The 222,682-nt window shown below is 68.3% G+C and carries 224 protein-coding genes and 6 tRNA genes (2 of these 230 only partly in view); 109 read left to right on the top strand and 121 right to left on the bottom strand.

Annotated elements, in window-relative coordinates; translation table 11 throughout:
• The 4 genes from ACLHIH_RS10105 to ACLHIH_RS10090 form a co-directional block, all read right to left on the bottom strand.
• Window positions 1-470: the start of a dihydrolipoamide acetyltransferase family protein gene (locus ACLHIH_RS10105; RefSeq protein WP_411316668.1), read on the bottom strand. It extends 955 nt beyond the left edge of the window; the window shows 470 of its 1,425 coding nt (coding positions 1-470); its start codon is at window positions 468-470; its stop codon lies beyond the left edge, outside the window.
• 15 nt (window positions 471-485) lie between these two features.
• Window positions 486-1,451, bottom strand: a complete 966-nt coding sequence (locus tag ACLHIH_RS10100) for an alpha-ketoacid dehydrogenase subunit beta (RefSeq protein ID WP_411317281.1) — start codon at window positions 1,449-1,451, stop codon at window positions 486-488.
• A 206-nt stretch (window positions 1,452-1,657) separates the two neighbouring features.
• A complete protein-coding gene (locus ACLHIH_RS10095; protein ID WP_411317280.1) occupies window positions 1,658-2,746 on the bottom strand; it encodes a thiamine pyrophosphate-dependent dehydrogenase E1 component subunit alpha in 1,089 nt (362 codons plus the stop codon).
• Window positions 2,747-2,865: 119 nt separating this feature from the next.
• Window positions 2,866-3,975, bottom strand: a complete 1,110-nt coding sequence (locus ACLHIH_RS10090; protein WP_411316667.1) for a histidinol-phosphate transaminase — start codon at window positions 3,973-3,975, stop codon at window positions 2,866-2,868.
• 95 nt (window positions 3,976-4,070) lie between these two features.
• Here ACLHIH_RS10090 and ACLHIH_RS10085 point away from each other — a divergent pair, with 95 nt between their 5' ends.
• Entirely contained in the window at window positions 4,071-4,478 is a 408-nt protein-coding gene (locus ACLHIH_RS10085; RefSeq protein ID WP_411316666.1) for a phage holin family protein, read from the top strand.
• Between the two features lie 30 nt (window positions 4,479-4,508).
• Here ACLHIH_RS10085 and ACLHIH_RS10080 read toward each other — a convergent pair whose 3' ends face one another.
• A complete protein-coding gene (locus tag ACLHIH_RS10080; RefSeq protein WP_411316665.1) occupies window positions 4,509-6,059 on the bottom strand; it encodes a hypothetical protein in 1,551 nt (516 codons plus the stop codon).
• A complete protein-coding gene (locus ACLHIH_RS10075) occupies window positions 6,056-6,409 on the bottom strand; it encodes a hypothetical protein (RefSeq protein ID WP_411316664.1) in 354 nt (117 codons plus the stop codon). The genes ACLHIH_RS10080 and ACLHIH_RS10075 overlap by 4 nt, the downstream gene beginning before the upstream one ends.
• A 168-nt stretch (window positions 6,410-6,577) precedes the next feature.
• On the opposite strand from ACLHIH_RS10075, the gene ACLHIH_RS10070 reads away from it, so the two are divergent.
• Together ACLHIH_RS10070 and purB are read left to right on the top strand one after the other, a co-directional pair.
• Window positions 6,578-7,102: a low molecular weight protein-tyrosine-phosphatase gene (locus ACLHIH_RS10070; RefSeq protein WP_411316663.1), complete on the top strand. Its 525-nt coding sequence runs from the start codon at window positions 6,578-6,580 to the stop codon at window positions 7,100-7,102.
• A complete protein-coding gene (purB, locus tag ACLHIH_RS10065; RefSeq protein WP_411316662.1) occupies window positions 7,099-8,481 on the top strand; it encodes an adenylosuccinate lyase in 1,383 nt (460 codons plus the stop codon). Before ACLHIH_RS10070 ends, purB begins: the two co-directional genes overlap by 4 nt.
• Before the next feature lie 16 nt (window positions 8,482-8,497).
• Here the strand turns inward: purB and ACLHIH_RS10060 are convergent, their stop codons facing one another.
• From ACLHIH_RS10060 to rpsF, 7 genes are all read right to left on the bottom strand, one after another.
• Window positions 8,498-8,815 (bottom strand): hypothetical protein, encoded by a 318-nt coding sequence (locus tag ACLHIH_RS10060; protein WP_411316661.1) that lies wholly within the window; start codon window positions 8,813-8,815, stop codon window positions 8,498-8,500.
• On the bottom strand, window positions 8,812-9,492 hold the full coding sequence (locus ACLHIH_RS10055; RefSeq protein WP_411316660.1) for a hypothetical protein: 681 nt from the start codon (window positions 9,490-9,492) through the stop codon (window positions 8,812-8,814). Before ACLHIH_RS10055 ends, ACLHIH_RS10060 begins: the two co-directional genes overlap by 4 nt.
• Before the next feature lie 168 nt (window positions 9,493-9,660).
• Window positions 9,661-11,052 (bottom strand): replicative DNA helicase, encoded by a 1,392-nt coding sequence (dnaB, locus tag ACLHIH_RS10050; protein WP_411316659.1) that lies wholly within the window; start codon window positions 11,050-11,052, stop codon window positions 9,661-9,663.
• A 424-nt stretch (window positions 11,053-11,476) separates the two neighbouring features.
• The gene (rplI, locus tag ACLHIH_RS10045) at window positions 11,477-11,929 is read right to left on the bottom strand and encodes a 50S ribosomal protein L9 (protein ID WP_411316658.1); all 453 of its coding nucleotides are present in this window, start codon (window positions 11,927-11,929) and stop codon (window positions 11,477-11,479) included.
• Between the two features lie 11 nt (window positions 11,930-11,940).
• Window positions 11,941-12,204, bottom strand: a complete 264-nt coding sequence (gene rpsR, locus ACLHIH_RS10040; RefSeq protein WP_411316657.1) for a 30S ribosomal protein S18 — start codon at window positions 12,202-12,204, stop codon at window positions 11,941-11,943.
• A gap of 47 nt (window positions 12,205-12,251) precedes the next feature.
• Window positions 12,252-12,773 (bottom strand): single-stranded DNA-binding protein, encoded by a 522-nt coding sequence (locus ACLHIH_RS10035; protein ID WP_411316656.1) that lies wholly within the window; start codon window positions 12,771-12,773, stop codon window positions 12,252-12,254.
• A 3-nt stretch (window positions 12,774-12,776) separates the two neighbouring features.
• Window positions 12,777-13,181: a 30S ribosomal protein S6 gene (rpsF, locus tag ACLHIH_RS10030; RefSeq protein ID WP_411316655.1), complete on the bottom strand. Its 405-nt coding sequence runs from the start codon at window positions 13,179-13,181 to the stop codon at window positions 12,777-12,779.
• Window positions 13,182-13,330: 149 nt separating this feature from the next.
• Between rpsF and ACLHIH_RS10025 the strand changes: the two genes are divergently transcribed.
• Window positions 13,331-14,401, top strand: coding sequence for an inositol-3-phosphate synthase (locus tag ACLHIH_RS10025; protein WP_411317279.1), 1,071 nt, complete (start codon window positions 13,331-13,333; stop codon window positions 14,399-14,401).
• A gap of 39 nt (window positions 14,402-14,440) precedes the next feature.
• Here the strand turns inward: ACLHIH_RS10025 and ACLHIH_RS10020 are convergent, their stop codons facing one another.
• Window positions 14,441-15,868, bottom strand: coding sequence for a CCA tRNA nucleotidyltransferase (locus ACLHIH_RS10020; RefSeq protein ID WP_411316654.1), 1,428 nt, complete (start codon window positions 15,866-15,868; stop codon window positions 14,441-14,443).
• Between the two features lie 151 nt (window positions 15,869-16,019).
• Between ACLHIH_RS10020 and ACLHIH_RS10015 the strand changes: the two genes are divergently transcribed.
• The 6 genes from ACLHIH_RS10015 to ACLHIH_RS09990 all read left to right on the top strand — a co-directional run bounded on the left by ACLHIH_RS10015 (window position 16,020) and on the right by ACLHIH_RS09990 (window position 24,009).
• Window positions 16,020-18,401, top strand: coding sequence for a DUF6049 family protein (locus ACLHIH_RS10015; protein ID WP_411316653.1), 2,382 nt, complete (start codon window positions 16,020-16,022; stop codon window positions 18,399-18,401).
• On the top strand, window positions 18,398-20,074 hold the full coding sequence (murJ, locus tag ACLHIH_RS10010; RefSeq protein WP_411316652.1) for a murein biosynthesis integral membrane protein MurJ: 1,677 nt from the start codon (window positions 18,398-18,400) through the stop codon (window positions 20,072-20,074). Before ACLHIH_RS10015 ends, murJ begins: the two co-directional genes overlap by 4 nt.
• A 123-nt stretch (window positions 20,075-20,197) precedes the next feature.
• Entirely contained in the window at window positions 20,198-21,148 is a 951-nt protein-coding gene (trxB, locus tag ACLHIH_RS10005; protein ID WP_411316651.1) for a thioredoxin-disulfide reductase, read from the top strand.
• A gap of 46 nt (window positions 21,149-21,194) precedes the next feature.
• A complete protein-coding gene (gene trxA, locus ACLHIH_RS10000; protein WP_411316650.1) occupies window positions 21,195-21,521 on the top strand; it encodes a thioredoxin in 327 nt (108 codons plus the stop codon).
• A 124-nt stretch (window positions 21,522-21,645) separates the two neighbouring features.
• The gene (locus ACLHIH_RS09995) at window positions 21,646-22,980 is read left to right on the top strand and encodes a PLP-dependent aminotransferase family protein (protein WP_411316648.1); all 1,335 of its coding nucleotides are present in this window, start codon (window positions 21,646-21,648) and stop codon (window positions 22,978-22,980) included.
• A gap of 54 nt (window positions 22,981-23,034) precedes the next feature.
• A complete protein-coding gene (locus ACLHIH_RS09990) occupies window positions 23,035-24,009 on the top strand; it encodes a D-alanine--D-alanine ligase (RefSeq protein ID WP_411316647.1) in 975 nt (324 codons plus the stop codon).
• Between the two features lie 58 nt (window positions 24,010-24,067).
• Here the strand turns inward: ACLHIH_RS09990 and ACLHIH_RS09985 are convergent, their stop codons facing one another.
• The 8 genes from ACLHIH_RS09985 to rpmH all read right to left on the bottom strand — a co-directional run bounded on the left by ACLHIH_RS09985 (window position 24,068) and on the right by rpmH (window position 29,312).
• On the bottom strand, window positions 24,068-25,009 hold the full coding sequence (locus ACLHIH_RS09985; RefSeq protein WP_411316646.1) for a ParB/RepB/Spo0J family partition protein: 942 nt from the start codon (window positions 25,007-25,009) through the stop codon (window positions 24,068-24,070).
• Window positions 25,009-25,884: a ParA family protein gene (locus ACLHIH_RS09980; RefSeq protein ID WP_411317278.1), complete on the bottom strand. Its 876-nt coding sequence runs from the start codon at window positions 25,882-25,884 to the stop codon at window positions 25,009-25,011. The genes ACLHIH_RS09985 and ACLHIH_RS09980 overlap by 1 nt, the downstream gene beginning before the upstream one ends.
• 397 nt (window positions 25,885-26,281) lie before the next feature.
• Window positions 26,282-26,950: a 16S rRNA (guanine(527)-N(7))-methyltransferase RsmG gene (rsmG, locus tag ACLHIH_RS09975; RefSeq protein WP_411316645.1), complete on the bottom strand. Its 669-nt coding sequence runs from the start codon at window positions 26,948-26,950 to the stop codon at window positions 26,282-26,284.
• 3 nt (window positions 26,951-26,953) lie between these two features.
• A complete protein-coding gene (locus tag ACLHIH_RS09970; RefSeq protein WP_411317277.1) occupies window positions 26,954-27,433 on the bottom strand; it encodes a protein jag in 480 nt (159 codons plus the stop codon).
• An 86-nt stretch (window positions 27,434-27,519) separates the two neighbouring features.
• Window positions 27,520-28,485 (bottom strand): membrane protein insertase YidC, encoded by a 966-nt coding sequence (gene yidC, locus ACLHIH_RS09965; protein WP_411316644.1) that lies wholly within the window; start codon window positions 28,483-28,485, stop codon window positions 27,520-27,522.
• Between the two features lie 3 nt (window positions 28,486-28,488).
• Window positions 28,489-28,821 (bottom strand): membrane protein insertion efficiency factor YidD, encoded by a 333-nt coding sequence (yidD, locus tag ACLHIH_RS09960; RefSeq protein WP_411316643.1) that lies wholly within the window; start codon window positions 28,819-28,821, stop codon window positions 28,489-28,491.
• Complete coding sequence (rnpA, locus tag ACLHIH_RS09955) at window positions 28,818-29,156, bottom strand: ribonuclease P protein component (protein WP_411316642.1); 339 nt, start codon at window positions 29,154-29,156, stop codon at window positions 28,818-28,820. Before rnpA ends, yidD begins: the two co-directional genes overlap by 4 nt.
• An 18-nt stretch (window positions 29,157-29,174) precedes the next feature.
• Window positions 29,175-29,312, bottom strand: coding sequence for a 50S ribosomal protein L34 (gene rpmH, locus ACLHIH_RS09950; protein ID WP_010204566.1), 138 nt, complete (start codon window positions 29,310-29,312; stop codon window positions 29,175-29,177).
• A 314-nt stretch (window positions 29,313-29,626) separates the two neighbouring features.
• On the opposite strand from rpmH, the gene dnaA reads away from it, so the two are divergent.
• From dnaA to ACLHIH_RS09900, 10 genes are all read left to right on the top strand, one after another.
• Complete coding sequence (dnaA, locus tag ACLHIH_RS09945) at window positions 29,627-31,042, top strand: chromosomal replication initiator protein DnaA (protein WP_411316641.1); 1,416 nt, start codon at window positions 29,627-29,629, stop codon at window positions 31,040-31,042.
• Between the two features lie 405 nt (window positions 31,043-31,447).
• On the top strand, window positions 31,448-32,593 hold the full coding sequence (dnaN, locus tag ACLHIH_RS09940; protein ID WP_411316640.1) for a DNA polymerase III subunit beta: 1,146 nt from the start codon (window positions 31,448-31,450) through the stop codon (window positions 32,591-32,593).
• 77 nt (window positions 32,594-32,670) lie between these two features.
• A complete protein-coding gene (gene gnd / locus ACLHIH_RS09935) occupies window positions 32,671-33,561 on the top strand; it encodes a phosphogluconate dehydrogenase (NAD(+)-dependent, decarboxylating) (protein ID WP_411316639.1) in 891 nt (296 codons plus the stop codon).
• 39 nt (window positions 33,562-33,600) lie between these two features.
• A complete protein-coding gene (gene recF / locus ACLHIH_RS09930; RefSeq protein ID WP_411316638.1) occupies window positions 33,601-34,809 on the top strand; it encodes a DNA replication/repair protein RecF in 1,209 nt (402 codons plus the stop codon).
• On the top strand, window positions 34,806-35,297 hold the full coding sequence (locus ACLHIH_RS09925; RefSeq protein ID WP_411316637.1) for a DUF721 domain-containing protein: 492 nt from the start codon (window positions 34,806-34,808) through the stop codon (window positions 35,295-35,297). The genes recF and ACLHIH_RS09925 overlap by 4 nt, the downstream gene beginning before the upstream one ends.
• A 162-nt stretch (window positions 35,298-35,459) precedes the next feature.
• A complete protein-coding gene (gene gyrB, locus ACLHIH_RS09920; protein WP_411316636.1) occupies window positions 35,460-37,505 on the top strand; it encodes a DNA topoisomerase (ATP-hydrolyzing) subunit B in 2,046 nt (681 codons plus the stop codon).
• Window positions 37,506-37,571: 66 nt separating this feature from the next.
• The gene (gyrA, locus tag ACLHIH_RS09915; RefSeq protein WP_411316635.1) at window positions 37,572-40,136 is read left to right on the top strand and encodes a DNA gyrase subunit A; all 2,565 of its coding nucleotides are present in this window, start codon (window positions 37,572-37,574) and stop codon (window positions 40,134-40,136) included.
• A complete protein-coding gene (locus tag ACLHIH_RS09910) occupies window positions 40,129-40,536 on the top strand; it encodes a DUF3566 domain-containing protein (protein WP_411316634.1) in 408 nt (135 codons plus the stop codon). Before gyrA ends, ACLHIH_RS09910 begins: the two co-directional genes overlap by 8 nt.
• A gap of 63 nt (window positions 40,537-40,599) precedes the next feature.
• Window positions 40,600-40,673: transfer RNA gene (locus tag ACLHIH_RS09905), tRNA-Ile, on the top strand.
• 53 nt (window positions 40,674-40,726) lie between these two features.
• Window positions 40,727-40,799, top strand: a tRNA-Ala gene (locus ACLHIH_RS09900).
• 133 nt (window positions 40,800-40,932) lie between these two features.
• Here ACLHIH_RS09900 and ACLHIH_RS09895 read toward each other — a convergent pair.
• Window positions 40,933-41,544 carry a DNA helicase gene (locus ACLHIH_RS09895; RefSeq protein ID WP_411316633.1) on the bottom strand — a complete coding sequence of 204 codons (612 nt, stop codon included), beginning with the start codon at window positions 41,542-41,544 and terminating at the stop codon, window positions 40,933-40,935.
• A gap of 122 nt (window positions 41,545-41,666) precedes the next feature.
• Between ACLHIH_RS09895 and ACLHIH_RS09890 the strand changes: the two genes are divergently transcribed.
• Entirely contained in the window at window positions 41,667-42,206 is a 540-nt protein-coding gene (locus tag ACLHIH_RS09890) for a peptidylprolyl isomerase (RefSeq protein ID WP_411316632.1), read from the top strand.
• A 163-nt stretch (window positions 42,207-42,369) separates the two neighbouring features.
• Window positions 42,370-43,068, top strand: a complete 699-nt coding sequence (locus ACLHIH_RS09885) for a rhomboid family intramembrane serine protease (RefSeq protein ID WP_411316631.1) — start codon at window positions 42,370-42,372, stop codon at window positions 43,066-43,068.
• A gap of 87 nt (window positions 43,069-43,155) precedes the next feature.
• Here ACLHIH_RS09885 and ACLHIH_RS09880 read toward each other — a convergent pair whose 3' ends face one another.
• On the bottom strand, window positions 43,156-43,428 hold the full coding sequence (locus ACLHIH_RS09880) for a cell division protein CrgA (protein WP_411316630.1): 273 nt from the start codon (window positions 43,426-43,428) through the stop codon (window positions 43,156-43,158).
• A gap of 75 nt (window positions 43,429-43,503) precedes the next feature.
• Here ACLHIH_RS09880 and ACLHIH_RS09875 point away from each other — a divergent pair, with 75 nt between their 5' ends.
• From ACLHIH_RS09875 to ACLHIH_RS09865, 3 genes are read left to right on the top strand one after another with little or no spacing between them, the layout of a single operon-like run.
• Entirely contained in the window at window positions 43,504-44,259 is a 756-nt protein-coding gene (locus ACLHIH_RS09875; RefSeq protein ID WP_411316629.1) for a class E sortase, read from the top strand.
• Window positions 44,259-44,417 (top strand): hypothetical protein, encoded by a 159-nt coding sequence (locus tag ACLHIH_RS09870; RefSeq protein ID WP_411316628.1) that lies wholly within the window; start codon window positions 44,259-44,261, stop codon window positions 44,415-44,417. The genes ACLHIH_RS09875 and ACLHIH_RS09870 overlap by 1 nt, the downstream gene beginning before the upstream one ends.
• A complete protein-coding gene (locus ACLHIH_RS09865; protein ID WP_411316627.1) occupies window positions 44,414-45,049 on the top strand; it encodes an anthranilate synthase component II in 636 nt (211 codons plus the stop codon). The genes ACLHIH_RS09870 and ACLHIH_RS09865 overlap by 4 nt, the downstream gene beginning before the upstream one ends.
• Window positions 45,050-45,114: 65 nt before the next feature.
• Here the strand turns inward: ACLHIH_RS09865 and pknB are convergent, their stop codons facing one another.
• From pknB to ACLHIH_RS09830, 7 genes are all read right to left on the bottom strand, one after another.
• The gene (gene pknB / locus ACLHIH_RS09860) at window positions 45,115-46,809 is read right to left on the bottom strand and encodes a Stk1 family PASTA domain-containing Ser/Thr kinase (protein WP_411316626.1); all 1,695 of its coding nucleotides are present in this window, start codon (window positions 46,807-46,809) and stop codon (window positions 45,115-45,117) included.
• A gap of 64 nt (window positions 46,810-46,873) precedes the next feature.
• Entirely contained in the window at window positions 46,874-48,628 is a 1,755-nt protein-coding gene (locus ACLHIH_RS09855; RefSeq protein ID WP_411316625.1) for a protein kinase domain-containing protein, read from the bottom strand.
• Complete coding sequence (locus tag ACLHIH_RS09850; protein WP_411316624.1) at window positions 48,628-50,067, bottom strand: peptidoglycan D,D-transpeptidase FtsI family protein; 1,440 nt, start codon at window positions 50,065-50,067, stop codon at window positions 48,628-48,630. Before ACLHIH_RS09850 ends, ACLHIH_RS09855 begins: the two co-directional genes overlap by 1 nt.
• Window positions 50,067-51,488 (bottom strand): FtsW/RodA/SpoVE family cell cycle protein, encoded by a 1,422-nt coding sequence (locus tag ACLHIH_RS09845; RefSeq protein WP_411316623.1) that lies wholly within the window; start codon window positions 51,486-51,488, stop codon window positions 50,067-50,069. The genes ACLHIH_RS09850 and ACLHIH_RS09845 overlap by 1 nt, the downstream gene beginning before the upstream one ends.
• Window positions 51,481-52,725, bottom strand: coding sequence for a Stp1/IreP family PP2C-type Ser/Thr phosphatase (locus ACLHIH_RS09840; RefSeq protein WP_411316622.1), 1,245 nt, complete (start codon window positions 52,723-52,725; stop codon window positions 51,481-51,483). Before ACLHIH_RS09840 ends, ACLHIH_RS09845 begins: the two co-directional genes overlap by 8 nt.
• A 6-nt stretch (window positions 52,726-52,731) precedes the next feature.
• Window positions 52,732-53,274 carry an FHA domain-containing protein gene (locus ACLHIH_RS09835; protein WP_411316621.1) on the bottom strand — a complete coding sequence of 181 codons (543 nt, stop codon included), beginning with the start codon at window positions 53,272-53,274 and terminating at the stop codon, window positions 52,732-52,734.
• Entirely contained in the window at window positions 53,271-53,987 is a 717-nt protein-coding gene (locus tag ACLHIH_RS09830; protein WP_411316620.1) for an FhaA domain-containing protein, read from the bottom strand. The genes ACLHIH_RS09835 and ACLHIH_RS09830 overlap by 4 nt, the downstream gene beginning before the upstream one ends.
• 272 nt (window positions 53,988-54,259) lie before the next feature.
• Between ACLHIH_RS09830 and ACLHIH_RS09825 the strand changes: the two genes are divergently transcribed.
• The 3 genes from ACLHIH_RS09825 (at window position 54,260) to cls (ending at window position 56,528) form a co-directional block, all read left to right on the top strand.
• Window positions 54,260-54,346 (top strand) — tRNA-Leu (locus ACLHIH_RS09825).
• A 106-nt stretch (window positions 54,347-54,452) separates the two neighbouring features.
• Complete coding sequence (locus ACLHIH_RS09820) at window positions 54,453-54,863, top strand: MerR family transcriptional regulator (protein WP_411316619.1); 411 nt, start codon at window positions 54,453-54,455, stop codon at window positions 54,861-54,863.
• 177 nt (window positions 54,864-55,040) lie between these two features.
• Window positions 55,041-56,528 (top strand): cardiolipin synthase, encoded by a 1,488-nt coding sequence (cls, locus tag ACLHIH_RS09815; protein ID WP_411316618.1) that lies wholly within the window; start codon window positions 55,041-55,043, stop codon window positions 56,526-56,528.
• 42 nt (window positions 56,529-56,570) lie between these two features.
• Here the strand turns inward: cls and ACLHIH_RS09810 are convergent, their stop codons facing one another.
• The 5 genes from ACLHIH_RS09810 to ACLHIH_RS09790 form a co-directional block, all read right to left on the bottom strand.
• A complete protein-coding gene (locus ACLHIH_RS09810) occupies window positions 56,571-56,882 on the bottom strand; it encodes an AzlD domain-containing protein (protein ID WP_411316617.1) in 312 nt (103 codons plus the stop codon).
• On the bottom strand, window positions 56,879-57,589 hold the full coding sequence (locus ACLHIH_RS09805; protein WP_411316616.1) for an AzlC family ABC transporter permease: 711 nt from the start codon (window positions 57,587-57,589) through the stop codon (window positions 56,879-56,881). Before ACLHIH_RS09805 ends, ACLHIH_RS09810 begins: the two co-directional genes overlap by 4 nt.
• 141 nt (window positions 57,590-57,730) lie before the next feature.
• Window positions 57,731-58,441: a hypothetical protein gene (locus ACLHIH_RS09800; protein ID WP_411316615.1), complete on the bottom strand. Its 711-nt coding sequence runs from the start codon at window positions 58,439-58,441 to the stop codon at window positions 57,731-57,733.
• Window positions 58,438-59,343 (bottom strand): ABC transporter ATP-binding protein, encoded by a 906-nt coding sequence (locus ACLHIH_RS09795; RefSeq protein ID WP_411316614.1) that lies wholly within the window; start codon window positions 59,341-59,343, stop codon window positions 58,438-58,440. Before ACLHIH_RS09795 ends, ACLHIH_RS09800 begins: the two co-directional genes overlap by 4 nt.
• On the bottom strand, window positions 59,340-59,747 hold the full coding sequence (locus tag ACLHIH_RS09790) for a GntR family transcriptional regulator (RefSeq protein WP_411316613.1): 408 nt from the start codon (window positions 59,745-59,747) through the stop codon (window positions 59,340-59,342). Before ACLHIH_RS09790 ends, ACLHIH_RS09795 begins: the two co-directional genes overlap by 4 nt.
• 126 nt (window positions 59,748-59,873) lie before the next feature.
• Between ACLHIH_RS09790 and ACLHIH_RS09785 the strand changes: the two genes are divergently transcribed.
• Window positions 59,874-60,236, top strand: a complete 363-nt coding sequence (locus ACLHIH_RS09785) for a hypothetical protein (RefSeq protein ID WP_411316612.1) — start codon at window positions 59,874-59,876, stop codon at window positions 60,234-60,236.
• On the opposite strand, the gene ACLHIH_RS09780 is transcribed toward ACLHIH_RS09785, so the two are convergent.
• Window positions 60,233-60,754 carry a hypothetical protein gene (locus tag ACLHIH_RS09780; protein ID WP_411316611.1) on the bottom strand — a complete coding sequence of 174 codons (522 nt, stop codon included), beginning with the start codon at window positions 60,752-60,754 and terminating at the stop codon, window positions 60,233-60,235. The genes ACLHIH_RS09785 and ACLHIH_RS09780 overlap by 4 nt on opposite strands.
• A gap of 32 nt (window positions 60,755-60,786) precedes the next feature.
• Here ACLHIH_RS09780 and ACLHIH_RS09775 point away from each other — a divergent pair, with 32 nt between their 5' ends.
• From ACLHIH_RS09775 to ACLHIH_RS09765, 3 genes are read left to right on the top strand one after another with little or no spacing between them, the layout of a single operon-like run.
• Complete coding sequence (locus ACLHIH_RS09775; protein ID WP_411316610.1) at window positions 60,787-61,974, top strand: type III polyketide synthase; 1,188 nt, start codon at window positions 60,787-60,789, stop codon at window positions 61,972-61,974.
• On the top strand, window positions 61,971-62,516 hold the full coding sequence (locus ACLHIH_RS09770; protein ID WP_411316609.1) for an isoprenylcysteine carboxyl methyltransferase family protein: 546 nt from the start codon (window positions 61,971-61,973) through the stop codon (window positions 62,514-62,516). The genes ACLHIH_RS09775 and ACLHIH_RS09770 overlap by 4 nt, the downstream gene beginning before the upstream one ends.
• Window positions 62,513-63,565 (top strand): NAD(P)/FAD-dependent oxidoreductase, encoded by a 1,053-nt coding sequence (locus ACLHIH_RS09765; RefSeq protein ID WP_411316608.1) that lies wholly within the window; start codon window positions 62,513-62,515, stop codon window positions 63,563-63,565. The genes ACLHIH_RS09770 and ACLHIH_RS09765 overlap by 4 nt, the downstream gene beginning before the upstream one ends.
• Before the next feature lie 12 nt (window positions 63,566-63,577).
• Here the strand turns inward: ACLHIH_RS09765 and ACLHIH_RS09760 are convergent, their stop codons facing one another.
• From ACLHIH_RS09760 to ACLHIH_RS09720, 9 genes are all read right to left on the bottom strand, one after another.
• Window positions 63,578-64,237: an HAD hydrolase-like protein gene (locus ACLHIH_RS09760; protein WP_411316607.1), complete on the bottom strand. Its 660-nt coding sequence runs from the start codon at window positions 64,235-64,237 to the stop codon at window positions 63,578-63,580.
• The gene (locus ACLHIH_RS09755) at window positions 64,234-64,824 is read right to left on the bottom strand and encodes a histidine phosphatase family protein (RefSeq protein WP_411316606.1); all 591 of its coding nucleotides are present in this window, start codon (window positions 64,822-64,824) and stop codon (window positions 64,234-64,236) included. The genes ACLHIH_RS09760 and ACLHIH_RS09755 overlap by 4 nt, the downstream gene beginning before the upstream one ends.
• Complete coding sequence (locus ACLHIH_RS09750; RefSeq protein ID WP_411316604.1) at window positions 64,821-65,906, bottom strand: ABC transporter ATP-binding protein; 1,086 nt, start codon at window positions 65,904-65,906, stop codon at window positions 64,821-64,823. Before ACLHIH_RS09750 ends, ACLHIH_RS09755 begins: the two co-directional genes overlap by 4 nt.
• Window positions 65,903-67,636, bottom strand: coding sequence for an ABC transporter permease (locus ACLHIH_RS09745; RefSeq protein WP_411316603.1), 1,734 nt, complete (start codon window positions 67,634-67,636; stop codon window positions 65,903-65,905). Before ACLHIH_RS09745 ends, ACLHIH_RS09750 begins: the two co-directional genes overlap by 4 nt.
• Window positions 67,637-67,639: 3 nt before the next feature.
• A complete protein-coding gene (locus ACLHIH_RS09740) occupies window positions 67,640-68,809 on the bottom strand; it encodes an ABC transporter substrate-binding protein (RefSeq protein WP_411316602.1) in 1,170 nt (389 codons plus the stop codon).
• A gap of 62 nt (window positions 68,810-68,871) precedes the next feature.
• Window positions 68,872-69,705 (bottom strand): MurR/RpiR family transcriptional regulator, encoded by an 834-nt coding sequence (locus ACLHIH_RS09735; RefSeq protein WP_411316601.1) that lies wholly within the window; start codon window positions 69,703-69,705, stop codon window positions 68,872-68,874.
• 128 nt (window positions 69,706-69,833) lie between these two features.
• A complete protein-coding gene (gene nucS / locus ACLHIH_RS09730) occupies window positions 69,834-70,529 on the bottom strand; it encodes an endonuclease NucS (RefSeq protein WP_411316599.1) in 696 nt (231 codons plus the stop codon).
• Window positions 70,530-70,563: 34 nt separating this feature from the next.
• Window positions 70,564-71,811 carry an MFS transporter gene (locus ACLHIH_RS09725; RefSeq protein ID WP_411316598.1) on the bottom strand — a complete coding sequence of 416 codons (1,248 nt, stop codon included), beginning with the start codon at window positions 71,809-71,811 and terminating at the stop codon, window positions 70,564-70,566.
• 10 nt (window positions 71,812-71,821) lie between these two features.
• On the bottom strand, window positions 71,822-73,138 hold the full coding sequence (locus tag ACLHIH_RS09720) for an MATE family efflux transporter (RefSeq protein WP_411316597.1): 1,317 nt from the start codon (window positions 73,136-73,138) through the stop codon (window positions 71,822-71,824).
• Between the two features lie 103 nt (window positions 73,139-73,241).
• Between ACLHIH_RS09720 and ACLHIH_RS09715 the strand changes: the two genes are divergently transcribed.
• Window positions 73,242-75,236, top strand: a complete 1,995-nt coding sequence (locus tag ACLHIH_RS09715) for a M13 family metallopeptidase (RefSeq protein ID WP_411316596.1) — start codon at window positions 73,242-73,244, stop codon at window positions 75,234-75,236.
• Window positions 75,200-76,129 (top strand): serine hydrolase, encoded by a 930-nt coding sequence (locus ACLHIH_RS09710; RefSeq protein WP_411316595.1) that lies wholly within the window; start codon window positions 75,200-75,202, stop codon window positions 76,127-76,129. Before ACLHIH_RS09715 ends, ACLHIH_RS09710 begins: the two co-directional genes overlap by 37 nt.
• A gap of 118 nt (window positions 76,130-76,247) precedes the next feature.
• On the opposite strand, the gene ACLHIH_RS09705 is transcribed toward ACLHIH_RS09710, so the two are convergent.
• Together ACLHIH_RS09705 and ACLHIH_RS09700 are read right to left on the bottom strand one after the other, a co-directional pair.
• Window positions 76,248-76,625 carry a TraR/DksA family transcriptional regulator gene (locus tag ACLHIH_RS09705; RefSeq protein WP_411316594.1) on the bottom strand — a complete coding sequence of 126 codons (378 nt, stop codon included), beginning with the start codon at window positions 76,623-76,625 and terminating at the stop codon, window positions 76,248-76,250.
• A gap of 37 nt (window positions 76,626-76,662) precedes the next feature.
• The gene (locus tag ACLHIH_RS09700) at window positions 76,663-77,934 is read right to left on the bottom strand and encodes a glutamyl-tRNA reductase (RefSeq protein ID WP_411316593.1); all 1,272 of its coding nucleotides are present in this window, start codon (window positions 77,932-77,934) and stop codon (window positions 76,663-76,665) included.
• 84 nt (window positions 77,935-78,018) lie between these two features.
• Between ACLHIH_RS09700 and hemE the strand changes: the two genes are divergently transcribed.
• The 11 genes from hemE (at window position 78,019) to hemL (ending at window position 87,819) form a co-directional block, all read left to right on the top strand.
• Window positions 78,019-79,092 (top strand): uroporphyrinogen decarboxylase, encoded by a 1,074-nt coding sequence (gene hemE, locus ACLHIH_RS09695; protein WP_411316592.1) that lies wholly within the window; start codon window positions 78,019-78,021, stop codon window positions 79,090-79,092.
• A complete protein-coding gene (locus ACLHIH_RS09690) occupies window positions 79,089-80,558 on the top strand; it encodes a protoporphyrinogen/coproporphyrinogen oxidase (RefSeq protein ID WP_411316591.1) in 1,470 nt (489 codons plus the stop codon). The genes hemE and ACLHIH_RS09690 overlap by 4 nt, the downstream gene beginning before the upstream one ends.
• Window positions 80,559-80,597: 39 nt before the next feature.
• Window positions 80,598-80,876: a hypothetical protein gene (locus ACLHIH_RS09685; protein WP_411316590.1), complete on the top strand. Its 279-nt coding sequence runs from the start codon at window positions 80,598-80,600 to the stop codon at window positions 80,874-80,876.
• A gap of 25 nt (window positions 80,877-80,901) precedes the next feature.
• Window positions 80,902-81,315, top strand: coding sequence for a phage holin family protein (locus ACLHIH_RS09680; RefSeq protein WP_411316589.1), 414 nt, complete (start codon window positions 80,902-80,904; stop codon window positions 81,313-81,315).
• Window positions 81,312-81,551 carry a DUF3618 domain-containing protein gene (locus ACLHIH_RS09675; RefSeq protein ID WP_411316588.1) on the top strand — a complete coding sequence of 80 codons (240 nt, stop codon included), beginning with the start codon at window positions 81,312-81,314 and terminating at the stop codon, window positions 81,549-81,551. The genes ACLHIH_RS09680 and ACLHIH_RS09675 overlap by 4 nt, the downstream gene beginning before the upstream one ends.
• 75 nt (window positions 81,552-81,626) lie before the next feature.
• Window positions 81,627-82,325, top strand: coding sequence for a hydrogen peroxide-dependent heme synthase (hemQ, locus tag ACLHIH_RS09670; RefSeq protein ID WP_411316587.1), 699 nt, complete (start codon window positions 81,627-81,629; stop codon window positions 82,323-82,325).
• A complete protein-coding gene (locus ACLHIH_RS09665; protein WP_411316586.1) occupies window positions 82,322-83,620 on the top strand; it encodes a ferrochelatase in 1,299 nt (432 codons plus the stop codon). Before hemQ ends, ACLHIH_RS09665 begins: the two co-directional genes overlap by 4 nt.
• The gene (gene hemC / locus ACLHIH_RS09660) at window positions 83,617-84,555 is read left to right on the top strand and encodes a hydroxymethylbilane synthase (protein ID WP_411316585.1); all 939 of its coding nucleotides are present in this window, start codon (window positions 83,617-83,619) and stop codon (window positions 84,553-84,555) included. Before ACLHIH_RS09665 ends, hemC begins: the two co-directional genes overlap by 4 nt.
• Complete coding sequence (locus ACLHIH_RS09655) at window positions 84,552-85,355, top strand: uroporphyrinogen-III synthase (protein WP_411316584.1); 804 nt, start codon at window positions 84,552-84,554, stop codon at window positions 85,353-85,355. The genes hemC and ACLHIH_RS09655 overlap by 4 nt, the downstream gene beginning before the upstream one ends.
• A 101-nt stretch (window positions 85,356-85,456) precedes the next feature.
• Window positions 85,457-86,392 (top strand): porphobilinogen synthase, encoded by a 936-nt coding sequence (gene hemB / locus ACLHIH_RS09650; RefSeq protein WP_411317276.1) that lies wholly within the window; start codon window positions 85,457-85,459, stop codon window positions 86,390-86,392.
• Between the two features lie 56 nt (window positions 86,393-86,448).
• The gene (gene hemL / locus ACLHIH_RS09645) at window positions 86,449-87,819 is read left to right on the top strand and encodes a glutamate-1-semialdehyde 2,1-aminomutase (protein ID WP_411316583.1); all 1,371 of its coding nucleotides are present in this window, start codon (window positions 86,449-86,451) and stop codon (window positions 87,817-87,819) included.
• Window positions 87,820-87,843: 24 nt separating this feature from the next.
• On the opposite strand, the gene ACLHIH_RS09640 is transcribed toward hemL, so the two are convergent.
• Window positions 87,844-88,833, bottom strand: coding sequence for an MDR family oxidoreductase (locus tag ACLHIH_RS09640; RefSeq protein ID WP_411316582.1), 990 nt, complete (start codon window positions 88,831-88,833; stop codon window positions 87,844-87,846).
• A 66-nt stretch (window positions 88,834-88,899) separates the two neighbouring features.
• Between ACLHIH_RS09640 and ACLHIH_RS09635 the strand changes: the two genes are divergently transcribed.
• A complete protein-coding gene (locus ACLHIH_RS09635) occupies window positions 88,900-90,057 on the top strand; it encodes an SLC13 family permease (protein WP_411317275.1) in 1,158 nt (385 codons plus the stop codon).
• Here ACLHIH_RS09635 and ACLHIH_RS09630 read toward each other — a convergent pair.
• Window positions 90,054-91,079, bottom strand: coding sequence for a 6-phosphofructokinase (locus ACLHIH_RS09630; protein ID WP_411316580.1), 1,026 nt, complete (start codon window positions 91,077-91,079; stop codon window positions 90,054-90,056). The two genes, ACLHIH_RS09635 and ACLHIH_RS09630, sit on opposite strands and share 4 nt — an antisense overlap.
• A gap of 171 nt (window positions 91,080-91,250) precedes the next feature.
• On the opposite strand from ACLHIH_RS09630, the gene ACLHIH_RS09625 reads away from it, so the two are divergent.
• Window positions 91,251-91,643 (top strand): DUF4190 domain-containing protein, encoded by a 393-nt coding sequence (locus ACLHIH_RS09625; protein ID WP_411316579.1) that lies wholly within the window; start codon window positions 91,251-91,253, stop codon window positions 91,641-91,643.
• A gap of 76 nt (window positions 91,644-91,719) precedes the next feature.
• On the opposite strand, the gene ACLHIH_RS09620 is transcribed toward ACLHIH_RS09625, so the two are convergent.
• The gene (locus tag ACLHIH_RS09620) at window positions 91,720-92,202 is read right to left on the bottom strand and encodes a pyridoxamine 5'-phosphate oxidase family protein (RefSeq protein WP_411316578.1); all 483 of its coding nucleotides are present in this window, start codon (window positions 92,200-92,202) and stop codon (window positions 91,720-91,722) included.
• A 33-nt stretch (window positions 92,203-92,235) separates the two neighbouring features.
• Window positions 92,236-93,258 carry an alpha/beta fold hydrolase gene (locus ACLHIH_RS09615; RefSeq protein ID WP_411316577.1) on the bottom strand — a complete coding sequence of 341 codons (1,023 nt, stop codon included), beginning with the start codon at window positions 93,256-93,258 and terminating at the stop codon, window positions 92,236-92,238.
• A 118-nt stretch (window positions 93,259-93,376) separates the two neighbouring features.
• Here ACLHIH_RS09615 and ACLHIH_RS09610 point away from each other — a divergent pair, with 118 nt between their 5' ends.
• Entirely contained in the window at window positions 93,377-93,784 is a 408-nt protein-coding gene (locus tag ACLHIH_RS09610; protein WP_411316576.1) for a four-helix bundle copper-binding protein, read from the top strand.
• Here ACLHIH_RS09610 and ACLHIH_RS09605 read toward each other — a convergent pair.
• Complete coding sequence (locus ACLHIH_RS09605) at window positions 93,749-94,672, bottom strand: rhodanese-related sulfurtransferase (RefSeq protein WP_411316575.1); 924 nt, start codon at window positions 94,670-94,672, stop codon at window positions 93,749-93,751. The two genes, ACLHIH_RS09610 and ACLHIH_RS09605, sit on opposite strands and share 36 nt — an antisense overlap.
• A gap of 92 nt (window positions 94,673-94,764) precedes the next feature.
• Here ACLHIH_RS09605 and ACLHIH_RS09600 point away from each other — a divergent pair, with 92 nt between their 5' ends.
• The gene (locus tag ACLHIH_RS09600) at window positions 94,765-95,727 is read left to right on the top strand and encodes a DNA-3-methyladenine glycosylase family protein (protein ID WP_411316574.1); all 963 of its coding nucleotides are present in this window, start codon (window positions 94,765-94,767) and stop codon (window positions 95,725-95,727) included.
• 4 nt (window positions 95,728-95,731) lie between these two features.
• Here ACLHIH_RS09600 and ACLHIH_RS09595 read toward each other — a convergent pair whose 3' ends face one another.
• Entirely contained in the window at window positions 95,732-96,001 is a 270-nt protein-coding gene (locus tag ACLHIH_RS09595; RefSeq protein ID WP_411316573.1) for a helix-turn-helix domain-containing protein, read from the bottom strand.
• A gap of 91 nt (window positions 96,002-96,092) precedes the next feature.
• Here ACLHIH_RS09595 and map point away from each other — a divergent pair, with 91 nt between their 5' ends.
• Window positions 96,093-96,875 (top strand): type I methionyl aminopeptidase, encoded by a 783-nt coding sequence (gene map, locus ACLHIH_RS09590; protein WP_411316572.1) that lies wholly within the window; start codon window positions 96,093-96,095, stop codon window positions 96,873-96,875.
• A gap of 25 nt (window positions 96,876-96,900) precedes the next feature.
• Here map and ACLHIH_RS09585 read toward each other — a convergent pair whose 3' ends face one another.
• Window positions 96,901-97,713, bottom strand: coding sequence for a DNA/RNA non-specific endonuclease (locus ACLHIH_RS09585; RefSeq protein ID WP_411316571.1), 813 nt, complete (start codon window positions 97,711-97,713; stop codon window positions 96,901-96,903).
• A gap of 7 nt (window positions 97,714-97,720) precedes the next feature.
• Window positions 97,721-97,915, bottom strand: a complete 195-nt coding sequence (locus ACLHIH_RS09580) for a hypothetical protein (protein ID WP_411316570.1) — start codon at window positions 97,913-97,915, stop codon at window positions 97,721-97,723.
• A 97-nt stretch (window positions 97,916-98,012) separates the two neighbouring features.
• Between ACLHIH_RS09580 and ACLHIH_RS09575 the strand changes: the two genes are divergently transcribed.
• From ACLHIH_RS09575 to ACLHIH_RS09565, 3 genes are all read left to right on the top strand, one after another.
• Window positions 98,013-98,429, top strand: a complete 417-nt coding sequence (locus ACLHIH_RS09575; protein WP_411316569.1) for a YidH family protein — start codon at window positions 98,013-98,015, stop codon at window positions 98,427-98,429.
• A gap of 21 nt (window positions 98,430-98,450) precedes the next feature.
• Entirely contained in the window at window positions 98,451-98,807 is a 357-nt protein-coding gene (locus tag ACLHIH_RS09570) for a DUF202 domain-containing protein (RefSeq protein WP_411316568.1), read from the top strand.
• 222 nt (window positions 98,808-99,029) lie between these two features.
• Window positions 99,030-99,593, top strand: coding sequence for an NADPH-dependent FMN reductase (locus ACLHIH_RS09565; protein ID WP_411316567.1), 564 nt, complete (start codon window positions 99,030-99,032; stop codon window positions 99,591-99,593).
• A gap of 25 nt (window positions 99,594-99,618) precedes the next feature.
• Here the strand turns inward: ACLHIH_RS09565 and ACLHIH_RS09560 are convergent, their stop codons facing one another.
• The gene (locus tag ACLHIH_RS09560) at window positions 99,619-100,455 is read right to left on the bottom strand and encodes a fumarylacetoacetate hydrolase family protein (protein ID WP_411316566.1); all 837 of its coding nucleotides are present in this window, start codon (window positions 100,453-100,455) and stop codon (window positions 99,619-99,621) included.
• Between the two features lie 94 nt (window positions 100,456-100,549).
• Between ACLHIH_RS09560 and ACLHIH_RS09555 the strand changes: the two genes are divergently transcribed.
• Entirely contained in the window at window positions 100,550-104,035 is a 3,486-nt protein-coding gene (locus ACLHIH_RS09555) for a bifunctional proline dehydrogenase/L-glutamate gamma-semialdehyde dehydrogenase (protein ID WP_411316565.1), read from the top strand.
• A gap of 64 nt (window positions 104,036-104,099) precedes the next feature.
• On the top strand, window positions 104,100-104,738 hold the full coding sequence (pdxH, locus tag ACLHIH_RS09550) for a pyridoxamine 5'-phosphate oxidase (RefSeq protein ID WP_411316564.1): 639 nt from the start codon (window positions 104,100-104,102) through the stop codon (window positions 104,736-104,738).
• Between the two features lie 45 nt (window positions 104,739-104,783).
• Here pdxH and ACLHIH_RS09545 read toward each other — a convergent pair whose 3' ends face one another.
• Window positions 104,784-105,806 carry an isopenicillin N synthase family dioxygenase gene (locus ACLHIH_RS09545; protein WP_411316563.1) on the bottom strand — a complete coding sequence of 341 codons (1,023 nt, stop codon included), beginning with the start codon at window positions 105,804-105,806 and terminating at the stop codon, window positions 104,784-104,786.
• Between the two features lie 283 nt (window positions 105,807-106,089).
• Window positions 106,090-106,416 (bottom strand): hypothetical protein, encoded by a 327-nt coding sequence (locus ACLHIH_RS09540; protein ID WP_411316562.1) that lies wholly within the window; start codon window positions 106,414-106,416, stop codon window positions 106,090-106,092.
• Window positions 106,417-106,556: 140 nt separating this feature from the next.
• On the opposite strand from ACLHIH_RS09540, the gene ACLHIH_RS09535 reads away from it, so the two are divergent.
• A complete protein-coding gene (locus ACLHIH_RS09535) occupies window positions 106,557-106,934 on the top strand; it encodes a GntR family transcriptional regulator (protein WP_411316561.1) in 378 nt (125 codons plus the stop codon).
• A gap of 40 nt (window positions 106,935-106,974) precedes the next feature.
• The gene (locus tag ACLHIH_RS09530) at window positions 106,975-108,405 is read left to right on the top strand and encodes a DUF2252 domain-containing protein (RefSeq protein WP_411316560.1); all 1,431 of its coding nucleotides are present in this window, start codon (window positions 106,975-106,977) and stop codon (window positions 108,403-108,405) included.
• A gap of 94 nt (window positions 108,406-108,499) precedes the next feature.
• On the opposite strand, the gene ACLHIH_RS09525 is transcribed toward ACLHIH_RS09530, so the two are convergent.
• Window positions 108,500-108,697 carry a hypothetical protein gene (locus ACLHIH_RS09525; protein ID WP_411316559.1) on the bottom strand — a complete coding sequence of 66 codons (198 nt, stop codon included), beginning with the start codon at window positions 108,695-108,697 and terminating at the stop codon, window positions 108,500-108,502.
• Window positions 108,698-108,757: 60 nt separating this feature from the next.
• Complete coding sequence (locus ACLHIH_RS09520) at window positions 108,758-109,558, bottom strand: SDR family NAD(P)-dependent oxidoreductase (protein WP_411316558.1); 801 nt, start codon at window positions 109,556-109,558, stop codon at window positions 108,758-108,760.
• A 46-nt stretch (window positions 109,559-109,604) separates the two neighbouring features.
• Between ACLHIH_RS09520 and ACLHIH_RS09515 the strand changes: the two genes are divergently transcribed.
• The 6 genes from ACLHIH_RS09515 to ACLHIH_RS09490 all read left to right on the top strand — a co-directional run bounded on the left by ACLHIH_RS09515 (window position 109,605) and on the right by ACLHIH_RS09490 (window position 116,090).
• Window positions 109,605-110,480: an SMP-30/gluconolactonase/LRE family protein gene (locus ACLHIH_RS09515; RefSeq protein ID WP_411316557.1), complete on the top strand. Its 876-nt coding sequence runs from the start codon at window positions 109,605-109,607 to the stop codon at window positions 110,478-110,480.
• A 122-nt stretch (window positions 110,481-110,602) separates the two neighbouring features.
• On the top strand, window positions 110,603-111,058 hold the full coding sequence (locus tag ACLHIH_RS09510; protein ID WP_411316556.1) for an SRPBCC family protein: 456 nt from the start codon (window positions 110,603-110,605) through the stop codon (window positions 111,056-111,058).
• Window positions 111,059-111,170: 112 nt separating this feature from the next.
• Entirely contained in the window at window positions 111,171-113,024 is a 1,854-nt protein-coding gene (locus ACLHIH_RS09505) for a glycoside hydrolase family 15 protein (RefSeq protein ID WP_411316555.1), read from the top strand.
• 93 nt (window positions 113,025-113,117) lie between these two features.
• Window positions 113,118-114,230 (top strand): LolA family protein, encoded by a 1,113-nt coding sequence (locus tag ACLHIH_RS09500; protein WP_411316554.1) that lies wholly within the window; start codon window positions 113,118-113,120, stop codon window positions 114,228-114,230.
• Entirely contained in the window at window positions 114,227-115,192 is a 966-nt protein-coding gene (locus tag ACLHIH_RS09495) for an ATP-binding cassette domain-containing protein (RefSeq protein WP_411316553.1), read from the top strand. The genes ACLHIH_RS09500 and ACLHIH_RS09495 overlap by 4 nt, the downstream gene beginning before the upstream one ends.
• On the top strand, window positions 115,179-116,090 hold the full coding sequence (locus ACLHIH_RS09490) for an ABC transporter permease (RefSeq protein ID WP_411316552.1): 912 nt from the start codon (window positions 115,179-115,181) through the stop codon (window positions 116,088-116,090). The genes ACLHIH_RS09495 and ACLHIH_RS09490 overlap by 14 nt, the downstream gene beginning before the upstream one ends.
• A 45-nt stretch (window positions 116,091-116,135) precedes the next feature.
• Here the strand turns inward: ACLHIH_RS09490 and ACLHIH_RS09485 are convergent, their stop codons facing one another.
• Complete coding sequence (locus ACLHIH_RS09485) at window positions 116,136-116,573, bottom strand: Lrp/AsnC family transcriptional regulator (RefSeq protein WP_411317274.1); 438 nt, start codon at window positions 116,571-116,573, stop codon at window positions 116,136-116,138.
• Window positions 116,574-116,800: 227 nt separating this feature from the next.
• On the opposite strand from ACLHIH_RS09485, the gene ddaH reads away from it, so the two are divergent.
• The 3 genes from ddaH to ACLHIH_RS09470 all read left to right on the top strand — a co-directional run bounded on the left by ddaH (window position 116,801) and on the right by ACLHIH_RS09470 (window position 120,160).
• Window positions 116,801-117,646 carry a dimethylargininase gene (gene ddaH, locus ACLHIH_RS09480; protein WP_411317273.1) on the top strand — a complete coding sequence of 282 codons (846 nt, stop codon included), beginning with the start codon at window positions 116,801-116,803 and terminating at the stop codon, window positions 117,644-117,646.
• On the top strand, window positions 117,643-118,860 hold the full coding sequence (rocD, locus tag ACLHIH_RS09475; RefSeq protein ID WP_411316551.1) for an ornithine--oxo-acid transaminase: 1,218 nt from the start codon (window positions 117,643-117,645) through the stop codon (window positions 118,858-118,860). The genes ddaH and rocD overlap by 4 nt, the downstream gene beginning before the upstream one ends.
• Before the next feature lie 106 nt (window positions 118,861-118,966).
• Window positions 118,967-120,160, top strand: coding sequence for a kynureninase (locus ACLHIH_RS09470; protein WP_411316550.1), 1,194 nt, complete (start codon window positions 118,967-118,969; stop codon window positions 120,158-120,160).
• A gap of 12 nt (window positions 120,161-120,172) precedes the next feature.
• On the opposite strand, the gene ACLHIH_RS09465 is transcribed toward ACLHIH_RS09470, so the two are convergent.
• Genes ACLHIH_RS09465 through ACLHIH_RS09455 form a run of 3 tightly spaced genes read right to left on the bottom strand, consistent with a single transcriptional unit; the run spans window position 120,173 to window position 122,529 of the window.
• Window positions 120,173-120,604, bottom strand: a complete 432-nt coding sequence (locus tag ACLHIH_RS09465; RefSeq protein WP_411316549.1) for a nitroreductase family deazaflavin-dependent oxidoreductase — start codon at window positions 120,602-120,604, stop codon at window positions 120,173-120,175.
• Window positions 120,605-120,664: 60 nt separating this feature from the next.
• Window positions 120,665-121,528, bottom strand: coding sequence for an ABC transporter permease (locus ACLHIH_RS09460; protein ID WP_411316548.1), 864 nt, complete (start codon window positions 121,526-121,528; stop codon window positions 120,665-120,667).
• A complete protein-coding gene (locus tag ACLHIH_RS09455) occupies window positions 121,525-122,529 on the bottom strand; it encodes an ATP-binding cassette domain-containing protein (protein ID WP_411316547.1) in 1,005 nt (334 codons plus the stop codon). The genes ACLHIH_RS09460 and ACLHIH_RS09455 overlap by 4 nt, the downstream gene beginning before the upstream one ends.
• 126 nt (window positions 122,530-122,655) lie before the next feature.
• Here ACLHIH_RS09455 and ACLHIH_RS09450 point away from each other — a divergent pair, with 126 nt between their 5' ends.
• From ACLHIH_RS09450 to ACLHIH_RS09440, 3 genes are all read left to right on the top strand, one after another.
• Window positions 122,656-123,630, top strand: coding sequence for a ring-cleaving dioxygenase (locus tag ACLHIH_RS09450; RefSeq protein WP_411316546.1), 975 nt, complete (start codon window positions 122,656-122,658; stop codon window positions 123,628-123,630).
• Window positions 123,627-124,256, top strand: a complete 630-nt coding sequence (locus tag ACLHIH_RS09445; RefSeq protein ID WP_411316545.1) for an alpha/beta hydrolase — start codon at window positions 123,627-123,629, stop codon at window positions 124,254-124,256. The genes ACLHIH_RS09450 and ACLHIH_RS09445 overlap by 4 nt, the downstream gene beginning before the upstream one ends.
• Window positions 124,257-124,634: 378 nt before the next feature.
• On the top strand, window positions 124,635-126,149 hold the full coding sequence (locus ACLHIH_RS09440; protein WP_411316544.1) for a dihydrolipoyl dehydrogenase family protein: 1,515 nt from the start codon (window positions 124,635-124,637) through the stop codon (window positions 126,147-126,149).
• A gap of 35 nt (window positions 126,150-126,184) precedes the next feature.
• Here ACLHIH_RS09440 and ACLHIH_RS09435 read toward each other — a convergent pair whose 3' ends face one another.
• The 6 genes from ACLHIH_RS09435 to ACLHIH_RS09410 form a co-directional block, all read right to left on the bottom strand.
• Window positions 126,185-127,111 carry an LLM class F420-dependent oxidoreductase gene (locus tag ACLHIH_RS09435; protein ID WP_411316542.1) on the bottom strand — a complete coding sequence of 309 codons (927 nt, stop codon included), beginning with the start codon at window positions 127,109-127,111 and terminating at the stop codon, window positions 126,185-126,187.
• A gap of 51 nt (window positions 127,112-127,162) precedes the next feature.
• Window positions 127,163-127,744 (bottom strand): DNA alkylation repair protein, encoded by a 582-nt coding sequence (locus ACLHIH_RS09430; protein WP_411316541.1) that lies wholly within the window; start codon window positions 127,742-127,744, stop codon window positions 127,163-127,165.
• 90 nt (window positions 127,745-127,834) lie between these two features.
• Complete coding sequence (locus ACLHIH_RS09425; RefSeq protein WP_411316540.1) at window positions 127,835-129,607, bottom strand: DUF5605 domain-containing protein; 1,773 nt, start codon at window positions 129,605-129,607, stop codon at window positions 127,835-127,837.
• 2 nt (window positions 129,608-129,609) lie between these two features.
• Window positions 129,610-130,512: a carbohydrate ABC transporter permease gene (locus tag ACLHIH_RS09420; protein WP_411316539.1), complete on the bottom strand. Its 903-nt coding sequence runs from the start codon at window positions 130,510-130,512 to the stop codon at window positions 129,610-129,612.
• Window positions 130,509-131,474: a carbohydrate ABC transporter permease gene (locus ACLHIH_RS09415; protein ID WP_411316538.1), complete on the bottom strand. Its 966-nt coding sequence runs from the start codon at window positions 131,472-131,474 to the stop codon at window positions 130,509-130,511. Before ACLHIH_RS09415 ends, ACLHIH_RS09420 begins: the two co-directional genes overlap by 4 nt.
• 67 nt (window positions 131,475-131,541) lie before the next feature.
• Window positions 131,542-132,807 (bottom strand): ABC transporter substrate-binding protein, encoded by a 1,266-nt coding sequence (locus ACLHIH_RS09410; RefSeq protein ID WP_411316536.1) that lies wholly within the window; start codon window positions 132,805-132,807, stop codon window positions 131,542-131,544.
• A gap of 225 nt (window positions 132,808-133,032) precedes the next feature.
• Here ACLHIH_RS09410 and ACLHIH_RS09405 point away from each other — a divergent pair, with 225 nt between their 5' ends.
• From ACLHIH_RS09405 to ACLHIH_RS09375, 7 genes are all read left to right on the top strand, one after another.
• Window positions 133,033-134,067 (top strand): LacI family DNA-binding transcriptional regulator, encoded by a 1,035-nt coding sequence (locus ACLHIH_RS09405; protein ID WP_411316535.1) that lies wholly within the window; start codon window positions 133,033-133,035, stop codon window positions 134,065-134,067.
• A gap of 102 nt (window positions 134,068-134,169) precedes the next feature.
• Window positions 134,170-134,943, top strand: a complete 774-nt coding sequence (locus tag ACLHIH_RS09400; RefSeq protein ID WP_411316534.1) for an SDR family NAD(P)-dependent oxidoreductase — start codon at window positions 134,170-134,172, stop codon at window positions 134,941-134,943.
• A 2-nt stretch (window positions 134,944-134,945) separates the two neighbouring features.
• Complete coding sequence (locus tag ACLHIH_RS09395) at window positions 134,946-136,901, top strand: hypothetical protein (RefSeq protein WP_411316533.1); 1,956 nt, start codon at window positions 134,946-134,948, stop codon at window positions 136,899-136,901.
• A 158-nt stretch (window positions 136,902-137,059) separates the two neighbouring features.
• Window positions 137,060-137,977, top strand: coding sequence for an NADP-dependent oxidoreductase (locus ACLHIH_RS09390; protein WP_411316532.1), 918 nt, complete (start codon window positions 137,060-137,062; stop codon window positions 137,975-137,977).
• 80 nt (window positions 137,978-138,057) lie between these two features.
• Window positions 138,058-139,767 (top strand): circularly permuted type 2 ATP-grasp protein, encoded by a 1,710-nt coding sequence (locus ACLHIH_RS09385; RefSeq protein WP_411316531.1) that lies wholly within the window; start codon window positions 138,058-138,060, stop codon window positions 139,765-139,767.
• Window positions 139,761-140,690 (top strand): alpha-E domain-containing protein, encoded by a 930-nt coding sequence (locus tag ACLHIH_RS09380; RefSeq protein ID WP_411316530.1) that lies wholly within the window; start codon window positions 139,761-139,763, stop codon window positions 140,688-140,690. Before ACLHIH_RS09385 ends, ACLHIH_RS09380 begins: the two co-directional genes overlap by 7 nt.
• Window positions 140,687-141,532 (top strand): transglutaminase family protein, encoded by an 846-nt coding sequence (locus ACLHIH_RS09375; RefSeq protein ID WP_411316529.1) that lies wholly within the window; start codon window positions 140,687-140,689, stop codon window positions 141,530-141,532. The genes ACLHIH_RS09380 and ACLHIH_RS09375 overlap by 4 nt, the downstream gene beginning before the upstream one ends.
• 24 nt (window positions 141,533-141,556) lie before the next feature.
• Here ACLHIH_RS09375 and ACLHIH_RS09370 read toward each other — a convergent pair whose 3' ends face one another.
• Genes ACLHIH_RS09370 through ACLHIH_RS09355 form a run of 4 tightly spaced genes read right to left on the bottom strand, consistent with a single transcriptional unit; the run spans window position 141,557 to window position 146,818 of the window.
• The gene (locus ACLHIH_RS09370) at window positions 141,557-142,441 is read right to left on the bottom strand and encodes an energy-coupling factor transporter transmembrane component T family protein (RefSeq protein ID WP_411317272.1); all 885 of its coding nucleotides are present in this window, start codon (window positions 142,439-142,441) and stop codon (window positions 141,557-141,559) included.
• Window positions 142,442-142,443: 2 nt separating this feature from the next.
• On the bottom strand, window positions 142,444-144,252 hold the full coding sequence (locus ACLHIH_RS09365; RefSeq protein ID WP_411316528.1) for an ABC transporter ATP-binding protein: 1,809 nt from the start codon (window positions 144,250-144,252) through the stop codon (window positions 142,444-142,446).
• Window positions 144,183-145,118: a cell division protein FtsQ gene (locus ACLHIH_RS09360; protein WP_411316526.1), complete on the bottom strand. Its 936-nt coding sequence runs from the start codon at window positions 145,116-145,118 to the stop codon at window positions 144,183-144,185. The genes ACLHIH_RS09365 and ACLHIH_RS09360 overlap by 70 nt, the downstream gene beginning before the upstream one ends.
• Window positions 145,115-146,818: an HAD family hydrolase gene (locus ACLHIH_RS09355; RefSeq protein ID WP_411316525.1), complete on the bottom strand. Its 1,704-nt coding sequence runs from the start codon at window positions 146,816-146,818 to the stop codon at window positions 145,115-145,117. The genes ACLHIH_RS09360 and ACLHIH_RS09355 overlap by 4 nt, the downstream gene beginning before the upstream one ends.
• 125 nt (window positions 146,819-146,943) lie before the next feature.
• On the opposite strand from ACLHIH_RS09355, the gene ACLHIH_RS09350 reads away from it, so the two are divergent.
• A complete protein-coding gene (locus ACLHIH_RS09350; protein ID WP_411316524.1) occupies window positions 146,944-147,963 on the top strand; it encodes a LacI family DNA-binding transcriptional regulator in 1,020 nt (339 codons plus the stop codon).
• 10 nt (window positions 147,964-147,973) lie between these two features.
• On the opposite strand, the gene ACLHIH_RS09345 is transcribed toward ACLHIH_RS09350, so the two are convergent.
• Entirely contained in the window at window positions 147,974-148,828 is an 855-nt protein-coding gene (locus ACLHIH_RS09345) for a DNA-methyltransferase (RefSeq protein WP_411316523.1), read from the bottom strand.
• A gap of 45 nt (window positions 148,829-148,873) precedes the next feature.
• Here ACLHIH_RS09345 and ACLHIH_RS09340 point away from each other — a divergent pair, with 45 nt between their 5' ends.
• Window positions 148,874-149,170, top strand: a complete 297-nt coding sequence (locus ACLHIH_RS09340; protein WP_411316522.1) for a GNAT family N-acetyltransferase — start codon at window positions 148,874-148,876, stop codon at window positions 149,168-149,170.
• Window positions 149,171-149,302: 132 nt separating this feature from the next.
• Entirely contained in the window at window positions 149,303-150,151 is an 849-nt protein-coding gene (locus tag ACLHIH_RS09335; protein WP_411316521.1) for a bacteriorhodopsin, read from the top strand.
• Between the two features lie 31 nt (window positions 150,152-150,182).
• On the opposite strand, the gene ACLHIH_RS09330 is transcribed toward ACLHIH_RS09335, so the two are convergent.
• Genes ACLHIH_RS09330 through ACLHIH_RS09315 form a run of 4 tightly spaced genes read right to left on the bottom strand, consistent with a single transcriptional unit; the run spans window position 150,183 to window position 152,859 of the window.
• On the bottom strand, window positions 150,183-151,232 hold the full coding sequence (locus tag ACLHIH_RS09330) for a lipoyl protein ligase domain-containing protein (RefSeq protein ID WP_411316520.1): 1,050 nt from the start codon (window positions 151,230-151,232) through the stop codon (window positions 150,183-150,185).
• A gap of 42 nt (window positions 151,233-151,274) precedes the next feature.
• Complete coding sequence (locus ACLHIH_RS09325) at window positions 151,275-151,643, bottom strand: hypothetical protein (RefSeq protein ID WP_411316519.1); 369 nt, start codon at window positions 151,641-151,643, stop codon at window positions 151,275-151,277.
• On the bottom strand, window positions 151,640-152,269 hold the full coding sequence (locus tag ACLHIH_RS09320; protein ID WP_411316518.1) for an Asp23/Gls24 family envelope stress response protein: 630 nt from the start codon (window positions 152,267-152,269) through the stop codon (window positions 151,640-151,642). The genes ACLHIH_RS09325 and ACLHIH_RS09320 overlap by 4 nt, the downstream gene beginning before the upstream one ends.
• Window positions 152,266-152,859 carry an RNA polymerase sigma factor gene (locus tag ACLHIH_RS09315; protein WP_411316516.1) on the bottom strand — a complete coding sequence of 198 codons (594 nt, stop codon included), beginning with the start codon at window positions 152,857-152,859 and terminating at the stop codon, window positions 152,266-152,268. Before ACLHIH_RS09315 ends, ACLHIH_RS09320 begins: the two co-directional genes overlap by 4 nt.
• Before the next feature lie 163 nt (window positions 152,860-153,022).
• On the opposite strand from ACLHIH_RS09315, the gene ACLHIH_RS09310 reads away from it, so the two are divergent.
• From ACLHIH_RS09310 to ACLHIH_RS09300, 3 genes are all read left to right on the top strand, one after another.
• Window positions 153,023-153,502, top strand: coding sequence for an Asp23/Gls24 family envelope stress response protein (locus tag ACLHIH_RS09310; RefSeq protein ID WP_411316515.1), 480 nt, complete (start codon window positions 153,023-153,025; stop codon window positions 153,500-153,502).
• 140 nt (window positions 153,503-153,642) lie between these two features.
• Entirely contained in the window at window positions 153,643-153,813 is a 171-nt protein-coding gene (locus ACLHIH_RS09305; protein ID WP_411316514.1) for a CsbD family protein, read from the top strand.
• A 137-nt stretch (window positions 153,814-153,950) separates the two neighbouring features.
• Entirely contained in the window at window positions 153,951-154,835 is an 885-nt protein-coding gene (locus ACLHIH_RS09300; RefSeq protein WP_411316513.1) for an oxidoreductase, read from the top strand.
• Here ACLHIH_RS09300 and ACLHIH_RS09295 read toward each other — a convergent pair.
• Window positions 154,819-155,694 (bottom strand): alpha/beta hydrolase, encoded by an 876-nt coding sequence (locus ACLHIH_RS09295; RefSeq protein ID WP_411316512.1) that lies wholly within the window; start codon window positions 155,692-155,694, stop codon window positions 154,819-154,821. The two genes, ACLHIH_RS09300 and ACLHIH_RS09295, sit on opposite strands and share 17 nt — an antisense overlap.
• 112 nt (window positions 155,695-155,806) lie before the next feature.
• Here ACLHIH_RS09295 and ACLHIH_RS09290 point away from each other — a divergent pair, with 112 nt between their 5' ends.
• The 3 genes from ACLHIH_RS09290 to ACLHIH_RS09280 all read left to right on the top strand — a co-directional run bounded on the left by ACLHIH_RS09290 (window position 155,807) and on the right by ACLHIH_RS09280 (window position 159,120).
• Window positions 155,807-156,220 (top strand): MarR family winged helix-turn-helix transcriptional regulator, encoded by a 414-nt coding sequence (locus tag ACLHIH_RS09290; protein ID WP_411316511.1) that lies wholly within the window; start codon window positions 155,807-155,809, stop codon window positions 156,218-156,220.
• Between the two features lie 5 nt (window positions 156,221-156,225).
• A complete protein-coding gene (locus tag ACLHIH_RS09285) occupies window positions 156,226-157,506 on the top strand; it encodes an MFS transporter (RefSeq protein WP_411317271.1) in 1,281 nt (426 codons plus the stop codon).
• 108 nt (window positions 157,507-157,614) lie between these two features.
• Window positions 157,615-159,120, top strand: a complete 1,506-nt coding sequence (locus ACLHIH_RS09280) for an alpha-N-arabinofuranosidase (RefSeq protein WP_411316510.1) — start codon at window positions 157,615-157,617, stop codon at window positions 159,118-159,120.
• Between the two features lie 135 nt (window positions 159,121-159,255).
• On the opposite strand, the gene ACLHIH_RS09275 is transcribed toward ACLHIH_RS09280, so the two are convergent.
• From ACLHIH_RS09275 to ACLHIH_RS09250, 6 genes are all read right to left on the bottom strand, one after another.
• Window positions 159,256-160,281 (bottom strand): LacI family DNA-binding transcriptional regulator, encoded by a 1,026-nt coding sequence (locus tag ACLHIH_RS09275; protein ID WP_411316509.1) that lies wholly within the window; start codon window positions 160,279-160,281, stop codon window positions 159,256-159,258.
• A 28-nt stretch (window positions 160,282-160,309) separates the two neighbouring features.
• Window positions 160,310-161,758 (bottom strand): GH1 family beta-glucosidase, encoded by a 1,449-nt coding sequence (locus ACLHIH_RS09270; RefSeq protein ID WP_411316508.1) that lies wholly within the window; start codon window positions 161,756-161,758, stop codon window positions 160,310-160,312.
• Window positions 161,755-162,660 (bottom strand): carbohydrate ABC transporter permease, encoded by a 906-nt coding sequence (locus tag ACLHIH_RS09265; RefSeq protein ID WP_411316507.1) that lies wholly within the window; start codon window positions 162,658-162,660, stop codon window positions 161,755-161,757. The genes ACLHIH_RS09270 and ACLHIH_RS09265 overlap by 4 nt, the downstream gene beginning before the upstream one ends.
• On the bottom strand, window positions 162,657-163,688 hold the full coding sequence (locus tag ACLHIH_RS09260; protein ID WP_411316506.1) for a carbohydrate ABC transporter permease: 1,032 nt from the start codon (window positions 163,686-163,688) through the stop codon (window positions 162,657-162,659). Before ACLHIH_RS09260 ends, ACLHIH_RS09265 begins: the two co-directional genes overlap by 4 nt.
• Window positions 163,689-163,792: 104 nt before the next feature.
• Window positions 163,793-165,100 (bottom strand): ABC transporter substrate-binding protein, encoded by a 1,308-nt coding sequence (locus tag ACLHIH_RS09255; RefSeq protein WP_411316505.1) that lies wholly within the window; start codon window positions 165,098-165,100, stop codon window positions 163,793-163,795.
• 232 nt (window positions 165,101-165,332) lie between these two features.
• Complete coding sequence (locus ACLHIH_RS09250) at window positions 165,333-167,135, bottom strand: MDR family MFS transporter (RefSeq protein WP_411316504.1); 1,803 nt, start codon at window positions 167,133-167,135, stop codon at window positions 165,333-165,335.
• A 172-nt stretch (window positions 167,136-167,307) separates the two neighbouring features.
• On the opposite strand from ACLHIH_RS09250, the gene ACLHIH_RS09245 reads away from it, so the two are divergent.
• Window positions 167,308-168,168 (top strand): D-alanyl-D-alanine carboxypeptidase family protein, encoded by an 861-nt coding sequence (locus ACLHIH_RS09245; protein WP_411316503.1) that lies wholly within the window; start codon window positions 167,308-167,310, stop codon window positions 168,166-168,168.
• A gap of 40 nt (window positions 168,169-168,208) precedes the next feature.
• Here ACLHIH_RS09245 and pgm read toward each other — a convergent pair whose 3' ends face one another.
• A complete protein-coding gene (gene pgm, locus ACLHIH_RS09240; protein ID WP_411316502.1) occupies window positions 168,209-169,831 on the bottom strand; it encodes a phosphoglucomutase (alpha-D-glucose-1,6-bisphosphate-dependent) in 1,623 nt (540 codons plus the stop codon).
• 40 nt (window positions 169,832-169,871) lie between these two features.
• On the opposite strand from pgm, the gene pheA reads away from it, so the two are divergent.
• Window positions 169,872-170,828, top strand: coding sequence for a prephenate dehydratase (pheA, locus tag ACLHIH_RS09235; protein ID WP_411316501.1), 957 nt, complete (start codon window positions 169,872-169,874; stop codon window positions 170,826-170,828).
• Between the two features lie 7 nt (window positions 170,829-170,835).
• Here the strand turns inward: pheA and ACLHIH_RS09230 are convergent, their stop codons facing one another.
• On the bottom strand, window positions 170,836-171,954 hold the full coding sequence (locus tag ACLHIH_RS09230; protein ID WP_411316500.1) for a diacylglycerol/lipid kinase family protein: 1,119 nt from the start codon (window positions 171,952-171,954) through the stop codon (window positions 170,836-170,838).
• A 39-nt stretch (window positions 171,955-171,993) separates the two neighbouring features.
• Here ACLHIH_RS09230 and serS point away from each other — a divergent pair, with 39 nt between their 5' ends.
• The 4 genes from serS to ACLHIH_RS09210 all read left to right on the top strand — a co-directional run bounded on the left by serS (window position 171,994) and on the right by ACLHIH_RS09210 (window position 174,365).
• Window positions 171,994-173,259, top strand: a complete 1,266-nt coding sequence (gene serS / locus ACLHIH_RS09225) for a serine--tRNA ligase (protein ID WP_411316499.1) — start codon at window positions 171,994-171,996, stop codon at window positions 173,257-173,259.
• A complete protein-coding gene (locus tag ACLHIH_RS09220) occupies window positions 173,256-174,068 on the top strand; it encodes an HAD family hydrolase (protein ID WP_411316498.1) in 813 nt (270 codons plus the stop codon). Before serS ends, ACLHIH_RS09220 begins: the two co-directional genes overlap by 4 nt.
• 44 nt (window positions 174,069-174,112) lie before the next feature.
• Window positions 174,113-174,200, top strand: a tRNA-Ser gene (locus ACLHIH_RS09215).
• Window positions 174,201-174,275: 75 nt separating this feature from the next.
• Window positions 174,276-174,365 (top strand) — tRNA-Ser (locus tag ACLHIH_RS09210).
• Window positions 174,366-174,431: 66 nt separating this feature from the next.
• On the opposite strand, the gene ACLHIH_RS09205 is transcribed toward ACLHIH_RS09210, so the two are convergent.
• Complete coding sequence (locus ACLHIH_RS09205) at window positions 174,432-174,692, bottom strand: hypothetical protein (protein WP_411316497.1); 261 nt, start codon at window positions 174,690-174,692, stop codon at window positions 174,432-174,434.
• Between the two features lie 241 nt (window positions 174,693-174,933).
• Between ACLHIH_RS09205 and ACLHIH_RS09200 the strand changes: the two genes are divergently transcribed.
• A tRNA-Arg gene (locus tag ACLHIH_RS09200) sits at window positions 174,934-175,006 on the top strand.
• 193 nt (window positions 175,007-175,199) lie between these two features.
• Here the strand turns inward: ACLHIH_RS09200 and ACLHIH_RS09195 are convergent.
• Window positions 175,200-175,919, bottom strand: a complete 720-nt coding sequence (locus ACLHIH_RS09195; protein WP_411316496.1) for an SDR family oxidoreductase — start codon at window positions 175,917-175,919, stop codon at window positions 175,200-175,202.
• Window positions 175,920-175,994: 75 nt separating this feature from the next.
• Between ACLHIH_RS09195 and ACLHIH_RS09190 the strand changes: the two genes are divergently transcribed.
• Window positions 175,995-176,639, top strand: a complete 645-nt coding sequence (locus tag ACLHIH_RS09190; RefSeq protein ID WP_411316495.1) for a TetR/AcrR family transcriptional regulator — start codon at window positions 175,995-175,997, stop codon at window positions 176,637-176,639.
• Here the strand turns inward: ACLHIH_RS09190 and ACLHIH_RS09185 are convergent.
• The 3 genes from ACLHIH_RS09185 to ACLHIH_RS09175 form a co-directional block, all read right to left on the bottom strand.
• Complete coding sequence (locus tag ACLHIH_RS09185; protein WP_411316494.1) at window positions 176,595-176,867, bottom strand: Atu4866 domain-containing protein; 273 nt, start codon at window positions 176,865-176,867, stop codon at window positions 176,595-176,597. The two genes, ACLHIH_RS09190 and ACLHIH_RS09185, sit on opposite strands and share 45 nt — an antisense overlap.
• Window positions 176,864-178,180: an amidohydrolase family protein gene (locus ACLHIH_RS09180; RefSeq protein WP_411316492.1), complete on the bottom strand. Its 1,317-nt coding sequence runs from the start codon at window positions 178,178-178,180 to the stop codon at window positions 176,864-176,866. The genes ACLHIH_RS09185 and ACLHIH_RS09180 overlap by 4 nt, the downstream gene beginning before the upstream one ends.
• A 94-nt stretch (window positions 178,181-178,274) precedes the next feature.
• Window positions 178,275-179,039 (bottom strand): Atu4866 domain-containing protein, encoded by a 765-nt coding sequence (locus ACLHIH_RS09175; protein ID WP_411316491.1) that lies wholly within the window; start codon window positions 179,037-179,039, stop codon window positions 178,275-178,277.
• Window positions 179,040-179,183: 144 nt separating this feature from the next.
• Between ACLHIH_RS09175 and ACLHIH_RS09170 the strand changes: the two genes are divergently transcribed.
• The 3 genes from ACLHIH_RS09170 (at window position 179,184) to ACLHIH_RS09160 (ending at window position 182,215) form a co-directional block, all read left to right on the top strand.
• The gene (locus ACLHIH_RS09170) at window positions 179,184-180,053 is read left to right on the top strand and encodes a helix-turn-helix domain-containing protein (protein WP_411316490.1); all 870 of its coding nucleotides are present in this window, start codon (window positions 179,184-179,186) and stop codon (window positions 180,051-180,053) included.
• A 291-nt stretch (window positions 180,054-180,344) separates the two neighbouring features.
• Window positions 180,345-180,782, top strand: a complete 438-nt coding sequence (locus tag ACLHIH_RS09165) for a hypothetical protein (protein ID WP_411316489.1) — start codon at window positions 180,345-180,347, stop codon at window positions 180,780-180,782.
• Window positions 180,779-182,215 (top strand): FtsX-like permease family protein, encoded by a 1,437-nt coding sequence (locus tag ACLHIH_RS09160; protein WP_411316488.1) that lies wholly within the window; start codon window positions 180,779-180,781, stop codon window positions 182,213-182,215. The genes ACLHIH_RS09165 and ACLHIH_RS09160 overlap by 4 nt, the downstream gene beginning before the upstream one ends.
• Here the strand turns inward: ACLHIH_RS09160 and ACLHIH_RS09155 are convergent.
• The 3 genes from ACLHIH_RS09155 to ACLHIH_RS09145 form a co-directional block, all read right to left on the bottom strand.
• Entirely contained in the window at window positions 182,181-183,137 is a 957-nt protein-coding gene (locus ACLHIH_RS09155) for a class C sortase (RefSeq protein WP_411316487.1), read from the bottom strand. The genes ACLHIH_RS09160 and ACLHIH_RS09155 overlap by 35 nt on opposite strands.
• A gap of 57 nt (window positions 183,138-183,194) precedes the next feature.
• Window positions 183,195-184,694: a SpaH/EbpB family LPXTG-anchored major pilin gene (locus ACLHIH_RS09150; RefSeq protein ID WP_411316486.1), complete on the bottom strand. Its 1,500-nt coding sequence runs from the start codon at window positions 184,692-184,694 to the stop codon at window positions 183,195-183,197.
• A gap of 80 nt (window positions 184,695-184,774) precedes the next feature.
• Window positions 184,775-188,863 carry a hypothetical protein gene (locus tag ACLHIH_RS09145; protein WP_411316485.1) on the bottom strand — a complete coding sequence of 1,363 codons (4,089 nt, stop codon included), beginning with the start codon at window positions 188,861-188,863 and terminating at the stop codon, window positions 184,775-184,777.
• A gap of 338 nt (window positions 188,864-189,201) precedes the next feature.
• On the opposite strand from ACLHIH_RS09145, the gene ACLHIH_RS09140 reads away from it, so the two are divergent.
• A complete protein-coding gene (locus tag ACLHIH_RS09140) occupies window positions 189,202-189,579 on the top strand; it encodes a hypothetical protein (protein WP_411316484.1) in 378 nt (125 codons plus the stop codon).
• Between the two features lie 36 nt (window positions 189,580-189,615).
• Here the strand turns inward: ACLHIH_RS09140 and ACLHIH_RS09135 are convergent, their stop codons facing one another.
• The 7 genes from ACLHIH_RS09135 to ACLHIH_RS09105 form a co-directional block, all read right to left on the bottom strand.
• A complete protein-coding gene (locus ACLHIH_RS09135; RefSeq protein ID WP_411316483.1) occupies window positions 189,616-191,064 on the bottom strand; it encodes an MFS transporter in 1,449 nt (482 codons plus the stop codon).
• 160 nt (window positions 191,065-191,224) lie between these two features.
• Complete coding sequence (locus tag ACLHIH_RS09130; RefSeq protein ID WP_411316482.1) at window positions 191,225-191,965, bottom strand: hypothetical protein; 741 nt, start codon at window positions 191,963-191,965, stop codon at window positions 191,225-191,227.
• Window positions 191,962-192,807 carry a class II fructose-bisphosphate aldolase gene (locus ACLHIH_RS09125; protein ID WP_411316481.1) on the bottom strand — a complete coding sequence of 282 codons (846 nt, stop codon included), beginning with the start codon at window positions 192,805-192,807 and terminating at the stop codon, window positions 191,962-191,964. The genes ACLHIH_RS09130 and ACLHIH_RS09125 overlap by 4 nt, the downstream gene beginning before the upstream one ends.
• A gap of 45 nt (window positions 192,808-192,852) precedes the next feature.
• Complete coding sequence (locus ACLHIH_RS09120) at window positions 192,853-193,824, bottom strand: 1-phosphofructokinase family hexose kinase (protein WP_411316480.1); 972 nt, start codon at window positions 193,822-193,824, stop codon at window positions 192,853-192,855.
• Window positions 193,812-194,972: an N-acetylglucosamine-6-phosphate deacetylase gene (locus ACLHIH_RS09115; RefSeq protein WP_411316479.1), complete on the bottom strand. Its 1,161-nt coding sequence runs from the start codon at window positions 194,970-194,972 to the stop codon at window positions 193,812-193,814. Before ACLHIH_RS09115 ends, ACLHIH_RS09120 begins: the two co-directional genes overlap by 13 nt.
• Window positions 194,969-195,847: an ROK family protein gene (locus ACLHIH_RS09110; protein WP_411316478.1), complete on the bottom strand. Its 879-nt coding sequence runs from the start codon at window positions 195,845-195,847 to the stop codon at window positions 194,969-194,971. The genes ACLHIH_RS09115 and ACLHIH_RS09110 overlap by 4 nt, the downstream gene beginning before the upstream one ends.
• 14 nt (window positions 195,848-195,861) lie before the next feature.
• Window positions 195,862-196,740 (bottom strand): SIS domain-containing protein, encoded by an 879-nt coding sequence (locus ACLHIH_RS09105; protein WP_411316477.1) that lies wholly within the window; start codon window positions 196,738-196,740, stop codon window positions 195,862-195,864.
• Window positions 196,741-196,877: 137 nt separating this feature from the next.
• Between ACLHIH_RS09105 and ACLHIH_RS09100 the strand changes: the two genes are divergently transcribed.
• The 6 genes from ACLHIH_RS09100 (at window position 196,878) to ACLHIH_RS09075 (ending at window position 204,072) form a co-directional block, all read left to right on the top strand.
• On the top strand, window positions 196,878-197,672 hold the full coding sequence (locus ACLHIH_RS09100) for a DeoR/GlpR family DNA-binding transcription regulator (protein ID WP_411316476.1): 795 nt from the start codon (window positions 196,878-196,880) through the stop codon (window positions 197,670-197,672).
• Window positions 197,673-197,903: 231 nt separating this feature from the next.
• Window positions 197,904-199,166, top strand: a complete 1,263-nt coding sequence (locus ACLHIH_RS09095) for a Gfo/Idh/MocA family protein (protein WP_411316475.1) — start codon at window positions 197,904-197,906, stop codon at window positions 199,164-199,166.
• Window positions 199,163-200,482 (top strand): ABC transporter substrate-binding protein, encoded by a 1,320-nt coding sequence (locus ACLHIH_RS09090; protein WP_411316474.1) that lies wholly within the window; start codon window positions 199,163-199,165, stop codon window positions 200,480-200,482. Before ACLHIH_RS09095 ends, ACLHIH_RS09090 begins: the two co-directional genes overlap by 4 nt.
• A 4-nt stretch (window positions 200,483-200,486) precedes the next feature.
• Window positions 200,487-201,470 (top strand): carbohydrate ABC transporter permease, encoded by a 984-nt coding sequence (locus ACLHIH_RS09085; protein ID WP_411316473.1) that lies wholly within the window; start codon window positions 200,487-200,489, stop codon window positions 201,468-201,470.
• Window positions 201,463-202,383, top strand: coding sequence for a carbohydrate ABC transporter permease (locus ACLHIH_RS09080; protein ID WP_411316472.1), 921 nt, complete (start codon window positions 201,463-201,465; stop codon window positions 202,381-202,383). Before ACLHIH_RS09085 ends, ACLHIH_RS09080 begins: the two co-directional genes overlap by 8 nt.
• 36 nt (window positions 202,384-202,419) lie before the next feature.
• Window positions 202,420-204,072 (top strand): DUF4832 domain-containing protein, encoded by a 1,653-nt coding sequence (locus ACLHIH_RS09075; RefSeq protein WP_411316471.1) that lies wholly within the window; start codon window positions 202,420-202,422, stop codon window positions 204,070-204,072.
• Between the two features lie 111 nt (window positions 204,073-204,183).
• Here the strand turns inward: ACLHIH_RS09075 and ACLHIH_RS09070 are convergent, their stop codons facing one another.
• The 3 genes from ACLHIH_RS09070 to ACLHIH_RS09060 all read right to left on the bottom strand — a co-directional run bounded on the left by ACLHIH_RS09070 (window position 204,184) and on the right by ACLHIH_RS09060 (window position 206,246).
• Window positions 204,184-204,345 carry a hypothetical protein gene (locus ACLHIH_RS09070; protein WP_411316470.1) on the bottom strand — a complete coding sequence of 54 codons (162 nt, stop codon included), beginning with the start codon at window positions 204,343-204,345 and terminating at the stop codon, window positions 204,184-204,186.
• An 87-nt stretch (window positions 204,346-204,432) separates the two neighbouring features.
• The gene (locus tag ACLHIH_RS09065; protein WP_411316469.1) at window positions 204,433-205,809 is read right to left on the bottom strand and encodes a cryptochrome/photolyase family protein; all 1,377 of its coding nucleotides are present in this window, start codon (window positions 205,807-205,809) and stop codon (window positions 204,433-204,435) included.
• The gene (locus ACLHIH_RS09060) at window positions 205,806-206,246 is read right to left on the bottom strand and encodes a MarR family winged helix-turn-helix transcriptional regulator (RefSeq protein ID WP_411316468.1); all 441 of its coding nucleotides are present in this window, start codon (window positions 206,244-206,246) and stop codon (window positions 205,806-205,808) included. Before ACLHIH_RS09060 ends, ACLHIH_RS09065 begins: the two co-directional genes overlap by 4 nt.
• A gap of 374 nt (window positions 206,247-206,620) precedes the next feature.
• Between ACLHIH_RS09060 and ACLHIH_RS09055 the strand changes: the two genes are divergently transcribed.
• Complete coding sequence (locus tag ACLHIH_RS09055; protein ID WP_411316467.1) at window positions 206,621-207,280, top strand: class I SAM-dependent methyltransferase; 660 nt, start codon at window positions 206,621-206,623, stop codon at window positions 207,278-207,280.
• Here ACLHIH_RS09055 and ACLHIH_RS09050 read toward each other — a convergent pair.
• From ACLHIH_RS09050 to upp, 9 genes are all read right to left on the bottom strand, one after another.
• Entirely contained in the window at window positions 207,192-208,583 is a 1,392-nt protein-coding gene (locus tag ACLHIH_RS09050) for a DUF222 domain-containing protein (RefSeq protein WP_411316466.1), read from the bottom strand. The two genes, ACLHIH_RS09055 and ACLHIH_RS09050, sit on opposite strands and share 89 nt — an antisense overlap.
• 103 nt (window positions 208,584-208,686) lie before the next feature.
• Complete coding sequence (locus tag ACLHIH_RS09045) at window positions 208,687-209,697, bottom strand: AAA family ATPase (protein WP_411316465.1); 1,011 nt, start codon at window positions 209,695-209,697, stop codon at window positions 208,687-208,689.
• A gap of 130 nt (window positions 209,698-209,827) precedes the next feature.
• Window positions 209,828-210,919 carry a sulfate/molybdate ABC transporter ATP-binding protein gene (locus ACLHIH_RS09040; protein WP_411316464.1) on the bottom strand — a complete coding sequence of 364 codons (1,092 nt, stop codon included), beginning with the start codon at window positions 210,917-210,919 and terminating at the stop codon, window positions 209,828-209,830.
• Window positions 210,916-211,743, bottom strand: coding sequence for an ABC transporter permease (locus ACLHIH_RS09035; protein ID WP_411316463.1), 828 nt, complete (start codon window positions 211,741-211,743; stop codon window positions 210,916-210,918). The genes ACLHIH_RS09040 and ACLHIH_RS09035 overlap by 4 nt, the downstream gene beginning before the upstream one ends.
• Window positions 211,740-212,543 carry a molybdate ABC transporter substrate-binding protein gene (modA, locus tag ACLHIH_RS09030; protein WP_411316462.1) on the bottom strand — a complete coding sequence of 268 codons (804 nt, stop codon included), beginning with the start codon at window positions 212,541-212,543 and terminating at the stop codon, window positions 211,740-211,742. Before modA ends, ACLHIH_RS09035 begins: the two co-directional genes overlap by 4 nt.
• Window positions 212,544-212,548: 5 nt before the next feature.
• On the bottom strand, window positions 212,549-212,956 hold the full coding sequence (locus ACLHIH_RS09025) for a TOBE domain-containing protein (RefSeq protein WP_411316461.1): 408 nt from the start codon (window positions 212,954-212,956) through the stop codon (window positions 212,549-212,551).
• 53 nt (window positions 212,957-213,009) lie between these two features.
• Window positions 213,010-213,615: a hypothetical protein gene (locus ACLHIH_RS09020; protein ID WP_411316460.1), complete on the bottom strand. Its 606-nt coding sequence runs from the start codon at window positions 213,613-213,615 to the stop codon at window positions 213,010-213,012.
• 99 nt (window positions 213,616-213,714) lie between these two features.
• The gene (locus ACLHIH_RS09015) at window positions 213,715-214,425 is read right to left on the bottom strand and encodes a winged helix-turn-helix domain-containing protein (RefSeq protein ID WP_411316458.1); all 711 of its coding nucleotides are present in this window, start codon (window positions 214,423-214,425) and stop codon (window positions 213,715-213,717) included.
• 328 nt (window positions 214,426-214,753) lie between these two features.
• The gene (gene upp, locus ACLHIH_RS09010; RefSeq protein ID WP_411316457.1) at window positions 214,754-215,386 is read right to left on the bottom strand and encodes a uracil phosphoribosyltransferase; all 633 of its coding nucleotides are present in this window, start codon (window positions 215,384-215,386) and stop codon (window positions 214,754-214,756) included.
• A gap of 26 nt (window positions 215,387-215,412) precedes the next feature.
• On the opposite strand from upp, the gene tadA reads away from it, so the two are divergent.
• Window positions 215,413-215,904 carry a tRNA adenosine(34) deaminase TadA gene (tadA, locus tag ACLHIH_RS09005; RefSeq protein ID WP_411316456.1) on the top strand — a complete coding sequence of 164 codons (492 nt, stop codon included), beginning with the start codon at window positions 215,413-215,415 and terminating at the stop codon, window positions 215,902-215,904.
• Between the two features lie 57 nt (window positions 215,905-215,961).
• Here tadA and ACLHIH_RS09000 read toward each other — a convergent pair whose 3' ends face one another.
• Both ACLHIH_RS09000 and ACLHIH_RS08995 read right to left on the bottom strand, forming a co-directional pair.
• Window positions 215,962-216,669 carry a glutamine amidotransferase-related protein gene (locus ACLHIH_RS09000; RefSeq protein ID WP_411316455.1) on the bottom strand — a complete coding sequence of 236 codons (708 nt, stop codon included), beginning with the start codon at window positions 216,667-216,669 and terminating at the stop codon, window positions 215,962-215,964.
• Window positions 216,670-216,675: 6 nt separating this feature from the next.
• Window positions 216,676-217,638, bottom strand: a complete 963-nt coding sequence (locus tag ACLHIH_RS08995; protein ID WP_411316454.1) for a cation diffusion facilitator family transporter — start codon at window positions 217,636-217,638, stop codon at window positions 216,676-216,678.
• Window positions 217,639-217,711: 73 nt separating this feature from the next.
• Here ACLHIH_RS08995 and proC point away from each other — a divergent pair, with 73 nt between their 5' ends.
• Window positions 217,712-218,551 carry a pyrroline-5-carboxylate reductase gene (gene proC / locus ACLHIH_RS08990; protein ID WP_411316453.1) on the top strand — a complete coding sequence of 280 codons (840 nt, stop codon included), beginning with the start codon at window positions 217,712-217,714 and terminating at the stop codon, window positions 218,549-218,551.
• A 36-nt stretch (window positions 218,552-218,587) separates the two neighbouring features.
• Here the strand turns inward: proC and ACLHIH_RS08985 are convergent, their stop codons facing one another.
• Both ACLHIH_RS08985 and ACLHIH_RS08980 read right to left on the bottom strand, forming a co-directional pair.
• Window positions 218,588-219,259, bottom strand: coding sequence for a potassium channel family protein (locus ACLHIH_RS08985; RefSeq protein ID WP_411316452.1), 672 nt, complete (start codon window positions 219,257-219,259; stop codon window positions 218,588-218,590).
• Window positions 219,252-220,613 carry a TrkH family potassium uptake protein gene (locus tag ACLHIH_RS08980; protein WP_411317270.1) on the bottom strand — a complete coding sequence of 454 codons (1,362 nt, stop codon included), beginning with the start codon at window positions 220,611-220,613 and terminating at the stop codon, window positions 219,252-219,254. The genes ACLHIH_RS08985 and ACLHIH_RS08980 overlap by 8 nt, the downstream gene beginning before the upstream one ends.
• Before the next feature lie 149 nt (window positions 220,614-220,762).
• On the opposite strand from ACLHIH_RS08980, the gene ACLHIH_RS08975 reads away from it, so the two are divergent.
• The 3 genes from ACLHIH_RS08975 to ACLHIH_RS08965 all read left to right on the top strand — a co-directional run bounded on the left by ACLHIH_RS08975 (window position 220,763) and on the right by ACLHIH_RS08965 (window position 221,860).
• Window positions 220,763-221,293 carry an ArsR/SmtB family transcription factor gene (locus ACLHIH_RS08975; RefSeq protein ID WP_411316451.1) on the top strand — a complete coding sequence of 177 codons (531 nt, stop codon included), beginning with the start codon at window positions 220,763-220,765 and terminating at the stop codon, window positions 221,291-221,293.
• 139 nt (window positions 221,294-221,432) lie between these two features.
• Window positions 221,433-221,633, top strand: coding sequence for a helix-turn-helix domain-containing protein (locus tag ACLHIH_RS08970; protein ID WP_411316450.1), 201 nt, complete (start codon window positions 221,433-221,435; stop codon window positions 221,631-221,633).
• A gap of 128 nt (window positions 221,634-221,761) precedes the next feature.
• A complete protein-coding gene (locus ACLHIH_RS08965) occupies window positions 221,762-221,860 on the top strand; it encodes a 30S ribosomal protein bS22 (protein ID WP_003792170.1) in 99 nt (32 codons plus the stop codon).
• 66 nt (window positions 221,861-221,926) lie between these two features.
• Here the strand turns inward: ACLHIH_RS08965 and ACLHIH_RS08960 are convergent, their stop codons facing one another.
• Window positions 221,927-222,682, bottom strand: partial view of an HAD family hydrolase gene (locus ACLHIH_RS08960; RefSeq protein WP_411316449.1) — the 3' portion only. Its footprint extends 24 nt past the window's final position; 756 of the gene's 780 nt are visible here — the last part of the coding sequence; its start codon lies off the right edge, out of view — the gene reads right to left on this strand; the stop codon is at window positions 221,927-221,929.

The following is a 222,682-nucleotide window of genomic DNA, read 5'->3' as shown; positions in this document are numbered from 1 at the left end:
CCACCCGGGGTGGGCCGGCGGCGACGCGACGCGACCGCACCCTTGATGCCGTATCCGACGAGAACCGCGCCGGGTTTCTCGTCGTCGGCCGAACCGTTCTCGACCGCGATGCTCGCGGCCGTGTCGGCGACGGTGTCTGCACCCGTGTCAGCGGCCGGAGCTGCGGCGGCGACCGGGGCTGGGCTCGCCGAACCCGCGTCGTCTGCCGAACCCGTCGCTGCGGCATCCGCCCCGCTCGCGACCGTGATGATGGGGGAGCCCACGTCGACGGTCGCGCCTTCGTCGACGAGCACCGCGGTCACGGTCCCCGCGAACGGCGACGGCAGTTCGACGAGCGACTTGGCGGTCTCGATCTCGACGAGCACCTGGTTGACGGTCACGGTGTCGCCCGCGGCGACCTTCCACGACACGATCTCGGCTTCGGTGAGGCCTTCGCCGACATCGGGGAGGAGAAAGTCTTGCGTGCTCATGTGTGTCCTTCGTGCCTAGTAGGCGAGGGCCCGGTCGACCGCTTCGAGAACGCGGTCGGCGTCGGGCAGGTAGGCCGTTTCGAGTTTGGCCGGGGGGAACGGCGCGTCGAATCCGGTGACCCGCAGCACGGGGGATTCGAGCGAATAGAAGGCGCGCTCGGTCACGGTCGCCGCGATCTCCGACGAGACGCTCACGTGCCCCGGCGCTTCGGAGGCCACGACGAGCCGGCCGGTGCGGCGCACCGACTCGACGATCGGGTCGTAGTCGATGGGGGAGAGCGAGCGCAGGTCGACGACCTCGATGCTCGTCCCCTCGGCGGCGGCGAGTTCGGCGGCCTGCAGCAGAACGGTGATCATCGCGCCGTGGCCGACGACGGTGACATCCGTTCCCGTGCGCACGACGCGGCTGGAGTGCAGCGGCACCGCGCTCTGATCGAGGTCGACCGGACCTTTGTGCCAGTAACGGCTCTTCGGCTCGAAGAACATGACCGGGTCGTTCGAGGCGATTGCCTCCTGGATCATCCAGTAGGCGTCGTTGGGCGTGCTCGGGCTCACGAGGCGCAGGCCGGGCGTGTGCGCGAAGTAGGCTTCGGGGCTCTCCTGGTGGTGCTCGACGGCACCGATGTGTCCGCCGTAGGGAACGCGGATGACGACGGGCATCTGGATCTGGCCCTCGTGCCTGTTGGTCATCTTCGCGAGCTGCGAGGTGATCTGGTCGAAGCCCGGGAAGATGAAGCCGTCGAACTGGATCTCGAGCACCGGACGGTAGCCGCGCATCGCGAGCCCGATCGCGGTGCCGACGATTCCCGACTCGGCGAGGGGGGTGTCGAGCACGCGCTTCGCCCCGAACTCGCGCTGCAGGTGCTCGGTCACGCGGAACACCCCGCCGAGCGGACCGATGTCCTCGCCCATGAGCAGCACGCGGTCGTCGGCGGCCATCGCGGCGCGGAGTCCGGCATTGAGCGCTTTGGCGAGCGGCATCGTCACGGTTCCGGTCGCGGGGAGGGCCGAGGCATCCGCTGCTCCGGCTGCGACACCGGCGCGAGCGTCGGGGGTCGCCGCGGCGCGGAGCCCGGCCGCCTCGCGATCGGCCGCCTCGCGGTGCGGCGCGTCGGTGTCACCGACGGGCGAGGTGTCTCCGCCGGTAGAGGTGTCGATGATTGCCGGGGCGTCGGCGTCGAGGTCGGTCATGCGTCTTCTCCATACGACGACTCGTAGCGGCTCAACCAGTCGCCCTGCGCGCTCGTGAGGGGGTGCGGTTCGCTGTAGACACTGTCGAAGATCAGGTCGGCGGCGGGCGATTCGAGCTCGAGGGTGCGACGACGGATGTCTGCGGCGAAATCCTCGGCTTCGGTCGCGACGTCGGCGAAGAACGCGTCAGCCTCGCCGCGCGAGCGCAGGTAGGTCTCGAACCTCTGGATCGGGTCACGCGCGATCCACGACTGCAGCTCCGAGTCGGCGCGGTACTTCGTGGGGTCGTCCGACGATGTGTGCGCCCCGATGCGGTAGGTGAGCGCTTCGATGAATCGCGGGCCGTGGCCGCTGCGCGCGTCGTCGAGACTCGCCGCGGTGACGGCGTAGCTCGCGAGCACGTCGTTGCCGTCGACCTGCACCCCGGGAACCCCGAACCCGGCTGCACGCTGCACGAGCGGAACCCGCGACTGCACGCTCACCGGAACCGAGATGGCCCAGTGGTTGTTCTGCAGAAAGAAGACCTGGGGCGTCTGATAGCTCGCGGCGAACACGAGCGCCTCGTTGAGGTCACCCTGGCTCATCGCCCCGTCGCCGAAGTAGACCATCACGGCCTCGTCGGTGTCGAGGTCACCGGTGGCCGTCGTTCCGTCGAACCCGATCCCCATCGCGTATCCGGTCGCGTGCAGTGTCTGCGAGGCGATCACGAGCGTGTAGAGATGGAAGTTGCCCGACTCCGCGGGGTTCCACCCTCCGTGGGTCACCCCGCGGAGCAGGCGGATGATGTCGAGCACGTCGACGCCGCGGATCATCGCGACGGCGTGCTCGCGATACGCCGGGAAGATGTGGTCTTGGGCTTTCGCCGCGTGGCCCGAACCGACTTGCGCGGCCTCCTGGCCCATGCTCGGCACCCACAGGGCGAGCTGGCCCTGCCGCTGCAGGTTGGCCGCCTCGACGTCGTACCGTCTGATGACGACCATGTCACGGTGGAAACGGCGCAGCTGCTCGTCGCTGAGGGCCTCGACGTAGGGGAGGTACTCCTCCGAGGCACCTGTCACCGACATCGTGCCCTCGGTCGACAGCATCCGCACGGTCTCGACGGGGGGAGCTACATAAGCGGATCGTGCCACGGTGACCTCGCAGTCCTGTTCGTTCATCGGGCGCTGCCGACACGGCGCGACGCCGGTCGCCCGACGTCGAAGTTCTAATCTAGTGCGGGCGCGCCGGGCGACATTGGTAGGTGTCGCACAACCTCTCGGGCAGCCCTTAGGAGTTTGTCCACGGATTCGTGCTCGCCGATGGACACGCGGATGCCGTCGTCTCCGAGCGCTCGCACGACCACACCGTGCTCGAGGAAGATCTCGGCGGCGCGCACGGAGTGTTCGCCCGTCGCGAGCCAGACGAAGTTTCCCTGGGGTCTCGGAACGCTCCACCCCTGGTCGAGGAGCGCCTGCCACACCTCGTCCCGCAGGGCTGAGAGGCGCGCGACACGGTCGAGCAACTCGGCCTCGTGGTCGAGGGCCGCGATCGCACCGCGCTGGGCCGCCTCGATCACCGAGAGGGGCACGGCGGTGGTGCGCGCGGCGTCGAGCACGTACTCGGGGCCGAGAGCGTAGCCGAACCGGAGTCCGGCGAGCCCGTAGGCCTTGGAGAAGGTGCGCAAGACGACGAGGTTCGGGTGCCGGTCGAGCAGGTCGGGCGTGCCCGATACGGCGTCGGGATCGGTCACGAACTCGGCGTACGCCTCGTCGAGCACCACGAGCACGTCGCTCGGAACGCGCGTCATGAAACTCGCGAACGCCGCCGCCGTCACGGTCGTGCCGGTCGGGTTGTTGGGGCTGCACACGAGCACGAGCCTCGTCGCCGAGGTGATCGCGTCGGCCATCGCCTCGAGGTCGTGTTCCCCCGTCTCGGCGATGAGGGGAACGGTGACGCTCGTCGCGCCCGCGACGGTCACGAGGCCGGGGTACGCCTCGAACGATCGCCACGCGAACACGACCTCGTCTCCGACGGTCGCCGCGGCCTGGATGAGCTGGGAGAGGATCGCAACCGAGCCCGCGCCCACGTGCACCCTCTCGACGGCGACCCCGTGTCGTTCGGCGAGGCGCGCGCGCACGGCGGCGGCCGATCCGTCGGGGTAGCGGTTGACGGATGCCGCGGCGATCGCCTCGACGACGGCGCCGATGGGCTCGAAGGGGTTCTCGTTCGACGAGAGCTTGAACGCGCTCTCGGGCGCCGGCTTGCCCTGGCGGTAGGCCGCGAGAGCGAGTATGTCGGGGCGGAGGCGAACACGCGATCCGGTCGGTTCAGTCACGAGACGAGTGTAGGGGCGGCCCGAGCGCTCCCCGGGTCTGCGCTGTCGGGTCACACCGATTGCACACCCGCGGGCGCGGCGGGCATCATGGGGCCATGAAGAGATTCCTGGTACGACTCGTGGTCAACGCCGTGGCACTGTGGCTCACGACCCTCATTGTCGCGGGAGTCACCGTGGTTCCCTACGAGAACGACGACACCCTCGCGACTGTTCTCACCTACCTCCTCGTCGCCCTCGTCTTCGGCATCGTCAACGGAGTGCTCGGCAACCTCATCCGCATCGTCGCGTTTCCGCTCTACATCCTGACCCTCGGTCTCTTCGCTCTCGTCGTCAACAGTCTCCTGCTGCTGCTCGTCGCGTGGATCACCTCGTTCACGGGCTTCGGCCTCGAGGTCGACGGCTTCTGGTGGGGTGTGCTCGGCGCCCTCGTGCTCGCGCTCCTGAGCTGGCTCATCAGCGTCATCCTGCGGCCCGTCGTCGGCCGGGACGACCACCGCCGCTGACCCGGCGCGGTCTGCGGCACCGTCCGACTCTCACCCCACTCGCGTGAGTGTCTCGTCGCGCGGCACCCGCTCCGCCTCGAACCACGTGCTCGTCACGCGGGGCGGGTGGGCCTCGCCGCTCGGAGGGCCCGCGTTCATAGCGGCGAGCGCCGCCTCCACGCGTGACTCGCCTGCGGCATCCGTCAGCCGTGCCGTGCGCTCGTACTCGTCGAATCGATGCGCCGGTAGGGCGTATGCCGTCGCCTCCTCGTCTTCGCCCACGGCCCTCCGCCTCACGACCACCGCGTCATCCGTCGCCCACGTTCCCCCGGCGGCCGGCACGAGGTCGTCGGTGTGCTCGAGGGCAACCCAGGGGATCTCGCCGGGAACCGCGACCTGGCCCGCCGGCGCCCCGAGCGTCACGACCCCGCGCACGTCGTAGTCTCCGCTCGCCGCGACGGTCGCCGCGATGAGACCCCCTTGCGAATAGCCCGTCATGACCACGGGGGTCTGCGCATCGACTCCCGCGAGCGCCATCGCACGCTCGACGGCGCGCACCGACGCCGCATCGCCCCCGGCGATAGCCGTGACGTTGCTCGTCATGTCCCACGGCTCCTCGGTCGCTTCGAGCGACGGGTCGACCGTGCCGGCCACGAACACCTCGAAACGGGGACCCGTGCTCTCGTCGATGCGGTCGATGCGCACTTGAGCGGAACCCGAAGGGACCCTCGCCGCGCGGTCGGCGATCCCCGTCGGCACCGAGGTCGGCGGCGGCACCGACAGGGCCGCGTTGCTCGGTGTCGTCGTCGAGGGTCCGCTCGACCCCGGCGGTGCGGCCCGGCGCACCCGCACCTCCGTCTCTCTCAGCGCACCCACGGCCCCACCCGCTGCGATCAGCAGCGACGCCGAGGTCGCGAGGCCGACGAGCCCGAGTCCGTCGTCTCCGAGGAGTTCGGTGACGACCCCCGGCACTCGTGCCACGCCGAGGAGGGTGTCGTCGACACCCATGACCGCGTGCCTCACGAGGGTTACGAGAGCGGGGTCGCTCAGCAGCGTCTTCCGCTCGCCGACCCAGCGCCGTGTCGCCTCGCCGACGGCGAGCGCCTGCTCGGGCGCGAGAGCGGTGAGCGCACCGGCGAGACCGCCCCCGGCCGCGAGCGCCGACACGACCCCCGGGAGGAGGAGCACGCCGACCGTCGACGCGAGGAGTCCGACGCCGGCGCCGAGTCGCGACGTGAGACCGCGCGCGAGACCGTCGACGAGGTCATCCGTCGCGCCGTAGATCTCGGCGCTCGCGCGCAGGGCGCGAGCGAGTGCGGCGGCGCGAGCGGCGATCGTCACGAGAATCGCCCGCCCCTCGGCCACGCCGCTCTCGGCGCCGGCCAACACCCCGATCGCGTCTGCCGCCTCGAGTTGCGTCGCCGTCACCGACGCCTCGATGCGATCGAGAGACCGGATGCCCGCCTCCGCCTCGGCCGCGACACGATCGAGGCTGTGCGCGAGACGATAGAGGTCTGCGGTTGCGACGGACACGACGCCCCCGCCACTCACGGTGATCGAGCGGTCGTCGGCGCCGCCCCCGACGCCCTCGCCGCCTGTCACGGATCGCTCTGCAACGCGACGCGTCCCCGCGTCGTCGCCTCCGCGGCCGCCGAGAGGGTCGTGGACGCTCGCGCCATGGTCTCGCCGAGCTCGAGAACGGCGGTGTGGAACATCCGCTCCGCGGGCCCCGCCCAGCCGGTGTCGGCCGTGAGCGGCACCGTGGCGCGCAGTTCGTTCCAGAGCGCGCTCGCGGCGGCGAGAGCCGCCGCCCGCTCGGCGAGAATCGGATCGAGCGCCGCCCGTTCGCCCGTGACGCGAGCACGACGGGAATCCCACGCTGACGAGAGGTCGACGAGAACGTCGGGCGGGGCGATCACGCGGTGCTCCGCATCGTGGGGCGGTCGAGCCATCACGGGGTCCCTTCGGTTCTGGCTCGCACCCAGACTGTCGAATCATCCGCGCGCCTCGCGGCGGGGTCGACGAGACTGCGGAGGCAGAGTCGCCCGGCGCGCGGGGGAGGGCGGGACCCCGACCCGGGAGACCGGCCGGGCGGCACCGTTGTGGGCCACAATGGGTCAATGAGCTTCGACCGTGCCCTCGCCGAGGCGCCGGTGTTCCGCATCTGCTTCGTCTGCACGGGAAACATCTGCCGGTCTCCCATGGCCGAGGTCGTATTCCGCGACATCGTCAAGCGGGCGGGCTACGAGGGCGCGATCTCGGTCGAATCCGCAGGCACGGGTGACTGGCACGTCGGCGAGCGATCGGACCACCGCACCGCCGACGCGCTCGCCTCCCGCGGGCACGACGGATCCGCCCATCGCGCGAGGCAGTTCGACCCCGCGTGGTTCGACAGGCTCGACCTCGTGGTCGTCTTCGACCGCAGCCAGGAGCGCACGATCAAGGCGTGGGCGCCCGGCGACGCCGACCGCGGCAAAGTCGCCCTCCTGCTGAGTTTCGATCACGACCAGTCGGCGCAGATCGACGTGCCCGACCCCTACTACTCCGACGCGGCCATGTTCGACGCCGTGCTCGACATGATCGAGAGGGCGAGCGACGCCCTCTTCCGGCAACTCAAGCCGGGAATACGACTGGGAGCCCCATGACTCTGCCCGACCAGCCCATCAGCCCCCTCGACGGACGCTACCGTTCCGCGGTCTCGACGATCGGGGAGCACCTCTCCGAGGCGGCGCTCAACCGCGCGCGCGTTCTCGTGGAGGTCGAGTGGCTCATCGAGCTCACCGACCGGTCGCTCTTCGGGTCGTCGCCTCTCGAGAGCTCGGCCAAGGACTCTCTGCGCGCCCTCGTGACCGACTTCGGTCAAACCGACATCGACGAGCTCGCGGCCCTCGAGGCGACGACGCGCCACGACGTCAAAGCGGTCGAGTACTACGTTCGCGCGCGACTCGACTCCCTCGGCCTCGCGTCGATCGCCGAACTCACCCACTTCGCGTGCACGAGCGAAGACGTCAACAACCTCGCATACGCCCTCACGATCCGCTCGGCGATCACGGATGTCTGGTTGCCCGCCGTCGAGGCGGTCGTCGCCGTTCTCGACGACCGCGCGCACGCCCACCGCGATGACGCGATGCTCGCCCACACGCACGGTCAGCCCGCGACCCCCACGACGGTCGGCAAGGAGTTCGCCGTCTTCGTGCACCGCGTTCGCCGCGTGGTCGCCCAGGTGGAGGCCACGAGCTACCTGGGCAAGTTCAGCGGGGCCACGGGCACGTTCGCCGCCCACCTCGCTGCCGCGCCCGACGAGGACTGGCCCGAGATCGCCCGCTCGTTCGTCGAGCGCCTCGGGCTCGAGTTCAACCCGCTCACGACGCAGATCGAGTCGCATGACTGGCAGGCCGAGCTGTACTCGCGCGTGAGTCACGCCGGTCGCATTCTGCACAACCTCGCGACGGATGTCTGGAGCTACATCTCCCTCGGATACTTCACGCAGATCCCCCAGGCGGGTGCGACCGGGTCGTCGACGATGCCGCACAAGATCAATCCGATCCGTTTCGAGAACGCCGAGGCGAATCTCGAGATCGCGAGCGCGCTTCTCGACTCCCTCGCCGCGAGCCTCGTGACCTCCAGGCTGCAGCGCGACCTGACCGACTCGACGACGCAACGCAACATCGGCGTGGCGCTCGGTCACTCGGTGCTCGCGCTCGACAACATCCGCCGCGGGCTCGGCGAGATCGACGTCAACCGCGTTCGTCTCGCCGCCGACCTCGACGGCAACTGGGAGATCCTCGGCGAAGCCATCCAGACGGTCATCCGCGCCGAGATCACGGCGGGTCGCAGTTCGATCTCCGACCCCTACGCCCTTCTCAAAGACCTCACGCGCGGCCGACGCGTCGGTCAGGCCGAGCTCGTCGAGTTCGTCGACGGTCTCGACATCGGCCCCGACGCCAAAGCCCGCTTGCGCGCGCTCACCCCGCCCGACTACTCGGGTCTCGCGAGCCAGCTCGTGAGCCGACTCGACCGCTGACGGCCTCGACGGGCGCCTAGTGGAAGGTCGGGCCCTCGTCGGGCCCGCGGGGAGGCAGCTCGCGCGAGGCGGCGTCGCGAGCGGCGTTCTCGCTCTTGCTCGTCGCCGTCTGACCGTCGATGTCGGTCTGTTCGGCATCGTCGGGGGTCGCCACGAGGGCGAGCATCGCGATGACCACGAGCGTCACGATGAAGACGATTCCGGCGCCGATGAAGGTGATGTCGAACTGCCGCGTCGACATGAGCACGACGAGGCCCACGACGAGGGCGGCGCCACCGGAGAATGCGAGCAGTTCGAGGGGGCGGAAGCGCTCGCGGCGGCTCGGGGTGGTCACAGTGTTTCGCCCTTCACAGCGTTCGCGCCCTGCTCGGCGCCGTTCGTGGCGCCCGGCGCCGTGTCGGTTCCCCACTTGGCCGAGAGTCCGGCGATCACGAGGTACACCGCAATGATCGCAGCATAGGCTCCGAGCAAGCCGACCGCGACGACGGCGGCGTCGAGCACTCCCGACACCCCCTCCTCCTCGCCGCTGAAGGCGAGGGTGAAGTCGGGCGGGATGAACGCGAACGCGACGCCGAACGCGAGAGTGAGACCTCCTGTGGTCATCCAGTCGACCGCGGCGACGTGGCGTCGGCGTGCGCGCACACCGCTGTAGAGCTCGAGGCCCCCGGTGAGCACGGCCCACGTGACGACGAGAACGAAGATCGCGCCGACGTTGGTTTCGCGTGCGACGAAGGCGAGCACTCCCGCGAGCACACTCACGGCGCCCTGGGCGATGAGGTAGCTCCGCGAGGGAGTGCCTCGCAAGCGAGCGGCCGCGGTGATCGCGACGAGAGCCCCGCTGATGCCCGCGAACAGGCCGAAGGCGAGCAGACCGAGCTCTGCGGAGTGGTCGAGCGAGAAGGTGATGACGACGGCCATGATCGCCGCGGGAACAGCGCGGACGAGGGGAATCGGCCAGTAGGCCGCGCGCTGAGCCGGATCGTCGGTCCGGTCGACTGAACGAGTGTTCATGGGTCGGGCCCTCCTCGAGTGTGTCGGCCGGATGTGCCACTCGAGTTTACGCGCGCTCGCCCGGCGTCGAATCCGCCGATGCCGGAGCGGCGATCCCCTTGATCACGGACACGGTCATCTGTGCCCCGAAGATCCGCCGTCCGACCTGGAGGTCGCGCTCTGATCCGATCAGCCGCCGGGCGCCATGTCGGTGAAGCGCGAGAAGTGCCCCTGGAACGCGACCGTGACGGTGCGCGTGGGGCCGTTGCGGTGCTTCGCGACGATGAGGTCGGCTTCGCCCGCGCGCGGGTTCTCTTTCTCGTAGGCGCTCTCGCGGTGCAGCAGCACGACCATGTCGGCGTCTTGCTCGAGCGAACCCGACTCGCGGAGGTCGGAGAGCGCGGGCATCTTGTCGGAGCGCTGCTCGGGTCCACGGTTGAGCTGCGAGAGCGCGATGACAGGAACCTGGAGCTCCTTCGCCATGAGCTTGAGCGCACGAGAGAACTCGCTCACCTCTTGCTGCCGCGACTCCACCTTCTTGCCCGACGTCATGAGCTGCAGGTAGTCGATGATGACCATCTTCAAGCCGACCTTCTGCTTGAGTCTCCGGCACTTGGCACGGATCTCGACGAGGGTCATGTTGGGGCTGTCGTCGATGTAGAGGGGCGCGTCGTTGATGCGTCCGCGCGTCGCCGCGATCGTCGTCCAGTCGCGGGAGTCGACGGTTCCCTTGCGCATGTTCTGCAGCGGAACGGATGCCTCGGCCGAGAGCAGTCGCATGGCGATCTCGCTGCGCCCCATCTCGAGCGAGAAGAAGATCGACGGCATGTCGTGCTTGATCGAGGCCGCGCGGGCGAAGTCGAGCGCGAGAGTCGACTTACCGAGCGCGGGACGCGCGGCGATGATGATGAGCTGCCCGCCGTGCAGACCGTTCGTGAGCTCGTCGAGCTCGGCGAAGCCCGTGGGCACTCCCGTCATCGAGCCATCGCGACCCTTGGCCGCTTCGATCTCGTCGATCGCGGTCTCGACGGCGACGGTCAGAGGGATGAAGTCTTCTGCTTCGACGCCGCCCGTGACGGCGTAGATCTCGGCTTGAGCGTTGTTGACGAGATCGACGACCTCGCCTTCGCTCGCATACCCCATCTGCACGATGCGCGTTCCCGCTTCGACGAGCCGGCGCAGAACAGCCTTCTCGGCGACGATCGTGGCGTAGTAGCCCGCGTTGGCGGCGGTGGGCACGAGCCCCGTGAGCGTGTGGAGGTAGTCGGCGCCACCCGCTCGCGTGAGCTCGCCGCTCTTCATGAGTTCGTCGGTCACCGCGATGACGTCGGTGGGCTCGCCGTGGGAGTAGAGCGAGAGGATCGCGTCGAAGATGATCTCGTGACGCGGCATGTAGAAGTCCATGGCGCGCACCGACTCGACGACATCGGCCACGGCGTCTTTGCTCAGGAGCATTCCGCCGATGGCGCTCTGCTCGGCGAGCAGGTCGTGGGGTGGGGTGCGCTCCGACTGGCGTTGCTGGTCGCTCCGAGAATCGGATGACTGGCCTGACTGAGCGATTCCCAGATGAGTGATCGACATCGCACACCTCCTTCTCGCTGAGTTCTATCGCACGCTACCGTCATCCGACATGCCGGTCGGGAGGGTCCGCGGGGCCGACGCCGGTACGGTGTCGAACGACACCCCGGGGGCCGGATCACACCCTAGGAAGAGGTGAGCGACGACCCCAAGCGCCCCTGTGGATAAAACTGTGGAATTAACGGGAGAAATCGCGGCCGCTGTGTGGGCAAGCTGTGGAGAGATCTGTGTAGAACTCCTCCCTTTCAGCCCTTCACTCCCCTTTCACCAGGGGTTTCATTGTCACATGCCTGTGTGTAGAAACAGGGGTAAACACGAGGTTGAGACTTTCGCTCGACACGCCGTGCTGTGCATAAAAACCTTGACAAGACGACGAAACGGCGGCGCCGGGCCTGAGGCCCGACACCGCCGTCGCGATGAGGTCGTGCTACTTCGCGGCAACCACCTGGAGGGTGATCGTCGCGATGAGGTCGTCGCGCAGACGCACGGTCGCCTCGTGCTCACCCGTCGCCTTGATGGCGGTGGTGATCTCGATCTTGCGCTTGTCGACCGAGCCGATGCCCTGAGCGGCGACAGCGTCAGCGATGTCCGACGCCTTGACCGAACCGAACAGTCGACCGCCCTGGCCGGCCTTGACCGTGAGCTTGACGCTCGTGGCCTCGAGCTTGGCCTTGAGGTCTTTCGCCTCTTCGATCGTGGCGTGCTCGCGCGCAGCGCGGGCAGCCTTGATCTGGTCGATCTGCTTCTCGCCACCACGGCTCCACGTCACCGCGAAGCCCTGGGGGATGAGGAAGTTGCGCGCGTAGCCGTTCTTGACGTCGACGACGTCACCGGGCGCGCCGAGGCCGGTGACCTCGTGCGTGAGAATGAGTTTTGACATGTCGATGCTCCTTAACGGCCCGAGCCGGCGTAGGGAAGCAGAGCCATCTCGCGCGCGTTCTTGACGGCGCGGGCGATGAGGCGCTGCTCCTGCACGGAGACACCGGTGATGCGACGGGCGCGGATCTTTCCACGCTCCGAGATGAACTTGCGAAGGGTCGCGACGTCTTTGTAGTCGATGACACCCACGCGGATGGACTTCGCCGGGGCGGCGTTCTTGCCGCCCTTGGCGGTCCGGAGGGGCTTACGGCGATCGCCGCTGCTCTTTCCAGCCATGATTTATCTGCTTTCAGTAGAAGTTGTCGAACGAGGGGTTCTGAGAATCAGAACGGGGTCTCGTCGTTGAAGCTGCCTGGAGTGTTCCAGACGTCTTTCCCGCCCGAAGCACCACCCTGAGCGGCCGGTGCGGACGGTGCCCACGGCTCGTCGGCGACCTGGCCGCGGTTTCCACCGCCACCACCGCCCCCGCCTTCACGTGAGCTCGACGCGCGAGTGACCTGAGCGGTCGCGTAGCGCAGCGACGGACCGATCTCGTCGACCTCGAGCTCGATGCTCGTGCGCTTCTCGCCCTCTTTGGTCTCGTACGAACGCTGCTTGAGTCGACCGGTAGCGACGACGCGAGCACCCTTCGTGAGAGAGCCGGCGACGTGCTCGGCGAATTCACGCCACACGCTCGCGCGCAAGAACAGGGCCTCGCCGTCTTTCCAGTCGTTCGCCGCGCGGTCGAAGGTGCGCGGCGTCGAGGCGATCGTGAAGTTCGCAACCGCGAGCCCGTTCTGCGTGTAGCGCAGCTCGGGGTCGCTCGTGAGGTTGCCCACCACGGTGATTACGGTTTCGCCGGCCATCGACTACTCGGCGGCCTGAGCTGCGGGAGCGGCGTCGGATGCGGCGGGCTTCGACGGAGCGGCTGCCTTGCGGGCGGCCTTCTCTGCGGAGAGCTTCGCGGCCTCTTCGACCTGAGCGATGGCCTCTTCGGCACGCAGCACCTTGGTGCGCATGACGGCTTCGCTGAGACCCAGCTGGCGGTCGAGCTCCACGGTTGCGGCGGAGTTCGCGGTCAAGGCGACGACGGCGTAGATGCCCTCGGTCTTCTTGTTGATCTCATATGCGAGACGGCGGCGGCCCCACACGTCGACCTTGTCGATCGTGCCGCCATCGTTGCGGATGACGTTGAGGAACTTGTCGAGACTGGGAGCAACGGTGCGCTCGTCGATCTCGGGATCCAGAATGACCATGAGTTCGTACTGATGCATGACTAACCCACCTCCTTCGGACTGAAACGGTCACAGACGGTCTGTGACAGGAGGGTTCTGCATGTGTTGCGGGCCACCGTGTAACGGGAGCCCGGGCAACCTGCCTAGTGTAGTCAGTGAGTACTGCAACTATCAAGGAGTCCTACCCCATGTCGCTTCGTGTCGCCCTCGTCGGTGTCGGAAACTGTGCCAACGCTCTCGTGCAAGGCGTGACGTTCTATCGGGACGCCGCGGCCGACGACGTCATCCCGGGGCTCATGCACTCGCAGTTCGGTCCCTACCGCGTGAGCGACATCGAGTTCGTGTCCGCTTTCGACGTGGATGACGCAAAGGTGGGTGTCGACCTCGCCGACGCCATCTGGGCGAGCGAGAACAACACCCTCAAGTTCGCAGATGTCGCCCCGACCGGGGTCACCGTCCAGCGCGGACCCACGCTCGACGGTCTCGGCGAGTACTACCGCGAGACGGTCGAGGAGTCGGATGTCGCAGCCGTCGACGTCGTCGAGGCCCTGCGGTCGAGCGGCGCCGAAGTGCTCGTGTGCTATCTGCCCGTCGGCTCGGAAGACGCCGCGCGGTTCTACGCGCAAGCGGCGATCGACGCCGGGGTCGCATTCGTCAACGCTCTGCCCGTATTCATCGCGAGCGACCCCGAGTGGGCGGCTAAATTCACCGCGGCAGGGGTGCCGATCGTGGGTGACGACATCAAGAGCCAGCTCGGCGCGACCATCACGCACCGGGTTCTCGCGCGACTATTCGAGGAGCGCGGGCTCGTGCTCGACCGCACCTACCAGCTCAACGTCGGCGGCAACATGGACTTCAAGAACATGCTCGAGCGCCGTCGCCTGCAGTCGAAGAAGATCTCGAAGACCCAGGCTGTGACGAGCAACATCGACAACGAGATCAACGCGCGCGACGTGCACATCGGCCCGAGCGACCACATCCCGTGGCTCGACGACCGCAAGCTCGCCTTCGTGCGCCTCGAGGGTCACGGTTTCGGCGGCGCTCCGACGTCGCTCGAGTACAAGCTCGAAGTGTGGGATTCCCCCAACTCCGCGGGTGTCGTGATCGATGCCATCCGCGCTGCGAAGATGGCGCTCGACGCGGGACAGGGTGGACCGGTCGAGGCAGCGTCGGCCTACTTCATGAAGTCGCCCCCGCAGCAGATGCCCGACCCTGTCGCGCGCGACCTTCTCGAGGCGTTCATCGCCGAGCTGAGCTAGGGGTTCGACCGGCCCGATCCCTGGGCCGTTCGGCGGGGCCTACTCCCGCGCGGCCCACCACGCACGCAGTCGCTTCTCCGCTTCTTCGGCACCGAGCTCGCCCTCGTCGAGCCTCAGCTCGAGCAGGAACGCCCTGGCCTGACCGACCTCGCGCCCCGGGCGCAGGTCGAGGATGCTCATGATCTGCTCGCCGTCGAGGTCGGGGCGGATCGCCGCGAGCTCCTCCTGCTCCGAGAGCACCGCGATGCGCTGCTCGAGGTCGTCGTAGGCGAACCCGAGCCTGTCGGACTTGCGACGGTTGCGGGTCGTTACATCGGCGCGCACGAGAACGTGCAGGCGCTCGAGGAGTGGTCCGGCGTCGCGCACGTAGCGCCGAACCGCGGAATCGGTCCACGCCCCCTCGGTGTAGCCGAAGAACCTCAAGTGCAATTCGATGAGCCTGCAGACATCCGAGATGAACTGCTTGTCGAAGCGGAGGGCCTTGAGTCTCTTCGCAGCGAGCTTGGCCCCGACCACGTCGTGGTGGTGGAACGTCACGACGCCGCCGGGCTCGGTGCGCTTGGTCGACGGTTTGCCGATGTCGTGCAGCAGCGCCGCCATGCGCACGACGAGGTCCGGGGCCCCCTCGAGACCCCGCGACCGCTCGAGTTCGATCGCCTGGTCGAGCACTGTGAGGCTGTGCTCGTAGACGTCTTTGTGGTGGTGGTGCTCGTCGATCTCGAGCCTCAGCGCCGGAAGTTCGGGGAGCGCGAGAGCCGCGAGGCCCGTCTGCACGAGCACTTCGAGCCCGACGCGCGGCCGGGGGGTGAGGAGGAGTTTGGCGAGCTCGTCGCTGATGCGTTCGACCGAGATGATCGACAGCTGCTCGGCGAGCGCCGTCATCGCGCCGAGGGTCGCGGGGTCGATCGCGAAGTCGAGTTGCGACGTGAACCGCGCGGCGCGCAGCATCCGCAGCGGGTCGTCGCCGAACGAACGCTCGGGGGGCCCCGGGGTCGTCAGTCGCTTCGCGAGGATGTCTTCGACCCCGCCGGAGGGATCGACGAGCACGCGGCTCGGCAACCGCAGTGCCATCGCGTTGACGGTGAAGTCACGACGCACGAGGTCGCCTTCGAGGGAGTCCCCGAACTCGACGACGGGTTTGCGGCTCGCTCCGTCGTAGGCATCCGTCCGGTAGGTCGTGATCTCCATGGTGTGGCCGTCGATGCGGGCTCCGATGGTTCCGAACTCGCGACCGATGTCCCAGTGGGCGTCGGAGAGCGGCTTGACGATCTCGAGGATGCGGTCGGGGCGAGCGTCGGTGGCGAAATCGAGGTCGTTGACTTCGCGACCGATGAGGGAGTCCCGCACAGGGCCGCCGACGAGAGCGAGCTCGTGTCCGGCCGCCTCGAAGGCGCGCGCGAGCCGGGCCACGGGGGCTGACGAAGCGAGAGCGTCGAGGCGCTGCACGGCGGTAGCGACGCTGTCCATGCTGCAAAGTTTGTCACAGGCCGTCGGTGCGGCAGGGCCGCGATCGGGCCTCGACCAGGCCACGACCTGCCCGGCGCAGACGGCGCCCCTCGGGTGCCCGCACCCTAGAATCGCTCTTGCCGACCCTGCCATCGGGTGTGCGGCCGTTCCCATGACTCTCATCTCATCCCTCCTCTCCGCGGCCCTCATCGCCGGTTCGCTGCTCGCGCCCGCGACCCTCGGCACCGACCGGATCGCGGGAGCGGAGGTCACCGCCTCAGCGGCGGTCACCGAGTCGGCCGAGGAGGCACCCGGCGACGAAATCGATGAGGCAGCCGACGACGAAAGCCCGGTCGATGAGACCCCGGTCGCCGAACTCCCCACCGAGCTGTCTGTCGAGATCGTGCCGTCGTCGACGGGCACGGTCTCCGACGGCTCCGACCTCTCGCTCGTCGTGAGGGTCGAGAACAATACGGGCGAGACGCAGCCGCGGGCGACCGCCGTCGTCGTTCTCGATCGCGATGTCGCCACCGATCGCGACGTGTTCCTCGACAAGCTCGAGTCGCCCTCGGCGGTTCCGTCGCCCTCGCGCGCGCAGATCGCCCGCACCGCGGTTCCATCGCTCGACGCCGGCACGTCGATCGAACTCGACCCGATCGTGCTCGAGAACGACGAACTCACGTCGATCACGTCCGACGCCTTCGGCGCCCACGTCGTCTCGGCCGAGATCACCTCGGGGGGTGAACCGCTCGGCGCGGGCGCGTCGGTCGTGACGATCGATCCGGGTTCGGTGCAGTCCGGGTCGAGCCTCGCTCTCGCGATGCCCCTCACGGTTCCGGTCACCGCCGCCGGCCTCCTCGACGCCGAGACTCTCGCGAGTTACACCGAGCCCGACGGGCTGCTGTCGAACCAGCTCGACGAGGTCGGCGATCGGGACATCGCCGTCGGCATCGATCCGCGCATCATCGCCTCCATCCGTGCTCTCGGCGTCGACGCGCCGGAGTCGGCGACGGCGTGGCTCGAGCGCCTCCGTGAGATCGAGAACGAGACGTTCCCCCTCGCCTACGGCGACTCCGACATCTCGGCGACGAGCCAGGCGGGTTCAGGCGTGCTCGGCCCGGTCGGATTCGACCTCGACCCCGCACGCTTCGACGACGCCCCCGCCTCGGAGGCACCGGAAGACACCGAGGGCTCGACGCCCGACGACGACACCGACACGGCCCCGGGATCGACCCCCGGGTCGAGCCCGGGGCCGTCGACGAGCTCGGTCCCCGACCCTTCGCCCACCCCCTCGGTCTCGCCCGACGGCTCGAGCGTGCCCTCGACATCGAGCATCCTCGCGTGGGACTACAGCGTGGAGGGGGTGGCCTGGCCGCGGGAGTCCTCGGTCGTCACCGCCGACCTCGCGACCTTCACCGAGTCCGGCCTCCCGACGACGATCCTCGATTCGGCTTCCGTCGCCCCGGATGCTTCCGTCGCGAGCACGATCCCGAGCACCGTCGCGATCGGGGAGCACGACGCCGTCGTCTCCGACGACCTCGTCTCCGACCTGCTGCGTGATGCCGTCAATGCGACGACGACCGACGAGTGGCGTGCCGCTATGGCTCGCCTCACCGGGGCGCTCGCTCTCGTCGTCTCCGCCGACCCGGATGCCTCCGCCGACGTGTTCGCGACATTCGACCGCAACTCGGGCCTCGGGGTCTATCGCGTCGAGCAGACCGCGCGGGCCCTCGCCGCTCTCTCGTGGCTCGACACGTCGACGCTCTCCGAGGTGCGGTCACAGGATCCCGTGCCCGCGACCCTCGTGGAGTCCCCCGTCGACTCCGAAAGGCTCGACAGGCTCGCCGACCTCGCGGAGGCAGAGGCGAGCGTCGTGCAGTTCGCGACCGTGCTCGACGACCCTCTCGCCGTCACCGCCGATTCGCGGCTCGAGCACCTCGCTCTCGCGTCGCAGGAGTGGGCCACCGACCTCGCCTCGTCCGCGTGGCCGACGGCCGTCGACTCTTTCGTCGCCGACAGCGCTCAGACGGTCGCGTCGGTGCAACTCGCGTCGACGACCGACTTCGTGCTCGCGGCCGACAACGCCGCTCTTCCGATCCCGATCGTCAACGAGCTCGACGTGCCCGCGACGGTCTACGTCACGGTCCGCCCGCAGACCGGAATCCTCGACGTGCAGGATCCCCTCGTCGAGATCACGGTGCCGCCCGGATCCCAGACGCGAGCACTCGTTCCGGTGCGCTCGGTCGCGAACGGCCAGGTTCTCGTCAACATCTCCCTCGCGAGCGGCGACGGGGTTGCGATCGGCTCGCCGACCTCCGTCGAGGTCGACGTTCGAGCGGGGTGGGACACCACGGTCACGACGGTTCTGTTCATTCTCGTCGTGCTCGTCTTCGTCCTCGGGATCATCCGCACCATCCGGCGCATTCGCAGACGCGAGGGCAGCAGCGATGACATCGCCGACGACAGCGACGACGACGGAGACCCCGACGCGACACCCGCCGACCCGACACCCGCCGACCCGACACCGACAGACCCCGAGAAGGCGGATCGATGACCGACGCTCTCCCGGGAGACGCTCCAGAACCCGCGCGCTCCGGTCTCGGTCGCGCGAGCGCGATCCTCGCCTCCGGAACCCTCGTCTCGCGCATCCTCGGCTTCGTCAAGGTCATCGTGCTCGCCGCGACGATCGGGCAGGTCGCGAGTGTTCCCGCCGACGCCTTCGCCGTCGGCAACCAGCTTCCCAACAACATCTACGCGCTCATCGCGGGCGGCCTCCTCGGCGCCATCCTCGTGCCCCAGATCGTTCGCGCCGGGTTGCACGACGACGGTGGTCAGCGCTACATCAACAAGATCGTGACCCTCGGTTCGGTCTCGTTCATCGTCATCACGATCGGTGTCACGCTTCTCGCGCCCGTGCTCGTCGCGGTCTATGCCGCGAGCGATTCGGGCGGCGGGCGGGGGTTCAGCGACGAGGGCATCGCCCTCGCCACGGCGTTCGCCTACTGGTGTCTGCCGCAAGTGCTCTTCTACGCGCTCTACAGCCTCCTCGGGGAGGTTCTCAACGCCCGCAAGGTGTTCGGGCCGTTCACGTGGGCCCCCGTCGTCAACAATGTGGTCGTCATCGGTTCGCTCGTGCTCTTCCAGGTGCTCTTCGGGGGCGCGTCCGACAACTCCGACGTGGGGGTCTGGGATGCCTCGCGCATCGCCGTGCTCGCGGGCACCGCGACGCTCGGGGTCGCGGCTCAAGCGTTCGTTCTCGTGTTCTTCTGGCGCCGGGCCGGCCTCTCCTACCGCCCCGATTTCCAGTGGCGCGGTGTGGGTCTCGCCCGCACGGGCAAAGCCGCCGGCTGGGTGTTCGGCATGATCCTCGTGACCCAGCTCGCGGGGGTCGTCCAGAGCCAGGTCGCGACCCTCGCCACGGGCGAGGGGGCCTCGAGCACCGCTCTCGCCAACTCCTGGCTCATCTTCATGCTCCCGCACTCCGTCATCGCGGTGTCGATCGCGACCGCCTACTTCACGAGGATGAGCGGTCACGCCACGACCGGGGACTTTGCGGGAGTCCGCGCCGACGTGCGCTCCTCCCTCACGGCGATCGGACTCTTCATCACCTTCGCGTCGATCGCGCTCCTCGTCGTCGCGTTCCCGTTCGCGAGGGCCTTTGAGAGCGGCGGGTTCGACAACGTCGCGGCCATGGCGATCGTCATCATGGCGTTCGCCATCGGTCTCGTCCCCTTCAGCGCCGTCTTCGTTCTGCAGCGCGTGTTCTATTCGCTCGAAGACACGCGAACCCCGTTCTTCATCGAGACCGCGAAGGCGGGGGTCTTCGTCGCGGGGGCGTTCGCGTGCACGCGACTCCCGGTGGAGTTCATCGTCTTCGGCATCGCCCTCGTCACGGTGCTCGCGAGCCTCGTGCAGTTCGTGCTCACCTTCCTCCTCCTGCGTCGTCGTCTCGGCCCCATCGGCGGGCGCTTTCTCGTGCGTCGCCACGCTCAGTACCTCGTCGGAGCACTCGTCGCGGGGGCCGCGGGAGCAGGCGTCCTCGCGGCGACCGGCGGGTACACCCCCGCCGGCTTCGGTCAGAGCAGCCTCGTCGCGGCCGTCGCGGTCATCGCTCTCGCGGGCATGGTGATGCTCGCTGTTTACGCGGCTGTGCTACTTCTGATGCGGAACCCGGATGCCGCGGGTGCGCTCTCGAAGGTGACCGCACGCATCCGTCGCTCCCGCTGAGTCCGCCCTCGGGCGGCGGTGTGACGCCGACTCAGCGGCATGGAATAGCCAGTCCATACACTGTGTTGTAACGCTCGACGCGGTAACGACACCTCACCGCAATCAGAAACTGGAGACACTCCCTTGCGACAGGTCATCATCATCGGTTCGGGTCCCGCGGGCTACACCGCGGCGATCTACGCGGCTCGCGCCAACCTCTCCCCTCTCGTGATCGCGAGCTCGGTCGAGGCCGGCGGCGAGCTCATGAAGACCACCGAGGTCGAGAACTTCCCCGGCTTCCCGGAGGGCATCATGGGCCCCGAGCTCATGATGAACATGCAGGCCCAGGCAGAGAAATTCGGGGCCGAGGTCGTTCTCGACGACGTCGTCTCGGTCGACCTCTCCGGCGACGTGAAGAGCGTGACCCTCGGAAACGGTGACGTTCACGAGGCCCTCACGGTCGTCTACGCGACCGGATCGGCCTACCGCAAGCTCGGGATCGCCGACGAGGAGCGTTTGAGCGGCCACGGTGTCTCGTGGTGCGCGACGTGCGACGGCTTCTTCTTCCGCAACAAGACCATCGCGGTCGTCGGCGGCGGAGACTCGGCAATGGAAGAGGCGACGTTCCTCACCAAATTCGCCGAGAAGGTCTACATCATCCACCGTTCGGAGTCGCTCCGCGCGTCGAAGATCATGCAGGACCGCGCTCACGCGAACCCGAAGATCGAGTTCCTGTTCAACAAGCAGGTCGAGCGCATCTACGGCGACGAGCTCGTATCCGGACTGGGCCTGCGCGACACCGTCGACGGCACCGAGACGACGATCGACGCGACCGGCCTGTTCATCGCGATCGGCAACGACCCCCGCGTGCACCTCGTCCACGGGCAGCTCGACCTCACCGTCGACGGCACCATCGCCGTCGACGGTCGCAGCTCCCGCACCAACATCCCCGGCGTCTTCGCCGCGGGTGACGTGCTCGACATCACCTACCGCCAGGCGGTCACGGCGGCAGCATCCGGAACCGTCGCCGCTCTCGACGTCGAGCACTACCTCGCGGCTCTCCCCGCGAGCGTGCTCGACGGCGCCACGGTCTGAGACCGACACCCATCCCGCAGTCCCGCAGTCCACAGAAAGCAGACACATGTCCACCGCACTCGATGTAACCGACGCCACCTTCGACGCCGAGGTCCTCGCGTCAGACAAGACGATCCTCGTCGACTTCTGGGCCGAATGGTGCGGTCCGTGTCGCGCCGTGAGCCCCATCCTCGACCAGATCGCGGCCGAGCACGCCGACAAGATCACCGTCGTGAAGCTCAACGTCGACGACAACCCGCAGATCGCCGCGAAGTACCAGATCACCTCGATCCCCGCGATGAAGGTCTACCGCGGTGGAGAGGTCGTCAAGACCGTCATCGGTGCCAAGCCCAAGGGCGCTCTCGAGGCAGACCTCGCCGACTTCCTGGCGTAGATCGACCTCGACTCGTTCGGCTCGTCTCCTCGCGAGACGGGCCGTCGTCGTTTGACCCGCGGAACGATCGCCTAGGGTGAACGGAAAGCTCGACACCGCTTCATCACCTCACTCGGGACTCTCAATGACACACCACGGCAGCTCCGTCGGTGGTTCGGGAACGAACCTCGACCCCTGGTACGACCACTACGCCGACCGCGCGGCCGGTCTGAGCGCGTCCGAGGTCCGAGCGCTCTTCGCCGTGGCGTCACGGCCCGAAGTCGTGTCACTCGCCGGGGGGATGCCCTACGTCTCGGCGCTCCCGAGCGAGCTCATCAGAGCGTCGTTCGACCGCGTGATGGAGGAGTCCGGGCCGAAAGCGCTGCAGTACGGCTCTGGGCAGGGCGAACCGTCACTGCGCGAACACATCCTCGAGGTCATGTCTCTCGAGGGGATCCACGGTAGCGTCGACGACGTCGTCGTCACGACCGGCTCGCAGCAGGGCCTCGACCTCGTGACCAAGCTGTTCGTCGATCCGGGCGATGTCGTTCTTGCCGAAGCTCCGAGCTATGTCGGCGCGATCGGGGTCTTCCGGTCGTACCAAGCCGACATCCAACACGTCGCCCTCGACGAGCACGGGCTCATCCCCGAGGCGCTCCGAGAGCGCATCGCGGAGGTGCGGCTCGCGGGCAAGACCATCAAGTTCCTCTACACGATCCCGAACTTCCACAATCCGGCCGGAGTCACCCTCAGCCGCGAGCGACGCCTCGAGATCCTCGAGATCTGCCGTGCGGAGCAGATCCTCGTGCTCGAGGACAACCCCTACGGCCTCCTCTATTTCGACGCTCCGCCACCACCCGCGATGCGGTCCATCGACGAAGACGGCGTCGTCTATCTCGGCTCGTTCTCGAAGACGCTCGCCCCCGGCTTCCGCATCGGGTGGGTGCTCGCGCCGCACGCCATTCGCGAGAAATTGATTCTCGCGAACGAGTCGGCGGTGCTGTCGCCGAGCTCGTTCACCCAGTACGTCGTGTCGGAGTACCTGAGCACCTCTGATTGGCGCGGCCAAATCGACATCTTCCGCGGCGTCTATCGGGAGCGTCGTGATGCCATGCTCTCGGCGCTCGACGAGCACCTCCCCGAGCTCGCCCGCACGACGCCCAACGGTGGGTTCTACGTGTGGCTGAGTCTGCCGTCTCAACTCGACTCCAAAGCGATGCTTCCCCGAGCGGTCACTGAGCTCGTGGCATATACGCCGGGTACGGCGTTCTACGCCGACGGCGGCGGTCGAGACTCGATGCGTCTCTCGTTCTGCTATCCGACCCCCGAGACCATCCGGGTCGGGGTGCGTCGGCTCGCGACCGTCATCAACGGCGAACTCGATCTGCTCGAGACGTTCAGTCCTCGCCGAGGCAGCGCTGTCGACCATCCCGCCACCGTGTCCGGCCAGTTCGCGAGCCCGCCACCCAACCTGACCTGAGCACCCCGCGCCGACCCATTTCGCGTTTGATCAGCTATTAAAGGACCCCCAGGTATGTCTCCTCACGGTGAACCACGGTCGATCGTCGTCTTGGCGGGGGGGATCTCCCACGAGCGGGACGTGTCACTGCGCTCCGGCCGCCGCGTGGCGGACAGTCTCAAAGAACACGGGATCGCCGCCGTGCTGAGGGAGCCCGACGCGTCTCTGCTCGACTTCCTCCGCACAGAGCGGCCCGATGTCGTCTGGCCCGCGCTCCACGGCGCGAGCGGAGAAGACGGGGCCCTGCGCGCGCTACTCGACCTCGCCCGCATTCCGTATGTCGGATCGCGGCCCGGGGCCGCGAGGCTCGCGTGGCACAAGCCGACAGCCAAGACCATCGTCTCGCGCGCCGGCCTGCAGACGCCCGACTGGGTGACGCTCCCTCGCGACACGTTCCGCGAACTCGGCGCAGACAGCGTTCTCGGTCTCATCTCCGACACGATGGCCTTCCCCCTCGTAGTGAAGCCCGCGCAGGGTGGGTCGGCGCAGGGCGTGAGCATCGTCACCGATCCCGAGCAGATGCCGCGCGCGATGATCGACGCGTACACCTACGGTGACACCGCACTCATCGAGCGCCACGTGAGCGGAACGGAGATCGCGGTCGGCATCATCGACAGCGGAGACGGCCCGGTCGCGCTCCCCGCGGTCGAGATCGTGCCGATCTCGGGCGTCTACAGTTTCGAGGCACGCTACAACGCCGGAGAAACCCGCTTCTTCGCCCCCGCGCGCATCTCCGAGAGCGCCGCAGCCGTCGTCGCCGAGGCAGCGGTAGCCGCCCACGTCGCCCTCGGACTTCGGCACCTCTCGCGCATCGACCTCATCATCGACGCCGCGGGAGCCCCGCAGTTCCTCGAGGCCAACGTGCTCCCCGGGCTCACGGAGACCTCTCTCGTCCCGCTCGCTCTCGAGGCCGCGGGCCACGACCTCGGGTGGGTCTACGAGGCTCTCGCCGACGCGGCCATCCGCGAATCGGACCACATCTCAGCCTGATCGACCGCGAGCCAGCGTCGACGCTCGACCATCGGCGCGCGAGCCGAAACAGCCTGCGTCAGCCGAAGCCGGGCTCCCCGAGCTCACCGAGGATGCGGTTGAGATCGCTGACCGTCGCGAAGTCGATCACCACTTGTCCCTTACGGGCACCGAGGCTCACACGAACGCGCGTGTCGAGTCGGTCTCCGAGTCGCTCGGCGATCTCGTCGAGCTGGCCCTGGCGCCTCCCCGCGCTCGGTTTGGCCTTGACCGCGGGGGTTCCCGCTGCTGCCGCGGCCTCCGCCGCGCGAACCGAGAGGTCTTCATTGACGATCTTGTCGGCCAGGCGCTCCATCGAGGGAGCGTCACCCGCCGAGAGGATGGCGCGGGCGTGCCCCGCGCTCAGGACCCCCGCCGCAACCCGGGACTGAACCGTCTCGGGCAGACGCAGGAGGCGGATCGTGTTGGTGATCTGGGGCCGCGAGCGTCCGATGCGGGTCGCGAGCTCGTCTTGCGTGATTCCGAAATCGGCGAGCAACTGCTGGTAGGCCGACGCCTCCTCGAGAGGGTTGAGGTTCGCCCGATGCAGGTTCTCCAGCAGAGCGTCGCGGAGCATCGCGTCATCCGCCGTGTTCTTCACGACCGCGGGAATGGTCTCGAGTCCCGCGATCTTGCTCGCACGCAGGCGCCGCTCGCCCATGACGAGCTCGTAGCGCGGCTCACCGGGAGCCGCATCGGTGAGCGGACGCACGACGATCGGCTGCAGGACACCCACCTCGCGAATGGACGTGACGAGTTCGGCGAGCTCCTCCTCCGCGAAGACGGTGCGAGGCTGTGACGCGTTGGGCACGATGTCTGCGGGGTCGAGTGCGGCGAGCTGCGCGCCCGGAATCGACACGAGGGTCTCGCTCGACTCCTTCGTCGTCGGGAAGAAGACGTCGACGGGGCGCTCGGTCGATGACGACTCGGTAGGGATGAGGGAGCCGATTCCGCGGCCCAGTCCGGTTCTCTTCGTTGCCATCAGTTCGGTGCTCCTCGGTGGGCCATCTCGGCGGCCGCCTCTCGATACGACAGTGATCCTGCCGAATTGGTGTCGTAGGTGATGACAGTCTGCCCGTAGCTCGGTGCCTCCGAGATGCGCACCGACCGAGGGATCGCCGTCGTGAGCACTTGTGTCGGAAAGTGCTCGCGAACATCCTGAGCCACTTGGTTCGCCAGATTGGTCCGCGCGTCGAACATCGTGAGGAGAATCGTCGACATGACGAGCTGCGGGTTCAAGTGCTTTCCGATGAGGGAGATGTTGTTGAGCAGCTGACTGAGACCCTCGAGCGCGTAGTACTCGCACTGGATGGGGATGAGCACCTCGGTGGCCGCAACGAAGGCGTTGATGGTCAAGAGTCCGAGCGACGGCGGGCAATCGATGAACACGTAGTGGAACGGCTCTTCGGTCGACCCGAGGTAGGAGTGGAGGGCCGAGTGCAGTCGGCGTTCCCGCGCTTCCATCGAGACGAGCTCGATCTCGGAGCCGGCGAGGTCGATCGTCGCCGGCACGCAATAGAGCGTGTCCGACTCCGAACTCCGCTGCACGACATCCGCCATCGGAACGCCGTCGATCACGACGTCGTAGACACTCGGTGTCTCCGAGCGATGGTCGATGCCGAGCGCCGTCGACGCGTTTCCCTGGGGGTCGAGGTCGATGACGAGCACGCGCGCGCCGGAGAGCGCGAGAGCAGCGGCGAGATTGACCGTCGTCGTCGTCTTTCCCACCCCACCCTTCTGGTTCGCGATCGTGAAGATGCGGGTCGTCTCCGGAAGTGGAAGGGACTGCGCAGACAACCGCGCACGTCGGGTCGTCAGATCCGATATCTCGCGGGCGAGGGGCGTGTCTCCCAGCAGGTCATCCTCGAGTGCCGGTGCCGCCGCTTCTTCGACGGTTGTTTCGACAGTGGGTTCAGCGCGGAGATCCACGGGCGACTCCGTCGTGGATTCAGTGTCAACGTCAGCGACCCGGGGTTCGGAACTGATGACCTCTGGGGCTCCTTGCTGCGCAGGCTCCGCAGGGGCTTGCGGTTCTTCTACCGGAGTCTCTCGGGGCGGCGCCTCGGCTTCGCGCGTCGCTGGGAGCCGGTTCTTCTTCGGCCACAGAGGACTCATGTGTCCGTCCAATCCGGTAGGAGATGTTTCACGTGAAACACGACAACGAGACACGGTGATGTTTCACGTGAAACATGGCTTTGCGCCGTTCTAACCAGTGATCGTGGGGAGGGTTTCGGGTCCGAACCCTCGACATCCATCAATCAACTTTAGCGCGGAAGACCCGGGTCACTTCGTCGACGACACCCTCGCCCAGCACGACCACTTCGGCATCGGTCAAACGGAGCTTCCGGATCACCTTGGTCGCCGCCGCAACCTCGCTGTCGACGCTCGCACCCTTCATGAGAACCAACTCGCCGCCGGATCGGAGCAGCGGAACCGTTATCGGAAGCAGCTTCGACAGCGCACTGACCGCACGGGCCGTGACCTGGTCGAGCCACGGAGAGAAGACGGCTTCTTCCGCTCTCGCGTGGACCACGGCGACGTTTTCGAGACCGAGTTTCTCCGACTCGGCTCGAAGCCAGTCGACACGACGCTCCATGGGCTCGATGAGGGAGAAACGCACGTCCGGTCGCGCGATAGCCAAGACCAGACCGGGAAGCCCGGCACCGCTACCGACATCTCCGACGTGTGCACCCGCGTGGAGGAGGGGGGCAACCAGTGCACTGTTGATGATGTGGCGGGTCCACAATCGAGGTGGCTCAAGCGGGCCGATCAGGCCCAGGAGCTCACCGCGCGCACCGAGGTCAGCCGCGAACTGGCGCGCGACGTCGATGTGGTCGCCGAAAACGTCAACGGCAACGCCCGGCTCCATCTCGAGGGGAGCGACGGCCGCGTCGTCCAACGATGTTTCACGTGAAACATCCATGCGTCAGGCGCGTCGGATGACCGTGTGGCGGTCCCGTCCTTCTCCCTCGGATTCCGAGACGAAAGGACGCTCGGCGACGAGGTCGTGAACGAGCTTGCGCTCGTACGACGACATCGGAGGTAGGGATGCCGCTTCTGCACCCTGCTCGATGCGCTCGATCGCGCGGTCGACGAGTGCGCCGAGTTCAGCGGCGCGCGCCGCCCGGGATCCTCCGACATCGAGGATCAGCCGCGAGAAGGCACCGGTCTTCGCCTGCACGGCCAGACGGGTGAGCTCCTGGAGCGCCGTCACAGTGTCGGGCTTAGCAAGGATGCGAAGGTTGCTCTCGTCCTCGGAGTTCACCGACAGATACGCACGACCGTCGCGGGCCTCGATGTCGATGTCGCCATCGAGATCGGTGATGTCGAGTAGCTCCTCGATGTAGTCCGCAGCGATATCGCCCTCTTCTTCGAGCTGGGACACCGAGCGCGGCGCCTCATCCATGGTCGGGATCTCGGCCGGACTGCTCGCCGGGATGTTCTCGCTCATCGGTCTGCTCTCTGTGGGTTTCGGGGGAGTGGTGCTCATGGTCAACGACGCCCCTTGGGCTTCTTCTTCGCCCGAGCCTTGCCGACCGGCTGCTGACGCTGCGTGGTCTTCTGTTCGACGGCCGGCGTCTCTGCCGTGTCGTCCTCGACGATGGTGATTCCCCGTCGCTGCGCCTTCTTCGCGATCCTGTTCTCGCGCGCGAGCGCGGCTTCACTGCCGGGTGTCGGCATGTTCCGGATGACGATGAACTGCTGCACCATCGTCCAGATGTTCGACACGAGCCAATAGAACATGACACCGAGGGGGAAGGTGAATCCCGAGAAGAGAAAGACGAGGGGGAGGATGTAGAGCAGAATCCGCTGCTGCTTGAACATCGGCGAGTTCTTCATCTCGGGCGACTGATTCTTCGACATGATCTGCAGCTGCGTGATGAACTGCGACGCCGTCATGAGGACGACCATGATCGCTGCCGTCACGATCACCGCGACATTGCCGTCTGCCGTGCTGATGGCGAGGCGCAGCGGAGCGATGTCGAAGAGGGATGACTCACCGAACGAGCGCGACAGCTCGGCGTTGAGCAGCCCCACTCCGACGAGCTCGCGCTGAGCGTTCTGGAGCACGGAGAAGAGACCGAAGAAGATCGGCATCTGCAGAAGAAGAGGGAGACACGACGCGAGCGGGTTGGTTCCCGTGCGCTTATAGAGCGCCATCGTTTCGCGCTGCATCGCCTCGCGCGAGAACTGGTCTTTCTTTCCCTTGTACTTGTCCTGGATCTTCTTGAGCTGCGGGGCCACTTCCATCATCCGCCGCTGGCTCTTGATCTGACGCACGAAGATGGGGATGAGGGCGGCTCGCACGACGAGCACGAGACCCACGATGGAGAGAACCCAGGTGAGACCCGCGTCGCCATTCAGTCCCGCCGCAGTGAGCAGGCTGTGGAACGCGACGAGGATGGCCTCGATGACCCACTTGATGGGCCAAAGGATAATTCCGAAGATATCCGGCATGGGTCAGGCCTTTCCGCCGGGAGCGGCGATGGTGGTGGTGCGTTCGGGAGTGACGAAACCGAAGTCGCTCACGGCGTGGTGGTGTCGATGAGAGGGAGGGACGTCGTCTATTCCTCCCTCGGCCCACGGGTGGCACCGAGCGAGTCGACGAGACCCGAGCCACACCCCGCGCACGACCCCGTGGAGTTGGATCGATTGCAGGGCGTACGCGGAACACGAGGGATAGTAGCGGCAGACCTCACCGTAGAGCGGCGAGATAACAGCCCGGTAGACCTTGAGGATGACCACGCAGACGTTGCGCGGAATAAGCATGATGAACGTCGCTGTCGCATTCATGCCCGTGTCAGACCCTTACTGAGAGCGTGGGTGATTTGAGCGTTCAGGCTAACCCACGGTGCCTGCGCCGAGCCTGGCAGAGCACGGATGACGATGTCCGTGCCCGCGGGAACAGTCGACAGTCGATCGTGAGCGATCGACTTCAACCGACGGCGCACGAGATTGCGATGTACGGCATTGCCCACGGTTTTCGCGACGATGAATCCGAACCGTGCATCGGGATGCTCGGTTTTCCGAATGTGAACCGTCGCCAACGGAGCGCTCGTACGTACCCCTCGTCGGACCGCGGCGCGATAGTCGTCGGCGGTCGTGACGCGATTACGGCGAGCGATCACCGACGTCGATCGAGGTTCTTAGGCAGAGAGCTCGGTGCGGCCCTTGCGGCGACGCGCGCCGAGGATGGCACGACCGGCGCGGGTGCGCATACGAAGACGGAAGCCGTGCACTTTGGCGCGACGGCGGTTGTTCGGCTGGAAGGTGCGCTTGCTCATTGTTCGGTCTCCACGACGTCGGTGTTTCTGGGGTGTGCTCGGGCACGATTGCAACAAGGTTCAATGCGAATGCGTACCGGCTGGAGGCCGGACCGAGGGAACCCTGGAATAGTTGCTCGGCCGTTCGGCTCGGAGTCAACTGATTAAAAATACGGTCTTTCCCCGTTCGGGTCAAACTCCCCGTCCCCTGACCGTGCATTATCCACATGGGGACAACTGCTCTTGCGAACGACATACCCTCGCAAACTAAGGTGGTCTGATCGCACAGCCAGTGGATAACTCTGTGTATAACTCCCGATTGCGTAAGGACGACCATGACCGACGGTGCTGAGGAAATCCAGGGCATCTGGCAATCGGTTCTCACGAGCCTTCGCTCCGACGAGCGGATCACGCCGCAGCTGCAGGGCTTCCTGAGTCTCGTCGAGCCCAAGGGAGTCATGGCGGGAACCCTCTATCTCGAGGTTCCGAACGACCTCACGCGGGGGATGCTCGAGCAGCGCATCCGTCTTCCTCTTCTCAACGCGATCGCCGACCTCGGTGACGACAACACTGTTGCGAACTTCGCGATCGTGGTGAACCCCGAGATCTCCCACGACTCGCTCGAATCACCCGCGGAATCGAGTGAACCACCGTGGGTCGAGCAGCAGACCGCGCCGAGCCCCGTCGAGTACTCGGGCAAGAGGTCCGATTCGCGACTCAACCCCAAGTACAACTTCGACAACTTCGTCATCGGCGGGTCGAACCGCTTCGCCCACGCCGCCGCGGTCGCCGTGGCTGAAGCGCCGGCCAAGGCCTACAACCCGCTCTTCATCTACGGGGACTCCGGCCTCGGCAAAACCCACCTCCTGCACGCCATCGGCCACTACGCCGAGAGCCTCTACCCCGGCATCCGTGTGCGCTACGTCAGCAGTGAGGAGTTCACGAACGACTTCATCAACTCGATCGCGAACAACAGGGCCTCGGTGTTCCAGTCGCGCTATCGAGACATCGACATCCTCCTGATCGATGACATCCAGTTCCTGCAGGGCAAGGACTCCACGCAAGAAGCGTTCTTCCACACCTTCAACACCCTCCACGATCACAACAAGCAAGTGGTCATCACGAGCGATCTGCCCCCCAAGCACCTCACGGGTTTCGAAGACCGCATGAGGTCGCGATTCGAGTGGGGCCTCATCACCGATGTCCAAGCGCCCGACCTCGAGACCCGCATCGCCATCCTGCGCAAGAAGGCGCAGAGCGATCGGCTGCAGGTTCCCGACGACATCCTCGAGTACATGGCGTCGAAGGTCTCGTCGAACATCCGGGAACTCGAAGGGACCCTCATCAGGGTCACGGCGTTCTCGAGCCTCAACCGGATGCCCGTCGATCTCGCCCTCGTGCAGACGGTGCTCAAAGATCTCATCACGCTCGACGACGACAACGTCATCGCGCCGGTCGACATCATCAATCACACGGCGGACTACTTCAAGCTCACCGTCGACGACCTCTACGGGTCGTCGCGCTCCCAAGCCGTCGCGACCGCTCGCCAGATCGCGATGTATCTGTGCCGCGAGCTGACGAACCTGTCTCTGCCCAAGATCGGTCAGTTGTTCGGCAACCGGGATCACACCACGGTCATGTACGCCAACAAGAAGATCAGCGAGCTCATGAAGGAGCGCCGCTCGATCTACAACCAGGTCACCGAACTGACGAGTCGCATCAAGCAGAACCACCGCTACAGCAGCCTGTGACCGCCCGCCCTCGGTGCCCCTCCCTTGGGGGGTTGAGAGGGTAGCAGTAGTGCACAGTGTGGATAACTTGTGGAATTCCGTGGATAACTACCCTTCGTCGGTACCTCCGGGTCGGCCCTCCTGTGGAATGTCATTCCTGTGCAGCCGAACTGCACGGCGATTCTCCCGGGACTTCACTCACCGTCTACACAACTTGCACGCGTGTAGTTCCCCGTCGCCCACTGGCCTCCTGCGAGTTACTCACAGTTCACACATCGGTTAATGACTTTGTTCTTTTAAAGAAGATTGGGGTCGAGAAAGAACCTTGTGGGGTGGGGAGAACTACAGAATCCCGTCGCGCCCCGGCCCGGAGGCCCTGTGGCAGTATTGAGCCCCGAGTCATCTACCGCTGCGCCAGGGAGCCCCATGAAGTTTCAGGTCAATCGCGACGTCTTCAGCGAGGCCGTCTCTTTTGCGGTGAAGTTGCTGCCCCAGCGAACCACTCTTCCCATCCTCAGCGGTGTTCTCATCGAAGCGACCGAAGACGGACTCACTCTCTCCTCGTTCGACTACGAGGTGTCTGCGCAGACGTCGATCACTGCGGATGTCGAAGAGCCCGGGCGCATTCTCGTGTCGGGCCGTCTCCTCGCCGACATCGCGAGCCGCCTTCCCAACGCGCCCATCCGGTTCTCCACCGAAGATACGAAGATCTCGGTCACGGGAGGCTCCGCCCACTTCACACTTTTGAGCATGCCCGTCGAGGAGTACCCGACCCTCCCGCAGGTCGCTGAGCAGACCGGGCTCCTTCCGGCGGACGCGTTCGCGAGTGCCGTCTCGCAAGTCGCCGTCGCGGCATCGAGAGACGATGTCACCCCCGTGATCACGGGTGTTCAGCTCGAGGTCTCGGAGAATTCGCTAAGCCTCGTCGCGACCGACCGCTACCGAGTGGCCGTGCGCTCGATCGACTGGGATTCCGCGGATTCCGCTGTCGAGACGATCACGGCTCTCGTTCCCGCGCGCACGCTGCAGGAGATCGGCAAGACCTTCGGCAACAGTGGCACCATCTCGGTGTCGATCACCGGGTCGGAGGACCGCGAGCTCATCGCCTTCCGCGCCGACAAGAAGACCGTCACGTCGCTGCTGATCAAGGGCAACTTCCCGCCCGTCAAGCGACTCTTCCCGGAGACCGTCGACAACTACGCCGTCATCAACACGGGCGAACTCATCGAGGCGGTGCGCCGTGTCTCGCTCGTGCTCGAGCGCGAGGCAGCCCTGCGATTCACCTTCACCCCCGATGGACTTACCCTCGAAGCCATCGGCTCGGAGCAAGCGCAAGCATCCGAATCGATCGACGCGATCCTCACGGGCGTCGACACCGTCGTGTCACTCAAGCCCCAGTTCCTGCTCGACGGCTTGAGCGCGGTGCACTCCGAGTTCGTGCGCATCTCGTTCACGAAGACGGACAATCCGAACAAACCCGGTCCGGTGCTCATCACGAGCCAGTCGTCGAAAGACCAGGCGGGGTCGGACACCTACCGCTACCTGCTTCAGCCGAACCTGCTGCTCCGCTGACCGCGCATCCCCCGGTCGACGTTCCCGATCGGATCGCCGACTCCTCGACTCACGTCATCCCGAAAGAAGAGACAACCATGCACATCGGAATCGTCGGCCTCGGAAAAATGGGCGGCAACATGCGCTCACGCTTGCAGCAGCACGACATCGAGGTGACCGGTTTCGATCGCAACCCCGACGTGACGGATGTCGCCGACCTCCCCGGCCTCGTCGAGGCCCTGCCGGCTCCGCGCACCGTGTGGGTCATGGTGCCCGCGGGCGCCCCGACGACGGCCGTCGTCACGGAGCTCGTCGGTCTGCTCGACGAGGGTGATCTCATCATCGACGGAGGCAACTCGCGTTTCAGTGACGACTTCGTGCACGCGGCGCTCGCCAAAGAGAAGAAGATCGAGTACCTCGACGTCGGAGTCTCCGGTGGAGTCTGGGGGCTCGCGAACGGGTACGGCCTCATGGTCGGTGGCGAGAAGCACGTCGTCGAGCGTGTGATGCCCGTGTTCGACGCGCTCCGCCCCGAGGGCCCTCGCGAGGAGGGCTTCGTACACGCGGGCGACACCGGCGCGGGTCACTACGCGAAGATGGTGCACAACGGCATCGAATACGCCCTCATGCAGGCGTTCGCCGAGGGATACGAGCTCCTCGACAAGCGCGACGACATCGTCAAAGACGTCACGGGCACGTTCAAGGCCTGGCAGCGCGGCACCGTCGTGCGCTCCTGGTTGCTGGAACTGCTCGTCAAGGCGCTCGAGGAGAACCCCGAGTTCGACGACATCGAGGGCTACGTCGAAGATTCTGGTGAAGGACGGTGGACCGTCGAAGAGGCAATTGCCAACGCCGTTCCGGTTCCGACCATCAGCGCGTCGATCTTCGCTCGTTTCGTCTCGCGTCAAGAAGACGGCTCACCCGCGATGAAGGCTGTCGCCGCCCTCCGCAACCAGTTCGGCGGGCACGGAGTCAAGAAGGCCGAGTGATGTCATGACTCGGGCACCGGGCATCCGCGTGCGTGCCGGATGCTAGTCACTCACCTCGACCTCACCGACTTCCGCAATTACGAGCGCGCCGATCTCGCGCTCGTTGCGGGATCGAACGTCTTCGTCGGCAGCAACGGCCAGGGCAAGACGAACCTCGTCGAGGCCCTCGGCTACCTGAGCACGCTCGGGTCGCACCGGGTGTCGACTGACCACGCGATGATCCGTCAGGGGTGCGAGTCGGCGATCGTGCGAGCGCGCCTACGAAACGGGGAGCGCGAGATCCTCGCCGAAGTGCAACTGAACCGGTCTTCGGCCAACCGGGCGCAGATCAACAGGTCGGCGATCAAGACGCGGGAATTGCCGCGCTATTTCTCGAGTGTCACGTTCGCTCCCGAAGACCTGTCTCTCGTCCGGGGTGAACCCTCCGGACGGCGGCGGTTTCTCGACGAATTGCTCGTGTTGCGCAACCCGAGGTTCTCGGGCGTCTTCTCCGACTACGACCGCGTGCTCAAGCAGCGGAACACGCTGCTCAAATCTCTGAGGGCGTCAGGGGTCAAGATCGACTCGGTGTCGACGCTCGACATCTGGGACGAGCGCCTCGTGACGCTCGGGAGCGAGATCATCGACGCGCGAGTGGATCTCGTCTCGACGCTGCTGCCCGAGGTGAGCCGCGCCTACGTCGCCATCGCTGGAGAAGACCACTCCGCCACGCTCGGCCACCAGCTCACGATCGCGCCCGATGCGGATTCCGCTTTTCCGGAGTTGTCCACCGACGGGGTGCTCTCGGGGGCCATTGATGCGGCGCGCGTGGATGTGCGGGCGAGATTCACAGCCGGTCTCGCCGCGGTTCGGCGGGCCGAGGTCGATAGAGCGACGACCCTCATCGGCCCGCACCGAGACGATGTGGTGTTGAGCCTCAACGGCATGCCCGCGCGCGGTTTCGCAAGCCACGGTGAATCGTGGTCGTTCGCCCTCGCGCTCAAGCTCGCGTCGGCGGAGGTGCTGCGTCGGGATTCCGCGTCGGGCGACCCCGTGCTCATCCTCGACGACGTCTTCGCCGAGCTCGACCAGTCGCGGCGTGGCCGGCTCGCGTCGGCCGTCGGTGGTTTCGAGCAAGTGCTCATCACGGCGGCGGTGCTCGACGACGTGCCCGACGCTCTCGCCGCCAACATGGTTCACATCTCGCGAGGCCGCATCGTCGTCGATCCCCGTGAGACGTCCGCTGCTCACCCGGAGGAGGAGAGATGACGGAGGACCGCTCCGAGGCCCAGCTCGTGTTCGAGAGGTTCCGTCGGGTGTTCGGCGACGGTCAGTCCCGATCGAGGGATGCGCGCAAGCGCGCGACCCGGGAGCCGGGATCGAGCGCGGCATTCGGGGCAGGGCGGGATGCCCACGGGCTCGGCGACGTGCTCGATTCGCTCACCCAGACACTGGGCTGGAACTCTCCTCTCGCGCAGTCCGATCTGCTCGCGTCGTGGGCCGACATCGCCGGTGCCGAGACCGCGGAACACTCCACGCCGGTCGGCATCGAAGACGGGGTGCTCTCGGTGCGGTGCGACTCCACGGCGTGGGCGACCCAGTTGAGGATCATGCGTGTGCAGGTGATGAATCACATCGTTTCCACCTATCCGGATGCCGGGATCACGTCGGTGCGTTTCGAGGGGCCGGGTGCCCCCTCATGGAAACGCGGCCCCAGATCAATCCCAGGGCGTGGCCCCCGCGATACTTACGGCTGACAAGGCAAAAGAGGTCGGGGGATAAAAATAAAGTCCTCAGAGGCCCGTTTAGCGCCGCCGCACCGTCGGTATTTGGTAGAATGACGAGGTCCTCGAGGCAGCTTCCCTGGGAGCCCGGCCGCGGTAGACAGAGCCGATCTTCCTGGTAGGAGCACATTCCATATGACGACGACGCCCGCGACTGGTGAGCCCGACGACTCGACGACGGACCCCGGAGCGGAGGCGACGCCGACGGGTGAGCGCGCGCGGTCCGACGACGCCTACGGCGCCGACCAGATCCAGGTTCTCGAAGGTCTCGACGCGGTGCGCAAACGCCCCGGAATGTACATCGGATCGACGGGACCGCGCGGTCTGCACCACCTCGTCTACGAGGTCGTCGACAACTCCGTCGACGAGGCGCTCGCGGGGCACTGCGACACGATCATGATCACGATGCTGCGCAACGGCGGAATCAAGGTCGTCGACAACGGCCGCGGCATCCCCGTAGACCTCAACAAGTCGGAGAACAAGTCGACCGTCGAGGTGGTTCTGACGATCCTCCACGCGGGAGGAAAGTTCGGCGGCGGTGGGTACTCCGTCTCGGGTGGCCTCCACGGTGTCGGAATCTCCGTCGTCAACGCGCTCTCGCGCGAGCTCGACGTCGAGGTGCACCGCCAGGGTTCGGTGTGGCGCCAGAGCTACACGCACGGTGTTCCCAACGCCCCTCTCGAGAAGGGCGAAGACGCGAGCGACACCGGAACGACGGTGACCTTCTGGCCGAGTGCCGAGACCTTCGAGACGATCGAGTTCGACTATGAGACTCTGCGCGCCCGATTCCAGCAGATGGCCTTTCTCAACAAGGGCCTCACGATCACCCTCATCGACGAGCGCGAGCGCAAGAACGACGACGGCACCGAGGCCGAGCCCGTGGAGGTCACCTACCTCTACGAGAAGGGTCTCGTCGACTACGTCGAGTATTTGAACACGGCCAAGAAGGCCGATGTCGTTCACCCCGACATCATCTCGTTCGACCTCGAAGACACGAAGCTCAAGATCTCGGTCGAGGTCGCCATGCAGTGGACGACCGCCTACCAGGAGAGCGTCCACACATACGCCAACACGATCAACACCCACGAGGGCGGAACCCACGAGGAGGGTTTCCGTGCCGCGCTCACCACTCTCGTCAACAGGTATGCCCGAGAGAAGGGGATCATCAAGGAGAAAGACGAGAACCTCACGGGTGACGACGTGCGCGAGGGCCTCACCGCCGTGATCTCGGTCAAGCTCGCCGAGCCGCAGTTCGAGGGTCAGACGAAGACGAAGCTCGGAAACACGATCGCGAAGTCGTTCGTGCAGCGCATCGCGGCCGAGCAGCTCAACGACTGGTTCGACCGCAACCCCACGCAAGCTCGCGACGTCATCCGCAAGGCCATCCAGGCGTCGCAAGCGCGTCTCGCCGCGCGCAAGGCGCGCGAGCAGACTCGCCGCAAGGGGCTGCTCGAGTCGGGCGGAATGCCGGGCAAGCTCAAAGACTGCGCGAGCAAAGACCCGAGCCTGAGCGAGATCTTCATCGTCGAGGGTGACTCCGCCGGCGGTTCGGCTGTCCAGGGGCGCAACCCCGAGACCCAAGCGATCCTGCCGCTGCGAGGAAAGATCCTCAACGTCGAGAAAGCGCGCCTCGATCGAGCGCTCGGCAACAACGAGGTGCAGGCGATGATCACCGCGTTCGGTGCGGGCATCGGCGAAGACTTCACCCCCGAGAAGGCGCGCTATCACAAGATCGTGCTCATGGCGGATGCCGACGTCGACGGCCAGCACATCACGACACTGCTGCTCACGCTCCTGTTCCGTTACATGCGGCCCCTCATCGACCTCGGGTACGTCTATCTCGCCCAGCCGCCGCTCTACCGGCTCAAGTGGACGAACTCGCCAGACGAATACGTCTACACCGACCGTGAGCGCGACGCCCTCCTCGAGGCGGGACTCGCGGCAGGCAAGCGCATCCCGCGCGAGAACGGCATCCAGCGCTACAAGGGTCTCGGCGAGATGGACTACAAGGAACTGTGGGACACCACGATGAACCCCGAGACGCGCACGCTTCTGCAGGTGACCCTCGACGACGCTCTCGTCGCCGACGAGATCTTCTCGACGCTCATGGGCGAAGACGTCGAATCACGACGCAATTTCATCCAGCAAAACGCCAAAGACGTGCGATTCCTCGATATCTGACGCCGTCGTCCGACTTCGACGACCGACGCTGACGCGCGAACATCCAGAAACGAATAGTGAGTAACCATGGCTGACGAGACACCTGACGAGAACGAACCGCAGATCGCGGGTCGCGAGATCGACATGTCGCACGACAAGGTCGAGAAGGTCGACCTCCAGCTCGAGATGCAGCGGTCCTACCTCGACTACGCGATGAGCGTCATCGTCGGGCGTGCTCTTCCCGAGGTGCGCGACGGTCTCAAGCCCGTGCATCGTCGCGTCATCTATGCGATGTACGACGGGGGCTACCGCCCCGACCGCTCGTTCTCGAAGAGCGCTCGCGTCGTCGGCGAGGTCATGGGTCAGTTCCACCCGCACGGTGACTCCTCGATCTACGACGCGCTCGTGCGCCTCGTGCAGCCGTGGAACCTCCGCTACCCGCTCGCGCTCGGGCAGGGCAACTTCGGTTCCCCCGGCAACGACGGCGCGGCCGCATCCCGTTACACCGAGACGAAGATGGCCCCCCTCGCTCTCGAGATGGTGCGCGACATCGACGAAGACACCGTCGACTTCTCCGACAACTACGACGGCCGCACCCTCGAGCCCGACGTCTTGCCGTCGCGGTTCCCCAACCTCCTCGTCAACGGATCGGTCGGTATCGCGGTCGGGATGGCGACCAACATCCCGCCGCACAACCTCCGCGAGGTGGCCTCGGGCGCCCTGTGGTCGCTCGAGAACCCCGAGGCGTCGCGGGAAGAGCTGCTCGACGCCCTCCTCGAGCGCATCAAGGGGCCCGACTTCCCGACGGGTGCACAGATCCTCGGACTCAAGGGCATCCAAGACGCCTACCGCACCGGTCGCGGGTCGATCACGATGCGCGCGGTCATCAACGTCGAAGAGCTCCGCGGGCGCACGTGCCTCGTCATCACCGAACTGCCATACCAGGTCAACCCCGACAACCTCGCGATGAAGATCGCGGAGCTCGTGCGCGAGGGCAAGCTCGCCGGGATCGCCGACATCCAAGACGAGACCTCGGGTCGCACGGGACAGCGCCTCATCATCGTGCTCAAGCGCGACGCCGTCGCGAAGGTCGTGCTCAACAACCTCTACAAGCACACCCCACTGCAGGAGAACTTCGGCGCGAACATGCTCGCCATCGTCGACGGGATTCCGCGCACCCTGCCGATCGACGGCTTCATCACGGCGTGGATCGCCCACCAGATCGACGTCATCATCCGCCGCACGACCTACCGCCTCAAGAAGGCCGAGGAGCGCGCCCACATTCTGCGCGGGTACCTCAAGGCTCTCGACGCCCTCGACGAGGTCATCGCACTCATCCGTCGTTCGGCGACCGTCGAAGACGCGCGCGACGGTCTCATCGACCTGCTCGACATCGACGAGCTGCAGGCTCGCGCGATCCTCGACATGCAGCTCCGCAGGCTCGCGGCGCTCGAGCGCCAGAAGATCCTCGACGAGGCCAACCAAATCGAGGCCGAGATCGCCGACTTCAAGGCCATCCTCGCGAGCCCCGAGCGTCAACGCACCATCGTGAGCACCGAGCTCACCGAGATCGTCGACAAGTTCGGCGACGATCGTCGCACCGAGATCATGTTCGGATTCGACGGAGACATGAACGTCGAAGACCTCATCCCCGAAGAGGAGATGGTGGTCACGGTCACGCGCGGGGGATACATCAAGCGCACGCGGAGCGACAACTACCGCAGCCAGCACCGCGGCGGCAAGGGCGTCAAGGGCGCCCAGTTGCGCGCGGACGACGTCGTCGAGCACTTCTTCGTGACGACGACCCACCACTGGTTGCTGTTCTTCACGAACAAGGGGCGGGTCTACCGCGCCAAGGCATACGAGGTTCAAGAGGCGGGCCGAGACGCCAAGGGCCAGCACGTCGCCAACCTCCTCGCGATGCAACCCGACGAGTTCATCGCGCAGATCCTCGACATCCGCGACTACGCCGCGGCCGAGTTCCTCGTGCTCGCGACGCGCGGTGGGCTCATCAAGAAGACGGCGCTCACCGAGTACGACACGAACCGCACGGGCGGGATCATCGCGCTCAACCTGCGCGACGATGACGAACTCGTGTCGGCGATGCTCGTGAACGTCGACTCCGACCTCCTGCTCGTCTCCCGCAAGGGCATGTCAATCCGCTTCACGGCGTCGAATGAGGCACTGCGCCCCATGGGTCGCTCCACGAGCGGCGTCATCGGAATGCACTTCCGCGACGACGACACCTTGCTCGACGCGTCCGTCGTCACCGACGAGGGGTACGTGTTCGTGGTGACGGAGGGCGGGTACGCCAAACGCACGAGCGTCGACCAGTACCGCGTGCAGAACCGCGGTGGTCTCGGCATCAAGGTGGCGAAGCTCGCGGCCGATCGGGGTGACCTCGCGGGTGCCCTGATCGTCTCCGAAGACGACGAAGTGCTCGTCGTGCTCGAAAGCGGCAAGGTGGTACGCTCGTCTGTCGCTGAGGTGCCGGCCAAGGGTCGTGACACCATGGGGGTGGTTTTCGCGCGATTCGCCGAGAACGATCGCATCATCGAGGTTGCGAAGAACAGTGAACGTAATCTTGATGCGCAGAGCGCGGAGACAGCGAGTGAGAGCTCTGCTGGAAAGGACGAATCAGTAGATGAGTAGCGTCGCCGAGAAACTCCAACGCAAGGCACCGAAGAAGGCCAACACCAAGCAGGTGCGGCTGCGGTTGGTCTACCTCGACTTCTGGTCGCTCGTGAAGCTGTCGTTCCTCTCGGCCGTGTGTCTCGGCATCGTGCAGGTCGTCTTCGCGGTTCTCGTCTGGCTGCTGCTCGATGCGACCCAAGCGTTCGCCTCGATCGACACGCTCTTGCGCGACGTATTGAACGACGAGAACTTCACGATCACGGCCGAGTTCTCCCTGACGCAGGTCGGGCTGTTCGCCGTCATCGTCGCGGCGCTCAACGTCGTCGTGGGCACCGCTCTCGGAGCGATCTTCGCGGTGCTCTACAACCTCGCGGCACGCGTGACGGGCGGACTGCTCGTCGGTTTCCAGAACAACTAGGTCGCGAGAGGCGAGACGATTTAGTGTTTCGCGGGCGGTGCGATACTCTCGTATCTGCCCTGCGGGGCTATAGCTCAGGCGGTTAGAGCGCTTCGCTGATAACGAAGAGGTCCCTGGTTCGAGTCCAGGTAGCCCCACTCGGATGCTCGCATCCGACAGTTCCACCTCGTGTGGGGCGCAGTCCCTCCACGGGGCCTTAGCTCAATTGGTAGAGCGCCTGCTTTGCAAGCAGGAGGTCAGGGGTTCGATTCCCCTAGGCTCCACATCGAGCTCGTGCTCACCTTCCCCTCATCGCGCGGCTTCTCGCGCGATCCGGCGGCGTTCGTCGAGGCGCGGCGAGAAACAGAAAGCGCCAGCGACCCGAGGGCCGCTGGCGCTTGTGACACAACCGGTGAGCTACTCCTTGGGAGCCTCGATGTCGTCACCCTCATCGAGAACCCAGAGCTCGTCGTCGGCGCGGAGCGTCTGGTAGGCCGCGTAGGCGATACCGGCGACGGCGACGACGCCGAGCGAGATGAGAACCCATCCGCCGAAGCCGAGCGACGGCTTGGGCTTCACGAAGCCCGCCTTCGTTCCGACGGTCGTGTAGGCCTTGGATGCTTTCTTGGATGCCGCAGAGAAAGCCTTGTTGGCGTTCTTGCTCACGCGGTCGCTCGTCTTGTGCACTTGCTTCACCGCTTCGCGCACGCGGGGGTCCTTCGACACCTCGAGCGTGGCGAGAGCCGACGCGAGGGCACCGGAGACACCCGGGAGCACGTCGTGGACGATCTTGTGACGAGCGTCGCCGACGGCACCGCGAGCGGTGGAGACGGCGGGAACGACGTAGTCGTCGTAGGCGCCGCGTGCCCGGGGCACGACCTCTTCGCGGGAGACGTTGCCGAGCTGGCGACCGGCCTCACGAACGACGTTGCTCGCGTGGTCGAGGACGTCACGCTGCTCTTCCCACAGCTCGGAGGAGGTCTTCCTCAGTCGCTTCAGTTCTTTCGCGCGTTTGCGTGACAATCCCATGAGATCACCCTCCGGTAATGGTTGTGAACGGATCCCATCCTTTCACGCTGCCGCCTGTGGACCAATACCGCGCAAGCTGGACGCACGCTGAGTGTTCGCCGGGCCTGTGGGAGAATCGAGGTATGTCTACGCACACACACGTCGCCACACTCAACACGAACCTCGGCGCCATCCGCGTCAACCTCCTCGGAAACCACGCCCCCAAGACGGTCGCGAACTTCGTCGGCCTCGCGACGGGCGAGATCGAGTGGACTCACCCGGGCACCGGAGCCACCACGAAAGACAAGCTCTACGACGGTGTTGTCTTCCACCGCATCATCGACAACTTCATGATCCAGGGTGGGGACCCTCTCGGCCAGGGAACCGGTGGACCCGGCTACCAGTTCGACGACGAGATCAACCCCGAGCTCGACTTCACCAAGCCCTACGTCCTCGCTATGGCGAACGCCGGCATCCAGGGTGGCCGGGGAACGAACGGATCGCAGTTCTTCATCACGACCGTTCCGACCACGTGGCTGCAGGGCAAGCACACGATTTTCGGTGAGGTCGCCGACGAGGAGTCCCGCGACGTCGTCAAGGCCATCGAAGCCGTCAAGAAGGATGGCCGCGACCGTCCCATCGACGACGTCGTCATCGAGAGCGTCACGGTCGAAGCGGCCTGACCGCTTCCCTGTTCCACCGATGAGCAACGCAGGAGACGGCCGCACTGACACGTGTTACCGGCATCCGGACAGGCAGAGCTTCATTCTGTGCCAGCGATGCGGGCGCACGATCTGCCCGGAGTGCCAGACGCAAGCCGCGGTCGGCTTCCACTGTCCGGAGTGCGTGCGCGAAGCGCGTGCGTCCGCTCCGCGCACGAAGCCCCGGCTCGTCACGCGCGTGAAGCGTGCCGGGACCGACGGTTCGCCGATCGTCACCTATTCGATCATCGCGATCACCGCGGTCGTCTTCCTGCTGCAGCTCGTCTCACGAGGTGCGGTCACCAACCTGCTCTCGTACTACCCGGTTCTCACGGTCATCGAGCCGTGGCGCATGCTGACGTCGATCTTCGTGCACTCCGACGGTTCGTTCTTCCACATCATCTTCAACATGCTCGCGCTGTTCCTGTTCGGTCGGGTGATCGAACAGGCCGTGGGCCGCTGGCGCTTTCTCGCGCTCTACCTCATCAGTGGGTTCGCGGGGTCGGTCGCGGTGCTCGTGCTCGATCCGTCCGGCGGAGTCGTCGGGGCGTCGGGTGCGGTCTTCGGGTTGCTCGGGGCGTTCTTCGTGATCCAGCGCGGTTTCGGGGGCACGAGCCCGCAGCTCTTGATCCTGATCGCCATCAACCTCGGGCTCGGGTTCATCCTCCCGGGCATCTCGTGGCAAGCGCACGTCGGGGGCCTCATCGCGGGTGTCGCGATCGGCTTCATCTTCATGAAAACCCGCTCGCCGCGAAAGAAGGCCGCACAAGCTCTGATGCTCGTCGGCGTCGTTGCTGCTCTGCTCGCGATCACCGTGGTGCGCGTGCTCACTCTGCTCGCCTAGGGGTTATCCACAGGCCTATCCACACTGGGGATAGTTACAGGCGTGTAATTGTCGGCAGAAGTGCCGACAGCCGTGTGCCCCGAGCGCTCAGCGCCACCGAGTGGTCATGAGGAACCCGAGGAACAGGATCCCGAAGCCGACCAGGATGTTTCCGTCACCGAGCTGGGCGATCGGGAGGGTCGTGCCGCTCACGTAGAACGTGATGATCCAAGCGAGGCCGATGAGCATGAGGCCGAACATGATGGGCTTGAACCACACCGGGTTGGGCGCATCGTCTCCCGCCCGCGTCGAGGAGCCTGTACGGTCGGGTCCATCGTTGTCAGGGGATGCGAGCGTGCCGCGGTCGTTAGATCTGGCCATGCCGGAATACTACCGTGCCCTCCATCTGCGCTTTCCGGCCATCGCGCGTTCACGAGACGGCCGTAGACTCGGCGCATGGTCTCGGGGCGTCGCGCGCAGCGCAAGTCGCGAAGACGGGGTGTGGTCTCCGCAATCGTCGGAGTCGTCGGCGAACTGCTGCTCACCGCCGCCGTCTTCATCTTTCTCTTTCTGGGCTGGCAGCTGTGGCTCAACGACATCATCGTCGGGGGCGAACAGCAGAGCGAAGCGCAGCAGTTCGGCCAGCAGCTCGGAGGTGCCGCACCGGCGACCCCCGTCGAACCCGGGGAGGACTTCGGCGATCCCGTCGTGAGCGCCGTCTCCGACGAGACCACGAAGTTCGCCAACCTCTATGTGCCGCGGTTCGGAGCGGACTACGTGCGCACGATCGCGGAGGGCGTGGGTGAAGGCGACGTGCTCACCGAGGGCATCGGGCACTACCCCGACACCCAGATGCCCGGCGAGATCGGCAACTTCGGTATCGCGGCGCACCGCACGACGCACGGGGCTCCGTTCAACAGGATCGCCGACCTGCAGGTGGGCGACCGGATGTACGTGCAGACCGAAGACGGCTGGTACACCTACGTCTACCGCTCGAGCGAATACGTGCTGCCCACGGGGGTGGGGGTTCTCGAACCCGTTCCGCAGTCACCCGACATCGAACCCACGGAGCGTCTCATCACCCTCACGAGCTGCAACCCGCTCTTCTCGGCGCAGGAACGCATCATCGCGTACGGGGTGTTCGAGTCGTGGCAACCGGCATCCGCGGGCGCCCCCGAGGAGATCGCATCGATCGTGGGAGAGGGAGCCTGATGTACGCCGCACTGTTCCGCGCACTCCCGGGCCCCGTGTGGCTCAAGGTCGTACTTTTCCTCGTCCTCATCGCCGCCGTGCTCGCCCTGTGCGTCACGGTCGTCTTCCCGTGGCTCAACACTTTCGTCAATCAGACAGAGGTTACGGTGGAGCAATGACCCGTGTTCTCGTGATCGACAACTACGACAGCTTCGTCTATACGCTCAACGGCTACCTGCTGCAGTTGGGCGCCGAGACGACCGTCGTGCGCAACGACGACTTCACCGCGCGAGATGCAGCCTCGGTCATCGCGGACTACGACGCCGTGCTCATCTCACCCGGTCCCGGAGCGCCCGCAGACGCGGGAGTGTCGATCCCGGTCGTCTCCGCCGCTCTCGACTCCGGCCAGCCTCTGCTCGGGGTGTGTCTCGGCCACCAGGCGATCGCCGAGGCTCTCGGCGCCACGGTCACCCACGCCGACGAACTCATGCACGGCAAGACCTCTCTCATCACGCACGACGACAGCGCCTTCTATTCGGGCGTGCCGCAGCCGTTCACCGCTACGAGGTATCACTCGCTCGCGGTCGTCGACGAGACCGTGCCCGACGAACTCGTCGTGACGTCACGGACCACGGGGGGTGTCGTCATGGGCCTCAAGCACGACGAGGCACCCGTGTACGGAGTGCAGTTCCACCCCGAATCGGTGCTCACCGAGGGTGGCTACCTCATGCTCGCGAATTGGCTCGATGTGGCGGGACTGCCGACCGCTCGAGACGCGGCATCCGGTCTCACACCGCTCGTCAACCTGTAGGCGCCACGGTCACGTCGGTGCGCCGTCTCTGCTGACCGTTCTCTCGTGGCCTAGGGCTCCCGGGATCAGCCGGAGCACCACGTGACGCTGATCTCCGAGCGCTGCGGGTGCTCACCCGCAGGCAGGGACTGCGCCGTCACCTCGCCGCCGGCGCAATTGGGGTCCTGCACCGGGACGATGTTGAGTTCGAGCTCACCGAGGGTCGTGTTGGCGGTGTTGATCGGTTGTCCGACGACCGACGGGATTTCGACGAGGCCGTTGCTCACGAAGAGGTTGACCGTGTCACCCTCCCGCAGGTTGGCCCCCGACTCGGGATCGGCGCGGATGACGACGCCCTCGGGGATGCTCGTCGACCGCTCGGGTGTGCTCGAGCCGTAGACGAGACCGCGGTCCTCGATCGCCTCGATCGCTTCGGCCTCGGGGCGCTGATCGAGCGCCGGCACCGTCGTGGGGTCGGGACCGATCGACACGTAGACGCGAACGGGCTGACCGGACGCGACGCGCGCTCCCGGCTCCGGGTTCGTGCTGATGACGATTCCCTCGTCGATCGTGTCGCTCGCCTGACTGAGTTCCGACGGCACGAGGTCGGCTGCCTCGAGGGTCGCCGCGGCATCCTCGTAGGTCTGGCCCTCGACATCCGGAATCGTCACCGACAACCCCGAGCTGATCGAAGGCGGTTCGTCGGGCAGGTTGACGACCCAGAAGACGACCGCCACGAGCATCGCGACGAGCACGGCGAAGCCCGCCCAGATCCATGCGACCGGGGGCCGAGGCTGGGTGCGCACGACACGCTCGTCGTCGGGTGTGAGCTGACGCAGAGCGGCGTTCGATCCCTGGGCCGCGTGCGGGTTGATGCCGAGAACGACGTTGTCGACCTCGCGCGCGGGCATGCGCCGCGTGGGGATCTCCCCCGCCGCGGCCGACTCGACGTCGGCACGGAACTCGGCGGCCGTCTGGTAGCGGTCGAACTTGTCTTTGCTGAGCGAGTGCAGCACGACGGCGTCGATCGCGGGCGAGACGGCCGAGTTGAGGCTGCTCGGCGCCGCGGCGGCTTCGCTGATGTGCTGGTAGGCCACGGCCGCGGCACGCTCACCGCGGAACGGGGCCTGGCCGGTGAGGAGCTCGAAGAAGATGACGCCGGTCGAGTAGAGGTCGGTGCGGGCATCGACCGTCTCGCCGCGGGCCTGCTCGGGCGAGAAATACTGTGCTGTTCCGAGAACGGCGCCCGTCTCGGCGACCGTCGCGGAGTTGTCGGACACCGCTCGCGCGATACCGAAGTCCATGACCTTGACCTGACCGCTCTGCGTGATCATGACGTTGCCTGGCTTGATGTCGCGGTGCACGAGAAGGGCCCGGTGGCTGTATTCGAGAGCCGTGAGGATCTGCGCGACGATGCGCGACGCCTCCTTCGGGTCGAGGGGTCCCTCGGCGATGATGTCTCGCAGGAGTCGTCCGTCGACGTACTCCATGACGATGAAGGGCACTTGCCTGTCGACGCCGTCGGGGCCCGTGACCGTCTCCTCGCCCGCGTCGAACACGCGAACGATCGTGGGGTGCGCCATGCGCGCGGCCTTCTGTGCCTCCTCGCGGAAGAGCAACCGGAACTTCGGGTCGGTCGCGAGAGACGGCTTCAGGAGCTTGATGGCGATCTTGCGATTGAGCCGGCTGTCGACCCCGACATGCACATCGGCCATTCCGCCTCGCCCGATGAGGTCGCCGATCTGGTACCGGCCGGCGAGCAGGCGAGAACCATCGGTCACGTGTCGATCTCCAAGCGCAGGGTAAGGGGTCTCAACACTCTACCCGGCGGCGCGAGCGGCAACCCTACTCTTGGGGTTCGGGCTCCTCCGGGTCGGGAGCGGGCTCGGCTTCGGCCTCGGCGATCGGCAGGGCGAGGGTCGCGGAGTCCTCCGACTCCACACCCGAGCACTGCGCGAGGTAGCTCACCGTGGTCTCGCCGGAGTCGCCCACCGTGACACGCAGGGTCGAGGTCGAGCCGGGCACGGGGTTGGCCGGCGCGAATGTGCCGTTGCTCACCGAGAAGGTGAAGGCTGTGAGCGAGGTTCCGCTCGGGCACCCCGTGTATGCGGGGATCTGCACGGCGACTTCGGAGCCGGGTTCGAACGGTCCGCCCGGCGCGCTCAGGGCGCCCGGGGTGTCGGGCTGGCGCACGGCCGTGTAGATCGAGAGGTTCACGGTAGACCCGAGCTCGACGTTGCCGCGCGGGCTGATCGCGTAGACCGTTCCCTCGAGGGCGGGCTCGGGGGCGGGGTCCCCGTCGTTCGCGACGGGGTTGAGCCCGAGCTCGGTGAGCTGAGCAGTCGCATCCGCCTCGCTGAGACCGATGAACTGCGATCCGTCACCGAGCTCGACGACGTTGCTCTCGGTCGGTGTCGGGCTCGGCGTCGGCGAGGGGCTCGGGGTGGGAGACGCGGATGCCGACGGCCGCGGTGACGCAGACGGCTCGGGGTCGGCATCCGACTCACCGAGGAAGTAGACGATGAGGAAGATGAGGGCGATGACGATGAGGCCGGAGAGGATGATGAGCGGCCACATCCACGGGCTGCGCTTCTTCTCCTCGTCGTCATCCTGGGGAGGCTCGCCGCCGACGCCGCCCCCCGCTGCGCCGACAGCGCCGGCAGACGTGAGCAGGCGCGTGGCCTGGGTCGGCATGTCGTCGCTCGAGAACGCTTCGGTCGCGAGCGATGCGCCGACTCCACCGCCGATGATGGCGGGCACGGACGCGGCAGCACCGTTGACGTCGCCGCGACGCAGAGCCTGGGCGGCACGCGCGAGGTGTGCCGCCGACGCGGGGCGGTCGGCCGGCTTCTTCGCGATGCTCGAGTAGACGAGGTTGCGCACCGGCTCGGAGACCGTCGCCGGAAGGTCGGGCGGGGTGTCGTTGATTTGCGCCATCGCGATCGCGACTTGAGACTCGCCCGTGAACGGACGTCGACCCGCGAGGGCCTCGTAGGCGACGATGCCGAGAGAGTAGACGTCGGTCGTCGACGAGGCCGACTGACCGCTCGCCTGCTCGGGCGAGAGGTATTGCACGGTGCCCATGACCTGGCCGGTAGCAGTGAGGGGAACCTGGTCGGCGAGACGTGCGATGCCGAAGTCGGTGATCTTGACGCGGCCGTCCGGCGTGATGAGCAGGTTGCCCGGCTTGATGTCGCGGTGGACGAGACCGGCGGCGTGCGCCGCGTGGAGGGCGAGAGCCGTCTGCGCGACGATATCGAGGACGCGGTCGGTCGACAGCACGCGCTCGCGCTCGAGGATGGTCGAGAGCGCCTCGCCGGGAACGAGCTCCATGACGAGGAAGGCGCTGCCGTCTTCTTCTCCGTAGTCGAAGACGTTGGCGATGCCCTCGTGGTTGACGAGGGCGGCGTGGCGCGCCTCGGCGCGGAAACGCTCGAGGAAGCCCGGATCGCCGAGGTACTCGTCTTTCAAGATCTTGATCGCGACCGTTCGCCCGATCACGAGGTCTGTGGCTTCCCAGACCTCCCCCATGCCGCCGATCGCGACGCGAGTGGAGAGCTGGTACCTGCCTCCGAAGGTGAGGCCGCTCGTTGGTCTCATTAGTTCAGCACCGCCTCTATCACTTGCCTTGCGATCGGAGCCGCAACCGAATTACCGAAACCCTCGCCGTTCTCGACGACGACAGCGACCGCCACCCGGGGGTCGTTCGCAGGCGCAAACCCCGTGAACCACAGAGTGTTCCCCGCCCCGTCGTTCTGCGCCGTACCGGTCTTCCCGGCCACATCGACTCCGCTTATTCTTGCATTACTGGCCGCGCCGTTGTTCACGCCGTCGACCATGAGTTCTGTCATCGTCGCGGCGGTCTCGCTGCTCACGGGAGTGTTCAAGACCGTCTCCTCGAACTCCTCGATCGGGGTCAGGTCGGAGTCGGAGATCGACTCGATGAGGCTCGGCTGCATGAGCTCGCCCTCGTTGGCGAGGGCGGCCGAGACCATCGCGATCTGCAGCGGTGTCACGCGCACGCTCGCCTGTCCGAACGACGAGAGATAGAGCTGGGCTTCGTCCATGTCGTCTTCGGGGAAAACGCTCGGGGTCACCGACTGCGGAATCTCGAGGTCCTGCTCGAAGCCGAACGCGTCGGCGTAGTCGGAGAGGGTCTGCGAGCCGAGCTCGCCACCGAGCTGGGCGAAGGGGATGTTGCAACTCAAGCGGAGCGCGGTGGCGAGGGTGGCGTTCTCGGTGCCGCCGCAGTTGCCGCCCTCGGCGTTGGAGATCGTCTGCCCGTCGGTGAGGGGCAGCGGCAGGCGCGGCGGGTTGGGGAACTCGCTCTCGGGGGTGTAATCACCGGTGTCGAGGGCGGCCGCCGCGGTCACGAGCTTGAAGACCGATCCCGGCGCGTAGAGGTCGCCGCCGATCGCGCGGTTGAACAGCGGGCCCTCGGGGTCGGCGATCAATTCGTCGTAGGCCTCGATGACCGCGGGGATGTCGTGGGAGGCGAGGCGGTTGGCGTCGTAGGTGGGCTTCGACACCATGGCGAGGATCTCGCCGGTCTGCGGGTCGAGGGCGACGACCGAGCCGGTGTTCGAACCGAGGGCGTCCCACGCGGCCTGCTGCACCGCGGGGTCGATCGTGAGCTCGACGGATGCGCCGCGAGGGTTCTGGCCCGTGAAGATCGCGTTGACCTGGTCGAAGAACTGGTCGTTCGCGGTGCCGCTCAAGTAGTCGTTGAGTGCCCCCTCGATGCCCGTCGTGCCCTGGTTGAGGGTGAAGTACCCGGTCACGGCGCTGTAGAGCTCGGGGTTCTCGTAGGTGCGCAGGAACCGGTACTCGTCGTCGACGGGGGTGGATGACGCGATCGGCGTTCCGTCGACGAGGATCGGGCCGCGCTCGGCGGAGTAGCTCGCGTAGAGCGTGCGGGTGTTGCGGCTGTCGGCTCGCAGGTTGTCGCTCTCGAAGACCGTGACGATGGAGCTCGACACGAAGAGGGCGACGAACATCGCGAGCACGACCATGCTGACGCGGCGCAGTTCCTTGTTCATCAGTCGACCACGACCCTCGGTTGATTGCGCACGGTGTCGGACAAGCGCAGCAGGAGCGCGGCGATGATCCAGTTGGCGATGAGCGACGACCCGCCGGCGGCCATGAACGGCGTCGTGAGACCCGTGAGCGGAATGACGCGCGTGATTCCACCGATGACGATGAACACCTGCAGGGCCACGACGAACGCGAGCCCGACGCCGAGCAGTCGACCGAAATCGTCTTGCCCCGCGAACCCGATGCGGAAGCCGCGGGAGACGAAGAGCAGGAAGAGGCCGAGAATCGCGAAGAGTCCCGTGAGCCCGAGCTCCTCGCCGAGGCTCGCGATGATGAAGTCGCTCTCGGCGAAGGGCACGATGTCGGGGCTGCCCTGGCCGAGACCCGTGCCGATGATGCCGCCGTCGGCGAGACCGAAGAGACCCTGCACGAGCTGGTAGCTGCCACCGATCTGGGTGTAGACGTCGTTGTCGAACGCCGAGAGCCACCCGTCGAATCGGCTCGCGACGTATCCGAGCACCGATTGGGCGGCGAGGGCGCCGCCCACGAAGAGTCCGAGACCGAGCAGGATCCAGCTCAACCGCCCCGTCGCGACGTAGATCATGATGAGGAAGAGCCCGAAGTACAAGAGCGAGGTTCCGAGGTCGCGCTGGAAGACGAGCACGCCCATCGCCGCGACCCAGATGATAAGGATCGGGCCGAGGTCGCGAACGCGCGGAAACCGCATGCCGAGGAACTTCTTGCCGACCATCGAGAGGCTGTCCCGCGCGGTCACGAGGTAGCCGGCGAAGAAGACGGCGAGGGCGATCTTCGCGAGCTCACCGGGCTGGAACGAGAGCGGAACGCTGCCGTCTTCGCGCTGCGGGCCGATTCCGATCCACACTTGCGCACCGTTGATCTCGCGGCCGATGCCGGGGATGAGCGGAAGCAGGAGCAGAGCGATGCCGAGGAACATCGCGATGTAACGATAGCGCTGCAGAACCCGGTGGTTGCGGATGACCACGAGCACGACGAAGGCCGCGAGCATGGCGACGGCGGTCCACGCCATCTGCCGGATGCCGGAGGCGCCCCAGCCCTCGCGCCCCGCGGCGAGGTCGAGCCGGTAGATCATCGCGATGCCGAGGCCGTTGAGCACCGTCGCGATCGGGAGGATGAACGGATCCGCTTGCACGGCGACGATGCGCAGGGTGATGTGCATCGCGAGAGCGAGACCAGCGAGGATCGCGGAGTAGGTGAAGAGCTGTTCGCTCACCGTTCCGAGCACACCGAGCTGCACGAGCACGAGCGACGCGACATTGATCGCGATCGCGAAGAGCAAGAGCACGAGTTCGAGGTTGCGGAGCTTGGCGGGTTCGCGCAGACGGATCTTGATCGCCTCGGTGAACGGGGTGCGCGAACCGCTGTCGACCTGCGTCGAGCTACTCATCGCCCACCTCCGCGAGCCGGTCGACGATCGCTTCGGCGCCGTCGAGGGAGTTGGCGTTGATCGTGTTCTCCACGCGCTCGCGCGTGTAGGGCGGGAGGCTTTCGAGCGTCACGCTCGTCTGCTGGTAGATGCTCGAGAGGGAGAGGGGGCCGACATCCGCTTGCACTCCCTGATAGATCGCGACCGTCGTGCCGTTGGCCCCGACGAAGTAGCGGGTCTGCGTCCACTGGTAGGCGACGACGAGGGAGACGACGAGCGCGATGATCGCGAGGCCGATGGCCACGAGCCACGCGATGCGGCGATTGCGAGCTCTGCGCCGGTCTTCGAGGATGAGCTCGTCGAGGTACTCCTCCGATTCGGGCTCGAAGTGCTCGGGCTCGGGAGGGATCGGACGCAGCGGGTGCAGCAGCATCGTCGGCAGTCGCAGCGGACGCCGGCTCGGCTCGGGCTCGAATGAGAGCGGGGCCGAGGCCGACCCGACGAGAACGGGGGGCACCGACGACGATGCGCCCGACTCGTCGATGTCGACGAGCACGACCGTCACGTTGTCGGGGGCACCGTTGTCGAGGCTCTCCTTGACGAGACGGTCGGATGCCTCGGTCGCGTCGGCGACACTGTCGAGCACGGCGAGGATCTTGTCATCGGAGACGTAACTGCTCAAGCCGTCGGAGCACAGCATCCAACGATCGCCCGGCCGGACATCGAGAATCGTCGTGTCGATCTCGGGCGCCGCGTCGACGTCGCCGAGAACGCGCATGAGCACCGAGCGACGCGGGTGCACCGCGGCCTCCTCGGGGGTGATGCGGCCCGAGTCGACGAGCCTCTGCACGAAGGTGTGGTCGGCCGTGATCTGCTCGAGCTCACCCGCGCGCCAACGGTAGACCCGCGAGTCGCCGATGTGAGCGAGAGCCACCTGGTCGCCGACCCGGAGGATCGCGCTCACCGTCGTGCCCATGCCCGTGAGCTCCTGGTGCTCGAAGACCGTCTCGGCGAGGAGCGAGTTGGCGGCGAGGAGCGCCGACTGCAGGGCGAACTCGGCGTCTTGCGCCGACGAATAGGCGGTGTCGGTCTCGATGATGCGCTTGACCGCCATCGCCGAAGCGACATCGCCGCCCGCGTGCCCTCCCATGCCATCGGCGACCACGAACAAGCGGGTTCCGGCGTAACCGGAGTCCTGGTTGTTGGCGCGCACCTTCCCCACGTGGGAGACGGCCGCGCTCTTGCCCGCAGTGGCCATGAGCGCTTACCGCCGGAGCTCGAAGCTCGTCGTGCCGATCTTGACCGGAGTGCCCAGAGGAACCTGCGTGGGCACGTCGACCCTGATGCCGTCGAGGAACGTGCCGTTGGTCGAATCGAGGTCTTGGATGACCCACGAATCGTTGAGGAGCATGAGACGAGCGTGGTGCGTCGACGTGTAGTCGTCGCGGATCACGAGGCCGCTCTCGCTCGACCGCCCGATCGTGAGCGGCTTCGAGCCGAGCGGGATCTCGATCCCCGCCTTCGGGCCGGTCGTCACGACGAGCCTGCTCGCCGTGAGGGCGGTCGCCGCCGGCGCGGAGTTGTGGGGGAGAGAACTCGCAGGCGTCGGTCGAGGGGTAGCCGCGACGGGAGGTGCGGACTGCTGATGGGCGACGGGGGCGGGGGCCGGGACGGCGGCATCCGCACTCTGGCGTCGCGGGCTCGACCCGAACAGATCGGATCGGAGGGCGTAGACGATGCCGAAAATGAACAACCAGAGAATCACCAGAAAGGCGATCCTCAGGATGAGGAGCGTGAGCTCACTCACTGGGCGCTGCCTCGCTCACGGCCTGCGTTTCGCGCAGCGGATGGATCGACGGTTTGGGCGAGCACTCGGAAAACAATACGGGTTCTGCCGATCGTGATGACCGAATCGGGGGCCAGGAGCGCTTTCGTGACCGGCTCGCCGTTGAGTTTGGAGCCGTTCGTGGAGCCGAGATCCTGCACTTGCGCGCGCTTGCCGTCCCACAGCACCTCGACGTGTTTGCGCGAGGTTCCGGTGTCGTCGATCGTGATGTCGGCGTCGCTGCCACGCCCGATGACGGTGCGCGAGCGAGTGAGTGGGTGGCGCTTGCCGGCGATCTCGAGCACGGGAGTCCAGGCGACCTCGCCCGACACGTTCGTCGAATCGATGCGGATGATGCCCTCGCTCAACGACGTGTCTTCGGAGAGACGGATAGTCACGGCTCCCGCGAACTGGTAGCCCTGAGCGGTCGCGTGCGTGTGCACGAGCCCGGTGAGTTCGTCGGTGAGACTCGACCCCATGCTCGACATGCGCTGGAAGTCGGTGCGGCCGAGCCGCACGGTGAAGTTGTTGGGCACGAGGATGCGGTCGCGGGAGACCACGGCGGCCTTCGTGTCGAGCTCGCGTCGGAGGGCACTCGTGATCTCCACGGGGGCGAGGCCGCTCCGGAACGTCTTGGCGAAGGTGCCGTTGACGACGCGCTCGAGCCCTTGCTCGAAGTTGTCCAACAGGCCCACGGTGTCCTCTATCCGGTCGTTGCGCAGTTGTCAGTATGCTAGCGGCCCTCCCGGGAGGTGCCCTGCGCGGTGAGGCGGGACGGGGTCGTGGTGCGCGGGTGAAGGCCGGCTCGGCGCTCGACTCGGCGCATCCGCTGCCCGTTTCGGCATCCGCGCGGCGAAGGTGCACGGCGGATGCGAATTCGGGCGGCGGAACGGGCGGGTGGAGCGGTGGCGGTGGCCGTCTGGGCACCGGATGTCGCGGCATCCGCTGTGCTAATGTCTCTGAGTCTGCGCGAGTGGCGAAATTGGCAGACGCGCACGGTTCAGGTCCGTGTGCCCGAGAGGGCATGGGGGTTCAAGTCCCCCCTCGCGCACCAGCACCGAAACGGCTCTGACCAGGCGATCACTGGTTCGGAGCCGCTTCTGTTTGCGGGCCACCCATTGTTCCAAGCGCCGATTGGTGGAACGGACGAGAATCGAGCCATGCGCATCGGGGAGCTCTCTGCGAGAACCGGAGTGAGCGTGCGGGCGCTTCGCTGTTGCGAAGACCAAGGGCTGCTCGCGCCGCGCCGGAACGCTTCGGGGCAGCGTCTCTACAGTGCTGAGCACGAATCCGTCATCGCGACCATCCGGGACCTCCTCGACGCTGGCTTCTGCAGCTCCGTCATCGCGACCCTCCTTCGCGTTGTGGGCGGGTCCGCTTCCGACGATGAACTGGAACGCGCGTTCGATGCGGCCCGGCGTCGTCTCGAGAGCGAGAAACAGGCGATAGATCGGGAGCTGGACATGCTCGCGACTCTTCGGGGCCGATGGGGCCTTGCCCCTCACGTGCGCGTGAGGGGTGAGAGTGGTGATCATGAGCGCATCACCGAGTCCTCGCGCCCCAGGTACTGACACCGTTTCGCTCCCTGAACGCTCGAGTTCAGGGACCAGCGTGCTGGCAAGTGACGTTCTTTCACGAGCTGGAGACCGTGGAGGAGCGCGAGGCCCGCGCGGGGTTCTCCACAGATACTGGCCGTCCGCGGTAGCCCACCGCTACGGGGCGGGCGGGACGCCTGACATGATCGGACCATGAACTGGCGCCGCATCGCGAAGGTCCTCCCGACAGTCGTGCTCGTGGTGGACATCCTCATCAGGGTCGGCGCTGTGGTCACAGTGCCCCGCAATCGGGCGCCGAGCGCGGCGATGGCGTGGTTGCTCGCGATCTTCGTCGCGCCGATTCCGGGGAGCCTCGTCTACGCGGTGCTCGGCACGTCGAAGCTCCCCCGGGACCGGCGGGCGAAGCAGCGGGAGATCAGCGGGCGCATCCAGAAAGCGAGCGCCGAGCTCGTCGCGCCGCGCGAGACATCCGACGACCCGCCCTGGTTCGGGTCTGTCGTGCACCTCAACCACGAGCTCGGGTCGATGCCGCTCGTCGAAGGCAACACGGTGCGGTTGCTGCCCGACTACGAGGAGTCGATCGCCACGATGACCCGGGCGATCGACGACGCCGAGAGCTACGTGCACGTCGAGTTCTACATCTTCGTGCGCGACGACACGACCGCGGACTTCTTCGACGCACTCACGCGGGCGATGGCGCGCGGCGTCACGGTGCGGGTTCTCTACGACCACTGGGCGACGATGCGCAACCCGCTCGGCCGGGCCACCCGTCGGTGGTTGCGCGAGCAGAAGGTTCCTTTCGCCGAGATGCTGCCGTTCCACCCGTTCCGGGGCATGTGGCGGCGGCCCGACCTGCGCAACCACCGCAAGATCGTGGTCGTCGACGGCAGCGTCGCGTTCACGGGCTCGCAGAACATGGTGGATGCGACGTACAACAAGTGGGGCAACATCCGTCGCGGTCTGCGGTGGAAAGACCTCATGGTGCGCCTCGACGGACCGGCCGCGCTCGGCCTCGATGCCCTCTTCGCGACCGACTGGTACAGCGAAACCGACGAGCTGCCGACGAACGGCACCGACACCGACACCGATGGTGACGGCCGCCGGGTGACCCCGATCGCGGGTGCCGACGCCGTCGAGTGCCAGGTGGTTCCGAGCGGACCGGGGTTCGAGGGTGAGAACAATCTGCGTCTCTTCAACGCGCTCGTCTACAGCGCCCAGGAGCGGCTCGTGATCGCGAGCCCCTACTTCGTTCCCGACGACTCGATGCTCTACGCGATCACCACGGCGGCCGAGCGTGGTGTCGATGTGCAGCTCTTCGCGTGCGAGGTCGCCGACCAGTTCGTCGTCTACCACGCGCAGAGGTCGTACTACGAGACGCTCCTCCGGGCCGGCGTGCGCATCTTCCTCTATGAGAAACCGACCGTGTTGCACTCGAAGCACTTCACCGTCGACGACAGCGTGGCCGTGATCGGCTCGAGCAACATGGACATGCGCTCCTTCAGCCTCAACTTCGAGGTGTCGCTCATGGTGCACGGCCGGTCGGTCGTCGACGCCCTGCGGGAGGTCGAGGAGGACTACCGCGCGAAGTCGCGCGAATTGACCCTCGACCGGTGGATGACGCGGCCGGCGGCCGTGCAAGTGCTCGACACGGTCGCGCGACTCACGGCGGCGGTGCAATAGCGCGAACGGGGCGCGGCGAGGGGCGAGCTCAAGCCGCAGCCGTCAGGGAATGCCGAGCAGTCGCAGGGCCGCCGCCGCTGCAGCGCCGACGATGACCACGACGAGAAATGGTGCCTTGAGCCACAGCGCGACGGCGGCCGCCGCGAGGGCGCCGAGGCGCGCATCGAAGGCGAGCGCTTGGCCCGTCGCGACGGTGTTGGCGACGGTGAGGGAGGCGAGCAACCCGATCGTGAGCGCGGCGGCGACGCGGGCCACCCGACGGTTCGTGAGCCACTTGCGCGGCACGAGGTAGCCGAGCAGTTTGGTCAGGTAGGCCGCGACGCACGCGACGATGATCCACACCCACAGGGTCACGACGTCTCCTCCGCGGTTCGAGGTGCGGGGGTCCCGTCGCCCGGGCGGGCCCGCCAACTGAGGATGCCCGCGACCACCGCCGCGACGAGGATCGGGATCCCCGGGGACACGAGAGGGATCGCGACGACGGTCACGACCGAGCACACGACGGCGATCGCCGCGGCATCCCGCGATTGCAGCCTCGGCCACAGGAGCGCGAGGAAGGCGGCGACGGCGGCACCGTCGAGCCCCCACTGCTTCGGGTCGCCGATCGCTTCGCCCGCGAGCGCGCCGACGATCGTGAACACGTTCCACAGGGCGAAGACGCCGAGACCGGCCACCCAGAACCCGCGGCGCTGCTCGACGGGGTCGGTCTGGCCGGTGCTCGTCGCGAGCGATTCGTCGATCGTCACGTGGGCCGCGACGAACCGTCGCCAGCCGCGCGGATGCACGAGCATATTGAGTTGCATGCCGTAGACGGCGTTGCGGATGCCGAGAAGAGCGGCCGCCCCTGTCGCGGCGATGGGGCTCCCTCCCCCCGCGATCACCCCGATGAACGCGAATTGCGACCCGCCGGAGAAGAGCAGGGCGCTGAGCGCGACGGTCTGCCAGAGGTTGAGCCCCGAGGCGACGGAGAGGGCTCCGAACGAGACGCCGTAGAGACCGGTCGCGACCGCGATAGAGAGGCCGATCCGCACGGCGGGTGAGCGTCGGAAGGCGGTCGGCACCGGACAATCGTAGGCGTCGGCAGGGCGCCGCTCAGCCGGTTCCGGCCCCGGCCCCGGCCCCGGCGCGTCGGCGGCCAGCCAGCATCGCCGTGAGGCGCCGCCCCCGGGTGGGGACGACGCCTCGGTGTGCCGTAGCGGCGATCAGCGCACGATCGCCGATCGCAGGAAGAGCCACGTGCCGACGGATGCCGCCGCAGCGACGCCGAGCGCCGCGATTGCGAGCCACCACAGTTCGAACGAGGCGAAGATCTGCTCGGCCGACGGGATCACGACGATGAGTGCGGCGATCACGACGATGGCCACCGCGGCGCCGAGCACGACCGGCCCTCGCGGTCCGTAGCGCACCCACACCGCGCCGAACGCTCCGCCCGCCGTGAGGAGCGCGAGCGATCCGAGGAACACGATCGGGATGAGCTTCGACAGGTCTCCCGCGCCGAGCACGTTGACGTCGAAGATGTAGAAGTCGGAGAACCAGTGCCCGGTGGCGAGCTCGAGGAGCAGCAGGGCGGCGAAGATCACCGTGAGGTAGGCCGACACGATGACGGTCCACAGCAGCTGGCCCGCGACGAACGCCTTGCGGGTCGACCCCATGCCGAGGGCGAAGGGGAAGGTCGTGGCGACCGACTGCACTCCGAGGTAGCCGATGAAGCCCGCGAGGGCGTTGGCGATGCCGGGGTTGTTGCGCGAGCCCTCGATCCACTCGGCGGTGCCGGGAATGCTCCCCGCCCGCCAGAACATGAGGGCGATGAGCACCGACACCACAGCCACGATGGCGGTGATGTAGAGGGGCACCGCGAAGGTGATCTCGCGCTTGTTGAGGTGCAAGCGGGTGGTGGATGCGACGGTGCTCATGCGCTGACTCCTGTTCGTGACTCGGTGGGTGCGGCGTCGTTCGCGCCGTAGGCGGCGACGATCTCGGAGAGGGATGCGGGCGCGAGCTGCACGCCGAGGTGGTCGGCGTCGTCGCGCATCACGGCGTCGACGGCTCCGGCGACGGTGACGGAGGCGAGGCCCCCGACGCGCTGCGTGCGCAGGACGGTGCGGGTCGCGGCGAACCTCTCGACCGCCTCGGTCACCCCGCTCACCTGCACGGCCAAACGGTGCGACTCGTCGTAGGCGCTCTCGACCACGACCTTTCCGCGATCGATGATCACGACGCGATCGAGGAGGTTCTCCGACTCCTCGATGAGGTGGGTCGAGAGCAGCACGGTGCGCGGGTGCTCGTCGAGGTCGCGGAGGAGGGCGTCGTAGAAGATGCCGCGGGCCGTGACATCCAGGCCCAGGTAGGGCTCGTCGAGAAGCGTGACGGGCGCCCTCGACGCGAGACCGAGCACGATCGCGACGGCCGACAGCTGCCCTCGGGAGAACTTCTTGATCGCCGTCTTCTCGGGGATGCGCAAGGTGTCGAGCAGCGAGCCGGCGACCTCGTCACTCCAGTGGGGCGCGAAGTGCGGGGCGATGCGCAGCACGTGGCGCAAGCGGTAGTCGTCGGGATAGCGCTGGTTGTCGCGCACGTAGCTGATGTTCTCGAGGGTCGGTCCGTGTTCGAACGGAGCGTGACCGAGCACCTCGACCGAGCCGGAGGTGGGGCGGTCCTGCCCCGCGATGATCGACATGATCGTGGTCTTGCCGGCACCGTTGCGCCCGAGGAGCCCGCAGATGGAGCCCTGGGGAACGGTGAAACTCACGTCGTCGAGAGCGGTGGTGCGACCGAAGCGTCGGGAGATGCTCCGGATGTCGATGGCGTTCGTCATGAGCGCGCCTCCTCCGGGGTCGTGGGTTCGGATGTCGCGGCCACGGGGGTCGCGGCCTCGCGGGTGATCATGTCGGCGACTTCGCTCGGCGTGATGCCGAGAACGCTCGCTTCGCGCACGAGCGGCGCGACGAACTGGGTGCGGAATTCGGTGCGGCGCAGTTGCCTGAGCCGCTCTCGAGCGCCGGTCGCGACGAACATCCCGACCCCGCGTTTCTTATAGAGAACCTGTTGTTCCACGAGCACGTTGACTCCTTTTCCTGCGGTCGCCGGGTTGATGCGATAGAAGACCGCGAATTCGTTGGTCGACGGCACCGCCGCCTCTTCGGCGTAGGTGCCGGCGACGATGTCGTCGGCGATCCGCGCAGCGAGCTGCTGGAAGATCGGACTCTCGTCGTTGAACATGTCACCTCGTTGGTTAGTTACTTCACTAATGAACCTATTGACCAGAGTCGACCGTGTCAAGTGTCCGACCGAGGATTTATGATCGGCACAGCAGGGCCGGCTGCTCCGGATGCATCAGGAGCGCGAATGCACGTACGGGAGTGGCGGCCACCCTGGCCACCCATCTACCTCGGTGGCGACGAGTGGATCATCATGCGCGACTCAGCTCGCGAACCGGCCGCGGTCGTGCGGGCCCTCCGATTGGGGCCAAGAAACGAACTCTTCTATCGCGTGGTGCGATGGGCGGCGCAGTCGAGTGACCGCGAACTCGTCGGGTACTTTCCCGACCTCGACACGGCGGATCGCGCCGTGCTCTTCACCCCCGAGCTCGCCCGAAGCGAGCTACCGCGGCCCGTGGCCGATCGGCTCGTCGCGCGAGGCGCGACCGGCGACGCCCGACATGACAACACCCCGTGCGCTCAGGCACGGGGTGACGTCGGTGACTACTAGGCGGGCGACACCGGGGCGAGCAGCCACTTCGAGTTGTCGAACGTGTTCGGGTCGGCGGGGTCGAACGTCAACGGGCGTGACCCGCGCTGCACCGTGAGGCCCTCGGCCTTCGCCGCCTCCTCGATTTGTGCGACGAAGCGCTGCCACTCGGGAAGCCCCTGCGGGAGGCCCATGTACTGCGTCACCGAGGTCACGACGACCTCGCACGACGTTCCGGTGGGGCGCACCTCGATGACCACGTCGTCTTTGGCGGCGAAGTTGATGCCCCACACCCCCGGGCGCAGTGTTTTGATCGTGCGCTTCTTGGGGATGCCTTCGATGAGGGCGGTCACGCGATCGGCATCGGCGTCGAGGATGACCGAGGTGCTGAACTCCTTGATCAGATCGGGGGTCACGCTGGCCTTGCGGGCCACGCCGTACTCCCGCGTCTTTCTGCGCGCCACTCGCTTGAGCACGTTCAAGGTGATGATGATGATGATGATGCCGACGCCGATGAAGGCGATCTGGAAGTCGCTCATGGTTCCCCCGATTGTGAGTGTGTGGGCCGGCGATGACCTCGCGGCGCAGCCACCAGTGTGGACCAGTGTGGCGGCCCGCTCAATGGGCAGCTCTACCCAGGGCCGAGGGGTGGTGCCGAAGCGCTCGGAACCGCGTGTTACCGTCTCGAATGGCTCGAATCGCGGCGGTTGCAACGGCACTCCCCGAGCACGTGTACCCGCAGGCGGAGATCACCGAGACGATCGGGTCGATCGTCACTCGAGACCGCTCGAAGCGCGCCGTGCTCGACCGCTTGCACCAGTCCAGTCGGGTCGACACGCGGCACCTGGTCATGCCGCTCGAGCGCTATCTCGACCCGCAGACGTTCACCCAGTCGAACGACATGTTCATCGAGATCGCCGCCGATCTCGCCGAGCGGTCGCTGCGAGAGGCTCTCGCGACCGCGGGGCTCGAACCGGCCGACGTCGACTACGTCATGTTCACCTCGGTCACGGGCATCTCGGCGCCGTCGATCGACGCGCTTCTCGTCGCGCGGCTCGGATTGCGCTCCGACGTGAAACGCGTGCCGATGTACGGCCTCGGGTGCGTCGCGGGGGCGGCAGGCATCGCGCGCGTCGCCGACTACCTCGTCGGCCACCCCGACGACGTCGGTGTTCTCGTCTCGGTCGAGCTGTGCTCGCTCACGTTCCAGCGCGACGACGAGTCGACCGCCAACCTCGTGGCCACGGGGCTGTTCGGCGACGGCGCGGCATCCGTCGTCATGGTCGGCTCGGACCGCGCCGAGCGGATGTCTGCGGCCGGCCCCGACGTCGTCGACACGCGCAGCCGCATCTATCCCGACACCGAGGAGGTCATCGGGTTCAACGCGAGCGAGACAGGGTTTCGCATCATCCTCACCCCCCGCGTGAGCGAGGTCGTCGAGGAGCACTTCGGCGACGACGTGCGCGCTTTTCTCGCCGACAACGGCAGCGCCGTCGACGAGGTGGCCGGATGGATCGCGCACCCGGGAGGCCCGCGGGTGCTCGAGACGTTCGCGAGCGCCCTCGACCTCACCGACGACGAGCTCGCCATCAGTTGGCGGTCGCTCGCGAGGGTGGGCAATCTGTCGTCGGCGTCGGTGCTGCACATCCTCGCCGATAGCATCGACGAGCTCGACCCGTCGCCCGGTGATCGCACCGTGCTCTTCGCCCTCGGCCCGGGGATCTCGGCCGAACTCGTTCTTCTGGAGTGGCCCGCATGATCGCCTACATCGCCCTCGTTCTCGCCACGGGCGTCGAGCGCATCGTGGAACTCGTGATCTCGAAGCGCAACGCGGCGTGGGCGTTCGAGCGCGGCGGTGTCGAGCACGGCCGCGGGCACTTCCCGGCGATGGTCGTGCTGCACACCGGCCTCCTGCTCGCGTGCATCGCCGAGGTCGTGCTGCTCGACCGCCCGTTCATCGCCGGGCTCGGCTGGCCCATGCTCGTCATCGCCCTGCTCTGCCAGGTGGGGCGCTACTGGGTGATCACGGCCCTCGGCCCGCAGTGGAACACGCGCGTCATCGTCGTGCCCGGGCTCGGTCGCGTGACCCGCGGGCCCTACCGCTTCTCGTGGATGCGGCATCCGAACTACATCATCGTGGCGGTCGAGGGCATCGCCCTCCCCCTCGTGCACTCGGCGTGGATCACGGCGATCGTCTTCACCGTGCTCAACGCGATTCTGCTCCTCGGCTTCCGCATCCCCACCGAGAACCGCGCCCTCGCCGCCCTCGACAGGGCGTCTTCGGGGTCCACCCCGACATGAGCCGGAACGCGGATGTCGACGTCGACGTGATCGTCGTCGGCGGTGGGCCGGTCGGGCTCGCGGCCGCGATCGAAGCGCGCCTCGGCGGGCTCACGGTCGCCGTCGTCGAACCGCGCGCGGATGCCATCGACAAGGCGTGCGGCGAGGGGATCATGCCCGGCGCGGTTCCCGCCCTCGCGCGGCTCGGTGTCGTGCCGTCGGGACACCCTTTGCGCGGCGTCGGCTACCGCTCCCCTCGTGCCCGGGTCGACCACAGGTTCCGTGGGCCGGGCGGTCTCGGCGTGCGGCGCACGGTCTTGAGTGCGGCGCTCGCCGAGCGAGCAGAGGGTCTCGGCGTGCACCGCGTCACCGCTCGCGTCGATTCGCTCGAGCAGGACCGCGCGGGGGTCTCGGCGGGCGGGGTGCGTGGCCGATACCTTCTCGGGGCCGACGGACTCCATTCGACGATCCGCAGCCTCATCGGGGTGGAGGTGCCGAGCCCGTCTCGGCAACCGACCGACACTCGCCGGTTCGGATTCCGCCGCCACTTCGCCGTCGCCCCGTGGAGCGACCTCATCGAGGTGCACTTCACGCGAGACGTCGAGGTCTACGTGACCCCCGTCGCCGACGACCTCGTGGGCATCGCCGTGCTCGGGCCCGCCGGCACCGACTTCGCCGCCGCCGTTGCGAGTGTTCCGGAGGTCGCCGACCGCATCGCCGACGCGCAACCCGCTTCGACCCTGCGCGGCGCCGGGCCGTTCCAGCAGCGCACCACGAGACGCTCGTGGGGTCGCGTGATGCTCGTGGGCGACGCATCCGGTTATGTCGACGCCATCACGGGTGAAGGCATCCGCATCGGGCTCGCTCAGGGGCGAGCCGCGATCGCGAGCATCGCCGAGGGCCGGCCGGGCCATTACGAGAGGGCGTGGCGTGAGGCGACACGCGACTTCCGCGTGCTCACGAGCGGACTCGTCGCGCTCGCGACGTCGCCCGCGCGCGGGGCGATCGTGCCCGTCTCAGCCGCTGTGCCGAGAGCGTTCGGCGCGATCGTCGAGCGACTGGCCCGCTAGCCGTCTGGCCCGTTAGCCCCCGAGGATCGCGGCGCGCAGCTCGTCGGGGGTGTCGACGACGCCGACCGAGCCCGCGGCTTCGGCGGGGGATCCGTAGCCCCACGACACGAAGAGCGTCGGAACCCCGTGCGCGGCGGCACCGTTGACGTCGTGCTCGCGGTCTCCGACCATGATCGGGTTGGAGACATCCGCACCGGAGGCTGACAGTCGCGCGAGGGCCTCGGCGACGACGTCTTTCTTCGCGCTGCGCACCTCGTCGTCCGACGCCCCGGTGAGGAAGTCGAAGTGATGCGCCAGGGCGAAGTGGTCGAGGATGAGCGTCGCCGCACTCTCGGGTTTCGACGTCGCGAGCGACACCGGGAGGGGGCTCGACGCCACGGCTTCGAGCACCGCGGGCATGCCGTCGTACACGCGGCTGTCGTAGAGACCCGTCGCGACGTAGTGCGTGCGGTAGACCGAGAGGGCGTGGCGCGACTGCTGTTCGTCGAACCCCGCGAAATCGCGGAACGAGTCGAGCATCGGCGGGCCGACGTAGCGCAGCAGGTCGGCAGGCGAGGGCACCGGAAGCGCGAGCTGCTCGAACATCCACGCGAGGCTCGAGGTGATGCCGGGCGCCGAATCGGTGATGGTGCCGTCGAGGTCGAAGAGCACGCACGAGTATGGAGAAGTCATCGCGTCGAGCTTATGGGCAATGCGATGTGCGGCGTCCAGTTGTAGAGAGCGAGCCGGCCGGACCTCGGGGAGTCCAGGTCGACGACCGTCACGCTCGCGGGCGACACGGCGACGAGCGACCCCGTGTCGAGCCCGACCACGAGGTCGAGCACGCTGCGGATGACGCCGCCGTGCGTCACGACGAGAACCGGCTGTCGGGCACGCGAGAGGGCCTCGAGGGCGGAGAGCACGCGCGTGTGCACGGAGTCACGCTCCTCCCCTCCGGGAGGAAAGGTGCGCCCGCGGCGCCACTGCACGTAGTCGTCGCCGAGGTCGCCGGGCAGGCAGCCCTCCCAGTCCCCGAGACCCGCTTCGGCCCACCGGGGGTCGACGTCGGGGGAGTGGAAACCGAGGGTCGCCGCCGTCGTGACCGCGCGTGCCTGAGGGGAGCAGACGACCGTTCCGGGAGAGAGGGCCTCGACGGCGGGCGCCAGCGCGCGGGTCTCGGCGAAGCCCGAGGGCGAGAGGTCGATGTCGATCGACCCCTGCAAGCGGCCCTCGTCCGTCCACTCGGTGGATCCGTGACGCACGAGGATGAGCCGGGTCATGCTCCCACCCGCTCGACGCGCGCGCCCGACCCGTCGAAGAGGGCGACCGGAGCCGAGGGGAGTTCGAGAGTCACGCGCTCGCCCGCAGTCATCCGCTCCTCGAGAACGATCGCGAGCGTCTGGCGCCCCGAGACCCCGGAGACGAGGTGGCGCCCGGCGAGAGGCGTCGACTCGACGACCTCGAACGGGATGCCGGATGCGCCGGGTGCGGCCACGCGGATCGAGTCGGGACGATACATCGCCGTGACCGGAGACCCCTCGGCCGCGGAGGCCGGGGCCGGGCCGACGACGAACCCGTCGCGGTCGAGCGAACCTGCGCGCACCGTGCACTCGAGCAGCACGGCGGGCGGGGTGCCGACGAACGAGGCGACGAACGCCGTGCGCGGGTGCTCGACGAGAGCCTCGGGAGTGTCGAACTGCTCGACCCTCCCGTTGTTCATGACCGCGACGTGCGTGGCCATCGCGAGAGCCTCGATCTGGTCGTGGGTGACGTAGACGCTCGTGGCGCCGGTGGCCCGGTGCACCCTCACGAGCTCCGCGCGCATCTCGACCCGCAGGCGCGCGTCGAGGTTGGAGAGGGGCTCGTCGAAGAGCAGAACGGGTGGGCGAGGCGCGATCGTGCGCGCGATCGCGACGCGCTGCTGCTGGCCCCCGCTGATCGACGACGGCGACCGGTCGGCGAGGTCGGAGATCTCGAGCAGGGCGAGCACCTCGTCGACCCTCGCGGCACGGTCGGCTTTCGACCACTTCGCGACCTGCAGGGGCCACTCCACGTTGGCGCGCACGCTCATGTGGGGCCACAGCGCGTAACTCTGGAAGACGAGACCGGCTCCGCGGCGGCCCGGGGGCATGAACGTGCCCGCGTCACCGTCGGCGACGGTGCGCTCGCCGAAACGGATGCTTCCCGTGGTCGGGTTCTCGAGCCCCGCGAGCATGCGCAGGGTCGTCGTCTTTCCGCACCCCGAGGGGCCGAGCAGAACGACGAACGAGCCCGCGGGGATGTCGAGGTCGACGTCGCTCACAGCGGCCGCATCGCCGAAGGTCTTGCCGATACCGGCGAGGGTCAGGGTCGTGTCGGTCATCGTTCCATCCAGGGTTGGGAGGCGCCTTGCAGTCGCCGGGCGAGAAGGGTCGCGAGCACCGAGATCACGGCGATGATGACCGTGATCGCGTTCGCGAACTGGGTGAAGCCGTCGGAGGCGTAGCGGTAGGTCAGCACCGAGAGCAGCGGCGTCGCGGGGGTCGCGAGCAACACGACGAGGGAGAGGTCGCGCACCATCGTGACGAACACGAGGATGGCGCCCCCGACGATGCCGGGAGCAGCGAGCGGGAGCAGCACCCTCCTCGCTCGCTGCAGCATGGTCGCGCCGGTCATCACGGCCGCCTCCTCGAGGTCGGCCGAGATCTGCCCGAGGGCTACGCGCGAGGTCTGGTAGGCGAACGGGAGGCTCGCGGCGGTTCCGGCGACGAGGAGGATCCCGAGGGTGCCGTAGAGCGACGGGAACGGTCCGATCGGTGCGCCGAACTGCGCGATGAACGCGGCCCCGAGGGCGATGCCCGGGATGAGGAAGGGCACGAAGCTCAAGAAGCCGATCGTTCCCGTGATGACGGGCGCTCCCCGCAATCGCGTCGTCACGTAGCTCGCCGCGAGGCCGACGAGGATCGCGCACACCGCAACGCCCGCGCCGAGCGCGATCGTCGAGATCGTGGCATCCACCACCACGGGGTTGGCGAGAACACCGCTCTGGCCCTGCGCGATCGAGGGGTCGGATTCGCCCACCCAGAAGTGGGTCGTGAGGCCTCCCGCGAAGGAGTTGGTTCTCCGCGTGAAAGTGCTCACGACGAGCACGATCGCGGGCACGATCGTCGTCGCGCCGACGATCGCCGACGCGATCGCGAAGAGCGGCCATTTCCACGGTCCGGAGTCGAATCGGCGCCCGCGGGAACTCTTGCCGGTGATGGTCTCGAACGATCGCTTGCGGGTGACCGAGGTGCCCGCCCACAGCACGAGGGCGGCGACCGCGACGAGCACGATCGAGAGCACGTAGCCCCGCACGGTGTCGCCCGTGGCGATCGCTCCGTAGAGGCGCGTGCTCAGGGTCTGGAATCGCACGGGCAGGCCGAGCAGCGCGGGCACCGCGAAGTTGCTGACCCCCTCGGCGAAGGCGAGGAGGGCTCCCGAGATGATCGCGGGAGCCACGACGGGGAGCGCGATGCGCAAGGCGATGCGCGACCGGGATGCCCCCGTCATCTCCGCCGCCGCGATGAGGTCGCCGCCGACGGAGGCGAGGGATGCCGCGATGAGCACGAACGAGAGCGAGTAGTAGTGCGCCCCGAGGGTGAGGATGATCGGCAGCGTGCCCCACGAGAGCGCGTCGGGCACGGCGATGCCGAACGAGGTGAGCAGTCCGCTCGTGCCGCCGAGGCGGTCGTTACGGAAGACGGTCTCCCACGAGAGGGCAATCGCGAAACTGGGGAGCGCGAACGGGATGGTCGCGAGGGCGCCGATGGTGCGGCGCCCCGGAACGTCGGTGAGCACGACGATCCAGGCGAGGAGGCCCCCGACGACGCTCGAGAACACGGCGGTGCCGAGCCCGACGAGCACGGAGTTGCCGAGCGGGGTCCAGAGCAGGTTGCGGGAGAGGGGGCTCGCGACGACTTCGGGCCACGTCGACGACGCCCCCGGCGCGAGGGTGCTCGCGACCAGTCCGCTGAGCGGACTGATCACGAGCACCGCGAGGATGCCGAAGACTGCGACGGCGAGCAGAGCGGTGGGTTGGCGTACCCACGCGAGCGGGCGAGGCAGTCTCATCGACTATTCGATCGTGAGGAGGAGGTCGGAGATCGCGTCGCGAGCGGCAGCGGTGCGCTCGGGCTCGATGATCCAGCCGCCGAGTTCGTCGAGGCTCACGGCGTCGGACGGCGCCTCCATGTCGGTGCGCGTCGGATAGTCGCCTCCCACATAGAACGGCTCGTATGCGGTGCCTCCCGTCGGGCTGTCGTCTCCCATGAGGAAGTCGATGAAGAGGCGGGCGGCGGCGGGGTTCTCGGCCTCGGCCGTGATGCCGAGAAGAGCGGGGAAGACGATTCCGGGTGCGGGCTCGACGTCGGTCGCGACCTGCAGGGCCCAGCCCTCGTCGTCGTTGTCTCGACGGTCGGAGTACGACGTGAAGCCCACGGGCGGGTCTGTCTGTCCGGTCGCGCCGATCGACGCGTTTACGGTGTCGGTGTCGTCGACGAGGATCACGTCGTTGGCATAGAGGTCGGCGATCCACTGCTGGCCGGCGTCGGCGATACCCGCATCGAGCTCGATCTCGGTGCCGAAGAGCGACTCGTGCGCGTCGGCCATCTCGTCGGCGCGAAGCGACATCTCGGTCATGAGGTCGAGGTAGTCGCCGCGCACGGTCGGGTCGACCATGATGACGCGGCCCTGCCACTCGGGCTCGGTGAGCTCCCACAGGTTCGTGACGGGCGGGCCGTCGGGGTTCGCCTCCTCGTTGTACATGAGCACCTTGGTCGAGAGACGGTTCGCCACGAGGGGCGTCGTGTACTCCTCGGGGAGTGACTCACGCACTCGCTCGGGCACGTAGGGGGTGAGGATGCCCGACTCGACGAGTTCGGTGAACACGACGGGGGCGTCGGAAATGTAGGCGACGTCGGCCGTGGAGCTGCCCGCTTGGCTCTCGGCGGTGAGCCTCGAGATCTGCTCCGTCGCGCTGAGGTCTGTGGCGACGAGGTCGATGCCGGGGTACTGCTCCTCGAACGCGCCCTCGACCGAGGCGATGCGGCTCGTGAACGAGTAGACGACGACCTCGCCCTCCTCCTCGGCGAGTTCTGTTAGCTCCTCGATGCTCATCTCGTCGAGGGCGGAGGTGTCTGCCGCGGCGGGGCCGGCCGCGGTCGGAGTGCCCCCGCCGCACGCGGCGAGGACGAGGACGAGGGGAACGAGCGCGAGGGGCGCGAGTCGAGCGGTTGATCGGGGCATGGCGGATCCTTCTCTGGTCGGAGGGTCTGGCGGGGTAGGGAGGGTCGAGTGGGCGGAGGTGACTACACGTCGAAGTGGTCGAAGAGGTGGGCGAGCCGATCGAGCGAGCGGAGGGATGACTCGGGGGCGCTCCGCGCGATCGTGAGAACGAGGGCGTTGACGATCGTCATGGGCACGATGAGCGAGAGGAACTCGCCCGCCGGTCCGCGAGGTGCCGCGAGCACGGTCGTGGGTGCGGGGAGGATGCCGAGGAGGGTGTCGGTCACGAGCACGGTCGGCGCGCCGACATCCGCAGCGAGGGTCAAGAGCGGAACGAGCGGCTGCGGGGAGCGCCGGAAGGCGAAGGCGAGCACGAGGTCGTCGCTCGCGAGAGTGAGAGCACCCTCGGCGAGGTCGCGGTTCGACCCCACGAGCGAGACGACGTCGACCCCGAATCGCTGCAGTCGGCGAGCGAGGAGGTCGACGAGGATGCTCGCGTTGCCCTGCCCGAACAGGTAGACCGTTCGGGCGAGCAGGATGCGTTCGGCCGTCGAATCGAGGGCGGCCTGGTCGAGGTGGGTCGGGAGGCTCGCGAGAGCCGCGGTCTCGTCGTCGACGAATCGTGAGACGAGGTCGCCGTCGTCAGTGCGGTCGAGTCGGCCCTTCACGCGCTGCGACGGACCCTCGTTGTCGAGGTAGTCCTGGCGCAGGGCCTCCCGGAAGGCCGGATAGCCGGCGAAACCGAGTCGCTGAGCGAGGCGGGTGGCCGACGCTTCGTGCAGGCCGAGCGGGTGGGTGAGGTCTTGCGCGCGCCAGAACGCCGCTTCGGCGGGGTGCACGAAGAGCACGTCGAGCAGCCGCCGGTCGGTCGGCGTGAGCTCGTGAGCTTTCGCTTCGACGATCTGTTTGATGAACACGCTCGGACGCTATTCGCAAAATCACTTGCGTTTCAGGCAAGTGCGGCAAGTTCGCTTGCTGTTCACCGAAGCGTCGACCGGTGTCTCACTGGCGGGCCGGATCGCCCCGATTTCGCAGGGCGCCGGCGTCAGAACAGGCGGGAGTGGCTGTCGTCGAGTCCGCGCATCGCGTCGTAGTCGAGGGTCACGCAGCGGATGCCCCGGTCGGTTGCGAGGGTGCGCGCCTGCGGTTTGATCTCCTGCGCGGCGAAGACCCCGGTCACCGGCGCGAGCAGAGGGTCGCGATTCATGAGCTCGAGGTAGCGCGTGAGCTGTTCGACACCGTCGATGTCGCCGCGTCGTTTGATCTCGACCGCGACCGAGGCGCCCGTGGCATCCGTCGCGAGGATGTCGACGGGGCCGATCGCGGTCATGTATTCGCGGCGCACGAGGCGATAGTCGTCGCCGAGGATGTCGATGTTGTCGGCGAGGAGCTTCTGCAGGTGGGCCTCGACGCCGTCTTTCTGCAGCCCCGGGTCGATGCCGAGCTCGTGCGACGAGTCGTGCAGAACCTCGTGAATGGAGATGACGAGGATGTCTGCGGTCTTCGCCTGGGTCACGCGCCAGGTTTCGACGACCCCGGCTTCGGTCTGTGCCTCGTCGGGCTCGACGATCGCGAGTGAGCACGGCGGGCTCATCCAGTTGAGCGGCTTGTAGCTCAGGGAGTCGCTGTGCACGAGCACGCTGCCGTCGGCTTTGAGCAGGAGCAGGCGGGTGGCGAGAGGCAGATGAGCGCTCAAGCGACCCGCGTAGTCGACGGAACACCGGGCTATGACAAGACGCACCCCTCGAGGGTAGTTGACGCCGCTCGGCCCGAGGTCACGGCCGCAGGGTCACCGGCGCGCGGGGTTCGCGCGCGGCCCCCGACACGACCCCCGCGACGGCGACGAGCACGAGAACGAGCAGGAGCGCCCCGAGGATGCCGACCTGCTCGCCGATGAGCCCGATGACGGGCGGACCGACGAGGAACGCGATGTATCCGATCGTCGCGACGGCACTCACGCGCGCGGCGGCTGTGCGCGCGTCGTCGGCGGCCGCCGACATCCCGACCGGAAAACCGAGTGAGGCGCCGAGGCCCCACAGCACGACACCGACGATCGCGACCCACGTGATCGGCGAGAAGATGAGCACGAGGAGGCCGATCGCGGCGAGCACCGCAGACACGCGCAGCACCGGCACGCGGCCGAATCTGTCGAGCACGCGCACGCCGAGCAATCGGCCCGCCGTCATCGCGGTGACGAACACCCAGAACACGAACGCGCCTGTCGGCTCGTCGGTGTCGTGCCCCTCGACCATCGCGTAGGCGAGCCAGTCGTTGGCCGAGCCCTCGGCGAACGCCATGCCGAGCACGATGAGCCCGATGAGGATCGTGCGGGGGTCGCGCCAGATGGCGAGGCGCGCGCGCCAGTCGACGGCGGGTTGTTCGGCAGCGGCCGCCGTGGTCGCGGCATCCGCGCCGTGGAGGATCGTCTCCGACTGCACCGCGGGGATGACGATGATCGACGCGACGATCATGAGCACGGCGACGGCTCCGATGTGCACGGTCAGCGGGATCGCGAGTAGCTCGGCGAGAGCGGCGAGGGCGGCGCCGCCCATCGTGCCGAAGCTGAAGAAGGCGTGGTAGATCGGCATCATCGTGCGGTCGATGACCCGCTCGTTGGCGGCGCCCGACACGTTCATCGCGACATCGCACGTGCCCATGCCGGCGCCGTAGATCGCGAGCCCGGCGAAGGTGACAGCGAAGCTCGTCAGGGTCGTGGCCCCGACGGCCGCGATCGCGAGACCGAGGGGAGCCAGGAGGAGCGTCCACCTCATGACGGCGCGCGCCCCGAAGAGGGCGACGAGGTGGCCGGATGCGAGGAGCCCCACGATCGACCCGACCGCGAGCCCGAACAGCAGCACGCCCACATCCGCGGTCGACAGGTCGAGCGACGAACTCACGGCGGGGATGCGCGCGGCCCAGCTCGCGAGACCGAGTCCGCACAGCGCGAAGACGACGAAGAGCGAGTTGCGCCACGCCCTCACATCGCGGGAGCTGAGAGCGGGGGGCGGGGCGGGGAGCGTCACGGGGTCAACGCTAGCCCGCGCCCGCGACGATCCAGCGCTCGGAGCGTGCCCGCCACCCGAGGGTCACGGCGCGTGCCGCGATGTAGCCGATGCCGAACGCCGCCCACACGGCCGTGATGCTGCCGGTCGCCGCGGCGAGAGCGAGGAGGGGGAGGTAGACCGCGAGGTTCGCGACGCCCGTGATCGCGAGGTACTTCGCGTCGCCCGCGCCGATGAGCACCCCGTCGAGCACGAACACGATGCCCGCGATCGGCACACCGACCCCCATCACGAGCATCACGGGCGGGAGGGCCGCGAGCACACCGGGGTCGGTCGTGAACACGAAACCGGCGAGGGGGGCGAGGGCGGCGACGGCGAGCCCGAGACCGGCCCCCCACCACAGCCCGAGCACCACGAGTCGTCGCGTCACGGCTTTCACGCGCGCGACATCCGACGCCCCGAGCCCGTGCCCGATCATCGCCTGCCCGGCGATCGCGAGGGCGTCGAGAGCGAACGCGAGCGTCGAGAAGAGGGTCATGGCGATCTGTAGCGTCGCGAGCGACGTGACGCCGAGGCCCGTGCCGACGACGACGGTCGCGAGAAGGGCTGCGCGCAAGCTCGCGGTGCGCACGAGCAGCCAGCCCCCGGATGCCGCGGCCGAGGTGACGCCGCCGAGTCCGGGCCCGAGGCCCACACCCACCGATCGCGCGGCACGCACGGCGATCGCGAGGTAGACGGCGGCCATGCCCCACTGCGCGATGATCGTGCCGATCGCCGAGCCGGCGATGCCGAGCCCGAAACCGTAGATGAGCACGGCGTTGAGCACGGCATTGGCCGCGAAACCCGCCCCCGCGATCACGAGCGGGGTCACCGTGTTCTGCAGGCCGCGCAGCAACCCCGTCGCGGCGAGCACGAGGAGCATCGCCGGCAGGCCCCAGACCGAGATGGTCAAGTAGGTCGTCGCGGCGGTCGCGACCTCGGCACTCGCTCCGAACGCGGCGACGAGAGGCGCGGCCGTGGGCAGGCCGACCGTGACGAGCACGACACCCACGAGAGCCGCGAGCCACAGCCCGTCGATGCCCGCACGGATCGCACCCGGGCGGTCGCCCGAGCCGAGCCGGCGAGCGACCACCGGCGTCGTCGCGTAGGCGAGGAACACGAGCAGTCCGACGACGGTCTGCAGGATGGCGCTCGCGATGCCGAGCCCGGCGAGCGGAACGGCGCCGAGGCGTCCGACGAGAGCCGTGTCGGTGAGGAGGAACAGCGGTTCGGCGATGAGAGCGCCGAGGGCCGGGAGCGCGAGCCTGCGGATGTCGCGGTCGAGCGGATTGCGGGCGCGACGCGGCATCCGACCACGCTACTGCGCAGCGGTGACGGACGAGGCGCGGGAGGCTCGCGACGGCCCCGCACGGCCAGGAATCGTGTCACGGGCCGGGCATAGGCTTTCGGTCATGAGCGCAGACACCCCCCTCAGTTCAGGTATCGACCGCGACGAGCTCGACCCCGAGGTGCGGCCGCAAGACGACCTCTTCCGTCACGTCAACGGCAAGTGGATCTCCCGCACCGAGATCCCGTCGGACAAGGCGCGCTACGGCTCGTTCTACGTGCTCGCCGAGGCCGCCGAGAAAGCCGTGCAAGACATCATCGTCGAGGCTCAAGATGCCGAGGCGGGCACCGAGGAGCGCAAGTTCGGCGACCTCTACGCGAGCTTCATGGACCACGACCGCATCCAGAAGCTCGGCGCCTCGCCGCTCGAACCGTTGCTCGCCGAGGTCGCCGAGGTCGACTCGGTGACGTCGTTCCTCCAGACGCTCGGCAGGCTCGAGCGCAAGGGCACCGCGGGGCTCTTCCAGCTCTTCGTCGACAACGACCCGGGCGACCCCGAGCGCTACCTCGTCTTCGTCGAGCAGGGTGGTCTCGGGCTGCCCGACGAGTCGTACTACCGCGAGGAGAAGTTCGCCGAGGTGCGCACGAAGTACCGCGCGTTCCTCGAGACGATGTTCGGTCTCGCGGGCCTCGACGATGCCGCGGCCCGTGCCGAGCGCGTCGTCGCCCTCGAGACCGCGCTCGCCGCCGCGCACTGGGACAACGTGCGCACGCGAGACAGCCAGGCGACCTACAACCCGATGACGTGGGCGGATGCCGCGGCGCTCGCCGCGGGCGCCGACCTCGACGTGTGGCTCGACGCGCTCGATGCCCCCGCCGACGCGTTCGCCGAGGTCGTGGTGCGCGAACCGAGCTTCATGACGGGAGCCGCCGAGCTGCTCGCCTCCGCTGATTCCCCCGAGGGTGCCGGTGCCGGCACCCTCGACGCCTGGAAGGACTGGCTCTCGTGGCAGGTGATCCGCTCGAACGCGGCCTACCTCTCCGACCCCTTCGTCGAGGCGAACTTCGACTTCTACGGCCGCACCCTCACGGGCACCCCCGAGATGCGGGCGCGCTGGAAGCGTGGCGTCTCGCTCGTCGAGGGCTCGCTCGGCGAGGCCGTCGGCCGCACCTACGTCGCGCGCCACTTCTCCGAGACGGCCAAGCAGAGCATGGACGTCCTCGTCGAGCATCTCGTCGAGGCCTACCGCCAGAGCATCTCGACCCTCGAGTGGATGACCGAGGAGACCCGGGCCCGCGCCCTCGACAAGCTCGAGAAGTTCACGCCGAAGATCGGCTACCCGGTGACCTGGCGCGACTACAGCTCGCTCGAGATCGACGCCGCCGACCTGCTCGGCAACGTGCGGGCGACGGGGGAGTTCGAGTTCCAGCGCGAGCTCGGCAAGATCGGCAAGCCGCTCGATCGCGACGAGTGGTTCATGACGCCGCAGACGATCAACGCCTACTACAACCCCGGGTTCAACGAGATCGTCTTCCCCGCCGCCATCCTCCAGTTCCCGTTCTTCGACGAGTCGAGGGACGCCGCAGCCAACTTCGGTGCGATCGGCGCCGTCATCGGGCACGAGATCGGTCACGGCTTCGACGACCAGGGCTCGAAGTACGACGGCGACGGCCTCCTCACCGACTGGTGGACGGAGGCCGACCGCGCGTCGTTCGAGAAGCTCACGAGCTCGCTCATCGCGCAGTACGACGCGTTGTCGCCGGCGCAAGTGCCCGGTCACACCGTCAATGGCGCGTTGACCATCGGCGAGAACATCGGCGACCTCGGGGGGCTCGGCATCGCGTGGAAGGCCTACCTCCTGAGCCTCGAGGGGGCGGAGCCGCCGGTCGTCGACGGCATGACGGGCGCCGAGCGCTTCTTCCTCTCGTGGGCGCAGGCGTGGCAGCTCAAAGCGCGCGATGAAGAGGTCATCCGGCTGCTCTCGATCGACCCGCACTCGCCCAACGAGTTCCGCTGCAACCAGATCGTGCGCAACATCGACGGCTTCTACGAGGCCTTCGGCGTGACCGAGAGCGACGCCCTGTGGCTCGCACCCGAGGAGCGGGTGACGATCTGGTGAGCCGCGGTCGCGAGCGGCGCGAGCGGATGAGTGCGGAGGCCGCCGGTCACCACCGCGACCCCGCCCCGCCGCGATTCGACCGCAGCTTCGCGGAGTTCGGTTCTCTCGCTCTCGAGGGCGCGTCGGTGTCGGCTCACGCCGTCGACCTGGCGACGGGCGACGATGTGCTTGCGATCGACGAGCGCGTCGTGCTCCCCACCGCTGGCGTCGGGGTGCTCGTGCTCCTCGTCGAGGTGTCGGCCCGCATGACCGCCGACGACACGTGGGGCCACACGATCGTCGACAAGCCGGGTTCGGCCGGGCGCACGGCGCCGGGACTGTGGCAGCACATGCAGGCGCCGGCGCTCCCGGTGGCCGATATCGCGATGCTCGCGGCATCCGCTCGCGACGCCCTCGCGGTCAACGCGCTCCTCGACCTCGTGGGGCTCGATGCGGTGCGGGCGAGGGCGGATGCTCTCAGCCTCACCCGCACGGCCGTGCTCGACCTCGTGCGCGACGAGCGCGGGCCCGACGACGCCCCGCACGCGACCGTGGGTTCGGCCGCCGAGCTCACGTGGCTCATGACCGCGCTCGCTCGAGGCACCGCCGTCGACCGCGCCACGAGCAGGCGCGTCGTGCGGTGGCTGCGGTCGGGTGTCGACCTGACCCTCGTGGGCGCCGCTTTCGGGGCGGATCCGCTGAGCCACCGCTTCGCCGAGCACGACATCCGTATCGTCAACGCGGTCGGTATCGACGCGGGGGTGCGGTGCGAGACGGGGTGGCTCAGCGGGCCACGCACGCAAGTGGCCTACGCCGCGACGGTGCAGTTCGCCGACACGTCGCTCGCGACGCGTCTCGCCGTGCACCGGGTTCTGCGCACCTTCGGCACCGAACTGCTGGAGTTCGTGGCCTAACCCGCTGCCCGTTTTGCAGGAGACCCTGTTGAACCCGCTCCCCTCGCGGGAGGTCGTGGCCGTTCGGAGGCGCGAACTCCCGCAGTCACGTCGCGGCCTGCGCTCAGCCGACCCGCGCTCAGCCGGCGTGCACCACGCACGTGCGCGCGAACGGGCGCACCTCGAGGCGCGCGAGCGGGATGGGCTCCCCGCACACGGCGCACAACCCGTAGGTGCCCGCATCCATTCTCTCGAGTGCGTCGGCGATCGCCTCGCCCTTCTCCCGCTGCTCGCGCTGCACACCGGTCGCGTGCGACCACTCCGCCGAGAGGGTCGGACCGTCGGGGTCGTGCTCGTCGTCGGCCGTGCCGTCGCTTCGGGCGTCGCGGATGTCGGCGACCGACCGTTCGAGGCGTGCGCTCTCGGTGTCGTGCTCGGCCTTCGATCGCAGCAACCGCTCGCGCAGAGCCGCGAGCGTCGCGTCGTCGAGCCCGGCCGCGTCGTCGAGACCGGTCACGGCGAGAGGACGGTCATCGCGGGGGAACCCGAGGGGGTCAGGAGGCCGTGGCCTGGCCGCGACGGTCGGCCGCGACATCCGTGTGCTCGGCAGGCTCGAGACCGAACACGGCGTCGAGCCCGGCGACGAAGCTCTCGGCGTCTCCCGCGCGAGCGAGCTCCCGCGCGCGCACCGACGGGGTGTGCACGAGCACACTCGCGAGGTGGCGCAGCGCCGCCTCGGTCTCGGGGCTCGTGTCGCCGCGGTGCCGGGCCCGCTCGATCTCGGCGTCGAGGATGCCGAACACGTGGGCGCGCAGTGCGACGACCGCGGGGGCGATCGTCTGCTCCGCTTTCGCCGCCGTGAAGGCGAGGGCCGCTTCGCCCACGAGCGAGCGCGCGTCGTCGGTGGCCCGCAGCTCTTCGAGGGGAGCGTGCAGGCTGATCGTCTCGAGGTCGAGCACGTCGACCCCGTCGACGCGGGCGACCGCGGGGTCGACGTTGCGCGGCAGACCGAGGTCGATGATGAGTTTGGGCGACTCGCCCGTGATGAGTTCAGGGGTCACGACGGGCGTCTCGACGGTCGTGCACGTGACGATGACGTCGGCGTTCTCGATCGCGCTCACCAGATCGGTCGTGTATGCCGCGCCGCGGGAGAGCGCGAACTTCGCGGCGCGACCCGAGGGCGAGAACACGGTCACGTCGTCGGCGCCGTGGTCGCGCAACGCGGCCATCGATGCTCCGGCATACGATCCGGTGCCGATCATGAGCACCCGCACTCCAGACCAGTCGGCGATGCGGCTCGACGCGAGTTCGAGGGCGAGGCGCACGAGCGAGCGCCCGGCGGTGCCGACGGCGGTCGAGGCTTTGACGGCGCGCGAGGTCGTGGATGCGCGCTGGAAGAGTTTCTCGAGTCCGCTCGAGGTCGTTCCGGCCTCGCGTGCCTGCTCAAGTGCACGGCGCACCTGGCCCGAGATCTCGTCTTCGCCGATGACGACGGATTCGAGGCCCGACGACACCGCGAAGAGGTGCTGCACGACGTCGTCGCCGTGGAGCACCGACACCGAGTCGCGCACGGACTCGGGGGTGACTCCGCTCGCTTCGCTCATCGCGACGACGGTCGCTTCGACGGCGACCGCACTCGCGGCGGTGAGGGGCTCGTCGATCTCGAGGTAGGCCTCGAAGCGGTTGCACGTTGCGAGAACGACAGCGCCCGAGACGAACTCGGTCGACTCGACGAGAGTGCCCGCTGCCGCGTGTGCACCGAAGGAGAGCTTCTCGAGTAGGTCGAAGCTCGCATTCCGGTGGTTGGCGGTCAGACAAAGAAGCACTGACCAATACTAAACGCCCACTCTGTGAGCCGGGCACAGGTGCGGGCGAGACGGCCGCCCAGGCGCCGATGGCAGACTTGGGGCGTGACTCTGCCAGCCGATCATCCGCTTTCCGACGGCCGAACGGCCGACTCGACCCTCGTGAGGGCCTACCGCGGGCAGCGCTCCGAGACACTCCCGGTGTGGTTCATGAGGCAAGCGGGCCGCTCGCTTCCCGAGTACCGCCAGTTGCGCGTCGGCACCGCGATGCTCGACGCGTGCCTCGACCCCGAGCTCGCGAGCGAGATCACCCTGCAACCGGTGCGCCGCCACGGTGTCGACGCGGGCATCTTCTTCAGCGACATCGTGGTCCCCCTCAAACTCGCGGGCGTCGATGTGGACATCGTCGCGGGGCGCGGCCCCGTGCTCGGCGCTCCCATCCGCACGGCAGCGGATGTCGCGGCGCTCGCCGCACTCGAACCCGACGCCCTCGCCCCCATCACCGCGGGCGTCGCACGCACCGTCGCCGAGCTCGGGTCGACACCGCTCATCGGTTTCGCGGGCGCTCCCTTCACTCTCGCGGCCTACATGGTCGAGGGCGGTCCGTCGAAGGACCACTTGCGTGCTCGCGCGCTCATGCACTCCGACCCGGCCGCGTGGGACGCCCTCATGACCTGGGCCGCCGACGTCACGGGCGCGTTCCTGCGGGCGCAAGTGCTCGCCGGAACGAGCGCGGCACAGCTCTTCGACTCGTGGGCCGGGTCGCTCTCGCTCGCCGACTACTCGGCCTACGTCGCGCCGTACTCCGCCCGGGCGATCTCGCACGTCACCGACCTCGGCGTTCCGATCGTGCACTTCGGGGTCGGCACGGGGGAGCTCCTCACGGCGATGCGCGACATCGGGGCCGATGTCGTCGGCATCGACGACCGCATCCCGCTCGACGAGGGCATCCGGAGGCTCGGCGGCCGCGTGCCCGTGCAGGGCAACATCAACCCCGCGCTCCTCGGAGCACCGTGGCAGACGCTCGAGGCGCACGTGCTCGACGTCATCGAGCGGGGGCGTTCGGCGCCCGCCCACGTCGTCAACCTCGGCCACGGGGTTCCGCCCGACACCGACCCCACCGTGCTCACACGCGTGGTCGAGTTGATCCACGCGCAGAGCGCCGCCGCGAGCTCATGAGCGACGGCGGCGCTGACGGCGACGGCGCCGGTCACGCGCAGTCGGGCGCGGCCCCATCACGACGTCGCGCGCGCGTCGTCGTCATCGGCGGCGGTGTCGCGGGTCTCGTGACGGCGCGCACGCTCGTGCGCGGCGGAGTCGACGTGGTGCTCCTCGAGTCGGGCGACGAGCTCGGCGGAAAGCTGCGCCCCCTCACTGTCGCGGGGATCACGATGGATGCCGGCGCCGAGAGTTTCGCGACGCGCGGCGGCACGGTGGCGGCTCTCGCGACGGAGCTCGGCCTCGCCGACGACATCGTCACGCCCTCGGCGGCGGGGGCGTGGTTGCAACCGGCGCGAGGGCGAGCGGTGCCGCTACCGAAGGCGGGTCTGCTCGGCATCCCCTCGATTCCGCTCGCGCGCGACGTGATCGCCGTCGTCGGCGTCGCCGGCGCCATCCGCGCCCAGCTCGATGCCCTGCTGCCGGGTCAGATCGGCGCGAAGGAGCGCTCGCTCGGGGCCCTCGTGCGCAAGCGCATGGGGTCGGCCGTGCTCGACCTGCTCGTCGCGCCGGTCGCGACCGCGATCCACGCGCGGCACCCCGACGACCTCGACGTCGACCGCGTCGCCCCGACTCTCCGCGACGGCGTGCGCGAGCGGTCCTCGCTCGCCCACGCAGTGCTGGCCCAGCGCGAGGCGGCGCCCGCGGGCTCCGCAGCGCTCGGGATCGCGGGGGGCATCCACCGCATCGCCGACGCCCTCGCCGCGGAGGTGCGCGACCGAGCCGAGGTGCGCCTCCGCTCTCGCGTCGCGGCGATCCTCGATACGTCGGCCGAAACGACGGCCGACGCCGCGGGCGGCACGCCGTCTTCCGGCGCCGTGCGCGTCGAGCTCGACGACAAAACTTCGCTCAGCGCCGATTACGTCGTCGCCGCGACCCGGTTGCCCGACTCGGTCGTCCCGGGCGCCCCGGACAGCGCACCCCGCGTCGCGCCCGAGGCGACGAGCATCACTCTCGCGACTCTCGTGGTCGACGAGCCCGCCCTCGACGCAGCGCCGCGCGGAACGGGTGTGCTCGTCGCGGCCGGTGCTCCGGGTTTCACCGCGAAAGCGCTCACTCACGCGACCGCGAAGTGGCAGTGGCTCGCCGACAGCGCCTCGGGTCGCCACGTGGTTCGCTTATCGTACGACGGGGCACCGCGCGACGATGAGGAGCTGCGCGAGCTCGCGCGCACCGACGCCGAGCGCCTGCTCGGCGTGAGCATTCCGCAGACGTCGGTCGTCGGTTTCGCCCGCGTCGCCTGGGCCGGTCCCGCGGATGCTGTCGACTCGCCACCTGTCGCGTCAACCCCGCAACGCATCATCCACACCGGGGAGAGGGTCGCGGGAACCGGACTCGCCGCGGTAATCCGGCACGCGACGAGCCAGTCTGAAAGTTTGCTGAAGATTATCGCCGGAGATGCCGGGTTACGCTGGTCCGAACGCTAGAACTTCACGCCACAACGGCATAACAGCAGGGGAATCGACATGCGCGGAAAACTCATGCTCGCATCGGGCTTGGCAGTCGGATACGTACTCGGAAGCCGCGCGGGCCGCGCACGCTACGAGCAGATCAAGAAGGCCGCCGGCAACTTCTGGCGCAGTGGTCCCGTGCAGAACAAGGTGCACTCGGCGGGCGACTTCGCCAAAGACAAAGCTCCCGAGGTCGTCGACTTCGTGAGCGACAACGTGAAGAAGGTCGTCTCCAAGTCGAAGTCGCCCAAGTCGCGCTCGTCGTCGTCGACCACCGCGTCGACCTCGAACTGACTCTGCGGCGCCGAAGGAGCACGTCATGAGCAACCCGATCACCCCTAAGCCCGTCAGGGAGAAGCGGTCGCTGTTTCAGCTGATCGCCGACATACCGACCCTCGTCACCGACCTCGTCAAGGGTGAGATCGATCAGCTCAAGGCCGAGATGATCGGCAAGCTCAAGGCGCTCGGAATAGGCGGGGGGCTCCTCGCCGCCGCGGGAGTCGTGCTCCTCTATATGGTCGGAGTGCTCCTCACGGCCGCGATCCTCGGGCTCGCCGTCGTGATGCCCGCGTGGCTCGCGGCTCTCATCGTCGCGTTCGTGCTCCTCGTCATCGCGGCGATCATCGGTCTCATCGGCTACCGCAAGCTCAAGGGCGGAATCCCCCCGGTGCCGACCAACACCATCGACAGCGTCAAGCGCGACATCGACACGATCAAGGGAATGGCGAAGTGAGCGAACCGACGAACACGTCAGACATCCACAGCAAGGTCGCGCAGACGCGCGCCCAGCTCGAGAGCACCCTCGACGAGATCGAGGACAAGCTCAACGTGCCGAAGCAGATCGGCATCACGGGTCGCAAACTGCAGGCCAAGTACGAAGACGACCCGACGCCGTTCATCGCGGCAGCGGTCGGGGTCGCCACGGCGATCGGCGGTCTCGTCGTGTGGAGCCTCGTCCGCCGCAGCTAGGCGCATTCCAGCACAGCATTCACACAGCCGGATTCGGCGGTTCCCCGTTCTCGGGGAACAATGGAAGCTATGACTATGAGCGCTCCAGCGCAGCCATCCGACCCTCCCCTCGGCTACACCCTGTGGGCTGTCCTGCGCCGCGAACGCGACGTTCCGCCTCTCGTGGGAAGCGATGCGAGTGCGCTCATCGACAAGCTCGACACGCAGATCGCCGAGCTCGCCGACCGAGGCGTGACGGTGCGCGGGTTCTACGACGTCTCGTCGATGCGCGCCGACGCCGACCTCATGATCTGGATGCACGGCGAGAGCCCCGAGGGGTTGCAGAAGGCTTTGCGCGAATTGCGCCGTGCCGCTCTGCTCCGTCACCTCGCCCCCGTGTGGAACGCCATGGGTGTGCATCGCGACGCCGAGTTCTCGTCCAACCACCTGCCGGCGTTCATGCGCGGCAAGGAGGCGGAGCGCTGGCTCACGGTCTACCCGTTCGTGAGGTCGTACGAGTGGTACTTGCTGCCCGAGGAGGAGCGCCGGGCGATGCTCGGCGATCACGGCCGCAAAGGCTCCGAATACCGCCAAGTGCTCGCGAACACCGTCGCCGCGTTCGCGCTCGGAGACTACGAGTGGATCCTCGCGCTCGAGGCCCCCGAACTCGTCGACCTCGTCGACCTCATGAGGCGACTCCGCCAGACCGACGCCCGCATGCACGTGAGAGAAGAGGTGCCCTTCTACACCGGGCGCCGCATCGAGACCACCGAGATACCCGAGGTACTGTCATGACCATCGCACCCGACCACGCCCCCTCCGAGCAATTTGTCCGCGCCGCGACCCCCGCGGCCGCCGCGGGCCCCGAACACGTCACGGAGCCGACGGCGTACGACGCCATCCTCCTCGCGAGCTTCGGAGGGCCCGAGGGTCAGGATGACGTCATCCCGTTCCTCCGCAACGTCACGCGCGGTCGCGGCATCCCCGACGAGAGACTCGAGGAGGTCGCGCACCACTATCGGCACTTCGGCGGCGTCAGCCCGATCAACGACCAGAACCGCGAGCTCAAGGCCGCGCTCGAGGCCGAACTCGAGCGCCGCGGAATCGACCTCCCCGTTCTGTGGGGCAACCGCAACTGGGATCCCTATCTGAAAGACGCTCTCGTCGAGGCGAACGAGCGCGGCTACCGCAAGCTCATCGCGGTGGGCACGAGTGCCTACAGCTCCTACTCGAGCTGCCGGCAGTACCGCGAGGACTACGCCGCGGCGCTCGCCGACACGGGGCTCGAGGGTGTCATCGAGATCGACAAGGTGCGCCAGTTCTTCGACCACCCCGGTTTCGTGCAGCCGTTCATCGACGGTCTGCGTGACGGCCTCGCCCAGACCTCGGCCGCGGGCATCCCCCTCGACCAGACGCACGTGCTCTTCACGACCCACTCGATCCCGTCGACGGATGCCGCCAAGAGCGGCCCCCAGTCGCGGGGATTCGGTGAGGGTGGGGCATACGCCGCACAGCACCTCGCGGTGGCCGAGGTCGTCGTCGCCGCCCAGACACCGGATGCCGCGGCATCCGAGCCCGTAGAGGGTGCAGCGACCGCGCTCGCGAACGCGCAACTGCCCGGCGCCACCTCGGTGCCCGACGCGGCCGAGGACGTTCTCGCAGCGACCGCGGGCACGATCGCGTGGAGCCTCGTCTACCAGTCGCGGTCGGGTCCGCCGACGCAGCCCTGGCTCGAACCCGACATCAACGACGCGATCGACGACCTCGCCGTCGCGGGAATCCGCGCCGTCGTGATCGTGCCGATCGGGTTCGTGAGCGACCACATGGAGGTCAAGTGGGACCTCGACACCGAAGCCATGGAGACCTCGCAGAAGCACGGCATCCTCGCGGTGCGCGTGCCGACTCCGGGAGTGCACGCGGCCTACGTGTCGGGACTCATCGACCTCGTGATCGAGCGCCGCGATGCCACCCCGAAAGACGAGCGGCCGTCGCTCACGCCCCTCGGGCCCTGGTATGACGTGTGTCGTCCGGGGTGCTGCGAGAACGTGCGACTCGGATTCAAACCGACCGTCGCCGGGTTGCAGCCGTGACCCTCGAGGTGATCAGGGTCGGCACTCGCGCGAGCTCGCTCGCGATGGCGCAGACCCGGACGGTGGCCGACGCGCTCGCGAAGGCATCCGGACTCCCCGTCGAACTCGTTCCCGTGACGACGGAGGGCGACCGCTCGACGAAACCGCTTTCGAGCCTCGGCGGCACGGGGGTGTTCGCGATCGGACTCCGGGAGGCACTGCGCGACGGCCGGTGCGATGTCGTCGTGCACTCGCTCAAAGACCTCCCGACCGAGCCGGCCGACGGTCTCGTGATCGCGGCGACCCCGCGGCGCGAAGACCCGCGCGACGCCGTGTGCGCGCGCGACGGCCTGACGCTCGAGACCCTGCCCGAAGGTGCGAAGGTCGGCACGGGGTCACCGCGCCGGGCCGCGCAAGTGCGTCGTCGTCGCCCGGACATCGAGGTCGTCGACATCCGAGGCAACGTCGACACCCGACTGAAGATGGTGCAGAACGGCGACGTCGACGCCGTCATCCTCGCCGCGGCGGGGCTCTCGCGACTCGGAAGGCTCGACGCGGTGACCGAGTACTGCTCCCTCGACGGGTGGCCGACGGCCCCCGGGCAGGGTTCCCTCGCGATCGAGACCCGGGTCGAGAGCGACCCCGCGATCGGCCGTGCCGTCGCCTCGATCGACCACCGACCGACGCGCCTCACCGTCACGGCGGAGCGCGAGGTGCTCCGCATCCTCGAGGCCGGGTGCGCCGCTCCCATCGGAGCCCACGCGATCATCGACGACGGCCTCATCTTCCTCTCGGCGCGCGTGTATCGCCCCGACGGGTCCGACCACCTCACGAGTGCTCACGCCCTCTACGTCTCCGACCACGACGACCCTGCCGGCACGGTCGCGGCGAACGTCTCGCGCGAACTGCTCGACTCGGGCGCGGCCGATCTCGTGCCGCACGGAGCGATCTCATGACGCCCCGCAGCGATCGGGCCCTCGACGGCTGGCGTGTGCTCGTGCCGCGCGGCGGCAAGTGGGGCGACCAGGTCGCCGCGACGCTGCGCAGCCACGGCGCCGTTCCCGTCGTCGCCCCCCTCATCAACTTCGCGAGCACCGAAGACCCCTCCGCCCTCGCGACCTCGCTCGACGAACTCGAGCGCGGTCAGTTCGAGTGGCTCGTCGTCACGAGCGCGACGACCGTCGACGTGCTCATGAGCCACCGCACGAGCGTGCCGGACGACACCAAGATCGCCGCCGTCGGCGAGACGACCGCCGCCGCGCTGAGTCTCGCGGGCTACCGCGTCGACTTCATCCCCGAGGGCGACAACTCGGCGCGGGGGCTCGTGCGCGAGTGGCCGCGCACGGAGGCCCGCGGTCGCGTGCTCGTTCCGCAGTCGGAGATCGCCGAGCCGACCCTCGTGGCCGGTCTCTCGCGCCTCGGCTACGACGCCGAATTCGTCGCCGCCTACCGCACCGTCGGAGTGCCCGTGGCCGAGTCGATCGCCGCCGACGTGGCGTCGGGTCGCATCCGCGCGATCCTCGTGACCTCGGGCAGCATCGCCCGCCAGGTCGCCGCTCAACTCTCCCCGGTTCCCGACGAGACGATCATCGGATGCATCGGCCCACGGACCGCCTTCGACGCGCGCGCGGCGGGGCTCGCGGTGCACATCATCGCGGAGTCGCGGTCGGCGGACTCCCTCATCGACGGTCTCGTCGAATACGCGGTCGAACTGCGCGACACGACCGGCCCCATCCCGAAGGTCGCCCGATCATGACCGACACCACCCCGCTCGACCCGTCGTCGACAGACGCCCCGCGCCTGCTGCGTGCCGATGCGCCGACCGTGCGCCCGCGCCGATTGCGTTCGACACCCGCGATGAGGCGCCTCGTGGCCGAGACCCGCGTGCAGCCCGCCGAGCTCATCCTGCCGATGTTCGTGCGCGAGGGCGGGGGCGAACCCGTCGCGATCTCGTCGATGCCCGGTGTCGAGCAGCACACCCTCGATTCGTTCCGCCGTGCCCTCGCGGATGCCGCGGCGGCGGGAATCGGCGGCGTCATGCTCTTCGGCGTTCCCGAGCACAAAGACGCCGTGGGCTCGGGGGCGACCGACCCCGACGGCATCCTCAACAGCGCGACGCGCGTGGCCGCTGCCGAGGTCGGCGACGCCCTCGTCGTGCAGACGGACCTGTGCCTCGACGAGTTCACCGATCACGGGCACTGCGGTGTGCTCGACGCGAGTGGGCGGGTCGACAACGACGCGACGCTCGAGCGCTATCGCGAGATGGCTCTCGTGCAAGCGGCGTCCGGTTCCCAGCTTCTCGGGCTCAGCGGGATGATGGACGGTCAAGTCGCCGCGGTCCGCGCCGAACTCGACGACGCCGGGTTCATCGACACCGCCGTGCTGGCCTACTCGGGCAAGTACGCGTCGGCCTTCTACGGCCCGTTCCGGGAGGCCGTGCAGTCGTCGCTTGTCGGTGACCGCAAGAGCTACCAGCTCGACCCCGCCAACGCTCGCGAGGGCGTGCGCGAGGCGATGCTCGACATCGACGAGGGCGCCGACGTCGTCATGGTCAAGCCCGCCATGAGCTACCTCGACGTTCTCGCCGAGACGGCGGCACGCAGCGAGGTCCCGGTGTGGGCCTACCAGGTGTCGGGCGAGTACGCCGTGATCGAGGCCGCCGCGGCCAACGGGTGGATCGAGCGCCGCCGAGCGATCACCGAGTCGGTCGTGAGCATCCGTCGGGCCGGTGCCGACGCCGTACTGACCTACTGGGCCGTCGAACTCGCGCACTGGTTGCGCGAGACCGCGTGACCGCGGAGTCGACACACGCTGTGACGCCCGAATCCGTGACGAAAGAGGATGCGACCATGACCGCGACCAACGAGCACTATTTCACCCGCGCGAAGCACTCGATTCCGGGCGGGGTCAACTCGCCCGTGCGCGCGTTCGGCTCGGTCGGCGGAACCCCGCGGTTCATGGTCTCGGCGCGCGGTCCGTACATCACGGATGCCGAGGGCCGCGACTACATCGACCTCGTCAACTCGTGGGGTCCCGCGATCCTCGGTCACGCCCACCCTCGTGTCATCGAAGCGGTGCAGGCGGCGGCGTCACGCGGGCTGTCGTTCGGAGCGTCGACGCCCGCCGAGACGGAGCTCGCCGAACTCGTGCGCGAACGCGTCTCGGTGCCCGAGTCGGTCGACGGTCCGCACCGGCACGCTGCCGCAGCCCCCGTCGAGAAGATCCGCCTCGTGTCGACGGGCACCGAGGCGACGATGACCGCCATCCGTCTGGCTCGGGGGTTCACGGGCCGCGATCTCCTCGTGAAGTTCGCCGGCCACTACCACGGGCACTCCGACGCGCTCCTCGCCGAAGCAGGTTCCGGTGTCGCGACGCTCGCTCTGCCGGGATCGGCCGGGGTCACCGCGGCCACCGCCGCGCAGACCCTCGTGCTCCCCTACAACGATCTCGACGCCGTGCGCGCGGTGTTCGCCGAGCACGGGCCGAACATCGCGGGCATCATCGTCGAGGCCGCGCCCGCGAACATGGGGGTCGTTCCCCCGAGTCGCGGTTTCAATCGGGCGCTCTCGCAGATCGCCCACGAGCACGGCGCGCTGCTCATCGTCGACGAGGTGCTCACCGGGTTCCGCGTGGGCTCGGCCGGATGGTGGGGGCTCGAGGCGGCGAGCATCGTGCCAGACGGTGGCGGCTGGACCCCCGACCTCGTCGCGTTCGGCAAGGTCATCGGCGGCGGCATGCCGCTCGCGGGTCTCGGTGGTCGTGCCGACGTCATGGACTTCCTCGCGCCGCTCGGTCCGGTCTACCAGGCGGGCACCCTGAGCGGAAACCCCGTGGCGGTCGCGGCCGGTATCGCGACGCTGCGGGCGGCCGATGCCGCCGTGTATGCGCGACTCGACGCGGTCGCCGACACCCTCTCGACCGAGGTCTCGTCCGCGCTCTCGGCGGAGGGCGTCGAGCACTCCGTTCAGCGCGCCGGAAACCTCTTCTCCTTCGCGTTCGCGGCCGACGCTCCGCGCGATTACGCCGCGGTCAAAGCGCAAGAGGGCTTTCGCTACCCGCCGTTCTTCCACGCCATGCTCTCGGCGGGGGTGTCGCTTCCGCCGTCAGTGTTCGAGGCCTGGTTCGTGAGCGCGGCGCACGACGACGAGATCGTGTCTCGCATCGTCGAGGCCGTTCCCGCGGCCGCGAAGGCCGCGGCAGCGGCGACTCCCCCCGCATAGCGCCGGAGGCACACTCAAGCAGACTCAGGCGCGCACGTCGACGACCGTGCGGCCCCGCACGCGCCCCGCAAGAATCTGCTCGGCGAGCTGGGGCGCGTCGGCGAGCGGAATCGTGGTCGTCATCTCGTCGAGCGTCGTGGCGTCGAGGTCGCTCGCGAGGCGCTCCCACGCCTCGGTGCGCGCGGAGGTCGGGGCGAACACCGAGTTGATGCCCGCGAGGGTCACCCCGCGCAGGATGAACGGCATGACCGTCGTGGGCAGGTCTGCTCCGCCCGCGAGCCCGCACGCCGCGACGACCCCGCCGTGGCGCGTCTGCGCGAGCACGCTCGCGAGAGTCGTCGACCCCACCGAGTCGACCGCGCCCGCCCATCGCTGCGACTGCAGGGGTTTGCCCGAGGCCGCCAGTTCGTCGCGGTCGAGGATGTCGCTCGCACCGAGCGCGCGCAAGTACTCGCCGTGCTCGCTCCCTCGCCCTGTCGCGGCGACGACGGTGTGGCCCGAGCGCGCGAGCAGCGCTATCGCGATCGAACCGACGCCCCCCGCTGCACCGCTGACGACGACATCGCCGTCGGAGCGCGCATCCACGCCGCCGTTCTCCAGCGCGAGCACGGCGAGCATGGCCGTGAAACCCGCCGTGCCGATCGCGGCAGCACGGGAAGCGGTCAGATGGTCCGGCAGACGCACGAGCCACTCCGAGCGCACTCTGGCGCGCTCGCTCAGGCCGCCGTCATGGGTCTCGCCGATGCCCCACCCCGTGACGATCACCCGGTCGCCCGCGCTCCACTCGGGTGAGGCGGATGCCGCGACAGTGCCGACGAGGTCGATGCCGGGGATGAGCGGGTAGTCCTTGATCACGCCGGGCTTGCCCGCGAGCGCGAGGCCGTCTTTGAAGTTGACGCTCGAGAACTCGACGTCGACCGTGACGTCGCCCGGCATGAGGTCGTCGTCGGTCAGTTCGACGAGTCGCGTGACGGGAGCGGTGCCGGATGTCTCTACTCTGAGTGCGCGGAACATGGGTTCACGCTACCCGCCGGGGTGAGCGAGGCGATCCGCGCGACGCGAGGCGAGAGGGGAGGCACGGTGCGGATTGCGATCGTGGGTGCGGCCCTCCTGCTCGTCGGCGCCGTCGCCGTCGCCACGGGCGCTCTCGGCATCGACGAGCTCGGCGTGCTCGCCGGGCGCACGTGGCCGATCCTCCTGTTCGTCGTCGCCATCACGATCACGGCCGAGCTCGCGAACGAAGCCGGAGTCTTCGACGTCGTGGCGGGCAGGCTCGCCCGCTGGGGCGCGGGCCGGGGTGTGCTGCTGTGGCTGCTCGTCGTCGCCTTCGCGACCCTCAGCACGGTGTTCCTCTCGCTCGACACGACGGCGGTGCTCCTCACGCCGATCGTCGTGCTGCTCGCGCAGCGCGCGGGCCTCGACCCGATCCCGTTCGCGCTCACGACGGTGTGGCTCGCCAACACCGGATCGCTCCTCCTTCCGGTCTCGAACCTCACGAACCTGCTCGCCGAGCACGAGCTCTCCGCTCTCGGTGTCGCGAGCGGCCCCCTCGAGTTCGCCGCGCTCACGTGGGCGCCCGCCCTGTGCGCGATCGTGGTCCCCGTGCTCGTGATCGCCGTCGTGTATCGCCGACGCCTCGTGCAGCGCTACACCCTCGACGGGCCTCGGCCGGTCGCCGACCGCGTGCTCTTCGTGTGGGCGTCGGTCGTGACGGGCGCCCTCGTGCCCATGCTCGTCACTCCCGTGCCGGTGTGGGCGTCGGCATCCGTCGCCGCGGCGATCCTCACGATCGTCTTCGCGGTGCGGCGTCGGCGCGCGCTCCGCTTCGCACTCGTGCCGTGGCGACTCGTGGTCTTCGCCTCGGGGCTCTTCGTGGTCGTCGAAGCGGCGCACTCCCTCGCGATCACCGATGTGCTCGGCGTGCTCGCGGGAACAGGCGAGGCGACCGACGATCTCCTGCGTCTCGCCGGGGTGAGCGCCGTGAGCGCCAACCTCGTCAACAACCTCCCCGCGTACCTCGCGCTCGAACCGTTCGCCGGGTCTGCCGACCGGCTCGTCGCGGTGCTCGTGGGGGTGGGAGCCGGACCGCTGCTGACCCCGTGGGCGTCACTCGCGACGCTCTTGTGGCACGACCGCGTGCGCGCCCTCGGCGTGGAGGTCTCGTGGTGGCGCTACGCCGCTCTCGGTCTCGTCGTCGCGCCGCTCACCGTGGTCGCGGCGACGCTCGTGATCGCCTAGCCGAAGAGGATCGCGGCCTCGTCGTAGCGGTCCTGCGGCACGGTGTTGAGCTTGCCGAGGGCGTCTTCGAACGCCACGTGGGTGATCGAGGTTCCGCTGAGCGACACCATGCGGCCCCACCGCCCGTGGATGACGGAGTCGACCGCGGCCATGCCGTAGCGCGTCGCGAGAACCCTGTCGTATGCCGTGGGGGTTCCGCCGCGCTGGATATGGCCGAGGGTCGTCGCGCGCGTCTCGATGCCGACGCGCTCTTCGATGATGGGGGCGAGCAGCTCGCCGACACCGCCGAGGCGCGGACGCCCGAAGGCGTCGAGGCCGCGCTCGGAGTGCGGGTCGTCCATCGAGTCGAGGTGGAAGCCCTCGGCGACGACGACGAGCGGCGCGCGCCCGCGGTCTTTGACCGATTGCACCCACTCGCAGATCTGGTCGATGGAGGTCTTCTGCTCGGGGATGAGGATGAGGTGCGCGCCCGCGGCCATGCCCGAGTGCAAGGCGATCCAGCCGACGTGACGACCCATGACCTCGGCGACCATGCAGCGTCCGTGCGAATCGCCCGTCGTGCGCAAGCGGTCCATCGCGTCGGTCGCGATCGACACGGCGGTGTCGAATCCGAAGGTGTAGTCGGTGGCCGAGAGGTCGTTGTCGACCGTCTTCGGCACCCCGACGATTTTGATTCCCGCGTCGGTGAGGCGCTTCGCTGCCGCGAGGGTGCCCTCGCCGCCGATCGCGATCATCGAGTCGATGCCGAGGCGCTCCATGTTCTCTTTGATGCGCTCGGCGCCGCCGTCACCCTCGAAGGGGTTGGTGCGCGAGGTGCCGAGGATCGTGCCGCCCTGCTTCGAGATGCCCTGGATGTCTCGGCGTTCGAGGGGCATGACGTCGCCCTGGACGACTCCGCGCCATCCGTCGCGGAAGCCCACGAACTCCTTGTTGTAGATCTGGGTTCCTTTGAGGACGGCTCCGCGGATGACCGCGTTGAGTCCTGGGCAGTCGCCGCCGCTGGTGAGGATTCCGATGCTCATGACACCATCATGGTGTTTGGCGGGGGGCGCGGGCGAATTACGGCGGTCTTCCTCCTCCCCGGATAGGGGGTGCGCCCTGGCGAGGAATTTTTACCTGGGAAAGCGCTGGGCCACTAGGGTTAAATCTCACGATCGATTCGGGGCCGTCGGCCTCTATTCAAGGAGAGCCACATGACTGACCACAACGGAACCCCTGTGCCGCCCGCAGGCGACCCCGCCGCGGCGCCCGCAGCGCCCAACCAGTACTCGAATGCCCCCGCGACCGGCGAAGACCCCGGCAAGACCCTCGGCATCGTCGGTCTCGTTCTGGCGTTCGTCTTCACTCTCGCCGGCCTCATCGTGAGCATCATCGCCGCGCGCAAGTCGAAGGCCGCGGGCTTCAAGAACACCCCCGCGAAGGTCGGAATCATCCTCTCGATCGTCTTCCTCGTGCTCGGCGTGATCTTCTTCGTGCTCGCCCTCACGGCCGGGTTCTTCGCCTTCGACGCGCTCGCCGAGGCGTGCGAGGGTCTCCCCGCCGGCCAGTACGAGACGGTCGACGGCCAGGAAGTCACCTGCCCGTAGTTCTGCGCCCGCAGTTCTCTGCACCACGTCGAACGCCCCGAGCCTCAGCGGCTCGGGGCGTTTCGTCGTTGAAGGCCTAGAGCGTCACGGTGTCGTTGTCGCCGATGTCGGGCTGGCCTCCCGTGACCGCGGCCTTCGCGACCTTGAAGAGCACGACGGGTTTGGGGTCGTTCGTCGCCCAGTACTCCGCCGTGTCGGCGTGCACGCGCAGGAGCGCCACGGAGTCGTCGCGGCCCTCGGGAAACCACGCTTCGGCCTGAGTGGTCCACAGGGCGTCGATCTTCGCCTCGTCGCGCACGATCGACGCGGTGCCGGCGATGGACAAATAGCCCTTACCCGACTCGAAGGCGGCGTTGACCTGGTCGTCGGCTTCGATCTCGTCGGTCTTGTCTGAGGGGTAGTGGGTGAAGAACCACAGGTCGCCGTCGAAGCCCTCCCCCTGCACGGCGAGAGGGCGGCTCACGAGTTGACCCTCGGAGTTGCGGGTGGTGAGGATGGCCGTCTTCGCCGCGTCGACGATCTTGGCGATGGTCTCGAATTGCTCTGTCGTAGCTGTCATGGGCCGACGGTACGCGCCGACCCTGCGTGCGGGCTAGGGGGTGCCCGGGGTCGACACGACGTCGGTGACCACACCGCGCACGAGGATGCTGCACCACCCGGCGGCGACGAGGGGCAGGTCGTGACCACCGGGGTGCGTTCGCGCCGTCACGGTCGCATGGCGCGCCGCGAGGGCCGAGGCTCGACCGGGCACCGGAACCGGGTCGTCGGTGCCGTTCACAAGGTGCACGGGTACTCCGCCGGCGGCGAGCGCGTCGAGCGCCTCGATCCAGGTGCGACCGGCGACGAGCTCGTCGAACGCCGAGATGTAGGCGGGCCACGTGTGCTGCACGCCGGCGGCCGCGACCGGGATGGGAAGGGTGGGGTTGCCGACCACCGCGATGGCGGCGGCCGCTCGTCGATGGGCACACATCCAGGCACACACCCTCTCGGCCAGCGGGCCGTTCGAGAGAAGCCGCTCGAACCACCCCATGGACCCGACTCTCTCCCGTGCCTCGTCGCGTGTCTCGTAGAGCGGAGCGTCGAAAGCGACGACCGCGCGAGCGCGGGGGTCGACCGCCGCCCACTGGATGGCGAGCGAGGCCCCCATCGAGTGGCCCGCGACGATCACGGGGCGATCGTCGAACCCGAGGGCGTCGAGTGTCGCCGAGATGGCGGCGAGGTGGTGCTCCCGTGACCCGTCGAAGCTATCGCTCAGCGGGTGGTCGCGTGACGTTCCGAAACCGAGGGGGTCGAGAGCGACGACGGTCGCGACGTCGGCGAGGGTGTTCCACGCCTCACCGAAGAACCGCTCGCTCGCGGCGATCCCGGGGAGCAGGACGACCACGGTGTCACCGGATCCGAACACCCTCGAGCCGAGGGCAGTGCCGTGACCCGTGGAGTGGGCCGTGCCGTGGATGGCGACGACTCGTCCCGCTCCGCGCCGCCACAGTCGCACCCTCGGAGAGGTGGCGTGGAGCGCCGCCCACGCCGCCGCCGCCACGACCGCTGCGGCCGCGGTCGTGGCTGCCGCGGCCGTCGCCGTCGGTCGCCTCGCCCGCCGTCGCGTGTGCGTCATGACGTCAGAGTAGTTCGCGACGGCAGACGCACCAGGGGGTTATCTCGCCGGCATCCTGTGCGTATCGTCGAAGCACCGACCGTGTGCCGACACAGGCCCGACCTCTGAGGAGTTACCGATGACGCTCATCTCCCGCATGCTCGACACCTACCCGAAAGACCGCCCCGCCATCGACGGAGCCCTTCTCGCCGAGTGCATCCAGGCGTGTCTCGACTGTTCGGCAGTCTGTGCGGCGTGTGCGGATGCCTGCCTCGCCGAAGACATGGTCGCCGACCTCGTCGAGTGCATCAGCACAGACCTGCAGTGCGCCGACATCTGTGCGACGACCGCGCGGGTCCTCTCGCGCTCGACCGGGTTCGACGCGGACATCGTGCGCGCGCTCGTGGAGGCATGCCGGGTCGCGTGCGCGAAGTGCGCCGACGATTGCGAGCAACACGCCGACATGCACGAGCACTGCGCCGTCTGCGCCGAAGCGTGCCGCCGGTGCGAGTCAGCGTGTGCTGCTGTGCTCGCCGCTCTCGCCTGAGGCGCCGCGCACGATCTCGAGCGCCTCGCGGTGTTCGGGGCACGCGGCGACGCTCGCATGCTCGCCGCACGCGACCATCTGCACGCGACACGACAGGTCGCGGCAGTTGACGGTGGTCTTCGAGGGTGCCTCGCACACGAAGCAGCGGCCGACGACGGCCGCGTCATCCGTGAAGTCCATCGAGAGCCGCTCGTCGAAGACGTAGAGCGACCCCTTCCAGAGGCCCGAGTCGCCGTAGCGCTCGCCGTAGCGCACGATGCCGCCATCGAGTTGGTAGACCTCCGAGAAGCCGCGCGCGATCATGAGCGAGCTGAGCACTTCGCAGCGGATGCCGCCCGTGCAGTAGGTCACGATGGGCGAGTTCTTGAGATGGTCGTAGCGCCCGCTGTCGAGTTCGGCGACGAATTCGCGCGTGGTCGAGACATCCGGGATCACGGCGTTCTCGAAGTGACCGATCTCGGCCTCGATGCGGTTGCGGCCGTCGAAGAAGGTGACGTCTTTCTCGGCGACGAGCTCGTGCAGCTGCTCGGGGCTCACGCGTGTGCCTCCACCGACGACGCCGCTCTCGTCGACCGCGACCTCGTGCGGGGCGCCGAAGCTCACGAGCTCGTCGCGCACGCGCACGCTCAGCCGGGGGAAGTCGTCGCCGATGCCCTCGCTCCACTTGACGTCGATGTCGCGGAACGGGGCGTACTCGCGGGTCGTGCGCACGTAGCGCTTGACGTCGCGGAGTTCGCCGCCGACGGTCGCGTTGATGCCGTGCTTCGAGATGAGGATGCGGCCGCGCAACCCGAGCGACGCGCACAGATCGCGCTGCCACAGGCGCACGGCATCGGGGTCGGCGAGCGGGGCGAAGGCGTAGAACAGGATGATCTTCGGCACGGCCACCGCACCACACTACGTCGCGGGAGCCGGGCACCTCACCGAGCACACGTCGACGCACTCGGACGGATGTCGGGCTCCCGCGACACAATGGCAGCATGACCTCCTCCGGCGGCGCGGCGCACGATCCCGCAGCGGTGCCGAGGTCGGCCTCACGCACGTGGGCGACACCCCGGCCGGTCGATCTCGCGCTCACCCTGCGGCCGCTCAGTCGCGGGCGATCCGACCCGACCATGCGGTGGGTGGGGTCGGGAGTGTGGCGCACGCTGCGCACGGTCGACGGCACCGCGACCCTGCACCTCGAGGTCGATCGCGGCGCGGGGGCCGTGCGCGCGAGCGCGTGGGGGGCCGGGTGCGACGCGGCGCTCGACCTCGTTCCGGGGATGGTCGGCGAAGGCGACGACGACGACGGCTTCGACGTGAGCGCCCACCCCTTCCTCCATGATGCTCGGCGCCGCAGCCCCGGTCTGCGGCTCGTGCGCGTGGGGCTCGTGTTCGAGATGCTCGTGCCCGCGATCCTCGAGCAGAAGGTCACGACGGTGGAGGCGCGGCGCGCGTGGCGCACCCTCGTGGCCCAGCACGGGGAGGCCGCCCCGGGCCCCGCGCCGGAGGGGATGCGTGTCGCGCCGTCCCCGCGCGCGTGGTCGCTCATCCCGTCGTGGGACTGGCACCGCGCGGGGGTCGACCCGCGGCGGTCGAGAACCGTGCTCGCCGCGGCATCCGTCGCCCCCGGCCTCGAGCGCACCCTCGCGCTCGGCCGGGGAGGGGAGGAGATCGCTCGAAAGATCCGTTCGGTTCCGGGGGTCGGCGTCTGGACGGCCGCCGAGACGACCCAGCGTTCACACGGCGACCCAGACGCGGTGAGCGTCGGCGACTACCACTTGCCCGCCCTCGTGGGCTGGGCTCTTGTCGGCGAGCCCGTCGACGACGACGGCATGCTCGAGCTCCTCGAGCCGTGGCGCGGTCACCGTCAGCGTGTCATGAGACTCATCGAGTCGAGCGGTTTCGCGAAGCCGAAGTTCGGGCCGCGCATGACGATCCAAGACCACCGCGCGCACTAGCGAGTCAGGAAGCCACCCGGGTGCGGTCGGCAGGATCGCGGATGTCTGCCCACACCGCGTCGAGTGAGATGTCGAGAGCGACAGCGATCGCCGCGATGGTCGGAAAGGCGGGGGTGGCGATGCGCCCCGTCTCGATCTTGCGCAGAGTCTCGGGCGAGACCCCCGCATCGAGAGCGACGTCGAGTATCGACCGGTCACCCCTCGCCTGGCGGAGCAGCGCTCCGAGCCTGCGACCTCTCTCGAGTTCGGCGGGGGAGAGTGGGAGCCTGACCATGGGGCGATCCTAGCCCGCGGCGACGCACCCGTGGCATGATCATGACGGTATAGTTGGGCCGGTATTGTTATAGGTCGGCGGAGGGCTGCTCATGATCGAGATCTTCACCCGGGCCGAGCTGGATCGTGCCCGCGTCGCCGGCGGCGTGGTGGGCGACATCCTGCAGGCGCTGAAGAACCGCATCGGTGTCGGCACCAACCTCCTCGACATCGACAGCTGGGCGAAAGCGCTCATCGGAGAGGCGGGCGCGCAATCCTGTTACGTCGATTACGCACCGTCGTTCGGCAACGGACCCTTCGGTCACTACATCTGCACCGCGGTCAATGACGCGGTGCTCCACGGCATGCCCCACGACTACTCCCTCGCCGATGGCGACCTGCTCACTCTCGACCTCGCGGTGACGAAGAACGGGATGGCGGCCGACTCCGCGATCAGCTTCGTCGTGGGTGCCTCGGTTGCGCGCGAGAGTCTCGACCTCATCGAGGTCACCGAGCGGGCGCTGGCGGCGGGAATCGCAGCGGCGGAGCCCGGTGCGCGCATCGGCGACATCTCGGCGGCGATCGGAGATGTGCTCTCCGGCGCGGGCTACGCCATCAATCTCGAGTACGGCGGACACGGCATCGGCTCGACGATGCATCAGGACCCCCACGTCTCGAACGACGGGCGCGCGGGTCGCGGATACCGACTCCGCCCCGGCCTGATGCTCGCACTCGAACCCTGGATCATGGCAGACACCGCCGAACTCGTGACCGACGCCGACGGGTGGACCCTTCGCAGTGCGACCGGAAGCCGAACCGCCCACAGCGAGCACACGATCGCGATCACGGACCGGGGAGCGGAGATCCTCACGCTCCCGACGAACCTCTCGGCGTGAACTCGCCCCAGACACGGAGCCGCGATCAGCGGAGCAGGATGTCGTCGAACGCAGCCAGCTCGAGGGGCGCGGGCAGCTCTCCACTCGAATCCGCGATGCCGCGCCGGGCGAAACGATCGACGCTCTCGAGCGCAGAGAGCTCGAAGCCGGTGAGCTCGGCGATCTGCGCGACGGCGACCTGGAACGTGCGGAAGGCTCCCGGTTCGGCGCCGTCATCCGCCCCCCGCCGGATGACGTCGTCGATGAGGTCGCTCTGGTCGAGTAGGTAGGCCGTGCTCGCGAGTTCGCCGTCTGCAAGCCACACGGCGATCTTCCAGAACAGCTGCGGGATGCGCACACCGCGGTACTCCCGGTCGGCCTCGTCGAAGACCGGTGCGGTCATGACCGTCAGTCGGCCTTCGGATGCCGCCGCCGTGCCGAGCAGGTAGTCCTCGAGTCCGAGCCACAGGTCCTTCGACTGGTTGAACGTGTTGACCTGCGGGGCGGCGTTGGCGTAACTGAAGGTGTCGCGATTGGCCCGCTCGGCGTCCGGACCCCACACGGGGTCCCGGCGCCGCACGAGGTGGCCGCGGTCGAAGTCGTTCGACGAATAGACGTCCGGCCCGGCCTGCTCGATCGCCGCGACCCTGTCGTCGAGAAACCAGTCGTCACCGCGGCTCACATCGCGCAGGAGCGCACCGTCGATGTTGACGGCCGTGAGTCGAGCGAGCCGGCGCTCGCGATCGAGCACGACCGTGAAGTGCGTGTAGTCGAGCGTCGCGAGGTCGTCGGGGCGCACGTCCGTCTCGGGCAGCTCGACGGCGACGCCGAGAAAGTCGGGGTCGTAGCCGAGGGGCACGGGGTGACTAGTCCTGTGCGCGCTCGGCGGAGGCGGGGTCGGTCGAAGCGGGCTCGTCTGCCGAGCCGAGGGGCTCGGGGAGGTCGCCGGCGTAGTCGGCGTTCTGCAGTTGCTCTTCGGCGACCCTCTTGGCTTCGGCGGCCTCGTCGGGGTCCCACGCCGCTGCGCCACCCTGGTTCGCGAACTGGTCGAATTGACCCATCTTCTTCTCCTCGTGGTGGCCGTGCTCGTCACCGGCGAGCCTACCGAGCGCGCTCGGGGGAGGCAAAGACGGCGGGGACGCCCCTAGGCTCGAGCTGATGGATGACTCCTCCTCCCCCCACGACTCCGGTGCGCGTCCACCCGACCGCCGCCGCCCGGTGAGCGTCTACGGGGTTGGGAGCGAACCCGACGCGCGCTTCTCGCTCGCCAACGAGCGCACCGCCCTCGCGTGGGTGCGCACGGGTCTCGCCCTCGTCGCGGGAGGTGTCGCGCTCTCGACTCTCGCCGCGTTCGCCGACCTCTCGGTGTTCATCGACATCGTCGCGATGCTCGCGTGCCTCTCGGGCGGCGCTCTCGCCGTGTCTGCGCTCTTCTCCTGGCGCCGGACCGAGCGCGCGCTGCGGCTCGACCTGCCGCTGCCCCCGCCGATCGCCCTCCCGTGGCTCATCGGCGGTGTTCTGATCGTGGCCGTCGCGCTCGCGGCATACGCGCTCATCGACGCCCTCGCGCGGTGACGCCGTGCGGCGGGTGACCGGATGACGCGCGACCCCGGGCTCCAACCGGAGCGCACGGCCCTCGCGTGGCAGCGCACGGGGCTCGCCGCCGCGGCGGTCAGCGTCGTGCTCGCGCTCGCCGCTCTGCGGGCGGATGCCGCGCCCGTGGCGCTGCTCGCGCTCGCGGTCACGTGCACGATCCTCGTCGTCGCCGTGCGCCGGTTTCCGACGGGCGCCGCACGGTCGAGGCCCGACGTCGATGAGCGAGCCCGCGGCGGCGCCCCCCGCAATTCGGCGTGGACCGCGCTCGTGACGATCGTCACGCTCGTGTGCGCGCTCGCGATCGTGGGTGTCGCCCTCGCCGCGACTCTCGCCGCGAGCATCCTGCTGACTCCCTGACTCCCTGACTCCCTGACTCCCTGACTCCCTGACTCGCTGGGGAGATCGCTCCGACGCCTCGAGACACGACCGCTTCCCATGCATACGCATATATAGTCGATCGCGTTCGGCTCGATATTCTCGGCGCCGACACAGGTCCCCACCGACAGAGTGGAACAGCGGCCGATCGTCACTCGCTGACGCGCGCCGCCCACGTCGAACCATCACACAAGGAGAATCTCCATGGCCCTTCGCATCGCGATCATCGTCGGAACCACCCGCCCCGGACGCAACGGCGCCGCCGTCGCCGACTGGGTGCTCGAGAACGCCGCCACGCGCGGCACCGCGGAGTACGAACTCGTCGACCTCGAGACGTTCGCGCTCCCGATGCTCGACGAGCCCGTTCCCGCTTCGATGGGCCAGTACGCGAACGCGCACACCCAGGCGTGGGCGGCCAAGATCGCGGAGTTCGACGGCTACGTCTTCGTGACGCCCGAGTACAACCACGCGACATCCGGCGCACTCAAGAACGCCCTCGATTTCATCTACGGCGAGTGGAACAACAAGGCCGTCGGTTTCGTCGGCTACGGCAGTGTCGGCGGCGTGCGCGCGGTCGAGAACCTGCGTCTCATCGCCGCAGAACTGCAGCTCGCCTCGGTGCGCTCGCAAGTGGCCCTGACCCTCGCCGACGACTTCGTCAACTACTCGGAGTTCACCCCGCGCGACTTCCAGGCGAGCACCCTCACCCCGATGCTCGACCAGCTCGAGGCCTGGTCGGGCGCGCTCGCCCCGCTGCGCGCGAGCTGAGCCTGGTGCGTCCGGAAGCGCCGCGTCAGGCGGCGCTTCCGGCGCGCACGCACGTGGTCCGCGTCGACCCGATGCGCTCGATCGAGCACTCGACGACCATCCCCGGCGCGAGGAACTCCTGCGGGTCGCGGCCGGCACCGACGCCCGCCGGCGTTCCCGTGAGGATGACGTCGCCGGGGGCGAGGCTCATGCACTGCGAGACGTACTCGACGATCTCGACGACACCGAAGAGCATGTCCGATGTCGACGACGACTGTTTCACCACGCCGTCCACTCGCGTTTCGATTCGCAGGTCCGGCTCGGTGCCGATCTCGTCGACAGTCACGAGCACGGGTCCGAGTGGAGTCGTGGCGTCGAAGGTCTTGCCCTGCAGAAACTGCGAGGTGCGCCGCTGCCAGTCGCGCACCGATACGTCGTTCGACACCGTGTAGCCGGCGATAGCGGCGCGCGCAGTCGCTGCATCCGCGTTCGACACGGCCGTGCCGATCACGATCGTGAGTTCGGCCTCCCAATCGGCCTGCTCCGAAACGGTGGGCAAGCGGATGTCGTCGCGCGCTCCGACGAGAGCCGTCGTGTACTTCGCGAACAGGGTCGGGTGGTCGAGCACCGTGTTTCCGAGCTCCGCGATGTGCCCGCGATAGTTCTGCCCGACACACACGATCTTGCCCGGGGTGACGATGAGCGGCGCGAGGTCGGCGCCGGCGAAATCGGGGCCGCGCTCACCCGTCGATGCGAGCGCTCCGAGGTCGACCCCCGACCGGAGGAGGTCTCCGACATCGGCGTGGTCGAGCAGCACGGTCGAGTCGCCGTCGACGATCGCCGCTCGGGTGGAGCCGTCGATGCGCAGGGTCGTGAGTCTCATGGGGCCAGTCTGACTGGCGAACGGTGGCCCGCAAACCCGGGACGGCGGGGTGGGCGACAGCGAACCCGTGGCCGGGAGGTTTAGGGTCGAGATCATGCCGAATGAGCTCGCTGGAGCGACAGTACGACCCCCCGATATCTCGTCTCAGACGATCGCGACCGTGCGCCGCTGGCTCGACGAGAGCGCGGATGTCGCGACCGACGCGTCGGCCGAACGGCTTGCGGGTGTGCTCAAGGATCCCCGCGGGCTCGACTTCACTCTCGGCTTCGTCGACCGCGTCGTGCGGCCCGAAGATCTGCGGGTGGCGGGAAAGAATCTCGAGGAGCTCTCGCGCGCGATCCCGAGGTTCCTGCCGTGGTACATGCGCTTCGCGATCCAGCTCGGCGGCGGATTCGCGCCCCTCATCCCGTGGCCGATCGTTCCGATCGCGCGTGCCGTGCTTCGTCGCATGGTGGGGCACCTCATCATCGACGCGACACCGACCAAGCTCGGGCCGGCGATCGAGAAGCTGCGCACCGACGGCGTGCGGCTCAACCTCAACCTCCTCGGCGAAGCCGTGCTCGGCGACGACGAGGCCGATCGCCGACTCGCGGGCACGCGCGAGCTCCTCGAACGAGACGACGTCGACTACGTGTCGATCAAGGTGTCGTCTGTCGCGAGCCAACTGTCGATGTGGGCGTTCGACGAGACCGTGACTCGCGTGGTCGAGCGGCTCACGCCGCTCTACGAGTTCGCGGCGTCGTCTCCGACCCCGAAGTTCATCAACCTCGACATGGAGGAGTTCCGCGACCTCGACCTCACGATCGCGGTCTTCGAACGCATCCTCGACAACCCGCGGCTCGTCGGTCTCGAGGCGGGCATCGTCTTGCAGGCCTACCTGCCCGACGCCCTCTCGGCACTCCAGGGGCTCACCGAGTGGGCGACCGCGCGGCGCGCTCGCGGCGGGGCGGGAATCAAGGTCAGGGTCGTGAAGGGCGCGAATCTCGCGATGGAGCACGTCGACTCCGAGATGCACCACTGGCCGCTCGCGACCTACTCGTCGAAGGTCGAGACCGACACCAACTACAAGCGCGTGCTCGACTGGGCTTTCACGCGCGAGCGCACCGATGCCGTGCGCATCGGGGTCGCGGGTCATAACCTCTTCGATGTCGCGTTCGCGTGGCTGCTCGCGAAACACCGCGGAGTCGAATCACGCATCGACTTCGAGATGCTTCTCGGCATGGCCACGGGTCAAGCGGATGCCGTGCGCCGCGATGTCGGCGGGCTCCTGCTCTACACGCCCGTCGTGCGCCCGACGGAGTTCGACTCCGCGATCTCGTATCTCGTGCGGAGGCTCGAAGAGAACGCGAGCACCGAGAACTTCATGTCGGGAGTCTTCGAACTGCGCACGTCGCCCGAGATCTTCGATCGGGAGGCCGAGAGGTTCCTCGAATCCCTGACGCGCCTCGAGCCGAGCGTGCCCGCATCCCACCGCGTGCAGAACCGGGCCCACCCCGCGGCCCCGGCTCCGGAGTCGTTCGCGAACACGGCGGACACCGACCCGGCCGTCGCCGCCAACCGGGCCTGGGCCGCGCGCATCCTCTCGAGGGTGCCGGGCTCCCGCCTCGGAGCGGATGTCGTCGAGTCCGCGCGCATCGACGACTCGACGAGTCTCGAGACCATCATCCGAAGCACTGCGGCGGCAGGGTCCGCGTGGGGGGAGCGTCGCGGCGAGACGCGCGCGAGGGTTCTCCGCGCCGCAGCCGACGGGCTCGAAGACGCTCGCGCCGACCTCATCGAGGTCATGGCGGCCGAGACCGGCAAGACCATCGCCGAGGGCGACGTCGAAGTGAGCGAAGCGATCGACTTCGCGCGCTACTACGCCGATCGCGCCGAAGACCTCGACAGGCTCGAGTCGGCGACGTTCGTGCCGTCGAAGCTCATCGTCGTGACGCCGCCCTGGAACTTCCCCGTCGCGATCCCCGCCGGGAGCGTTCTCGCGGCTCTCGCCTCGGGCTCGGGCGTCATCATCAAGCCGGCGCCGCAAGCCCGCCGCAGCGCTGCGGTCATGGTCTCCGCCCTGTGGGCGAGCGGGGTTCCGCGCGACATCCTCTCGTTCGTCGACATCGAGGAGGGCGACCTCGGGCGCGAACTCGTGGCTCACCCGCACGTCGACCGCGTGATCCTCACGGGCGGTTGGGAGACCGCCGCCCTCTTCCGCAGTTGGCGCCCCGACCTCCCCGTGCTCGCCGAGACGAGTGGCAAGAACGCGATCGTCGTGACTCCGAGCGCCGACCTCGACCTCGCTGTCGCCGATGTCGTGCGCAGCGCCTTCGGTCACGCGGGGCAGAAGTGCTCGGCCGCGTCTCTCGTGATCCTCGTCGGATCGGTCGCGCGATCGGAGCGGTTCCGCCGCCAGCTCGTCGACTCGGTGCGCACCCTGAGGGTCGGGTGGCCGCACGACGCGACGACCGTCATGGGTCCCGTCATCGAGGAGCCGTCGGGCAAACTCCTGGGCGCCCTGACCCGACTCGGAGAGGGGGAGACCTGGCTCGTCGAGCCGCGCAAGCTCGACACGTCTGGTCGCCTGTGGTCGCCGGGGGTGCGCGACGGCGTCGCACCGGGGAGCGAGTTCCACCGCACCGAGTACTTCGGTCCCGTGCTCGGCATCATGAGCGCCGCGAGCCTCGATGAGGCGATCGAGTTGCAGAACGCCTCCGACTACGGCCTCACCGCGGGCATCCACTCTCTCGACAGCGACGAGGTCGCGCAGTGGGCCGACGCCGTCGAAGCGGGAAATCTCTATGTCAACCGGGGGATCACCGGGGCGATCGTGCGCCGTCAGCCCTTCGGAGGCTGGAAGAGGTCGACCGTCGGCACGAGCGCGAAGGCGGGTGGCCCCAACTACCTGTTCACCCTCGGAGGCGTGGCGCCCGTGACCGCAGAGCCGTCGAGCTCCGTCGTGCTCTCGGGAGTGAGCGGTCGCGTCGCCCGCGTGATCGAGGCGGCGCAACCGGCGATGGACTTCGTCGAGTTCGATCGCGTGCGTGCGGCCGCGCGCAGCGACGAGAAGGCGTGGGCGACCGAGTTCGACGTCGAGCGGGACGTCTCGGCGATCCCGTCGGAGCGAAACGTGTTCCGCTACCGCCGTGCGCGCGTGACGGTGCGCCTCGCCGACGGCTCTGCTCCCGCCGACCTCGTGCGCATCCTCGCGGCGGCGACCCGCGCGCGCGCGACGGTCACGGTGAGTTCGGCGACACCCGTGGCCGCGGGGCTCGTGTCGCTCTTCCGTGCCGACGACACCCCGCTCGAGATCGACGACCTCGTCGTCGAGACCGACGCCGCCTTCGCCGTGCGCTTGCACGCGGGGGAGCTGCCCGAGCGCATCCGCCTCATCGGCGGATCGGCCTCCGACCTCGCCGCGGCCGTCGGCGGTTCGCCCGACGTCGCGATCTACGCCGGCCCCGTGACGACCGAGGGGCGCATCGAACTGCTGCCGTTCCTGCGGGAGCAATCGGTGAGCATCACCGCGCACCGGTTCGGCAACCCCTTCGCGGGAGCCCACGAGGTCTTGCCCGGCGACTTCGCCACGAGCGACTGACGCCCCGGTCGCAGACCACCGAGCACCGAAGACCGACCAGAACACGACGCCTGACGGGGACCCCATGGACTCGCTCGACCGCCACACCGACTACGGGTCGGAGCCTCTCGACGAGGCCGATGTCGGCACCGACCCGATGGCCACATTCCGGCGCTGGCTCGAGGATGCCGAGGCCCACGGCCTCTACGAGCCCAACGCGATGATTGTGAGCACGGTCGATGCCGGGGGAACGGTGAGCAGTCGCACGGTGCTGCTCAAGGGGCTCGACGCCACCGGCTTCGAGTTCGTGACCAACTACTCCTCGCGCAAGGGCCGCGCGCTGCTCGCGAACCCCGCGGTCTCGATCGTCTTCCCGTGGTTCTCGATGCAGCGACAAGTGGTCGTCGTTGGGCACGCGACACCCGCATCGGCGGACGTCAGTGACGCCTACTTCGCCGCTCGACCCCGAGGATCCCAGATCGCGGCGCTCGCGAGCGAGCAGTCGCAACCGATCACGAGCCGAGACGAACTCGAAGCACGAGTGCGCGAACTCGAGACCCGATTCGCCGGCGAGCGGCCCGTGCCGAGGCCCGAGGGGTGGGGCGCGTTCCGCGTGACGCCGAGCGAGATCGAGTTCTGGCACGGCCGCACGTCACGCCTGCACGATCGACTCCGGTTCACCGCGGAGGCCGGCGGGTGGCACCTCGAGAGGCTGCAGCCCTAGAGGTCGCCGACCGCGATCACGACGCGGTCGACGACATCCGCTCGTTCAGGGGGCGAGCAACTCCGGGTGGTGGATGGCGGCGACATCGGGGTGCGCGCGCAAGCGGCTCTTGAGGGCGTTCTCCCCGTAGGTCGAGAAGATCGGGTTCTGCGGGTCGACCGAGATTCCCGGAGCCTCGAGCCCGTCGGGGAGCGGGAGCACGGGGATGGTTCCGTCGAGGGCGGGGCTGTAGAAGAACGGGATCGAGATGCGGTCGTCTCCGATGCTCGGCGAGATCACGCGGTGCACGGTCGCCTTGAGGTAGCCGTTGGTCGCGACCTCGAGGAGCTCGCCGATGTTGACGACGAACGCGCCGTCGAGGGGCGGCGCGTCGATCCACTCCCCGTCCTTCTCGACCTGCAGACCGGCCTTGCCCTCCTCGACGTAGAGCAGGGTGAGCACGCCCGAGTCCTTGTGTGCGCCCACTCCCTGCTTCGGCTCGGGGTCGGACTTGCCCGGGTAGCGCACGATCTTGATGAGCGTCGACGAGTCGGTCGCGAAGGCGTCGTCGAAGACGTGCTCGTCGGCGCCGAGGGAGACGGCCCACGCGCGCATGAGTTTGAGGGCCACGGCGCTGAGCTCGTCGTGCCACCGGGTGATGTTCTGCTCGAGTTCGGGCAGGGCGGTCGGCCACTGGTTGGGCCCCTGGAGCACGAAGTAGTCGGGGGTTCCCGGCGCCTTCGGCACCGCGGCACGCTCGGGGCCGATGTCGATCTGCTCGCGCCAGTCGACCTTGCCCTGGGTCAGCTCGCCACCCACCCGCGTGTAGCCGCGGAAGTGCGGGCTCTGGAGGTTCTCGATCGCGAGCTTGTCGGCTTCGGGAAGGGCGAAGAACGAGCGCGCGGTGCTCATGACGCTCTCGACGAGATCGTCGGGCACCCCGTGACCCGTGAGATAGAAGAACCCGTAGTCGTGGGTCGCCTGTCGTAGTTCGGCACGGAAGGCGTCGGCTTCGGCCTCGCCGTCGTCGAGTCGGCTGAGGTCGAGAACCGGGAGGGTGAGAACGGAGGTGTCGGAGGCTGTCGTCATGGCTCCATTCTCAGCGACCGGTGTCGGGCATCCGCGAATATTACGCACCCACGGGCCGCATCATTCGGGCACCCCCCGAACTGGTGCCATGTGGGGCATTGTGCGGACACGGCTTGTCCCCCAAGCTTGATCCGGCGGAACTTCCCCCGGTTCCGCCCCCTCCACCGGATGCCCGATCCGCTGGATACAAGATTCGGTCGCGGGCACGAACCCGAAAGTCGTGCTCGCGGCCGCTTCTTTTCGAGTGGGTAGTGACTCCGAGCCAGGCCGGGTCAGGCCGCGATCAGACCGTCGCGGGCTCGGCGGCTGCGGGCTCGGGCAGCAGATGGAGCCCGGCCGGGGAGTCCGCAGACTTGACGAGCAGTTCGACCCAGCGGCGGTTCAGTTCCGGCTGCGCGGCGTCATCGAAGAGAAACTGCAGGGGAATCGAGTGGCTGATCCAGATCGTGGTGCGGCCGTACTCGCTCGAGTCGTCTCCGTGCCACGAGAACGCGAAGTTCTCCCGGCGTCGCAGCTTCGCGATCACCACGGCCTTCACGTGAGAGAGGGTGTTGTCGTCGATCGTGATCTCGGACCCCTGGGGACCGTAGATGAGCTTGCCCATGTTCATGCCTCTCTTCACGACCGCGGACGACAGGCCGTGACGTTACTTGGAATTATTCTAGATCAGCCGCTCACAGGGAATGATCGTTTTGCGACGAGCGGGCCGTCGCGTGTGCGCTCAGCGGCCACCCCGGGTTAACTCGACGCATGACCGTGCCCATCTCGATCGACCCGAAGTCGTCAGTGCCGCCGTTCGAACAGGTGCGCCTGTGCGTCGTCGACGCCGTGCGCGACGGGCGGATGCTCGCGGGGTCGAAACTCCCCACGGTGCGGCAGCTCGCGGCCGAGCTCGGTGTCGCGGTCAACACGGTCGCCAAGAGCTACCGTGCGCTCGAGAGCGACGGCGTCATCGTGACGCGGGGGCGGAGCGGCTCGTTCGTGGCCGCGCCCGGCGAGGGGAGCGCTCGTCTCGCGCACGAGGCATCCCTCGAATTCGCCCGCCGCATGCTGCACCTCGACGTCGAGGTCGACGACGCCGTCGCGCTCGTGCGCACGGCGTTCGACGCGGTGCGCCCCGGCGCGTGACTCGCGCGGCGACCCGCGGTCGACCTGACACAGTAGACACATGGCGACGCTTCCCGACGACTCGATAGCCCCGACGGGACACGTCGTGCACCGCGCGGTGAGCGGTGACGCCTACGCCTCGCTGCGACACCGGCCGACCCCGCGCACCGAGAGGGTCGCGCTCGGCAAGGCGATGCGCAAAGACGTGCCGCGGTCTACGCTCGGCGACTGGACGGCGCCGCACGATCGCGTCGACCCCATCGAGTCGATCATCCGCTCGCACGAGGGCAGGCTCGATCGACTCGTTCCGCTGCGAGTGGGGCGGATGCTCGCATCCCCCTACGGTTTTCTGCGCGGAAGCGCCGTCGTGATGGCCGAAGACCTCGCGGCGCTCCCCGCGACCGGCATCACGCCCGTCATCTGCGGCGACGCCCACGTGGGCAACTTCGGGTTCTACGCGTCGCCCGAGCGAGACCTCGTGATCGACCTCAACGACTTCGACGAAGCGCACCCGGGATCGTGGGAGTGGGATCTCCGGCGCCTCGCCGCGAGCATCTGGGTCGCCGGTCGGCAGAACGGCTTCAGCGAGGACCAGTGCGAAGCGGCCGTGCTGTCGTGCGTGGGGAGCTACCGCCATCAGATCGCCGACCTCTCGACGAAGCCGTTGCTCTCGCGATCGTTCGAGCGAGTGGATGTCGACGCCCTGCAATCCGTCATCACCGACGCCTCGCTTCACCGCGGTGTCGATAAGGCGGCGACGCGCGCGCGCAAGCGCACGAGCGACCGCGCCCTGCCGCGATTCGCGACCGAGGAGGGCGGCCGTCGCCGGATCGTCGAGGAGCCCCCGCTCATCACCCACCTCGACGACGACGACGCCGACGTGCTCGCGGCGGGACTCGACGAATACCTCGAGACGCTCACCCCGCACTGGCGGCGCGTCGTCGGGGGATACACGCTCGTTGATTTCGCCCACAAGGTCGTCGGCGTCGGAAGCGTCGGGCTGCGGGCCTACGTCGCGCTGTGCGAGGGCAGCAGTCCCGACGACGTGATCTTCTTGCAGCTCAAGCAAGCGCGCCGCTCGGTCGTCGCGCCCCACGTGCACGGCGATTCGGCGTGGCACGCCCACCAGGGTCAGCGCGTCGTCGAATACCAGCAGGCGCTGCAGACGGTGAGTGACCCCCTGCTCGGGTGGACGACGGTCGCCGGACGCCAGTATTACGTGCGCCAGTTCCGCAACATGAAGGGCACCGTGCCGATCGACAGCATCGGGGCCGCGGGCATGACCGACTACGTCGCGGTGTGCGGGCGGCTGCTCGCCAAGGGTCACGCGCGCACGAGCGGAGCGTCGATGATCGCCGGATACCTCGGCGGGAGCGCCAAGGCGGATGTCGCTTTCGCCCGATTCGCGAAGCTCTACGCCGACCAGACCGAGCGGGACCACTCCGCTCTCGTCGACGCGGTGCGCCTCGGCCGATTGCCGTCCGAAGCCTGACGATCGACCGCGTGTCGACCGAATGCCTCACGCTCGGGGCGAAACGACAGACGGCCCCCGCTCGGGAGCGGGGGCCGTCGAACTGATCGGGTGTCTACGCGGGTCCGCCCGAGACGGTGTCTTCGCCCGACTCCGCCTCGCCGTGGCCGGAGCCGTCGACGACATCCTCGTTCTTGCCGGTGTCTGTCGAGCTGTCGTCGTGCTTCGACGGGTCGAGGGCGTCTGAGCCGGTCGAGCCGCCGGTGCTGTCGGTCGCGGTGGTGTCGGTGGGGTCGCTCGCGTTGTCAGTCATAGCGCCCACCGTACGCGTGACCGCGCCCTCGGGAAACGGCCTTGACAGCGTGCCCGAACGCTAGATCGTGGCGACCGAGCCCGAGTCGACGCGGTAGTTCGACCCGTTCACGAAGCTCGCGCGATCGGAGCACAGGAACGCGATGACGCTCGCGACCTCTTCGGCCTCGCCGCGGCGCCCGAGCTCCATGTAGGGGCGCTCGTCGCTCAAGAACGACTCGATCGCCTCGTCGACCGAGGTGCCGAGCTCCTTCGAGCGCTTCTCCATCATCGCGTCGGTCATGGGTGTGCGGATGAAGGCGGGCGAGACCGCGTTCACGAGCAGACCCTCCGACGCGTAGCTGCGGGAGAGCCCCTTCATGAGGGCGAGCACTCCCGCTTTCGCCGAGCAGTAGGGGATCTCGTCGTCGTAGGGCTGCACGGCGTCCTCCGACGCGAGCAGCACGATGCGCCCCCATCCGCCCGTGCGCAGGGCGGGCAGGAAAGCGCTGACGAGACGCACCGGACCCATGAGGTCGACCTCGATGGTCTTCGTCCAGCCTTCGTCGTCGATCTCGTGGAAGAGCCCCTGGGCGCCCGTGATGCCCGCAGACTGCACGAGGATGTCGATCTCTCCCACGGCGCCCTCGACGCTCGACCGCAGTGACGCGATGGAGTCGACGCTCGTGACATCGGCCGCGAAGGCGAAGAGCTTCCCCTCCGCTGAGTCGAGCTTCGCGGCGGCGTCGTCGAGGCTCGACTGGTCGAGGTCGGTCACGACGACGGTCGCGCCCTCCTCGAGGAGCAAGCGGGCCGTGTGCCAGCCGATGCCCGAGTCTGCGCCGCTCACGAGGGCGGTGCGTCCACTGATTCCGAGATCCATCTCGTGCTCCTTAGTTGGGGGGATGTGCTCACCGTAGGCTTCCCCGATGACAAACCCCGTGAGCGTTCCCCGACTGTTCCGTGACAGCGCCGCCATCCTCGGCGAGAGCATCGTGTGGGATGCCGCCGCGAACGCCGTGCTGTGGTGCGACATCACGGCGGGCACGCTCCATCGCAGCCCGATCGACGGCCCCGTCGACGGCAGCGCCGACGAGGTCGTGAGGGTGCCCCCACCGCTCGCGTCGTTCCACCCCGCCGCGGGCGGGGGCTTGGTCGCGTCACTCGGCGACCGAGTGGTGCTGCTCGACGACGCGGGGGTCGTCGTGCGAGAGGTTGCGCGCATCGAGCACGCCCACGGCGGGATGCGGCTCAACGAGGGCAAGGCCGACCCCTCCGGTCGCTGGATCACCGGGTCGATGGACTTCGCCGGAACCCCCGACGGCGCGTTCTACTCGGTCGGGGTCGGGGGTGACGTGCGGGTGCTGCGCGGCGGCTTCGGCACCGCGAACGGCATCGACTTCAGCGACGACGGTTCACGCATCTTCTTCACCGACACCGCGGTGAGCACGATCTACGTGGGCGACTACTCGGTCGCGGGGGAGATCGGCGATGTCGAGCCCTTCCATCAGGGGGAGCCGCACGACGGGTTGACCCTCGATGTCGAGGGATATGTCTGGAGCGGCCTCTACGGGGAGGGGCGAGTCGTGCGCTACACCCCCGACGGCGTCGAGGATCTCGTCGTCGCACTCCCGGTGCCGAACATCACGTCCGTCGCCTTCGGGGGCGCCGACCTCTCGACCCTCTTCGTGGCGAGCGCCCGGGAGAACCTCACCGAAGAGCAGTTGCGCGAGCATCCGCTCTCGGGCGGGGTCTTCGCGATCGATACCGGAACACACGGCAGACACCCACATTCGTTTGGTTGAGTGGTTGCTGAGCAGATCTCGTGAGCGGGCACTGCGCTCGCTGAATGAAGCGCGTGCACGGTTCGCCCTCTGACTCCCCGACTCCCTCCCCGACCGACAACAAGAGAAGAAAAGAGAACACCATGGCTCAAGTCATCGAGACCGTCGACGTCAACGTTCCCGTGAGCGTCGCTTACAACCAGTGGACCCAGTTCGAGACCTTCCCGCACTTCCTCAGCTACGTCGACTCGATCACCCAGATCGACGACACCCACACGCACTGGAAGATCAAGATCGCGGGCGCCGAGCGCGAGTTCGACGCGACGATCACCGAGCAGCACCCCGACGAGCGCGTCGCGTGGAACAGTGTCGGCGGCGAAGAGAACCACGCCGGCGTGGTCACGTTCCACCGCCTCAGCGACACGACCTCGCGCGTGACCGTGCAGCTCGATTGGGAGGCCGAGGGTTTCCTCGAGAAGGTCGGCGCCGTCTTCGGTGTCGACGACCACGTCATCAAGTCCGACCTCAAGAACTTCAAGAAGTTCATCGAGGATGCCCCCGCCCCCACCGGCGAGTGGCGCGGCGACGTCTCCCACTAGACACACCAGACAGGCCCCGTCCGTTCCGGTGGATCCCGGCGCGGGCGGGGCCTTCTCCTTTCGCCCTCCCCCATCCGCCGTTGCAACCGGCCCCGCCGGTCGAGGAGCACGAGTGATATCAGAGACAACCCCCGCCGCCGCGTCATCCGATCGCGCGGGGTCGGCCGACCGGGTCGACGGCTACGCCGACCTGCGGTCATACGCGGCCATCGGTGACGGGCGCACGGTCGCGCTCATCGCGACCGACGGGGCGGTCGACTGGTTTCCCACCCCCAACCTCACCGACCCTCCCGTGTTCGCGGCGATCCTCGATGCGCCGCACGGCGGACGCATCGAGTTGCGCCCCGTCGACGATTTCCGCGTCGAGAGGCGCTACCTGCCCGGAACCAACGTGCTCGAGACGACGTTCGCGACCGACTCCGGAACCGTGCGCGTGACCGACGCTCTCGTCACGGGAGTGGCGGGGCGGTTGCCGTGGTCCGAACTCGCGCGACGGATCGAGGGCGTCGACGGCGAGGTCGCGATGCGCTGGACCGTGGCCCCCGGCACCGCCTTCAAGGCGGCTTCCCCCTGGGTGCAGACCACGGTGCACGGTCCGATCATCCGCGTCGACGGCGTCATGCTCGGCGTGCGCGGTCTCGACCATGGCCCGTTCGAGCCCGAGCCGCAGAGCGTGAGCGGAGCCTTCACGACCTCCCCGCAATCGCGCCACCTCGTCGTTCTCGCCGCGACGAAAGACGAGCCGCTCCGCATGCTCACGCCCGAGATCGTCGACGAGGGCATCGACCGCACCGTCGACAACTGGACGTTCTGGTCGAGAGAGTTCTCCTACGAGGGGGCATGGCCCGACGCCGTGCACCGCAGCGCCCTCGCGCTCAAGCTCCTCATCCACAGCCCCACGGGGTCGATCGCGGCAGCGGGCACGACATCGCTCCCGGAGTCCCACACCGCGGAGAAGAACTGGGACTACCGGTACGCGTGGGTTCGCGACCTCGCCTACACGGCGCACGCGCTCATCCGCTTCGGTCTGCGGGAGGAGACCCACGCCGCGGTGTCGTGGATGCTCACGACCATCCGCCGGCACGGCCCCGAACTCTACGTCTTCTACTCCCTCGACGGCGAGGTTCCCGAGGGGTCGTCGTATCCGGAGGTTCCGGGATGGCGCGACCACGGTCCCGTCACCGTCGGGAACGACGCTCAGGGGCAGCTCCAGCTCGGAATCTACGGCGACCTCTTCGACCTCATGAGGTTGTACGTCGACGACGGCAACGTGCTCGACGCCGAGACCGGCCGGTTGCTCGCCTCCGTCGCCGACCGCACGTGCGACACGTGGCAGCAGAGCGACGCGGGTATCTGGGAGCTCCCCGAGGAGCGGCACTACACGTCGTCGAAGATGGGATGCTGGCAAGCCCTCGACGCGGCGGTGCACCTGTGCGAGCTCGGCCAGATTCCCGGAGGCTCGGAGCGCTGGGTCGCCGAGCGCGACCGCATCGCCGCGTGGATCCACGAGCACGGATGGTCGGAATCACGCCAGGCCTACACGATGTATCCGGGTAGTGACGAGCTCGACGCCTCCGTGCTCCTGCACGCGCCGAGCGGTTTCGACCGCGGGGAGCGCATGTCGAAGACGATCGACACGATCGCGAGAGAACTCGGGCGCGGGTCGCTCGTCTACCGCTACTCGGGGATGCAGCACGAGGAGGGGACCTTCGTCGCGTGCGCGTTCTGGCTCGCCTCCGCGCTCGCGTGCGTCGGTCGCCTCGACGAGGCCGTCTCCCGCATGGACGACCTCATCGGTCTCGCGAACGACGTGGGCCTCTACTCCGAGATGATCGACGCCGAGACCGGCGAGTTCCTCGGCAACCTGCCCCAGGGGCTCAGCCACATCGCGCTCATCAACGCCGTGATCACGATCGAGGAGATCCGCGAGGATCGCGAGCGCGAACGCGGCGACGGCGAACGCTGACAGTCCGCTTCGGGCCCGCGGAATTCGCAGTTTGCGGGCGTATCGTGGCGACACCATCCCCCGCTCGGCAGGGTCGCTCAGGAGTGCGCAGTCATGACAAGAAAATGGACCAAATGGGTGCCGGCAGCCGCCGTGCCCGCAATCATCGCGGCCGGCGTGATCGTCGCCCCTCTCGGTGCGACGGCAGCGGGCGATCTGCCGGAGAAGTCTCCTCGGGAACTCCTCGACTTCGCGGCGGCGGCCGACGTCGACGCGTTCGCGGGAACCGTCGAGCAGACCTCGGAGCTCGGCTTGCCCGAACTCTCCGCTCTCGGATCGACCGACTCTCCCGACGCGACGGGGTCCGATAGCGACCTCGCCTCGATGCTCGACCTCGCGACGGGAAGCCACACGGCTCGCGTGTGGGTCGACGGCGCCGAGCGCGCGCGACTCCAGGTGCTCGATCCTCTCGCCGAGCGCAACCTCATCCGCTCCGGTGACGACGTGTGGTTCTACAGCTCGACTGATCAGACCGCCACACACGTGACCCTCCCCGACGTGCCCGAGGGGGTCGCGGCAGACGCCCGGGCCGCGAAGGAGCGGTACATCGAGAGCCTCGATCGCTCTCCCGCCGAACTCGCCGACGAGCTCTACGCAGCAGTGGACGAGTCGACCGAGATCTCGGTCGGTAGCGAGTCCGAGGTCGCCGGGCGCGCGGCGTACGAGCTGCGACTCGACCCCGACGACGCCGACACTCTCGTCGACTCCGTGTCGGTCTCGATCGACGCCGAGACGGGCCTCGCGCTCGCCGTCGAGGTTCGGGCGGTCGGTGCCGCCGATCCCGTGTTCCGCTCGGCATTCACCGAGATCACCCTCGAGACCCCCGACGCCTCCGTCTTCGAGTTCACTCCACCGGAGGGTGCGACCGTGACCGAGAAGGCTCTGCCGACCGGGCCATCCGGCGACCGGGCGGTGCCCGAGACGGGTGGCGACGAGAGTGGCGCCCCCACCGTGATCGGTTCGGGATGGTCGACCGTCGTCGAATTGGGCGACGTCGAGATTCCCGCCGAACTCGCGGAATCCCCGCTCTTCGACACCGCGACGACCGCGGTCGACGGCGGCCGGGCGTTCTCCACCGCCCTCGTGTCTGTGCTGCTGACCGACGACGGGCGGGTGCTCGCGGGCGCCGTGCCCGTGAGCGTGCTCCAGGCGGCGGCCGCAGGGTGACCCCGAGTCGCGCCGACTCCCTCGCGATCGAGACGGATGCGCTCACCAAACGTTTCGGCACGCAAACGGCCGTGAGCGGCATCGACCTCGCCGTGCCCCGGGGGACGGTGTTCGGTTTTCTCGGACCCAACGGCTCGGGCAAGACCACGAGCATCCGCATGATGCTCGGGCTCGTGGCGCCGACATCCGGTGCGGTCACGGTGCTCGGCGAAAGCATGCCCGAGCGACTCGCGACGGTGCTGCCGCGCGTCGGGGCGCTCGTCGAGGGGCCGGCGTTCTACCCGTTCCTGTCGGGAGCCGCGAACCTCCACCGCCTGGACACGGCCGACGGCCGCGCATCGTCGCGAACACGCCGGAGCCGGGTCGCCGACGCCCTCGACCGGGTCGGGCTGAGTCACGCCGCGTCGAAGAGGGTGCACGCGTACTCCCTCGGCATGAAGCAGCGCCTCGGGCTCGCGAACGCCCTGCTCTCCCCGCGCGACCTCCTCGTGCTCGACGAGCCGACCAACGGGCTCGACCCCCAGGGGACCCGGGAAGTGCGGTCACTCATCCGGTCGTTCGCGGCCGACGGCACCACGGTCTTCGTGTCGAGCCACCTCCTCGCCGAGATCGACCAGATGTGCACCCACGCGGCCGTCATGAGCGCGGGCAGCCTCGTGGCGCAAGGGAGCATCGACGAGGTGCGGGGCGCCGGCGACACCCTCGTGCGCGTGCAGACCCCTGACATCGGCGATGCTCGCCGGGTTCTCGAGTCGTTCGGTCTCGTCGTGCCCGAGGTCGGAGGTGCAGACTCGTCGCCGACCGTCGTCGGGAGCTCGACGATCGACCTCGACGACCCCGACCGCATCGTCGACGCCCTCGTCGCCGCGGGCGTGCGAGTGCGGGGATTCACGGTGGCGCGACCGAGTCTCGAGGAGCGGTTCGTCGCGCTCACGGGGGAGGGTTTCGATGTCGTCCAGTGACGATCGCCGCGGTCCGCCCGGTGACGATCCGCGCGGTGACCGGCGCGGTGCGCGGGTGGAGACCGGCGTGGTGCAGGCGCGGCGCCCGAGGCTCGCCCCGCTCGTGTGGTCGGAGATCACCGTGCTCTTCCGCCGTCGCCGCACCCTGGCGATGCTCGCGGCCGTCGCACTCATCCCGATCCTCATCGCCGTCGCGATCCGACTGTCGTCGAGCGGGGGTGGTGGCGGGCCGGCGTTCCTCGGTCAGATCACCGACAACGGTCTCTTCGTCGTCGTCACGGCCATGGTCGTCGCAACGCCGCTCTTCCTCCCCCTCACGATCGGTGTGGTCGCGGGCGACACGATCGCGGGGGAGGCGGGGCACGGAACCCTGCGCTACCTCCTCATCGCCCCCGCCGGACGGGCGAAGCTCCTTCTCGTCAAGTTCATCGGCGCCGCGACCTTCTGTGCCGTCGCGGCCCTCACGGTCATCGTCGTCGGCATCGCCATCGGCGCGCTGCTCTTTCCGATCGGTCCGATCACCCTGCTCTCGGGAGGCACCATCCCCGTGAGCGAAACCGTCGGGCGCTTTCTCGCCATCGGGGCCTACGTCGCCATCTCGTTGCTCGGTCTCTCGGCTGTCGGACTGTTCATCTCGACCCTCACCGACGTCCCCGTCGGAGCGATGGCGGCGACCGTCACGGTGTCGGTCGCCGCGCAGATCCTCGGCCAACTGCCGCAGCTGTCGTGGCTGCACCCGTGGCTCTTCACCGAGCACTGGCTCGGGTTCGCCGACATCCTGCGCGACCCGATCTCGTGGCAGTCGTTCGGAGACAACGCGCTGCTGCAAGCCGGGTACGTCGCCGTGTTCGGGGCGCTCGCCTACGGCCGCTTTCTCACGAAAGACATCCTGAGCTGACGCGCGGGCCCGACATCGGCGCGCGCTCGATCGCCCGTGTCGACGTCAGTCGTGCTGGCGATGGATGAGTCGCGAGAGCACGATCGCGCTGCGCGTGTGGTCGACGTTGGGGGCGATGCGCACGCGCTCGAGAGCGAGCTCGAGAGACGGAATGTCGCGCGAGCGCATGTGCACGATCGCGTCGGCCGAACCCGTGACGGTGCCCGCATCCACCACTTCGGGAACATCGGAGAGGATGCGCCGCAGCTCGTCGGGCGCGACGGTGCCGCGGCAGAACAGCTCGACGTAGGCCTCGGTCGCGAGCCCGTCGACGGCGGGATCGACCTGGATCGTGAAACCGCGGATGACCCGGTCGACGACGAGGCGGTCGACGCGCCGTTTGACCGCCGAGGCCGACAACCCCACGATCTCGCCGATGTCGCCGTAGCCCGCGCGCCCGTTCTCGCGGAGCACGTCGATGATGCCGTGGTCGAGAGCGTCCATGCGGTCGAACATACGGTGAAATCGTGTGTGGGAGCTACCTCAGGCGCAGAATCGGTGCGCGAAACTGCCGAAACGACCGCGGGCGTGCGTGCGAGACTGAGCACGGGAGAACGAGCGCCGCATTCGGCCGCTACTCCGCCGGCACCCTCGGTGCCCGCCACGACCTCGAAGGAGCATCCGTGTCGACCACGAGCGCCCAGAATCCGAGCAGCACCACCCCCGACTCGATGAGCACGACGAGCATTGTCGACGCCGTCGAACCCGCCGCGACACGCGTCGCCACGAAGCGCACCGTGCTCATGTGCCGCCCCGAACACTTCACCGTGAGCTACCGCATCAACCCGTGGATGCACCCCGAGGAGCCCACCGACACGAGCCTCGCCGTGCGCCAGTGGGAGGTGCTCTACCAGACCTACCTCGACCTCGGTTTCGACGTGCACCTCATCGACCCCGTCGAGGGTCTGCCCGACATGGTCTACGCGGCCAACGGCGGGTTCGTCATCGACAACATCGCCTACGGGGCGTCGTTCACCTACCCGCAGCGCCAGCCCGAAGGCCCCGCCTACATGGACTGGTTCCGCGCCAACGACTTCGACGTGCGCGTTCCCGCGAACATCAACGAGGGTGAAGGCGACTTCCTCCTCGTGGGTGGCGTCATCCTCGCCGGCACGGGTTTCCGCAGCGCCTCGAACAGCCACGAGGAGATCGCCGAGATCTACGGCCGCGAGGTCGTGACACTCGAGCTCGTCAACCCGAGCTTCTACCACCTCGACACCGCCATCTCGGTTCTCGACGACACCAACATCGCCTACCTGCCGAGCGCGTTCAGCGCCGAGGGTCGCGCGCGACTCGACGAGCTCTTCCCCGACGCGATCATCGCGACCGAAGACGACGCCGCAGTTCTCGGCCTCAACTCCTACAGCGACGGCTACAACATCGTCATCGCGTCGCGCGCGAAAGACTTCGAGCGCCAACTGCGCGAGCGCGGATACAACCCCATCGGCGTCGACCTCTCCGAGCTCCTGCTCGGCGGCGGCGGTGTCAAGTGCTGCACCCTCGAGCTGCGCCGATGAGCACCGCGGCGGCGTTCATCCGGGGTGAAGACGACCACCTCGCGCGCACCTACACGCCGCTCGCGGTCGTCGTCGAGCGCGGCGAGGGCGCGTGGGTCACGGATGTCGACGGCCGCAGGTACCTCGACTGCCTCGCCGCGTACTCGGCCGTCAACTTCGGTCACGGGCATCCGACGCTCCTCGAGGCGGCCCGCGCGCAACTCGAGCGCGTGACGCTCACGAGTCGCGCGTTCCACAACGACCAGCTCGGGCCGTTCGTCACGGCGCTCGCCGAGCTCGCAGGCAAAGACCTCGTGATCCCCATGAACACGGGGGCCGAGGCCGTGGAGACGGGCATCAAGGTCGCGCGTGCCTGGGGGTATCGCGTGAAGGGCGTCGTGCCGGGGCGGGCGAACATCGTCGTCGCCGACGGCAACTTCCACGGGCGCACGACGACCATCATCGGGTTCTCCAACGACCCCGTCGCGACGACCGATTTCGGCCCATTCACCCCGGGTTTCGTGTCGGTGCCCTACGGCGATCCGGCGGCGCTCGAGGCGGCGATCGACGAGAACACCGTCGCGGTGCTCATCGAACCCATCCAGGGTGAGGCCGGCATCATCATCCCTCCCGCCGACTACCTGCCCGCCGTGCGGGAGATCACGTCGCGGCACCGCGTGCTCTTCATCGCCGACGAGATCCAGTCAGGGCTCGGGCGCACCGGGGCGACCTTCCAGTGCGACAACGTCGGGGTGGTTCCCGACCTCTACCTCCTCGGCAAAGCGCTCGGCGGCGGCATCGTTCCGGTGTCGGCGGTCGTCGGCGATCGCGACATCATCGGGGTGCTCAACCCCGGCGAGCACGGCTCGACGTTCGGCGGAAACCCGCTCGCGGCCGCCGTCGGTTCGGCCGTCGTCGCGCTCCTCGCGACGGGGGAGCCGCAGCGGCGAGCCGCGATGCTCGGCGCGCGACTCGACGAGCGGCTGCAGGCCCTCGTCGGGCGTGGGGTGCTCGCCGTGCGCACCGCCGGACTGTGGGCGGGCATCGACATCGACCCCGCACTCGCGACCGGGCGGCACGTGTGCGAACGGCTGCTCGAGAGGGGCGTGCTCGCGAAGGACACGCACGGGTCCACCATCCGTCTCGCGCCCCCGATCGTCGTGGAGGAGGCCGACCTCGACTGGGCGATCGACCAGCTCGAGGCCGTGCTCGCCGACCTCGCCCCCCGCCCCTAACCCCCCCCGAAAGTACGCAAATTCCGCACAGGTACGCCGGATCCGGCGTACCTGTGCGGAAAGTGCGTACAGTCGGCGGTGGTATCTGCTCGCGTAGGGTTCTCGAGTGAACAGCTCCACCGAACTCGACGCCGCTGACCCGCTCGCGGCGCACCGCTCCCTCTTCGTGCGCGACGACGACGTCGTCGCCTACCTCGACGGCAACTCGCTCGGGCGACCGCTGCGCGCGAGCGCCGAGCGCATCAGCAGCTTCGTCACCGAGCAGTGGGCCTCGCGGCTCATCCGCGGGTGGGACGAAGGATGGCTCGAACTCCCGACGCTCGTCGGTGACGAGCTCGGCGCCGCGGCGCTCGGTGCCGCGGCGGGGCAAGTGGTCGTCGCCGACTCGACGACCGTCATCCTCTACAAGCTCGTGCGTGCCGCCCTCGCCGCGCGCCCCGACCGCACCGAGATCGTCGTGTCTCGAGACGACTTCCCGACCGATCGCTACATCGTCGAGGGCATCGCTGCCGAGCGAGGTCTCACCGTGCGGTGGATCGAACTCGGCGACGAGCTCGGGGTCACGCCCGCCGCGCTCGCCGAGGTCGTCAGCGACGCGACGGCCGCGGTCGTGCTGAGTCACGTGGGCTACCGCTCGGGGTATCTCGCCGACATGGCCGCGCTCACCGCTGTCGCCCACGATGCCGGCGCACTCGTCGTGTGGGATCTCAGCCACTCCGTGGGGTCGGTGCCCGTCGAGCTCGACGCGTGCGGGGCCGACCTCGCCACCGGCTGCAGCTACAAATACCTCAACGGGGGTCCGGGGTCTCCGGCGTTCGCCTATGTGAGGGCCGACCTGCACGACGAACTGCGTCAGCCGATCCGAGGATGGCTCGGCGCCGCGGCACCCTTCGACATGGGGTCGAGCTTCACGCCGGCCGACGGCATCCGCTCCTTCACGAGCGGTACCCCGCCCATCATCGGCATGCTCGCGATGCGCGACATGATCGCGCTCATCGCCGAGGTGGGCATGGAGGCGATCCGCGCGAAATCGGTGGCTCTCACGGGGTTCGCGATCGAGCTCGCCGACGAGATTCTTCCCGAGGCGACCCTCGCGACGCCGCGCGATGCCGCACGCCGAGGTTCACACATCACCCTCGACGGTGGCGGGTTCGCCGACATCGTGCCGAAGCTCTGGCGTCAGGGGGTCATCCCCGACTTCCGCGCCCCCGACGGCGTGCGCATCGGACTCTCGCCACTCTCGACGAGCTTCGCCGAGGTCGAGCTGGGGATGCTCGCGATCCGTCACCCCGGCGCCTAGCGCGCCCTCGGATCAGCCGAGCGGTTCGAGCACGACGAGCGGGATCTGCCGCGACGTGCGCTTCTGGTAGCCCGCGTAGTTGCGGTAACGCCCGGTGATGAGCGGCCACATCCGGTCGCGCTCTTCCTGGCTCGCGACGCGGGCGACGCGCTTCTCCACGGGTCGGCCCTCGATGCGCACCTCGACTCGCGGTTCGTCGCGCAGGTTGAGATACCAGGCCGGATGCGTGGGTTCCCCGCCCTTCGACGCGACGATCACGTAGGAGTCGCCCTCGACGAGAGGAGCGGTGAGCATCGCCGAACGCGGTTCGCCGCTCTTGCGGCCGATCGTCGTGAGTTCGATGACGGGCATGCCCATGGCCTTCCACCCGACCCTTCCGCCGGTGACGGCGAGGAGGGTTCGGTGCGCGACGTTCATCGCCTTCATGGTGAGGTCGCTGGGCATGCTCCCACTGTACGTCGGCGTTCCGGGCGCGGCCGGTGAGAGCAGCCTGAGCGCGCACCCTCAGCGCGTGCTGACCTGCCCGAACTTGCGCGTCGCGAGGGGCACGAAGATCACGAGCATCACGACGATGCCGATGAGCACGGTGAGCACGGGGTTCTGCAGGGTCCACGACGACGGTTCGGGGGTCTGCGCGGGAACGTTGCCGAAGAGCTGCCTCGCCGCCTCGACGAGAGCAGACACGGGGTTGTACTCGGCGAAGATGCGCAGCGGGGTCGGCAGGGAGTCGCTCGGCACGAAGGCGTTCGAGATGAAGGTGAGCGGAAACAGCACGAGGAACGACACGTTGTTGATGATCTCGGGGCTGCGCACGCTCATGCCGATGAACGCCATGACCCACGAGAGCGCGTAGGCGAAGAGAAGCAGGAGCACGACGGCCGCGATCGCCTCGAGAACGCTCGATCGCACGCGCCAACCGACGATGAGGCCCGTCGCGATCATGACGATCATCGAGATGCCGTTGATGAGCAGGTCTCCGTTGGTGCGGCCGACGAGAACCGCCGACGGGCTCATCGGGAGCGTGCGAAACCTGTCGATGATGCCGTCTTTGAGGTCTTGCGCCATCGCCGAGCCCGAGTAGGTGGAGCCGAACACGACGGTCTGGGCGAAGATGCCCGCCATGATGAACTCTTTGTAGTCGCTGCCGGGGATGTCGATGCTGCCCGCGTAGACGTAGCTGAACAAGAGCACGAACATGATCGGCTGCAGGGTCGTGAAGACGAGGATGTCGGGAACGCGCTTGATCTTGATGAGGTTGCGCCTCGTCGTGATCCAGCCGTCGTTGAGCCAGGTGGCGAAGGTCGCGCCGGTCTCGCTCGTCGCGCCGGCCGACCGCGCCGACGGGGTCGTCGTTTCGGTTCGAGTCATGATGCCTCCCGCCTCTCGGTCGATGTATCGGCGTCGGTCGCGTCGTCGTCGCTCGCCGAGCGCCCGGTGAGCCTGAGGAAGACGTCGTCGAGAGTGGGGCGCCGCATTCCCGCGTCGTAGAGGCGCACTCCTCGTGCCCCGAGTTCGCCGAGGATCGCTTGCAGTGCGCTCGGACCGTCGTCGACCGTGACGGTCAGGGTGCGATCGTCGTTCGACGTCGCCGGGTCGGATGTGCCGAAGCGCCGCAGCACCTCCCGGGTCGCGTCTCTGTCGTCGCTCGACACGAGGTTGAGCTCGACGCGTTGCCCACCGATGGAGGCCTTCAGCTGGTCGGACGTGCCCTCGGCGATGACGGTGCCCCCGTCGATGACCGAGATGTTGTCGGCGAGCTGATCGGCCTCTTCGAGGTATTGCGTCGTGAGCAGCACGGTCGTGCCCTCGCCGACGAGCGACGTGATGATGTCCCACATGCCGAGCCGACTGCGCGGGTCGAGTCCGGTCGTGGGTTCGTCGAGGAAGAGCACTCGGGGGCGGGTGACGAGGGCGCCCGCGAGGTCGATTCTGCGCCGCATCCCGCCGGAGAAGCCTTTGACGGGTCGGTTCTGGGCCTCGGTGAGGTCGAACAGTTCGATGAGTTCTTTCGCTCGGGCTCGCGACTGCCGCGCGCCGAGGTGGTAGAGCCTGCCGACCATGTCGAGGTTCTCGAAGCCCGTGAGGTTCTCGTCGACGGCCGCGTATTGGCCCGAGACCCCGATGATCGGTCGGATGCGGTGTCCGTCGCGCGCGACATCGATGCCGTCGATCGTCGCCGTGCCCGAGTCGGGCGTGATGAGGGTCGTGAGCACCTTGACCGTCGTGGTCTTTCCGGCACCGTTCGGGCCGAGGAGGGCCTGCACCGTGCCCTGCTTCACGGAGAGGTCGAGGCCGTCGAGGGCGCGCACGATCGGGGCGCCCTTGGGCGTGTAGGTCTTGACGAGCTGCTGAGCTTCGATGAACGCCATGGCCGGACAGTAGCGGAGGCCGGTGACATTCGGAATACCTCCGGGAATACCGTCGCGGGTGCATGCGTTTGCATGGATGTCGCTCGGAGTGCGAGCATGAGACACCACACGAAGAAGGGTCGGAGAATGACCGTCGAGACAGCCGGACTGCACCACGTCACCGCCATCGCGGGAGACCCGCAGCGCAACATCGATTTCTACATCACCGGACTGGGCCTGAGGCTCGTCAAGAAGACCGTCAACTTCGACGACCCCGGCACGTATCACCTCTACTACGGTGACGACGCGGGAACGCCGGGCTCGCTCCTCACCTTCTTCCCGTGGCGCGGCATCGCGAGCGGGCGCGTCGGAACCGGGCAGTCCACGACCACGGCATTCTCCGTGCCCGCGGGCAGCCTCGGGTGGTGGAGCGAGCACTTCGGTGCCCTCGGCGTCGACTCGCGCATCACGTCGACGACATCCGACGAGGAACGCCTCTCGCTGCGCGACCCCGACGGCCTGCAGATCGACCTCGTGGCGTCATCGGTCACCGACCCCCGCAACCCGTGGGACTCGGCATCCGTTCCGGCTCAGTACGCCGTGCGCGGGCAGCACTCCTCGGTGCTCACCGTCGCCGACCCCGCTCAGACCGTCGAGGTGCTCACCGACGACCTCGGCATGCACGTCATGAGCGAGACGCCCGACCGCATCCGCGTCGGAGCCGGCGACGGCGCGCCGGGCAACATCGTCGACGTGGTCGCCTCGCCGAACGGACCGACGGGCCTCGGCGCCGGTGGCACGGTGCACCACATCGCCTTCCGCGTGCCCGACCAGCAGACGCAGGATGCCTGGCGCCGCGAGCTCGTGGAACGCGGCTTCGCCGTGACCGCGATCCTCGACCGGCAGTACTTCACGTCGATCTACTTCCGGGAGCCCGGAGGCGTGCTCTTCGAGATCGCGACCGACACCCCCGGCTTCGACATCGACGAGCCGCTGCTCGAACTCGGGCGCGCCCTCAAGCTCCCGCCGTGGCTCGAGCCCTCGCGCGAAGCCATCGAGCACGCGGTCGCGAAGATCCACGTGCCCAAAGAGAACAACCCGGCCGTTGCGAGCGCGTCGTGAGCGCCGAAGAGACTCTCGCCGCGTGGCCGCACCTCTACCGTGAGGGCTCGACCGATCATCCCGTGCTGCTGACCCTGCACGGAACCGGCAGCGACGAGAACGACATCGCGCAGCTCGCGGGCATGCTCGACCCCCACGCGGCCGTGCTGTCGCCGCGCGGACGCGTGAGCGAAAACGGCATGAACCGCTGGTTCCGTCGGCTCTCCGAAGGTGTCTTCGATGTCGAGGATGTGGTGGAGCGCAGCGGCGAGCTCAGAGGGTTCCTCGCCGCCGCGATCGAGCACTACGGCCTCGAGGGGCGGCGCGTGATCGCGATCGGGCTGTCGAACGGCGCCAACATCGCCCTCGCGGTTGCCCTGCTGCATCCGGACACCCTCGATCGGGTCGTCGCCTTCTCGGGCATGTTTCCGCTCGACGACCGGGAGCTCACGACCGACCTCGGCTCGACCGAGATCGTGCTGCTCAACGGCACGGCCGACCCGATGGCCCCCCTCGCGAGCAACGACCGCCTCGTCGAGGTGTTGCGCGAGCGGGGAGCGGATGTCACGGTCGCGCGTCGCGGCGGAGGGCACGGTATCGCCGCCGCCGACCTCGAGGCCGCGAAGGGGTGGCTCGCCGCGCGCTGAGTTCGCGTGGTGGGTGCGCGTGGTGGCATCGGCGTCGACGCTTGCCCCGCGTCATCCGCGGGCCGTTTCGGCATCCGCCGGCCGGATATGCGCGGCGGGTGCCGATTTGCGCGGCGGATTCGTGCGGACCTGGGTTCGGACCCGGGTTCGGACCCGGGGTCGAGGAGGGCCGCCGTGGCTCGAGTCGCGGTGGGTCGCGGCGTGTGCCGCGCGGCATCCGCTGGCCCTTTCGGCAGCCGCTGGCCGAATATGCGCGGCGGGTGCCGATTTGGGTAGCGGATGCGGGCGCCGCCGCGGCGGAGGTCACGCGCGTTGTCCCGGCGACATCACACGGTGGCATGGCACAGTCGGAGTACCTTCTCGACTTTGGAGCACGACATGGCCGACACCGACCGCACTGCCGATGACCGCACCACCGACACGACGCCCGGCCCCGGAAGCCCCGGAAGCCCCGAGAGCCGCGACCGCGACTCGACCGGCGAGCCGGCGGCGGGCGACAGCTTCGACGTCATCGTGATCGGTGCCGGTCCGGCCGGCACCGCGGCGGCGCTGCGGGCGGCCGAGCTCGGAGCGAACGTCGCGGTGGTCGAGGCCGATCGCCTCGGCGGCACGTGCGTCAACACCGGATGCGTGCCCACGCGCGTGTTGGCGAAGGCGGCGCGGCTCATGCGCGAGGTGCACGCGGCGCACTCCTACGGCATCGAGGTGAGTGCTCCGACGATCGACTGGCCCACGACGGTCGCGCGGGTCGAGGAACGCGTCGACCTCGTGAGGTCCATCAAGCGCGAGGCCGAGAGGTTCGACGACGCGGGGGTGACCCTCATCCTCGAGGGGCGCGCGAAGTTCACCGGCGCGCACACCCTCGAGCTCGAGAGCGGTCGCACTCTGCGCGGCGAGTCGATCATCGTGTGTGTCGGCGGGCACTCCAAGCGGTTGCCGGTGCCCGGGAACGAGCTCGCGACGGTTCCCGAAGACGTGCTCCGTCTCGCGGAGCTGCCGAAGCGCATCGCCATCATCGGTGCGGGCAACACGGGCGCGCAGCTCGTGACCGTCTTCGACGCGTTCGGCTCCGAGGTCACCCTCCTCGATGTCGCGCCGCGCATCCTCATGGCGTCCGACGCGGCGATCTCCGAAACGGTCACCGCCTCGTTCCGCGCGCGGGGCGTGCGCGTGCACACCGGCATCGACACGGTGAGCGGGTTGTCGCGCGCATCCGACGGCTCGATCACACTCCTGTGGCGCGACGACGACGCCCCCCAGTCGAGCAGTTTCGACGTCGTCGTGATGGCGACGGGATGGCCGGCCGACGTCGACGACCTCGGCCTCGAGAGTGCCGGGGTCGAGAGGGAGCGCGCGTCCATTCCGGTCGACGAGCATTTTCGCACCGGGGTGTCGCACATCTTCGCGGTCGGCGACACGACGGGCCGCGACATGCTCGTGCAGGCCGCGCAGTTCGAGGGCGAGGCTGCTGCCGAGAACGCCGTGCTCGGGTCGAACCGCCGCACTCCCCACCACTTGTTGCCCGCGGGAGGGTTCACCGACCCCGACTACGCGGGCGTCGGTTTCACCGAGGAGCAAGCGCGCGAGCGCGACGAGCAGTGCGTGACCTCACGCATCGACTACGCCGACCTCGACCGTGCGGTGATCGACGACCGCGAGGCGGGGTTCCTGCTGCTCATCGCCGACCGGCGCCGCGAACTGATCCTCGGGGCGCACGCTGTCGGCGAGACGGCCGTGGAGGTCATCCAGTCGGTGACGACGGCGATGGCGGCGGGTGTGGATGTCGCGACTCTCGCCAAGGTCAAGTTCGCCTATCCCACCTACGCCGCCATCATCGGTATGGCCGCTCGCGCACTGCTGCAGGGTTCGGACGACCCGACCGCGCTCGACTGAGAGACCCGGGGCGCTCGCGAGCAGCGCCCCGCCCTTCAGCGCAGCTGCGGCAGCACCTCGCTCGCGATGAGCTCGATGTGGTCGAGGTCGCGCATGTCGTTGAGCTGGAAGTAGACGCGGTCGGCGCCGAGTTCGCGCAGGCGGGCCACCTTGTCGGCGACTTCGGCGGGGGAGCCCGCGAAGTTCTCGCCGCTTCCGCGGAATTCGGTCACGTCGCGGCCCGTCGCAGCAGCGCGCCGCGCGAACTCGGCGTCGTCGCGACCGACGAGCGTGGGGAGGGCGACCGAGAGCGTCAACGGTTCGGTGCGCCCGGCGCTCGCCGCGGCATCCCTCACTCCGGCGAACTTCTCGGCGACGACGGCCTCGGTCACGAAGCCGATGTTGAACTCGGTCGCGAATCTCGCGGCGATCGCGGGAGTGCGCTTGGCGCCGCCACCGCCCACGATGACGGGCACACGCGACTGCACGGGCTTGGGCAGGGCGGGCGAGTCGACGAGTGTGTAGTGCTTCCCGTCGAACGAGTAGGTCTCGCCGAGGGGTGTCGACCACAGTCCCGTGATGATCTCGAGCTGCTCCTCGAACGGTCCGAAGCGCTTCTCCGGAAACGGGATGCCGTAGGCCTCGTGCTCCTCGCGGTACCACCCGGTGCCGAGCCCGAGCTCCACTCGCCCGCCCGACATCTCGTCGACCTGGGCGACCTGGATGGCGAGGATCGACGGGTGGCGGAACGTCGCCGACGACACGAGAGTGCCGAGGCGGATCGTGGAGGTCTCGCGGGCGAGACCGGCGAGGGTCGTCCAGGCGTCGGTGGGGCCGGGGAGGCCGTCACGGTCGCCCATCTTGAGGTAGTGGTCCGAGCGGAAGAACGCGTCGAAACCGGCGCTCTCCGTGGCGCGCGCGAACGCGAGAAGCTCGGTGTAGGTGGCGCCCTGCTGGGGCTCGACGAAGGTAGCGAATTCCATGGCTCCAGTCTGCCTGGCCCACGTGCCGCCGGTCGCGCTCACCTGACGCGATCATCGCCGGCCGTCGGATGCCGCGGCGACCGCCGCACGCACCCGCCGCGCCCAGGGTTCCACGCCGCCGGTCGCGCCGCCATCCGCCCCGGCTGCGACGACGTGGTCGGCGATGAGCGACGCGGCTCGGCGCACCCACGCATCGGGTTCGTGCGCCCAGCGTTCGATCGTCGTCTCCGCTTTCGCTCGGCCACCGCCGTCGAGTGCTCGCACGAGGGGCCCCACGACGTCGCGACAGAGCGGCTCGACGAGCGCCGCGTGCCGGCCGGATCTCACGAAACCCTCGATTCTCGTGAGGTCGCCGTTGTCGAGCCCGGTCACGCGGGTCTGCAGCAGAACGACGGCGGCGAGGCGGTGCTCGAACACGATCCCGGCCCACAGTTCGGACGCGAGCGAGGCGATGTCGTCCCGGCCGAGCGGGGCGAACTTGTGGAGCGCGTCGCGCACCGTGCCGCGCACGGCCCCCACCGACGCCCCGAGCACGAGGAGCCCGCCCCCGAGTCGTTGCGCCTCTGCCTCGGCGCGGTAGGGATCGCTCTCGGCCTCGAGCCTCGAGACGATGAAGTCGGCGGCGGCACTCACCCCTCGATTCTGCCTCGGTGCTCGCGAGCAGCCGACCGCGAGGTCCGCCCCGTCAGCCCGCGGCGCGCACCCAGCTCTCGCCCGCCGGCCTCACACGGCGATGAGTCGAACGGCGATGAACTCCCGCCCGGGGAGGTCGATCCTGAATCGACCGCGGTAGGTGCCGTCGAGGCGTTCGACGGTCATGTTCCAGGTGTCGATGACGTCGATCGTGTATTCCGCGGCCGGGTCCAGGAGGAATCGGCGGTAGGTCGGGCGCCCGAAGCCGAAGTAGTAGAGGTAGTACGCCCCCTCGACACCGGCCCTCACCGCATCCCAATCGAGCGGGATGGGTTCGAGGCCCGCCGCGGGCCCCTCGGCGATGATGCCGGCGAGGAAGGCGATGCGCTCGGGACTCGATCCGTGCAGAGTCCCCCCTTTCGACCACCACAGTCGATCGTCGTGGTGCGCGTACGTCTCGCCGTGCCCGACGTAGCCTCCGCGCAGCGCCCCCTCCCAGAAGCGCCGGGTGAGTTCCTGACCGGAGATGTTGCCCCACCCCTGATCGATGTTGCCCTCGTAGACGCACTCGTCGACGACGACGGGTTTGCCCCACGCCGCGCGCCAGTCGGTGACCATCTCGGAGGTCTTGTAGAGGTCTTGTCGCTGGATGCTCGCGTGGGTTACCCAGTCGCGCGAGTAGTCGTAGAACGCGCGGCAGTTGTGGATGCTGAGGAGGTGCCCGGTCGGATCGTCCTCTCCGATGATGCCGGCGAAGCGTTCCCAATCCGACTCGCTCTTCTCGAAGAGGAGGTCGTACTCGTTGGCGAGCGACCACCAGACGTTCGCGTGGGCCGCGAGCCTGGCCACGGCGTATCGCACGTAGCGGTCGTCTGCCGCAGCGGGCATGGTCGAGAACCCCCAGCGGTCGTAGGCGTGGAACAGGATGAGGTCGGCTTGGATTCCGAGGTCGTCGAGCTCATCGATGCGCGAGTCGAGCCGAGCCCAGTATTCGACGTCGGGCCGTTCGAGATCGAACGAGCCGTCGTCGAGCCGCTCGAACGGGTAGATCTCGGGGTCGTTCTCGTTGAAGAGGTACGACTTCGGAAACAGCCCCATCCGGATCTTGGTGAACGGAGCTGCGGCGAGGGTCGCGAGAGTGGTCGCCTGCACGCTCTCGGGTTGATGAGTCCACGCGTACGACGTCGTTCCCAGGGGGACGTGTCTCGTGCCGTCGGCGTGGGCGAAGTGGAACGTGTTCGCCACCCTGACGGGCCCGTGGTCGTTCTGCAGAGCGCCGCCGACGGAGAACCGCACGACGATGCCGTCGAGGGACCTCGCGTTGCTCTCGGTCACGAGCGTGTGGTCGCCTTCGGCGAGGGGGAGGTAGCGCACGCGGTAGGTGCCGTCGCCGTCGTAGAAGCCCGGAACGCGGTGCGCGCCGTCTGGCCCCTCGACGGTGGCGTGCAGTGACACGTCGACGAAGGGGTTGCCGTGCCGGGGCCCGCTCAGCTCGAGCTCGAAGCGGCGATAGAGGGTCGTCGTCCGCGGGGTCGAGACGGCGGCAGACCCGGTCGGGACCGACTCGTCCTCGTAGTCGAGCGAGGGAGATCGTGGAGGGTTCACCTGCGAGTGGCCGGCCACTGCCGGCGCGATGCGCGCGATCTCCGAGAGGAGGGCGTCTCGAGCGGCGGGGTCGTCGTCGAACCGCGATTCGGTGTCGACCACGAGTCCGATCGGATACCCGTGGAGGGTGTGAAGCACCGAGGAGCCGACGAGTTCCGGCAGATACCGGCTGACGACCGCGTGACCCTCGGGGGTGCGCAGCACTTCGAAGAGGGGGGTCGAGCGATCGAAGACGGGCGGGGTCGCGGCGATGGTCATCATCAGCCTTTCACGGCGCCCGCGAAGGCGCCCTCGACGAAATAGCGCTGGAACATGAGGTAGACGATCAGCACGGGGAGGACGGACATGATCGTGAAGGCGTTGAGCGGACCGTAGGAGCTCGTGAACTGCGATTGGAATCCCTGGATCGCGAGCGGGATGGTCCAGGAGTCCTGGCTCTGGAGCAGCGCGAGAGCGATGGAGTACTCGTTCCAGGTGCTCACGAAGTCGAGGATGAAGAGCGCCGCGAGTGCCGGCTTCGACAGTGGCAGGATGATCTGCCAGAACAGTCGCCAGTTGCTCGCACCGTCGAGCCTCGCGCTCTCGTCGATCTCCTCGGGGATGGCGCGGAAGAAGCCGTAGAGGATGAAGGTCTGGTACGGCAACCCGAACGCGATGTAGGGCAGGATCACGCCGACGTGGGTGCTCAGAAGGTCGAGGCTCGAGATCACTTGGAAGAGCGGGGCGATCGCGACCTGGATGGGAACCATCGCGCCCATGGCGATGACACCCATGAGCAGTCGCTGGCGTTTGAAGCGCAACCGGGCGAGAGCGAACGCGGCGGCAGCCGAGATGAACAGGCCGACGGGGACCTTGATGATGGCGATGATGAGGCTGTTGCCGCCGGCGACCAGCAGGTTGCCTCGCTCGAGCGCTTCGGTGTAGTTGCCCCACTCCGGGGACCACGGTGGCACGAACGCGGGAGTCCCGAAGATGTCGGCCTCGCTCTTGAGCGACGTGAACAGCATGAACACGATCGGCACGACCCAGATCACCACGGAGACGAGGAGAGCGATCCACAGCCCGCCGAGCACGTAGTCGCGGGTCTGTCGGGGTCGGCGCCGGCGGGCTTTCGCGAGGGCGAGGGTGTCGGGTGTCGCGGGGGGAACGGTCGAGAGGCTCATGAGTTCTTCTCCTGGCGGGCCGTCCAGACCATGTACGGGACGACGATGATGAGGGTCACGATGAGCAGGACGGTCGCGATGGCGTTGCCGGGGCCGTACTCGTTGTTGAGGAAGGACTGCGAGTACGACCACAGCGCGAGCACCTGGGTCTGCTGGGCAGGCCCACCACCCGTCATGCCGACGATGAGATCGAAGACCTTGATCGAGTTGATGATGGTCAGCACGACCACGATGACGGTCGTGGGGCGGAGAGCGGGCAGCGTGACGTTGACGAGGATCTGCCAGGGCCCCGCGCCGTCGAGTTTCGCCGCCTCGTCGTGTTCGGGTGACACGGACTGGAGTCCGGCGAGGAAGAGCACCATGTTGGTGCCCGCGATCTGCCAGACGAACGCCGCGAAGATCGAGTAGAGCGCGAGGTTCTGATCGCCGAGCCACTGGATCTCGGCGAGCCACGGAAGTCCGAAGACCTCGGCGAGGCTCGCTCCGACGCCGTAGTTCGGGTTGTACATCCAGCGCCACATGTTGGCGATCGCAATGGGGGCGAGCACGCCGGGGATGTAGAAGAGCGAGCGGAACGCGTTGCGGCCGAACAGCGGTCGGTTGAGGGCGAGAGCCATCACGAGGCCGAGGCCCACGGGGATGATGAGCGAGAGTACGACCCAGATGATCGAGTTGCTCAGTGCCGTGTAGAAGACCGGGTCCCTCGTGAAGATGCGGACGTAGTTCTGCAGGCCGACGAACTCCTGCGGCGCACCCTGAAAACCCGACCACTCGAAGAAGCTGAGGCGGACGGACTCGATCATCGGGCCGACGACGAAGACGACGTAGGCCGCGAGGGCGGGAGCGAGGAACGGCAGTGCGGCGATGAAGCCGCTGCGCCCGATGCGGCGCGCTCGCGTCGCGGTCGCTCCCGGACGCGGGGTCGGGGTTTCTGTGCGGCGCGAGCGTGTGGCGGTCGTCATGATGACCTCTTTCGAGAGGGTTGGGGGGAGCGTGCGGGGCGACCATCGACGCCCCGCACGCTCGGTCTCACTGCTGGTCGATGAACTGCTGGAACTGCGCGCCCGCGTCGGCAGGGTCCAGTTCGCCCGTGGCGACGAGGTTCTGGATGCGCCAGTACTCCGTCGTCTGAGACAGGGTCAGGTTCTGGTCGTTGTTCATGTAGACCCCGGTCGCGTCGGCGAAGATCGGACCCCAGGCCTGATCGAGCTCGCTCAAGTCGCCCTCCGGGGTGACGTCGACGTTGACGGACTGGCTGCCGAACGCCTCGATGATGGTCGCTTGGGCGTCTTCAGACGTGAGGTAGTCGAGGAAGCGGGCCGCGGCATCCGCATTCTCGCTGTTGGCCGAGATGTAGTTGTTCTCGTTGAAGCCGTAGAGGCGCCCGGTTCCGGTGGGGAAGGGGAACAGTCCTACGGTGTCTTCGTCCATCCCGGCGTCGCGGATGACCTGGTTGAACCAGTCGCCCTCGAGAGCCATCGCGGCCTCTCCTGAGAAGAAGAGCGCACTCGCCTCGTCGTTGTTGATCGACGCGAATCCCGGGTTGACGTAGTCCTCGCTCCAGGTTGCGAACTCGGTGAAGGTGTCGGTGACGCACTGCTCGTCTGCCCAACTCGCTTCGGTCGTGACGAGCGCCTGATATCCGTCGGCGCCGCACTCGGTCTCGAGCAGGCTGTCGAGCAGTCGCATGAGGTGCCAGTTCACCGTTCCCCCGAACTGGATGGGGGTGATGCCGGCGTCGGAGAGGGCGGCCGCGGCGTCGACGAGTTCGTCGTACGTCGTGGGGGCCTCGTCGATTCCCGCTTCGGCGAAGAGCTCCTTGTTGTAGAACACCGCTTCGCCGCGCTGCGTGTACGGAACGCCGTCGTATCCGCCGTACTGGGTCACGGTCTCCATCGCCGCGTCGCTGAAGCGATCTTCCCAGCCGTATTCGGCGTAGTACTCCTCGAGATTCATGCTCGCCCCCGCGTCGATGAATTCGCCGCCGAGTCCGGGGCCGGCCCAGGAGAAGAAGATGTCGGGGGCGCCCGAGGTGCCGAGCGTCGTGCGCAACGAATCCTTGTGGGCGTCGGTCGCGCGCTCCTCGACATCGACGGTGATGTCGGGGTTCGCTTCTTCGAAGTCGGCGATGACCGTGTCGAGGGCCGCGCTCGCGCTCTCGGCCGTCTCGGTCAGCTTGAACCACGTGATGGTCGTCGAGCCGTCGCCGGAGTCGCCTGAACTCGAACACGCCCCGAGGGTCGCAACGAGTGCGGCGCCGGTGAGCATCGCGAGGGGTATCGATCGTGCACGCATCTTTGCGTCCTTTCGGTGGGACGCCTCAGAGGTGGACGTCATCGTCGGTGCTGGGTGTCGACGATCGAGAGGAGCCGGAGGGCTGTCGATCGGTCGATTGCGAGTACGTTATCGATAACACATTTGGAGGTCAATAGGTCAACCGGTTTTTTTCGCGTCGAGTTTTCCGGGCCTCCATCGGAGCGTTCGGGCCCGCTCAAGTACGCTCGCCGTGGAGGTCACACCATGTCGGAGGCTCACGAACGACCCGCGCGCTCGTGGCCGACGATGGCCGACGTCGGCGCCGAAGCGGGTGTCTCCGCTCAAACCGTCTCGCGGTACTTCACCGGTGGCTACGTCGGCAACGCCACGAGAGGTCGCATCGAAGAGGCGATCGAGTCTCTCGGCTACCGGCACAACCGCATCGCGCGGAGTATGCGCGCGCAGCGGTCGCACACCGTGGGCGTTCTCGCCATGGGGCCGTTCAATTTCGGCAACACGTCGATCATGACCGGCTTGAGCAGGGTGGCGAAAGAAGCGGGACTGTCGACGATCATCGCGCAACTGGATGTCGACGTGGAGTCGGTCGACGGACGACTCGACGTCGAGCGGGCTCTCGACAACTTCGTCTCGTTCCGCGTCGACGGCATCATCGTCGCGACGCCGTTCATCGGCATCGTCAAGCATCTCGAACGTGCGGCGAAGGCGGTTCCCGCCATCTCGCTCTCCCGTTCCGCCGAGACGGCGGGGTTCGCGACCATCGATTCGTATGCCGCCGCCGCGGGAGCCACGCGTCATCTCGTGGAGCAGGGGCATCGACGCATCATCCATCTCGTCGGACCTCTGCGGTATCACGAGGCTGTCGAGCGTCTGCACGGTTTCGACGACGTCATGGCCGCGGCGGCGCTTCCCGCGCCCGCGCGGTACGACTGCGCCGACTGGACGGCCGCCTCGGGCGCCGACGCCGCCCGCCGGGTGGAGATCGACTCGTTCGACGCGGTCGTCGCCGCCAACGATGAGCTCGCGCTCGGGTTCCTGCGAGTGATGGCCGATCGCGGCCGAGTGGCGCCGACCGACTTCTCCATCGTGGGCATCGACGACATGCCCGAAGCGGAGTACTTCTGGCCCCGCCTCACGACGATGCGGATGGAGTTCGAGACCCTCGGCGAAACCGCCCTCGAGCTGCTCGTGCGCCGGCTCGAGACGGGTGAAGCGCAAGAGGGCCGCATCCTCACGCCCTCCCTCGTCGTGAGGGATTCGACTCGCCCCGCGCGAGGCTGAGGTCTCCCGGGGCTTGGCGCACGGTGATCTCCCCACTAGTGTCTGATTGGTCAACCGGTTCATAGCTGGCGGGCACGGACACGACACTCGACGAGGAGCCCCATGTCAGAACGTCTCGAGGGAAAGACAGCGCTCGTCACGGGCGCGGCCGCAGGGATCGGTCGCGGTATCGCGGCGCGGCTCGCCTCCGAAGGGGCGCGCGTGATCCTCGCCGATCGTGACGAAGCAGGCGCGGTCGCTGCGGCACACGAGATCGTCTCCGCGGGCGCAATCGTTGCGGCCCGCGGGATGCTCATGGACATCTCCGACGAGGCGAGCGTCACCGCGGCGTTCACGTCGCTCGTCGACGACGGTTGGGTTCCCGACGTCGTCGTGGCGAACGCGGGCGTGCAACTGTTCGGCCGCGACGCGAAGGTGGCCGATCTCGACCTCGACTCCTGGCAGCGCACGATCGACGTCAACCTCACCGGCACATTCCTGACACTCAAACACGCGGTGCGAGCGATGCTGCCGAACGGTGGCGGCTCGATCATCCTCACGGGGAGTCCGACGGGAATCCGCGGCGAGGGGGCGGAGTTCACGGCCTACAGCACGTCGAAGGCGGCGATACACGGGCTCGGTCGCACTGTCGCCGCCGCCTACGTGAAAGACGGCATCCGCGTGAACACGGTCGTGCCGGCCTACACGGAGACACCCCTCGTGAGCGCCATCACGTCCGACCCCGAATCGCGCGCCGCGATCATCTCGCGCATCCCCATGGGGCGAGCCGGATCACCGGGCGACATCGAGGGCATCGTGGTCTTCTTCGCGAGCGACGAGAGCGCGTTCGCGACCGGAACCCTCGTCGCCGTCGACGGCGGCATGACCACTCTCTGACCGTGACGCCTCTCGGGAAACCTCCGGTGCCCGGCTCGCCCGATACCGACGTCGAGGCCGACGTCGATGCGGATACCGACGCGGATACCGACGCCGCCGTGACCGCCGCGTGGCGGGTCGCCGAACGACGGTGGGCATCGGCGGAGCCCCGCCCGGAGACCCTGAGGCTCGGCGACTGGACGATCGAGACGAGGGGAGACGAGTTCGCAGACATCCGGTTCGCCGGGAGGACGGTGCTGCGCTCGATCCGGGCCGTCGCGCGCGATCGAGACTGGAACACGGTCGCGACCTCGGTGACCGCGACGTCTGCTCGGACTGACGGCCTCGACCTCGACGTGCGGATGAGCGGCCACGGACTCGAGCTCACGGGACGGCTCGCCGTCACCGGCGCACGAACGGACACGCTCGAGCAGACCCTGACCGTGGCCCTGTCTCTCGAGGCGCAGGCCGAGTTCGAGCGCAATCGGATCGGGCTCGTCGTGCTGCACCCGCCGACGGTCGCGGGCACCGAGCTCGTCGTCACGACACCGTCGACGACCTCCGTCTCGAGCTTTCCGGATCGCATCAGCCCGCACCAGCCGGCGGTCGACATCGTCGGGCTCGGCTGGCACACCGGGGGCCTCGAGTGCTCGCTGCGGTTCGACGGCGAGATCTTCGAGATGGAAGACCAGAGGAACTGGACGGATGCCTCGTTCAAGACCTACGGAACACCCCTCGCCGAGCCCTTCCCGGTGACCGTCTCCCGGGGCGAGGTCATCGCGCAGACCGTCACTCTGACCGCGCGCATCACCGCGGTGGACGGCATCCAGCAGGATGCCGCACCGCATCGGCATGAGGAGCGAGGCGCTCACGCCGTCGACATCGCTGAGGCTGCTCGACGCGTGCCCCACCTCGTTCTCGGAGCGACGACGGGCCCGCCGATCGTGCGACGTGACTCGCCTGCGGTTGCGCATGCGCCCGTGATTCCCGCCTCCGCTGTGCTCGTCGAGCTCGATGTCGCGACCCCGTGGCGCGAGGCGCTCGTGGCCGCGTCTCGCGAGGCCGGAGCGCTCCCGCTCGATGTGCGCATCGTCGGCGTGCGTGACACCCACACCCTCGCGCGGATACTCGATGACGTCGTGGCCGTGCTCTCGCTCGAGCGGGTCGTGCGCATCGGGGCCTTCGCCGAACACGGGCATGTCGCCGACGCCGAGATCGTGTCGGCGCTCGCCGCTCATCTGCGCGAGAGGTCGTGGCGCCCCGACATCGTCGGGGGCACCCGCGGCCATTTCACGGAGCTCAACAGGTCGGCGGGCGTCGTCGAGGGCGTCGAGGCGGTGTCGTTCAGCATCACACCGCAGATGCACGCGGTCGAGCGGGCGCAGCTCGTCGAGTCCATCGCCGTGCAGCGCGAGGTCGTCGAGAACGCCACGCGCATCGCCGTGGGGCTCCCGGTGCACGTGGGTCCGATCACGCTCCGCCCGCGGTTCAACGCCGTTGCGACGTCGGCGCCGGACACGACCGGCCCCGGCTCGGAAGAATACGGCTCGGAAAAACACGGCGCAGAAGACAACGGCGCCGCGGGCTACGGCGCGGCGTTGCTGCCCGAGGCCACGGATCCTCGGCAGGCGTCTCCGGCCCTCGCGGCATGGGTGGTCGCGAGTGCCGCCGCGCTCGCCCGCCCGGGAGTCGCGTCTCTCGCCTACTTCGAGATCGACGGCCCTCGCGGCATCCGCGGGGTGCCGGTCGAGCGCGCCGTCGCCGCGCTGCACGAGATCGCCGGACTGCCTCTCCTCGAGGCTGTCGCGGCGCCTCTGGAGGTGTGGGCGCTCGGGGCCGTCGTCGACGACCGCCGCGTCCTGATGCTCGCGAACCTCCGCTCGACGCCCGTGACGATCACCGTGGGGGGCGAGGCAGGCAACGGACAGCGGGTGACCGTCGCGTCGCTCGACTTCGAACGACTCGAGTGGACGGTCTGACCAGAGCTGCCGCGGTCTGTGGGGCGATTCCGAGGGCTTCCCCGCAGAATGAGGGCATGCGATCGGCGAGTTTCGCACAGCCCGACGGCCCGACAGCCAGACAGCCAGACGGCCAGGCGGCCCGCGGCAGGCCGACCCCACGGTGTGAAGGAGTTCAGATGTCCAGATTCGTGCAATACGCGGTCAACGGTGGCCCCGAGGTGTTGGAGCTCGTCGACGTCCCCGAGCCGCATGCGGGCCCCGGTGAGGTGCGCGTCGCCGTGCGTGCGGCGGGTCTCAATCCCGTCGACGGCAAGATCCGCGCGGGGCTGTTGCCGTGGGGGCCGCCGCTCCCCGGCGGCACGGGCAACGACTTCGCGGGAACGGTCGACGAGGTCGGCGCGGGCGTCACCGAGTGGGCTGTCGGCGATGACGTGCTCGGCGGCGCCCGGCACCGGGCTCTCGCCGACGTCGTCGTGATCGCCGCAAACGCGATCGCGCGCAAACCCGTCGAGCTCTCGTTCGAGGAGGCCGGTTCCCTCGACATCGCGGGCCGCACGGCGTGGAAGAGCGTCGCGTCTCTCGGTCTCACCCCGGCCGACACCGTGCTCGTGAGTGCGGCCGCCGGCGGGGTCGGTGTCATCGCCGCGCAGCTCGTGCGCGCGACGGGGGCGACCGTCATCGGCACGGCGGGCGAGTCGAACCACGACTTCCTGCGGGGGCTCGGCGTCATCCCCGTGCTCTACGGGGAGGAGCAGGTCGAGCGCATCCGTGCCGCCGCTCCCGGGGGGCTCACGGCCGTGCTCGACAACAGCGGCGACGAGACGGTCGAGGCGGCGATCGCGCTCGGGGTTCCGGCCGGCCGGATCAACAGCATCGCGAGCCACTCCGCCGCGCAGACCTACGGTGTCGGCACGGTGGGTGGGGGCTCGGGCGGGGCCGCCGACATCGAGGTGCTCGCCGCCGTCGCACACGCCGTCGCCGACGGAACCGTGCGCATCCCCATCGAAGCCCGCTTCGACCTCGAGCACGCCGCCGAGGCTTATCGTCGCCTCGAAACGGGGCACCTGCGCGGAAAAATCGTCGTCGTTCCGTAGAGCGCGAGCGAGAGCGGATGCCGCCCCCGCGGCGTTTCGCGGAAACACCGCCGCAACATCCGCCCGAATAGAGTGGCCGAATGGGAGACCTTTTCGACGGCTACACGGATGTTGCCGCACGCACCCGTCCTCGCGCGGGGGCGGCACCGTTCGACGAGATGTTCGCGACGCCGAGCTCGACGCGGGCCCCGTATCGCGAGATCCATGCGGCTCTGAGCCAGATGACTCAAGACGAGCTGCGGGGTCGCACCGACGCCCTCGCGAGCTCGTATCTCGCCCAGGGGGTCACGTTCGACTTCGCGGGCGAGGAGAGGCCGTTCCCCCTCGACGCCGTTCCGCGCGTGATCGACCAGGCCGAGTGGTTGGATGTCGAGGCGGGCGTGAAGCAACGCGTGCGGGCGCTCGAGGCTTTTCTCGCCGACATCTACGGGCCGCAGAACGCCGTGCGCGACGGCGTCATCCCGGCGGCGCTCATCAGTTCGTCGAGCCACTTCCACCGGCAGGCCGCGGGCATCGACCCCGCGAACGGCGTGCGCATCCACGTCTCGGGGATCGACCTCATCCGTGACGAGACCGGCGGATGGCGCGTGCTCGAAGACAACGTGCGCGTGCCCTCGGGCGTGAGCTACGTCATCTCCAATCGTCGCGTCATGGCGCAGACCCTCCCCGAGCTCTTCGTGAGCATGCGCGTGAGGCCCGTCGGCGATTACCCGCACAAGCTCCTGCACGCGCTGCGGGCGAGCGCGCCTCCCGGCATCGACGACCCGACGATCGTCGTGCTCACGCCCGGCGTCTACAACTCGGCGTACTTCGAGCACACGCTGCTCGCCCGCCTCATGGGGGTCGAGCTCGTCGAGGGCCGCGACCTGTTCTGCTCCGGTGGCCGGGTGTGGATGCGCACGACCTCGGGCCCGACCCGCGTCGACGTGATCTACCGCAGGGTCGACGACGAGTTCCTCGATCCTCTGCAGTTCCGCGCGGACTCGATGCTCGGCTCGCCCGGACTCATGCTCGCCGCGAGGCTCGGCAACGTCACGATCGCGAACGCGGTCGGCAACGGCGTCGCCGACGACAAGCTCGTCTACACCTACCTGCCCGACCTCATCGAGTACTACCTGTCGGAGAAGGCGATCCTTCCGAACGTCGACACGTGGAGGCTCGAAGACCCGGGGGCCCTCGAGGAGGTGCTCGATCGACTCGACGAACTCGTGGTCAAGCCCGTCGACGGCTCGGGCGGCAAAGGTCTCGTCGTCGGCCCCGACGCGTCGAAGGGCGAACTCGAGGCTCTGCGCTCGCGCTTGCTCGCCGACCCGCGCGGCTGGATCGCGCAGCCCGTCGTGCAGCTCTCGACGATCCCCACCCTCGTCGACGACGGTCTCCGCCCGCGTCACGCCGACTTGCGCCCCTTCGCCGTCAACGACGGAACGGATGTCTGGGTGCTCCCCGGCGGCCTCACCCGTGTTGCGCTTCCCGAGGGTCAACTCGTCGTCAACAGCAGCCAGGGTGGCGGTTCGAAAGACACCTGGGTGGTCGGGACGACGCCGCTGCAGGTGTCGAGGCACAGCATCCAGGGTCTTGTCGCCGACCAGGCCGCACCGACCGAGTCGATCACGGTCATCACACCCGAGATGCTCGCCGAGGCCGAGGGTCGCGCCCCCGACCAGCACGCCCACGATCACCCGCAAGACCACGGGCAGCAGGAGCAGCAGCAGCAGGGCCGCGACGCCGTTCCGACACGCTCGACGACCGATACCGATACCGATACCGAGACGGAGGCGCCCGCATGCTGAGCCGTATCGCCGAGTCGCTCTTCTGGATCGGCCGCTACATCGAGCGCAGCGACGGCACGGCGCGCATCCTCGACGTGCACCTGCAGTTGCTGCTCGAAGACCCGTGGATCGAGGAGGACATCGCGTGCCGCTCGCTCTTGAGCGTCATGGGAAGCGCCATCCCCGAAGACCGCGAGCTCAGTCGCAGCGACGTGCTCGACATCCTCGCGGTCGACCGTGCCGAGCCCGCCTCGATCGCCTACTCCCTCGGCGCCGCGCGCGAGAACGCCCGCCGGGCTCGCGAGATCGTGTCGAGCGAGCTGTGGGAGTGCCTCAACACCACGAGGGCACGCATGCCGCGCAAGGTCGCGGGCGACAAGGTGCACGAGTTCTTCGGCTGGGTGCGCGAGCGATCCGCGCTCGCCGTGGGCATCATCGAGTCGGCGACGAGCCGCGACGAGGCGTGGCAGTTCTTCACCCTCGGGCGCAGCATCGAGCGTGCCGACATGACCGCGCGCTTGCTTTCGACGAGGTCGCTCACCGAGGCGAGTGGGCCGTCGTGGACGACCATCCTGAGGTCGTGCGGGGCATACGAGCCCTACCTCCGCACCTACCGCGGCATGCCGAGCGCGCGCAACGCCGCCGAGTTCCTCCTGCTCGACAGGCTGTTTCCGCGCTCCATCCTCTTCTCGGTGCGCCGCGCGGAGATGTGCATGCGCGACATCGAGCCACGCACCGACCGTGTCGGCACCTCCGATCACGCCCTCCGCCGGCTCGGCCAGATCCGCAGCGACCTCGAGTTCCGGCCGATCGCCGACATCCTCGACGACCTCCCGACCCACATGGACAACGTGCAGCTCGCCACGAGCGCCGCGTCCGAAGCGATCCGTGAACGCTACTTTCCGAAGAACGCCGAACCGAGTTGGGTGAGTGAGAACTCGTGAAGCGCCTGCGCATCAAACACAAGACCGGATTCCACTATCAGGGAGAGGTGACCGCGTCGTACAACGAGGCGCGGATGCTCCCGGTCAGCTCCGAAGGCCAACTCGTGATGTATTCGGGGCTCGAGATCTCCCCCATGTCGGCGCAGAACGCCTACGTCGACTACTGGGGGAGCCGGGTGTCGTCGTTCGAGATCCTCACGCCCCACCGCGAGCTCGCCCTCACCGCCACGAGTCTCGTGGAGGTGCGCGATCGCGAGCATCCCCACGAGGTCATCGCGTGGGACGACCTCACGGAGCTCGCCGACCGCGCGACGGAGTTCGTGGAGCAGCGCGGGCAGACGCGACGCACCGCTCCGCCCGCCGACGTCGTCGAGCTCGCGCGGAGCATCGCCGACAGCTGTGTGAGCCCGTGCGAGGCCGCGATGCAGATCTGCGTCGCGATCGGCAAGAGCGTCGAGTACATGACCGGGGTGACCGGCGTGCACACCACTGCGGCCGAGGCGTGGGAGCACCGCAAGGGTGTCTGCCAAGACATCGCCCACCTCGCGATCGGGGCTCTGCGGTCGGTCGGCATCCCCGCGCGCTACGTGTCGGGCTACCTGCATCCGAAACCCGACGCGGCGATCGGGGAGACCGTCACGGGCGAGTCGCACGCGTGGGTCGAGTGGTTCTGCGGCAGCTGGCGCGGGTTCGACCCCACCAACCTCATCGACATCGGCGACCGCCACGTGCTCGTGGGGCGGGGGCGCGACTACAACGACGTTCCGCCGTTGCGCGGCGTCTACGCCGGCCCGTTCAAGTCCGAGCTCTTCGTCACGGTCGAGATCACGCGCGAGTCGTAGGCCGGTGCCGCGCTCGCCGCGTGCTCAGCCTCCGGTGGCGCGGACGTAGAAGGGCAACGCGCCCCCGATCAGGTATGCCCCGACGATGATGCCGACGCTCACGACGAGCAGTGCGACATCCCGCCCCCGCACTCGCAAGTACGACAGTCGGATGCGCTGGCCGTCGGGGTGCTCCATCGCGTAGGTGAACCCTCGGGTCTCGAGCGCTTCGACGGTCGTGCGGGTGCGCTTGGCCGTGTTGAGCATGAGCGGGTAGAACGCCGCGACGGTCACCCGGCACAGCCTCACGACGTAGCGCCAGCCGAGGAAGCCGGGGGAGCGCACGGGGGCCGACCGCACGCGGTGGCCGTCGACGATGGTGTGGAACTCGTCGACGAGGATGGGGAGCATGCGGTAGCCGTAGCTGACGCCGAAGCTCAGAAGCGCCGGAGCGCGAAAGCTCAGGAGGGCGTCGGAGAGCTTCTCGGGGTCGAGGGAGACGAACGCCGCCATGCTCGCCATGCTGAGCGTGCCGAGTTTGAGGGTGAGCTCGAGGAGTGAGAGCACGGTCGTGAGGTCACCGCCGAAGAACCACGAGGCCGCGAAGACGTAGAACCCTTCGCCGATGAGACCGATCACGAAGAGCCCGAGCACGAGGGGACCGACCCGGCTCGCGAACACCGAGATCGCCGTCACGACGAAGAGGATCGCGAGCACGGTGAGGTTGTGCGTGAACCACGGGCTCAACCCCATGAGGAGGTACCAGACGACGACGACGCGCGGATCCATGATCGACAGGAGTCCACCGCGCGTCGCATACGCGGTGCGGAGGAGCTCGAGCTTGACCCACTCGACCGAGAGGGTGTCGCGCTCGCGCCGGTTCTTCGTCGCGCGGGGTGCGCGAGCCTCGAGCGGGGGAGTTGCCGTCATCGTCACGATCCGACCCTTTCGTGTGATCGATCGCCCGCTGTCGCGGCGAATCGGGCGGTGAACTCGGCGACACTCAACACGGGAGGGTGAGCGCCGAGAGCGATGCCGACCTGGGTCACTTGCGGGGGCACGAGCATCGCCTCGGCGAGCAGGTCGGCGTCGGCGAACAGGTCGCGCGGAGTGCAGTCGCGCAGCACGCGGCCGTTGCCGAGAACGACGACGCGATCGGCCCACTCGGCGACGAGGTGCATGTCGTGGGTCGCGACGACGACGCAGCGGATGCGGTCGGAGAGGTCGGCGAGCATCTCGATGACGACGTTGCGCGTCGCGACGTCGAGGCTCGACGTCGGTTCGTCGAGCAAGAGCAGGAGGGGTGTCATCGCGAGCCCGATGCCGAGCGTCGCTCGTCGCTGCTGCCCGCCCGACAGCATGCGCCCGTCGCGGTCGGCGACCCCGAGCAGATTCATGCGTTCGAGGATGGTCTCGACCGTCTCGAGGGCGTCGACGCGCGCGCGAGAGCGAGGGAACATCGCGATGTCGGCGCGCACCGTGTCGTTGAGGAACATCTGCTCGGGGTGCTGGTGCAGGTACGACACCCGGTCGGCGAGCTCCGCCGCCGAGATCGTGCGGGTGTTGGTTCCGTCGACGACGACTTCGCCCGCGAGGGGCACCTTGAGCCCGGTCAGGAGGCGGAGCAGGGTGGATTTGCCCGCACCGTTACCGCCGACGAGGGCCACGCGCTGGCCCTCGTGCAGCCGGAGGTCGACGCCGTCGAGCACCGTCGATCGGCGGCCCTCCACGGTGCGGTATCCGAAGTGCACGGAGTCGAGCTCGGCGACCACGGGGGTGCACGCGGCGGGCGTCTCATCCGCTGTCGCCGTCGATGCCGCCGCTGGCGGATGCGCTGCGCCGGGGTGGTCGACTCGCCCGCGCATCGCCTCGGCGAGCTCGTCGACGGTCGTCGACACGGGTCGGTCGGGGGTCAGGGCTCGACTCACGTGCACGACCTGCGGCGCGGGGATGCCGTGCTCCGCGAGCTCGTCGGCTCGAGAGAGCGCGTCTCGAACGGGAAGGTGCCACGCGACGGTCCCCTGCGACATGAGCACGACGCTCCGGCAGTATCGCGCCACGAACTCGGCGTGATGCTCGATCACGATGATCGTCGTGCCGAGCGTGCGGTTGAGCTCCGAGAGCCTCTCGTAGACCTGTTCCGCGTGCACGGGGTCGAGTTCGGCGACCGGTTCGTCGACGATGATGACCTCGGGGCGCATCGCGAGCACGCTCGCGAGAGCGACGAGGTGCTGTTGGCCGCCCGACAGCTGCCAGACGAACCGGTCTCGCAAGTGCTCGATGCCGAGGCGCTCCATGGCCTCCTCGGTTCGAGCAGCGTGGTCGGCGAGCCCGTAGTTGACGGGCCCGAACGACACCTCGTCGTGCACCGTCGGGCGCACGAGCTGGTTCGTGAAGTCCTGGTAGACGTAGCCGACGAGGTGCGACAGTCGCGCGACCGAGACCTCGGTGGTGTCGTGACCGGAGACGAGCACCGAACCGCTGAACTCCCCCGACCAGTAGTGCGGGATGAGCCCGTTGAAGCTCTTGCAGAGCGTCGTCTTGCCCGACCCGTTGCCACCGACGACCGCGACGAAGTCGCCCCGTTCGATGGTGAGGTCGACGTGCTCGAGGCTCGGCGCCGCCGCTCCGGGGTAGCGGAATCCGAGGTCGGTGACCTCGATCACCGCGCTCACGAGGTGCGGTCGGGCGACCGGGGCTCGACCGCCGCGCGGTCGGCGGAGCGGCGAGCGATCATCCATCGCACGATCACGACGGCCGTGACGAGCACGATGATGGCGGCCGACACCCCGATCCACAGGAACTGCGCTCCGTACTGCCCGATGAAGTCGGGTTCCCACACGCCGAAGGTCACGTCGAGTTCGTCGAGGAACGCCATGATCATGGCGACGAACGAGAGGAAGAGGGCGCCGATGACGAAGGGTGCGGATGCCCGCGCCCGTCGTGCGACGGGAACAGCGGGGTCTCGCGGAGCCATGCCGAGCAAGGGCTCGATCTTGCCGTAGAGACGCGGGGCGAGGAGCATCGCGGGGATCGCCCCGAAGATGATTCCGCTGATGATGAAGTCGGTGCTGAAGGCGATTCCCTCGAGCAGCAGGATGCTCTGCGGCAAGCCCTCGACGTATTCGGCGTCGGCGACCCCGACCCAGACCTTGCCGACATCCACGATTCCGCCGACGAGCTTGTCGAGGAGCACCGTGACCATGGCGGCCATCGCGACCTGCCAGCGTTTGCGCGGGTCGCGCACGAGCGAACCGCCGATGTAGAGCCCCAGGGCGAGCTGGATGTAGCCCTCGAGCTCGCCGATGCCCGAGAAGTTGCCCATGAGGAGGTCGACGAAGACGATCTCCCCGAGGGGGGCTCCGAGCGCTCCGTAGAGCGGGTGGAAGAGGCACACGATGACGACGGGCACGAACGCGAGGTACGACACCGAGAGTTCGACCGGTCCGAGCCTGAGCTCGGGGAGCACTTCGGTGAGGATGTTCGCGAGCCCGAACATCGTCATCGAGAGAACGAAGACCATGAGCTTCTGCGCTTGACTCAGTTCGCCCGGCCGGGGGATTCCTCGGCGCGCGGGAGTGCTGGTCGCGGGAGTCGTGCGGGTCATGAGAGTGCCCTTTCCTGTCGACGCCGGGTATCGGCGCTCGGGGGGTTGCCGGGGGAGATCGCCTCGCACAGGAGGCGGTCGAGTTCGTGGATCGAGTCGATGACGACGTCGGGCCGCTCGGGCCCATCGAGCGTCGCGGCGTGGTCGACGGTGGCGTCGTCGAGCGATCCGCCGCGCACGAGGATGGCGACGGGGATTCCCGCCGCGTGGGCCGCGACCATGTCGCGGTCGGGTTTGTCTCCGACGAACCAGCAGTGTTCGGGGTGCACCCCGAGGGCGGCGATCGCTTCGTCGGGCATCGCGCGGTCGGGTTTGCGACGCCCCAGCTCGTCGGAGTAGATCTGCACGGCGAAGAGGTCACCGAGGTCGGCGTCGGCGAGGCGCCGCCTCACGGCACGCCCGCTCAGGGTATTGGAGACGATCCCCACGGGGATCCCCGCGGTCCGCGCCCGCTCGAGCAGGTCGCGCACGCCGGGGCGGATCGAGGTCGAGCTCTTGACCGAGGCGTAGTGGTACGACAGTTCGGTCGCTTCGGCGCGCAGCCACGCGCGTTCCGCCGCGGCGAGTCCTGCTCCCACGATCTCGCACCAGAATTCGCGCGGGGTGATCTCGAGAACGCGGGAGGAGTGTTCGCCGCCGTCTTTCCACTGGCGATGCCGGAAGCGCGCGGTTTCGAGGGCGGATGTCATCACCGCGTCGTCTGTCGAGAGCCCGGCTTCGCGCATCCGCCGGGCGATGTCCGCGCCGAACCGGCGCTGGGCGGCGACGTCTTTCACGGAGGTCGAGATCACTCCGCCGTGGTCGAGGAGGATCGCGCGGGGCGCGGCGACGTGTGCGGGCACGGCGACGGCGCTCTCGCCTCCGGTCGTCGACGGCAGCCGCTCTGCAGTGGTGTCGGGCACGGTCGCGGCGAGCACGGGCACGAGCTCGAGCGGTGTCGCGAAGACGGCGTCGGCGGAGGCGTCGACGCTGTACGGCGGCTCGTCGGTGTGCTGGGAGCGCGTGAGCACGACGGCTCCCACGGAGGCGCGTCGGCCGGCGACGACGTCGCGATCGACCGTGTCTCCGACGAACCAGCAGCGCTCGGCGGTCGTGCCGAGGGCGGTCGCGGCGAGCTGCACCATGCCGGGGTGCGGCTTGCGCATGCCGACCTCGTCGGAGTAGATCTGCACGCCGATGTGCGACGACAGCCCGTGCCTCTCGAGCAGGGCGCGATGCGCTCGCCCGGAGTGGGCGTTGCTGACGATCCCGACGGGGATCGAGAGCTCGGCGGCGCACTCGAGCAACTCGACGACGCCCGGGCGCACCTCGTGGTCGGAGAGCACCGGGGTGATGCGGTCGAGGAGCCCGGCGGCGTCGGCGGCGAGGGTCGCCCGCACGGCGTCGGGGAGGTCGGACGCGAGGAAGTCGGTCCAGATCTCTCGCGGTGCCAGTTCCACGGGTTCGCGGCGCCGGCCCGCCGAGTTCTTCCAGTCTTTGAGGGCGCGCAAGCCGGCGTCGAGGGCACGGTGCAGTTCGGCCGAGGAGACGTCGTGGCCGACCGCGGCGAGCTCGGCGTGGAGGAGTTCCGCGGCGTCGCGGCGCCCGGTCGGTCGTTTCGTGGTCTGGAACAGCACCCCGCCGAAGTCGAGGAGCAGGGCGTCGGGGCGGCGCGCGAGCCTGCGGGTCGCGCTCGCGCCGGGGGCTGTCTGGAAGTTCATGGTTGCGAAGTTATGAGCCGACGGTGAACGACCGGCGACGGGGAGGGGGAGGCGAGGTTGCGAGTGCTGGAACGTTCCAGTTCACTCGAGCAAGGCCCGCGCGCGAAGGCGGCCATACTGGACCCGTGGTGACCGCCGATACCTCGAGACCGACGATCGTCGACGTCGCGCGCGAGGCCGGGGTGTCGAAATCGCTCGTCTCGCTCGCTCTGCGCGGCGACCCGGGAGTCAGCGACGCCACCCGCGCCCGCATCACCGATGTCGCCGTGGCGCTCGGATATCGGTCGAACCGGCTCGCCCGCTCACTCGTTCAAGGCCGCACCGCGCTCTTCGGCGCCGTCACGACAGACCTCGGCAACCCGTATTACACCGAGATCCTCAGCGGAGTCGAGATCGCCGCCGAGACCGCGGGATTCGATCTCCTCATCGGCCAGGGGCGACGGGACTCGGCGCTGCTCGGGGCGAGAGTCGGCGACATGGTCGGCCTGGGTGTCGACGGCATCATCGTCGTGAGCTCGCGCGTCGACCCCGCGGCGCTCGCCGCCGCCGCCTCACGCCTTCCGGTCGTGGTCGTCGGCAAGATGCCTCGATCGGTGTCCGGCGTCGACACGGTCACGAGCGACGATCGCAGCGGCGCCTTCGCCGCGACCACCCACCTCCTCGACCTCGGGCACCGCGCGATCGCCTTCGCGAGCGCATCCACCCGACCCGCGGCCCTCGGCCGACGCGCGGGATACACCGCCGCGATGGAGGGCCGAGAGGGCGCCCGGCAACCGCTCGTGGTCGGTGCATCCGATCTGATCGAGCTCGAGCGGCGCGTGCGGGAGGTGCTCTCGACGCCCGAGGCGAGGCCCACAGCCGTGGTCGCGAGCAACGATCTCGCGGCGATCGCGATCCTCGACGCCGCGATCGACCTCGGGCTCGACGTGCCGGGCGAGCTCTCCATCGTCGGTTACGACAACACGGCGCTGGCCTCGCTCGTGAGACCGCGACTCACGAGCGTGGATCAGCCGAGTGACGCCATCGGGAGACTGTGCGTCGAGATGATCGTCGAGCGACTCGACGGCCGCTCGTCGGATCGCCACGAGGTTCTCGAACCGCGACTGGTGGTTCGGGCGTCATCGGGGCACGCGATCGCGAACTGATCGGGCGCGATCATCCGAACTCGACGCCGTCGTGGTCGGCGAACCGCGCGCGCATGACGCGCAACGCGTCGGGGCTCTCGTCGACGAGAACGAAGCGTCGGCCGAGCGCGAGGGCGGCCGCGCCGGTCGTGCCGCTTCCGGCGAAGAAGTCGAGCACCCAGTCGCCCTCGCGAGAGGATGCCGCGATGATGCGCTTGAGGATGCCGAGAGGCTTCTGGGTCGGATAGCCCGTCTTCTCGTGTCCCGTCGGGCTCACGATCGTATGCCACCAGACATCCGTCGGCAGTTTGCCGAGGGCGGCCTTCTCGGGGGTCACGAGCCCCGGCGCCATGTAGGGCTCGCGATCGACCGCCGACGAGTCGAAGTGGTAGCCGAGGGGGTCTTTCACGTAGACGAGGATCGTGTCGTGCTTCGTGGGCCACCGGGTCTTCGACTTGGCGCCGTAGTCGTAGGCCCAGATGATCTCGTTGAGAAAGCACTCGCGGCCGAAGAGGGCGTCGAGCAGCACCTTCGCGTAGTGCGCTTCGCGATAGTCGAGATGCAGGTAGAGCGTGCCGTCGTCGGCGAGCAGCCGCCATGCTTCCGCGAGTCTCGGCTCGAGAAAGCTCCAGTAGTCGTCGAAGCTGTCGTCGTAGCGCACGAGGTCGCCGCGGATGCGGTCGTACTGCTGGCCCTTGAACCCGCGCACGGCGCCGTCGGGGTTGCGCTCGCTTCTCGTCGACTGCCTCGACTGAGATCTCCCCGTGTTGAACGGCGGGTCGAGGTAGACCACGGTGAACGCGCCGTCGGGCAGGGGGCGGGTCGCGGCGAGGTTGTCGCCGTGGATCACGCGGCTCGGGGAGTCTCGCGACCAGGCTTCGGGCATCCGCTCATTGTGCCGTACTCCCGGCGGCGCGCTTACGCTGGGCTCATGACCGACGCGCCCGCGACAGAACTGATCGACGAGACCACCCACAACCGCTTCGTCTACCGCGTCGACGGCGAGGATGTCGGCGTCGCCGACTACCAGCGCACCCCGGGTGTCATCCACATCGTGCACACCGAGGTCGACGCGCATCGCCGCGGCGCGGGTGTCGGGGGCGACATGGTCCGCGCCATCCTCGATCGCATCCGTGACGAGTCGAGCGACACCGTCGGCGCCGATTGCCCCTTCGTGAGGTCGTGGCTCGACGACCACCCCGACTACCTCGGTCTCGAAGCCCGATAACCCGATCGGCGCGGGCTGCGACTCGAGTTGATAACGATCCCTCGAGTATGTGGACGCAGCCTAGAAACTCCAGCTACTGCGCGCACACTAGCCCCGAGCAGGTCAGTCCAGACCTTCAGTAAGGAGCTAACCGTGATCCCCGACGAACTGACTCAGGGTCAGTACGACACCGTCTACAACTTCCTCTCGCTCGTGATCGCAGCGCAGCTGTTCACCGCGATATTCCTCGTCATCTCGCTACCGCGGCTACTCCCGCGCTATCGCCAGGCGATCACCGTCGCCGCGATCGTCTGCGGAATCGCGGCGTACCACTACTTCCGCATCTTCTCCTCGTTCACCGACGCCTTCGTGACGGATGCGGTCGGCGGCGCGGGCACGTACGTCCAGGCCGAGGGAGCCTCGTTCAACGAGGGGTACCGCTATGTCGACTGGCTTCTCACCGTGCCGCTTCTGCTCGTCGAACTCGTCGCGGTGCTCGCCCTCGCACGGTCGGTGCAGACGGGCCTGCTCCTCAGGCTCATCCCCGCGTCGGCGCTCATGATCGCCCTCGGATACCCCGGTGAGATCAGCGACGATCTCGGAACACGCGGTCTCTTCGGGCTGCTGTCGACCATCCCGTTCCTCTACATCCTCTACGTGCTCTTCGTCGAGCTCACCAAGTCGCTCAAGACGCAACCGGAGAACGTGCGCAAGACCCTCGGCAACCTCAGGTTCCTCCTCCTGCTCAGCTGGGGCGTCTACCCGATCGCCTACCTGCTGCCCATCCTCGACATCGGTGGCGCGGATGCCTGGGTCGGGTTGCAGATCGGATACTCCGTGGCCGACATCGTCGCCAAGGCGGTCTACGCGCTCATCATCTTCCGCGTCGCACGCATGAAGTCGTTCGCCGACGACACCGACTTCGCGGCGATGGAGATGTCGCGAGACGAACTCCGCACGACCGACACGAGCGGCTCCTCGAGCGCGCCTCGCCGAGGCTAGCCTCCGGGTGCCCTGACCGCGATCGCGCGAGTCAGGGCACCCGGCGCAGCCACTCCTCGGTGGCGAACTTCTCGGCGACGAGATTCTCCGCCTTCGCGAGTTCGTCTGCCGTGATCTCCCCCGCCGTCGACCCGTAGAGTCCGGCGAACGTCGCCTTCATCTTCTCGATGATCTCCTCCCGAGGCAGTCCGGTCTGGCTCCGCAAGGGGTCGACACGCTTCGCCGCGCTCTTCGTGCCCTTGTCGCTCATCTTCTCGCGACCGATGCGCAGCACCTGCACCATCTTCTCGCCGTCCATGTCGTAGCTCATGGTCACGTGGTGGAGCACGGCGCCGGCACCGAGGCGCTTCTGCGCTGCACCACCGATCTTGCCCGTCGGGCTCGTGATGTCGTTGAGGGGCTGATAGCTCGCGTCGATCCCGAGCGACTTGAGGGCGATGATGACCCACTCGTCGAGGTAGGCGTAGGAGTCGGCGAAGGTCATGCCCTGCACGAGGTCCGACGGCGCGTAGATCGAATAGGTGATCGCGGTTCCCGCCTCCATGAACATCGCGCCACCCCCGCTGATGCGGCGCACGACCGAGAACCCGAACTTCGCGGCGTTGTCGAGGTCGACCTCGTTCTTCACCGACTGGAAGCTGCCGATGACGACGGCGGGCGCATCCCACTCCCAGATGCGGAGGGTCGGGCCACGGCGTCCGGCGCCGACCTCCTCGGCGAGCACCTGGTCGAGGGCCATCTGCATCTGCGGGGAGTACGCGCGGTCGTGGACCACTTTCCACTCGTAGTCGCGCCATTCCGTCGCGCGCGAGAGCGAGCGGCGAACGGCGACGGCCACCGCCTCGGGCGTGATGCCGAGCAATTGCGCGTCGGCGGGGAGGGCGGCGCGCACGGCGGCGGCGATCCGCTTGGCGTCGCTCGACTCCGGCAGACCCTCGACTGCGGCGTTGATGTCGTCGAGCGCGCTGTCGGGCTCGAGGAAGAAGTCGCCGGCGAGACGGAAGTTCGTGATGACGCCCTGCTCGACATCGAGATCGACGACCACGAGTTTGCCCCCGGGGACCTTGTATTCACCGTGCATCGTGTCGCCTTTCTTCGGGAGTCAGCATAAACCTCCGCGCTGTCAGCCGATCCGTCCGATCTCGACGGTGATCTCGACCGCGAGACCGGAACCGAACGCACCCGAGAGGTGGTCGCTCACGGCGTCGAACACGGCACGGCAGGTCGCCGACGCGGGGCGGGAATCGGCGGCCGCGATGCGCACCGCAACGGTCATGACCCCCTCGCGCTCACCGACGACCACGGGGGAGTCCTCCCGGCGAACCACCGCGGCGACGACCGTGCCGACGATCGCCGTCACGGCCGGGCGGGCGTCGTAGACGTGCTCGACGCCCTCGACCGCACCGACGACCGCCGTGAGGTCGGCCGCGAGGCCCGGGGACCGCTCGAAGGGCTCGACGCCCTCGGGGATGGCTGATGTCTCGATCGTCATGCGAGTGCTCCTCCGTTGCTCCGCCTCAAATGCACGTCGGAGACGAGGACGTCGATCGACGAGACCGCGAGCTCGGTGTGCTGGAGGAGGCTCGTCGAGACCTCCGACCGGATGCGCGCGGCGACCGCCGGGATGTCTTCGCCCCAGAACACGCTCACCTCGACGAACACGTCGATGGGCTCGCCGGGAACCGTCACGTCGCCGCGCAAGCGGCACTTGCCGACGATCGCCCCGGGAACAGCGTCGCCCGCCGCGCGCACGAGGGCGAGAACCGCGCCCTCGGTCACGGTGAGTGTCGCTCGCGGCGACGGGTGGGCGAGGGGGATCGAGCGGCCGGCGCGGGACTCCCTGTTGACGTTCGCGATGATCGACGTCACCCAGCTGTCATCGCGACCGACGTCCTCCGCGGCATCCTGCTCGAGGAGTTCGGCGGCGACGGACCGCACGCGCAAGAGCGACCGGTAGGCGAGGTCGTACTCGGGGTCACGGTCGAGCAGCTCGGCGGGAGGGGTCTCGTCACGCTCGATGTAGTCGGTGAGGAGATCGATGATGGCGTCGTCGGTGCCATCGGCGATGCCGTCGACGGTGCGGTCATCGGTGTTGTCGCCGGTGGTGTCGTCGGTCATCGCCATTCCTCCATCTCTTTCGCGAGTGTCTTCCGTGCCCGAGCGAGCGAACCCCGCACGGTCGACGGTGGGATGCCCAGTTCTTCGGCGATCTCGTCGTAGCTGCGGTCACCCACTTCGCGCAGAACCCAGCACTGGCGTTGCACGACAGGAAGCCTCGAAAGGGCGCGGGAGAGCACTTCGCGCTGCGACGCGACCTCGGCGAGACGGTGGGGGGACTCGGAGTCGCTCGTCTCGGCATCCCAGTCCTCGAGAGGCTCCACGCGGCGACGCGAGCGCACTCGGTCGATCGCCTTGCGCGACGCGATTTTCATGAGCCACGCTTTGACCGCCGTGACCTCGGTGGTCGCGAGCTCGCGCCACGCGGTGATGAACGCCTCCTGCACGACGTCGTCCGCATCGCTGTTCGAACCGAGGATGCGGATGACGTACGCCCGCATGAGCGGACCGTGCCGGCGCACGAGAATCTCGAACGCGCGCTCGTCGCCGTCGGACGACCGGCCCGCGAGGATTCCGTCGGATGCCTCGCTCAGGTCGAACGGCGCGGAGTCCGAGGGGGAGACCTGCTCGCTCAGTTCGTCTGTCGACATCTCACACCGCCCGGAAAAGTTTTTCGATTCACGCGTGACGAAAGTGCTCGTCGTCACGTCTCAGTAGTGACTATTCCACGAACCGACGAAACGTTGGTTCCGAATAGTCGGTGCGGCCACCGGCCGCCACCCAGACATCCACTTTGTGAAAGGACTCGCCACCATGGCCACCACCTCCTCCGCCGCGACCCCGAACACCGCACCGAACGCTGCCGGCGGGACGTCCGCCGCGAAGGCCCGGGGAACGATGGCCCAGGGAACGACGGACCTGGGCACGACGGTCATCGACGACGGTGTGGTCGCCAAGGTCGCGGGCATCGCGGCGCGCGAAGTGCCGGGAGTCTTCGAGCTCGGTGGCGGGGCCGCGCGGGCCCTCGGTGCCATCCGCAGCGCGGTCAACAGCACCGACCTCGCTCAGGGTGTGGCGGTCGAGGTCGGCGAGACCCAGGTCGCGGTCGACATCTCCCTCGTCGCGGAGTACCCCGTCGCGCTGCAGACCGTGGCCGACAATGTGCGCTCCTCGGTGCGCTCGGCGATCGAGTCGCTCGTCGGCATGGAGGTCACCGAGGTCAACGTGACCATCAACGACGTGCACGTTCCGTCGGACGACGACACCGCCGAGGCCGACACCCGCGTCAGCTGAGCCCGACCCCCGAACCCCCCCGGTGCCGCCCCCCGGCACGCTCCACCCCCAACCCCCACCCCCACCCCCACACCACCCCCACCCCACCCAATCCGCATCGCCCCACCGTCAGGTCGGGCCCCAGAGAGAAGGAAGAACACATGAGTGCAGCAGACAAGCTCAGCAACGCCGCCCAGGACCTCGCAGGCAAGGCGAAGGAGGCCTTCGGAAAGGCCACCGGCAACGACGAGGTCGCGGCCGAGGGCAAGGCCGATCAGTCGGCAGCCACCGTCAAGAAGGCCGGCGAGAACATCAAGGACGTCTTCAAGTAAGACGCAGCACCACTGCGAGGGGCGATGCCGAAAGGCATCGCCCCTCGTTCGCGTTGCGGCTCGACGGTCACCCGCGTCGCCCGGCGTGCGCCCGGCGCACTCAGGTCGCACCGCGGTGCCCGACGTAGCATCGCGACATGGCTCAGACCGGATGGACGACGACCGACATGCCCGACCTCGACGGCGGCACCGTGATCGTGACGGGCGCCAACAGCGGGATCGGCCTCGAGGCCGCGCGCGCGTTCGCCGCTCACGGCGCCCACGTCGTCCTCGCGGTGCGCGACACCGCGAAGGGGCGATCGGCCGCTGCGACTGTCACGGGTTCCGTGGAGGTCCGTGAGCTCGATCTCGCCGACCTCGCGTCGGTGCGGCGGTTCGCCGACGACTGGTCGGGCGACATCCGATTGCTCGTCAACAACGCGGGAGTGATGGCTCCTCCCCTCATGCGCACGGCCGACGGCTTCGAGCTGCAGTTCGGTACCAACCACCTCGGCCACTTCGCCCTCACCGCAGCGCTCATCGAGCACGTGACCGACCGGGTCGTGACGGTCTCGAGCCTCGCCCACCGCGCGGGTCGCATCGACTTCGTCGACCCGAACTGGCACGACCGCAAGTATCAGCGCTGGGCCGCATACGGGCAGTCGAAGCTCGCCAACCTGCTCTTCACTCTCGAACTCCAGGCGCGACTGACGCACGCGGGATCACGCGTCATCGCGACCGCGGCCCACCCGGGGTTCTCCGCGACCAACCTGCAGGGGCGCTTCGACTCGGGGCTCGCCGCAAAGGTGACGGCACTCGGAAACAGGGTCTTCGCCCAAGACGCCGCGAGTGGGGCGCTTCCGACACTCTTCGCCGCGACGGCGTCGGTTCGCCCCGGGGCCTACGTCGGACCGTCGGGAGTCGGGCAGTCCCGAGGCGCGCCCCGGGTGGTCGGGTCGACCACCGCGGCGGAAGACTCCGACGTCGCGCGCCGCCTGTGGACGATGTCCGAAGAGCTCACCGGGGTCACCGCCCGGGTCTGAACCTCAGGTCGAGCCACGTCACGAGGTCGGTCGTGACGTCGGCGAAGTTGGTCTCGTTGTAGATCTCGTGGCGTGCATCCGTGTACACGATGAGTTCGACGTCGCTGAGCTTCGAGCGGGCGATGTACGCCTCCGCGAGCAGCTCGGCGCTGCGTGTCCCCCCGAAGCTGTCGTCGCTCCCGACCTGGATGAGCACCGGAAGATCGTTCGAGAGCGAGCGGCGGGGGCGGCCGAGCATCCGCAGGCTCTCTCGCACACCGAAGAGCTTTTTGGCGTCGGCGACGAACGCGAGCTCGTCGGCGGCGAACGCGGCGGCGACGCTCTCGTCGCGACTGAGCCACTCGTGCCCCGTCGTGCCGAGGTGGCGGTGGTGGGCGTTCAGGTCACCACCGTTCATGTGCTTGATCGTGCGGTAGGCCGTGCCCGAGAGCACGATCGCGTCGTAGTCGTCGGCGTGCGAGTTGACGAGCATCTGCGCGATGATCGACCCCCAGCTGTGCCCGAAGAGGATGAGGGGAACGCCCGCGTTGTCACTGCGGATGATGCCGCTCAGCTGGTGGACGGCGTCGACGGTCGCGACCATCCCCCCTGCCCCGAGGGTTCCGAGTTTCGACACGTCGCCATCGTGCTGCTGGAGCCCCGTGAGGCCGTGGCCGCGGTGGTCGTCGGCATAGACGGTGTAACCGGCGTTGACGAGGGCCTGAGCGAGTCTCTCGTAGCGAGCGGCGTACTCGCCGAGGCCGTGCGCGATCTGGACGACGCCGCGGGGCTTGCCCGTCTTCCACTGGTAGTAGTGCACGACCACGCCGTGCGCGTCGGTGAACGTGTGGTCCTGTCGTGCCGCAGTGAACTGGATCACGGTGTCCTCCTCGTCCCCGCAAGTCTACGGCGGGCACGGCAGCGGTCGGGGTGGCGTGACCGGGCCCGGCCCCGCCGTTCGTTAGCGGCGCTAATTTGTTAGGCTAAGTAATATGCCTCACGACGACCACGAACTGCGACTGACGATCCTGAGGCTCGCGCGACGCATCCGGCTCATGCAGGCAGACGAGAGCGTCACGGAGGGCCAGCGCACCGCGCTCTTCCAGCTGCACAGGCACGGCCCGCAGACGCTCGGATCACTCAGCGCCCTCGAGAGGGTCTCGCCGCCGAGCATGAATCGCACCGTCGGTGCTCTCGTCGACGCCGGACTCGTCACGAGAGTGACAGACAGCGACGATGCCCGCCGCGTCACCATCGCGCTCTCCGTCGACGGAGACGCGTTCGTCGCCGAGACCCGGCGGAGGCGCGACGAGTGGTTCACGCGCCGACTGCACACGCTCGCCGCCGACGAGCGACAACTGCTCCTCGACGCGACACCGATACTCGCGAGACTGGCCGACGAGTGAGTTCGATGTTCCGGTCGCTCAGCGCCCGCAACTACCGCCTGTTCGCCGCGGGCGCGCTCGTCTCCAACGTCGGAACCTGGATGCAGCGCACGGCCCAGGACTGGCTCGTGCTCACCCAGCTCACCGACAACGACGCCGTCGCCCTCGGCACCGTCGTCGCGCTGCAGTTCGCGCCGCTCCTGCTCCTCCTGCCGGTCACGGGCCTCGTCGCCGACCGTTTCGACCAGCGCACGATCCTCATGACCACCCAGGCGGCGATGGCCGTGCTCGGAGCCGCCCTCGGCGTCATGACCATCACGGGAGTGGTCGAACTCTGGCACGTCTACGCGTTCGCCGCCGCCCTCGGCTGCGTCGCGGCCTTCGACGCCCCCGCCCGGCAGACCTTCGTCGCCCAGCTCGTCGGCGCGCCCAACCTCTCGAACGCGGTCGCGCTCAACTCGGCGTCGTTCAGCGCGGCCCGCATGATCGGGCCCGCGATCGCCGGTCTCCTGACCGCCGCCGTCGGGGCAGGCTGGGTCTTCGTCATCAACGCGATCACCTTCGCCGCCGTGCTCGCGGCGCTCGCCGCCCTGCGCGCCGACGAGTTCGCGCCGATGGGGCGCGCCGACCGAGCGCGCGGCGACCTCGTCGGAGGGTTCCGATACATCGCGGCGCGCCCCGACATCCTCATCGTGCTCGTCATGATCTTCATCGTCGGCACCTTCGGGCTCAACTTCGGCATCTACATCGCCACGATGGCGCGCATCGAGTTCGGCGCGGGGGCCGCGACATTCGGCGTGCTCTCATCGGTGCTCGCGATCGGCTCCGTCACGGGCGCGCTGCTGTCGGCCAAACGCGAGAAACCGCGGCTGCGCTTCGTGCTCGCCTCGGCCGTGCTCTTCTCGGTGGGATGCGCGCTCGCCGCCGTGCTGCCGACGATGCTGCTGTTCGCGGCCGCGCTCCTGCTCATCGGGGTCGCGGCGCAGACCTTCATGACCACGGCCAACGGACTCGTGCAGCTCACGACCGATGCGCGCGTGCGCGGACGAGTCATGGCGATCTACATGGCCATCTTCCTCGGTGGCACCCCGCTCGGGGCGCCCATCGTCGGCTGGGTCGCGAACGAGCTCGGTCCACGTTGGGCCCTCGGCGTCGGTGCGGGTGCGGGACTCGTCGCCGCGGTCATCGGGGTCGGGTGGCTCATCCGTCATCAGCACCTGCGGATCAGCCTCGCGGGCCGTCGGATCGCGCTCACCCACGACGGCGCCGATCTCGCCGCCGACCCCGGACTGCAAACACCCCGGTGACGGTCGGTAGAGTGAGACTCGCCCGCCGTCGGTAACCGTTGTAAATCGGATGCTCGGCGGGCCTGCACCGCGTCACGTCAACGAAGAGAGCACCGGGAGAATCACCAGATGGTCACAGCCGAAATCGTCATCGACCCCGCCGCCGTCGTGGCCCCGATCGATCGCCGCATCTTCGGCTCCTTCGTGGAGCACCTCGGCCGCTGCGTCTACGACGGCATCTACGAGCCGACGCATCCGACCGCCAACGACGACGGGTTCCGGCTCGACGTCGTCGACCTCGTCAAAGAGCTCGGCTCGACGACCGTGCGCTACCCCGGAGGCAACTTCGTGTCGGGATACCGCTGGGAAGACGGTGTCGGGCCGCGCGAGAGCCGGCCCGTCCGGCGCGATCTCGCGTGGCACACCCTCGAGACCAACCAGGTCGGAACCGACGAATTCGCTCGCTGGTGCGCCCTCACCGGCTCGGAGCTCATGCTCGCGGTCAACCTCGGCACGCGGGGCATCGAGGCGGCACTCGACCTGCTCGAGTACACCAACCACCCGTCGGGCACGGCGCTGAGCGACCAGCGCATCGCCAACGGGTCGGTCGAACCCCACAACGTGCGCATGTGGTGCCTCGGCAACGAAATGGACGGCCCGTGGCAGACCGGCTACATGACCGCCGACGACTACGGCAAGCTCGCCGCGCGCACCGCCCAAGCGATGAAGGCGGCGGACAAGACGCTCGAACTCGTGGTGTGCGGCTCATCCGGGTCGAACATGGCGACGTTCGGCGACTGGGAGCGCACGGTCCTCGAGCACAGCTACGAGCACGTCGACTTCATCTCGTGCCACGCCTACTACCAGGAGTACGGCGGCGACCTCGGGTCGTTCCTCGCGTCGAGCCTCGACATGCAGTACTTCATCGAGACCGTCGTGTCGACGGCCGACCACGTGGGCAACAAGCTCCGCAGCGCCAAGAAGATCAAGCTCTCGTTCGACGAGTGGAACATCTGGTACCTCGAAGAGCACCAGCAGTCGGATGAGATCAGCGACGAGTGGCTCGTCGCCCCGCGCCAGCTCGAAGACGTCTACTCCGTCGCCGACGCTGTCGTGCTCGGCAACCTCCTCATCACGCTGCTCAAGAACCACGACAGGGTCGCGTCGGCCTCGCTCGCGCAGCTCGTCAACGTGATCGCCCCCATCCGGACCGAGCCCGGCGGAGCGGCGTGGCGCCAGACGACCTTCTTCCCGTTCTCGGTCACATCGCGACTCGCTCGCGGCGAGGTCATCGCGCCGCGCATCCACGTCGACACCTACTCGACCAAGCGCCACGGTGACGCCCCGCTCGTCGACTCCGTCGCGACGGTCGACCGCGACGCCGGCACCGCCGCAGTGTTCCTCGTCAACCGCAGCCAGACCGAGTCGATCGAGGTGACGATCGACCTGAGCGGCCTCGCCATGTCCACGGTCACCGAGGCCGTGAGCCTCCACGACGACGACGTCTACGCCCGCAACACGGCGGACGACCAGAACCGCGTCGGGCTCGTCGACCTCGAGGGCGCCGAGCTCTCCGACGGCCGCCTCACCGTGACCCTCCCGCCGGTCTCCTGGTCGGCGGTAGCCCTGGCCTGACCCGCCCTGCCCTGCCCTGCCCCCAGCCCCCGCCCCAAACCACGCAGTTTCCGCGAGGGGATGCCAGATCCGGCATTCCCTCGCGGAAACTGCGTTCGGTGGGCGGGTGTCGTCCGCGTGGGGCGGAGGCGGGCGTCAGGCGGAGTCGCGCTCGACGAGTCGCGTGGGCAGGATGCGCTCGCGCTCGATGTCCTCGCCGCGCAAGCGTGCAAGGAGCATGTTCGCCATCGTCGCGCCCGTGACCTCGGCGGGTTGATGCACCGTCGTGAGGAGCACGTCGCCGTCGACCGCGGCGGGGGCGTCGTCGAAACCGACGACCGCGACATCAGCGGGCACGGAGCGCCCCGACTCCCGAAGCGCGGCGACCGCGCCCGATGCCATGAGGTCGCTCGCCGCGAAGACGCCGTCGATGTCGGGATGCTGCGCCAGCAGTTGTCGCATCGATGCCGCCCCACCCGCGCGAGTGAAATCCCCGCGCACGAGGCGCTCGCTCGAGAGGCCCGCCGCGTCGAGGGCGCGCTTCCAGCCGACCGCGCGATCGATGCCGGGACGCATGTCGTCGGGCCCCGCGAGGATCGCGATGCGCGTGCGCCCGATGTCGATGAGCTTCTGCGTGCCGAGCATGGCCCCCGCGACGTTGTCGACGTCGACGAAGTATGTCGGGGTCTCCGTCGACTGGAGGAGACGCCCGTTGAACACCACGGGGAGCGCGGCGGCGAGCTCGGTGAGCTCGATGTCGGTCGAGTGGTGCGACACCACGAGAGCACCGTCGACGTTGCCCCCGAGCAGGTAGCGCACGGTGTTGCGCGCCGAGCCCTTCGACTTGGCAAGCTGCAACACGAGCACGTAGTCACTGTCGTCGAGCACCGACGTGATGCCCGCGACGATCGACGCGAAGTAGGGGTCGCCGAAGAACCTCGTCGTGTCCTCCGGAACGACGAGAGCGATGGCCATGCTGCGCCGCTGCGCGAGCGACCTCGCCGCGCGATTGGGCACGTAGCCGAGAGACTCGATGGCGCGCTGGACGGTCGCCACGACATCCGCCGCGACCTTCGGCGAACCGTTGACGACGCGCGAGACGGTCGACCTCGACACCCCGGCCGCGGCGGCGACCGCTTCGAGCGTCGGCGCGGCCGACCGCGGCACGTGCTCGATCGTCATTGCGGAAGTCTAGTGAGCCGCCGCTGCGCTAGATCGTCCGGTCGGAAATGATTCGTCGATAGGCCAGGGCGCTGTCTTTGAGGGTGCGCTCCTGGGTGTCGTAGTCGACGCGCACGAGACCGAAACGCTTCTCGTAGCCCCACGCCCACTCGAAGTTGTCCATGAGCGACCAGTAGAAGTAGCCCTTGACGTCGATGCCGTCGTCGATCGCGTCGAGCACGGCGTCGAGGTGGCTGCGCAAGAACGTCACGCGCTCGGCGTCGTGCACCCGGCCGTCGTCGGTGAGCTCGTCGTCGTAGGCCGCCCCGTTCTCGGTGACGTAGAGCGAGACTCCCGCCGGTCGGGCGTAGTCCGTGTCGATGCGCTTGAGCAGTCGCGTGAGTCCCTCGGGCTGAACCTCCCAGCCCATACCCGTCTCGGGCAGACCGCGCGGGTGGTTGAAGACGCCCTCCGCCGCGGGGTAGGGCGAGCGTTTCGGTCGCTCGGACGGCGCACCGGTCGTCTTCGGGGCGGCCGTCGGGCGGTCGCTCACGAAGTCGCCGTGGTAGTAGTTCACGCCGAGCACATCGATCGGTGTCGAGATCGTGGCCAGGTCGCCGTCGCGGATGTGGTCGACGAGCCCGAACTGGGCCACGTCGGCGAGCACATCGACGGGATACTCGCCCCGGAAGATCGGGTCGAGGAAGAACCTGTTGAATTGGCCGTCGATGCGCCGCGCGGCGTCGAGGTCGCCGGGCGACGTGGGGTCGACCGGGTCGGCGACCGTGAGGTTGAGCGTGATGCCGAGCTCGAGCGACGCGTCGCGTTTGCGCAGCTCTTCGATCGTGAGCCCGTGGGCGAGGAGCAAGTGGTGGCCGGCCGCGAGACCGGCCGCGGGGTCTTGGCGTCCCGGAGCGTGCTCGCCCCCGATGTAACTCAAGAACGACGAGCACCACGGCTCGTTGAGCGTCGTCCACGCGTCGATGCGGTCGCCGAGCACATCGTGAACCGTCGCGGCGTATTCCGCGAACAGGTAGGCGGTGTCGCGATTGGCCCAGCCGCCCTTCTCCTCGAGAGCCTGCGGAAGATCCCAGTGGTAGAGCGTGAGCCACGGCTTGATGTCGGCCTCGAGCAGCTCGTCGACGAGCTTCGAGTAGAACCCGAGACCCTTCTTGTTGGGCTGGCCGCCGTCGGGGCGCACGCGTGACCACGACGTCGAGAAGCGGTAGGTCTGCACGCCGAGGTCGGCCATCATCGCGACATCCTGCGGATACCGGTGGTAGTGGTCGCACGCGACGTCGCCGTTGTCTCCGCGCACGACGGCCCCCGGCACGCGACTGAAGGCGTCCCAGATCGAGTCGGTGCGGCCGTCTTCGTGGGCCGCTCCCTCGATCTGGTATGCCGCGGTCGCGACACCGAACAGGAAGTCGTGGGGGAAGGATCGCGCAGGGCGATCCGCGCGCTCGCTCGAGGCGTGCGCTTCGATCAACTGGGTCATCCCTTTACTGCTCCTTGCATGATTCCGGAGATCAACTGTTTGCCTGCTATGACGAAGAGTACGAGCAACGGGAGAGTTGCGAGCACCGCGCCGGTGAGCACGATCGAATAATCGACGTAGAAACCGGACTGGAGTTGGCTCAGCGCCGTCTGCAGGGTGGGGTTGGTGGGGTTGAGCACGATGAGCGGCCACAGGTAGTCGGTCCACGCGGCCATGAAGGTGAAGAGCCCGAGGATGGCCATCGCCGGGCGAGCGGCGGGCACCGCGACGTTGAGGAACGTGCGGAACTGGCCCGCGCCGTCCACCCTCGCGGCTTCGAGCAGCTCGTCGGGGATGACATCCACGAGGTATTGGCGCATGAAGAACACGCCGAACGCGGTCACGAGGGTCGGCACGATGACGGCGCCGAGTTCGCCGGTCCAGCCCAGCTCGCGCATGACGATGAAGAGCGGGATGATGCCGAGCTGCGTCGGGATCGCCATCGTCGCGATCACGAAGATCATGAGCTTGTCGCGACCCTTGAACTTGAGCTTCGCGAAGGCGTAGCCCGCGAGGGTCGAGAACGTGATGACCGAGATGGTGATGACGCCCGAGACGAAGAGGCTGTTTCCGAGCGCGAGCCAGAAAGGCACGGCATCGAGCACGATCGCCGCATTGGCGAAGAAGTTGCCCCCGGGCAGGAGCGGCAGGGTCTCGCCCCGGGTCGCGTTCGTTCCGCTTCCGACGACGAACGACCACCACAGTGGATAGGCCGAGCCGAGAAGGAACGCGGTGAGGAGACCGTAGGCGAGGAAGCCCGGTCGGGTTCCGATCCCGGAGAACGACCGGCCGCGACGCGTGTCGCGCGGTGCCCGCTTGGTGCCTTCGGGCGCGAGGGGCGCCGCCTGCAGTTGTGAGGTCATGAGCGGCGTCCAGACTTTCTCTTGGAGGTCTTGCCCTGGTCGGCGAGGTTGTCGGCGGTCGCGATGCGCCTCGAGATGAGGAAGTTGATGAGACCGATTCCGACGATGAGGAGGAAGAGCAGCCACGCGATCGCGGCGGCCTTGCCGAAGTCCCCTCGGAAGAACGCCATCTCCCACAGGTAGAGCACGGTGGTCTGGAACTGGCGGTCGGAACCGCCGATGCCCCCCGCGTTCGACACGTCGAAGAGACGCGGTTCGGCGAAGATCTGCAGCCCGCCGATGGTCGACGTGATGATGACGAAGATGAGGGTGGGGCGGATGCTCGGAATCGTGATCGAGCGGAAGCGACGCACGGCGCCCGCACCGTCGATCGCGGCCGACTCGTGTAGGTCGCGAGGCACGGCTTGCATGGCGGCGAGCAGGATGAGCGCGTTGTAGCCCGTCCACCTCCAGTTGACCATCGTCGCGATCGCGAAGTGGCTCGCGAGCACGTCGTTCTTCCACTGGACGGGGTCGATGCCGACAACGCCGAGGACGTTGTTGACGAGACCCGAGGTCTCGTTGAACATGCTCGAGAAGATGAGGGCGACGGCAACAGGGGTGACGACGTAGGGGAGCAGCACGCTCATGCGCCAGAACGTCTTGGCTTTGAGCGCCTGGTCGAGGATCGCGGCGATGATGAGCGCGAAGGTCAGCTGGGGCACGGTGCTGATGATGAAGATGCTCAGGGTGTTGCGGATCGAGTTCCAGAAGAACCGGTCGTTGAGGATCTCCACGAAGTTCGCGAACCCGACGAACGCGCCCTGGCCCTGCAGGAGCTCCCAGTCGTGAACCGACACGACGAGCGTGTAGACGAGCGGAAAGAGGCCCGTGACCGCGAAGAGGAGGAAGAACGGCGAGATGTAGAGGTAGGGCGAGACTCTGAGGTCGAAACGACTGAGTCGCTGACGGAAGGTGAGCCGCTCGGTCGTCGCCGTCGGGGCGGGAGTGTCACCGCGCGTCGGCGGGCGACTGATGGTCGAAGTCATGGAGTGTCTCCTCGTCGAGGCGGGTGGTGGTGCGGTGTGGGCGTGAGGCCCCCGGTCGTCGCCGAGGGCCTCACGCGGTGATAGTGCTGGGTGACGCGTGCGACCTAGTCGACGAGCTCGCCGAGCAGCGTGATGGCCTCGTCCCAGGCCTCGTCGGCAGTCGCCTCGCCGCGGTCGATCTTGTCGAGCGGCGGGCCGAAGACGTTCTCCTGGATGAGCGAGTCGTCCGGTCCCTTGAACTGCGCCTGCACGCCGACGGCACGCTCGGCGAGGATCTCACCGGTCGGGGCGTCGTTCAGGATGGGGTCGGTCTCGCCCGCGGTCGCGAGCTCCTCTTGAGCTGCGATCGTGCTCGGGAAGGTTCCCGCAGCCTCGAACGCCTTGACCTGCTGGTCGGCTTCGGTCAGCCACGAGGCGAGGGCTGCGGCCTCTTCGGGGTGCTCGGAGGTCACGGGAACCGAGAGGAACGCTCCACCCCAGTTGGCCGGGCCGCCGGGGAAGACGTCAGCGAAGTCCCACCCGGTGGATGCGTCGCCGCCGCCGGTCTCGAGGCTTCCCTTGAGGTTCGCGAGCATCCATCCGGGGCACACGAACGTGGCGAAGGACTGGTCGACGAACGACCGGCCCTGGTTCCAGTCCCACTCCTGCTGGGCGGCGGAGAGGCCGTCGTCGGCAGCGTCGGTCAGGAGGGTCCAGCGCTCGGCGAGCTCGGGGTTGTTCTCGACGTTGAGTTCACCGTCGGCGGTGTAGTAGCCCTCGGGGAGCTGGTTGACCATGGCGTTCCAGACGAATCCCGACTGGTCGTACCAGGCCTTGCCGGTGGCCTCGTTGTATTCGCGGCCCACGTCGAAGAAGCTCTCCCAGGTGGCGTCCTCCCCGCCGAGGTAGTCGGCGAAGCCCTCGCGGTCGCTCGGGAGACCGGCAGCCTCGAGTGCGGGGCCGTTGAAGCACATGCCCTCGGGGCCGATGTCGGTTCCGTACCCGATGACGCGGCCCTCGGAGTCGGTCGCCTGCTCGTACTTCCAGTCGAGCCAGTCGCCGGAGCGCTCGTCGATGCCGTATTCGGTGAGGTCGACGAACTGGTCGCTGACCTCCATGATCTGGCCGAGCCATCCCTCTTCGATCGCTGTGACATCGGAGAGTCCGGAGCCGGCCGCGATCTTCGTGAACGCGTCGGTGCGGGCGTTTCCGCCCGTGTCGATGTTCGTCGCCTCGATCGTGATGCCGGGGTTCGCCTCTTCGTACTCGTCGTAGAGGTCGTCGAAGCCCATCTGGTTGAAGGTCGTCACGGTGAGCGTGATCTCGCCGTCTGCCGAGCCGCTCCCACCGCCTGACGAACAACCTGTCGCGAGAAGGGCGAATGCTGCTGCGCCGGCTATCGCCGTCGCCGTCGTGCGTCGTGAAGACCTCACGGTCACTCCTTTGTGTGCGTGGAAGGGAACGTGAGAGCGCTCCCACCACAGGTGTGAGAGCGCTCTCACGATAGTGTTCGCTACCCTGACATCCCCGCGCCGTGCCTGTCAAGAACTTTCTGAGAGCGCTCCCATGCCGAGCCGCCCCGCCCTGCCCCATTCCCCGCGCCCACCGAACGCAGTTTCCGCGAGCGAATGCCGGATCGGGCATCCCCTCGCGGAAACTGCGTACTCAGCGGCGCGCGGTGGGGCCGGGGGTGGGGGTGGCGGGCGCGGAGCTCGCAGCGGGGTCGGCGGCGCGGCCGGGGTCGACGAGCGCGCCCGTCGTGTCGGCGGCGCTCTGCGCGAGGAGCGCGGCATCCTCGTCGGCCGACTCCTGAATGGCCGACTTCTCGCGCAGCGGGGTCGCCTTGAGGAAGAAGCTCAAGACGAACGCGACGAGCACGACGCACAGGCTCACCCAGAAGACGCTCACGGCGGCGGTCGCGAACCCCTCGAGGAACGGCGCCGCGAGCCGGGGGTCGGCGTCACTCAAGAACGACGTGTCGCCGTCGAGCGCGCCCGAGAGCTTCGACGGGTCGGAGAGCAGAGAGAGGATGCCCGCGTTGGCGGGGTCGGCCTGCACCGAGGGGTCGGCGGCGAGCGTCTGCAGCGACTGCTGGGTCGACGTGCGCGAGAAGATGGCCGTGAGGGTCTCCGGAATCCGCGTGAACAGCACGGAGAAGATCACCGCGGTGCCGAGGGTTCCGCCGATCTGACGGAAGAACGTCGAGCTGGATGTCGCGACGCCGATGTCCCTCGGCCCGACCGCATTCTGGCTCGCGATCGTGAGCGTCTGCATGAGCTGGCCGAGGCCGAGCCCGACGAGGAGCATGCCGCCCATGAGAAACCACACGGGCTTGTCGTAGGTCGCGAACGTGAAGTAGAAGAAGCCCGCGGCCATGAGCCCGGTTCCGATGATCGGGAAAGGCTTGTATTTGCCGGTGCGGCTGATGATCTGCCCGCTCACGATCGACGAGATCATGAGCCCGCCGATCATGGGGAGGGTGAGGAATCCGCTCTCGGTCGGGGTGGCCCCGTTGACGAGCTGCAGGTACAGCGGGATGGTCATGAGGGCACCGAACATCCCGAACCCGACGAGCACACCGAGCACGGTCGCCATCGAGAATGTCGGCGAGCGGAAGAGCTTGAGGGGGATGAGCGCGTCGTCTTTCATGAGCTTCTCGGCGACGATGAATCCGATGATGCCGAGCGCCCCGACCACGTAGCACGCGATGGCGATGCCCGACGCCCAGCCCCACTCGCGCCCCTGCTCGGCGACGAGGAGCAGCGGAACCGCGGCGACGATCACGAGGGCGGCGCCCCACCAGTCGATGCGCACCGAGCGCGTGGCGCCGCGGGGCAAGTGCAGGAAGCGCAGCACGATCGCCATGGCGACGATGCCGATGGGGATGTTGATGAGGAACACCCAGCGCCATCCGGTGACGAAGAGGATCTCGTCGGCGCCCGCGAAGAGCCCCCCGACGAGCGGGCCGATGAGGCTCGAGACGCCGAAGACGGCGAGGAAGTAGCCCTGGTATTTGGCGCGTTCGCGCGGGGCGAGGATGTCTCCCATGATGGTGAGCGGGAGGGCCATGAGTCCGCCGGCCCCGAGCCCCTGCACGGCGCGGAAGATCGCGAGTTCGTACATGCTCGTCGCGAATCCGGCGAGTAGCGAGCCGACGAGGAAGACCGTGATCGCGATGATGAAGAGCGGCCGGCGACCGAAGATGTCGCTGAGCTTGCCGTAGATCGGTGTGCTGATGGTCGAGACGATGAGGTAGGCCGTGGTGACCCACGCCTGGAGGCTCAGCCCGTCGAGGTCGTCGGCGATCGTGCGCATCGACGTGCCCACGATGGTCTGGTCGAGCGACGAGAGGAACATGCCGCCCATGAGACCGAAGATCACGAAGAGGATCTGCCGGTGCGTCATCTTGACGCTCGGGTCGGCGACGGCCGCGGCGCGGGCGGTGGACGTGGAGGTGGCGCGGGACATGGGGCTCCGAAGTGAAGAAGAGGGTGACGAGAAGCGGAGGCGAACGCACGACGCCGCCGGTCACGCGGACCGACGGCGGCAAAATATTGCGTTGACTGCAAAGTTACACCCGCCGCAAGACTCTGGCAATACTCTCTTCGGTCAGATGCAGACCGGCGAATATGATCGGCAGGTGTTCCGACCCGCCACCCCTCGAACCGCCACGCGCCCGGCCGCCACTCGCCCGGCCGTCCTGCGCGCGGCCGCGACGCTCGCGGTCGCGGCCCTCGTGCTCACGGGGTGCGCGACGGATCGGGAGCCCCTCGAACTCGTGCCGGTGCCCGACGCGTCGGCGCCGCCATCCGCGAGCCCCTCGCCCAGTCCGACACCCAGCCCGACACCGTCGCCCACCCCCGAGCCGACGCCCGACGAGCCCGCCTTCGACGGTGACGCGTTCTCTCTCGACGACCCGAACAGCATCTGGGTCGTGAGCAACAAGCTCCGGCCGCTCGACCCGATCGACTTCGTGCCACCCGATCTCACGAGCGCCGCGGTGCCCTTTCAGGCGAACGCCGACCTGCGCGCCGAAGCCGCGACAGCGCTCGAGCGGATGTTCGCCGCCGCGACCGCCGAGGGGGTCGGCGCTCTGCAGGTGCAGAACGCCTACCGCTCGTTCGCGACGCAGACGAGCGTGCACGACAGGCTCGTCGCGCAACTCGGGGTCGAGCAGGCCCGCGCGCAGAGTGCGCGCCCCGGCTACAGCGAGCACCAGACCGGGCTGAGTGCCGACATCATGGCGGCCTCCGGAGTGTGCTCGATCCAGGCGTGCTTCGCCGACACCCCCGAGGGCGCCTGGCTCGCCCAGAACGCGTGGCGGTTCGGTTTCCACTTGCGCTACCCCGCCGACAAGCGTGCCGTGACGGGCTACGTGTTCGAGCCGTGGCACTACCGCTACGTCGGCGTCGACCTCGCGACCGAGATGCGTGACACCCGCGTCACGACGCTCGAGGAGTTCTTCGGCCTGCCCGCCGCACCCGACTACGCGCCGGAGTAGCGCCGGCAGTCAGCACAGACCCCGCGGTCACCGCGCCCGCTCAGCCCTCGAGCGCCGCGTCGACGATCGCCTTCGCCTCCGCCTGCACGAGCGCGAGGTGCTCGGCTCCGCGGAACGACTCGGCGTAGATCTTGTAGACGTCTTCGGTGCCGCTCGGCCGGGCCGCGAACCACGCGTTCTCAGTCACGACTTTCACGCCGCCGATCGCCGCGCCGTTGCCTGGTGCCTCGCTCAAGCGCGCGACGATCGGTTCGCCCGCGAGTTCCGTGGCGGTGATGGCGGCGCCGTCGAGCTTTGCGAGGCGCGCCTTCTGCTCTTTGGTTGCGACGGCGTCGATGCGCTCGTACGCCGGTGAACCGAACCTCTCGGTGAGGTCGGCGTAGAGCTGCGACGGCGTCTTGCCCGTGACCGCGATGATCTCGCTCGCGAGCAGGGCGAGGATGATGCCGTCTTTGTCGGTCGTCCACGTCGAGCCGTCGTGGCGCAGGAAGCTCGCGCCCGCGGACTCTTCGCCGCCGAACGCGACCGTGCCGTCGACGAGCCCGGAGACGAACCACTTGAAGCCCACGGGAACCTCGGTGAGGGTGCGCTCGAGCGATTCGGCGACGCGGTCGATCATCGAGCTCGATACGAGGGTCTTGCCGATCGCGGCATCCGCTCTCCACTGCGGGCGATGCGTGTAGAGGTATTCGATCGCGACCGCGAGAAAGTGGTTGGGGTTCATGAGGCCGCCGTCGGGGGTGACGATCCCGTGCCGGTCGGCGTCGGCGTCGTTGCCCGTGAGCACATCGAAATCGTCTTTGTGCTCGAGAACGGATGCCATCGCCGACGCCGACGACGGATCCATGCGGATCTTGCCGTCCCAGTCGAGGGTCATGAACGCCCACGTCGGGTCGACGAGCCCGTTGACGACGGTGAGGTCGATGTCGTACTTCTCGGCGATGAGCTGCCAGTAGTGCACGCTCGCGCCGCCGAGGGGGTCGGCGCCGATGCGCACGCCCGCCGAGCGGATCGCGTCGAAGTCGATGATCGTGGCGAGGTCGTCGACGTAGCGGCCGCGGTAGTCGTAGGTGTCGACGGCGCTCGGCTCCGCTCGCTTCACGTCGACGCTGCCCGCGGCGATGAGGTCGTTGGCGCGCGCGGCGATCCATCCGGTCGAGTCGCTGTCTGCGGGACCACCGTGCGGGGGGTTGTACTTGAACCCGCCGTCGCGCGGCGGGTTGTGGCTCGGGGTCACGACGATGCCGTCGGCCTGAGGCTCGCCCGGGTGCGCGAGGTTGTAGGCGATGATCGCGTGGCTCAGCGCCGGGGTGGGCACGAAGTCGTCGAACTCGTCGACGAGCGCGTGCACGCCGTTCGCTTCGAGCACTTCGAGTGCCGTCGTCTCGGCGGGGCGGGAGAGGGCGTGGGTGTCGCGCCCGATGAAGAGGGGCCCGGTGACGCCCTGCTCGGCGCGGTACTCGACGATCGCTTGCGTGATGGCGGCGATGTGCGTCTCGTTGAAGGCGCTGTCGAGTGAGGAGCCGCGGTGGCCCGAGGTGCCGAACACGACCTTCTGGTCGGGGTTGTCGACATCCGGAACCAGTCGGTAGTAAGCCTCGACGAGTGCGTGCACGTCGATGAGGTCGGATTCTTGAGCCTTCTGGCCCGCGCGAGCGTTCATGTGCCCAGTCTTCCATTCACGGGGCCGTTAGGCTCCCCTCATGCCCGAGCGTGATCAGCAGTCTTCCGCGACCTACAGCTATCTGGGCCCCGCGGGCACCTTCACCGAGGCGGCTCTCGCGCAGGTTCCGGAGGCGGCGGGCAAGCCGTGGCGTTCGGTCAACAACGTGGGCGAGGCTCTCGACGACGTCGTGTCGGGCCGCAGCGTCGCCGCGATGATCGCGATCGAGAACTCCGTCGAGGGCGGGGTGTCGGCGACCCAGGACGCCCTCGCCCGCATCCCCGATCTGCGCATCATCGGCGAATACCTTGTGCCGGTCAACTTCGTGCTCGTCGCCCGGCCGGGCACGACGCTCGACGACGTCACGGTCGTCAACGCGCACCCCGTCGCCTACGCGCAGTGCCACCTGTGGCTCGACGCGACCCTCCCGACGCACGGCCACATCCCCGCGACCTCCAACGTCGCGGCGGCGTCGTCGCTCTTCGACTCCGATCTCGCCGACGCAGCGATCGCGCCTCCGACGATCACGAAGCACCACGATCTCGTCGTGCTCGCCGAGAACATCGGAGACAATCCGCACGCCGTCACGCGCTTCGTGCTCGTGAGCCGCACCGTGTCGACGCCGCCGTCGACGGGGGCCGACAAGACGAGCATCATCGCGGAGCTCCCGGATGACCGCGCGGGCGCCCTGCTCGAGATGCTCGAGCAGTTCGCGACCCGCGGGGTCAATATGAGCCTCCTCGAGTCGCGCCCGATCGGCGATGCTCTCGGGCGCTACCGGTTCGTGATCGACCTCGACGGGCACATCCTCGACGAGCGCGTGGCCGACGCCCTGCTCGGCCTCAAGAGGTTCAGTCCGAGCGTCATCTTCCTCGGGTCGTACCCTCGGGCCGACAAGGCCGAGATCGAGGTCACGGAGCGCTACGGTGACGCAGCCTTCGTCGAGGCGCGCGACTGGTTGCGCGGCCTCATCGCGGGGGAGCCGAGCGCGAGCTGACCGCCGCTCAGGAGTCGGCGGGCACTTTGACGAGCAGGGCGAGGGGGTCGACGCTCGCTTTGAGCGCCACGAGCTCGCCGAACGCGTCGCCGTCGAGCTCGAACTCCTCGGCGCGACCCAGACGCACGACGAGGTCTTTGCCCTTGAGGTAGCGCAGGGTGCGCACCTCTTTCGTGAGGCTCATGATCTTGCGCCCCACCTGGCTGCGCCGCAGCACGCCGTTCTCCCACACGATCTTGACCCAGATCTGCACCCATCCGAAGAAGCCTTCGGGGCGCAGCGCGACGATGTCGAACTCGCCGTCGTCGACCGCGGCGTCGGGCAGCAGGAGGATGTTGCCCGGGAGCGACCCGCAATTGCCGATGAGCACCGTGTGCACGCGCACGGTGCGGTTTCCCTGGCCGTCGAGGTTGTAGCGGATGTTGAGGCGGTTGTTGCCTTTGAGCGACTTGCGGATCGCGTCGACGTAGGCGATCCACCCCACCCTCTTCTTGAGTTCGGGGTCGGTGTTGGCGATCATCTGGGCGTCGAGGCCGAGCCCCGCCATCACGAGGAAGATGAAGCGCTCGCGGCTCTCGTCGGGCCGCTGCACCTCGACGACACCGAGGTCGATCGGGCGGTCGCGACCCGTGAACGCCGTGCTGACCGACTTGTCGAGGTCGTCGAGAGTCAAGTGCAGGTTGCGTGCGAGGAGGTTTCCGGTTCCCGAGGGGAGGAGGCCGAGCGGAATCCGGGTTCCACGCAGCGCTTCGGCGACAGAACGCACGGTGCCGTCGCCTCCCGCCGCCATGACGACGTCGACGTCGTGCTCGAGGGCCTCGCGTGTCACGTGCTCGCCGGGGTCCTCGACGGATGTCTCGAACCACACGGTGCTCTGCCACCCGGCGGTCTTCTCCGCGGCCGCCACCGACGCCCGAAGCTTCGCGATGTTGACCTTGATCGGGTTGTAGACCACGGCGGCGCGCTTGTCGACGCTCGCGGGAGCATCCGCGTGAGCCTCGGTCTTCTTCGCGGCCTTCTCGGCGGCGATGCGGGTCGATCGCGAGTCGCTCGCTCGAGTCGCTTCGGCGGCCGCCGTGCGGGCCGGCTCGGCGGGGTGAGACGAGTCGTTCTCATGGCGGGACACGCGTAAATCGTATGCCACCCGCGAAGTAAGGTGGATGGCGTGATCGACCCGCAGCTTCTCCGCGAGAATCCCGATGTCGTGCGTGCCTCACAAGCGGCTCGGGGTGACTCGATCGACCTCGTCGACTCGGCCCTCGCCGCCGACGCCGCCCGCCGCGCGGCGATCAGTTCGTTCGAGACTCTCCGCGCCCAGCAGAACGCGTTCGGCAAGACCGTGGCCGCCGCACCGAAGGCAGAGAAGGCCGCGCTCGTCGCGCAAGCGCAAGCGCTCGCCGCCGAGGTGAAGGGCGCGAGTCAGGCCGCGACCGAAGCCGAGTCCGACTTCGCGGCGATCGTCGGGAGCATCGCCAACCCCATCATCGACGGCGTTCCGTCGGGGGGCGAAGAGGACTTCGCGCTCATCAAGACCGTCGGCGAGGTGCCGTCGTTCTCGTTCGAACCCCGCGACCATCTCGACCTCGGCGAACGCCTCGGGGCGATCGACATGGCTCGCGGAGCCAAGGTGTCGGGCGCTCGCTTCTCATTCCTCACCGGAATCGGTGCGCGACTCGAGATCGCCCTCATGAACATGGGTCTCGATCGCGCACTCGCCGGCGGGTTCATCCCCCTCATCACCCCCACGCTCGTGAAGCCCGAGATCATGCGGGGCACGGGGTTCCTCGGCGAGCACGCCGACGAGGTCTACCACTTGCCCGCCGACGACCTCTACCTCACCGGCACGAGCGAGGTCGCCCTCGCGGGTTTCCACGCCGACGAGATCCTCGACCTCGGTGCCGGCCCTCTGCGCTACGCGGGCTGGTCGACGTGCTACCGCCGTGAAGCGGGGTCGGGCGGCAAAGACACTCGGGGGATCATCCGGGTGCACCAGTTCAACAAGCTCGAGATGTTCGCCTACGTGCTTCCCGAGAACGCCGAGGCCGAGCACGAGAGACTCCTCGCCTTCCAGGAGGGGATGCTGCAGGATCTCGGTCTCAGCTACCGCGTGATCGACACCGCGGCGGGCGACCTCGGGTCGAGTGCGGCGCGCAAATACGACGTTGAAGCGTGGATCCCCACGCAGGGCAGCTATCGCGAGCTCACGAGCACGAGCAATTGCACGACGTATCAGGCGCGTCGGCTCGACATCCGGTATCGCACCGAGTCGGGCAAGACGGCGCCCGTCGCGACGCTCAACGGCACCCTCGCGACGACGCGCTGGCTCGTCGCCCTGCTCGAGACCCACCAGCGCGAAGACGGGTCGGTCGTCGTGCCTGAGGCGTTGCGCCCGTACCTCGGCGGCCTCGACGTGATCGAGCCCACCGCATGACCGTGGCGCCCGACGAGCGGTTGCTCATCGCCCTCGACATCGACGGAACGGTCATGCTCGAGAGCGGCGAGATCACGCCCGCCGTGATCGAGCAGGTTCACCGTATGCGTGACCTCGGTCACGAGATCATGCTCTCGACGGGGCGGTCGGTGTCGATGACGACCCCCGTGCTCGAGAGGCTCGACATCTCTCCGCAGTTCGTCGTGTGCTCGAACGGGGCGATCACCCTCGCGCGCGATCCCGACGCGCCGACGGGCTATTCGCGGCACCACGTCGAGACCTTCGATCCCTCTCGCGTGCTCACGACGGTGCGCGCGAGTCTCGAGAACGCGAGCTACGCGGTCGAAGACGACGACGGGCTCTACCGCTACGCCGGCCGCTTTCCCGACTCGACCCTGGGTGCCTCGAGCGTGCAAGTGGAGTTCGACGAACTGCTGCGTCACCAGGCCACGAGGGTCGTCGTGATCTCGCCCGAACACGACGTCGAGGAGTTTTTGTCGATCGTGGACAACATGGGCCTCCACCGCGTGAGTTACACGGTCGGGTGGACCGCGTGGCTCGACATCGCTCCCGACGGCGTCAACAAGGCGACGGCGATGGAACGGGTGCGCACCGAGCTCGCGATCGACCGCTCGCGCGTGATCGCGATCGGCGACGGTCGCAACGACATCGACATGCTCGCGTGGGCGTCGGAGCACGGCCGCGGTATCGCGATGGGTCAGGCCCCCGACGATGTGCGAGCGGTCGCCAACGGTTCCACGTCGACCGACCTCGACGACGGGGTCGCGCTCGTGCTCTCGAGTCTCTGAGGCGATCGAGTGATCATCGGCTAAGCTCGCCCCGCAGGAAATCTGGAGGGCTGTCCGAGCGGCCGATGGAGCCAGTCTTGAAAACTGGTGATGTGAAAGCATTCGTGGGTTCGAATCCCACGCCCTCCGCCATCGGCTGGTCGCCGGGACGAGATGTTCCGTGAACTGGTGTCGAGCGCGAGGCGGCTATGATGGTTCGAGCAACTGGGAGACGTCGCATAGTTCGGCCTAGTGCACCACCCTGCTAAGGTGGAGAGCCCTCTAAGGGCTCCGTGGGTTCAAATCCCACCGTCTCCGCACAAGACACTCCGCTGTCGATCACCGAATCACTCGAGGTCCCTGACTTCAGGCGCTCGACCGCCGCTAGTTGATGCAGTTGCAGACGAGCCTGCGCCAGTCGGTGTTCCTCGCGGTGAGACCACGTTTCGTGGCGAGATAGAACGCGCCGTCCTGCTCCACGACTTCGGCGACGGTCACCGTCACTTTGTGTTCGACATCGGCCACGCGCCAGCGCGTCGCTGACAGCGCTTCGATGCGGTGCTGGCCGTCGGGGTTCCAGAAGAGCACCGCAGCGCCTTCGCCGCGAGGCAGTTCGATATCGGTGAGTGTGGGTCGGGCATTCATGCTGCGTTCCTATGGCCGGGGAACGGGACTGCGGCCACCCCCCGTGGCCCGTGCATCCATTCGTCTTTCGAGTGTCATCGGTGGTGAGCGAGCGCGCAACGCCCCCGAATTGGGGCACTCCGTTCCGTCACAGTACGCGCACTTTCGGCGTTCGACCCTGGCAGAGCTCATCAGCGGGAGCGTGCGAGTGGCACGCCCGCGCGCTGGTATAGTCTCTAAGTCGGCTTTCGGGCCGAAGGATGCGCCCGTAGCTCAGCGGATAGAGCAATTGACTACGGATCAATAGGCCGGGGGTTCAAATCCCTCCGGGCGCACGACGAGATGACCCCGTGAACTTCGTGTTCACGGGGTTTTTCGTTGTTCGAATGGGTCGAGTCCCACGGAAGCCCCACACGTGTTTTTGCTTGCTCCTCATTCATGAGCAGTGGAGCCGCTGGAAGCCTGCTGTGCCGGCCGCGAGTATGTCGAGCCGCAGGGACCGTGCGGTAAGCGTCGTTGGATGACTGCCTACCGGGTGCCGCCGTACTCTGCGGGCACCAGGTCCATGCGGGCTTCGCCGGTCCTGATCAGGCGGAGGATCGCGTCCGCAACCTGTTCCGGTGAGTCGAAGTCGGCGCCCGCTGTCATCTCCTCGGCGTCGGCTCGACCCGCCCGGATGGAGGCGAGGAACTCAGTACTAGTGGCGAAGGGGATCAGGGTGGACACGGTGATTCCTGACCCGTCGAGCTCACGGCGACTGATCGCCGAAAGGCGTTCGAGAGCGATCTTGGTGGCGACGTACGCGCCGGTGCCGGGGATGTCCGCGAAGGTCGTCCCTGAGCTGACGTTGATAATTCTCCCGGAGTGCTGGTGCCGCATCGCCGGGAGCACGGCTTGCATCATTGCGAGCGGCGCAACGAGATTCAGTTCGAGCAATGCGCGAAAGTCATCCAGCGCCACCTGTTCCGTCATGGCCTGCAGGCCTTGGCCAGCATTGTTCACGAGCACGTCGATGCGTTCGAAGGCGTCGAGAGTCGCGCGCACGAGCGATTGAACCTGTACCTGGTCGGTGACGTCGCATCGCACTGCGACGGCCCGGTCCAGCTCACTCGCCAGCGCCGAGATGCGGTCCTCTCGTCGGGCAGCGAGGACAACACGTGCCCCCGCCCGCGATGCGGCTCGTGCGGTGGCGGCTCCGATACCGGATGACGCTCCCGTGATCACAACCACTGAGTCTGTGATGTCCACTTCTTCTCCTGTCGACGGGTGCCGTGCGGCACGTGCAGCACATTACGCTACTGAGTCGTATCGTAATAGCGGGAGATGACATACTCTCGTGAGGTGAAGACACCCAGCACAGCTCGACCCGACGCTCAAGGTCGAGGGAGCGGCCGACCATTCGACCACTCCGGAGACACCTCGATCCTGGCGAGTGCTCTCGAGCTGCTGGCGGAACGTGACTACGAACGTCTCACCGTGGATGAGGTCGCCGCTCGTACAGGCAGGGCCAAGACGACGCTGTACCGGAGATGGCCGACGAAGGAAGAACTCGTCCTAGCCGCTATCCGTTCTGCCGGGCAACCCCCCGAAGTCGAAGCTCTCCCGGATCTCGGTTCTCTCCGATCGAACCTCCTGGCGGTTGTCGATTCTCCGTGGCTCGGCGGGCCGGACAGGCGGTTGGCGATCTTCGCCGGGCTCGCCTCGGCCACGCGCACGTCGGAGCGGCTTGCCGGCGTCATTCGATCCGGGATCACCGAACCCTATGTCGAGGTCTACCGGCGCCTACTGTTCCGCGCGATTGACACCGGGGAGGTTGCCCCGGCGTTCGTCGCCAGCATCCCCACTCTGGCCGAGGTGATACCGGCCATGAGCACACACCGCCTGCACACCCACCCAGCCCCCGTCGAGCGGGCGTTCTTCGTCTCAGTGGTCGACGATGTCGTCCTCGCCGCCCTGGGTTCGAGGTGACTGGCGGAACATCACCATCCCCGCATGGAACAGCACATCGTCGCGAAACTCCCCGTCGGCCGAGAAGCCAGTGTCGTCGCGGTAGTAGATCATCGTGCCCTCGACCCGGTAATCGCCGGTGTACGCGGCTTCCCGGCTGCCGCGCGCCTCGGAGTAGCGGCCATCGGGTAGCAGCCGTTGCCGGATATTTCCGTCGGCGGTGACCCAGAGTCCGGCGAAGGGGTTCACTGCCCGGCCGCCCGGCGGGTGATGTCGTCACGAGACCGTATGACGACGTCGCGGAGCTCGTCGATGTCGTCACCGACCAGCGCTCCACCCCACTTGCGGGGGTTTCCCGCGACGAGAACGGTGTCGATGTTTCGCGGGTCGGTTCCCAGCACGAGCGTGCCGACCGCGTCGTTGAGGGGCATGTTGTTGATGTCGTCGGCGCGCACGATGAGGATGTCCGCGTCCTTGCCCGGGGTCACCGACCCGGTTACATGGTCGAGGGCGTTGGCCTTCGCGCCCTGAAGCGTCGCGAAGTCGAGCACATCCCGGGTGGTGATGCGGCTCGGCAGGCGAGTGCTGCCATACGCGCCGTTCGTGGCGCGCATGCGTTGGATCGCGTGCAGGGTTCTCATCTGGGTGAACATGTCGCTGGCCAGGGCAACTTCCACGTCGATGCTGAGGGCGGGGCGGATTCCGGCTGCGAGCGCCTCGTCGACCGCGGGAATCGCGGTTTCGAGGCCAATCTGGGCATCGGATGTGGGGGCGAGCGACACCGATACGCCAGCATGACCCATCGCTGCCCACGCATCAGGCGTGAGACCGGTGGAGTGGACGAGGGTCAGGGTGGGGTCGAGGATGCCCTCTTCCGCCCAGCGCACGATCGCCTCCGACGAGGGGACGCCGAAAACCGCGTCGATGCTCGTCCATATCCCGAGGTCACGGGCGAGGGCGGCGAGACCGGGGCCGTAGGCAATCGCCGGGCCCGCAATCTCGTCGGTCGACAGCGCAGCCAGACGAACGCTCACCAGCCCGTCGTTCGCGCCCTGGAACGCATCGACCATCCGTTCCAGGTCGGCCGGCCACTGGTGATCCCATTCCCCGAAGTGCGGGCCCATTGACGCGTGAATGCCGCGGATTCCGGTGTCGATGAGGGCAGAGATGGCCGCATCCGAGTGCGCTGTAGTACGAGAGTTGTGCGAGAAGTCCAGCATGCTGGTGATGCCGGAGTCCAGCGCGGTGAGCGCCGCGAGGCGTGTGCCGACGTACATGTCGTGTGGTGTGTAGCTCGGGGCGATGCCCGCGAGTGTGGACGTGACATAGTCACCGAGGTCATTCACATCGGGGATGCTGCGACGCAGTTGGCTTTCCCATGCGTGCCGGTGAGTGTCGACGAAGCCCGGGCTCACGATGGAACCTCGTGTGTCGATGACTAGGGCGGATGCTGCGACAGCTCCGTGTTCGCGGTCGGAACGCAGATCGGCACCGACAGCGACTATCCGGGTCCCGATGATGAGCACGTCGCCGGAGTCCATATCGGGCACGTCCGGATCCATCGTGACGACGGCTCCGCCCGACAACAGGATGGGGCGAGCGTGCAGGTGCGCCTGGGTGACGTCGTCGAGGGTGTGGTGGTGGGTGGTGGGCACGTCAGTGTCCTTCCTTCGCGGGGGATGTGGGGGCGGTGGCGCGACGGAAGGTGTAGCCCGCGTGCTGCAGGACGCCATCGACGAACTCTCCGAAGGCCCAGAAGCCGAGGTCGTCGCGGTAATCGATCCGAGTGCCCGTGATCCAGAAGTCGCCCTGGTAGGCATGCTCGCGCCCACCTCGAGTCTCGTCATACCGGCCATCGCCGGTCAGGTGCTGGTGCACGAAGTCGTTCTCGTCGATCCATGTGCCGAGCCGCTGCGGATCGATCTCGGCGTCGCGGGCGTTCGTTCCCTCAACGGATCCGCCAACGGCCGAGCCGTCCCAGCGGGTGACGACACCGTCGACCACGAGAACCGGCACAGGGCACTGCGCATCAAGTAGACGCAGTGCGGTGTCGGCGCTGGTCTCGTCAGAAAGCGCGGGGATGAGCGCGAATGTGGCGGGGTTACCGGGCGCGATCGCGAAGGGGCTACGAAAACCGTCGTCCCGGAGTCCCGCCCGCTGTGCCGCGTCGATCGCGGCGGGCACGAGGACGTAACCGTCGCAGTCGATCACGATCGCGCCATCATCGTCCGCCGCGCTGAGAAGACCGGGCCCGATTCCGACAACCCGCGATCCGCCGAGCAGCACGTCTGCCCGGGCGAAGTCACCGATGAGGGAGTCTCCCGTGACGATTCGGGCATCGCCGAACAGGAGCGGTTGCTGTCGGTCAGTGTGCTGATGGGTGATGGCCCGGAGAAGCTCCGGGGTGAATGGGGAGGTCATGAGGCGTCCAAACTGCAAGGTCCACGTCGGCGGGTTCGCCGGCATCATCCAGCGTCGCCGCGCAGCGGATCCGGGAACAGGCCGCGATATGCCGGGGTGCACTGCGCCCTGTCTTGTGACCAATTGGGCAGCTACGGTCGAAGAATGGGCAGCACCGAACTGGGCATCTTTCTTGCGTCGCGGCGGGGACACGTCACGCCCGACGATGTCGGGCTGACCTCTCGCCCCGGGCGGCGAGTGTCGGGCCTCCGCCGCGAGGAGGTCGCGATGCTTGCGGGAGTGAGCGTCGACTACTACGCGCGCCTCGAGCAGGGCAGGGAGCGGAATCCGTCGCCCTCGGTGTTGAACGCCATTGCCGGCGCATTAAATCTCGACGCGGACCTCAGCGAACACGTCTTCCGACTGGCCGATCTGGCCCCCGCCGAGCGTCAGCCCGTGCGCGACTCCCTAGACCCATCCCTGTGGGGCCTCCTGGCATCCTGGGCCCACACTCCCGCGCTGATCATCAACAGGCAGCTCGACATCCTCGCCCACAACGACATCGCTGCAGCCCTGTACTCCGACTTCGCGCGTGTGGACAACATCGTGCGGATGACGTTCACCGATCCCGCCGGTCGGGATTTCTTCGCGGACTGGGCGCGGGCCTCCGAGGCCTGCGTGGCGAATCTTCGACTCGCCTTCGGCCACCCGAGAAGCCATGAGAACGCCGCCGCGCTGGTCGCAGAGATGCATGCAGCCAGCGCGGAATTCCGCCTGCTGTGGGGTCGGCACAGTGTGCGTGGCAAGACCAGCGAGGCGAAGGCCTTCCATCATCGGGCCGTTGGTGATCTGGTTCTCGGGTTCAACGCGTTCGACGTTCGCGGCTCACCCGGACAGCAGCTCATCGTCTACCAGGCCGTCGCCGGAACGTCGAGTCACGACAAGCTCCGACTTCTGGGAGCGCTGGCCGCAACGAATGTAGACGACCACCCAACATCGGGTCGGCGCCATGAGATCAAACGGATGCCGATCTAGAAGGTCGCATAAACCACGGGATAACAAGCCTCCACGCCCGTAAGCCATCAGGCACAGCCTGAACGCACCCCGGTGGTCGCGAGTGACCGAACGTCCGGGCTTCTCGTGCAGGTCGCCCTTCGCCTTCAGTCGCGCTTCAGGGCTCACCTCCCTCCGGGCACACCACCGAGACAAGACCCCGCGAGATCATCCGCGGGGTCTTTTTTCGTCTCTCCCACGTCATCCTCACGGGCGACGCCCGCCACCCTGCCGGCGGATGCTTCCCGGGCTCCCGGAATCCACCATGGAGATATGAAATCCAATCGAATCGCCCTCGCCAGCCTCGTTCTCACCGTGCCCGTCGTTCTCACGCTCTCCGGATGCTCGGCCTTCAATGAGGTCGTCTACCGGGAGGCCTCGTCGGAGTACGCCGACGCGCCTGCCCTGAACGCGGAGTGGGACGGCGACGCACCCTGGGTGCCCCGTGATGCCACCGATATCCGCGTCGCGCAATCGACGAGGGCGGCCGACGCGACGATCCTTCTGTCGAGCGGCCTCGAGCTCGACCCCGAGCTGTGCGCGGAGGTTCCGCGCCAGTCATCGCCCACCATGAGCGTCGACGACGCCCCCGACGTGTTCGCGATGGACACCGTGTTCGCGTGCGGGGAGTGGACGGTCGGCCAGACGCCCACCGGATGGCTCGGGTGGACCCCCGCGCATCCCGACGAGACCGAGCAGTCCCCGTCATGACCGCGCGGAACGCCGCAGCGTGGTGGCGGGAGAGAGGGGTGATCCCGAGCATCCTCGTCGCCGCGATCTCGAGCGGCTACGGAGTGGTGCTGCTCGTCGCGACCCAGTACATCGGTGCGCTTCTCGCGGCAGACCCCTACGTCGGCGGCACGCAGACCCTCGCGATGGTCACGAGCATTCTGTCGTCGCTTCTCATCGGGGTCGCGATGTTCTCCGCGGGAATCGTCACGACGAACACCTTCTCCGCGATCGTCGCGGGGAGAGCCCGCGAGATCGCCCTCCAGAGGGTGCTCGGGTCGAGTGCGCGACGCCAGCGCTCGGTCGTGTCGATGCTGGGCCTGCGTGTCGGAGCGCTGGGAGGCGCGGTGGGCGCCGTCGTCGGAGCCGCTGTCGCGGCGGCTGCCGTGAGCCTGCTCCCGCGGCTCGTCGGACTGCCCGCCGTCGAACTCCGATGGCTCGACGTCTCGCTTCTCGCGCCCCCGGTGGCTGTCGTGCTGACGACGTGGGCGGCTGCCCACATCGGGTCGCGCCGCGTTCTCACGGTGTCGCCCATGCAGGCGCTCGGCGGCTCGGTCGAGGCGTCGACCGAGCAGATCTCCGCCCGCCGCGGACGACACGCGGTCGCCATCGCGCTCCTCGTCATCGGGTCTCTCGGCATCGCCGGCGGAATCGTCGTCGGTCTCAGCTCGCCCGTCGGCGTCGTCCTCGCGTTCTTCGGCGGCCTCGTCTCGTTCGTCGGCATCGCGCTCGCCGCACCGCTCGTGATGCCCCCGCTGCTTCGTCTCGCGGGAGCGACCGCGGGCGCATCCGCACCGGGGAGACTGGCTGTGCAGAACTATCGGCGCTACCCCGAGCGCTCCTCGCGCGCCGCCGTGGGCATCACGATCGGGGTGACCCTCGTGACGATGTTCGTCGTGGGGGCGGAGTCGACGCGGGCCGTGCTCACCGCGACCGGAGGGGGCACCCTCCCCCCGGAGATGGCCGCGACCCTCGACACGTTCACCATCACGATGGTGAGTCTCGTGGCGGTGACCGGCATCGTAGCGGGGGTGGGGGTCGCCAACCTCCTGGCCCTGAGCGTCGCCGAACGACGCGCCGAGCTCGGCTTGCTGCGCACCCTCGGGCTCAGCGCGCGAGGGGTCTCGCGCATGATCTCGTGGGAGGCGCTGCACGTGACGGCCGCCGGCGTCGTCTCGGGCCTCGCCCTCGGCACGTTCTACGGGTGGGCGGGGGCGCAGTCGCTGCTCGGCAGTGTTCGCGTCGACATCACCGACACGAGCCCGGTGTCCACCTTCGTGTGGCCGGCTGTTCCGCCTGTGCCCCTTCTTCTCATCGTGGTCGCGACGGTCGTCGTGACCACTCTCGCCTCGGTCGCGCCGACACGGAGCGGATTCCGGGTCACGCCGGTGGAAGCGATTCGGGCGAGCGTGTAGAGAGGATGGGCTCCGCGGGCTCCGTTGCCGCTGTCGGCGTCACGCGCGGTGGTCGGCCGGAGATCCAGACGTAGGTGCCCGCGACGAGGATGGCCCCTCCGGCGCCGAACATCCACCACGGAAAGCCGGGGACATCGGGCGAGTCGCCCGCCGCGTCGAGGTCGGCCTGCGGGGTCGGCCGAATGCGTTCGGCCGTGACGAGGATGCGGTGGCTGTTGATTCCGAGGGGCGTGCACGTGACGAGGGTCATGAGGTCTTTGCCCGGCTGCACGAGCAGGCTCTCGGTGTCTTCGGGTTCGACGACGAGGGTCTCCCGCACCTGGTAGGCGAGCACCTCTCCGAAGACCTCGACCGTGAAGGTGTCCCCGACGTCGACTCGATCGAGGTTGCTGAAGAGTTCGGATGTCGCGAGCCCTCGGTGCGCGGTGAGCACGGAGTGGGTCGACGGCCCGCCGACGGGAAGCGCGGTGCCCTCGAGGTGGCCAACACCTCGCTCGAGCACTGCCTCGCTCGTGCCGTGGTAGATCGGCAGGTCGACGCCGATCGCCGGGATCTTCACGCGGGCCATGAGGCCCTCGCTGTCTCCGCGGAGCAGGGATCCGTACTGCTCCTCATCCTCCCCCTGGGGATCGTTGGCGAGGGGGAGCCGCTCGTTGGCGGCGACGGCCGCACCCGCGCCGCTGAGGTTCTGGTTGTAGTCGTGAGCCTCGGCGACGCGCTCGCGCAGGGTCTCGGCGCCGAGGTCGGTGATGCCCTCGGTGAGGCTGTCGATCTCGCGGGACTGCTCGACCGAACTGAACCACGCCGCGATCGCGGGGTAGAGCAAGAGCCCCACCCCCGCGAGGATGAGCGTCGCGATCGCGAGGGCGACGACCGACAACCGCCAGCGCGATCGCCGTCGGATGTCTCGCCTCGACACCACGGGCGAAGGCGGAGCACCCGGGGGGCGCCCCGCCTTCACCTCAAGCACGGTGCTCGATCACGCAGCCTCGTGTGCCAGGGCTGCGCGGCGACGCGACGCGACCATCGCCGAACCGAGGGCGAGCGCGAGGAGCGCTCCGCCACCGAGGCTGAACCACAGCGCTCCGTCTCCACCTGTGAGGGGCAGAGCGAAGGCCGGAACCTGGTCGTGCGCGAACTGCACGTAGTTCTGCACCGGGTCGACGACCGAGCTCGGGCCGGCCACGACCTGGGTCTGCACCTGTGCGGGCAGAGGCAACTGGAATCCCGCGGGCGGAGTGATCTCGCGGACGTAGTAGTTGCCGGGCGTGATGATCGGGATCTCCACGTAGCCGTCGGCGCCCGTCGTCCAGTTCTGGATGCCGTCGATCGACACGGGGTTCTGGCCGAGTGTCGCATCGTTCTGGTTGAGGAAGACCTGGTAGACCGCACCGGCGAGTGGCGTGCGGTTGGCCCCCTGGCCCTGGTAGGCGAACACGGTGAGCTGACCGATCGGCGTGCTGCCGGTGACCGTCTCGGTCGCGTCGTTCACGATGCTCGTCGCCGAGTTCGTGATGATGCCGTTGGATGGGATCGTCAGCGCGCGGCTGAGCACGGTGAGCGTGACCTCGCCTCCCTGCAACCCTGTCAAGCGCGTGAGGCCCGCCGGGGTGAAGGTGACCGTCACGTTCTGAGAGTCCGCGTCATACGCGAGCGTGTAATCGGTGCCGTCGACGAACGACTGCGGCAGATTGGCGGCGTTGCGCACGGTGACGCTCGTGGGGGCGACTCCGGCCGGTCCGGTCGGCAGGTATTCCAGCTCATCAGGCAGTGCATCGGTGAGCGAGAACGTGCTTAGGGTGTCTCCTGCCGCGAGTGTAGGAATGTCCGACGTGATCGCCCAGCGGATGAGGTCGGGGTTCCGTGCCTCGACGGTGTTCGGCAGTGCCGGCACGCGCGTCTTCGTGAGGTCGGTGACCGCGTTCTTGGGGTAGACGTGGACGTCGTAGATCCACTGGTTCGCGGGCGCGCCCGTCGGGCCCGTGGGGAACGGCAGAGTCACGAGGAAGGGCGCCGCCGGGTTCGTGGCACCCTCGGGCAGCACGGTTTCCGTCACGAGGTAGAGACCGATCGGCAGTGAGGCGCCGTCTTCGAATTCGGCCACTCCGTCGGTCCCGGTGGTCGCCGTGTAGGTGTCGTCGAGAGTGACTCGCGTCGCCGCGCTCTGCGGGGTCAGGTTCGAGACCTGGGTCCACCCCTCCGGCGTCGTGAGGTCGACACCCTGAACGAGCGCCGCGGTGAAGGTCGCGCCCGCGAGCGGGGTGCCCGGAACGGAGATCTCCTGACCGGTTCCGATCTGCTGACCGTTCTCGGGGCCGAGTGCGAACTTGTGGATGGTGAGAGTGCGGTCGATCGCCGGGTTGATGTTACCCGGCAGGGTCACCGCCTGTGCCGGTGCGATGGCGACGAACGCCGCCGCAGCACTCAGCGCGAGAACGCCGACTGCAGCGGAGACCCGCCGAATGATGGTGCTGGACATGGTTTTTCTCCTTGGTTGTGATGAGGAAGTGCTGATCAATTTGTGGTTATGGAAAGTCGTTATGAAGAGGCGGGTGCGTGTCACCGGAAGGCGCCTCGCATCCTTCGACGCGAGTGCCACCAGACGAGGCCGAGTGCTGCGGTGAGCACCACTCCACCCCCGATGAGATACGCGTCGGCACTCGCACCGCCGGTGAGGGGCAGTGTCGTGGGCGCCACGGGGGCATTGACGAAGCGGTAGACCGCCGTCTGTCCCGCCGCGGGAGCGGTGATGGTCCGCGAGGTGACCGTGGTCCACGTCGACCCGGTCAGGCGCTCGAGACGCAGTTCTTGGTAGGCGATCAGACGGGTCGGATCCGTCGCGGCCTCCGTGAGCGTGTAGTTGTGCCCGGGCCGCACCTCGAAGGTGTTCGACGGGTTGCCCGATGCGGAGTACTCCGCCCCGATCCGGTTCTCGGTCGGGAGCGTTCCTCCCGAGACGGGCCCGGGGGTCGCGGTGAGGCGCCAGTCCGACACCTGGAATCCGGTGCGCGGCTGCACCACCTGCTTCACGAGCGTGATGGAGGCCGTGGAGTTCGTGACCGTGCAGGTCACCGTGGCCCCCGCGGGCGGGGTGATGTCTCCGGCAGCCGACACGGCGACGGTGCCGCCCGTGGCGGTGCGGCACTGCCACGACCCGGTCTGCACGTAGGTGAGCGGGCCGCCGGACTCCGAGAGTCGGTAGGTCGCGCCGGGCGTCACCGGCACGCCGGACGCCGCGGCGGTTCCGGATCGGCCCGACGGTCCGGGGAGGGCCCCGGTCGGACCGGTCGCCGTGAGCGTCCAGTCCGAGGGCAGAGCGGAGCCGAAGGCCACACTCTTGACGAGGGTGAGCGAGCTCGTCGGCCGGTTCACGAAAGTGCACTCGACCGCCGACGCCGATGCGATGCCGGTGAGGCTCGCGCTCACGAGGGTGCCCGATTGCGTGAAGGTGACCGCACGGGCGGTGCCGTTGACCGTGCACGAGCCGCTCACGAAAGCGAAGCCCGTCTGCTGCACCTCCGAGACCGTGACGGTCGCGCGTGCCGCTTCGGATCCGAAGAGCACCGACCAGGTGGCCTGGCCCGCGGCGTTCGTCTGCTGTCTCGGCGCCTCACTCGGGAGCACCGTCGCCGTGCCGACGGTCGCGGTCGCCGACGTGCCCACCGTCCAGTCCGCGCCGGGTCGCGTGAGCCCCGAGAACTCTTGGATGGTCTTCGTGATCCGCACCGTCGACGCCGGTCGAGGCGAGTTGAAGTAGGTGCAGTTGACGTTGACGCTGAGCCTGTTGGGCAGGGTGACGGTTCCGGTCGTCGTCGTGCCCGTGCTCAATCGCACTCCGTCGGCCCAGCACTCGTAGATCGTCGTGTACACACTGATGGGCGACGTGGAGCCCGCCGCCATCGCCTCGGAGATCGTCACGGTGGTCCCGATCGGAACGGGGAAGGGGCCGACTTGCGCCGCCTGTCTTCCGGGAGCGGCCCCGGTCGTCGTCGCGGTGGCGATCGGTGTCGCGGGCGATCCGACCGATGCCGTGAGCTGGAACTGGTCCGCGGCGACCTGACGGCCGACCACGTTCTTCTGCAGGGTGACCGTCGCGGGCGACGAGCACCCCGCGAGGTCGACGGAGTCGACGAGCACGCGGGGAGTGCCGCTCACCCGGGTCCACGTGGTCGCGTCGAACTCGTAGGCGCTTCCGGCGTTCGCGAGATAGACGGTCCCCCGCGGGGAGAACGCGATTCCGTTGACGTTGGCGAACGCCACATCCGTTCCCGTGATCGCCCTCGCGATCGACGTGTTCACTGCGAGGGTGCCGCCGGATGCCGCGGCGAGCGTCTCGGCCGTGACCGTGTAGATCGCCGCACCGCTCACCCCGTTGACCGTGCCCGCGCCGACGACGTAGAGGTTGCCCCGAGCGTCGAACGCCATGTCGCCGTTGCCGTTGGGCGCGGCTCCCGTGGCGAACGAGCCGACGAAGGCGAAGCGTGACGCGACGGGGTTCGCCTCGGTGAAGCTCCAGACGTAGAAGCGCGAGTCGATGAAGCTGCCGAAGAGGTAGCGTCCGCCCGCGAGGTCGACCGCGCCGGCGACGATACTGCCCGAGATGGGGCCGCCGTTCGCGACGGTCGCGTATGAGCTGTTCGCGATCGTCTGGAAGCCCCCGTCCGGAGTCATCTTGAGGATGGAGTTGACGCCGGTTCCGTTGGCTGCGCGATCGACCGCGTAGGCGATCGTTCCCCCGGCGCCGATACCGAGGGCGTTCGCCGACGACGTGACAGGCCAGGTGCCGACCGTCGCCGTTGCCCCCGAGACGATGTCGCCCTGCTGGAGTGCGCCCGCGAGGGTCAGGGAGTAGAAGTGGTTGGTGTCGCAGAAGAGGCGAGGGGCCTGTGCGGTGTTGGTGAAGGTGCACACGACCTCGGCACCCACCTCGTTGGGAATGGTGATCGAGCCGGAGGCTCCCGAGCCCGAGGCGATCACCGTGTCTGCCCTCGTGCACTCGTAGCCGTTCGCGTATCCGAGGCCCGCGCCGACCGATTGCGCTTCATGGATCGTGTAGACCGAGCCGGGCTGCACGACGTAGCGACTGATCTGCGCGGCCTGGATGCCCGTCGCGGTTCCGGTCGTCGTGGCCGACGCGAGCACCGTCGTTCCCGATCGCAGCGAGAGGGTGAACTGGTCGCCCGCAGCCGTGCGCACCGGGAGGTTCTTGCGCAGCGTGATGGTCGTGGCCGGCGCGACCGTGACCGATGCGGGGGGCGAGACGACGAGGCCCGACGCCGTGACCGTTCCGCTCGTGTAGGTGCCCGCAGCGGCGGCCACGACGTCGAGCGTGACGGTGCACGAGGCGGACCCCGCGGCGAGGTCTCCACCCGCCACCGTGACCGCCGATGACCCCGCCGCGGCGGTCACGGCGAAGGCTGCCCCCGCGAAGTTGACACACGACCCCGCCACGCCGGGGGTCGGGGCGACGACGAGTCCCGACGGCAGTGCCGTGGAGAAGCCCCAGTCGTTCTTGGCGATGAGGTCGCTCGAGTTGGTGATCGTGTAGGTGAGAGTCGTGGGAACGGTCGCGGTCGCCTCATCGAACGTGACGTCGAGGGCCGGCGTCACGTCGAGCACGCGGATGTTGTCGACACCGAAGGCGCTGCCCGCGCCCGTCACCGAGTTGAGGAGCTGCACCTGGGCGCCGGCGACCTGAGCGGGCGTGAGCAGCGCGGAGTTCGTGCCCGTGTAGGTCGCCGCGCGAACGGAGGCCGAGAGAGCCGGGTCACGGAGCAGGTTCGCCGCCTGCGGAGGCGACGTGTAGAAGACGCTTCCGGTCGCCGCACACGGCACCACGGGAGTCGCGAAACCGTTCAGGAGCGTCGCCCCGCCCGCCACCAGGTTGAGGGCGAGGGACGCGTTGTTGGTGCCGCACTGCGCGCCGGCCGCGTTCATCCTCACGGCGTAATACCGCGAGGCGGGCGCGCTCACGCCGATTCCAGCGGCGGATTGCGCGACGACCGTTCCGCCCGCGACTGCGGCGTAGGGATCGTTCGTGAGTGCGTGATTGGCCTGTGTTCCCGACGCTCCGGCCGTGGAGCCGTTCGCGGGGGAGCCCGCCGCGGTCGAACCGGCGACTCCCGCCTCCACTTGGCCGAGGACATCGGCCATGCGTCGAGTCTCCCGTGCGGCGAGGGTCGATTGCACGGGGAAGAACGTCTGGGTCGGGCAGAACGCCGCGTTCGGATAGGGCGCCACGAAGTTCACGAGGACGCCCGTGCAGTTGGGGCCGTTCCGCCATCCGGTCGAGCCGGTGTAGCGACTCGACGCGTAGGTGGCGATTCCCGACGCCGAGTTGCCGAGCCCCTGTTCGAAGGTCTCGACCCACACTTCGCGGGGCGCCTCCGGCACTCCGGCGGCGAGGATGCCGACTCGGTTCTCGGCGGTAGCGGCGGGCGAAGAGTCCGACGCCGGCGCGGTCGATGACGCGGTCGACGACACGGAAGATGACGCGGGAGCGGCCGCTTCGGCTGCGGTCGGGCCGAGGCCCCATCCCCACACGCCCGCGAGAAGCGACGCGACGGTCACGGTCACGAGCACGCCGAAACCGCGGCTCGCGACCGAACGGTCGGGCCTCGGAACGTGGCGGTGCAGCGTGGTTAGCAACTCGGGTCTGTTTCTGGCTCGTCAATGAATCGGCAGACGACCACGAGCACAGCAACACGAATGTCACGACGACGGCGGAGTCCCCCGAACTCCTCGGTGTCGGCGTCCCCCCCTGAGCACGCTGACTTCTTGAACCTAGGGCAGAAGCCGCGCGCGGTATCTACTGAATTCGCTCGGCGTGATTTCTCAGTAGTCGACGCGAATAGCACCAGTAGTCGAAGTCGCACATCGGCGACGAGGCAATCCCCTCGTCACGGTGAGGATCGATGACGCGCGCGTGTGATGCTGGTGGCCGACGCGCAACGGGCGCGTCGCATTGGGCATGCGAGAGGTGAACTGTGGTCTCTTCACACCACGGCGACCCCGGGTCGCCTTCTGAACCGCGCTGGGGTGACGTGGCGGCGGCGGCCGTCCTCCTCGTGCTTCAGGGCCTGTTCGCGTGGCTCGTGGTGCTCGGGTCAGCGCTCATGAGCATGTCGTACGGCGCGTGTTACGGCGATGACGACCCGTGCGACTACGCTCTCGGAACCCTCGCGAACGAGCTCGTGCTCGGAGGGGGCATCGTCTTCTTCGTCATCGCTCTCGTGGTGTCGATCGTCCGGTGGTGGCGGGGGCGGCTCAGTTGGTGGGTGCCGCTGCTGGGGATGGCGGCCACAGCGTGCCTCCTCGTCGTCTCCGGCATCCTTATCGAGATCGGCACGGCCGACGCCCCCTGATCGCAGTGGGGAGCGCCGGTCAGCAGCCCGGTAGCGTCAGCCCGCGTGCACGGCGACAGGCGCGTCGCCCTGTGGCAGCAACCGGTCTTTCGGCCCGCGGATGAGCGCGGTCGCGATGATCGAGGCGACGACCATGCTCACGGCGGCCGCGAGGAACGCCGCGGAGTATCCACTCGCGAAGGCTTCGAAGAGGGGTGCTCCCTGCAGGCCGTCGGTCGGTCCGGCTGTCGCCGCGTAGATCGCGGTGAAGATCGACAGGCCGATCGAGCCACCGATCTGCAGGGCGGAGTTCGCTGTCGCCGACGCTGCTCCGGCGTCGCGGGGCTCCACCCCGCTGAGGGCCAGGTTCTGCAGGGGCACGAACACGAAACCCATGCCGAAACCCATGAGGATGAGCGCCGGAAGCACCTGCACGAAGTAGTCGCCGCCCGCGGTGATGAAGCTGAGGTAGACGAGGGCCGCCGCGACCAGAAGCGGGCCTCCGATCAGGAGCGGGCGGGGTCCGACCACCGGGAGCAGCTTCGTGGCGAAGGGCGCCGTGACCATGATCGAGAGTGTCAGCGGGAGGGTCGCGAGCCCGGATTGGAACGGCGCCATGCCGAGCACGATCTGCAGGTGGAACGTCAGGTAGAGCATCGCCCCGATCATCACGGCGCCCACGACGGCCTGGATGAGGAAGGCGCCGCCGCGCACGCGGTTCGTCACGACGCGCAGGGGGAGGAGCGGCTGAGCCACCCGTGCCTCGATCCAGACGAAGAGCACGAGGAGCCCGGCGCCGAGGGCGAGGAACCCGATGGTGTTCGCCGAGCCCCACCCGTTCTCGGCGAGGCTGAAGCCGTAGACGAGTGATCCGAGGCCGAGTGTGACGGTGATCGCGCCGACGACGTCGTATCGGTTGTCGCCGTCGGCCTTGCTCTCGGCGAGGTAGAGCAGCCCGCCGATGAGACCGACGATGACGAACACGACGTTGACCCACAGGCACCAGCGCCAGTCGGCGAACTCGGTGAGCGCGCCTCCGAGAAGCAGCCCGATGGCTGCACCGGTGCCCGCAATGGTGCCGAATACCGCGAACGCGGTGTTGCGATCCTTGCCCGACGGGAACGTCACCGTCAGCAGTGCGAGGGCGGCGGGCGCGAGGAGCGCTGCAAAGATGCCCTGCAGGCCGCGAGCCACGATCAGTTCGCCGCCGCTCTGGGCGAAGCCGCCGAACGCGGATGCCGCGCCGAAGCCGATCATGCCCACGAGATACGTGCGCTTGCGGCCCCAGTAGTCGGCGACGCGACCGCCGAGCAGTAGCAGCGCGCCGAAAGCGAGCGCGTACGCCGTGACGACCCACTGCCGCTCGACGTCACTGAGGCCGAGCTCGAGCTGCGCTTGCGGCAGCGCGATGTTGACGATGGTGCCGTCGAGCACGACGACGAGTTGGGTGAGCGAGAGAACCGCGAGGGCGAGCCAGCGATTGGTGGTGCGAGTGGGTGCAGACACGGGAAACCTCCGAGAGCAACAGGATGCCGAAGGTTTCCAGCCTCGGACCGACGGCACCGAGAGCGCCTATCGACCACCCCGGCCACGAAGCCGGTCAGGGTTTCAGGCTAACAGAGCGAGCCGTCATTCCGGAGGAGGGATCACGGCGTCGACGAGCAGGTCACTGCCGCAGAGTCGCCCGGGGCTCCGACCAGTGGAGGCCACCGCGGAGGTGCTCCGCGACGATGCGTTCGACGCGCGTCGCGGGGGTGACGCTCGTCGGGTCGAGCACGTCGGCGAGGGGCCGTCGGAACACGAACCGGGCCACGGAGTGGTCGGCAGACTCCGAGGCGACCGCGTCATCCACGTCGAAGCGACCCACGAACCCCCGGATGTTGCTCGTCGGAGGCAGCGCACGCAGCGTCGGGTCGAACACCCACGACGTGCAGACGAGCGGCGCGTGACCGAGCAGATCACGTGCCGCTGCCAGGGACGCGTCGACGTCGGCCGGTGTCAGCGGACCGCCCTCGGGAATGTGGATTCCGCGGCCCTCGTCTGCCGCGACGCGTTCGAACTGCAGTCGGCCGATGCCCAGAACGTCGGCACGCATCAACCCGACGAGCCACGGTCGGTCGACGGAGGTGCCGTAGGCAGTGATCTTGCTCGGGATGTCGGCGAGCGTCGCGTCGGTCACGTGGTGCGGTATGCCGAGGGAGAGATGCCGCCGCAGCGCGTCCGCTCTCGCTGCGAGGAACACCGCGTGGAGGTCGCGGATGCAGAGATCCGCGGTGACGGCGGCGACGCGAGCCGCGGCATCCTTCGGGCCCCTGGCATCCCTCGCATCCGTGGCACCGTCGGCCAGGATCGCGGAGCGGAGCGAGGCGACGGCGACAGCGGGGGCGACACCGGTGTCGGGGGTCACGGAGCGAGCAGGCGCAGCAGACGCTCGACCTCTGCCGCCATGGCCTCGCGCGCGGGCCGCACGTATTTGCGTGCATCCACCATTCCCGTGTCGGCTGCGAGAGCATCGCGCACGGCAGCGGTGAAGAGGCCGTTGAGGTGGGTCGAGATGTTGATCTTGGTCATGCCTGAGCGCACGCTCGCCACGAGTTCGTCGTCGCTGAGCCCCGACGACCCGTGGAGCACGAGGGGAACCGGCACGGCCGCGGCGAGGTCGGCGATGAGCCCGCGGTCGACGGTCGCGACCCGGTCGGTCATCGCGTGTGAGGTTCCCACCGCGACGGCGAGGGAATCGACTCCGGTGTCGGCGACGAACGCCACCGCCTCCGCCGGGAGGGTCCGAGCGCCGGGGGCGTGCACGCCGTCTTTGCCTCCGACCTCACCGAGTTCTGCTTCGACGACCACTCCCCGCGCGTGGCAGAAGTCCACGACCCGCCGCGTCGTCTGAACGTTCTCGGCGAAGGGGAGTCGTGACCCGTCGAACATGACGCTGTGCACACCCAGTTCGACGGCCGCGTAGACCAGCTCGACGTCTTCGGCGTGATCGAGGTGCACGACCGCGGGAACCGCGGCCGAGCGGGCGACGGCGAGACTCGCCGCGGCGATGGGCTCGAGCGACCCGTGGTAGGCGACCGCGTTCTCGCTGATCTGGAGGATGACGGCGCGGTCGGCGCGTTCGGCTCCGGAGACGATCGCTTCGGCGTGCTCGAGCAGCACGACGTTGAAGGCCCCGATCCCCCGTCGGGCGGCGCGAGCGTCGTCGACGAGGGTGAGTGCGGTGCGCGGGGATGCGGATCGAGACATGGTCGTTGTCACTCCGGTTCGGTCGAGAGGGTCAGTGAAGGGGGTTCAGTGAGGGGGGCCAGCGAAGAGGGGGGCGAGCGCGACGACGGGCGGGAGGCCCCGCGCTCCGAGTCGGGAGGCGAGTTCGGGGAGCGACGCCGGGTCGATCTCGCCCGCCGCCGGCGCCTCGACCGCGGCAGCACCCACGACCGCGGCGCTCAAGAGGGCATCCGCTTCGGATGCTCCCGCGAGGAGGGCGAACACGAGGCCGGCCGTCGCGGCGTCGCCCGCTCCCGTCGGGTTGCCCGAAACGCCGGGGACCGCGGGGTGCGCGACGCGCTCACCGCGCCCGGTCGCGAGGAGGAGGCCCTCCGGCCCGCGCGAGACGACGACCGCGCCGGCGCCGCGCTCGAGGAGCGCCGCGATTCCGTCGTCGAGACTCACGGCGCCGGTCGCGTCGAGCACTTCGCTCTCGTTCGGTTTGAGGATGTCCGCTCTCGCCGCCGCTGCGGCCAGCAGGCCCGGCCCCGTGGTGTCGACGATCACGCGGGCGCCGGTGCGCTTGCCTGCCGAAACGAGCGAGACGACCCGCTCGTCGGAGGTGTCGGGGGGAAATGATCCGGCGATGACCACGATGCCGCCCCCCTCGCCGTGACGCTCGACCGCGTCGATCACTCTCGCCCACGAGGTCGCATCGAGCGCTGTTCCCGGTTCCGTGTACACGGTCGGATGGGTGCCGAGGTCGGAGTCGACGACGGCCACGGTCGACCGTGTCTCTGCCGCCACCTCGACGGATGCGCTCGTGATGCCTGCACTCGCGAGCTCGCGATTCATCCACTCGCCGTTCGGGCCACCGAGCGGATGCACCGCTGTCGCGTCGACGCCGAGTGAGCGCAGAACGCGCACGACGTTGATCCCCTTGCCACCCGCCCTGCGGGTGACCGAGCGCACCCGCACGGTCTCGCCGAGCTTCTGCTGCGCCACGACGTAGGTCACGTCGATCGCGGGGTTGGGGGTCACGACGACTACGCGAGCCACGAGCCCGCCCTCATCACGCGTGCGACCGTGTTCTCGTCGAGGGCGACGAGGTCTGCCCGGGCCCCGGTCACGAGTGCGGGGGGCGGCAGCCCCAGCGATCGTGCGGGGGTCGTGCTCGTCGCCGCGACCACGTCGGAGAGGGGCACCCCGCGGTCGAGGAGGCGTCGCACGGCGAGGCCGACCGGAGCGGTGCTCCCCGCGAGGGACGACCCGTCGGCGAGCATCGCGACACCGTCGGTCACGGTGACGGCCGATCCCGCGAGGTCATAGTGTCCATCGCCGAGCCCCGTAGCCGCCATCGCATCGGAGATGAGGACGACACGATCGGGAGCGGCACGGCGCACGAGGTCGATCGCGGTGTCGTCGACATGGTGGCCGTCGGCGATGAGCTCGACGACGAGCGAGGGCGTGGTGAGAGCCACCCCGACGGGTCCGGGCTCGCGGTGGTGCAAGGGAGCCATCCCGTTGAAGAGGTGGGTCACGACGGTCGCTCCGAGGTCGACCGCCTGTCGAACCGTGTCGGCGCGGGCATCCGTGTGGCCGATCGCGACCGTCACCCCCGCCTCCACGAGCCGCGAGATCGCCGCCATCGCACCGGGGATCTCGGGGGCCAGAGTGACCATCGTGAGAGTTCCGCCCGCCGCATCGAGCGCTTCGTCGACGCGCGCGAGAGTCGGCTCGAGCAAGAGTCTGGGGTCGTGCGCGCCACAGCGCGCGTGCGAGAGGAAGGGCCCTTCGAGGTGGAGCCCCGCGAGGGGCCGCGCGGCGGGATCGAGAGCAGTGACGCTCGAGCCGGAGACGAGGGGAGCCAACTCGCGGAGCCGATCGAGCGTCTCGTTCCAGACCGCCGTCGCGAGCGACGCGACGATCGAGGTGCTGCCCGATCGCGCGTGGAAATCGATCGCGGGCGCGGGGTCGGTGCCGACGCGCGCGAAGTCGACACCCATCGCGCCGTGCACGTGGGTGTCGATGAGACCGGGGATCACCGTGGAGACGTGAGTGTCGGCGCGGCGCGGGGGCTCACCGACACCGACCTCGACGATCCGGCCCTCGTCGATCGCGAGCCACCCCGCGGCGTCGCGACCGGTGCCGTCGCGACCGGTGCCGTCGACGAGTCGATCCGCGGCCAGGATCACGGGGTTCGTCACGATCGGTGCGCCGATGTCAGTGACGCGCGCAGGTCGGATGCGAGGTAGCTCGCCCCGATCGCCGACGCGAGATCGTCGTGCTTCGCGGCGACGATCGTCGGTGCGCGCAGTGCACCGAGCGCGCCCCCGAGCTCACGGCGGAGAGGATCGAGGAGAAGGGTTCCCGCGCGCGAGAGACCACCCCCGATGACGATCGTCGAGGGTGCGATGGTGGCGACGATGGCTGCGAGCGAGTCCGCGAGCACCGCGACGGTGTCGGCCCACACGGCCCCTGCCGCGGGGTCGCCCGCGGAGACGCGGCGAGCCACCGCGAGGGCGTCGATCTCGCCCGCCCTGCGCGCGGTCGCCGATGCCGACGCCACCTCTTCCACCCGACGGCCGGCGTGGGGGCCGTTCGAGATGATCGTCTGGCCGATCTCCCCGGCCCACCCGTCGGACACGAGCATGCGGCCGTCGACGACCAGCGCGGCGGCGACACCGGTGCCGACCGCGACGAACGCGACCGAGCCGGTCGCATCGCGGGCCGCGCCGGAGCGCATCTCCGCAACCGCGCCCGCTCGCACGTCTTGACCGAACGCCACGGGCGCGTCGAGTCGTCGCGACGCGAGCTCACGGAGAGGGGCCCCGCGAAACCCGATGTTGGCAGACCACACGGCGATGCCCCGCACGTCGTCGACGATGCCGGGAACAACGAGACCCACGGGGTCGCCCGGCGCGTGACCGAGCGCCTCGGCGACCTCGACGACGGCCTCGATCACGCGCTCGCCGGTGTCATCCGGAGACGGCGTGGGCGACCGGAACTCGGACGCGACCACTCCCGATTCCGTGAGCGTCACGCCCTTGATCGTCGTTCCGCCGACATCGATCCCCAGCATCGCGGTCGTTCCCCTCACGCCAAGATGACGGACCGGGTCAATGAGCGCGGCCGGTCGGGGTCGAGCCCGCGATCCTTCGCGAGACCGACGGCGAATCGCTGCGCGACGATGAGACCCGCGAGGGGGTCGAGATCGTGGCTCACGAAACGGGCTCCGGTCTGCGCGACGTCGTCGGCGAGCCCGGCGGGGGCCGAGCCGAAGCTCCAGACGAGGCGCCCGGGCTCGGCGATCGCGATGGGACCGTGCCGGTAGTCCATCGCCGGGTAGGACTCGGACCAGAACTGGGCGGCCTCCCGCGTTTTCAGCGCGGCCTCGAACGTCAGGCCGACGGCCCACCCTGTGCCGACGAACGTGCACTGGTTCGCCCCGAGAAGATCGGCGATATCGACCTCGAGTGCCCGCGTCGCGTCGGCGATCGCGGGTTCGAGGTCTTCGCCGAGGTGCGCGCGCAGGAGCACGAGCGTGGAGGTTGCGAACCGGGTCTGCACGACGGACTGTTCGTCGGCGAACGGGAGCGAGACGACCGCGCTCGCGAGCGCGGCGGCGGGGGAGTCGGCGACACCCGTGATGAGTGTCGTGGGGGTCGCGGGGAGTCGGCCCAGAAGGTCGATGATCTCGGTCGTCGTGCCGGACCGCGAGATCGTGATCACCCGGTCGTAGTCGCGCGTGAGCGGAAACTCGCTTCCGGCGAACGCGTCGGTCACCCCGTGCCCCGCGGTCTCGCGCAGAACGGCGTACGACATGGCGATGAACCAGCTCGTACCGCATCCCACGACGGCGACACGCTCTCCCGTACGGGGGAGAGAGGCGGAGACCTCCCGGGCCAATCGGGCGGCGGTGCGCCACGTGTCGGGCTGGGAGGCGATCTCCTCGTCGACGAAAGTTGAGTACATCGGCATCCTTCGGGTCACGGGGCTTCTGGCCGGTTGTGGTCCAGTAGTGATTGATATGAGCCCAGTTGAGCAGAATCGATCATCAGGCGCAAGGACGGATGTGCGAAACTTGCCCTACACCTAGCGAACGGCGTCAGATGACTCAGCAACAGCGACTCAACGTCGTGCTCGAGCTCGTGAGCGAACGCGGCAACGTGTCGATCGCCGAGGTGAGCGATGCGCTCGGGGTGTCGAGCGCGACGGTGCGCCGCGACCTCAACACGCTCGCCGATCAGCGCCTCGTCACGCGCACGCACGGGGGCGCGTCGGCGCTCGGCTCGGGATACGAACTGCCGCTGCAGTACAAGATCGCCAGGCAGGCCGAGGCGAAGGTGGCGATCGCCCACGCGGTCGCGCGCCTCATCTCACCGGGCGAGTCCGTCGGCCTGAACGGCGGTACGACGACGAGCGAAGTGGCGCGGATGCTCGGGCGCAGCGAGCACTTGCGTCCGTCAGGCGACGCCGTCGGGGTCACCATCGTCACGAACGCGCTCAACATCGCCTACGAGATGTCGGTGCGCGAGCACATCAAGATCGTCGTGACGGGCGGCGTGCCGCGCCGACAGTCCTACGAGCTCGTCGGTCCGCTCGTCGCGGCCTCCCTGCGCGATTTCAGTCTGGATGTCGCCGTGCTCGGTGTCGACGGGTTGAGTGGCGCGTTCGGTGCGACGACACTCCACGAGGGCGAGGCGGAGGCGAGTCGCGAGATCGCGTCGGTCGCGCGGCGACTCGTCGTCGCGGCTGACGCCACGAAGCTCGGTCGAAGCACCTTCGCCCGCATCTGCGCGTTGCAACGCATCGACACGCTCGTCACCGACCAGCCGGTGTCGATGGATCTCGCGAACGACTTCGCGGCCGCGGGAGTCGAGGTCGTCGTCGCAAGCGGCGACTGACCGCGCGCCCTCGATCGGCCGATTCCCCGCGTCAGTCTCCGCTCGGGTGCGGACCACCTCGCCCCGGGGGCATCGCCCCATTGTTACGGCGCCGTAAACGATCCGGTGTGCTTCTTGACCGCAGCACGGGCTCGGTTACTGTCTGAATATGATCATTTTGACGGCAGTACTGACAAATACGCGCAAATGCGCCAGTATTTCGTCATGCACAATGACGTGGCAGCTCGCAGCATGACCGACTCCCCGGCGGCGACCGGATCCCCGACGAACGCCGTGCGCGTCGCCGTCGTGGGGTTCGGGGCCCGCGCGCAGATCGCGAACCACGTTGCGACCGTGCGGCCGGGCTCGAGCATCGCGGCGGTCGTCGACCCGACCGACCGAGGCCGCGACCGAGCCAGTCTGGTGCATCCCTCGGCGGAGATCTTCGCGACCGTCGACGCTCTCCTCGCCGCGCACCGCGAGCGCGAAGGCGGCGTCGTCGACGCGGCGATCGTGACGAGCCCCGACCACACCCACGAGTCGATCGCCGTGGCGCTTCTCGAGGCGGGCATCGGCGTCTACCTCGAGAAGCCGCTCGCGATCGATGTGGCCGGCGCCGATCGCGTGCTCACCGCGGCCGCGGCGACCGGAACGGCCCTCTACGTCGGACACAACTTCCGCCACTCCGACGTCGTGCAGACGATGCGCGCGATCATCGCGCGCGGCGAAATCGGCGAGGTCAAAGCCGTGTGGGTGCGACACTTCGTCGGAAACGGCGGTGACTACTACTTCAAGGACTGGCACGCCGACCGCTCCAAGACCAACACCCTGCTCCTGCAGAAAGCGAGCCACGACATCGACATCGTGCACTACCTCGCCTCGAGCTACACGCGTCGGGTCGTCGGCATGGGCGATCTCCTCGTCTACGGCGACATCGACGATCGTCGAGACAGGTCGGGCGAAACCATGCCGGACTGGTTCTCGCTCGACAACTGGCCGCCCGCGAGCCACACCGGGCTCAACCCCGTCGTCGACGTCGAAGACGTATCGATGGTGCTCATGACTCTCGACAGCGGAGTCATGGCGAGCTACCAGCAGTGCCACTTCACTCCCGACTACTGGCGCAACTACACCGTCATCGGAACCGAGGGACGGCTCGAGAACTTCGGAGACACGTCCGGGGGAACCGTGCGTGTCTGGAACCGCCGTCACGAGTGGCAGGAACGCGGCGACGCCGAGTATCCGATCGGCGGAGTGGCCAGCGGACACGACGATGCCGACATCACGACGATGGGCGAATTCTTCGACCACCTCGTCGACGGCGCCCCGACGATCGTGTCACCGCTCGCGGCCCGCGAAGCCGTCGCCGTCGGTGCTCTCGCCGCCGCATCGTTGCGCCAAGGCTCCGTCCCCGTCGACATCCCGCCACTGCCCGACCACGTCAGCGACTACTTCGCCGCCCGCACGACCCCCGCACCTGACTCTCAACCCACCTCTGGAAGGACCTCACGATGAAACCCCTCACTTCGACAGCCCTGCGCCGCACTCGCGGCGGCCGCGTCACCGCCGGCGTCGCGCTCGCCCTCGGGGTCGCCCTCGTCGGTGCCGGGTGCGCCTCGAGCCCGGAGGGATCGGGATCCGGCGACTATGCCGCTCCCGAGAGCGACCTCGAAGCCTCGATCACCTACGGCGTCTGGGACCAGAACCAGGTCGCGGCGATCGAAGAGAACATCGCCGCATTCAACGAGATCTATCCGGGCATCGACGTGACCGTCAACGTCACGCCCTTCAGCGAGTACTGGACCAAGCTGCAGACCCAGGCTTCGAGCGACACGCTCCCCGACCTGTTCTGGATGAACGGACCGAACATCGGTCTCTACGCCGCGAACGACCAGATCGAGCCCATCAGCGGCGCCGTGTCCGCGGGAGACATCGATCCCGCGAACTACCCGGAATCGCTCGTCGACCTCTATACGATCGACGGCGAGCAGTACGGAGTGCCGAAAGACTTCGACACGATCGGAATCTGGGCCAACACGGCGCTCTTCGACAAAGCGGGCGTCGACGTTCCCGAGGGGGACTGGACCTGGGATGAGTTCCAGGACACCGCGGCAGAGATCTCGGAGGCACTCGCCGACGACGGCGAATACGGCGCGGCCGGCGGTATGGACGGCCAGACGACCTACTACAACACCATCTTCCAGGCGGGCGGAACGGTCATCGACGGCGACACCTCCGGCTACGCCACCCCGGAGACCGAGGAGGGCATCCAGTTCTGGACCGACCTCATCGAGAGCGGGGGGTCACCCTCGATCCAGCAGTTGACCGACACGACCGCCGACCAGTGGTTCACCTCGGGCAAGCTCGCGATGTACTGGGGCGGCAGTTGGTTCCGTTCCGCCCTCACCGACACGGCGCTCGCCGAAGACGTCACCGTGCTCCCCCTGCCGACCGGCGAACAGCAGGCGACCGTCATCCACGGAGTCGCCAACGTCGTGCCAAGCGCCTCGGAGAACAAGCAAGCGGCCCAGGCTCTCCAGGTCTTCCTGGCGAGCGAAGACGCGCAGCAGGCGCAAGGCGATGCGGGAGCCGTCATCCCCGCCTTCACCGACACGCAGCAGGCCTTCACCTCGTCGCTGCCGGACGCCAACCTCGGGGTCTTCCTCGACGCGGTCGACTACTCCATGCCTCTCCCGGTGAGCAACAACTCGGCGGCCTGGAATGCGCTCGAGACCGACCTCCTCCCGCAAGCGTTCTCCGGGCAGCGTCCTGTGGCCGACGTGGCGACGGAGCTCTCCGAGTCGATGGATTCGGCGCTCGCCGAGGAGTGACACCATGACGACAGCGTCTCGGGTTCGCGCGCTGCCCGCATCGTCTCGCGACGACGCGGGCAGCGCCCCGGAGCCATCGCCCGCACCCCGGCCGGGCAGCACACCCCGCTCGCGGCGACCGGGCGACGGCATCTGGCCGTGGCTCTTCATCGCGCCACTCATGGTCGGGATCTCGGTCTTCTACCTGTGGCCGATCGCGCAGACGGCGTACCTCTCGCTCACCGATTCGGGTCCGTTCGGCGGGTCGACCTTCGCCGGGCTGCAGAACTTCGTCGAACTCGTGGCCGACCCCCAGCTCTACCTCTCCATCGGCAACACCCTGCTGTACACGGGCATCGTCTTGCTCGGCATCCCGCTCGCGGTCTTCCTCGCGAGCCTGCTCAACATCCCCGGGCTGAGGTTCGCCTCGTTCTACCGCGTGCTCTTCTTCCTTCCCTACGTGGCGATGCCCACCGCGGTCGCGATGGTGTGGCGCGTCATCTTCAACGGCGACTTCGGGCTCATCAACTACGGGCTCGGTTTCCTCGGCGTCGACGGTCCCTACTGGATCAGCACCCCGGTGTTCGCGATGGTCGCGGTCGCGATCGTCGGTCTCTGGTCGTCGCTCGGGTTCAGCCTCATCGTGCTCGCCGCGGGGCTCAAGAACATCCCGCCCGAGCTCTACGAGGCGGCGGAACTCGACGGCGCGTCACGGTGGGCCCAGTTCCGGTCCATCACGGTTCCGCTCCTCTCGCCGAGCACCTTCTTCGTGACGATCGTCACGGTCATCTCGAGCTTCCAGCTCTTCGACCTCCTCTACGCGATCCTCGGCAGCAGCAACCCGGTGCTCCCCCGAAGCATGTCGCTCGTCTACTTCTTCTACCGCGAGGGGTTCGTGAACAACGACAAGGGCTATGCCGCCGCGATCGCGATGGTCATCTTCCTCATCATCGGTCTCGTCACGGCCGTGCAGTTCCGATTCCAGAAGAAGTGGGTGCAGAGTGCGTGAGCAGCTGAGGGAACCGTCGACGACCGGAGTCGTGAGCGCCACCGGTCGCGGAATCACCCCGGTCGCACCGCGACGCCGCTCGAAGCGGCGGGCTCCGCGACGAGGGGGCTCCCACCTCGTCGCGCACCTCGTGCTGGGCTTCGGTGGCCTCATCATGGCGTTCCCCTTCGTCTGGCAGATCATCATGTCGCTCTCGACGAACGCCGAGGTGCAGAGCGTGACCCCGGTGTTCTGGCCGGCCGAACTGCAGTGGCAGAACTACGTCGAGGTGTTCGAGCGGCTGCCGTTCTTCGAACAGTTCCGCACCTCGGTGCTCATCACGGGCATCCGCGCTTTCGCGCAGATCGTGTTCTGCACGCTCGCGGGTTATGCCTTCGCTCGCATGCGATTCCGCGGTCGAGCGGTCATGCTCGCGCTCGTCCTGTCGATCCTCATGGTGCCGTCGCAGGTCTACCTGCTGTCGCAGTACCAGATCGTTCAGGGTCTCGGGCTCCTCGACAGCCTCGCGGGGCTCGTCCTCCCCGGTCTCTTCAGCGCGTTCGGAACCTACCTGATGCGCACCGCGTTCCTCGCGATGCCCGCCGAGCTCGAGGAGGCCGCGAGGCTCGACGGGGCGAACCCGTTCCAGATCTTCCGGCAGGTGATGCTTCCGCTCGCGCGGCCGACCATCAGCGTCCTCGCGATCACCACGGTCCTGTGGTCGTGGAACGAACTGCTGTGGCCGCTCGTGGTCACGACGTTCAGCAGCGCCATGCCGCTCTCCGCCGGGCTCGCGACCCTCATCGGCGACAGGACGACCGACTATCCGGTCGTCATGGCGGCGAGCCTCCTCGCCATGGCCCCCGTTCTCCTCATGTTCATCCTGCTTCAGCGACGGGTCATCGACGGACTCGCCTCGAGCGGGCTCAAGTAGCACCAGCCCACGCGACACCCACAGAACTGGAGCATCATGAAGCGTCCCCTGTCCCTATTGGCTCTCGCTCTCGCTGGCGCCGTCGGCGTCACGGGGGCGCCCCAGGTCGCCGCCGCGGCGAGCGCCGACGAGGGCCCCGTCACGGTGACCTACGAGGCGAGCACCGAGACGATCGCCAACCCCCAGCGCGGTTTCTACCACCACACCGAGACGCACTATCGAGCGGATGACTCCGGCTACACCCCTCTCGACGGCGCCGTCCTCGAGGGCTATCGCGAGGAGGGGATCACGCAGATCCTGCGGGTCTTCTACCTCGAGAAGTTCGCGGCGGATCCCGTTCTCGACCCCGAGTGGCTCGCTCTCGTCGACGCCGACTACGACACCGCTCGCGATGCGGGGGTGTCGGTCATCACGAGGTTCGCCTATGTGCAGGGTGGGGCGTGGCCGTACGAACCGCCCCACGGCGATGCCCCTCTCGACGTCGTGCTCGCCCACATCGAGCAGCTCGGTCCGATTCTCCGCGCCAACTCCGACGTCATTCCGGTTGTGCAGAACGGGTTCATCGGGCTGTGGGGGGAGGGCTACTACACCGACCATTTCGTGGCCGACCCGGCGAACCCGGGTGTCGTGACGCCCGAAGACTGGGACGCCCGATCCGCGGTGACGGAGGCGCTCCTCGCCGAGCTGCCCGCCGATCGGGGTGTGCAGGCGCGCACGATGGCGTCGAAGCAGCAGCTGCTCGGTGTTCCGGCAAGCGCGTCGAGCGCGGTGACGGCGGCGGAGGCGTGGACCGACACGGCGCTCGCGCGGGTCGGCCACCACAACGACTGCTTCCTCGCGGCCCCCGACGACTGGGGCACGTTCCTGTCCGACCCCATCGAGCTCGATCAGGAGTACCTCGAGGCCGACAGCCTCTACGTGCCCGTGGGTGGCGAGACGTGCAACGTCAACCCTCCGCGCTCGGAGTGGCAGAGCGCATCCGCCGAGCTCGCGCGCTATCACTACAGCTATCTCAATCGCGACTACAACCAGGACGTGCTCAACTCGTGGGGTGAGGACGGCATCACCGAGACCGCCCAGAGGCTCGGATATCGCTTCGTCATGACGGAGAGCACGACTCAGACGCAGCAGGACGGTTCCCTGCTGGTCACGGTCGACGTGCGCAACGACGGGTGGGCGAGCCCCTACACGCCGCGGCCCGCGTCGCTTCGGCTGCTGAGTGATGCGGGGGATGTCGACGTCGCATTGGACGCCGATTCCGACGCTCGCGCGTGGCTTCCCGGCACGACCACGACTCTGACGGCGACGATCGCTCCCGACGAGGTGCAGTCCGGGTCGTATGAGCTCGCCCTCGCTCTGCCGTCTGCGGATGCCGCGACGCGCGACGACGCACGGTTCGCCGTGCAGTTCGCCAACGTCGGAACGTGGGACGACACCGCCGGGGTCAACGTGCTCGGCCAGACGGTCACGGTCGCGGCAGACGGAACGACCGCGCCCGTGCCGCCGGAGGACGGCTCGGTCCCTGCGGCAGCGGACGCTGCGGCGACGGGCGATGAGCCGACCCTCGCCGCGACAGGAGTGTCGAGCGCCGTCGCGCCCGCCCTCGTTGTCGCCGGCGCGATGGTGCTCCTCGGTGGGGCCGCCTTCGCATCGAGCAGGATGCGTCGACCCTCGGCGCAGCGACCGTAGCGAGGGCCTCGAGCCGACAGGCGGGGCGTACCGCGAGCCGATCGCTCGCGGTGCGCCCGCATCACTCGGCGGCGCTCACCCTCGCTGAGCCGCGCTCAGCCGAGCAGAGCCTCAGTCGCCGTCGACCCTGTCGTCGTCGAGCGGTGCCACGGCGTCGGCGAGCTCGACACGCTCGTCCGGATCGATCGTCGGAGCGGCCGTGGGCGGCTCGGTCTCGTCGACGAGGTCGACTTCGCGCTCGTCTTCGGGGTTCGGAATGTAGTCGGTTGCCACGGTGCGTCCTTCCGATCGTGTGTCGTGAAGACTCCACGCTACGCGCGCCGAGCGGCCTGTGCGCACCGCTCGGCCGGTGCGTGCGACCTAGCCGTTGCCCTCGCGCTTGACGACCTCGTAGGCGTCGAGGGCTTCCTGGCGTGACTTCTTGAGGTCGACGATGGGCTCGGGGTAGTCATCGGTTCCGAGTTCGGGAATCCACTTCGACTGGTAGCGCCGACTCTTGTCGAACTTGTCGGCCTGCAGCACGGGGTTGAAGATGCGGAAGTACGGTGCGGCATCCGCTCCCGAACCGGCGACCCACTGCCAGTTGGCGGGGTTGTTGGCTTCGTCGGCGTCGACGAGGCAATCCCAGAACCACTCCTCGCCCACGCGCCAGTCGATGAGCAGGTTCTTGATGAGAAAGCTCGCTGTGACCATGCGGATGCGGTTGTGCATGACCCCGGTGTGCCAGAGCTCACGCATTCCGGCGTCGACGAGGGGGATGCCGGTGCGACCCTCTTGCCACGCCTCGAGCTCGCGCTTCTTCGGCTTCTCCCACGGGAAGACGTCGAACGAGGGCCGGAAGTTCTTCGACGCGAGGTCGGGAAAGTGGAACAGGATGTTGTAGTTGAAGTCGCGCCATCCGACCTCCCGCAGGAAGGCCGACGCGTTCTTCTTCTGTGCGGCGGTCGTCGCTCGAGCCCTCACGTGGTGCCAGATCTGGAAGGGGCTCAACTCGCCCCATCGCAGTCGCGGCGACAGTCGCGACGTCGCGTCGACGGCGGGCTCGTCACGGTGGCTCTCGTAGTCCTCGAGTGAGTCGTCGATGAAGGCGTCGAGTTGCTTCCACGCGCCCTCCTCTCCGGGCGTCCAGGTCTCGCGGAGCCCGCCGGCCCAGTCCGGTGCCGTCGGCAGGAGGCCCCAGTCGTCGAGGGAGTCGCTCGCCGGAGCGGTGCCGCCGTCGATCTTCTTCGGTGCGGGGTACGGCTCTCGAGGATCGTCTTTCGCGAGACTCGCTTTCCAGAACGGGGTGAACACGCGGAAAGGGCGACCGTCACCCGTCTGCACGGTCCAGGGTTCGTGGAGGAGGTTGGCGTGGAAGCTGTGCGCTTCGACCTCGTCGTCGCGCAGCGACGCCTTGATGCGCGCGTCGATCTCGCGCGAGGCGCCGCCGTAGCGACGATTCCAGTAGACGGCGGAGGCGCCCGTCTCTTTCACGAGTCGCGGGAGCTCCTTCTCGGCCGCACCGCGGCGCAGCACGAGCGTCGACCCTCGCGACTCGAGCTCGTCGGCCAGCGCCGCGAGGCTGTGGTGCAGCCACCATGCGCTCGCACCGCCGATGGCACGAAGGCCCTCGCTCTCGTCGTCGTGCAGGTAGAAGACGACGATCGGATGCCCGCGCTCCACCGCCGCGTGCAGTGCGGGGTTGTCGCCCACGCGGAGGTCGTCGCGCAACCAGACGAGGGTCGGTGTCTCGGTCATTCTCTGCCCGCATTCCGCAGTTTGTCGGTGAGCTCGGCGAGTTGCACGAGCTCGGTGTCGCTCAGAGCCGAACCCACGCGAGAGACGATCGAGTCCATGTGCTTCACGGCCACGCGACGGAAGAGGTCGTAGCCCTCGTCAGTGAGTGTCACGATCACACCTCGGGCGTCTCGGGGGTCGAGTCGCTTGACGACCAACCCGCGTGTGACGAGGCGATCGATGAGGCGGCTCACGCTCGGCTGCGTCAGCAGCAGGTAGTGGTTGAGGTCTTTCATCCGGAGCTCGTGGCCCTCGTGCTTCGAGAGGTTGAAGAGCACGTCGTACTCGGTCAGCGACAACTGGTCGCTCGGAAATTCGGCGTGGAGGTGTCTCATGACCGAGACCTGGGAGCGGAACAGCGCTTCCCAGGCGGCGACAGCGATCCGCTTGTCGGTCATCGAAGAGTCTTTCTCACGAGGCAACTCTACGGAACCGAACCGACACCGGGACGGCCGGTGGCCCGGGACCGAGCGGGTCGCGTGCGTCGGGGGTCGGATCATCCGCGCGACAGCGGTGCAGAACGGGCCGTTAAACAGGATTGAGGGTCGGTTTCAGAGGCGCGAAACCGACCCTCTCCCTTGCACCAAGAGTGTCCTGCAATCACATTCCGCTTCGGTTGCCACAGCAAACAACTTCCGCTCTCTGAATGTATAACAGTCCGATAACAAGCGCTAGTTATCAGTCTGTTATTTTTCTCGAGATCTGCTGGACGCCGATCACCCCTCATGGGGAAGAGTGACGTCCGTCCAACGCTGCGCCCTATCGTGGCTGCATGATCGAGCCGGTTCCGTCGCGTGCCGGCGGCACGAGCGCCGTCGTGCACACGGGCGTGCTGAACGCCTACTCGGCTCGGGCGTCGGAATACTCCGCACTTCTCGGGTCGATCGACGCGACCTCGCAGATCGACCAGCGCCTCATCCGTGAGTGGGTGTCGAGCCTCCGAGGTCGAGTCATCGATGCCGGTTGTGGGCCCGGACAGTGGACGGCGTTCCTCCACGAGCTCGGCGTCGACGTGGAAGGCGTCGATCCGGTGCGAGCCTTCATCGATGGAGCCCGCTCTCGGTTTCCCACGGTTCCGTTCCGAGTGGGGTCGTTCGCCGACCTGGCATCGCACGAGAAGGGGGCAGGCGGCATCCTCGCCTGGTACTCGGTGATCCACCTCAACCCCGCTGAGCTTCGCGAGGCGTTGGCCGAGTTCGCCCGCTGTCTCGAGCCCGGAGGGAGCCTGCTCGTCAGATTCTTCACGGGCGACGATCTCGAGCCGTTCGACCATGCCGTCACGACGGCGTACTACTGGCCGATCGAGGGGATGACCACAGCGCTCGCCGATGCGGGGTTCGATGTCATCGAGACCCAGACTCGCACCGACCCAGGGTCGCGACCGCACGCTGCGATCGTGGCTCGACTGGCGCAGCCGGCCGCGGGGGAATGAACCCGCCCGGCGGATGCGTCGCCGCGGTGTCGTATTGCCGGCCCATCGGACTCGTCCATGTCAGGGTGCCTGACCCGTCTCGCGCTTGAGTCACACCCCACCCGGCATCCTTCGTCTTATGGTGTCCGCGACACAGGTGGGCGAGATTGTCGTGGGCCGTCTGGCCATCACCGTTCCACGGGATCGTGTGATCGATGTCGCAGAATCGGGCTCGCCGCGAACATCCGATGAACCGACAGGTCTCGTCCCGATAGCGCAGATAGCGTCTCAGTTCGGATGGCACCGCGTAACGGTCTTTGCCGAACGACAGCATCGCCCCGGTCTCAGGGTGCGTGAGTATCCGCGTGAACCCCGTCGCCGTCGCCGCGAGTTCGCGCGCTGTCACCGGGTCGATCGGCGTGACGCCCTCGAGCATCCCCGGGGTGGCTGCCTTGCCCATCACAGTGAGTGCAGGAACCACGACCGACACCTCCGAGCGGATGCCGCGAAGCACCGTCGGCGACCGCAGCCCCGTCTCGCCATCCCCTGCCGGCAGTAGTGCTCCCTCGTCGGTGAGCGCGTCGATGAGAACGTCGGCCTTCAACTGCGTGAGCGTGCGATCTTCGCCGCCGACCTGCAACGAGCGGCCGGCGGCGGTGATGCGGTTGTCGATCGCGAACAGCGCCTCGTTGGGCAGATACGCCGAAAGCCACCCCATCCCGTCTCTGCCGGGTTCGATGATCACCTCTCGCCGCTCGCGGGCGCTCTCGTGTCGTTCGGCGAGGTCGGCACCGTGCACGAGCTCGCGAATCTGCCTCGCTTTCTTCTCGAACAGCCCCGAACGCATCCGCTCTGCCAACGGCAACACCTGCGCTTCGAACTCCGCCCGCTCCGCGGTGTCGAGCGTCATCGACTCGTCGGCGATGATGACCGCGTGCCGTTCGGAGAACCGTCCCTCGCGCAGCCGCGCAAGCGTCGTCGGGAGATCATCGACGAGAGCGCGGGCTCTCGCCATGAGGGTTTCGGCGGTGCGCTCGGGCAGCGACAGCGCTGCGGCGATTTCTGCCCGGAGTGCTCGGCCGAACATCCCGGATCGATCCCGCGCCGCGGCACGAGATAGTTCGCGGTGCCGACGGAATTCGTCGACCCGCACGAAACGGTTCGCGGCGAGCCTCGCTTCGTCGCGTTGCACGAGTTGAAGGTCATCCAGGAGCGCGTCGCCGCGCTCGATCTCGGCCATGGCAGGGTCGAGCTCGACGTGCAGCAGGTGACTGTCGCCGGATAGCGAAACCTCCAGCTGACCAGTCAGTTCCTCGAACTTCATGCTCCAAGACAACACCCGACCACCGACATTCGACGCCTCGATCACGCCAGTCGGAAAGCCTGAACCAGACCCCGTATCAGCGCCCCGAAAACATCCGTTCGGCTCAGTTCAACCAGCGCCACCAGCGCGAGGGACCACCGTCGGATGTCGGGGTCTCTCCGAGTGCCTCCGCTGCGCCGCCGAGGTCGCCCGCCGTCAGCGTCACCACCGCGTCGCGGTCGAGTTCGTCGAGGCCGCGCTCCCCGTCGAGCGACAGTCGGAGGGCCTGACGATTGATCGCCTGCTCGAAGAGCGTGCGAGCGAATCGTGCGTTTCCGGAGTCCTCACCGGCGTGGAGTCCGGCGAGGATGCGCCGCAGCACCTGGTCGGCGCCCGGCTCGAGCGCGTATTCATGCTGGCGCAGGGTCGTGCTGAAGATCGCTTCGAGCTCGCCGACCGAATAGTCGGGAAAGGTGATCTCGCGCGCGAACCGCGAGCGCAGACCGGGGTTCGAGAGCAAGAACGACTCCATGAGCCGGGGGTAGCCGGCCACGATCACGACGAGTCGGTGGCGGTGGTCTTCCATGCGCTTGAGGAGAACCTCGATCGCCTCGGGGCCGAAGTCCATCCGGCCGTCCTCGGGCGAGAGCGCGTATGCCTCGTCGATGAAGAGCACTCCGTCGAGCGCGCGACGGATGACCCGATCCGTCTTGATCGCGGTCGCCCCCACGAATTGCCCGACGAGGGCGGAGCGGTCCACCTCGACGAGGTGCCCGCGCTGCAGCAGCCCGACCGCGCGATACATCTCCGCGAGGAGCCTCGCGACCGTGGTCTTGCCCGTGCCGGGGTTGCCGAGAAAGACGAGGTGCTGAGATGTGGCCACCTCGGGAAGCCCGTGCGCTTTGCGGCTCGCTTGCACCTGCAAGAACGCGACGAGCGTCTGCACCTGCTCCTTCACGGTCTCGAGACCGACGAGCGCGGCGAGTTCGGCCTGAACCTCGGCGAGCGGCCGTGTCGACCGCGGTCGCCCGGTCACGAGTTCCTCGACCCGCTCCGAGCCCGGAACGTTGAGCTGCCCCGCGAGCTGGCCCAGAGATCCGCGAATGGCGTCGATCGGTTTGCGGCTGGCAGCCATGTCTCTCCTGTGCGACGGGGGCGGATGTCTGCGGCTACGCGCTCCGCCCGGGGAGAGCCATTATGCGCCCCGCGCCCGCCACTCCCCGGGGAGCGGCGTGCCGCCGCGAGCGTCGAGCGCGCGCTCACCGTCACACCCCGTAGATCCGAACCGCCTCGGGGGCGATCGAGAAGGTCGCCGTCATGCCCGCCGCGAGGCCGAGGTCGACGATCACGGAGGGCGCGACGTCGGCGGAGAGCAGCGCCGACCTCACGCGCACGAGGCCGCCGCGCGGTTCGAGGTCGATGATGCTCGACGTCACCGACGACCCGGCGTCGTTCCCCGATGCCCCGGCGTCGCTCGCGGGGGCGCCGACGGTGACCGTCACCGCCGTCGAGCGGATGGCCGCTGCGGCGGCCGCACCGTCGTCGAGCAGGTCGGCGCCCTCGCCGCGGATGAGCGTGCCGTCGTCGAGCCGCAGGCCCCGCGGTGTCGCGGTGCCGAGCAGCAGGTCGAGTCCGGCGAGGTCCGCGGAGAACCGCGTCCGCGGGCGCTCGAACACGTTCCGCGTGGGTCCCTCCTCCACGATCGATCCTCCGTCGAGGATGATCACGCGGTCGGCGAGCAGGAGGGCGTCGAGGATGTCGTGCGTCACGATGAGGGCTGTGCGGTCCTCGAGCTCGGCGCGCAGCATCCGCCTGATCTCCGGCGCGGCCGCGACGTCGAGAGAGGCGAGGGGCTCGTCGAGGAGAAGCAGGCGGGGATCGGATGCGAGCGCCCGCGCCACCGCGACGCGCTGAGCCTGCCCGCCCGAGAGTGACGCGGGCGCCCGGTCGGCAAGCGCCAGCCCGTCGACCTCACCGAGCCACTCGCGAGCGATCTCCCGGGAGCGTCGTGCACCGAGACCGGCACTGCGCGGACCGAACGCGACGTTCTCGAGCACGCTCAGGTGCGGGAACAGCAGGGCGTCCTGCCGCAGCACCGAGACTCCGCGCCGGTGCGACGGGAGGTCGACTCGAGCTGCGCGGTCGCCGCCCTCGACTCTGCCACCGGAATCGACGAGGGTCGACCCGTCGAGGCTGATGCGACCGTCGCTCGGGGAGATCAGCCCGGCGACGAGGTCGAGCAGGGTCGACTTGCCTGCCCCGTTGGGCCCGACGACGGCAAGAGTCTCGCCCTCGGCGACCTCCACGGCCACGTCGAAGCCCCGGGAGTCGAGTCGAGCGTCGAACGAGAGCGTCACCGAAGCACGCTCCCACGCAGCGTTCGCGTGCCGCCCGCCCCGTGGGTGACCCCGACGATCACGAGGGCGACGGCGATGAGCACGAACGAGAGGGCGACGGCGGCGTCGGGCGAGGTCTCACGCTGCAGGTAGATCTCGAGGGGGAGGGTTCGCGTGGTGCCCTGCAGGCTTCCCGCGAAGGTGAGTGTCGCACCGAATTCTCCGAGCGCTCGCGCGAACGACAGCACGGCGCCCGACACGAGCGCGGGAGCCACGAGCGGCAGGGTGATGCGACGCATCACCGTTGTGGGGCGCGCCCCGAGGGTGGCCCCGATGGCCTCGAATCGCGTGCCGACCGTGCGCAGCGCGCCCTCGAGGCTCAGCACGAGAAACGGCAGGGCCACGAAGGCCTGAGCGATCACGACCGCCGTGGTCGAGAACGCGATGTCGATGCCGAGCACCTCGAACGTCGATCCGAGCAGCCCCTGCCTGCCGAAGGTCGCGAGCAGCGCGATGCCGCCGACCACCGGCGGCAGCACGAGCGGCAGCAGCACGAGCGCTCGCACGACCCTCTGCCCGGGAAAGGTCGAGCGCGCGAGCACGAGCGCGAGCGGAACCCCGACGACCACGCACAGCCCGGTGGCGGTGATGGATGTCCGCAGACTCAACCCGAGCGCTGCGAGCGACGACTCCGAGGTCACGAGCGCCCCGAACCCCGCCCAGTTCACCCGCGCCGTCATCGCGACGAGCGGCAGCACGACGAAGAGTGCGCCGAGCGCGGCGATCGCCCCGACCCAGAGCGGCACGGCGCCGAACCGCGCCCGCCCCCGTGATTCTCGGCTCACGGTGCCGCCCCGAAGCCAGCGTCACGCAGAACGGACTGCCCGGCGTCGCTCGCGACGAACGTCACGAAATCGCGCGCGAGCACCACGTTCTGCGAGCCGGCGACGGCGGCGATCGGGTAACTCGTGATGGCATCGGCTGATTCGGCGAACGACACCGCGTCGGCCGCACCGTCTGCGCCCCGCACATCCGTGACGTAGACGACTCCGGCATCGGCTTGCCCCGATGTCACCTTGCCGAGCACGTCGGTGACGGACGACTCTTCGCTCACCGGGCGCAACTCGACCCCCGACACGTTCTCGACTCGTTCGGTCGCCGCCCCGCACGGAACCGCGGGTGCGCACACGACGATGTCGAGTTCGGCGTCGTCGAGGTCGGCGAGCGAGCCGATCGAGGCGGGGTTGCCCGGCTGCACCGCGATCGTGAGCTCGTTGGTCGCGAACACGACGGGAGTCCCTACCGCGAGGTCCTCCTCGATGAGGCTCTCCATGGTCCGCTCGTCTGCCGACGCGAACACGTCGGCGGGGGCGCCCTCGATGATCTGCGTCACGAGAGCCGACGACCCCGCGAACGACAACTGCACGCTCGTTCCCGGATGCTCGCTCTCGAACCTGTCGGCGAGCTCCGTGAAACTCGTGGTGAGTGACGCCGCCGCGAACACGGTGAGTGAACCCGAGAGCTGGACGTCGTAGCTCGCACCGGGGTGGCGCGGGCCGGACATCGCCGACGAGCATCCTGCGAGGAGAAGTGCCGCACCGGCGGCACACGCGACACCGATGCCCCCGCGCGTGCCGCGTGTCATCCGCGTCACGGCGTCTCGCCACGCGGCGCCTCGACCATGACGGTCGTCGCCTTCACGACGGCCACCGCGACCGAACCGAGTTCGAGGCCCAGTTCGCGCACGGCCTCGCTGCTCATGAGCGAGACGACGCGGTGGGGGCCGCACTGGATCTCGACCTGCGCCATGACGGTGTCCAGGATGATCTCGGTCACGATTCCGACGAACCTGTTGCGCGCCGAGCGGGCGACGTCGGTCGGGTCGGCGGGGATTGCGGCGTTCGAGCGCGCGAGGCGCGCGAGCTCGAGCCCGTCGACGACGGTGCGCCCCGACTCGTCGCGCCTGCTTGTCAGGAGGCCGCCGTCGACCCACCGTCTGACGGTGTCGTCGCTCACGCCGAGAAAGACTGCGGCGTCACGAATCCGTATGTGCGGCATGAAAGCGAGTCTAGACACTCACCTGCGGCGCAACTCGACTCTTTGTGCTGCAATCACGAGGCCCCGCGCCCCGCGTTGAGCACCAGATCTATCGCGCCGAACTTGTCGAGGTGGTCGGGGTAGTGGCGCCCGGCGTGCTCACCCGACGGGTCGGTCGGGTCGCTTCGCGTGTTCGGTATCGCGACCGACGACTCGCGAAAGAGGTCGGCGAGCAACAGTCGCGACGGCTCGTCGAGCACGCGACGCCGAGTCGAACGCAGCCTCACGAGGGCACGCGGTCGCGGGCTCGCGCCGAAGAGCAGCGAGACGTCCTCCCCCGAGCGCGAGAGCCCCCGCACTCTCACCGCCTCCCGCACCTCGGAGTAGTCGAGCACCTGGAGCCCGACCCGCAGGAGTCGCCCAGACGGGTTGATCGCGGGAGGACCCGCGCGCAGGTAGGCGCCGGCCACGAGGATGAGCGCGACGACCGCATAGACGCCCGTCGCGAGCAGCCCCATCGTCGAGTCGCCGAACACCGACGTCGCGATCTGCGGCACGATCGAGAAGGTCGCGAGCGCCGCGTAGATCGTGAAGCCGAACCCCGCGTTCGCGGTGCGGAAGAGCCGTTCGACGAGGGTCACGTGACCGAGGGTCACCCACTCCTCGCGAACATCCGTCATGCCGTCCATGAAACACCATCGGCGGGTGCCGTTCGACAGGGTGCGAGGCGGCCGCGGCGACCGAGAGCGCGACGGACGGCGCGCGGAACCCGCGGTGCCCTAGAAGAAGTCCGGGCTCGGGGTCGACGCGTAGCGGATGGAGACGTCGGCGTGCCTGTCGAAGCGGTAACCGACACCCCGCACGGTGCGCACGATGTCTTCGTAGGCGCCGAGCTTCGACCGCAAGCGGCGCACGTGCACGTCGATCGTGCGCTCGTTGGGTGCTTCGTCGTCGGCATCCGACCACAGGGCGGTGATGAGCTCGGCACGGTCGATCGTGCGACCCTCGCGCAACACGAGGTACTGCAGGAGCTCGAACTCCTTGTAGGTGACGGGCGCGACGGTCTCGTTGAGCACGAGTCGCTTGCGCGAGATGTCGATGACGACACCGTCGCGGGTCTCCTCGGGTTCGGGCTCGATCGCCTGACGGTGCTTCGCGAGCGCCGACGGGTCTTGCAGGGCGAGCCGCACGACGTCGACGTCGCGGCCCCCGGCGCCGGCCGGTGCGAGAGCGACCGCGGCGTGGGTCTGGGCGGCCGGTGCGAGCTGGGCGGTGAGCAGCTTGAGCTGCTCGACGATGGAACCGAGGTCGGTGCCAGCCGCCGCCGCCTTGGCGTCGTCGATGCCGACGTAGAGAACGAAACCGCGAGGTTCGGTTCCGGCCGGAACAGCGCGCAAGTGGCGAGTGGTCGGGGCCGCCGGAGCGTGCGCGACGGCGGGCTCGGAGGCGGAGGTGAGTGGGCGTACGGAGTCGACAGTAGCGAGAGACATGAGTGTGCGGGGTCCTTGGAAGAGTGAAGGGCCTCTAATGGTGAGGGTGTGATCCTTCGGGAGATGCGGGGTGAAGCGAACGGGTCGGCTCCGTTATGAAGGAGACGATCCGGGGAGACCGGTCCGCGTTAGCGCGGAGGTCTCGGCAAGGATTCGGCCGTTAGGCACACATTCGACAACACGCGGCGACGCTGGTCGGCATCATCATGCCGGCCGCTCCCGATACCTCGCAGGAGGTCAGGGCGTGCGCGATGTCAGTCATAGCGTCAAGCTTCCGTTACGTGCGGTTCGCGTGTCAAGCGCGAACCGCGATCTGCCAGCGTGCGGGTCAGACGGTGCCGTAGAGGCGGTCTCCCGCGTCTCCGAGCCCCGGCACGATGTATCCGACCTCGTTGAGTTTCTCGTCGAGTGAGCCGAGCACGATCGTGACCTCGCGCCCCTCGGTGGCTTTCTCCACCGCGGCGAGACCCTCGGGTGCGCCGAGGATGCAGATCGCCGTGACGTCGACGGCACCGCGATCGAAGAGGTACTCGATCGCGGCGATGAGTGACCCGCCCGTCGCGAGCATGGGGTCGAGCACGAAGCACTGGCGGTTGGAGAGGTCGTCGGGCAAGCGCTCCGCATAGATGTCGGGCTGGAGTGTCTCCTCGTTGCGCACCATGCCGAGGAAGCCGACCTCGGCCGTCGGAACGAGTTTGACCATGCCCTCGAGCATGCCGAGACCGGCGCGCAGGATGGGCACGACGAGCGGGCGGGGCTGGCTGATCGCGAGACCCTCGGTCGTGGCGACCGGTGTCTCCACGGTCACGGTCTCGACGCGCACGCTGCGAGTGGCCTCGTAGGCGAGGAGCGTCACGAGCTCCTCGGTGAGGGCGCGGAACACGGGCGACGACGTCGACTTGTCGCGGAGCACCGTGAGCTTGTGGGTGATGAGCGGGTGGTCGGCTACGTGTACTCGCATAGGGTCAATCTATCGGGGGCGCTCGCATGTCGTGTGCCCCACCCGACGAGACCGGAGGGCGCACGGTGGCCGAATACGACGAGTGGATGCGCGCCGCCCTCGCCGATGCGCGTCTCGCCGTCGAGACGGGCGACGTTCCCGTCTCGGCCCTCGTCTACGCGGCCGACGGCACGATCCTCGGCCGGGGGCGCAACGAGAAGGAGCTGCGCCGAGATCCGACGGCGCACGCCGAGATCCTCGCGCTCCGCGAGGCTGCCGCGGCGACCGGCGACTGGCAGTTGCCGGGCACAACACTCGTCGTGACCCTCGAGCCGTGCGTCATGTGCGCCGGCGCCATCCTCGCCGCCCGGGTTCCCCGAGTCGTGTTCGGGGCGTGGGACGACAAGGCCGGAGCGGCCGGGAGCGTCTACGACGTGCTGCGCGACCGGCGACTGCACCACCGGGCCGAAGTCGTCGCGGGCGTGCTCGAGGCGGAGTGCGGTACCGTGCTCAGGGAGTTCTTCGCCGCGAGGCGCTGACCGGCGGCAGCGCCCCGCGCCCCGCCGCCCCACGGCCCCGACGCGGGCGCACGGCGGTCAGAGGCGGTCGAGCCATTCGCCGAACATCGCGCGACCGGCATCCGTCATCTGGGCGCCGAGCCTCACGCACTGCTCGCGGATGTCTGCGGGGTCGATCTCTTCGGCAGCGAGTTCGGCTCCACTCGAGGCGATCCAGTGCTCGAGCATGTCGTCCGTGACCTCGGGGTGGAACTGCACCGCGAGAGCGAAGTCCCCCATGCGGTAGCCCTCGTTGCTGTAGTCGGCCGAGCTCGCGAGGCGCGTCGCCCCGGCGGGGAGGCGGAAGCTGTCACCGTGCCACTGCATCACGGGAACGCCGTCGAAGTGTCGCAGCGGGGAGTCTCGACCGGCGTCGGTCAGCTGAACGTCGCGGAACCCGATGACGGTCGCCTTGCCTTTGCTCGCGCGTGACCCGAGCGCCTCGGCCATGAGCTGTGCGCCCAGGCAGATGCCGAACGTGGGCTTCTCCGACTGCAGCCGATCACGGAGCGCCTCGAGTTCGCCGGCCAAGAACGGATGCTCGTCGACCTCGTACGCGCCCATCGTGCCGCCCAAGACGACCACGAGGTCGGCGGCTCCGACCGCGCTCGCCGTGAGCTCCCGCGCGTCCACGGTCTCGATCGTCCAGCCGCGCTCGAGGAGGGGCTCGTCGAGACTGCCGAGATCGACGTTCGGGGAGTGGTGGACGACGAGTGCGGCTTTGCCGTCGCGAAGAGAGGTGGTCATGACGCCTCAGTCTGCCGCCTTGATGACGATCGCGTCGGTCGGGGGGTAGGCACCGCGTGGCGGAACGTAGATATCCGGCTCGATGTAGATCACTCGCGCGACGGGAACCGCCTCGCGGATGCGCGCTTCGACCGTGTTGATGGCGGCCGCGACATCCGACAGTCTCTCCTTGCCCGCGAACGCGACCTTCACGGCGACGAGCATCTCCTCGGGACCGAGGTAGAGGGTTTTCATGTGGATGACGGACTCGACGTCGTCGGACGACTGGATCGCGTCGCGGATCATCTTCACGTCTTCGGGGGTCGCGCCCTCCCCCACGAGGAGACTTTTGGTCTCGATGCCGAGCGCGATCGCCACGACGATGAGCAGCACGCCGATCGCGAGCGTGCCGAGACCGTCGAAGACACCGTTGCCCGTGACGATCGTGAGCCCGACCCCCGCGAGGGCGAAGACGAGGCCGAAGAGCGCCGCGACGTCTTCGAGCAGAACGACGGGCAGCTCCGGCGCCTTCGATCGGCGGATGAACTGCGTCCAACTCTGCGTGCCCCGCACGCGGTTCGACTCGCGCACCGCGGTGCGCAGTGAGAACGACTCGAGCACCATCGCGACGGCCAAGACGACGATCGGAATCCACGCGTTCTCGAGCGGGTGCGGGTTGCCGATCTTCTCGATGCCCTCGTAGATCGAGAACATGCCGCCGACGCTGAAGAGGATGATCGACACCACGAAGGCGTAGACGTAGCGCTCCCGGCCGAAACCGAACGGGTGCTCGGGCGTCGCGAGTCGCTTGGCTCGCACACCGCCACGCAAGAGCAGCACCTGATTGCCCGAGTCGGCGAGGGAGTGCACGCCCTCGGCGAGCATCGAGCTCGACCCCGAGAACGCCCACGCCACGAACTTCGTCACCGCGATGCCGAGGTTCGCGAGCAGTGCCGCGATGATCGCCTTGTTTCCACCCGATGCGCTCATGCGGTTCATCTTATGACCGCGTGCTCGGGGCGCCGGAGGCCGCGCGCGCCGGGCGGGCGGGCAGGATGGGGGAATGACGACGAGCCCCTCCACGACCCTGCCGACCACCGCCATCCTCGGGGCCGGGTCGATGGGCGGCGCCATCCTCGCGGGGATGCTCGCACCGAGCGTGACGGTGAGCGGCGGCATCCGCGTGACCAACCGCACCGAGGCGAAAGCCGCCGCGGTGCGTGCTCCGGGTGTCGAGAGTCTCGCGACGGAGACGGTCGCCGACGCGAACATCCGGGCCGTGCGCGGGGCGCGCATCGTGATCGTCGGCGTCAAACCGCACATGGTCGCCGAGCTGCTCTCGGAGATCGCCCCCCACCTCGAACCCGACGCCGTCGTCGTGAGCGTCGCGGCGGGCGTGGCGATCGAGACGATGGAGGCGGTCGTCACGGGGTCCGTTCTCCGGGCGATGCCCAACACCCCGTCGACGATCGGCCTCGGTGTCACGGGTCTGAGCGGGGGCACGCGATCGAGCGACGACGACATCGCCGTCGTCACGCGACTGTTCGAGACCGTCGGGAGCGTCGTTCCCGTTCCCGAGACGCAGATCGACGCGCTCAGCACGATCTCGGGGTCGGGGCCCGCCTACGTCTTCTTTCTCGTCGAGCAGCTCACGAGGGCCGCGGTCGGTCTCGGATTCACGAGGGAACAGGCCGACACGATGGTCGTCGGAACCTTCCGGGGCGCGTCGGAACTGCTCGCGCGGTCGGGGGAGCCCGCCGACGAACTGCGGCGTCGCGTGACAAGCCCGAACGGAACGACCGAGCGCGCGATCGCCGTGCTCGAGACGGCCGACCTCGCCGACGTGTTCGACCGCGCGACTGCCGCGGCGCTCGCGCGCGCTGTCGAGCTCTCGAAGGGGTAGAGCGCGGGGAAGTGCCCGCCACCCTCGACCTTTGCGCTAGGTCGAGATCGCCGCGAACTTCTCGATGTCGAGGGAGTTGCCGCTCACGATGATGAGGTCGTGGTTGGAGATCACCGTCTCGGGCGTCGCGTAGGTGAAATCCTTGCCCGGTGCTTTGACACCGACGACGGTGATGCCGTACTTGCGGCGCACGCCCGACTCGGCGAGCGTGATGCCACGGATGGGTTTCGGCGGATACATCTTCACGAGCGCGAACGCGTCGTCGAACTCGATGAAGTCGAGCATGCGACCCGACACGAGGTGCGCGACGCGCGTGCCGGCCTCCGCCTCGGGGTAGATCACGTGGTTGGCGCCGATGCGCGCGAGGATCTTGCCGTGCGACTGGCTGATGGCTTTCGCCCAGATCTGGGGGACCTTGAGGTCGACGAGGTTGGCGGTGATGAGCACACTCGCCTCGATCGACGATCCGACTGCGACGACGGCGACCGAGAAGTCCTGAGCGCCGATCTGGCGCAGGGCGTCGATGCTGCGCGCATCCGCTTGCACCGCGTGGGTGACGCGCTCCGACCACTTCTGCACGAGCCCGGCGTGCTCGTCGACGGCGAGCACCTCGCGATCGAGGCGATCGAGCTGTCCCGCCGCGGCTGCGCCGAAGCGCCCGAGGCCGATGACGAGCACGGGAGCGTTGTGGGGAATGCGATCAACCAACGATCGGCCTCTCTTCTGCTCTCCTGAACAGCTGACGGCGTTGACTGGCGGCGAGTGCCGCGGCCAGCGTCACTGTACCAACCCGCCCCGCCCACATCGTCGCCGCGAGAATGTACTTGCCCGAGTCGGGCAGCGATTCGGTGAGCCCGGTGCTGAGCCCGCATGTCGCGAACGCCGAGATGACATCGAAGAGAACGAGCCCGAGGGGCGCCTCGGTGACGCGCAGGATGGCGATGGATGAGGCCGCGACGATGGTCGCACCCCACAGCGTGATGCTGATGGCGAGCCGCAATACATCGGTCGGGATGCGGCGGTCGAAGGCCTGCATGTCGTTGTCGCCCTTCGCCTCGGCGAGAGCGGCGAGAAAGAGCACCGCGAGTGTCGTGACCTTGATGCCTCCCGCCGTGGAAGCGGAACCGCCTCCCACGAACATGAGCATGTCCATCGCGAGGAGGGTCGACCCGCTCATCTCGCTGATGTCGATCGTCGAGAAGCCCCCCGATCGCGTCATGATGGAGAGGAACGCCGCGGTCATCGGCCTCACGATGTCGTCTTGACCCCCCAGGGTGCGCGGGTTGCCCCACTCGAGAACGAGGATGGCGAGGGTGCCGAGGACGAAGAGAATGAAGGTCGTCACGAGGGTGAGTTTCACGTGCACAGAGAGGCGGGTTCGACGCTTCCAGAACCGTGCGAGCGCGAAGATGACCGGAAATCCGAGGCTTCCGAGGAAAACCCCGACCGCGATCGCCGAGAGCATCCACGGGTCGGTCTCGAACTGCGAGAGCCCCTCGATCGTCGGAACGAATCCGGTGTTGGTGAAGGCGGATGCCGCGAAGTAGAACCCCTGCCAGGTGGCGGCCCACGGGTCGAACCCCGCCACGAGCAGTCGCGGAACGATGATCGCGGTGAGGGTGAGTTCGATGATGGCGACGCTGATTGCGACGGTCGCGAGCAGACTGCCGATGTCACCGAGGCGGATGGCCTGCGATTCGGCGACCGGGCCGACGTGGATGCGGGAGGGGTTCGTGTCACTCGCGGCCATGAGTTTCTGCCGGAGGCCGAGCCGTCGGGACACGGCGAGGCCGAGGATGCTCGCGAGGGTCAGCACGCCGACGCCTCCGACCTGCAACCCGATGAGAATGGCCACGTTTCCGAAGGTGGACCACTGGGTCGCCATGTTGACCGTAGTGAGCCCTGTCACGCAGATGGCAGACACGGCGGTGAAGAGGGCGTCGACGAACGGCACGCCGTTGCCGTCGCGCGAGGCGATGGGCAACGCCAGAATGACTGTGAGCCCGAGGATCAGGGCCGTGAAGATGAGGATCGCGAATCGCGCGGGGCTCGACGCGACCAAGAAGTCGGTGACGTCGCGAATGCGGCTCAGAAAGCTCCGGCGCTCGCCGTGTGCTTCGAATCGCCGAGCGGGTTTGCTGGCCACACCTGCCCTTTCCTCGCGGAGCGTTGTCATGGTACTACCCGCGAGCTGCCCGGTAATCTATGGTCATGGCCGACATCTTCGACGTGATCGCTGACCAGACCCGCCGCGATCTGCTCGGTGCTCTGCTCGATCGTCACCTCGCCGCCGAGTCCGGCAGCGGTGAACTGAGTGTGGGCGAGCTCGTCGAGAAGCTCGGTCTGAGCCAGCCGACGGTGTCGAAGCACCTGAGGGTGTTGCGCGACAACCACCTCGTTCGCGTGCGCGAGGAGGGGCAGCACCGCTACTACAGCGTCGACTCGGCACCGCTCGCTCAGGTCGAAGACTGGCTCGTGCCGTTTCTGAGCTCCGCATTCGATGCGAACGGTGACGGCGGAGCCGCGGTCTTCGCGGCGTGGTCGGGCGCCGGAGTCCCCGCGCCGCTCCGTCGAGCCGCCGAGTCGCTCCAGCACACCAACGAGAAGGGTGCGTCGATCGGTCGCAAGATGGCCGACGCCTCGTTCCAGGCCCGGCACGCGTTCGAGGATGCGAGCGCCGAAGTGCAGGCCCGCGTCATCCGGCCGATCCGCAAGGCGCTCGGCCAGAGCACCTACAAGTAGCGACGGGCTCCGCGGTCTCGCACCCCGCGGCGGCCCGCATGGTGCACCGCTATTGCGCGCGGGTCACTCGAGCCCCTAACGTTACGATTCAGCACTCCCGCCACAACAGTCACAGCGGGCCCTCACGAAGGCGGAAGCGATGTCGGACGATCTCTCGGGAGTGCGATTTCTCACGGTCGCCGAGGTAGCCGACATGATGCGCGTCTCGAAGATGACGGTTTACCGTCTCGTGCACTCGGGGGAGCTCCCCGCCATCCGTTTCGGACGCTCGTTCCGCGTGCCCGAGTCTGCGGTCGTCGCCGCCATCCAGTCGCACGTCGCCGACACGGAAGCCGGCTGAGACGGCGCTGCCACCCCCTGATGCGACCCGGCACACACGCCCCGGGTCGAGGGAGTAGACTGCTCCGAGGCAATTTTCCGAGGTTCTGAACGGACCCGGTCACCCGTTCAAGAATCAGTGAGGTAACTATGGGTTCCGTAATCAAGAAGCGTCGCAAGCGGATGGCGAAGAAGAAGCACCGCAAGCTGCTGCGCAAGACGCGTCACCAGCGTCGCAACAAGAAGTAGACCCTACTTCGCACGACAGAAGCGCCGGCCCCGAGGGGCGGCGCTTTTTGTCGCGCCGCCGGCGGTCTAGCCGCCTCGCTTGACCTCGCGCGCCTCACGCCGCACCTTGCGGCGGAAGGCACGGATGCTCGCGGGCTTGAGCTCGAGCGACGACCAGCCGTTCGCCCTCGCGTGCTTGGCGAGCCGAGCGTCGGGGTTCACGACCACGCGGTTGCCGACGAGGGCGAGAAGCGGAACGTCGTTGATGGAGTCGGAGTACGCCCAGCAGGCCTCGAGGTCGGCGCCGAACTCGAGCGCTTGCGCTTCAGCAGCGACCGCTTTGTGCGGACCGTGCATGAGCGGTCCCTCGAGCTGGCCCGTGTAGACGCCGTCGACGCTCTCGAGCCTCGTTCCGATCGCCCCCGTCAGTCCGAGTCGCTTCGCGATGACGTCGGCGACCTCGACGGGCGTCGCGGTGATGAGCCACACCTCGTGGCCCTTGCGCAAGTGCTCCCGGGTCAGTTCGACGGTTTCGGGCCACAACCTCGGAGCGATGAAGTCGTCGTAGACCTCGTCGGCGATCGACTCGAGCACGTCCTCCGTGTGGCCCTCGATGAGTTGGAGTGCCCGCGCCCGCGCCCCGATCATGTGGCGCCCGTTCTCTCCCACGGCCGTGAAGCGGGCCTGGTGCCACGCGAACCGGATGATGTCGCGCAGAGTGAGAACGCCGCGGCGGCGCGCTCCGCGCCCGAGGTGGTAGACGCTCGCGCCGCGGAGGAGAGTGTTGTCGACGTCGAAGAAGGCGACGACGGGCGCATCCCCGGGGCCGTCGGGGTCGGTGTC

It is taken from the genome of Marisediminicola sp. LYQ134, assembly GCF_046599635.1.
Lineage (GTDB): Bacteria > Actinomycetota > Actinomycetes > Actinomycetales > Microbacteriaceae > Marisediminicola.
Note: the sequence above shows the minus strand (reverse complement) of the source record. Positions and strands in the feature narration are given on the sequence as shown.

Bases quoted from the DNA above. Each gene is read 5' to 3' on its own strand.
- ACLHIH_RS10100 (WP_411317281.1), bottom strand. From the start codon at position 1,451: ATGCCGCTCGCCAAAGCGCTCAATGCCGGACTCCGCGCCGCGATGGCC.
- ACLHIH_RS10095 (WP_411317280.1), bottom strand. From the start codon at position 2,746: ATGCTGTCGACCGAGGGCACGATGTCGGTGACAGGTGCCTCGGAGGAG.
- ACLHIH_RS10085 (WP_411316666.1), top strand. From the start codon at position 4,071: ATGAAGAGATTCCTGGTACGACTCGTGGTCAACGCCGTGGCACTGTGG.
- ACLHIH_RS10075 (WP_411316664.1), bottom strand. From the start codon at position 6,409: ATGGCTCGACCGCCCCACGATGCGGAGCACCGCGTGATCGCCCCGCCC.
- ACLHIH_RS10070 (WP_411316663.1), top strand. From the start codon at position 6,578: ATGAGCTTCGACCGTGCCCTCGCCGAGGCGCCGGTGTTCCGCATCTGC.
- purB (WP_411316662.1), top strand. From the start codon at position 7,099: ATGACTCTGCCCGACCAGCCCATCAGCCCCCTCGACGGACGCTACCGT.
- ACLHIH_RS10055 (WP_411316660.1), bottom strand. From the start codon at position 9,492: ATGAACACTCGTTCAGTCGACCGGACCGACGATCCGGCTCAGCGCGCG.
- dnaB (WP_411316659.1), bottom strand. From the start codon at position 11,052: ATGTCGATCACTCATCTGGGAATCGCTCAGTCAGGCCAGTCATCCGAT.
- rplI (WP_411316658.1), bottom strand. From the start codon at position 11,929: ATGTCAAAACTCATTCTCACGCACGAGGTCACCGGCCTCGGCGCGCCC.
- rpsR (WP_411316657.1), bottom strand. From the start codon at position 12,204: ATGGCTGGAAAGAGCAGCGGCGATCGCCGTAAGCCCCTCCGGACCGCC.
- ACLHIH_RS10035 (WP_411316656.1), bottom strand. From the start codon at position 12,773: ATGGCCGGCGAAACCGTAATCACCGTGGTGGGCAACCTCACGAGCGAC.
- rpsF (WP_411316655.1), bottom strand. From the start codon at position 13,181: ATGCATCAGTACGAACTCATGGTCATTCTGGATCCCGAGATCGACGAG.
- ACLHIH_RS10025 (WP_411317279.1), top strand. From the start codon at position 13,331: ATGTCGCTTCGTGTCGCCCTCGTCGGTGTCGGAAACTGTGCCAACGCT.
- ACLHIH_RS10020 (WP_411316654.1), bottom strand. From the start codon at position 15,868: ATGGACAGCGTCGCTACCGCCGTGCAGCGCCTCGACGCTCTCGCTTCG.
- ACLHIH_RS10015 (WP_411316653.1), top strand. From the start codon at position 16,020: ATGACTCTCATCTCATCCCTCCTCTCCGCGGCCCTCATCGCCGGTTCG.
- murJ (WP_411316652.1), top strand. From the start codon at position 18,398: ATGACCGACGCTCTCCCGGGAGACGCTCCAGAACCCGCGCGCTCCGGT.
- trxA (WP_411316650.1), top strand. From the start codon at position 21,195: ATGTCCACCGCACTCGATGTAACCGACGCCACCTTCGACGCCGAGGTC.
- ACLHIH_RS09995 (WP_411316648.1), top strand. From the start codon at position 21,646: ATGACACACCACGGCAGCTCCGTCGGTGGTTCGGGAACGAACCTCGAC.
- ACLHIH_RS09990 (WP_411316647.1), top strand. From the start codon at position 23,035: ATGTCTCCTCACGGTGAACCACGGTCGATCGTCGTCTTGGCGGGGGGG.
- ACLHIH_RS09985 (WP_411316646.1), bottom strand. From the start codon at position 25,009: ATGGCAACGAAGAGAACCGGACTGGGCCGCGGAATCGGCTCCCTCATC.
- rsmG (WP_411316645.1), bottom strand. From the start codon at position 26,950: ATGGATGTTTCACGTGAAACATCGTTGGACGACGCGGCCGTCGCTCCC.
- ACLHIH_RS09970 (WP_411317277.1), bottom strand. From the start codon at position 27,433: ATGGATGAGGCGCCGCGCTCGGTGTCCCAGCTCGAAGAAGAGGGCGAT.
- yidC (WP_411316644.1), bottom strand. From the start codon at position 28,485: ATGCCGGATATCTTCGGAATTATCCTTTGGCCCATCAAGTGGGTCATC.
- yidD (WP_411316643.1), bottom strand. From the start codon at position 28,821: ATGAATGCGACAGCGACGTTCATCATGCTTATTCCGCGCAACGTCTGC.
- rpmH (WP_010204566.1), bottom strand. From the start codon at position 29,312: ATGAGCAAGCGCACCTTCCAGCCGAACAACCGCCGTCGCGCCAAAGTG.
- dnaA (WP_411316641.1), top strand. From the start codon at position 29,627: ATGACCGACGGTGCTGAGGAAATCCAGGGCATCTGGCAATCGGTTCTC.
- dnaN (WP_411316640.1), top strand. From the start codon at position 31,448: ATGAAGTTTCAGGTCAATCGCGACGTCTTCAGCGAGGCCGTCTCTTTT.
- gnd (WP_411316639.1), top strand. From the start codon at position 32,671: ATGCACATCGGAATCGTCGGCCTCGGAAAAATGGGCGGCAACATGCGC.
- recF (WP_411316638.1), top strand. From the start codon at position 33,601: ATGCTAGTCACTCACCTCGACCTCACCGACTTCCGCAATTACGAGCGC.
- ACLHIH_RS09925 (WP_411316637.1), top strand. From the start codon at position 34,806: ATGACGGAGGACCGCTCCGAGGCCCAGCTCGTGTTCGAGAGGTTCCGT.
- gyrB (WP_411316636.1), top strand. From the start codon at position 35,460: ATGACGACGACGCCCGCGACTGGTGAGCCCGACGACTCGACGACGGAC.
- gyrA (WP_411316635.1), top strand. From the start codon at position 37,572: ATGGCTGACGAGACACCTGACGAGAACGAACCGCAGATCGCGGGTCGC.
- ACLHIH_RS09910 (WP_411316634.1), top strand. From the start codon at position 40,129: ATGAGTAGCGTCGCCGAGAAACTCCAACGCAAGGCACCGAAGAAGGCC.
- ACLHIH_RS09895 (WP_411316633.1), bottom strand. From the start codon at position 41,544: ATGGGATTGTCACGCAAACGCGCGAAAGAACTGAAGCGACTGAGGAAG.
- ACLHIH_RS09890 (WP_411316632.1), top strand. From the start codon at position 41,667: ATGTCTACGCACACACACGTCGCCACACTCAACACGAACCTCGGCGCC.
- ACLHIH_RS09880 (WP_411316630.1), bottom strand. From the start codon at position 43,428: ATGGCCAGATCTAACGACCGCGGCACGCTCGCATCCCCTGACAACGAT.
- ACLHIH_RS09875 (WP_411316629.1), top strand. From the start codon at position 43,504: ATGGTCTCGGGGCGTCGCGCGCAGCGCAAGTCGCGAAGACGGGGTGTG.
- ACLHIH_RS09870 (WP_411316628.1), top strand. From the start codon at position 44,259: ATGTACGCCGCACTGTTCCGCGCACTCCCGGGCCCCGTGTGGCTCAAG.
- ACLHIH_RS09865 (WP_411316627.1), top strand. From the start codon at position 44,414: ATGACCCGTGTTCTCGTGATCGACAACTACGACAGCTTCGTCTATACG.
- ACLHIH_RS09855 (WP_411316625.1), bottom strand. From the start codon at position 48,628: ATGAGACCAACGAGCGGCCTCACCTTCGGAGGCAGGTACCAGCTCTCC.
- ACLHIH_RS09850 (WP_411316624.1), bottom strand. From the start codon at position 50,067: ATGAACAAGGAACTGCGCCGCGTCAGCATGGTCGTGCTCGCGATGTTC.
- ACLHIH_RS09845 (WP_411316623.1), bottom strand. From the start codon at position 51,488: ATGAGTAGCTCGACGCAGGTCGACAGCGGTTCGCGCACCCCGTTCACC.
- ACLHIH_RS09840 (WP_411316622.1), bottom strand. From the start codon at position 52,725: ATGGCCACTGCGGGCAAGAGCGCGGCCGTCTCCCACGTGGGGAAGGTG.
- ACLHIH_RS09820 (WP_411316619.1), top strand. From the start codon at position 54,453: ATGCGCATCGGGGAGCTCTCTGCGAGAACCGGAGTGAGCGTGCGGGCG.
- cls (WP_411316618.1), top strand. From the start codon at position 55,041: ATGAACTGGCGCCGCATCGCGAAGGTCCTCCCGACAGTCGTGCTCGTG.
- ACLHIH_RS09800 (WP_411316615.1), bottom strand. From the start codon at position 58,441: ATGAGCACCGTCGCATCCACCACCCGCTTGCACCTCAACAAGCGCGAG.
- ACLHIH_RS09795 (WP_411316614.1), bottom strand. From the start codon at position 59,343: ATGACGAACGCCATCGACATCCGGAGCATCTCCCGACGCTTCGGTCGC.
- ACLHIH_RS09790 (WP_411316613.1), bottom strand. From the start codon at position 59,747: ATGTTCAACGACGAGAGTCCGATCTTCCAGCAGCTCGCTGCGCGGATC.
- ACLHIH_RS09785 (WP_411316612.1), top strand. From the start codon at position 59,874: ATGCACGTACGGGAGTGGCGGCCACCCTGGCCACCCATCTACCTCGGT.
- ACLHIH_RS09780 (WP_411316611.1), bottom strand. From the start codon at position 60,754: ATGAGCGACTTCCAGATCGCCTTCATCGGCGTCGGCATCATCATCATC.
- ACLHIH_RS09775 (WP_411316610.1), top strand. From the start codon at position 60,787: ATGACCTCGCGGCGCAGCCACCAGTGTGGACCAGTGTGGCGGCCCGCT.
- ACLHIH_RS09770 (WP_411316609.1), top strand. From the start codon at position 61,971: ATGATCGCCTACATCGCCCTCGTTCTCGCCACGGGCGTCGAGCGCATC.
- ACLHIH_RS09765 (WP_411316608.1), top strand. From the start codon at position 62,513: ATGAGCCGGAACGCGGATGTCGACGTCGACGTGATCGTCGTCGGCGGT.
- ACLHIH_RS09760 (WP_411316607.1), bottom strand. From the start codon at position 64,237: ATGACTTCTCCATACTCGTGCGTGCTCTTCGACCTCGACGGCACCATC.
- ACLHIH_RS09755 (WP_411316606.1), bottom strand. From the start codon at position 64,824: ATGACCCGGCTCATCCTCGTGCGTCACGGATCCACCGAGTGGACGGAC.
- ACLHIH_RS09750 (WP_411316604.1), bottom strand. From the start codon at position 65,906: ATGACCGACACGACCCTGACCCTCGCCGGTATCGGCAAGACCTTCGGC.
- ACLHIH_RS09745 (WP_411316603.1), bottom strand. From the start codon at position 67,636: ATGAGACTGCCTCGCCCGCTCGCGTGGGTACGCCAACCCACCGCTCTG.
- ACLHIH_RS09740 (WP_411316602.1), bottom strand. From the start codon at position 68,809: ATGCCCCGATCAACCGCTCGACTCGCGCCCCTCGCGCTCGTTCCCCTC.
- ACLHIH_RS09720 (WP_411316597.1), bottom strand. From the start codon at position 73,138: ATGCCGCGTCGCGCCCGCAATCCGCTCGACCGCGACATCCGCAGGCTC.
- ACLHIH_RS09715 (WP_411316596.1), top strand. From the start codon at position 73,242: ATGAGCGCAGACACCCCCCTCAGTTCAGGTATCGACCGCGACGAGCTC.
- ACLHIH_RS09690 (WP_411316591.1), top strand. From the start codon at position 79,089: ATGAGCGACGGCGGCGCTGACGGCGACGGCGCCGGTCACGCGCAGTCG.
- ACLHIH_RS09685 (WP_411316590.1), top strand. From the start codon at position 80,598: ATGCGCGGAAAACTCATGCTCGCATCGGGCTTGGCAGTCGGATACGTA.
- ACLHIH_RS09680 (WP_411316589.1), top strand. From the start codon at position 80,902: ATGAGCAACCCGATCACCCCTAAGCCCGTCAGGGAGAAGCGGTCGCTG.
- hemQ (WP_411316587.1), top strand. From the start codon at position 81,627: ATGAGCGCTCCAGCGCAGCCATCCGACCCTCCCCTCGGCTACACCCTG.
- ACLHIH_RS09665 (WP_411316586.1), top strand. From the start codon at position 82,322: ATGACCATCGCACCCGACCACGCCCCCTCCGAGCAATTTGTCCGCGCC.
- ACLHIH_RS09655 (WP_411316584.1), top strand. From the start codon at position 84,552: ATGACGCCCCGCAGCGATCGGGCCCTCGACGGCTGGCGTGTGCTCGTG.
- hemB (WP_411317276.1), top strand. From the start codon at position 85,457: ATGAGGCGCCTCGTGGCCGAGACCCGCGTGCAGCCCGCCGAGCTCATC.
- hemL (WP_411316583.1), top strand. From the start codon at position 86,449: ATGACCGCGACCAACGAGCACTATTTCACCCGCGCGAAGCACTCGATT.
- ACLHIH_RS09640 (WP_411316582.1), bottom strand. From the start codon at position 88,833: ATGTTCCGCGCACTCAGAGTAGAGACATCCGGCACCGCTCCCGTCACG.
- ACLHIH_RS09630 (WP_411316580.1), bottom strand. From the start codon at position 91,079: ATGAGCATCGGAATCCTCACCAGCGGCGGCGACTGCCCAGGACTCAAC.
- ACLHIH_RS09625 (WP_411316579.1), top strand. From the start codon at position 91,251: ATGACTGACCACAACGGAACCCCTGTGCCGCCCGCAGGCGACCCCGCC.
- ACLHIH_RS09620 (WP_411316578.1), bottom strand. From the start codon at position 92,202: ATGACAGCTACGACAGAGCAATTCGAGACCATCGCCAAGATCGTCGAC.
- ACLHIH_RS09615 (WP_411316577.1), bottom strand. From the start codon at position 93,258: ATGACGCACACGCGACGGCGGGCGAGGCGACCGACGGCGACGGCCGCG.
- ACLHIH_RS09610 (WP_411316576.1), top strand. From the start codon at position 93,377: ATGACGCTCATCTCCCGCATGCTCGACACCTACCCGAAAGACCGCCCC.
- ACLHIH_RS09600 (WP_411316574.1), top strand. From the start codon at position 94,765: ATGACCTCCTCCGGCGGCGCGGCGCACGATCCCGCAGCGGTGCCGAGG.
- ACLHIH_RS09595 (WP_411316573.1), bottom strand. From the start codon at position 96,001: ATGGTCAGGCTCCCACTCTCCCCCGCCGAACTCGAGAGAGGTCGCAGG.
- map (WP_411316572.1), top strand. From the start codon at position 96,093: ATGATCGAGATCTTCACCCGGGCCGAGCTGGATCGTGCCCGCGTCGCC.
- ACLHIH_RS09580 (WP_411316570.1), bottom strand. From the start codon at position 97,915: ATGGGTCAATTCGACCAGTTCGCGAACCAGGGTGGCGCAGCGGCGTGG.
- ACLHIH_RS09575 (WP_411316569.1), top strand. From the start codon at position 98,013: ATGGATGACTCCTCCTCCCCCCACGACTCCGGTGCGCGTCCACCCGAC.
- ACLHIH_RS09570 (WP_411316568.1), top strand. From the start codon at position 98,451: ATGACGCGCGACCCCGGGCTCCAACCGGAGCGCACGGCCCTCGCGTGG.
- ACLHIH_RS09565 (WP_411316567.1), top strand. From the start codon at position 99,030: ATGGCCCTTCGCATCGCGATCATCGTCGGAACCACCCGCCCCGGACGC.
- ACLHIH_RS09560 (WP_411316566.1), bottom strand. From the start codon at position 100,455: ATGAGACTCACGACCCTGCGCATCGACGGCTCCACCCGAGCGGCGATC.
- ACLHIH_RS09555 (WP_411316565.1), top strand. From the start codon at position 100,550: ATGCCGAATGAGCTCGCTGGAGCGACAGTACGACCCCCCGATATCTCG.
- pdxH (WP_411316564.1), top strand. From the start codon at position 104,100: ATGGACTCGCTCGACCGCCACACCGACTACGGGTCGGAGCCTCTCGAC.
- ACLHIH_RS09545 (WP_411316563.1), bottom strand. From the start codon at position 105,806: ATGACGACAGCCTCCGACACCTCCGTTCTCACCCTCCCGGTTCTCGAC.
- ACLHIH_RS09540 (WP_411316562.1), bottom strand. From the start codon at position 106,416: ATGAACATGGGCAAGCTCATCTACGGTCCCCAGGGGTCCGAGATCACG.
- ACLHIH_RS09535 (WP_411316561.1), top strand. From the start codon at position 106,557: ATGACCGTGCCCATCTCGATCGACCCGAAGTCGTCAGTGCCGCCGTTC.
- ACLHIH_RS09530 (WP_411316560.1), top strand. From the start codon at position 106,975: ATGGCGACGCTTCCCGACGACTCGATAGCCCCGACGGGACACGTCGTG.
- ACLHIH_RS09525 (WP_411316559.1), bottom strand. From the start codon at position 108,697: ATGACTGACAACGCGAGCGACCCCACCGACACCACCGCGACCGACAGC.
- ACLHIH_RS09520 (WP_411316558.1), bottom strand. From the start codon at position 109,558: ATGGATCTCGGAATCAGTGGACGCACCGCCCTCGTGAGCGGCGCAGAC.
- ACLHIH_RS09515 (WP_411316557.1), top strand. From the start codon at position 109,605: ATGACAAACCCCGTGAGCGTTCCCCGACTGTTCCGTGACAGCGCCGCC.
- ACLHIH_RS09510 (WP_411316556.1), top strand. From the start codon at position 110,603: ATGGCTCAAGTCATCGAGACCGTCGACGTCAACGTTCCCGTGAGCGTC.
- ACLHIH_RS09500 (WP_411316554.1), top strand. From the start codon at position 113,118: ATGACAAGAAAATGGACCAAATGGGTGCCGGCAGCCGCCGTGCCCGCA.
- ACLHIH_RS09490 (WP_411316552.1), top strand. From the start codon at position 115,179: ATGTCGTCCAGTGACGATCGCCGCGGTCCGCCCGGTGACGATCCGCGC.
- ACLHIH_RS09485 (WP_411317274.1), bottom strand. From the start codon at position 116,573: ATGGACGCTCTCGACCACGGCATCATCGACGTGCTCCGCGAGAACGGG.
- ddaH (WP_411317273.1), top strand. From the start codon at position 116,801: ATGAGCACGACGAGCATTGTCGACGCCGTCGAACCCGCCGCGACACGC.
- rocD (WP_411316551.1), top strand. From the start codon at position 117,643: ATGAGCACCGCGGCGGCGTTCATCCGGGGTGAAGACGACCACCTCGCG.
- ACLHIH_RS09465 (WP_411316549.1), bottom strand. From the start codon at position 120,604: ATGCCCAGCGACCTCACCATGAAGGCGATGAACGTCGCGCACCGAACC.
- ACLHIH_RS09460 (WP_411316548.1), bottom strand. From the start codon at position 121,528: ATGACTCGAACCGAAACGACGACCCCGTCGGCGCGGTCGGCCGGCGCG.
- ACLHIH_RS09455 (WP_411316547.1), bottom strand. From the start codon at position 122,529: ATGGCGTTCATCGAAGCTCAGCAGCTCGTCAAGACCTACACGCCCAAG.
- ACLHIH_RS09450 (WP_411316546.1), top strand. From the start codon at position 122,656: ATGACCGTCGAGACAGCCGGACTGCACCACGTCACCGCCATCGCGGGA.
- ACLHIH_RS09440 (WP_411316544.1), top strand. From the start codon at position 124,635: ATGGCCGACACCGACCGCACTGCCGATGACCGCACCACCGACACGACG.
- ACLHIH_RS09435 (WP_411316542.1), bottom strand. From the start codon at position 127,111: ATGGAATTCGCTACCTTCGTCGAGCCCCAGCAGGGCGCCACCTACACC.
- ACLHIH_RS09425 (WP_411316540.1), bottom strand. From the start codon at position 129,607: ATGACCATCGCCGCGACCCCGCCCGTCTTCGATCGCTCGACCCCCCTC.
- ACLHIH_RS09420 (WP_411316539.1), bottom strand. From the start codon at position 130,512: ATGAGCCTCTCGACCGTTCCCCCCGCGACACCCGACACCCTCGCCCTC.
- ACLHIH_RS09415 (WP_411316538.1), bottom strand. From the start codon at position 131,474: ATGACGACCGCCACACGCTCGCGCCGCACAGAAACCCCGACCCCGCGT.
- ACLHIH_RS09410 (WP_411316536.1), bottom strand. From the start codon at position 132,807: ATGCGTGCACGATCGATACCCCTCGCGATGCTCACCGGCGCCGCACTC.
- ACLHIH_RS09405 (WP_411316535.1), top strand. From the start codon at position 133,033: ATGTCGGAGGCTCACGAACGACCCGCGCGCTCGTGGCCGACGATGGCC.
- ACLHIH_RS09400 (WP_411316534.1), top strand. From the start codon at position 134,170: ATGTCAGAACGTCTCGAGGGAAAGACAGCGCTCGTCACGGGCGCGGCC.
- ACLHIH_RS09390 (WP_411316532.1), top strand. From the start codon at position 137,060: ATGTCCAGATTCGTGCAATACGCGGTCAACGGTGGCCCCGAGGTGTTG.
- ACLHIH_RS09385 (WP_411316531.1), top strand. From the start codon at position 138,058: ATGGGAGACCTTTTCGACGGCTACACGGATGTTGCCGCACGCACCCGT.
- ACLHIH_RS09380 (WP_411316530.1), top strand. From the start codon at position 139,761: ATGCTGAGCCGTATCGCCGAGTCGCTCTTCTGGATCGGCCGCTACATC.
- ACLHIH_RS09370 (WP_411317272.1), bottom strand. From the start codon at position 142,441: ATGACGGCAACTCCCCCGCTCGAGGCTCGCGCACCCCGCGCGACGAAG.
- ACLHIH_RS09365 (WP_411316528.1), bottom strand. From the start codon at position 144,252: ATGGATGATCGCTCGCCGCTCCGCCGACCGCGCGGCGGTCGAGCCCCG.
- ACLHIH_RS09360 (WP_411316526.1), bottom strand. From the start codon at position 145,118: ATGACCCGCACGACTCCCGCGACCAGCACTCCCGCGCGCCGAGGAATC.
- ACLHIH_RS09355 (WP_411316525.1), bottom strand. From the start codon at position 146,818: ATGAACTTCCAGACAGCCCCCGGCGCGAGCGCGACCCGCAGGCTCGCG.
- ACLHIH_RS09345 (WP_411316523.1), bottom strand. From the start codon at position 148,828: ATGCCCGAAGCCTGGTCGCGAGACTCCCCGAGCCGCGTGATCCACGGC.
- ACLHIH_RS09340 (WP_411316522.1), top strand. From the start codon at position 148,874: ATGACCGACGCGCCCGCGACAGAACTGATCGACGAGACCACCCACAAC.
- ACLHIH_RS09330 (WP_411316520.1), bottom strand. From the start codon at position 151,232: ATGCACGGTGAATACAAGGTCCCCGGGGGCAAACTCGTGGTCGTCGAT.
- ACLHIH_RS09325 (WP_411316519.1), bottom strand. From the start codon at position 151,643: ATGACGATCGAGACATCAGCCATCCCCGAGGGCGTCGAGCCCTTCGAG.
- ACLHIH_RS09320 (WP_411316518.1), bottom strand. From the start codon at position 152,269: ATGACCGACGACACCACCGGCGACAACACCGATGACCGCACCGTCGAC.
- ACLHIH_RS09315 (WP_411316516.1), bottom strand. From the start codon at position 152,859: ATGTCGACAGACGAACTGAGCGAGCAGGTCTCCCCCTCGGACTCCGCG.
- ACLHIH_RS09310 (WP_411316515.1), top strand. From the start codon at position 153,023: ATGGCCACCACCTCCTCCGCCGCGACCCCGAACACCGCACCGAACGCT.
- ACLHIH_RS09305 (WP_411316514.1), top strand. From the start codon at position 153,643: ATGAGTGCAGCAGACAAGCTCAGCAACGCCGCCCAGGACCTCGCAGGC.
- ACLHIH_RS09300 (WP_411316513.1), top strand. From the start codon at position 153,951: ATGGCTCAGACCGGATGGACGACGACCGACATGCCCGACCTCGACGGC.
- ACLHIH_RS09290 (WP_411316511.1), top strand. From the start codon at position 155,807: ATGCCTCACGACGACCACGAACTGCGACTGACGATCCTGAGGCTCGCG.
- ACLHIH_RS09285 (WP_411317271.1), top strand. From the start codon at position 156,226: ATGTTCCGGTCGCTCAGCGCCCGCAACTACCGCCTGTTCGCCGCGGGC.
- ACLHIH_RS09280 (WP_411316510.1), top strand. From the start codon at position 157,615: ATGGTCACAGCCGAAATCGTCATCGACCCCGCCGCCGTCGTGGCCCCG.
- ACLHIH_RS09275 (WP_411316509.1), bottom strand. From the start codon at position 160,281: ATGACGATCGAGCACGTGCCGCGGTCGGCCGCGCCGACGCTCGAAGCG.
- ACLHIH_RS09270 (WP_411316508.1), bottom strand. From the start codon at position 161,758: ATGACCCAGTTGATCGAAGCGCACGCCTCGAGCGAGCGCGCGGATCGC.
- ACLHIH_RS09265 (WP_411316507.1), bottom strand. From the start codon at position 162,660: ATGACCTCACAACTGCAGGCGGCGCCCCTCGCGCCCGAAGGCACCAAG.
- ACLHIH_RS09260 (WP_411316506.1), bottom strand. From the start codon at position 163,688: ATGACTTCGACCATCAGTCGCCCGCCGACGCGCGGTGACACTCCCGCC.
- ACLHIH_RS09250 (WP_411316504.1), bottom strand. From the start codon at position 167,135: ATGTCCCGCGCCACCTCCACGTCCACCGCCCGCGCCGCGGCCGTCGCC.
- pgm (WP_411316502.1), bottom strand. From the start codon at position 169,831: ATGAACGCTCGCGCGGGCCAGAAGGCTCAAGAATCCGACCTCATCGAC.
- pheA (WP_411316501.1), top strand. From the start codon at position 169,872: ATGCCCGAGCGTGATCAGCAGTCTTCCGCGACCTACAGCTATCTGGGC.
- ACLHIH_RS09220 (WP_411316498.1), top strand. From the start codon at position 173,256: ATGACCGTGGCGCCCGACGAGCGGTTGCTCATCGCCCTCGACATCGAC.
- ACLHIH_RS09205 (WP_411316497.1), bottom strand. From the start codon at position 174,692: ATGAATGCCCGACCCACACTCACCGATATCGAACTGCCTCGCGGCGAA.
- ACLHIH_RS09190 (WP_411316495.1), top strand. From the start codon at position 175,995: ATGACATACTCTCGTGAGGTGAAGACACCCAGCACAGCTCGACCCGAC.
- ACLHIH_RS09180 (WP_411316492.1), bottom strand. From the start codon at position 178,180: ATGGATCCGGACGTGCCCGATATGGACTCCGGCGACGTGCTCATCATC.
- ACLHIH_RS09175 (WP_411316491.1), bottom strand. From the start codon at position 179,039: ATGACCTCCCCATTCACCCCGGAGCTTCTCCGGGCCATCACCCATCAG.
- ACLHIH_RS09170 (WP_411316490.1), top strand. From the start codon at position 179,184: ATGGGCAGCACCGAACTGGGCATCTTTCTTGCGTCGCGGCGGGGACAC.
- ACLHIH_RS09165 (WP_411316489.1), top strand. From the start codon at position 180,345: ATGAAATCCAATCGAATCGCCCTCGCCAGCCTCGTTCTCACCGTGCCC.
- ACLHIH_RS09160 (WP_411316488.1), top strand. From the start codon at position 180,779: ATGACCGCGCGGAACGCCGCAGCGTGGTGGCGGGAGAGAGGGGTGATC.
- ACLHIH_RS09150 (WP_411316486.1), bottom strand. From the start codon at position 184,694: ATGTCCAGCACCATCATTCGGCGGGTCTCCGCTGCAGTCGGCGTTCTC.
- ACLHIH_RS09125 (WP_411316481.1), bottom strand. From the start codon at position 192,807: ATGTCTCGATCCGCATCCCCGCGCACCGCACTCACCCTCGTCGACGAC.
- ACLHIH_RS09110 (WP_411316478.1), bottom strand. From the start codon at position 195,847: ATGCTGGGGATCGATGTCGGCGGAACGACGATCAAGGGCGTGACGCTC.
- ACLHIH_RS09105 (WP_411316477.1), bottom strand. From the start codon at position 196,740: ATGTACTCAACTTTCGTCGACGAGGAGATCGCCTCCCAGCCCGACACG.
- ACLHIH_RS09100 (WP_411316476.1), top strand. From the start codon at position 196,878: ATGACTCAGCAACAGCGACTCAACGTCGTGCTCGAGCTCGTGAGCGAA.
- ACLHIH_RS09095 (WP_411316475.1), top strand. From the start codon at position 197,904: ATGACCGACTCCCCGGCGGCGACCGGATCCCCGACGAACGCCGTGCGC.
- ACLHIH_RS09090 (WP_411316474.1), top strand. From the start codon at position 199,163: ATGAAACCCCTCACTTCGACAGCCCTGCGCCGCACTCGCGGCGGCCGC.
- ACLHIH_RS09085 (WP_411316473.1), top strand. From the start codon at position 200,487: ATGACGACAGCGTCTCGGGTTCGCGCGCTGCCCGCATCGTCTCGCGAC.
- ACLHIH_RS09075 (WP_411316471.1), top strand. From the start codon at position 202,420: ATGAAGCGTCCCCTGTCCCTATTGGCTCTCGCTCTCGCTGGCGCCGTC.
- ACLHIH_RS09065 (WP_411316469.1), bottom strand. From the start codon at position 205,809: ATGACCGAGACACCGACCCTCGTCTGGTTGCGCGACGACCTCCGCGTG.
- ACLHIH_RS09060 (WP_411316468.1), bottom strand. From the start codon at position 206,246: ATGACCGACAAGCGGATCGCTGTCGCCGCCTGGGAAGCGCTGTTCCGC.
- ACLHIH_RS09055 (WP_411316467.1), top strand. From the start codon at position 206,621: ATGATCGAGCCGGTTCCGTCGCGTGCCGGCGGCACGAGCGCCGTCGTG.
- ACLHIH_RS09050 (WP_411316466.1), bottom strand. From the start codon at position 208,583: ATGAAGTTCGAGGAACTGACTGGTCAGCTGGAGGTTTCGCTATCCGGC.
- ACLHIH_RS09045 (WP_411316465.1), bottom strand. From the start codon at position 209,697: ATGGCTGCCAGCCGCAAACCGATCGACGCCATTCGCGGATCTCTGGGC.
- modA (WP_411316462.1), bottom strand. From the start codon at position 212,543: ATGACACGCGGCACGCGCGGGGGCATCGGTGTCGCGTGTGCCGCCGGT.
- ACLHIH_RS09025 (WP_411316461.1), bottom strand. From the start codon at position 212,956: ATGCCGCACATACGGATTCGTGACGCCGCAGTCTTTCTCGGCGTGAGC.
- ACLHIH_RS09020 (WP_411316460.1), bottom strand. From the start codon at position 213,615: ATGACGGATGTTCGCGAGGAGTGGGTGACCCTCGGTCACGTGACCCTC.
- ACLHIH_RS09015 (WP_411316458.1), bottom strand. From the start codon at position 214,425: ATGTCTCTCGCTACTGTCGACTCCGTACGCCCACTCACCTCCGCCTCC.
- upp (WP_411316457.1), bottom strand. From the start codon at position 215,386: ATGCGAGTACACGTAGCCGACCACCCGCTCATCACCCACAAGCTCACG.
- tadA (WP_411316456.1), top strand. From the start codon at position 215,413: ATGTCGTGTGCCCCACCCGACGAGACCGGAGGGCGCACGGTGGCCGAA.
- ACLHIH_RS09000 (WP_411316455.1), bottom strand. From the start codon at position 216,669: ATGACCACCTCTCTTCGCGACGGCAAAGCCGCACTCGTCGTCCACCAC.
- ACLHIH_RS08995 (WP_411316454.1), bottom strand. From the start codon at position 217,638: ATGAGCGCATCGGGTGGAAACAAGGCGATCATCGCGGCACTGCTCGCG.
- proC (WP_411316453.1), top strand. From the start codon at position 217,712: ATGACGACGAGCCCCTCCACGACCCTGCCGACCACCGCCATCCTCGGG.
- ACLHIH_RS08975 (WP_411316451.1), top strand. From the start codon at position 220,763: ATGGCCGACATCTTCGACGTGATCGCTGACCAGACCCGCCGCGATCTG.
- ACLHIH_RS08970 (WP_411316450.1), top strand. From the start codon at position 221,433: ATGTCGGACGATCTCTCGGGAGTGCGATTTCTCACGGTCGCCGAGGTA.
- ACLHIH_RS08965 (WP_003792170.1), top strand. From the start codon at position 221,762: ATGGGTTCCGTAATCAAGAAGCGTCGCAAGCGGATGGCGAAGAAGAAG.